The sequence below is a fragment of the Marivirga lumbricoides genome (assembly GCF_014636295.1).
Lineage (GTDB): Bacteria > Bacteroidota > Bacteroidia > Cytophagales > Cyclobacteriaceae > Marivirga > Marivirga lumbricoides.
The window spans coordinates 173,014-403,699 of record NZ_BMEC01000002.1; the positions used below are offsets into that span (position 1 = coordinate 173,014).

The window sequence follows — 230,686 nt, forward strand, 5'->3', positions numbered from 1 at the left end:
ATTTCTTCTCAGACGGGAAATTCTACTCTATATTCTCTATGCTTTTCGGAATTGGTTTTGCCCTACAATTACAGAGATCACTAGATAGAAACGAGCCATTTGCAGGTCGCTTTTCCAGAAGACTGCTCATTCTGTTTTTGTTTGGACTCCTTCATGCAGTCTTCTTTTTTGTAGGGGACATCCTTACGGTCTATGCTTTATTGGGTTTTGTATTGCTACTTTTCACTAAAGTTTCCGATAAAGGCCTGTTGCGTTGGGCTATCATCCTTCTGATTATTCCAGTTATACAATATGCTTTCATGTGGTATGGGCAGCAGACTGCTTCAATTGCAGAGGTAACAGGAGCTGCCGGAGCCCCTCCCTTTGAGCAATTAATACTGGCTTATCAGTCGGGTAGTTTAAAGGATATTCTTATGTTCAATGCCGGAGGGCTGGTTTTTGGTAGGTATCCTGACTTGATTTTCACAGGCAGGTTTTTCAGGGTATTTGCGATGTTTTTACTAGGCTTTTATGTGGCTCGTAAACAATTCTTTGTGAACATCGCAGCTCACCGACCACTTTTCAAAAAAGTAATGATGTGGGGCGTGGTCATTGGTATCCCCTGCAATGTGGTACTTGCACAACTGATGACAAGTGAGGCTTATTATTCCTTTGCTCCATTAGGCATTATTCAGCCAATTGTCTACGCTTATGGAGTGCCTGCTTTAGGTCTCTTTTATGCGTGTGGCATCGCATTGCTCTACCAAAAACAAATATTTAAAAACATTTTATCGGTACTTGCTCCTTTTGGCAGGATGGCCCTTACCAACTACATCATGCAGAGCATCATTTGCTGCCTTATCTACAACAGTTATGGCTTAGGCTTATTTGGTACCGATGGGCCACTGGCTTTTACAGCAGTAGGATTGGGCATATTGATATTTCAGTTAGTCTTTAGCCATGTCTGGTTGACCAAATTTCAATACGGCCCGATGGAATGGCTATGGCGTGTAATTACTTATCGTAAAATGCAACCGATTAAGAAGAATTTAGGAGTTGCTAACCTCTAACAACCAGAATAATGGAAAAATATAGAAGCCTTCATTTATGGATGATTATCCCAATGGTAGTTATGCAGCTGGGTATTTTCATGGACTACTGGGGTGATTTCTCCGATAATGCCTGGTCAGTACATATTCATTACTGGACAGGCACCATCTGGTATATCTACCTGATTATTCAGCCTTATTATGCCACACATGGCCAAATGGAGAAGCACCGCACCAATGGAATCATTGGCATGTTTCTGGCCGGGGGAGTTTGTCTCACTGCTCTTTCTATGATGCATCGGGACATTATGGTCTCTGATCTGGCGCTTGCCGAACCCGAACGGTTTGGCCCGTTTAAGCCCTGGTTGTTCTTTGGAATTGCCAGTATCGAAATCATTATGATGACGGCTTTTGGCTTCGCAATTATCATGAGCATCATCAAGCGAAAAAGTCTGGAAGACCATGCCTGGTGGCTCATTTCCACGGTATTTCTTATTATGATGCCTGCTGTGGGCAGAGGTATCCAAAATCTGTTTATTATCACCAACATAAAGCACTGGCCGGATATTGACATCATCACGCCTATCTATATCTCGCAGGCACTCATCATTCTGCTCCTCTTGCTAACGGCATGGAAATATAAAAAACTAAAGCATCCCGCTACATATCTGGCGGTTGTAGTCAATGTCATTTGTTGCTTTGTGGTACCGATCGGTAAATCAGAAGCCATTCAAACCTTGCTCAGAAGTATGATAAAAGGGTAAAAGATTATCTCTCTAAACAAAATCTAACATGAAAAATACTATCATCTACCTCCTCTTAAGTTTGTATGCAATAACCTCTCAGGCGCAGCAAAACTCTCAAAAAATTGATCGTCAAGCGGATAAAAAAGCAATCATGACCACTATTGAAAACCATAATAAGGGTTGGGAAAACCGAAATGTAGCGCTGGTACTAAAAGATTATGCCGATTCCACAGACTGGACGAATGCTTTTGGCGACCGGGTACGTACAAAGCAGGAGCTGCGTGAGCTTTTAACAGAAATATTCACCCTGGATTTCGTGATGGCGGGCAAGCAAAACTATGCTGAAAACGACCTCACTTTTCTTGGTGATAACATAGCCCTGTTAAGATCAAGGAATCTCCGGGAAGGTCAAAAATATAGTAATGGAGAAGCGATGCCTGATCGCGATATCAATCACTTACGGGTATATGAGAAAATAGATGGGCAGTGGAAAATAGTGAGTCATATGATCAGTCAGGCGCATGTCAAACGATAACTTGTATCTTTCCCGCTTCCCCTATAAGCAATTCTGCAAGTTGATCAAACGCTTAAAATCATGAAAAACTACTTCCTACTAATCATTTTCTACCTGATGCAGACGGCCGTTATTGGACAGCCCGATGAATCAAAAAATAACGTGCCTTATACAGGCCCAATCATCGATATGCATTTACATGCTTACCATGCTGATGCCAATGGTCCACCACCACTTCCGTTTTGTGTACCTATATCCACTATGATCCAGCATTTTGATCCTAAAGATACCTGGATGGAAGTGGTGATGAAAGCATCAGAAAACCCGAACTGTGAAGGTTTACTCTTGTCGCCCGAAACAGATGAAGAACTGATCAAACAAACAGTAGGGCAGCTCCAAAAGCATAATATAACGGCTGTGTTGAGTGGAGAAGTAGATTTTCTGCCAGACTGGTTGAAAGCCGCTCCTAACAGATTTATTCCCAGCTTGAAGTTTAGCTTACCTGCAGACGAAATGCCTATAGATAGTCTTGAAGCGATTATAAAAGCTAATAATATCAAAGTGATTGGAGAAATAGGTAACCAATATCATGGCATAGCTGCAAATGATCCAGGAATGGATAAGTATTGGGAGTTGGCGGTTAAACTCGATATTCCTGTAGCTGTTCACCTGGGTTCAGGTCCTCCGGGCGCTCCCTATCTGGGTTTTCCAAATTACCGCGTGAAGTTTTCGAATCCACTTCAACTGGAAGAGGTTTTAAACAAGTATTCCGGTTTAAGGATGTCTGTCATGCATTATGGCGAGCCATTCATAGATGAGATGATTGCCATGATGTACACATACCCGCAGCTATATGTTGATTTGGGCGGTATTATGTGGACTTATCCCAAAGCTTATTTTTATGAGTACCACCTAAAGAAAATGGTGTTAGCTGGTTATGGCAAACGTATCATGTTTGGCTCTGACTCCATGAACTGGCCAGGCCTGATTGGGAAAAGTATTGATATTATCAATGAGGCTCCGTTTCTCTCTTTAGCTCAAAAAGAAGACATATTTTATAATAATGCAGCCCGTTTTTTAAGGCTTGAAATTAAAAAGTAAAATAAAAAATGTGATGAAAAAGAACTTCTACACCACAAACTACTTCTTCGGGTTAAGCATCGTTATTTTTATCATGAGCCTGATTGCTTTCTCCGATAATATGATTACTGATGTCAGCCAAGCTAGTAACAGTAATCCATTTATGATTATTCACGGTTTAATCATGTTTTCCTGGACGATAGTTTTGATCATTCAAACCAATCACATCCGAAAGCTAAATCTTACTCAGCATAAAAAATTTGGTATAATAGGTTTTATCATTGCTATTCTCATGCTGTTAAGTATCAACTATCTCGCTTATACAGAACCTGATTTTGTGGATTTACCATTTTTTGGGAAAGCCAACCGAATATTTGTTCCTGTATTTGCTTTTATGTTGTTATTCTCCTACCTGAAACGACATAATAAAGTGCTCCACCAATACCTCATTTTTGCTGGGATGTTATTGTGCATGGAGCCTATACTCAGCCGCTTTTGTGGAAATTTAGGACTCAACCCCATAGTTTATGCTGCTCCCATATGGATACTTTTATGGATATCCTTTTTCATCTACGATATAGCCGCCAGAAGGAAATTACATCCCCTACTGTACGGTGGCCTTATCTTTATCATTCTGGTATTTCAAATGGTGGGTAGCTCCTGAATTTTTGTATTCCTCACACACCTAAAATAGAGTCATGAACTTTTTTTTCGCTAAAACCCTCAATGCAAACGATTTACGATGACATAAATCATTTTTTAACATAATATAATTCAGAGATGCTTATAAGATATGATCGTAACTTCATGATAATAAAAGCCGAAAGAGCAACTTATTAAACCCAAATTTCCACCTAAAAACTACGGTCATGAAAAAGGTAAATCTTCAAAGTCTTTTACAAAGCATCGAGCATCTTGGCATCCATAATGCCAGAGGTATTCAATGGAATCTGGAGCCGGCTGAACTGATTGAAGAATCAGTAACAAACGGAGATGGTGTACTAGCTGATAATGGTGCACTTGTATGTAATACCGGTAAATTTACAGGTAGATCACCAAAGGATAGATACATTGTGCGAGACCAAAACACTGAAGATAAGGTGTGGTGGGGTAATATCAATATTCCATTTGAGCCTGAAAAATTTGATCGCTTATATGAGAAAATGGTAGACTTCCTGGGTGGTAAAAAGCTTTATGTACGTGATGCAGCGGCCGGAGCTGATCCTGACCACAGACTGAGAATACGCGTGATCGATACACAAGCATGGCATAACCTGTTCTGTTACAATATGTTTTTGAGACTTGAGGAGGAAGAGTTGAAAGACTTCGAGCCAGACTTTACCATATTGGCTGTACCAGGTTTTAAAGCAAATCCTGAGGAAGATGGCACAAGAGCGGAAAACTTTGCGATCATCAACTTTACCAAAAAGCTAATACTGGTAGGTGGCACCGGCTATACCGGTGAAACCAAAAAAGGAGTATTTAGTGTGCTTAACTTCCTGCTACCTGATAAAGAACATATCTTATCCATGCACTGTAGTGCCAATATGGGTAAAGAGGGAGATACTGCAATTTTCTTCGGTTTATCTGGTACTGGTAAAACCACACTTTCTGCGGACCCTAACAGATACCTGATAGGTGATGATGAACATGGCTGGACTGACAAAGGTATTTTCAACTTTGAAGGCGGTTGCTATGCAAAAGTAATCGACTTAACACGCGAAAAAGAACCTGAAATATGGGATGCTATTAAGTTTGGCGCCATTCTGGAAAACACTAAGTTTTATAAAGGCACCAGAAAGGTAGATTATACCAATAAGGAAATTACGGAGAATACCCGCGTAAGCTACCCGATAGAGCATATTGCTAACGCGAAACAACCAAGCGTGGGAGGTATTCCTAAGAATATTTTCTTCCTAACCTGCGATGCATTTGGAGTGTTACCTCCTATTTCAAAGCTTACTGTAGGCCAGGCCATGTATCATTTCATATCTGGTTATACAGCGAAAGTGGCGGGGACAGAAACAGGTATCACTGAGCCAAAACCCGTTTTTTCAGCCTGCTTTGGTTCTCCTTTTATGCCATTGCACCCTACTCGCTATGCTGAGTTACTGGGAGAAAAAATGGCTCAGCATGATGTAAATGTGTGGTTAATTAATACAGGATGGTCCGGTGGTACTTATGGCAAAGGAGCACGTATAAAATTAAACTACACCCGCGCTATGATTACCGCAGCACTACAAGGTAAACTGGACAATGTAAAATACCAGGAGCATACTGTATTTGGGGTTCAGGTTCCGCAGGAATGTCCTGATGTACCAGCCACAATACTTAATCCTGTGGATACCTGGGCTGACCCTGATCAGTACTATGATAAAGCGGAATATCTGGCGGAGATGTTCATAGAAAACTTTAGCAAGTTTGAAGAGTTCGCTAACGATGACATTTTGAAGGGTGCTCCTCATACAGGCAAAGTGGATATTTGAGAAGTCCTGTTAGAGGATGAATTCAAAATGGTAAAATCCCCGGACTGGTTCCGGGGATCTTTAACCTGCACAAAAAAACAAATCCTTTATTTAAAGTAGATAAATCGGAATAGCTTCGGCAAAGCTTTCCTTCGATTTAATTGCTTTTCTTTTCACTTTTAAATGCAATAAGATGCTTTTCAGATTATTGGTAAGCTGGTTCTTATGTTTTATGAGCGTACTTGTTGCCTCTGCTCAACCCGATAGTACACAGCGGGATGATCAAAGCAACACACTGACCTTGTCCGCCCCGAAAGTGACCATTCATGGTGGTATACAATTATGGGCACGGTATAACCAAAACAACCCCGGCACAACTGATCCTTCCGGTGTTACCTCCTCTCATTTTGAGGATATAGCCATCAGAAGAGCCCGAATTTCCGTTACACTCAACTGGAATGACCACCTTTTTGTGTACACCCAGATGGGTACTAATAATCTTTCTTTCAATAAAGGTTCTGCCAAACAACCTATTTTCATTCATGATTTATGGATCAAAACAGCCGGTAATGACCATAAGTGGTTTATTGGAGCTGGTCTGAATGGCTTCAACGGTATCTCCAGATTATCCAATATTTCTTACGCTAAAAACTTCATGCTCGATAATCCCGGTTTCAATTACCCTAATGTGGAGCATACCGATATTATGGCCAGACAATTGGGCATTTTTGGAGGCGGTTACCTGGGGCCGCTGAATTACAGAATAGCGCTTACCAAACCTTTTACTTATGAGCAAACACCTTCTTTAACCCCAGGGATTGCAACAGAAGTTGGTAGTGAATCTTTTGCCTATAAAGGCTATTTCTACTATCAGCTTTTGGAAAATGAAAAAACCAGTTCCTGTTACCTGCCTATGAGCTATCTGGGAAAACGTAAGATACTCAACCTGGGGGCTGGTTTTGATGTACATCCAAAATCTATTCAATATCTGCCGGAAAATGATGAGGGATACACCATACAAAGCAGACATACCATGGCTTTTGATGTGTTTTTGGAGCATCCTTTGCAGAACAACCATTTTATAAATGCTTATCTGGCCGGCTACGCCTATGATTATGGGCCAAACTTCCTGAGAGCGGGTGGCATCATGAACATTGGCCAAATGACCGATGCCGACAGAGCTGTATTTCCGCAAGGTCCGGGCAATGCACATTATGTATTCGGAACAGGAAAAGTGCTGTATTTTTCCTCAGGACTCGGCATGGCTACTGCTTCTAAAAGTATTTGGCAACCTACCTTTGGCTTTACATATAAAGAGTTGGAAGGCCTGGCAGATAACTCATTCAGTGTGGATATAGGGTTGAATTACTTCCAGCAATCACACCAGCTTAAATATTCTTTACAATTTTCTAACCGACCTGTTTACAAAGCTCAAGGTATGGAATTAGTACTTGAAAGCTATAAAGGGCTGGCTATAATGCAAGTGCAAATTTATCTTTAAAGATATACGTCATGAAAAAGCCATTTAGCAGAAACCACATCAATCAGGACCTTTTACGTGTAGATTTTTGGCGCAAAATCGCGCTTCAAAAGCGTCCGCCAATCTATGTAAAAAACACTTTGCTATTTCTGTTATCGCTGCTAATCGGTTTTGCAGTAACGCAAAGTTTAAAAACCGCTGAAGGAATACCTCAGGAAGCCGCTTACATGGGAGGAATATTCGTGATAGCAGCCTTTTTATGGATAACAGAGGCACTACCACTGTTTGCCACGGCACTATTGGTTATCGCATTGGAAGTCATATTTATTGCCAACCCAGGAGGCTGGGAAAACATGGGGTTTAGTAATGGAGAGAGTCCTTCTTACAAAACCTTATTGGCCCCGTTCTCCGATCCAATTATTTACTTATTTCTCGGTGGCTTTATTTTGGCACAAGGTTCGGTAAAAGAAGGGGTAGATAAAGCACTTGCCAGCTCCTTATTAAAGATATTTGGCGGCAAACCACTTTGGGTAATGTTGGGTTTTATGCTCGTAACCGCGGTATTCTCCATGTTTATGAGTAACACCGCTACCACTGCCATGATGATTACCCTCATCCTGCCAATACTTAGTACCATCCCGAAAGGCGATAAATTCAAAAAAGGATTGGTGCTATGCATCCCTTTTGCGGCCAATATCGGGGGAATGGGCACACCTATTGGGTCTCCTCCTAATGCAGTAGCTGTGGGTTTTCTAAGAAGCAGCGGCTTCGAAATCTCCTTTATGCAATGGATGATCATTGCCGTACCCCTGACCCTTTTTTTATTGTTATTTGCCTGGCTTTTAGTTTGGTTTCTCTATAAACCAACTGATAAAGGGCTCAGCATCAAAACGGAAGCACATGCCATTGATGCAAGAGGGTATTTTGTCATCGCTATCTTTAGTATTACCATTTTACTATGGCTGACTGATTACTACCATAAACTACCCTCTTCAGTAGTGGCACTCCTTCCTGCTGTTGCTTTTACCTCCACAGGAATTATCAACCGTACCGATTTCAACAACCTGGAATGGCATATTCTCATGTTGATTGCCGGTGGTATTGCACTAGGTTTAGGAATGAAACTTACCGGTCTGGATCAGATTATTGTAGGGCTCATACCCGATAATAATACCTTTGTATTCTTATTGCTAATAGTTACCACTATACTGTTGAGCACGTTTATGTCCAACACAGCGGCAGCTAACCTCATTATACCTTTGGGTATTTCATTTGCAACCATGTCTGGTTTTACCGAAAACACCATGTTCTATGGTATTGGAATTTCTCTGGCAGCCAGTTTAGCCATGGCTATGCCCATCAGTACTCCACCAAATGCCATTGCCTATTCAAAAGGTGAGCTTGCTACTTCAGACTTCATTAAAGCGGGAACTGTTATTGGTGCAGTGGGTGTATTGCTGATATTATTTTTTGTAGAGCGTATTGTTAACTTCTGGCTGGAACTCTTGTGAGGTGCACCATACATCTACCAGAATGAGAACTATGATACGCACAATAAGAAAGTGCTTGCATGATCTTGAGAATATTATCTACCGAATAATACAAAACTAAAAAATTCGTTTAAACTAATTATTTAGTTATAATTGTAACATGAAGCATCCATATCTTGTTTATCTGTATTTTATACTTTCCTTGCTTGTTAGTTGCCAATCTGCTTATGGTCAACAGCCTAAAAAAGAGATCTCTTTCAAACCGCCTTACCAGTTCAACAAGGAAATTGAAGACCAGATTGCTACCGATACAGTACCGTGGAAATACCAGACCGCGGCAGCTGCCTATGCTGCTAAAGGAGATCATCAAAAAGCACTTCTCACCTGGGATGAAGCTATGGGCAAAAGAAATATGGCCTTTAGCCAGGCAGAAGCTGATTCGATCAGGAAATTGTACCATCCTGTGCCTGCTATTCCTTACATTATCAAAATTGCGGCTGAACATGAAATTACCATCATTAATGAAGCACACCATAGCAACTTACACCGCGCTTTCACTACCAGCTTACTAAAAGATTTGTACGAAAAAGGCTACCGGCACCTGGGGTTAGAAGCACTAGCTAATGACATGCATCAGGATAAAAAACTGAATGACCGTCAATATCCGATTCAAGAATCAGGGTGGTACCTGAAAGCTCCGGCCTTTGGTGAACTCCTGAGGCAGGCATTGGAAATTGGTTACACTGTTTTTCCTTATGAAAATACGGGAAAACGTGAAGAGCGCGAAGTACAGCAAGCCCAAAACATTTACGCTCACATGCAAAAGCACCCGGGAGAAAAAGTGCTTATCCACTGTGGTTTTGACCATGTGCTGGAGGGTGAGCATGAAGCCTGGGGCAAAGCCATGGCGCAGGAATTAAAAGACTTATCCGGGCTGGATCCTTTCACTATTAATCAGGAAGATTACAGTGAAAAAAGTGAGGCGCAATACAACCCAAAATTACTGAAGCTATTCGACATTAAGGAAGCTTCTATATTATTTGATCGGGATAAAAATGCTTTTGCTTATACACGCAGAAAATCCTTCACCGATGTAGCTGTTCTGCATCCTACCACCACCTATGAGCAAGGAAGAGCCGACTGGCTTTTCGCAGATAAGCAGAAAGTAGCGATTCCAGTAAATGGAACAGAGCTCTCCTTCCCTATCATGCTGCTCGCCTATAAAGCGAATGAACCTATAAAAAATGGAATCCCTGTCGATATAGTGGAAATCGCCAATAAAAATGACACCGCTACTTTGGCATTATCCTCAGGTCAGTATACCATAGTAGCACACAGCCACACTGGAAAAAGCATCTGCTTTGATTGGTTGGTGAAGTGATAAATCTTTTAAATCTGCCGGAACAGACTTCTCTACTATCTTGTAGATTTATACTACTCATTTATAGTACTTTCTGCAGTTTTCTCAATTTCTTTTCTCTCTAATAAATTATCTTATCCTTTCATTTCTTCAACACCATTACAACTCGTCTATTGAATGCCTTTCCTTCTTCAGTCTGGTTAGTAGCCACCGGACATATTTCTGCTACTCCTTCAGGAGTTAGCTGCGAAGCAATTACACCGTACTTATTGATCAATTCTTTCACTTCAATAAAATGGGCCTTTAAAGCCTCTTTTTTTCTAATCATGTACTATATATAATTTACTCAGCTGATACCTTTTACTATTTCTCAAACAACGGCTCACTTAATTCCCTCCAGGAGACAGAGAGGGAAAAGTAATTGCAGAAGCCTATGATGACAAAATTCTATCAACAATCATCCCATGGTCCATTTTTGGTGATGTTAATATATTCATTTCCTGCTCTTCGGTAGAGACCATCTCCACCTCCAACCCAGAAACGACCTTGTTTGTCTTCTAAAATGGATTGCACCGCACGAATATTTAAGCCGACTTGTTGGCTATAATTAGTAATTTCACCTTTCTGATAGCGATAGATACCGAAACCTTCAGCACTAAACCATATACTTCCCTTCCTGTCTTCATAAATTGTACAGACCTCATTATTTCCAATTCCGTTGTCTGTGGAGTAGTTAACAAATGACTGACCGTCATACTTACTAATGCCACCAAACCTGGTGCCAATCCAGATATTTCCTTTTGAGTCTGCCAAAATGCTCATCACATGCTTATCGCTCAATTCATCTGTTGGGGTAATAGCAGTAAACGAATTTCCATCATATTTAAAAACACCTTCACCATCTGTACCGAACCAAAGATTACCTTGTTTGTCTTCCGCTATACTCCGCACCACACTCTGCGGGTGGTTGGGAATAGGAAAAGACTTAAATTTGCCATCATCGTATCGAGACAAACCTTTTGCTGTGCCAGCCCATATTATTCCTTTGCTATCGTGGAATATACTCCAGACCCTGTCACTGCTTAGTCCATTTTGAGTAGTAAAGTTGGTAAAAGCTTTACCATCATATTTTGATACTCCTCCGTTGGTAGAAAACCACATATTTCCTTCTCTATCCTCAACTATACCTGTTACCTGGCTACCAATTAAACCTTGCTTATCAGAAAAGTAAGTAAGCCTGTTACCATCATACCGGCTCACTCCAACGGCATTGGATGCAAACCAGAGGTTTCCTTGTTTATCCTGAAATATTTTCCTCACGTATTCGCTAATCTGCGCATCTTTGTCAAATACCTGGTAATTGGCGCCATACAAGGTATTCTCTACCTGAGTTTGGTACATAGCAACATAAGCTTGTTTATTGACCGCTTCTGTCGGAGCAGTACTTATTTCTTTATTACTTTCATGCTCATAGTTTAACTTGTTGGGTTGGCTACAGGCAGCCATCCACACTAAAGTGAAAAGGAGCAAATAGCTTTGGGGCGAAAGAGTTTTGTTTTTCATCGTGTTGAGATTTTTTGTTTGTACAATGTTACGCTCATACGCCTATTCGCACGTTAAACCAGTGTAAATTAATGTAAAAGAAGTGTAAATCATTTCTAATAGTAGCAGAATCGGATAGATTTGTAATATGATGAGCCTTCGTATTCAAACAGCCCTTTTCGTTATAGCAGCAATGCTCAACTTTTCCTTTTGTTTTGCTCAGGAAGGTATAAACGAAAAGCATATCCAGGTGGCTATGCGTATGATCGGGCATCAAATCCTGCTCAATTCAGGTGACAGCAGTTCACTCGTATTGCCCATCACAAAAGCAAACGACAGATACAGTATTCAGTTTGAGAATGAGTTACAACTGAACCCTGAAGTGCTTGTTGCAACAATTGACAGTGTAGTAAGGCAGGCCGGCATAGCCAAAAGTTATATTGTAGAGGTGGTAGAATGCACTTCCCACAAGGTGGTTTATAGTTATGAAATAGGGAATTCGGTTAAAAATGATTTGGTGCCTTGTATTAAAAGGATTCTTCCTGAAGCATGTTACCGGATTCAGCTGATTTTATTGGAGCAAGAGAGCTGGATCAACTCTTTACACGCATTACCTTCCAAGTCTGGTAAAGCAACCATGAAGGCAGAAGGAAACAGTTACCTTTTTCCAACTTTAATAGTTATTGGGCTGCTTCTCTTAACAAGTTTGTGGCTATATTTTCATAAGAAGCAGTCTCCGGTTAAACCTGACCCGAATATAATTCCCGTGGGCGACTATCTATTCAATAGTAAAAGCATGGAGCTTAGGTTCCAAAATGAAGTTAGTGAGCTTTCCAGCAAAGAAGCCGATTTACTTACTTTATTGCTCAGTTCAGCCAATAGCACTGTAGAGCGAGAATATATTTTAAAGACTGTTTGGGGGGATGAGGGAAGCTACATTGGGCGTACGCTGGATGTTTTTATTTCCAAATTGCGCAAAAAACTGGAAGGCGATGCTAATGTAAAAATTGTGAATGTTAGGGGGATTGGTTATAAGTTGGTTTTGAAGGGATAAAGATTTTCCCACCAAGTAATAATTTTTTTATTTACAATTAGTGAGTTCTGGTTTTCATTAAATAATCTCTTGACAATATAATTATTTAGTGGCTGGGTTTTCTTTTTCATAAGATTCTATCACTTCAATCAGTCCAATAATATTATCGTTGAACTCATCCAACTCTTCGGATGGAATCCATAACTCGTTATGAATATCTCCTCCCACATTCTGGATTTTAAATTTTTTGAGATAATTACTATTCACCTCAAACTTTGTTACATATCCATTCCCGTAAGCAGGTACATTCCACTCCACACTTATCTGTCGAGCATATTCTAAATTCAACACAGGATAAAAAATTGGTTGTTCGGGCAATCTGGGAGGAAATTTTTTCCAATCAGAACCCTTAATCAAATCCAATTCTTTCTTATTAACCGGTCTATATAAAGTTGTCGTCATTTTGTCTTTTGATATTTTACAGCACCAACGCTAAATGCATGAATCATAGCCTGGGTTTATTAGTTTGCTTTGTGTGGTTATGATTTCATACCTAATGTTAGCGGCCTTATTTACAGTATTTAGATTTTAATTCACTCACTTCTTTTCCATATTGTTCTGTATAACCTAGTTCAATTGCTTTGTTCAAATCATCACATGCACTATCTAAGTTTTTATTTTGAATTTCTATTAAAGCTCTAATTTTATAAGCATATGAATTGGAGGCCATTAGCTTAAGGGAGGTATTGATATCATTCATAGCTCCCTTTAAATTATTCGTTTTAAGCTTACTGAAACTTCTGTTGCTGTAGGCGAAAGCTTCCGAAGGGTCTAAACTTATTGCCTTGTCAAAAAAAAGTATAGCATTATTATGGTCTTCAATTCCCTGATATGTAAATCCGAGGTTGATGTAAGCAGGCACATATGTTGAGTCGATTCTTATGATTTGATTCAAATATTTAATTGCATCACTAGTTTTATTAATTTCCTTGCAAGTAGCTGCCAGATTATTTAGAGCATCAATATTTGTAGAGTCCAACTTAATCGAATAAATCAAATCTGAATAGGCGCCAGTAAAATCTCTAATTTTATGTTTTGTGCCCCCAAGGTTTGCTAAAAGATGCGATTTTACTTTATTTTCTCTAGCTTTTTCAGCTCCACTTTTAAAATCCATAATTGCTTCATCATAAAGGCCAAATGCTTCTAAGAGAGTCCCCCTCATATCATAAAGAAATACAGTGTCAGGCATTTCATTAATTCCATTTGACAATGTTTTCATAGCATTTTCATAGTCTTGCTTTTCAATGTATTCATTTGCTTTGTCCTTGTAATACTGAGCAGAATTCGATTGAGCCGTTGAGGTTAAAACTGATAGTAACAGTATTATTAAAGTTAAATGTATTCTCATTTTGAAATTAAGGTTTTATAGCCACTAATAATTGGTTAAACTCTCTATAGAATTTGCCCACAATATAACACTATTGATTTATATGTTGGAGCCTATCTCAAAAACTGTTAGCAAATACCCCTCACTCAACACTAAAAAACACCTTTAAAGCGCTAGTGGTTTTAACTAAAAGAAGCCCTAAATTGTAAAGGTGTTAAATTGGTTTTTGACTTGAACAGTTTATTGAAAGATTGCGAGTGCTCAAATCCCAGCTCGTATGCCACCTCACTAACAGATAAACTGGTAGTGGATAATCTCTCTTTTGCTTTTTCGATTAATCGGGTATGGATATGCTGCTGTGTAGTTAGCCCCGTAAAGCTTTTTAACATGCTACTCAAATAATCAGGCGTTAAATTTAACTTTTCCGCAATTTCATGAACAGTCAGTAAACCTCTCTCAATTAGATCTGCACTGCTAAAATAAGTATTCAAAAGCTCCTCCACTTGAGACAATATCTGATGGTTGGCGACTTTGCGGGTAAGAAATTGCCGTTGGTAAAAGCGCTCAGCATAATTTAGCAAAAGTTCTATCTGTGTTATAATAATTTCCTGGCTGAACCGATCAAGGTTGGCTTTGTACTCCGCTTCAATATTCAGGAGAATCTCAGTAATAGTTTTCTCCTCTTTTTCCGACAAAAAAAGTGCCTCACGCACTGAGTAATTAAGAAATTGATACTTTTTAATTTCCTTTGCCAGAGAGGTTCCGAATAAAAAATCAGGATGGATAGCCAGTATCCACCCTGAAGGTTTTTTTTCCACATCATCAGCTAGCTCTACAGAAATAACCTGCTCCGGAGAGAAAAATGTCATTAGTCCTTCATCAAAATCATAAGATTGCTGCCCGTATCTGTATTTACCAATTACATTTCGCTTTAGCGAAATGGTATAGAAACCCTGCACCCACCTAAGCTGATTGGTGGGTGATTGGTGCTTCACCTGGCTGTAGTCCACCAAACTTATTAATGGATGCTCAGGCTGTGCCAAACTTGAGAAGCGATGAAAGTCACTGATAGATTTTATTCTCTGAGGCTGATTGCTGGTCATAATAATGCAAGTTCTTAATTTTTACAGATAAATCAGATATTTTGCCCACCGGAAATTTCAATGCGCTGGGCATTAATCCATCGGGCATCTTCCGTGCAAAGAAAAGCGACCGCACCACCAATATCCCGGGGCAGCCCTACTCTACCCAGTGCAATAGTTGATGCCATGTATTCATTAAGCTCTTTATTATCCCTCACTGCACCGCCCTGAAAATCAGTTTCAATAGCACCTGGTGCCACGGTATTGGCGCTAATTCCTTTTGGCCCCAGTTCCTTCGCCAGATAATTGGTAAATATTTCAACGCCACCTTTCATCATAGCATAAGCCGAATATCCAGGTATAGCAAAACGAGCCAAACCTGAGGAAACATTAATAATACCTCCTCCTTTATTAATAAAAGGAATCGCTTTTTGGGTTAAGAAGTAAACTCCCTTCAAGTGAACATTTACCATGGCATCAAATTCTTCTTCTGTAGATTCCAGGATGTTCTGGTAACTTCCCAGTCCTGCATTATTTACCAGATAGTCGAAATGCTCACTTCCTTTAGTTTCCTTTAAGTACGCTTTTACTTTTTCTATAAAAGCATCGAAAGTGTGGTTTTCGGAGGTATCCAGCTGAAAAGCTGTTGCTTTACTCCCTTTCGACTGAATTTCCTTCACTACTGTTTCTGCTAGCTCTTTTTCACTTCTGTAAGTAATAATTACATCCAAACCTTTTTCGGCAATCTTCAATGCCATTTCTTTTCCTAGTCCACGGCTTCCGCCTGTTACAATTGCTGTTTTATTCATTTTCTCTAAAGTTTTAATTTGATGATACAAAGTTGCTCATCAGGTCAGTAAGAGAAGTAGCTAAATCCGGAATGTTTGTAGCCAAAAAATAAAGAGGATAGGTTTTGAGGTAGCTTAATAACTATTTAGCATATGAATAGTATCTTAGATGGGCAATTATTAATGCAGTATTTATTATGAGCACCCTAAGTAAAGCTGGCGAAGGAGTTGTTTTTAACTGACATCGCTTCATTTACTATAAGCTCGCTGCTATTGTAGTTTTAATCTTTGCTTAGAATTAATTTTCTCAATTTTTCTAGTTGCGTGTCAGATTTCCAAAGCACCTGGTTAATGTCCCTCTCAATTTTTATATCGGGAGCTGTACCATACCCATCAAGGATTTTTCCATTCTTTTGAAAAGAAACCATAGTGCTGATTTTTCCGAATAATTTTGAATTGGGCAAGTCAAACCACTCACTGTTGCCACTTGAGCCATCAGTGGTTACCCCTACAATTTTAATGTTTGGAAGTCCCTTTAAAGCAGAAACGAATACGGATGCTGCGCTAAACGTCTTTTCGTTGGCTAAAATATAAACAGGTTTGTTACAATAAAAAGCTGGTTGGGCTAATTTGTTGCCATTCAAAATGCCAAAGTAATATTCGCTGTATTTCTTTTCATCTAGTTGATACATTGGCTGAAATGTTTTTAAAAATTCAACAGCTTTTTTTGCTTCTCTGCTATCCAACCGGGAAAGGGGAAATAAAAACCGACTATATAAACTTTCTTTGTAATCATTAGGCAATGGAAGCGGCCCTCTTTGTTTGGTAGCGTTTATAATATAAATAGAATCAGGGTGTATCAAATATTTGGAAAACTCATACAACAAATCACGGGTTCCTCCACTGTTGGCTCTTACATCAATAATGAGCGCCTTGCTGTCTTTTTGGATAGATTGCATAAAAGAATTGACCTGTTCAAAAAGAAGAGGCGCTTCATCTTTTTCAACCATGGCAGGGATTTTTATATAGGCTACACCATCTCTTATACTAAAGAGTTTTTCAATAACTTCTGGTTTATTATAGTCTTCATCCTTTACAAAAAGGTAATCTAACTCAAACTTCTCGTCCCATGGCCTCAGCCTTTTTGACTTATCCACTAGCGAAACGTTTAAAAGGGTATCGTTTTGGAAAGTAGCATCCGAAAGGGTTAATTTGATTTGCCCAGGTAATTGTTTATTAAGAAGTATATAATTTTTTTGAATATCACGAATATCTCTTATCGCCAGTGTATTATAGGTTTCTGTAGGTGCTTTTATATCTTCCGGTCGTGTTTTTTGCAGGAATAGATTAATCTCCATTCCATCAATTTTTTTAAGATAAGGAAATTGAGGATGGAGTATTTTCAACTCTTTGTTACTATTAAAATCCAAAACTATTACCTTATTATTTACCGGGGCGTAAATGAATGGTAAAAATAGCGATTCATTTAAACTGTAACCTCTTATTGTATTTAGGGAAGAATGCCTGTCTCCTATTTTGGCCAAAGTGCGGGTAATAAACATTCCGAAATCTTCAAGTTTTGTGGAATCCTTTACCGTTTTCAGATAATTTTCAAAATCGTTATTGAAATCATAACCATTTAGATAAGCATAAGAAGATTTTTCATTTAAGGTTTTTGTCAGAAATTTGATGTCTTCAGTTACTTGTTTTTTAGTCAGCCAGCTAATCTGAGCCTGCGAATTGATGGCAAAGAGAGCAAATGGAATTATAATAAGGGCTTTTAATTTCATTAAAGTTCTTATTTAATTAGACACAGTATTTATGGTAAACGAGTGCGGGATTTAGAAGCTATATTTTTGTGTTCTTAAAGTTATTCATTTTGTTGTTATATCTTCATTATCATGGCTTCAAATTATCCACCAAACAATGGGTTTTACAATAAGCTTAATTTTATAATAATTGCTAGAGCATACATAATATTCCCACAAGCGTTAAAACACCCACGATAGTGGTAAATATTCCTGTTTTTCTTGATTTTGTAAAACCGGACAGAGAAATGATGCCGGCTAAAGAAATGATACCAAGGAAGAATGACACGCCACCTATAATTCTGGGTAAGTTGATGTCACTTTCAATAACTTTTAGGGGGTAGCCATCAGTTGTCATCATAATTATTCTTGTCATAGCAAAAACATTAATAAGAAAGCTACCTGCTGCAACAGTTGCTATTCTTAGTATATTGATTGCAATACGACTTTTTGATTCATAAACCAATAAATTGGCTACCACAGCAATTGAAAAGCCACTGAGCAAGGTGGTAATTAAAAGAATTTGATGTGCGAGTTTATTCCAATATTCTAAAGAGAGTTCAACCATATCTACCTCATTTTCTGGTAATTTATTAAATTTCTCTAATATTTACCTATAAGGTTTCAATCAATCAGCGCTAGGCTTACTCATACTAAGAAAGTGAATCCCTATCTAAAACAAAAAAGCACCCTTTTAGTAGAGTGCTCTTCTCATATAATTTATTCAAAGCTACTATTCAGGAAAAGCGGCTTCAACCGTACCTGTGAGAGTACCCTCTGCAGTGGATAAGTTAATCACTAAAGTATAACGGTCTGTACCAACAGTCAGCTCCACACTTCCGGAAGTAAAAGGTACAGCTGTGTCGACCTGATTTTCCAGATTTATATCACTCAATTCAGTATTAACAAAGAAGTCTTGAGCGCCAAAAGTATAAGTACCACTAGAAAGTGTAGTGCTACTTTCCAATGATATGGCAGCATAGAATTCCTGTGATTCGGTATTATTTTTAAGGTAAAATGTTATTAATCCTTCTTCTGGGTCGTCAAGATAGACGACATCATCTAAAGTATAGGTTACCCCCTTGTAAGTAACCTCCCCAACTACCGGCTCTGTTGGGGCTAACTCTCCTCCCACAATTACTGTAGAGGTGATTGGTTCAGGATTATTCCCTTCGTTATCAAACTCATCATCGTAGGTTACAGAAACAATTACATCTTTTTCAATATGAAGAAACCCATCACCATTGGCACCTTTGGTAGCTGATAATATAGTTGGTATGCTGTATTCAAATATTCCGGACTGTGCTTCAGTTTCAGAAAGTGTAACACTCTCCGTTTCACCTAAACTAGTTGTTATAGTTAATTGATAACTACCACTTCCTGCAAGATCTGCGTCAGCTAATGTAACAGTCAAATTATCACCACCTTCAATCGGATCGGTTAATGTAAGAGTACCGGTTGTTCCTGTACAATTGCTCACGTTGAAGCTGGAAAGTTCACAACTATTTCCTTCGAAAATGAGGTTTCTAGAAGTTTGATTTAAATTAAGCTCGCTAAGTTTATAAGTTGCTGAATTACCTGTATTCAAGTTTATTTCTACACCATATACTGAAAAAGTGTAGCCATTTAAGCTTTCACCATTTAGGGCACTCCATTCAAAAGTATATTCATCACCACACCTGATTTCTTTAATATCCACAATCTCCGCATCACACGATAATTCTTCTGTATCAGCATTTATATCATCATTGTCTTTTACTATAGCTTCTGATTCAGGGCAATCTTCAGTAATGATTTCTATTTCCCTAACATAGAGTAAATCAGCATCCATTCCCTCATCCTCATAGATAAGATATGGCGAGGCATCTCCAGCTTTTATGACTACAGTTTCAGAATCATTACTACTCCCCCTCCTTGCAACATCGAAATTTATTGTTAAATTTTCTGTGAAAGGTTTTCCATCAGGGGTACTGAGGTTAAGATACACTTCATAGATAGAAGCCATATAATTTCTTGAGATCGTAACCTTAGTAACCTTATAATCTATTTGCGAACAGTTTGCATCAATATCTTCGTCATCTACGCAACTTGTCCACATAAAAGAACCCAACAATAAAAAGAATAGAGGGTATAATACTTTGTTTTTCATACTATTTAATTACTTAATTGTTAAAATTTACACTATTCCAGCTTCCTCATTTATCAAAAAAATACTTTTATAGAAACAATTAAAAATATGAAAAATGCTAAAAACAAATAAAGGTAATTACCTTTTAAAGGTAGATACAAGCGGAGGTAATATATTTTCGATGAATGCAAATTTTTGAAAGGTAAGTAAGCTATTAGCTTGAATAAGAGATTATAAGTTCTAATCAGTCCCTGGAAGTACTGACATGTGATTCTGGGATTGTATCTTTATATTTAACTGTCTGTTTTTTAATATTTATTCGGTAACCTGTCGAAAGTAAAGGGTACTTTTAAACTTTGAAAATAACTAAGGTAGGCCGGCTACTTCAAAAGCTTTAATAGTTTTCTGTTCAAAGCCATTCCGCTTCAATACCTAATTTTTCGAAATCTTCAACAATATATTCTTTAGCGTAACATAAGGTTACTTTTTTTAAGTTGGGGAAGTGTTTGGCATCCTCCACACTTTCTATTTCCCAATAATCTTCTTCGCCACCGGAGAACGGCACTAAATTCATATAAATATCGTTACCACCATCCTGGTATATCTCTGTTAGTTTTGTTGCCAAACGCTTAGGAACCGGAAAATCTTTGAAATATTGCGTCACTTCTTCAATGGGTTCGTAGCCTTCCTCTTCTATATCAATAGTTCTTTTGGTGTACCATTTAGCAAATTCGTAGACATCAAATTTAGGAGTTAACAGGCCTTGTGTATACATCAATTCTTCAATCACCGAAAGTTTAAATCCTAAGTCTGTAAAGGTAATAAGCTCTTCATCAGGTATAGTAATAACATATTTATCTTTCGGAATACCTGCCGTTCGGTCGTAAGGTTCGTAATGGCTGACCTCAATGGCTTTAATGCCGTCTTCTTCAACATCGAACCAAGCGCTTACCGTATTTAAAACTAAGGCACCAGTGGTATCTCCTTCAAATAATTTGACACGCTTTTCCGGGTGTTTAAGATAGTAGCTCACTATATCTTCACCTTCCAGACTAAAGGTTCCGGAGAAAGTTTGGGAAGGGCTAAATTTATAATCTTCTTTTTCGAAGATGACACTGATAGCATAGATCAGGTTTTCTTCTTTAGAATAGCCTAAGATGCCAAGTTGATCCCAGGTGTAAACACCGCCATTTTTACCTTTAAAATGACGGGGCTTTTCGCCTAGTAAATTTTCTAACGCAGCTAATGAAACAGGGAACACCACAGGGGTGTTATTGATTTCAAAACCAGCTGAAGTTAGGTGTATATTTATCATAATGAGTTAATTTAAAGTTCCTGCTAAAAGTTTTGACTAATGCTAATTTTATACTCCTACATGTTTAAGTAACAGGGTGCTCACAAAATTGAGTAGATTTAACTGAAATAAAATCACGGATTTCAGGGATATTAATCAAAATGGAAGCATCAGCTCTTCAAGCTTTACTTCCCATGCATAGCTTTTCAGAAGAACAAATATTTTTCCATCTGTAAAATCGTTTAATTCTTTTTATAAACTTTTTATCACTGAACTTCAATTTCATCAAGGCATATATATGCTTTTATATTTCCTGTTAATTTATCCATTTTTATAAGTGCACTATAGCTTTTGCATCAGCTATAAGGGGAACCTGTAGCAGATTACATTGTAGTTTCCTATTAAACAGCTATGCAGTTTGGGCAAAATGCCAAACTCAATATTCAGGACTTTTCCTGCCAGTGCTTATTTTTCCTCCATTCTCTACTTCTAATTTAAAAAAGTCTTCAAGATGATTTGAGCCGTATGGGTTTGCAATATTATCAAATGCCATTGCTGTCAGAAAGAACTCAATTGGGCCGTAAGTTTTCGAAGATGTAAAGGTTCTTAAAACCCAAATTATAAATTGTCTTGTCCAATCTGGAAGATGACTTATTTTTATTGGTTTTCGCCATGCTTTTAATGCTAGTTCAGCTATTTCATTCTGGGTTAAAATATCAATGCCTCCTACTGTTTCTTCTTTAACTCCGGCAATCATCTTTTCAACACAAACTTTTGCCAAATCTTCACCATGAATTGGATTCAGTTTGTAATATCCATCTCCGAACAAGTATACCCTACCTGCTTTTGCCATATTCAGGAAATCCTTCATGTCAGAAAAAAAGCCATTCGGTCTCAATACACAATACGAGATCCCGGAATTTTTTAATTCATCTACAAATTTCTCTTTGGCTTCAAATATTTTAAGCTGTTTGAGTTTATCTCCATTTATCGCTGAAATATATTGGAATGCTTCAACCTCATTTTTCAATGCCTCTTTTAGCAAATTTGAATTCCCTTGATAATCAACATCCATATAAGTCATTCCGTCTTTTTGGCGGGTAATGCCGATGGTAGAAAAGACCCAATCGATATCATTAGTTATTCCTCTTATTGAGTTGGGTTCAGTTATTTGCCCTATAAAAAAATCGTCAACCTCTTTAAACTTACTTTTTTGAGCTTCTTTTCTAATTAAAACTCTCACCCAAAAACCTCTGCTTTTAAGCTCTCTTACCAAATATTGTCCTAAATATCCTGTTGCTCCCGCTACCAAAACTTTCTTTGCTTTCATCTTTTTTTTTACAAAGTTAGCAGCTGCATATCCACTTACTCTTGACGATCGTCAAGAACTTTTTTTATTGAATACCCGAGATTTAATTCTGCTTAAAGTTTCTGGAGACACCCCTAAAAATGATGCTATATATTGCTGCGGTACCCGCTGGAATAGTTCTCCGTTCGTATTCAATAAATCAATGTAGCGTTCTTCTGCTGATTTTGTTACGAATGAGGCAATGACCTTTTGGCAAGTTATTAATTCATTCTCAGTGGCTATTCGGGCAATCACTTCAAGTTTAGGCACTTGATTTAACAGCCTCTCAATTTTTGATTTTCCCAGTACTAATATATCTGTTTGTTCAATCGCCTGATAATTTTCAACTGCAGGAATGTTAAAGGTATAGCTTTCACCAGCACATATAAATTGTCCTTCAGTATAAAAAAAGGCGGTTTTATCGTTGCCCTCCACATTATAAAACAGTCTAACACATCCTTTTGTGACATAATAGATTTCATCTGATACTTTTCCTTCGGTAAAAATTATCTCGTTCTTTTGATAAACTTTTTTATCTACCGCATTTCTAAGCAACTGAATTTCATTTCCACTAAGAGGTATATATGCTGTTATATTTCCTATTAATTTATCCATGTTTTTTATAAAGTGCAATATAGCTTTTGCATTAGCTACAAAGCTGAGTTTATGATTTCGTAATGCAAACTTATCCCAAGCTACCCTCCAAATTCAGGCGGAATATCAGGCTAAAAACCTCCAAACCTCTTATGAATTATATACTTATTACCAGTAGTAATTACTTTAAGCTCTATAAGTACCCATTTCCCCAGGCAATGTAAATATCTTCTTCATCAATTGTTATTCCGGATACACCTTTTGTATTAAATCAACAAAGTAAAGATTATTAGCTTCATCTGAGAATAATTCTCTTATTGCAGCACAGACTATTTCAACATGCTGTTGGAATGGACAGATTCCCACCTCCCGATAATGATCGGGACAAGTTGCGTGGGAATGACGGTGCTAATGGTAATTTGGGTATAAAAACTATCTTATTGCACAAATGAACAGAAAAACCAAGGTCTGTGGCTCTCAGACCTTCCCCTTTTTGCTGGACTGTAAGCCTCAGACCAGTGAAAAAAAAAACACCTAAATAAGCAAGCACTAAATGCTTGTCACCACCACAAAAGCAGGCAATTATCGTCATCCCAGAAATTTTTGAAGAGCAACGGAAAAAATTATCAGGGATCTTTTCAATGAAGTTTCATTACCTGACTTTTCTAGAATAATAGAAAAGATTTCTTTGTGCCTGGTAATGACTGTTTAATTGTAGGTTTATAGCATAAGCCAATTCTATAAAAAAGACACTATTCCAACATGCTGTTGGAATGGACAGATTCCCTTCTGCAAGGGAATGACGTTCTAATTGTAATTTGGGTAAAAAACTATCTTATTGAACAAATGAACAGAAAAACCAAGATCTGTGGCTCACAGACCTTCCCCTTTTTGCTGGACTGTAAGCCGCAGACCAGTGGAAAAAAAGACCTAAATAATTAAGCACTAAATGCTTGTCACCACCACAAAAGCCGGCAATTATCGTCATCCCCGAAATTTTTGGAGAGCAACGGAAAAAATTATCAGGGATCTTTTCAATGAAATGAAATTTCATTACCTGACTTTTCTAGAATAATAGAAAAGATTGCTTTGCGCCTGGCAATGACTGTTTAATTGTAGGTTTATAGCAAAGGAAATTCTATAAAAAGACGTTATTCCAACATGCTGTTGGAATGAACAGATTCCCTTCTGCAAGGGAATAATGTTCTAATTATAATTTGAGTAGGTAAAACCCTGTCTTATTGCACAGTACACCTGGGACAAAAAGATTGCTGGGCTCGCAATGATCTAAACCTCTTAAGATTGCTTCAGTCGTACCTCCTTCTCAATGGGAAAGTTTATTCTTTCTCTGCTCTAAAAACATGTTCGAAAGCATTATACACAGCAGTATGCAATGCATCACCATGTGTTTTATCCTCCAAAAACTCATACAACAAGTCTGTGTTCTCCCTTTGGGACATCTTTAGTTTATCAAACAATTCTTTAGCAGTTCGTTCCATTACTTCTCCTTCTTTTCCAACTGCTATATAAATGGATTTATTTGAATTATAAGCAACAGGCTGAATATCAAGGAGCTTTTCATCATCCCACCATAAACTCGGACTAACAATGATGTAGTTGTCAAATAATTCAGGTTTCTTAAATAGAATTTCTGTTGCCAGCAACCCTCCTAATGATTGTCCAATTAAAGTTTTACCAGTGGCCGTTCTGTAGTTAGAATTGATATATGGTTGAAGTTCACTTTCTAAAAAGCTTATGAATTTCTTTGACCCTCCGGAGGTTGGAAATTCCTTTTGGTCCAGCTTATTAAGAGAGGGATAAGTAAAATCTCTTTTTCTATCAACATTTTCAATTCCAACAACGATTGATTCAGGAACCATATCAATCCAGGAAAAAGAACCGAATTGAACAATACCTGAAATATGTATAAAATCTTCGTCCCTTGAGCCATCCAACAAATAGATAACCGGATATGTTTTCGAAATATCTGTTAAATAACTTAAGGGTAAGTATATATTTAATTCTCTATTTTCACCTAATATTGATGATTTGAGCATAATTGATTTACCGATCGAAAAGTCCTTTTCACTGATTTTCTCTGGCAGTTTCTGTGTAAATGACAGTTGGCTTACAAGAGTTAATATCAAACTTAAAATCTTATATTTCATATTCCCTTTTTTCTAGTTGGATCCATCATTTTCTTAAAATTCAGAACACTAATATGGTGATTTTATAATATCAATCTATACCATCAACTGTTAAAACATTGACTGATAAGTACTTTATGGACTTATCCGGGCTTACAGGTAGTACAATTATATATAAATCAACGGTAGATCATTAAATTACACCTTTAAAATTAGCGGAACACTAACCAAACAATTGGGCTGGCATTCGTGTGTTTTGTACTAAGCGATGTTACAAAACATTTCTTATCCTTACTATTCAACCCACATAGAAAAACATCTGCAGGTTTATAAGCAGAGCCTGCCTTCGAGGTGGCTTCAACAGAAGCTCTAAAGAACCTAATTCCGATTCGCTGATGAATAGCGCCTGCGTACTTTTTAATATGATATTCCCACCTTTTTACGATGGTATTGATTACTCTCTATTTGATTAAGCATAAAATGTGCAACATCAGCCCGCGAAATTTTCAATTTTATTCTTTCGATTGGTTTAAGGATTTGCTTATATGCTCCTGTCATTTCCCCATTCGTCATATTTCCAGGTCTTACAATCGTCCAGTCAAGTTGTGATTTTTCAATAACTACTTCCTGTAGTTCATGGTCTTGAAATGCATTCTTTAAAATGAATGGAACTATTATATATTTCATATACCAGGGCAATACTCCTTTACTGTCACCATAGCCTAAAGAAGTTTGACAGATTAATCTTTTAATTCCTTTTTCTTCCATTGCTCTTACAATATTAGCCGTTCCGTCTGCACGTAAATTAGATTTATCCGAAGCTGGTGCTCCGAGGTTGCAGAATATCACATCATGTTGATCTACAGCATGAATCACATCATCATAATTCAAAACATCTCCTTGAATAATCTTCAGCTTATTATGAGATATTTTCAGTTTTTGAGGGGTTCTTGCAAATGCTGTTACGCTAATTCCACTTGCTAAGGCTTGCTTTACGAGTTCCTGTCCGGTACCACCCGTAGCACCAAATATTACAATTCTCTTTTCCATCTTTTTATTTAGTTAGTTTTTTATTTACCTGAATGTTTTTTTGTTATTCTGAGTGTTATATCATTTTTTGGGTTTGATACACAAGAGCATACATGACAACAGCATACATGCTTCATATCAAGAAATTTTATGAGGTAAAAGTGGGAAGATTATAAAGCAGAAAATTGAACAAAACCGTCAAAAACATCTATAAGATCTTTGGCAGCATTTCTTTAGGAGTAGCTCCTGTAAACTTTTTAAAAGTTCTTATAAAGTGAGATTGGTCAGCAAATCCGTTTTCGTAGGCAATATTGGTGAAGCTGGTATAATCAGACTCCTTAATTTGATTGAGAGAAAAACTGAATTGAATAATGTTAGCAAATTGCTTGGGTGTAACTCCTATTTCTTTAGCAAAGCGCCTTTCAAAAGTTCTTTCAGTAATAAAAAGGTGTTTTCTTAGCTCTTTAATTAGCAATACTCCTCGTGTGTTGATAATAGTTGAGACGGCTAATTTTATTGCATTATCAGGATTGACAGAAGAATTTTTTACTAATTCAAGTACGTAATCTGAAATTATTTGAATTTGCTTATTTGTATTTTCTATAATAAGCTGAGAAATGGTGGCTTTTGTATCCACATTTTTAACATTTGCTAAATCATAGCATTCATCATTAATATCTTTTGGGTTGATGCCCAGGAGTAGACGAGTAGCAAAAGGATATAATTGAAATACGATGAGTTTATATGCTCCTTTAATTTGGAGCTCTATCGGTTCAATGGTTTGTCCGTACAGAAAAAAAATGGGAAGAGTTTTATTGGCAGGAAGGAGTCTTACTCCACTATCCGTTTCAGAGTACATAATCCCTGGATAGCCATCTGCATAGAAAGGAAGCTTATGGTCAAAGCATCTATCACTCTCCAATAGAATTATCTCTTTTATAAATGGAGCAATACGACTATCCTTTTCGATAATTGTCATTTATATTTCTGTAGAATTTGTTATGACATTCCAATAAAATAAGCAGAGTGTAATTATGCTCTTTATAATATTTATAATACCAACAACAGATAACTCTACAAATTTACATCCTTTACACTCGTCTGTTTATTAGCTTATTCCAAGTACTGAACTTACTGGATTCAGAGATAAAATCCTATCTGTTTCAACAGAAAAGCAATGATAATAAAGTATTAAATATGCTCTCACTTAAGTAAAACGCATCCATTCATTAGCAACAAATTATTTTCAATAAAAAAAATGAAACATTTTTAAAAATAGAATGTTTGCCAAATAATTAATTTTCAACATAAACCTTTAACAAGTAAAATTATGAAAAAATATCTATTACTTCTGTTTTGTATGGCAATAGTATCTTCATCGATCATTGCCCAAAGAATTACTGTAACTGGCGGACCAGGCAGAGTTAACGATAATACGGTAATCAAAGGGTTGCCTTTTACAGCTTCGGTCACAGGACTTAATGGAACACCTTCCCAATGGTCAGTAGGTATTGGTACTGTAAACGGTGTAAACATTTTTAACACCTCCAGCACAAACATTAGCAATGCTATAGTGAGCCGCGAAATACAAGGTAGTACCTCAATTATATCTGTGGGAGCTACAAATGGAAACGGTGTAGTTCGATATTTAAATGTTCAGGACCCTCCTGTTTCTTGTACTGCCTCCCTCGTGGCATTTGCGGAAAATCTGGGGAGGTTTGCAATTATTGATGCTCAGGTATTGAATGCAGGAACTGGTGCTACTTTCTCCTGGTCAATTTCTCCTAATGCTACAATTCTTGGTTCAGGATCATTTGTTACATTTAGAGTACCTACACCTTCATCCGGTTTCCGAACATATACGATTTCTGTGACCATTTCAGGAGGCCCCTGTGACGGACAAACTTTTAGCACAAATGTTACTGTAAGGGGAGGTATAATACCTTTGCAAGTTAACTCTGAAGTTTCTGTTTTCCCAAACCCCTCTAACACAGGGAGTTTAAGCATTGTTAATAAAAACACAGATTTGGAAATCAAACAAATCACTTTAATTAACGAAAAAGGTGAATTAGTTAACAATTACAATACTCAATCAACTAATGATGGGTTAACAATAGATACTAATAGATTAGTGCCGGGCACTTATTTAATAAAATTACAATATTCTGATGATAGCTCGGAAACCAGACGTGTTTTACTAGAATAGTTACTACATACCTACATTATAAAACAGGGAGTTCTTAATAAAATAAAGCTCCCTGTTTTTTTATTCCATAACCCCTGATTTTTTCTGAATCGAACGTAGTAGTTTGCTGAAAACCCGGTTGTCCATTTATTTTAACATTTGTTAGCTCTCGTTCTTTAGGTTACTCATGGGAAATGAAAATGGTTTACTACTTAAATTAGGGAGACTAGTAGTTAAATAAAAAGGAGGCCTGCACCTGGTTTTATTATCTAAACACCATATTCTATTATAAATTAACGCCAATATTACTTTAGCGACCATTCATATTGTATTCATAATGAATTAAAGTTTTAAGGAGAAATATAATTATAATCTCATTACGGAGGTCTCAGTAAAAGCGGTATAGGTATTTGCTTTTTTGTAAACTCCTTTCACTTCATAAGTATACAGGTTTTTATTATCGGTAAAGGTAAATTCTAAGAGGCAGGACTCTACTTCTTTATCTGTCGGTAGATAAGTCGCTCTGGTTGTTGTTTCAATTGCAAGATATTTATCAGTTTCTACCTCCCACCTGCCAGGTGTAACACTTTTGTCTTTAAAATCAACGAGGGAAACAGGTTTACCATGATTTTTAATGGTAATTCCTCTAAGACGAAAGTCAAATTCTATATTTGGAATTTCCATACTATCCACAGGCACTATTCTCCTTAATTTATAATTGCTGTTACGGAACGAGTCATCTTCTCTGTTCTCAGGGATTAATGCAATTATAGAGTCTCCAGCAATCACATTGGAAAAAGTTGAATAATTTTTGAATGCATCGTGGTAATTGTAATCTACAGACTGATAATTAAAAATATTTAAATCCTGAGCCAAGCTACTGATGTAATAGTTATTTCTAACGATAGAATCAACTCGTAAAAAACGTTTATCAGATTTGAAAGGAGCACTTAACACTAAATAGAAAGGTGTTTTTGTAGTATCAAGCGCCTTTAGTAAGCTTCGTCTTTCGGCCTTAACTCTTATACTTGCTTTATGTTCTTTTAATTTACTTTCTGTGAAATCAAAAACACCATACATAATTAGTCCTGCTAACAACAAAATAGGGGCTAAAAATGAATACCAAGGGCCATAGCTCTTTGGATAAACTGATTTAATTTTCTGTTTGCAGATAGTATTTACCTTGAATATACCCTCTTTATTTCTTATGGTCCAGTGAACAGCTACGGGAAAAATAGGAATGAAAATAATGTGAAAATACATCACTCTTTTTTCTACCTGAGGAGCTTCTACTTTATGCTCTTTATCAAAATTCCATAGATCAAGCAATTCATATTTCACAGCAAAACTTTCAGCTTCTTCTTTTGATATGTGAAACTTGGATAAATCATAAGCTTTTACTCTTACACTTCTTACGCCAAACTTAATGCTACTCATATGCTTTCCTAATTAGAATATTAAAGTGTTGTTTAATTGAGGTTACTTGTCAATCACCTTTCCAAATGCTTACTTAAATAGATGATTAAATTGATAAGCCCGAAAACAATTAAACTTATTCCTATTCCATTAGATACACCAAGTAATAGTACTTTCAAAACTCCTAATACGATAAGCACCACAGCTGATTTCCAGGTACCAAAAAATCCTACTCTTTTAGTTTCTTTAATTTCAGGGCTAATTCTCTTTCCCATTTTTACAGATCGTAATAGCAAAATAACTAAACCCGCCAAAACAATAGCTTTAAAAGCATTAATAAGAATAAATTGCGTATTGTTGATGCCTTGAAAAAAAACTAAAACTGCACCGGCGATAACTTCCAGAAAGAGCACCAGGTATATTGTTAACCCGAAGTATGCTCCTGCATGTGATTTTATCATTTTTTCATTTACTGCATCTTTTTCCAATAACAATTTCAAGTTTCTGATATAAAAAAAGTGAAGATACATACCAATTAAAGAGAGAGTCACTATAATAATTTCAGTGATAAATGATTCTGAACCAATTGAAACTAAAATTCTATAGAGGGAAAACAGAAAAAACAAGCTTAAGAATACATAAGTTGTTGAAAGATTTCTTTTCCAATTCATAAGGTTTGGTTTTAAATAGTGCTTTGGCTAATCATTCGAATTCGGAAATATAGATATTTTCGCAAAAGAAAAAAGACTATTTCGACCAAAGCAACAAATGTAAAGGCCTACTAGTGTGTAGCTACAAATAATATGGTACAAAGCTAAAACAACTCACACCATTAATATTCTTTTGAGTTATGACAGGCTGTTTTTAAAGGGTCTCTGCCACTTATCAGGTTCAGGAAATATTCTAAAGTAAACATTTCTTGTATGATGGGCTGGCATTATTATGCTGTTCTTAGTGTTTTTTATTATAGACAGGTTTACTCAAATTGTTCTTTTATATACTTTCTTATCAGTTTAGCATCTGCATTAATTCTCCAAATTATAAAAGCTATACCCAACCAAAGCATACCTGCTAATTGGATTGTCCAGGTATTTTTGAATGCAAAGTACTGATAAAAGCCTACTAAAGTCCAAATCAATACTCCAGGTAATACAATGTTCCTTATCTGTGGCTTCAACATTATCCTGAGGTATAGCTGAATTGAGTTATCTCCGATTTCATATATTCCAGATATTGAACTAAGATCCAACCCGAAGGGAGAAAATCGGCCTTTGAAGAAGAACTTATTCTTCTTTTCTATCCAGAATTCCTTCTCATTCAATTGGCCAAACAAATTTTTATCCGATTTGTCTATAGCATTTTCAAGAAAACCTGGTCGATCAATAGATTCTTGAAACCAATGAATAAAGTCACTCTCGTGAATATCTAATTTCAAGTCAATATTTCTCATGAAATTCAGCCTCATTTATACGTTAACCTTATATTTGTTTAATTTCATTTAGTTTAAAATTGACACTTTGCACATCTTATTTCAACATTAGCTACAGTTTTTCTATTTTTTGAATTGCAAAGTTCAGTTGAGTATCTCTATTATTCATAAAATCCTGGTAAGACTGGCCAACTTTGAAGTCAGGTTTAACGCCATCACCAAATTTCTCATCTGATAATTGCGTTACATCCTGGTTGAGGTCAACAATGGAGAATGTCAGATGAAGTTTCGAGTTAGGAAGTTCATAATTTACCGGTATATGTCCAGTATGTCCATAATAACCACCCAGGGTCTCTTCCCCAATAACAACTGTGTTCTCATCACTCTTTACCAAACTTGCAAATAATGAACCCGCAGAGGCAACATAAGGATCAATTAATAAAATAATGGTTCCATGAAAAGCATTTTCCCGGGATTTCCACACTTTATTAAAATTATTGTTTTGGTAGTATTTACCCTCTTTCAATATTGAGTGTTCTTCTTTAAGGTCGTTTTTTAACTCTTCAACATCATCATCAATATAATATTCCTGAAAAGGTATTTCCTGAAATAAGGTAAATGCAGAAGTATTTTCCTTAAATTCTCTTTGGGTTAAATATGAGTACAATAACAAATCGTTAGGGTCGTTTCCACCTCCATTACCTCGCACGTCAACAATTAGGGTCTCCACTTTTTGCGTTTTAAGTGTTGTGAATACAGAATCCAAAAATGCAGCATACTTTTTATGCCCATCAGTTTCCGGCCCACCCATTGCAAATGTATGTACTTCCAGAAATCCTGTACTTAAGCTATCTATCCATTGATAGGAATAATCATTGTTAAATTTACTCTCAAATTCTTTCGAGTATCGTTTATTGTAATTCGCATAAAAATCTTTGTAAGAAACACTTTCGATTGTACTTTTTTTAGGGCTATCGGAATTGGGTGCTTTATACTCTATTTCAAATTGGGTTAGCTTTCCCTCAGATAAATAAATATAAAATGGTAACCAATCTGTTTCTATTTTTTTGTATTTACCTGTTTTATTAAACCCGTCCGTGCTTACATACCTTGCTATTGAAGTTACAAACTGATTTGCATTTACATTATTGATAGAGATTATTTCACTTCCTATTGGTATGTTTTTATACTCAAGGTTCGTAAAAACTTTGTTTTCTAGGTATTTAATAGGAATTGGAAAGAATATTTTTTGCTTACTTAAATGGCTGTCTAAAGAGTCCGGGTAAGTTAATTCATTATGACAACTTCCCGTATAATCAATTACATTCCATAGAATATTATAAAATTCTCTGTAGGAAACATTATCTTTTATTTCCGCTTTATTCTTACTAAAAACACTATCTATTTCACTCCGGGAATGATATTTATAAAGACCTGCATTTGCTTTTTTATAAATGGATTCAAACACTTCAAAATCTTGAAGCATTTCCTGTTCAGATAGAGAATAACTCTCTTTTAATTCTGTTTTTCCATTTTCTGATTTACATGAAACCAGAAAAATTAACCCTGATAAAATCGTGAGCCTTATAATGATTTTCATTTGTGTGTTTAAATTACCTCAAACAATTTGCTAAGCTTTCAGGCAGACTTCTCAAACGCCATCTATTTAGCCATGACCAAAGATAATAGAGAAGAGGAAACCTTTCAGACTGCCCCAAAGCTCAGGTATTGTTGTGCTTTAGCCAGTTCTAAATATTAAAAAACTTTTACACTTAGCTTACTGTCGTTTAGCTGATTAAAAGCCATGAACATACTGTATTCAGAAATAAAATCCTATCTACTTTTTATGATTGGTGAGTATTAGTGTTTTTGGTGTTGATTTCTCTTACCAGGCTTACATAGATGTGATGAATACTGTAATTGATTTTTAGTTAAAAGATTGCCTGAACTCCAATGGTGACTGGTTCGTTTTTGTTTTGAAAAGTTTACTAAATGATTGGGAGTGTTCAAAACCCAGTTCATAGGCAATTTCACTCACTGTTAATTTTGTGGTTGAGAGCTTTTCCTTTGCTTTTTCAATCAGTTTACTATGGATGTATTGTTGTGCGCTTTGCCCAATTAAGGAGCGTAAAAGGTCACTTAAATAACTTGGAGAAATATTGAGTTGTTCAGCAAGAAACTGTACGGTAGGAATTCCCTGAGTAAGTGATTTCTCCTGATTGAAGTAATCGTCTAAAAAGCCTTCCATCTTTTCCAGCAAGTCGTTATTTACTGCTTTCCGGGTGATGAATTGTCTTTTATAAAATCGGTTACTATAATTCAATAACAATTCTATTTGTGAAATCATCACATCCTGGCTGAAATCATCAATTCTATTCTGTAGTTCTTCATCAATTATACTAAAAATAGAAAATATGGTCTCCTTTTCCTTCTCTGAAATATGTAAGGCTTCATTGGCTGAATATTTAAAAAAACCAAACTGCTTAATCTTTTTTGCCAATGGATAGTTTAGCAAAAAATCGGGGTGAATGAGCAATAAAAAACCGGTACCAGGATTGTGATTCAATTCAAAAAGTTGATTGGGCGCAGTATAAACCAATCCGCCTTCACCAAAATCATAATAGTTTTGCCCGTACTTTGCTTGTCCGCAAAGATCTGATTTATAAGAGATCTTGTAAAAATTGAGTATATAAGCGTTGCCCAACTCTTCCCGCAAGATTTTGATATCCTTAATGTCTGTAAAACTTATCATCGGGTGCAATGGCTTTGGTAAGCCAAGCACCCGATGCAAATCAGATAAAGATTGAAATATTTGAAAACTGTTATCTGCTTTTTTCATATTATAAATTTACTAAATATTGTCCGGCATTCTACCAGGGACATTCACCTGTTTCAGGATTATATTCTTCGCTAATGAATTTTCCGGTTGGCCCTTCTTCACCAATGGTAGCATATTTGGCGATACGCGTTCCTGCTTCCTGAACTGTTCCGGTGCCGAGATGCCCATTGAAATCGGTGGCTACAAAGCCAGGACAAACAGCATTCACTTTAAAATTCTCATCCTTCAGTTCATAAGCCAGGGCAATGGTATACATATTCATGGTTGCTTTTGAAGGGGCATACACTGCAGATTTGTGGTCGTAATACTTCCAGGTTGGGTCGCTATGCAAGGTTAAGGAGCAGCCGCTTGATGATACATTGACAATACGAGGTTGAGCAGATTTACGCAATAAATCTACAAATGCCTGTGTAACGCGTACAACCCCATACAAGTTGGTATTCAATACATTTTGCAGCTGCTCAATATTTGCATTCAATGCATTCTGAGGCATACCGCCATTGATTCCTGCATTGTTGATGAGTACATCCAATACATCTGTCCTTTTTCCCAATTCCATTCTGGCTGCAGCTACCGAAGCGATATCGTTTACGTCTAATTGAATGAACTCTACATTGGTAAACCCTTCCTCTTTCAGTTTTTCTACGGCAATATTCCCTCTTTCAATACTACGGCTACCTAAATACACATAATAGCCTTGTTGCAATAATTGCCTTGCTGTTTCTAATCCAATACCTTTATTGGCTCCTGTAATTAATACTTTTTTAATCATCATTTAATTGTTTTTAAACTTCCTGGTTGTAAACTGAGGTGAATTCTTTGGCAAAATCAGTCAACTTGATTTCACCCATTACAGGTTTGTTTTTATAAAAATCTTCATAGAGTGTTCCATTTCCTTGTGCTGTTTGCATTTCTACAAATCCTTTGGCCACCCATTCATTCATGCCTGAGGCAAGCACGCCATTCAGTAACTGCTCAGCCGGTACTATTTTCCATTTCAAATCCCGGTTTCCTATGGCTTCCCCTAAAATGTTGGCCACCTCATTGGGCGAGACTTCTTCACTGGCTATGTAGCGAAAGCTTCTGCCCTCAAAAGGCTTTTCCAGTTCTTCCACAATCACATTGGCAATATCCACTGGTGACACCCACGGTTCTTTAGTGTCACCACCATAACTTTGCACAATAGTGCCATCGGTCTTCATGCTTTGCATAAATCTGTACAGGTTAGTATAAAATGCCACAGGACGCATAAATTTGATGGATACCTCCTCAGACAATTGATTCATGATATCCTCCACACCGCTATATACAGAAAGGCTTCCTATACCTTTGTTAGTATGTGCTCCTATACTACTTAAATACACCACATTTTTGATGCCCGATTGCTCCACAGCTTGTTTGTAGATATTAGCGATTTTGTTGAATTCAGTAGGAAAATCAATGTTTTTATCGAAGATGTTACCGATAGCATCCCAGGCGATCATGAGGTAAACAGCATCAGAAACCTTAAATGTTGATGTTAAAAAATCTACATCCTGCATACTGCCGATGGCTGCTGTGGCTCCAAGCGCTTCAATTTCCTTTTGTCTTTCGGCTTTACTGCTGATTACAGTTACCCGATGCCCCTTTTCCACTAAATGCTGTGTGAGTGGTTTTCCAATACGGCCCAATGAGCCTGTCAATACTATTTTCATATTTCTTACTTTTTAAGTTTTGAAATACAAAGATGGTTTGTAGCAATTCGCTGTATGTAGCCTAATTGAGGGTTTGTGTAGTCTAATTAAGGATTATAAATGGGGGAGGTTATAGTTTCCGGCAGTACGTTGTGCAATTTCTGGATAAAAAAAGTAGGGATTGAACTGCGTTTTGCATTCCCTACGAGCCAATACTGGCTTATACATTTAACTATACTTGGTTATATTCCAAAATTCGATCAACATTCTAATTGCGCGCTAACCCTATGTTTTTATCCTTTGTGATCGGGATTTTTCAACAAGTTTAATTGAATGTCAAAAAATTGTGCAAAAGATGTATCTGGTTTATTTATATCACCATTCAGAATTATTTTATCATTGTATATGTCCACTGTGTTAGGTATGAAATCATTGTCATATGGTTCATCTAGAAAAATAATTCTTGTTCCGTCAATTTGGTATTTACCTGTAAACGCTTCTAACGTCCCCATCCAGGTTTCCTGAACAAGTTCAAAAGTTTTATCTTCTCTAAGAGTTAAGCTTAAACTGCTTAAATCGTCAATTAATCTCGCCTTAAGTATAGGCTTACTTTTTAGCAGTTCAGTCCTTGGAAGATAAATAGTTCCAGCAATCAAACCCGATAATGAAATGATTATAGCATTTTTCCAGTTTTTTTTCATTAAAGAATTTAATAGAATAAAGAAACTACCTATACCTATAATAGCGATCAGTATGGGTTCAAATACCCAGATTTTTCGATAAAGAAATTCTTCAAATATGATTACCAGCATTAATGATGCTCCGAAGATGACTGGCAAGACATTATGTTTCTTCATTTTTCGTGAGATGGAGGTTCCCTATAACGATCAAATATGGCAAGTAGCTATACCCATTGTAAAAAGCACTAATGTAGTGAAACTGCCTAAGCTCCGCAACAGTGTCCAGGATGCACTGCTTTCAGCAAGTCTAAGTCCAAAAAGATTGAAGTAACTAGAAGACAAAAGCCAACAGAATGAGCAAGTTGCCAAAAAGTATCAAATACGCAGTATGGCCATTCACTATACCGCTTAACAGCTTTCAATCAGGCTCAGACTTCTCCGTTAAAACCCATGGAATTTTGCACTCAAATTCAATTTGTACCAGTTTATTTTTGTCTGAGAAAGCTGTTAAATCGCTACTATGTCGGAAGCCAATGCTAAATGTTTCACTTATAGGTGTTAAGTCGAGGGAAAACCCATTACTGCCGCCCTGCAATGGAATTTCACAGTTCTTGCCATCAAAAGTTCCTAGGAAATGAAACCTCCCACTATAGTAATGCTGTTCGGGCGCAGTTCTCGCATAATGACTAACCTCTACTTCTTTCATCCAGTTGATACCGAGTTCTGTCAAAAGTTCCTTGATTTCGTTAGGGTAGACGTTGGTTCGTTGAGCAGCAAAGTTGAGACAGTTATCGCATCCACAAGACTCAGCTCCAGATGTTTCAACCTGTTCGTAGGCCTCCAAAGTTGTTTGTTTGTCTACTGAAAAGTTCCAGTTCTTAAAGCCCAGTTTAACTCTGCTCATTGAAGTGTATTGCTGATAATGTCCTTATAAAACCGTTTGCTATACTAGGTTATTAAATACTGAAAGTAGTAATTTATGTGATCTTAGCAAAGCGATATACTTAAGTAATTGCAACTATTAAAATTATTAAGAGCAATAATTTTCCAAAGTATTATCCTCAGTTGCGAGATATGAAATGCAAGTATAAATTGTGGGACTTCTTGTAGTAAACGCATATTAATGAGTATATAAGTAAGTGGATTTTATAGCATGTTGTGAGGGGTTATAGTATTTCATCTACATTAAATAAATCAGTTGTATCGAACCTTCACTTTTTCTCTTTTAATAAAAAGCTATTAATTAAATTGAGCTCGTAGAAATTAAAATAACATTCATTCGTCTCAATAAGTAATTCTTTATAATAGGAGTCAGGAGCCCATGAATTAAATCTATTTAATGAAAAGTAAGTATCCATCTCTTTATAATCAAAAGGAGTTATTTGTTCTGATCCTTACAATTTTCTGCTTGTTTGAGATATTGATATAATAAAAGTTGTATCATTTATAAATCTATTAATTGATATGAAAATGTCATATTCTGGATTCTCAGGAATTTCTATGCTTTCTAATATTTCTTTATAGTCGTCATTTGAGAGTTATGATTTTCTGTTCTTCAGCTCGTAAGGTTGGCAGAACATTGTACAGATTATAAAAATTAAAGTATCCAAGAGGCGGTGTATTCAGAAGATTAAAACTCCTGCAGACTGAAGTCAGTAGAAAGCACTTCGATTTCCCAGCGGCTGATTCATAGTGAAGTTCCCGCAGAAGCCTTCAAAGGGGCAGTTGCGCATTCATGTTATCGCTTGTTGGTGTTTCTTTTTTATTAGTCTGTGTAGCTGTAAGTTACTTCGTCAGTTGATAAAGCATAAGAGTTAGAGCCAGAGCAGCCAGCACAGTTGAAACTGTCAACCTTGAGTCGAGTTGTTCCCCCATTCGTGAATTGATATTCCAGCTCAACGAAACAAGGAAATTGTCTGTTAGAAATTGCAATGTTCTCACAAATTGTATCTTGAATTTGTTTTAGACTATATTGGTAGATACTGTCGCAGATAATCAGTTCGATAAATTCAAGGTTCGTTATGGGTTCTGATAAATAGATGTCGACATGAGTCACCTTGCTCATTTGAGTTTCGTAGTTCCTAACGTTCCAAATGTATACTTCAAATATTGCTATTAGGATAAGGATTGCGAAAAGTAGAAGTTTCAGGAATATTTTCATTTAGCAGCTGATGAACATCAAAGGTTCGTATATGTTTTCGTAAGGGATTACAGGCTACAAACCTGCAAGTTACCACAAATTCTATTTGAGCGATACCGCTCAAAAACCTCTGCATCCCTTATGCACTATACATTGTTTAGCCAGTTTTACTTTCTTAAATACTCACTCTTTTTATTATTAATCATATATTGAATGGTATCTAAATCTTCTACTTGAATATAGTTTAGTTTGTTGAATCTATCATATTCCCTTTGAGATAGTTTGTCTATGTGTATAGTTGAATCCTTACTACGCCATTGTGCTAAAAGTTCTATCCGTCTTTTAGCCTCCTCGCTGAAGCCATCCTCAAGATAACCGGGAAAGCCCAACACGAGATTGAACTCTGAAACAGGCTTGTAAAATGCATAGCCTGTAAAAATATCTGAATACGTGTAGTTATGCGGTTCATACGGGTAAAAGTCGAAGGAGTCCTTACCAAAAGGTGAATTTTTAAAATCAAATCCAACGCTTGGGTTTCCGTTTACCAGGAAGGCTGCATCCCATTTACCATTTTGAAAAGGAACCTCTGTCCCATTAGTTGATTCTACCAGTTCTGTTGTATAGTTCATTAACACATTAGCTATTCTTCCTTTATAGGCTTTAAACAGGAAATTGCCACTGGAAGGCTCTAAAGTAAACTGATTGTTAAAAGCGTGATGATAATTTAATATCAATAATGCTTTGATTTTGCCCTCTTCTTGTTTCTCTAAAGCTGTAATATCTTTGATGATATTTTCTGCTATTAAGCTATCCCTTATTGCTTTGCGACTATAATTTTCAATCATATCATCGTAACTTCTAATCTCATTCCAATCCATATGGATATCGGAGGGAAATACTTTGATTTTGTGCGCAGTATCTAGTTTTTGATTTAATTCATAAATGGATTCAATAAAATAGCTGTAGTTATATTTTTCCCAAACTGGATAATAGGAAGCATTGCGATGAATTTCTCTTAATTTTGTATACTTTGTTAAAGAATCTAAGTTTTCTGAGAAAATAAAATCATTGATTCTATCTTGAGAGTTTTTTACTCCAATCTCCATAAAAACATTCCCAACATTGTTGATAAAATAAGGATCTGAGATAATTTCTTTATATAAATCATATTGGGTGATGTCCCTATGGTCTCTTTCACAAATAATAACAAAATCGTGGTTATCAAACAGATTCAGAATATATTCCTTTGCTGAATTATTTTTGTGTTCTTTAACAAAATCAACATACTCCGCTATTTCCGCTTGCTCTGTAGTTGACTCTTTTTGATGGTTTTTACAAGATGATATAAATACAACAACTAAAACTAGTATTAATGCTCTTTGATTTATCATTTTTTCCTATTATGTAATAATAAATTTCATACTGCTGCACTATTCAAATAGTAACCTTTCTTAACCGTTGTCTCAAAATTGGCTACATCGAATATGGCTATAAACTGTGGCGGATTTATATAACTTTGTATATAAGATTAAATAAAGTTAGTAAAAAGCAAGATAATAGCAATTCCCTCGCAATACCGCCATAGATTATAGATGGAGTTTGGGACTTTACTTTTCAAATTCTATCCGTGATGAAAAGCGTGCTCTATCACTATATCTATAGTTTAAATCAAGGGTTAAGTTACCTTGATTCAAGTTTTTTATTGATAGGTATTCCTCCCAACCGCTATTATTTTTAATTATTAAGTAAGATCCGTTTTTAGCTAATTTCCAAGTTCCTTCTTCAATACTGCTGAAATCATTTTCCTGCTTATCTCTGATAAATCTTATATAATTATTTGATACGTAACATCCATTATTCATGAATTGAATGGAGAAATTAACACTTAAAATTGAGTCAAAACTCAGTGTTTCTACTTTGTTGACAAATCTTGAAAAAGACCACTTACCTACTAATTGAGTTTCTCTATTTTTAAAATCTTCCTTTGATGGAAGTCCAGTATTTACCAAAGTAACAATAAGCTCTTCTGGAAAACGCGACCACTCCTGCAATGCAACTTCGGCTTTCACTCTGTCATTAGATTCATATCTTAAATAGAAGAAATATTCCTTTAAAGCTTCTCTATCTACTATGTAAAGACCGTAGTAATTTCCACTATTGACCAATCTCCATTCTCCATAATTTGCGTACCCGTATTCTTCTCCCTGATAATTTAAAGTTACAGTGCTTGAGTCAGAAAAATGCAGTTTCAAAGATGAAAGTGAACTCACTTCGGATTCAATTTGCCATTCAGTATCTGTAAAATCACTAGGACTCAATTTTAACTCTTCGGAAATGAAAGGTTTTAGTACAATATAGGTTCGCTTGTCTTCATTAGGTCTTAGGATAACACTATCTTTATTGAATGATTCAATTTTCACATTCTCTCCTTTAAGCTTAAAAAGTCCTTCCTTTTTAATTCTTGCTTTATTTGGCTTTTCTTTGAAATTATGAAATTTGACAATGTTTCCAAAGAACTCAACAATTCCTGTCCCTGTTGAAAATGATTCCATTGTTTCAATGGAATCTTCAGAACTATCAATCGAAACAACCTCCTCCATCGAACGTATATAGGCTACTTTCCAAGTACCAGATAATTCCTGTCCGTAGATACGAAATGTAATCAAAATTAAAGAAAGTAATAATTGTAAAATTCTCCTCATACTAATTGGCCCTAACATGCGAATAAAACACTTACATTTAATATCGGCTTTGCATTAATAATAATGAACCTACTTATTCCCTCCTCTTAATCCAAATAATTCATCTAAAATCAATGAAAAATATATGAAATCGCATTAATCGACCACCATGCCATTAGATAAAACCAAATTAATATCCTGACTATGGCTAATATCCTCTAATGGATTGGCGTTCAATAGCACCAAATCAGCCTCTTTGCCCTCCTCTATTTTGCCAACTCTGTTATCAATCCCCAGCAATTTAGCGCCATTGAGGGTTGCTATCTTTAGCACCTCTGCATTGCTCAGTCCGCAATTCCTCAACAAAGTCAATTCCTTATGGAAGCTGTCTCCCGGTACCACCCAGGGGTTATTGGTGTCCGTGCCTGCTGTAAGCATAATGCCATTACCGTGCAGTAGCTTTACAAATTGCTGCACTTTCGGCCAGGTCTTTTGTGCTTCGCTAAAATGTTTTTCTGTCCACCCCATGTTAAAGTTGAATGCTGTTTTCCAGTTGTCGACCAACTCAGAAGGGAGCTTGCCAAGCATCGGGTTAGCTACATATTCCTGCTTATTACCAAAAAATGTAGCATGAAAAACCACTAAAGTAGGATCAATGGAGGTATTGTTTGATTTCAGCGTTTGTATCAACTCCGCAATTTCATCACTATTTAAATCCACATATTCAAACCACTTATAAAAACTGAAGGAACCCATTAATGAGGCCTGCTGATAAGCAGTCCTGTCTGCTTCAGGAAGGTAACGCTCATGCCCGGGTACTATGTGAACAATATTGTCAATTCCCAGGTTAGATGCCTCCGTCCATGAGGTGCCATGCAGGTGGGCGATAGTCTGAAGCCCTAACTTGTGGGATTCCTCAATGCCACTTTTCAATAATTGCGGGCTCAATGAGGTATATAATTTAATAAAATCGACTCCTGCTCTCTTCTGTTTTCTTATCTCGCTCAGTATTTCCTCTTCATTGCTTACCTTAACCACCATGTTGGTAAACTCAGTGGCATCAATAATATTACCCGCCACCATCAGCTCAGGCCCCTCCATTTTATCATTCAGCAAATCCATTTTTGTTTGCACGGTTATTTCAGTTTTACCTCCGGGATCCCTTGCGGTTGTCACTCCATGTTGCAGCAATAGCTTGGCCGTAATTGCCGGTAGCTCCGCTAGCGGAGTTAAAGTGAGGTGAGGCGTTTCACCGTCAAACGATACATTTGCCGGCCCCATGGCCGTATGCACATGTGTATCTATAAAGCCGGGGATCACATATTTTCCGGCTCCATCAATAAGGGTAGTGTTCTCCTCTTTCTTTCTGTATTTTTTAGTGGGCGATATAGCCTGAATAACTCCATTTTCAATTGATAAATCCCGGCCTTCTTGAACTTCTCCCCTTTCTACATCAATAACATTTACATTTTTAATTAACACCCTTTGCGCAAAGGATACTTGTACAGAAAAAATAGCTATTACTATTCCTAAAATGGTCATCTTCATATTTTTCATTTGTTTAGATTTTATATTTGACCGGATTAGTAATGAAGAAGGACTATTCTTTACAGTTTTAAAAAAATCTTAAAAAAAATCATCTTACTTGTAAGGAATCAGTGGTGCCTATTACTAACCCTATAGGAGTTTGATGTATGCGATGACCAAAGAAGAGAAACAAAAACGCTTTACCTTATTTGTAAAAGAGCACCAGGGTATTATTCGGAAGCTTTGCAGGGGTTATTCCAACAATGTGGAGGACTTTGAAGACAATGTGCAGGAAGTACATTATCAGCTATGGAAATCTATTGATCGCTTTGAGGAGAGGTCGAGCGCTGGCACCTGGGTGTACCGGCTTACATTAAATGTTTGCCTGTATAACCTGAGTAAAAGGAAAAAGCGGGTAGACTATCCTATGGAAGGAAAAGTGGTTACCGAACTGGCAGATGCAAAGCACGAATTCTTTCAGGAGGACGGCCCCGTGAGAATATTATATGACTCCATTGCTCTGTTAAAACCTATTGAGAGAACCATTATTATGCTGTACCTGGAAAAAAAGGAACATGCCGTAATAGCCGAAGTGGTGGGCTTAAGTGTGTCCAACGTGGGTGTGAAAGTAAATAGAATTAAGAAAAAATTAAAAGAAATTGTAGATGAGCGACTTGCAGGAAATGTGGAATGATATCCCCGAAGTCTCCCTGAGCGAAAAGGAGATAGAAAATCCAATGAATGGAAAATCTGTATCAGAATTAGACCGCTTTAAGCATGTGCTGAAATGGGAAGTGTACATCTCGGGCTTTATGCTGGTTATTCTATGGATTACTCATCTACTTAGTCCTGAAATGATTAAGCTTGTGGGTACAATTACTATTATTGGCTGGGTATTGAATTTATTTACCTTATGGAAGCTAAATCAAATTGAGCCGTTGCAGGGTGTAAGGCAATTTCTGACAAAGTGCATCAGGGCCCTCAGGTACTTTGTAATAGCTTACTTCATTACTATCCAAATGGTTGGAGGAATGGTTACCGTGCTGATGAAATCCTGGAAAGCCCCGGGCATGGAGTGGATGGAGTGGTTATCCTCAGCGGATGGTTTATGGCTGCTTTTACTGCTTGCCATTATTAACGTAGTACTGATTGCTTATATGTGGATGTTTTATATCCGGAGGATTCGTGCGCTTAAACGCCTGCTAGATGAGGTGGAAGAGTATTGAAGGGTAAGATTTTATGAATGAGTTAAGAGAAAGGCTTGTGGATACTTAAAGAAAATTGTTTACTGTTAGGTGTAATTTTTTTACTTTTTTAGTTCTCCTTCTTCTGTAATAAATCTGAACTCGGTGTCCGCGGAGATTTCCATACCTCCAGAGTCTGTAAAACTTCCAAAAAGTCCACGCCAGTCCTCTATGTCATTTTCTTTAGGTGTGTCCCAACGAATTAGTCCGGGTTCTTTATCCCAATCAGAATTAACCTCAGGTTTAATTACCAAACCAATCTCCTCACCATTTTTAACCTTCATTCCGAAGTAAAATTGATCCATGATTTTGCTTTTAGAGGTTTGTTAACATCTTAGCTGTGAGCAGGCGGGCTTAAAAGTTACTGATCTTTCAGCAGAAAGAAAAAATTTAGCCTATCACATATCAGTTGAAACCAAAAAAAACATTTACTTAAAATCAGTTGAAAAGGAGGTAACTTTCCATTCTTTCATAGAACTTGTTAAGGCTTCAACCTTGGAGGAAGCTCTCTCATAGGCGTCACTGCCCATGAACAGGTTGATGGGTGAATCTGGCTCATTGACAAGTTTTATCAACACATCAGCTACCCGATCAGGATCACCAATTTGCTTACCATTGGTTGATTTGAACTTTTCGTGTGCCGCTCTAACATGTTCATAATCTAAAATCTGCTTTTCGCTTAGTTCAATAGATTCTTCTTTAGCAAAACTGGTTCTGAACCAGCCCGGAGAAACGATAGAAACATTAATTCCTAGTGGCTTCAGCTCGTTGGCCAAGCCTTCAGACAATCCATTAATGGCCGATTTGGCTGCTCCATACACTGACCAACCCGTACCCGAAGCGAAGCCAGCAATAGATGAAATATTAATAATATGACCGGCATTCTGTTTTCGCATGTAGGGAAGAGCCTGTTGTATTACTTTAATGACAGCAAAGAAATTTACTTCAAAGCTCTGATGGATTTCATCCTGAGTGAGTTCTTCTAGCGCCCCTCCCGTTCCGTAACCAGCGTTATTCACCACCACATCAATCTTATCGAATTGCTCTATCGTAGAGTTAATTGAGTGCCTGATGGAAGGTTCACTAGTCAAGTCCACTTCTAACGGCAAAAATGCTTCAGCATATTCACTTCCCAGTTCCCGAGTTAAAGTCTGTATGTTTCTACTGGTAGCAGCCACTTTGTGTCCTTTTTGTAATAGTTGTTTAGCGAGTGATAACCCGAGCCCTTTAGAAGCTCCGGTGATATACCATACTTTTGAGTTTTCCATAATTTTTATTTTTTACAAAATTAAGGAAGGCTTCTCCGTCAGTAAGTATGCTAAGCAAACCATCATTTGCGCTAATCAAACATTTCTGAATTCAGACGGGGAGTACCGGGTATGCTTTTTAAAAAAATCATTGAAGTGCGACTGATCTTCATAACCTAACACCTGGCTGATTTCAGCGATATTCCAACTGGTGTGCTTGAGTAAAGCTTTTGCTTCAGCTAGCAACCGCTCTGCAATATGCTGAGTAGTTGTTTTTCCTGTGACCTTTTTTAAAACACGGTTTAAATAATTAACATGAATGGCTAATTGGTCTGCAAAATCTGCCGGAGTACGGCAATTAAATGTATAGGAAGTGCTTTCAACAGGAAATTGCCGATCCAGCAATTCCATAAAGACGGCAGTGATACGTGCGCTGGAGTCAGTAGATTGTGGGTTTACCTTATGTGGAGTAAATTTCAGCGTTGAGAATATCAGCTCAGATACATAACTTTTTATCAGTTCATATTTATAAAAGTAATCACCTGTAAGCTCCTTTTCCATTTTAACAAATAGAGCACGTATTTCCGCTGACAAGTCATCCGAAAGTTGATAGATAGGTTTTGCTTGTGACTTGAATAAAGGAAGATCAGAGAGGTTGATCCTCAGATTTTCCTTGAAAAATTCTTCTTTGAAAACGCAAAAATAACCTTTTGTCTCTGGTTTTAATGATTCGTATGAGTAGGGCGTGTTTGGATTGAAAAAAAGTAATGTTTTATCTGCTACTGGTATGCTCTCATCTCCGAAGTGAAAAACATTCTCTCCTTCAAAGAGCATTATTTTATAAAAGTCTCTTCTAACAAAAGCGGGGGTCTGGTAATTAGCTCTGATATTTTCTTCAATGTTGAACACGTCAAACAAACCAATAGACTGATCTCTGACTTTTGGAGGTGTTTGAAATTTTAGTTTATAAAATTTTTCTAAGGATTCCACTTCAATGCTGTTTCTATTCTGTTGTTAATTTGCTTGTTACTAACGATCAAGTATAAGCGTAGTACGGGATTTTGGAGCGATTTACTGTCGGTTTAACGATATGTTTGTTAATATTCAGTTCGCTTAATCTTAGCGTTTTATCACGCATTATACAATGTTAACAGGTCGTGCTTCTTTTTTGTCGTCAATTACGTTAATGAACATCGAAACTTTATGTCTAACTCATCAATTTCAGAACATTCGGTGTTATGTATGCTTTGTCTGCCATTTAGGTCTCAAAAATACAAATTTTAAGAACGGTTTTGTCAAAATACTAACGTTCTATTGGTATCTGTCGTCTTTTTAGCATGACCGCCAACGACTGTATAAAACCCGTTGGTTATACTGGTCTATGAAATACTGAAAGTAGTAATTTATGCTTTCTCAGCAAACTGATGGACTTCATTAATTGCAAAAGCATAGAATAATTAAGCACAGTACTTGACCAACGTGATTTCTTTGGTTATCAGCTATGAAAAGCAAGCATAAATCACGGGCTATTTAGCACTCAATTTCCTACAAGGTGGTGAGCAAATGGTTTTTTATACCTTGTTGTAAAACGTTATTTCTTGATTACATCCTTTTCCAAGAGTACAACTATCATAGAATCCTTATACACCTTTTTGATATGAAATAAATCTTTTCCTTGTCCTCTCCAAAATGGGTACTCGATGTTAAATGAGGTGTCTGACACTTGATTCCATTTTCCTCGGACAGTTTCAAACTGTATAGGTTCAGTTCCACAAAAGCCAACGAGCTGTACTCTTGTTAATTCATTATTTGCATCTAATTCAAAACCAAAATTATCCTCTGTCAAACTGTCTGCTCGAATGAAAGTAATATTATCACCAGACACATTCGCCTGAATCCATTTTCCTTCAATGCTGTATTCTTCATCTGCACATGCACCAAGTAGTGATATAAATAAAATTGATATAAGTCTGTACATGGTTAAAGAAATGTTTTACAACAATTCACTAAATACACCCCAAGTTGCATTTATCTCTATTATATTTTTCGTAACCGACAACAAACGCTTGTAAACTGCTTGCTGTCGATCACTGAATTAAAGCTATGAACATACTTATTTCCTTCTGTCAATCCTAATAATTCACAAAAAAGCAATGAAAAACACCTAAAAGTAGGTAGAGGGTTTGAGGCATAGGCTATAAATGAAAAGAACGCCAACCTATTGATGAAGGATCGGTGGTCTTGTGGTTTTTGTGGCAGCCGTTGCTAGTGGTAGTGCCTTTCATCAATTAGATCTACGATTTTCAGATTGAACGAAAATGATTAGTAGTACAGAATAGCAGACACTACGAAATGAGGTATTGATCGAAATATGCAGCAATCTCACGATAGGCTTCTCGTGTTTCCGGAAGGTCTGGGTCAAAGGAAAGTTGAGAATGAGAAATACCTTCATAAATCTGTAATTGAGCAGGCACTCTGGCGCGTCTTAATTTACGATGAGATCTTACTGTATTACTTAAAAAGAGGTCTCGTGTGCCTGAAGTGAGGATGGTAGGTGGAAAACCTTCTAAATCCCCGTTTATAGGCGATAAAAGAGGATGACTAAGATCATTGCCATTGGCGTAAAGTTTTGCGGCTCGTCCTAAATAACCTGAATAGCTCACCAGAATATTGTCTAGCCATTCGTTGGTTTTATAACTATCACCCGTTTCGGTAAGATCAGCCCATGGGGAAGACGGAGCTATTGCTGCTGGCATTGCAAGTCCCAGCTCTTTAATTTTTAAAATGGTTGCCATAATAAGGCCACCTCCTGCTGAAGTGCCAGTCATTGCAATACTACGGGGATCATACGCTGTTAGTATTGCCCGCCAAACGTCAATCATATCTTCAATGGCACCAGGAAAAGGCTTCTCGTAAGATAAACTGTAATCAACCGAGATTGTCGTGTAGTTACCAAAAGCGGCAAACATGGCTGCTTCTCTAACCGATCCTATCCCGGGAGCGTATACGTAGGCACCTCCGTGCGCCACAATTACAAGCTGTTTGCGATGATTTTCAGGGATGCTATCCGGAGTTAATCTATAACACTTTACACCCCCAATCTGAAGTTGTTCTACTGTTAAACCCAGCTCTTTAATCAATTTATTAACCGCTGGTGCTGAACTTTCACTTACCATCGTGACCATTTTACGCCAATCCTCTTTTGTGGGAGGATTAAGATTCCAATCGATGAAAACATTATATGGAGCGGCAATCATTTCCTGAGCTCTTTCGCTGATATCCCTGTGCGGCACAGGAATTGTGCGCCCCGGTACCGTCCGATTTCCGGGTTTTAAATTGGCTTCAGTTTGCTTTTGTTTTAAGTTCATATTTTTTTTGATGAAGACTCGCTTATAATGGAGCAAGTAAATACAGCTAACCTTGCCTTAATTAAATGATTGTCTGAAGTCCAGAGGCGAAACTTTCGTCTTTGTTTTGAAAAGCTTACTAAAAGATTGTGAATGTTCGAACCCTAATTCGTATGCAATTTCGCTAACAGTTAATTTTGTTGTTGATAATCTTTCTTTGGCTTTTTCAATCAATTTGTCGTGAATGTGCTGTTGCGTACTTTGTCCGGTTAGGGTTTTAAGCAAACGGCTTAGATAACTTACAGATACATTCAATTCCTCAGAAACATACTGCACTGTTGGTAAACCTTTTTGAGTTACCGTAGCATTCTTGAAGTAATCCAACAATAATTTTTCAAACTTATCAAGAATTTGATGATTGACTTTTTTGTGGGTGAGGAATTGACGATGATAAAAACGGTTGGCATAATTCAATAGCGTTACCAAATGGGCTATGATGATGTCCTGGCTAAAATTGTCAATGTTTGCGTGATACTCCTGCTGAATATTTTCAATAATTCCGACAATCGTTTTTTCTTCTTTCTCTGAAAGCATTAATGCCTCATTTGCCGAATACTCAAAATACTCGTATTGCTTCATTTTATTTGCCAATGCAGTATTCCAAAGAAAATCGGGATGAATAAGTAACACCCACCCCGATTGTTTTAATGCTGAATTGTTCTCTTTAGAAATACTAAAAATCTGATTGGGTGACATAAATGACATAATGCCTTCATCATAATAATATTGGTCTTGCCCATAATTAACCTTGCCTTTACTCAAAACTCTTTTGAGAGCTATCACATAAAAATCCAACGCCAAATTCATGGGTTCATCAGCGTGCCAGTGTTGAACATCTTCAACATCAATAACACTAATTAAATGATGTTCAGGTTTGGGTAAACCCCTGTATTGATGAAATTCGGGTATGGTTTTAATGTGTCTTGTCATTTTAATTTTCTTTTCTCACTTCTAATATGAACTTGCCACGAACGTGCCCTTTTTCACTTTCCCCGTGTGCTTCGGCAACTTGTTCTAAAGCATACACTTTGCCCAGAGTCACTTTTACTTTGCCTTCATTAAACCACTGCGTAAATTGATTGAGCCATGTCAGGTGATTTGTTTGTGCAGCAAGAAATTCTCCTTTGACATTCTTTTTCTCCATTGCTGTTTTAACTGCAGCATCAAAAGGGAAGTCCACATTAGCACTAATAAAAATTCCGCCTTTTTTTAATACACTTATACTCTTTAAGCGCTCCTTGTTATCCCTAACCGATGAAGCTTCAAATACAACATCAATATCTTGCAATAATTCTTCAAAGTGCTGTGTCTTATAATCGATCACTTCATCCGCGCCAAGTTGCTTTACAAATTCCTGATTATCCGTAGAAGCACTACCAATAACATAAGCATCTTTTACTTTTGCATATTGCACTGCAAAATTTCCTACACTTCCTGATGCACCTTGAATAAAAATTCGTTGTCCTGCTTCCAGTTTTCCAAGGTCAAAAATTGAATTAGCTGCTACAAGCCCCGTTAAAGGAACTGCGGCTGCCTCATTGAAAGAAAGACTTTGGGGTTTCAACGCAAATTGGCTTGCTTTTGCTGCTACATATTCTGCATAGCTACCGTTACCTGGAAAATTAGGAACGCCATATACTTCATCGCCTTTTTTGAAGTTGGTAACGTTGCTCCCGATTTCTTCTACAATACCTGATGCATCCCAACCTAAAATTAAGGGTAACTTTAAGTAAGGTCGCAATACATCGTTGCCGCCTTCACGAACTGCCCCGTCCACGGGGTTAACGCCACTCGCATAAACCTTTACTAAAATTTCATCTGCTGCTGGAACAGGACGTTCTACTTCTTCAATTTTCAATACGTCCGTTCCGCCAAATTCATTGATTATTACTGCTTTCATTGTTTTTGTATTTTGTTGGTACAAAGTTCAGCAGAAGAAAGAAATCCGATGTAGCCAAAATTGACTTTGTTGTAGGCTAAAATGAAGTACCTTAGTAAACATTCAACCTGTTTTAGGACGAGATGGGGCGGGCTTGTGCATAACATCCAACTAAAACACAATATGGCTATTTTACATACATAGCAGAAGGAAATTATTACCTGTGTCAAAATAATAAAAAACTCTTATTTAAGGGAGCCATAAACAGGGTTAAAAGTAAAAAAGATCGGTACATGAAAGGCAAACGGCAATCCATCTTAGAGCCGGTTTTCGGAACGCTAACTCAATTTATGGGTTTACGCAAGGTAAATACGCTTGGAATTAAGCAAGGCAAGGTAATGATGATGGCTGCAGAGGCCTACAACATCAAAACACTGACCAACATCATGAGCAAAGAAGCCAAATTGGCGGATGCATACTTTATTAATTAATTTTGGTTTAATTTCTTCTCTTCTAAGCCTGGGAAAATAACAAACCTATTCTGCAGATTTTCCAAAATGAAGGCCTGAAAAAACCTAAATGTGCTCAGTATTTTTCATTCAAGAGCGTTGTTCAACGGCTACCATTGTTGACAGCCGTATTTTTTATTTTTTCTAACGTCTTAATTGCCGCCCGATTAACAACTTCCCATTCCTTTGTTTTCACAAAGTCATCAATGTATGGTAAATCGTTCGGTGTCTTGTCACTTATATGTTTGAACGTTTTGTCAAATTCAGCAAGAATTTCTCTTTCTTTCTCATCAAACGCCATTTTGAATTGAGTCGATTCGGGATGGTAAAAGTCATTTGCCCATTGACAGAACAGTTCAGCTGAAACCTGGGCAATCGGGACATTTTTTTGATATTCTAATTGCTCTTCTTTCGAAGACCACAAGTCCAAAATACTCATGACGTTTTGCCTTATCCTTTTAGCTAATTCTTTATCGTCTATTTCTGTCATTTTTATATGGCTGCCAACTTTTCGGCTAAAAGCGTTGCTGTCCCGCAGGGCAGATATGATTTTTTAGCACATAGTGTTGTTCGTTATTTATATTCACTTGTTTTCAAAAGCAAAACTAATTTTCCAATTCACACCAAATTTATCCATACAGATTCCATAGTATGAACCCCAAAATTGGTCAGAAATAGGAAGTTTTATTTCTCCTTCTTTTGATAGTGAATTAAATAACCTATCAGCTTCTTCCTTACTTTCGGTACTGATATAAAGCGAGAAAAATTTAGAAGCATTTTTTTCATTCCTACTATTATCAATAATGTCGGCTCCCATTAAAATTGTTTCATCACTAATCGGCAATCCAATGTGCATAATATGTTCATCTTCGCAATTTGGAAAATTCTGTCTTGCAACTTCAGGAACATCTTTGTAACGTCCCATAAACTTGAAATCCTTTTTAAAAACAGATTTATAAAATTCAAATGCTTTTTCACAATTTCCGTTAAAATATAAATAGGTGTTAACTATTGCCATAATTTTATTTTCTCTTAGTAGTTGTTCAAAGTAGTGCTTTTCCTAATGACGCACAACAAGCGGATAATAGCATAAAAGTTGCCATTATATCCACAATATATTTTAGTTAAATCGCCCACAAATGAATGTAAACGCTTAAAAACATTTAATATCGGCTTTGCATTAGCAATGATGAACATACTTATTTCCTTCTGTCGATCCTAGTAATTCACCAAAAAGCAATGAAAATATCTAAAATCAGGTAGTAGGTTTGAGGCACAACCTGTAAATATAAAGAACGCCAACCTATTGATGAAGGGTTGGTTCTTGTGGCAGCCATTGTTATACAGCGTTATTTTTTCTTTTTTGCTGGTCGTGAACTAGCTCCAGCTTTAATTTTCTCATCTAGAACAAGGATTACTGTCTTTTTCAAATCCTCATAATTAAAGTCTTCTTCAAATCCATATCTAAAAGTTGAGTGAGTTCCATTTTTATCCATTCCAAGTACGTATTTCGGTCCACCTAATTCAACCGATATAGGTGAATTTTCAGTTTGTATAGTGAATTCTGTCTCTCCTTTGTCGTTAGTAACATAAAAAACATGCTTATAATACAATTCGCCTTCTTTTACGGCAAACCTTTCGTATGCCAGAATCAATTTATCTTTCCAATCAAATTGGTCAAAACAGAACATACTCTTAAGATTATCTGTTAATTTTCCCTGCTCGTAAGCTTGGTAAAGTTTTTCTTTAAGTGGTTTTGCTTTTTCGTATTCCTTTTTACCATAATAAACTTGAATTAGTTTAGCGTAAGAATGATAGTCGGTCTGTACTAATTCAATTAATTCTTTATAGGCAATTTCGGATTTATCATATTCCTTATTAAGAAACTCGTATAGTCCAATATTATACAATGCATTTATATAAGAATCTGATTCCTTTGAAATAGTCCCTTTTGATTTATAAAAGGCATCTAAAGCTTTATCGGGTTGATTGAGTTCCGCATAGATTTGTGGAATCATAGTAAAAGGTCTATCGATTGGCTCATTTTTTTCTGTAGCTGTTATATAAGAAGAAAGTGCCTTATCGTATTTTTCTTGGCTAAGGTAAGAGTCGCCTAATCCACTAAAATAATTTGAGTTACTCAAATCAAGTTCGATTGCTTTATTGAAAGATTCGATTGCTTTATCAAATTGTCCCATATAATTCAAAGTCATTCCTTTAATGAAATGTGTGTCTGGGTCAGTCTTATCTTTTTCGATTGACAAATCCATTAATTTAAGCACATTATTGTCATCGGCTTTCATGTAGTAAGCCATTCCGACATAATAAATTGCTTTAGCTGGATATTCACTTACCTTATCAGAATGCTCGGAAATTATCAAGTCATATTTTTCTTCTCCGTACGCTTTTTTTAATTCAGTCGTAATCTGTTCTTGAGCATAATTGCTTAAACTAAAAAAACAAATAGTTAATGTCAGTAAGATTTTTTCCATAACAGTGGGAAATAATTCAATAAATACACCCAAAGATGCATTTATTTATTTTATATTTTTCGTAACCGACAACAAACGCTTACAAACATCTAATATCGGCTTTGTATTAGCAATGATGAACATACTTATTTCCTTCTGTCAATCCTAATGGTTCATCTAAAAGCAATAAAAATACCCTGATGGATAAACCCATTCATGGCATTTATTGGAGAGCGTTCAGTCTTCTTGGTTTGATCTTCAAAAGAGTCCATACGACTGAAAAGATAACTACTGTGAATATTGCTAGAATCAGGAAATCTTTAAATTCTAATGGCAGATATTTTACGTGTTGAGGGTTAAGTCTACGAGTTATAATGTCTATAATGATACTATAAATCGAATAAAAAAAATATGAACAGATCGATATTGTTATTATCAGCCATAGAATCCACTTATTTAAGATTGCTTGGACTAAAAGCAGACCAGAAGGAATCGCTATCAGCGCTAAATAAGATATACCCAAAGAGCTTTGAGAGTTCCAAAGTCCTCGTTCAATTATATCCCAAAATATGAAAATCCATAATATCAAACCTGATCCATAGATAAGTCTTTGAGTTATTTGGTTTTCTAAAAACTTACTTATTCTTTTCATTTAACTCTTGAGTAAACGCTCAATAACTTTAAGAGTGTAGCTTTAAAATTGCTTTCCGATCTGCCGCACTAAAGTTAGTTAAATGTACAAAATTTTCTTTTATCGCTTTAGCCCCATAAGCTATCTAAAGTGTTATCGGTTTTTCCTTACATATTTCTTAAATGCTCGTCTATCGAAAAAATTAACTTTGAATGATAGTTCTTCCAACACACCTGTTTCAAACTTTTCAAGGCTAGGATTTAATGTGTCTTTGTTAATAATTACATCCTCAGGTAAAAATTCACTAACAATACTAGAAAGTTCTGGATCATAATTTTTATAAGTAGAGTCAGCAATCCAGGGTATTAGAAATGATTCCTGTCCTGATGTACTTATCATAAGGGTATCATATTTATTTTCAAAGGCAATAACAACCCCATCATAATCCGATGTGTTTCTTTGCATTACATGATGATAAGCCATTTTTTTAAATTGTTCAAAATCGTTCAATATATATTTAGCATACTCCTTTTCAAGTTTCTCGCTGTTATCGTCAGTATTTAACCAGTTATGAATTAGTCGATCCTTGTTTGCTAGGTGCCAGGAACTATCGATACTGTAATAGTCTAACAGGCTTCCTAAACTTTTGGGTTGGTTTAAGGTTTCAATAAGCTTGTCTACTAATTTAGGGTTAATTTCGCCTATTGTATCATTTGGTTGACTATTCTGAATTTTATCCCAGTTAGGGATTCGACCATGATAAAAACTCTGAAGAGTATCTGGCGATTTGTATTCGTTAGTTAAAATTAGCTTAGGCAAGCTGTCATGTAAGTTTATTTTATATATTCTACCGTAGATTATATTGTAGTTATTGTTGTATTCGTCAACTATCACCAGTCTATCAAATTCTGATTTATCTACAAGTTGGCCAAAAGTTAAAAAGGAGTTAACTAGAAGAAAGAGAATGATGTAGCTTCGCATAATTATACATATAACGATCAGCTATCGGGCGTATGCCACGAAGCTAGTGAATAGCACTAAAGTAGTGAAATCTGCCGTAGCTTACAACGGTTCCAAATGGTACTGCGCGCTGAAAGTCAAAAACTCCTGCGGGCAAAATTAAGTAGAAAGCACTGCTGTTTCTCAGCGGCAGATTTACGGTCGAGTTCCGCTGAAACCAGACAGAATGCACTTAGACATATGCCAGATCAGCGTCTGTTAGGCACAGATTCTACGATTTTGTCCTCACTGTTAAGAGTTAGCAGTTGTACCGAAATGAGTAATAGCTCAGCTTTAGAGTTCAGATCAATTACCCAGTCTGTTTTCCAACAATTCTTCCGTACTGATTCAAGCGCCTGATGTGCATTCTTGTTCGGACGATAACCATAAGAATTGGTACTGAATATCTTTTCCAGACGGGGTTCGATATATTCTTTCACAACCATCTGCCCGATCCTGTCGCTGATGGTAGGTACACCTAGCTTTCGTACTTTGCCGTCTTTCTTAGGTATCTCTACTTCTTTAACTGGTGGCGGAAAGTAACTTCCCGATGCCATACGGTTCCAAAGTTTATACAGATGTTTCACCCTGTTTGCATCGAACTCTGCCATGCTTACAGAATCTACTCCTGCACTCCCTTTATTGGATCGCACTTTCTTGTAAGCCGATCACACCATTTGGCGGCTTATCGGTATTGATTTTGTCTCATTCCATAAATTCATCCTCTTCTAAGAGTTGGTAAATGTTATGACACCGTATAACCTAGCCCCTTCGCTCCATTCTCATTACAGAAACTTCATCACTACTACAGGCTAGTCCGTCTCTCCCTGCAACTTTGGTTTTCTACCTCTAGGTTGATCCTATTGTGTATTTCCCTTTGCATTCACTGGCAGATTCCCGAGTTCCATAATTAAGCCTAAATAAAGGTCATGCCATCTGAATGACGCCAGCCATACGGAAAGTAAACAGGTAACTTCCGTATTTAGAATTTCTCAATCCTACTTTTTACCGCGTATCATACTCCGTGGCTTTTGACTGGATGTTCCCACTTCTCGACACCTCTTCGATGGTTCACTTTCGTTCACCTCCTTTATTCATACCTGATCTCGCTCTTGGCGAAACTTTCCCTAAACGCTCAGTACCATGGCTCTTTACCACAGAACCTTTAGGTGGTTTGAGGCTCTATCCTGTAATACAACCTCGGTGGGTCATCTGCAAAATAGCAGATTCCACCATCTTAATTATAGCATGCAGTAAATTTATTGCCGTTACTGCTTCTCGGCACACTATGATGAGTGGCAGATTGCGTGGTAGTTTCCTGTTAAACCGCTACGTAGTTTGAGCGGATTACAAACCTTGACATTTGCCACATCACCTGGCATTACTTATAGCACAAAGTGTTGTGTGTGTGTAGTTTTTATTCTGTTTATAATTTTTTCTATCTTATCCCCAAGTGGCATTTCTCCGATTAAATTCATTTTGTCTGTATTCTGTGTTTCCAGCCAGCTTTTATGATTTTTTATATTTCTGTTAGCGATTCCTTTTACTTCATCGTAATCTTTTGCCCATACCATAAAGTTTTCGAATTTGCTTTTCCAAAAAGTATCTGTTTTTATTTTCTTGTCATATCTTTCAAATTCCCTTGTTTTTAGCCTCTCCATTCTAATTTTTTGAGGAATATGAAGAAAGACTATCAAGTCAAATAAGCTATAGATTTCTTTACTCCAATTGATTACCGAGCCTCCCAATATCCAGCTCTCCGTTTGTGATAATTGTTCCAAAATGTTACTATCTCTAGTTTTGGGGTCAGTTTTTATTGAAAAAGGTATTTCCGTTTTTTTCCAAAAGAAGTCGTCACTGTCAAAATAGTCAATTCCTAGTTTGAGTGATAATTCTGTTCCGAGTGTTGTTACTCCAGAACCTGAAGCTCCAAGAATATTTATTTTCATGTTTCTCTGGTTAAAATTACACACTAGGGTCTCGGCTAAGAGTAGTTGCGTGGTTTAGCACTTAACTTTGCAAGTACGCACCAACTTGAAAATCCTTGCAGATTTTCAGAAGTAGGCGAGAACAAGCAATTACTTATAGCAAATGTTGAACCGCGCCCTTAGCGCGCTTCATTAGAGCTTAGATGTTAACATTACTTTTTACTTTTATTATTTTCATCAATACCGTAATGAATTATCTATTAAATTTTTATAATACACGACAGCATATATAATTGCATTTTTTTGAAAAATTAAAAACTATAACTAAAGTAAAATCCAACTCCACTGTTATTATAGCTTGGTACAAATGTTATATTTTCTGATTTTTTAAATGGATTCCAATTTTTAAACGGTTCGTAGTGATATACCATTGTTGTTACTAAGATTCCGAGTCCCGAACCTACCATTACATCAGAAAGCCAATGTTTATTGTTGACAACACGCAATCCCGCAACTAATGTTGTTATGGTATATCCGCTGTATGCTAATCCTGGTGCCGTATCTTTAAATTCGTAATACAAAACACTTGCATTTGTAAATGAAAAAGAGCTATGTCCCGATGGAAAAGAATAATCTGCACCATTAGGACGTTCTTTATTAATTATGGATTTCCCAGCCCAAGTAATACCTGCAGTAATAGCATTGGCAATTATTAGATATTTCGTTTGGTCGAACCAATGATTTTTGGCTTTCACGCCCAATGCGTCAGCAATATACAATTCAGCAATGGGAGCATACTGTATTAAATCGTCAATAGGAAGTGCAAAATCAATGTCGTTTTCAGAACCATCGTGAAAACTATTCTTGATCTCTTTTTCTAAGTGGCTTCCACTAAGTACAGACCCAATTATAATTAGGGAACCAGGCACAATAAATTGTTTTACTTTTAGTTTTTCTGTCTGGAGAGAATCCGAAACGATTTGAGCCCTCAAACTACCTGACAACAGCATTATTACAGTTAATAAGATGATGCTTTTATTCATAATTTGTTTTTATGTTAGAATGTAAAAATTATTTCTTTTGCTTATATATGTTTTTTTATTGTATCTATCCTTTCAAACTAGGCTGTATTGTTGGTAACAAGCGGATAATAGCATAAAAGTTGCCATTATATCCACAATATATTTTAGTTAAATCGTCTACAAACGTATGTAAACGCTTACAAACATTTAATATCGGCTTTGCATTAGCAATGAGGCGTATACTTATCTCCTTCTATTAATCCTAATAATTCACAAAAAAGCAATGAAAAATACCTAGAAGTAGGTAGAAGGTTTTGAACTACAGACTTTAAATGAAAAGAGCGCCAACCCTTCGTGGATAGGTTGGTGTTCTTGTGGGCTTTTCATAGCAAAATACGAATGCATTAGTATCCTATTCTATAACTACACAAACTTTCGAATACTCATCATGTAGCCTAAATGTAAGCCTTCATGGTAATTATTGAATTCAAAAGCGTCAGCAAGTGATGATAAATGAAATCCTGTACCAGTCATTCTTTCATTAAAGGTTTCAAACGTATCGTTTCGAAAATCTTGGATAGTTTGATCTATCAGAGAGATGAGTAGCTCTTTTAATTCATCAACTTCAGTTTGAGTGGTCTGTCCGGTTGGCTTTGTTCCAGGTTTGTAAAGCCCGAATAATTTTTCGGGTATATATCCCTCCAGATTCGATCCCTTGTAAACCAGAGCTTGCTGGGCGACTATTATATGCCCAATATTCCAAATCAGGTTGTTATTAAATCCAACAGGTATTTTATTCAGTTGTTCTAATGTATATTTTTCGAAATACTCCAGATAGAGATTTCTGCTAGTTTTCCAGGCCTTGAATATTGATTCCATTTTGATTTCCTTAGTGTGGTATTGGTTATATATTAATGTGAGTTATTGTTCACATATGACGCTGTGCCTATGCACTCATTTAATTTCTTCTAAAGTATTTAACAGATAATCAGGTACATTTTAATGCCCATCTTCTTTTCAATTTCAGCGCCATTTTCTACAAGTAGTTACACTATTATTTTAAGGTTTTCTCTGTGTGCAGCTGAGTGCAGGGCAGTTACGTGTTGCATTTGGACTGAATTGACATTGACACCAAAATTTATCAATTTTAAAACAATTCAAGATTTTCTTTGGCTATCGCTGAATTCAGTGCATTTACTTTAAATATAACACTATACGCACAATGTTTTCTAGCTGCGTATTATAGCCAGTTTTAAACTGACTACCATTATCAATTTATATCATATAGCCTATAAATAAATATATTCGATAATTTTCAAAGTAGAATTTAACTAATTACATATGTCCTCATCATCTTTTGTAATTACCACCCTTAAATTATTGATTTCAGACTTCTTATCGCATATCACTTGAGGAATACTAGTTAATGGATTATTTTTAATATTTAAAATTAATAAATTTGGTATATCTGCGATCTCAACAGGAAGTGCTGTAATGTAGTTATCATGAACATCCAGCCATTGTAATTTTGACATTTGCCCTATTTCAACAGGTAATTCATCCAAATTATTTTCCTGTAAGTGTAGCCTTTTTACCAATTTTAAGTTTTTTATTTCTGCTGGTATGGATGAAAGATTATTGTCATTCAAAGTCAATGCTTCTAATTTTTCCAAATAACATACTTCAACTGGTAATTCTTCTAAACGAGTTCCAACAATCGTCAAACTCTTTAGCTCAGATAATTCTTTTATCCTATTGGGGATTTTATTTATATATACAGTTGAAATTATTAATTCAGTTACTCTACCTTCAGAGATTGTTACACCTTGCCAATCATCCATGGTATCGGCACTCAAGTCCCAATCGAGGTAAGTATAACTGTAATTATAATCTTCATTTGCAAGGTATAATTCTTCCAGAACTGCTCTATCGTTTTCTAAAGCAGATAAAACAGTCACATAAACTTTATACTCTTGCTTGCTTCCATCTTCCGCAATTACTTCATAAATAATTGTGTTCCTAAAATCCTGAGGGTTACTGGTTGTTGGAGTAATGCTTGCTGCCTCATCAATCTCAATAATTGGAGTTAGATTGCTCAAGTCTGTATTGTAAGGTAATGCAAGAGATATTTCGTAATTGTTGTAATCAATACCAGCCTCATATAGAATATCGTTAATATTGAACTTAAATGACTTGATTTTCTTATCACTACTTAATTTATCGATTTGTACAATATACTCTGACTTTGTTGTGGCATCCTGAGCTGTAACAGTATATTTTACCTCTCCAGTAAAGTCCATGGCCTGATCACCTGCAGGGCTAATTGAAGCACCTTGCGATATTTCGATAGAAGGTATTAATGCTGATAAATCTGTTGTATCTGAGGTTTGAGCTTTTATTGTTTTGCCTTGAATAACAGCCATTATATTTTCTTCTAATTGCGCGTTATTGCTTGCTAAAAAGTTAAACGAAATAATATCTGCCTCTTCACTTTCTTTTACAGAAGTATTCACGGTATATTCTGTAGTGATATAGCCTTCCCCGCTAAGGGTATATACATTTGGCTTGCTAAAATCTTGCTGAACCTTACTGGAGGGGCTAATAACAACTCCTTCCGGAACGCTTATTGTTGGTGTTAAGTCTATGAGAGATGTATGGGCTGGGAATATTACATTAATTACCTTATCTTCCGTATCTATTGTTCCATATATGTCTTCAGAAAGGTTATTGTTATCGGCAACCTCAAATTTAAACTCTTTAATCAGAGGGGTTAATTTTTTTAATGGCCCTTCTTCTTCTCCTTCTTCACAGGAAAACAAAAGGGTGAATGAAAGAATAATTATTAGGGTTGCTTTAATTCTCATATTTTCTGTTTTTGTTTTTACAAGGTTGAACCTGGCACCTGTCAACATTAGATACAACTTTTAGCATATAGCAGGTAGAACGGTAGAAAGCGATATCCGCCAGCTGGTGGATGCTCTGAGCCAAAACGTTGTATTTTGTATTGTCATTCTATACAAGGTTATTGTTATCAGATGCAAAAATAAATCGACCGCATTAAACCAAAGTTATCTCAGGATAACTTCGGGCAATGAATGTTAAATTTACAATTCCCCCACTTTCAGTAATTTCTTTTTTTGTTACCAGGAAATCGCTTTGTCGGATTTTTAAATAAATTAAGAATTTAACTCTCGTTTATAGCAAAGGCAATTCTATAGAAAAGAAGTTATTTCAACATGCTGTTGAAATGGACAGATTCCCTTCTGCAAGGGAATGACGTTCTAATTGTAATTTGAGAAAAAAACTATCTTATTATACAAATGAACAGAAAACCAAGGTCTGTGGCTCACAGACCTTCCCCTTTTTGCTGGACTGTAAGCCGCAGACCAGTGAAGAAAAGACCTAAATAAGCAAGCACTAAATACTTACCACCACCACAAAAGCCGGCAATTATCGTCATCCCAGAAATTTTTGGAGAGCAACGGAAAAAATTATCAGGGATCTTTTCAATGAAATGAAATTTCATTACCTGACTTTTCTAGAATAATAGAAAAGATTGCTTTGTGCCTGGCAATGACTGTTTAATTGTAGTTTTATAGCAAAGGCAATTCTATAAAAAAGAAGTTATTTCAACATGCTGTTGAAATGGACAGATTCCCACCTCCCGATAATGATCGGGACAAGTTGCGTGGGAATGACTATGCTAATTGTAATTTGAGAGAAAAACCAAGGTCTGTGGCTCACAGACCTTCCCTTTTTTGCTGGACTGTAAGCCGCAGACCAGTGGAAAAAAAAGACCTAAATAAGCAAGCACTAAATGCTTTTCACCACCACAAAAGCAGGCAATTATCGTCATTACCGGATTTTATAGAGTAATAGACAAGATTGCCACGCTGTGCTCGCAATAACCAGTTGATTTTAGCTGATACTTAATTACTAACATTGCTTCTTGCCTCGCAATTACAATCTCTTTTTTCCTATCATAATTCATGAGGAGATACTTTTTATCTTCCTCCCGGAGGACAGTGTAATTTTAAATAGTTGGTATATAAGGTGGATAAATGTTCGAATGTTCCTTCCCCTTCACTCAGTCCATGAGATCTGTTTGGATAGGGCATAAACTGAAATTGCTTATTGTATTTTATCAATTCATTTAATAGAAGTTCTGCATTTTGATAATGCACATTGTCATCTCCGGTACCATGAATAATAAGTAAATTACCTTTTAGATTCTTGGCATAAGTAATGGGAGAACCTTTTACAAAATCTTCCATGTTTTCCTGGGGTAACCCCATAAAGCGTTCCTGATAGATATTATCGTACGTTAATTGATTACTTACAGCTGCGATTGAAATACCTGTTTTGTATATCTCAGGATATCGAAACATCAAATTTAAAGTAGCGGATCCTCCACCGCTCCAACCCCAAACTGCAACTCGTTCAGAATCTACAAAATCCCATTTCAAAATTTCTGTGGCTGCCATTGCCTGGTCATCAATATTTACAAGGCCAATTTTTCTGTAAATGGACTTTCTCCATTCTCTACCTTTTGGAGCAGGAGTACCTCTGTTATCAATTGAAATATAAATATAGCCATCGCCCTGCATATCACCTTTATACAAAAAGTTCCTGCCGATGTTATAGCTGTCTTTTACTGTAGCATTTGCAGGTTCTGTGTATACTAAAAACACGACTGGATATTTCTTATTTGGATCAAAATTGGTGGGTTTTACCATCCATCCGTCCATTTCAATGTTTTCTGCAGTTGTAATGGTAAAGAACTCAGTTTTTGGTTCTCTCTCTAACTTATTTATGTTTTGAAGGATGCTCTCTTCCCGGCTTAATGCTTTGTTTTTGGCAACATCAATAAACTCCGTAGTTTTAGGAGTATAATGGTTTGTAAAAGAATGCACTGCATAAGCTCCATTAGAAGAAAATGAGTAATCATGTGTTCCTTTTAACCTTTCAGGACTTAACAGTGTTTTTTTGCCTTTCCCATTTAACTTCGTCTTGAATAAATATTTTTGAGTAGCATTATTTGGTGAAGCTAAATAATAAACATATCCTTCTTCGTGATTTATATGTTTTACATCAATTACATCATACTCTCCTTTTGTGATAAGAATTTCCGGTTTTCCTTCTAAAGAAATTTGGTATAAATGTCTCCATCCATCTTTTTCTGAGGCCCAAAGAATGCTGTTTCTGTCTTTTAGAAATATAAAATTACTAGTGTAATCAATCTCATATTGATTACCTAACATAAATAAATCTACCCATGCTTCATCTGATTCTTCTTGAATCATTCTTGCATTGCCCTTTAGTGCATCGGCAATGAATAATTTGCTATGATTTTGCTTTCTGTTTAATTGCTGAATTAAAAGATCATTAGTTGATGGAATAAATTCCATTCTTACTAAGTAGTGCTGTGAAGGATCTCCGGGGATTTCCATCCAGGTTGTTTTGGCATTGGAAAGAGATACTACACCAACTCTACAAGCAGAAGGAGTTTCCCCAACTTTAGGATATTCTAAAGGGATTAACTGAGAATAAATTGAATCGGTATAATTGATCATGTAAAACTTCTTAATATTACTGGCATCAATTTGCCAATAGGCAATAGAATTACTGTCAGGACTCCAACGAAATCCGTCTCTACAGGCAAATTCTTCCTCGTATGCCCAATCAAAAGTTCCATTTATTAAAGAAACTGTTCCGTTAGTAGTTAAGGCTTGAATATTACCACTTTCGTAATCTTCACTGTATAAGTTATTTCCTGAAACATAAGCAATTTTGTTACCATCAGGAGAGAATTTTGCAAACATTAAGGAGGATGAGGGTAGTTTTTTACCGATTTGGGTCAACTTATTTGTTTTGAAGTTGAAAACCCAATAGTCACCTTTAGTATTTAGCCTCCAGACCTTTTTAGTATTGGTAAAAAGCAATACTTTTTCCTGGTCTTCTGAAAAAGTAAAATGAGCAACTTTTATTGGCTCTGGTTGCCCCTTAGGAGTAAGTTGTGCTTTACTAATTACCGTTGTTGCATCATGATCAGGTAATGTATATCTGACTAATTGATTTTCTTCCAATTTAAAATAAGAGTCTCCCTCATTGGTCCAGTTAACTTGTGCTTCTCCTATAAAACCAAAAGAGAAAAAACAAATGAACAGCAGAATTTTAAACAGATTTAGATTGAGGACTAAGGATTTTTTCACGAATTTCACTGGATTGTATTTATGGTTTATTATTGTTCTTTATATCTACTTCAAGTATTTTATCTTGTTTTATGGAAAGCTAACTGTCAGTCTAAAATGCAATTTTAGCCCCTATGTTGTGCTTTCGTTATTTTATTTTGGTTTTAATCTGTTCAAAATTCTCATTCAATAGCAATTCATATAATTCTTTAACTTCTTTCCAGTCTGAAGCTTTGAATATCTTCTGTATATGCTTCCATTGCTTATAGAAAGTCTTCAAGAGTATTATTTTCCCAATTCGATTTATTCTCTTTTAGGTCTTCTCTAAATCCTTTCAGAAATTCCAGGAATTCAATTCTTGTCATTTAGTCTTTATTAATGAAGCACAATGCCATTGTATAAATTCGCGGCTGATTAAAAGTATGAAAATTTAGGTTAACTACCGAGGTAATCCGTAGGATTGGCTTATTAAATTAATTTTCACTAATAAGTGAACCCTGCGGATTGACGGGCTTTCTACAAAGAGTTAAATAACAATAACCTACTAGCACCCATGATTTATTACAGGATGTTGGGTGTAGCTGCTATTTGGTTCTTCAGATCCATCCTTTCGTGAAGTATTCTAATCACTTCAATTTCCTCTTCTGAAATGATATGGTAAAATATGATGTGCTTTCCAGTTTTCAGTCCCAGCAAATTCCTGCTTATTCCAAAGTATTCTTTCCCAATTTCAGGATTTTCTCCAATTCCTTTACAAGCAAATTTGATGGTAGCGTAGTATTTGTCGGCTTGATTTTCCGACCATTTTTTGAAGGTATATTCCCAAATATCATTCAAGTCATCGATGGCTTCTTGCCTCAAAACAACTTTAGCCATTTTTGCTCTTCCCTGCCTTTAACCGTTCAAGGTTTTTGTCAAAATCAAAATTTTCAACTCTCGGACTATTCAGTCCTTCTTGTATAGCAGTTTTTAGGGCAATCACCTTACTTTCTTCATTTTCCAATAGTCGAAGTCCAGCTCTGATTACTTCACTGACATTCTTATATCTGCCTGCAGATACTTGAGTCTGAACAAATTGGTCGAAATAATCCCCAAGAGATATGGATGTATTTTTACTCATTTGTTTATTCTTTTCTTAAAAGTACCAAAAACTGGTATATTAAGCAAATTACACCCAACGATTAGCTAATGATATAAAAGTTGTCACTATACCTTTTATAGATTCATTTTAAACAAACGCTTGTAAACACTTACAAACAGCTTGCTGTCGTTTGTTTTATTCACAGCACTTAAGTAGCTTCTCCTTCAATCAAATCCTAAGATTTCATTTAAAAGCAATGAAAAATGCCTAAAGGTAGGTAGTGGGATTGAGAGATAATCTGTAAATGAAAAGAAGGCAGTGGCTTTTTCATTTATAGCCTTCGTAAGGACTATCGAACGTTATCCAATTAGTCCACTTTTCATCAGAGTTTCCAGAAGAACCCATCAAGCTAAATCGGATTTTATATTGACTATTTTCTTCAAAATCAAAAGCACCTGAACACATTCCGTGTCCCACCTCCAATTTTCCGTCTTCACCCATAATCAGATAATAGGTGTTTTCTTCTTTAGTGTTGGTATTATAAAGTTCTGTTTTTATTAAAGAATTTGACAAGCCATTTATCTTTAAGTCAAATATGACATAAATGGCCGGACCACAACCATACCAAATGATTGTCTTATCCACTAGTTTTGGCTCTTTTATCCATTTTGGATTTTCTTCATCAAGCTTATCATTGACTTTCCATGAAATTGGCTCATATTCTTCTTTCTCTGAATTCCATTTTGTCCAAATTCTATTTTCCCATTCATCAAGATTACTTATTTTAAGGGTGTAGGTTTTCCCTTTTGTCAGTTTGGACTTAGGCCTTACCAAAGCCTGCGTTATTGAAAACATCCCTTTACATCTTTCAAGTACATCAAGTTCTATTCTCTGTTCTCCTGACTCTAGATAAATAAAGTAACTTATGTTAAGGGAGTCAATAATTCTTTGGCTTCTCGCATAGCCTTCAACTACGATTATACTATTCTGATTTAACTCTGTTGTTGTAGAGTAAACCCAAATCCCACCTGAAGAGCAATCTGCGAGAACTTCACCTAATATACATAGGTTAAAAATTACAAGGAATAAGTATCTCATAGTCTCTTTATTAAAAATGGTTAACAAATGCTTATTTCATGATTATTATATTAAAGTAGCTTCTCCTTCAATCAAATCCTAAGATTTCATCCTAAAAGCAAGGAAAAATAAATGGAAGTAGGTGTTAGTTTCTTATCAAGTGATTAATCTTTCAGCTTGATTAATTACATCATGACAATCTGCTCCGTAGAACTTACCGCAGCAGATTGTTATGATAAAGAATGCCTATTAGTTCATTTTCAATTTTTAACCGCCTTATTTACCACCCTCAAAAGCCTGCCATTTTCTTCATCCGTCAATAGGTAAAGCTGGTTATCCGGAGACACTACTGCTTTTCTGAGCCTCACCCTGTCATTAATAAATAGTTCTTCAGCAGCAACAACTTTCTTATTTTCTAATTTCAGGTGCCATAAGTTGCCTTTGCTTAAGCCGGGAACTATCACCTCCCCTTCCCATAACGGAAATTCTCTTCCGTTGTAAAAGGTGAGGCCCGTTGGTGCAATGGTATGCTCCCAAAAATGCACGGGATCTTTAAAAACTATATTTTCAGGCACTTGAGGAGTGTAATCACTTGTTCTGTAGCCTCCGCTTGTTTTATAGGGCCATCCGTAATTGGCTCCTTTTTCAAGAATATTCAGTTCATCACCTTGGAAAGATCCATGATCAGTAAACCATAAATCGCCTGTTGAAGGGTGTAAAATAATCCCTTGTGTTGCTCTTATGCCTAAGGCAAATAATCCAGGGGCAGCATTCTTACCAAAATCAGGATTATCGGCAGGCAGGGTGCCATCCGGATTGATTCTTATGATCTTCCCTCTTTTATCTGTAACATCCTGCGCTGTAGGCAAAGGCGGATTTAGGTGCTCATAAAAATTTCTCTCCCCAGTGGCAATGTATAGTTTTTCATCTTTACCAAAAGCCATACCACCTCCGTAATGAAATAAACCATGGGAATAAGGTCCGGCTACATACAATGTTTCCAGATTGTTTAGCTTATTTCCAGTCAGTTTCCCTCTTACTACCTTAAGAGCACTCTCTTTAGCTTCATTTTCAGCAGCATAAGAAATATACAAATAGGAATTTCGCTGAAAGTCAGGATCAAGTAGCACCTGAAACCAGCCGGCATTAAAGCGATGCATTTGCCCTTGAGCATGAGCCGGAAATACGCCATTTGGATGTTTTACTGTATCAATTTTAATTGGACCAGCTACATCTTTAGGCAAGCCTGAGATGCCGGATTTTAAGCCGGATTGGAGATTGACCTTTACAATACTGCCATCTTTTTCAGCAATAATTGCTTCTTCAGCAGATAAAAAAGCGATGCTCCAGGGCCGTTTTAGGCCTTCAACCACTGCTTCCTTTGCCGGATTTGCCACCATTTCAGCAGGGCTTTTAGGAAGTGGTGCAGCTGAAGTACATTTAGAGACAATTTTCCATTCTCCCAGTATCTTCTTCAAAAGTAAAAGATCATTGTACCTGTTCCCAAAGTATGGAATATCTATCTGCAACTGGGCAAAAGCCACATCCTCCACAATATGGATATCAACTATTTTATTAATCCTGTTATTGTAAGTACCCGGAACACGTTTATCATACAAAGAAGCGTATTGCTTAGAAGTCATATAAAAGGCTGAATCTGTCCCATTATATAAAAACATTCGTGTATCCGGAAAAAATGCGGCATTGATAGAATCCGGATAATTGTAAGTAGTACCTACAATAAATTTCTGAATGGTTTGAGTGATCTGCTCGTGGTCAGTTTGTGCGAAGACTGAGCTTGTTAAAAAGAGCCAAAACAAGGCTGTGATTTTGAAAGTTTGCATGTGTATTATTTTTTCACAATCATACAGCAATACAAAATATAATGGGAAAAATAGGCATTCAGAGTTCTTCGGAATGATCAAACAGAAGGAAATTAGGCCAAAGAAGCCTTTTTAAGCTCCCTTCTATACTCTGCGGGGGTGCAGTTTTCTATTTTTTTGAAGGCTTCATAAAATGCAGAATTAGACCTGAATCCAGATTCGGACCCCACACCTTCCATGGATAGCTCCGGACGAAGCGCTATCAATTTTTTGGCTTCATTGATTCTGTACTCTCTCAGAAACTGAGTAAAACCATGGGTATAATGCTTGTTCAACAATTGGGAAAGTGTTTGCCTGTTAATAGAAAGCGCCATCGCCAGATCCTCTAATTTCAAATCAGATCTCATATAAGGCCTGGTAGTTTGCATATGATGAAGCAAGCGCTCCAACAGTTGATCTTCATCTTTCAGTTCTCTGTTTTTCATCTGAACTGTAAAATTACCTGATGAAAGTAAAATGCTCCCAATAATATAATAAAGGACCAAGGAAAAAATGATAGCTCCCCAGATATAGGTAAATACTCCAAATAAGGCTATTTGGTAAGTTATAGTAATGCTAAGAATAGCAATGGTTATAACTGTAAGGTAATGCTGCTCCCTGGACATCCCTTTGATGGAAAAACCTGACTGCCTGAGCACCTTTATATATTGAGCAATTCCTAAAAGCATACAAACTGACCAAACAGCATAAATACCAAAAACAATATAACCATTCCAGATGGCAGGAAACTGCCTATAAGCAAAGATAAATCCAATGCTAACTATAGCAACCAATAATGAGAGCAGAAATATACGATCTTTCCTTTCCGTCCTTTTCTGCTTCAACCTAACACTTTTTACAAACAGATAGTAAAAGGGGCCGATAAGCAGGCAGGCGGAAAGGCCTATCTGTAGAATTAGTAAATCCACATTTTCAGTAAAAACATAAAGTACTGACTTGCCAATTCTTATGCTTAATGCCAACAGAAGACCTCCTAAATAAAGATCCGGCACCTTTCTTTTAGGTTTCAGCAAACGATAGGCGCCAATGAGCAAACCGTTGACTACACCAAAACAAGTAAGAGTAAATAATAGCGACATAGTAATAAAGTAGTGTCAAATAATTTTGTAGCCAGCCCTCCGTGCAACATATGGAATAACCTAACTATTTGGATTAAGTGCTCATAGCAATTTTATGAGGGTATAAGCTCAGTAATGTCTCTCCTCATGTATACAGAACTTGAAGGACACAATTCCGAAAACTCTTTGGAACGGGAAATTGCTATCGGTGCACTTAATCTTTCCACTCTCAAAAACCCTTTTTTCTCAAAATACTCAGCTGCAGTGGTTGTCAGCAGATGTAAAGTTTTAATGCCTTCTTCCTTGCATTTATTAAGTAATTCGTGAAGCAATTCCGTCCCAATTCCTTTGCTTTTATATGAATCATCCACTGCAAATGAGCGTAAAAGTGCATCTGAACCATACTGCTCAATTCCTATACAGGCAATCAGCTGCTCCCTTGATTTTCTGGTAATAAATATCACCTGCGAGCTAAGGAGATCTTCATAAGGGAGCTTATTTTCTTTCAACAAGTTTGAAATCGATGCTAAGTCATCTTGCTTGATAGGCATTGTTTCCATAGGCTTTGAGGATGGATAATTATCAGGTGAAGTTAATAAAATTGCAAGAATTTTGCTGTTCTATTTTTAATATAATCTACCCTCATTTTTAATGAAACAGGAAGTAATTCCATAGCTGAATTTACATCACAAAAGAAAGGTTATTTTGCTCACCTAACCAGTTAGAGTAAAAAATGTGCTTCCCACTCTCCCCATTCCAAATAGAGACAAAGAGGGGTTTCACTACTAAATTGGGTGGGAAATTTTACTAAAAAAAAGACAAACAGTTACTTCAAACCTTGATTTAACTATGGCTTCAATCAATAACCTAAATCAGCTTACTCAAATTTAAAGCCTTATCCAAAAACAAAAATTCCAGGATCAAAATGGTGAGCCTTCCCGGAACAATGTATTGTCTGAAACCCACAAAAAGAAAATTAGCTAATGAAGGGATCTCCATACTTTAAAAAGCAGTTCATTATCTTTTGTCAATTCTCTAATAATTCCCTATTGAAAACGTATCTCGGCTATGGCGTATTAGCCATTGCTTTGCGTTCATTTTTTATTCAATTATTTTTTCAATTTCGTTATCTGACAAGTTCCGAATATTCTTCGTGATTTTTTCTACGTCCCAGTCCCACCATTTAAGTTCTAATAATTTTGCGATTTTGTTTTCAGAGAATCGTTTTTTAATTTCTGTTGCAGGATTTCCTCCAACTATTGAATAGGGTTCAACATCTTTAATAACAGTTGAGTTTGTGGCAATAATTGCTCCATCTCCTATTGTTACTCCAGCCATAATAGTTGCGTTATACCCAATCCAGACATCGTTACCGATATTAATATCCCCTTTTTTCGTGTAACTCTTTCCAGCCATTGCATGTTCCCAACCTTTCCCAAAAATGGCAAAAGGATAAGTTGATAATGAATCAGTCAAATGGTTTGCCCCATTCATTATGAATTTAACATCAGAGGCAATCATACAAAACTTCCCAATTTTTAACTTATCTCTTACAAAGTCAAAATGGTATTTTACATTCTTCTCAAAGTTCTCTACATTTTCAAAATCATCATAGTATGTATAGTCACCAATGATTATATTAGGGTTCTTCACTACATTTTTTAAGAAACAAAGTCTGTCGTAATTTTCTAGTGGGAACTTTGCGTCTTTATCTGGTCCTATCATTCAGTTTTAGTTTTATTTGATCTATTGTAGGCTTAAATGAAGCAAAACAGCTTGGATAAAACCTGTTTGCTTTACGCTGGTTATGAAAAGTTAAACCTAGCAATTTATGCGGTATCCAACAAGGCAGTCTGTCAGATTAAAGTTATTTCCCAATACAACGATTCTAGTGGGTTGGTAAAATAAGACAAGAACTTTTAGATGATTACCCAAAAAGGCAAGCTAATCAAGACATAAAAAAACGACTTTCTGTGTGCTTTGTGATTACAGAGAGAGAGAAGATCCCATAGATAAAGTGAAAGGATATTATACTTTATCTAATACTAGCATATCTAGAGATTAATTCCTTCACAATTGCAAAAAAATTCCCAAAGCATTTGATAATATACCCACTACTATATTAGGTAGACTTGCAAGAGATAAGTCCTTAAGAGGCACAGGATAAGTTGAAAAATTATTGGTATAACAGGTGAGTGTCCCAACAAGTTAGTTTGTTCTGTAATGAAAAAAGAAACCGTGTCCTGCGTAATAGAAAATAAATTTTTGATCTTTTAAAAGTTGTTTGATACTATATGGTAATTCATTTTCAAATGCGCTTTTTGTAGCATCTTTGTCTAACCATATTGTGATATTGTCTTCGGGAATTTGAAATTCTTCACGAAGCATTTTTTTGAATTTCGTTGTATCGTTTCTAGGGTACTTAACTGGCATAATTCCTGCCGAACCGTCATTAAAGCGATAATCTTCAATGGCAATAATCACCGCAAAATACCTAAAAGTACGCAGAAGGTTTAGGTAAGGAATAAGGGTTTCAGGAAATCTTAGAGGAGAATATATGAATTGCACCTTGTAAAATAATATAGCTCCTGTATAATTTATTAGATTTGGAGTTATTTCTTGTCGACTTGTTAGCAGCAATTGTTGAGGGTTAGCCTACAGGACCTATTAGGCAATCACACGAGAGTCAATGATATATACCTGAAAGTCAGTAACAAATGATTTACACTTGTGTAGTCTCATTTTAGATTACATATAAACCCTAAGAATAAGGCTCTTGTCCGGGCAAAGGTAGCAGCTCCGGAATGTACATTTATACTATTTGAACTTGAATTGATACATCAATACCATAAGGGAATTCCTTGAGTTTTTTTATTGAAGAGTCCTTCATAACTACAGGCCAGTTTTGATAACCCATAACGAATTTCGAATTATGACCATCAACCAAAAAACTAACCCCTCCTTCATAAAGCATAACCGGGTCCTCAAATTTGTCTAAATCTGAATATTGAGCCAGGAAATACGGTTGTACACTTTCTATGAATGTATCTTGTTTAAACTTTTGTAAATAGCCTGCCTGAAAAACTAAAATGTCTCCCGTACCGTTTACGGGAATCGCATTCCCCACACCGTTAAAAGAAGTACTTGTACCAGCATCTGCTATAGTATTGGCCGCCAGATTACGTACATAATTGGGGCCAATATCATGGTTTATATAGGCTGTATAAAGCGTCCAAGAATGATTATTGGTAAGTGCCTGTTCATAATAAGCATCTATAGCAAATGATCTCGCTGCGTGGGTTAAAGTATCATTTAGTGCGGTAAGGCTTTGAGACGACTTGGTTTGGTTTGTAAACCCCGCACCTATGTTAAGAATATTTCTTGTCCCTTGATAGGTGCCGGCACTAAATGGGGCGTTAGGCTCATGCTCTCTAAACTGATACTTCACATAAGCAGAAGTATATACTGCGTTTGGATTATAGGTTAGTTTAGCATCTTCTGATAGAGCGGTGCTACTCACCCTGTTCATAGGTTTTGACAATACTGCCCGATAATCAAACTTTCCTGCAATGCCGTGTGCAGCTACAGAGAATTTACGGTACAAATCATCTTGAAAATTAAGTAATGGCCCGGATGCAAAATTTACATCGAGCCCTAAAGAATTAGACGAAGAAGGTGCCGCATACCTTGACAAGCCAGTCCAGGGGTTCTTTCCAGCTGTGATTATAATATGATCACTTAGCTTGTAGCTCATATAAAGCTCCAACAATATTGGGGACATATTGGGTGATTTTAAATTCATATTATTGTTGCCCAACAATAAAGCAAAATCTATTTTGTCTGAAGCTTTCCCTTTAAACCCTAAGCGATATCTTCTTACCGATATATCCCATACATTTTCTGCCGGGTTGTTATTGATTGTAGTGCCTGGGTTTAAATCACTATAACGCAGCCAAAGCTGCCCGGAACCATTTATCGATAAGTTGGAGAGAATTTTTTCCCCTTTATTAAGCGTATTAGGCTGTGCTATCAAACTATGGATGCCCAATAGGCAAATTATACCCGACACAGCAAGCCTTATTCTAAAACTTTTAGATGTTTTAAAAATCATAATTTTACAGTTTTAAGAAATTAAAATTGGGAGCTTATGGATGTGAAGAGTTTATAAATTGCTTAAAAACTTCAGGAAAATGAAACTTATCTATATCCCATAAATAAGGCAGAAGGAAATACGTAATCACGGTTACCACCAGGATAGAAACTATATTCAGCACTACCCCTACCCTGACCATTGACGATATTTTAAGGTATCCGGAGCCAAAAACCACAGCATTAGGTGGTGTTGCTACAGGTAACATAAACGCACAGGATGCCGCAAGTGTGGCTGCAACCATAATCATATAGGGGTGTATTCCCATAGAATATGCAATAGGAGCTAATACCGGAAGTAGCATGGCGGTAGTCGCAAGATTAGAGGTGATTTCAGTAAGAAAATTAACCGCTGCCACCAGAATAAGCATAAGAAGGAAGAGTTCCATTCCCTTTAAATAGGAGAATTGTGAAGCAATCCAATCAGCAAGCCCTGTATCTGTAAATCCTTTTGCCAGGGCCATACCTCCACCAAAGAGCAGAATGATTCCCCAGGGTAGTTTTACGGCTTCTTCCCAAAGCAATAGCTTTCTATTTGATGATTTGGTAGATATCATAAATAAGGCTATCGCAGCAATGGTAGCTATGATCGTATCATCAATAATGGGAACAAAAATTTGAATAAATGACCTGAAGACCCATGCTAGTGCCGTTAAGACAAATACAATCAATACCGCTTTCTCTTCATAGGAAATCTTACCCAGATCTTGAAGCATGCTTTTGATTTCTTTGTGACCTCCCGGAAAGACTTCGTCACTAACCTTAAAAGCAAATTTTGTTAAATAGATCCAGCACAGAAAAAGCAGTAAAATTGAGACAGGTAAGGCAAACAGCATCCATTGCACAAAACTGATCTTAACGCCATAAAGCCCTTCTATTACCCCTGCTAAAACCAGATTGGGAGGAGTACCTATTAAAGAGGCAAACCCTCCGATAGATGCACTGTAAGCAATGGATAGCATAAGTGCCCGGCCTAATTTCTTCTCCCGCCTTTTACTTGTTTTTGTACCAAATTGTTTAATTATGGCGGTACCTATGGGAAGCATCATAACTGCCGTTGCCGTATTGGAAATCCACATTGACAAAAATGCAGTGGATACCATAAAGCCCAGGATGATATATTTCACTTTAGAACCAACTATATTCAGGATGTTTAATGCAATGCGCCTGTGAAGTTGCCACCTTTCAATCGCCAGGGCTAAAATAAACCCTCCAATATATAGAAACACGTATTTGTGACCATAGGATGGTGTTGTAGACTCTAAGCTTAATGCACCCGTCAATGGGAACAGAACGATAGGCAGAAGGGCTGTAACAGCAATAGGTACAGCTTCGGAAACCCACCATATTGCCATCCAAATTGCGATAGACAAAACCTTGAACGCTTCCGGTGCAATCGTTTGCGGAGTATCTAAAAATTGTAGTGCACAAAAAACCAAAGGCCCCAAAAAAAGTGCATAATTTTTCCATTTTTTCGGTTCTTTTCTGTCAGGATTTCTCTTGACAGGAATTCTCTTGACAGGAATATTCTGTACCTCTTTAAGCATGAGTATTTTATTTAAATTGTGAATAGACTTTACCTATATAAAACTCAAAAGATTGATGCTTTTAGTTGGTGAATACCAACCTCAAAACCTTATAGAGTCGATAATTTTATAGATATTTTTTAGCTATTCTATGCTTAAATTGGATTTTATTGAATTTCATCGATTTTTATTGAATTTCATTGAATTTTATTATTTAATCACTAATTATTTAGTAATATTCTGATTCAGAATATTAAATTAAAGAGTCGTATTAAACTTATGGATATTAAAAACCGGAGTCTATTAATGGGTAGAGATGTACTGTCAGTCCCCTTAAAAATAGCCGGACTATTTTAGGATTAACAATCGTGAAATTTCAAAATGAGGACCACTGGGATAATTGATCAAATGAATTTCTTTCCCAATTCCTAAAAAATGTATTCTAAATTGTAAAGATGTTATTGGTAACTAATCCTACATTAAATAACCTGTTTTAAATATCGATGGGTCAGAATCATATATAAATAAAATCATCTCTATAATGCCTATAATCACAATTTAAAATCAATTAAACTAAATGGATGACCTTTATAAACACATAACAGAAAAATTAGAGAAACTATACGGCCCCTTTGATGCCGACAAAAAGCGATTCAAAAAATCGAACAATTCAAAAATTGCACGTGACCTCGGCTATAGTGATGCCCAGTTTTCACGTTTAATCAATGGGACGGCCACACCCGGGGAATACGAGAGAACATTACAGAATGTTGATCGCATACTTAAGATAAAAGAATTCGAAGAGAATACTCAGGAAAGCAATTCGCCCCAATTCTATCTTATAAAAAAGAAAAACTGGATCATAGGAACGTTATTGTTTTTACTATTAACTTCTTCAACGCTATTGATTTTAAATCTTACAGCCAAAAAAACAAATGTTGAAGATTACTCAAGGGACTATACATTAAGGTGGGCTTTTGAAACCGAATTTGTAAACCCGTACACTAAATTAGAGGAGCTTCCCGCAGATTGTAACTTCCCTTGTTATAAGTTACAGGGGCAATGGGAACTCAATAAAAAATACAAAATACCCCTCTATATAGAGACTGATGGCTTTCACTATCAAGCGACCTCAGTAAAAATGTATACACGATGTGCTATCAATATAGAATCCGATGGTCGTTTACTAGAAGGTTATGAATACCAAATGCACGAAATCTGGTATGACAAAACAGAATCAGATATATCAACATTTATGAACAATAAAGAAGGTGATGATGGTGAAGAAAGCAATTATGAAGCACTTGACTTTACTAAAGACAGTAGGTTTGTAAAAGTTGCGACAGTTCATACGCTATTTAGAAACAGGTTCACTATTGGTGATTCTATTACCAGAGATGGGCAGGTTATTGGTAGGGACTTGGTGTATGTAGCGCAGGATATATTAAAAAATAAACTTAGCGAAGAAAAAGTGAATTTTATCAACAAAAAACTAAATCTAATCGCCAGAAAGGGGTTAGAAGATTTTTCCCGACCTATAAACTGTTTACAGAGCCCTCTGCCAGGTAGTGATTTTCATGAGGTTAAAGAAGGAGATTTAATGACATTTACATGCAAACTAACCACTAATAGAGTTCCTACTCTTTATACAAAAGCCTTTAAATTTACCCGGCAATTTATCAAGAGTTCCTGTAGGCAATCTTCAGATAAAGAATAGCGACTCCTCCGTTTTGAAAATGGCTTAATTACAAGATGAGTTCCTATATATCACACATTTAAAAGTTCGTGAGCTACCAGAAAGTTAAATACACAATCAAATTATATAGATTGCCCCACAAGAAATAAAGTGGTACTACTCTTAATGAAGAGAACTTGCCCTCACCTGGATAGCTATCATGATGCTGCCTTTTTAGAACTCACCCAGCCAAAGGAAGGGCTGGCAGACTCCTGCTTTATCATCGACAAATCTGTCCCCTCTATTCTCGGAAGAAAGGGGACAGATTTGTTATTAATAACGTGTTAACTCGATATTTTCATTTTAATGCTTGTTATGGAGCTTCATAAGATGTCCCCATTACCTTTATGTCCCATTCAACAAATTCCTCCCATTTACCTAATGCTTTATACCTGATTAAAGATTTCAGTGAGGTACTGCTTTTACATCCTATTAAAGGAAGAGGCTCCTCAATTTCCACCCATTGAAATCCAATGTAAAATGGTTCAGTCAGCACCATATTTTCATCACTTAAATCGACTTCAAGCCAACCTTTCTTTAAAGTGCTTCGAATCACTTTCTGATTTCTGAGAACCTGTGCCTCTGGTAAGTTTGTGGATTTGTTAACTGTGTAGATATTGAGTAAAAGTAAGAATTCTCTTTCTAGTTCATTTAGTATATTCAGACTAACCGAGTTTAAGAATATTTCAGTTTTAGGTTCAATTAACATCACAATCTCAGAACCTCTGTCTCCTTTTTGAATCCAAATAAATGAATTATGCTTTTTCTTATTTCCATATTCCTTTGTTTTTCCTCTTAGCTTTTTTGAGGCTACAATAACTTCTTCGAGGAATTCTGCTTTCTCAGTTAGTTCAATCTCAACATAGTCATATGCCGACAGACTATCTAATTTCAGGTTTACAGTATTATATCCAATATGTGAAATCGTCAACATCTTGTTAAGATGTTCAGTTGGTATTACAAGCTCAAACTCTCCTTTTTCATTGGTAACAGTCCCAACGTTTGCTTTTGCAATTCCAACGGTAGCAAACATTATTTGCTGATTTGCTGATTTTATTTTCCCTTGAAGCGTTTTCCCTGTGCTGGCAGTTTGACTAAAAGCACTCGTTAAACTGAATAAAAGGAATATTGTGAAAGTCCAATTTCTCATACGCTCTTTAACGCCTGTACCCCCTTTTTGCCGGAGCGAGCAGGCTATGTAATTTGAAACTAGTAATTTATATCTTCTTAAACAACGTAGCCTGAAAGATAGAGGAAATTTCCTGCAGTGGCCCAGGCTACAAAAAGTCTCGCTATGGTTTGTAGTCTGGTATGGAATGGAGCCGAACACATCGAAAGAATGGGTTGAGAAAAGTGTTCCAAAACATATCGATTTTCTCCATTCTTTATAATAGATTATTAGTTACGGGTATATTTGGTAAGTCTTCTGATTAACGCCAGTTAAAGTACCTTTTGCACAAACCTTACGTCTACAAAAAACAATAGACAAAGTACTTAATCCGCTATTGCTTATACACATTATTAGCTATGTTTTTTTATTCAGGTTTCAAATTCCCAATGTAAGCAGTTCTTTAACATTGTGATAGGTCAAAGATGCCTTAATACATTCCTTCAATTCTATTTCTGGAATTTTTTGGTTCAATTGAAAGACGATTGCCCGTTTTCCTTCAAACTGAAATGTATGTTCAAAAACCAATCTAAATGTATCAACTAATCTACTTGTACATTGAAAATACATAGCATATTGGCCCGGTGTTTTTTCTTTCCAGTCCATTCGCAGAGTACTGCCTTGTTTGGTCACAAAACTGGGTTCTCCCCACTTCAGGGTTTCTTCCAAAACGGTTATACCTTCAGTTTCTTCTGCTGTTTCTATGACCAATTCCCTAAGACGTTGCATTTTATCCCGAACAAAGTCGGGATAATTTGCAAAAACTTCATTTACTCGTGGGTCTGTTTTAAATGTTAATTTACCCATTCATTTCTTATTTTACACCTATATAAAAATCTACTTCGGCATCCGATGGATTTTGTGCTTTTCCTCCGAAAATCTCAAAATCGGCATCATAGGTTCTTTCCAGTTCCATTTCAAATATTTTCAGCCATTGATTAACAACTAAACCTTTCATCAAGTCTCCTTTTGCTGTGGTTTTTAGGTATGTCCCACCTTCAAATGATTTGCCCACCATACCCCTGGGAACACTTTCCAGGTTTTCAACTTTGCAACCCAATATTGCTGTATAGGGTTTTGTATAGTCACTTTCATAGTCTGTATAAAGTGAATAAATTTCATTGTTAACTTTATTAGGGATTTTTGTCAAAATATTCCCGGACATAAACTCCTCCCATAGTTCAGCAATCTCTTTATTTGCCTGTCCATTCTCGTTTGTTGTTCTAATCGAGATTCCGATAATGTTAAATGGTTCAATTTTTACTGTTTGCATCTTTTAAAATTTGATGATTTGATGCAAATGTAGGTTGGCCTTGTGCCATAGGTGTGTCAGGGGTATTCATATATTTTTCTCTACATTTTTCGAGATACTGTTGCAAAGTCATTTTATGCGGTTCGAAATGACTATCCAAGACTTCTATTTTCCGGATGCAATCCAAACGGAATGCTCTAAAATCATTTCTTAATTTGCAAAAAGCGATCAATACCCAATTGTCCTGTGTGGTGTACAATGCAAATGGCTCTACTTCTCTTTGGCTTTCCCTGTTTTCCAATGACACATAATCAATTTTTATCGTTTGATAATTTGATAGAGTAGATTGAAGTTGTATCAAAAAATTACTTGTTTTTTCATTTTCCAAATTGTTTCGTACTTGAATTCTGTCGGTCAACAGCTCCGTTTTTTCTTTTTGACTATATTTTAAGACCGATTTAATTTTTGTTATTGCTTTTTCGTAATGTTCGGTAAAGGATTGGTCTTTATTTTTTCTGATGAGGTGTTCGGCTGTTATCAAGGCATTTGCTTCCTCCTGTGTAAACATAACTGGCGGAATGTTATAACCATCCATCATAGTATAGCCTTTTCCTTCTTCCGTTACGATTGGAATCCCTGATTTCTCCAGGGTTCGGATGTCCCGATAGACTGTTCTAATACTTACATGGTGTTTTTCGGCAATATCCTTTGCAGTTACAAGGCTTTTGGATTGTAACTGGGTGAGAATTGCTGTCAATCTTGCAAGTCTGGGTTTTTCTTTGTCCATTGGTTTTTTGTTGACGGTGTCTAAATACAATCTATGATGGACGGGGATTAAAAAAATCTAACCTTTCCTCACAAAAGCTACACCTTAATATAAATTTATCCTCATACATATCGGGAGTGGCGGATCTTCCTATCGAAAGCTTTCGAAACCCCACAAAAATATCCAGACCGATGCCTTCCATTCACTCATAACACTTGTTGTAGCTCATTCTTTCTTAATGCTACATCCATTGTCCACCAATATTTTTTTTGAGTTAATGGCCAGAGTTCACAAAGAACATCATATTGACCATAATAAACCCATTCCCAAGTTACCATTGTTCTTATCAAGAACCTTACTTTAAGTCTCTTCTTTATTGCTTGTTGCTCCTCTTTAGAAATTCCAGCCTTTTCCAATTTGGCAATATTCGTTTTTTGTAAGGCTTCTGAAAACTCTGTATCCAAGAATTCCTCACACAATAATGACCAGTTGTCATTCCTTTGTTTTGCCTTGATAGAGAGTTGGTCATGTGCAAGAACGTCTTTTGATTCAATTCCAAGTAAGAAAATCAATTCGTTATTGTTAACTAAGGCACTGACTGGATGGGTATTAGTTCTAAGCTCCTGGACTTTTGAAAAGGGTAATTTTTTAGATCGTTTTAAAAAACCGTGTCTGAAATAATAACCATTTGGGAAATAAAAATGATCTGATTCAATCCTGCAATTGAATTTTTTTCTTCGGAATCTTTTTAGCCATTCGTAGTACTCATCCTCCTTGATCATGTATACCAATAAGCCACCAGACATAAGCAGCCCTATTATTGATTCTGTCAACAGCTTACCTTGAGTTATCAGAAAAAGGCAAGCCGCAGTTGAAATCAAACAAATAAACTTTAGAAATAGATTCATCCTTATGAGCTACAACATTTTAACAGGCAAACAATTTCGCTTATTCACTTTATATTTTTCCTAACCGACAACAAAGACTTACATGCATTTACAAATGCTTATTTCGCAGTTCTTATATTCAAAGCACTCAAAATAGCTTCTTCCTCAAACAAATCCTAAGGTCTCATTGAAAAGCAATGAAAAATACCTGGAATCAGGTAGTGGATTTAATCATTTAATTTGGAAATAAAGGCTTCTTCAGAAGTACTAGTGGAGCACTTGCAACCCTGAGCGTTTCAACAATGAAAGTAGTGTTTTGAATTAAATATCATCAACGAATAGCACAAACCGATCTTCGCTGCTTGGCTGGATTTCTTATGGCTTTTCATAGCACAGAAGGCTGGCAGAGGGGCTATTTTAGTTAAATGATTGTCTGAATTCCAAAGGTGAAATGTTGGTTTTTTTCTTAAATAGTTTACTGAATGATTGCGAATGTTCAAAGCCCAAATCATAGGCAATTTCGCTGATGGATCGATTGGATGTGGATAATCTTTGTTTGGCTTCGCTAATCAATTTATCGTGAATATGTTGTTGTGTGCTTTGACCTGTTAGTGACTTCAATAAATTACTCAAATAATTGGGGGAAATGTTCAGTGCATCTGAAATGAATTGAACAGTAAGAAGCCCTTTTCTGATTAAATCGTCACTTTTAAAGTAGTTGTTCAGTGTATGCTCTAAAGCCGTTAAAATTTTATGATTGTCGATTTTACGGGTAATAAACTGCCTTTGGTAAAACCGTTCGGAGTAGTTGAGCAGGGTTTCAATTTGCGAAACAATGATACTTTGACTAAATGAATCAATATTGGTATGGTATTCTTGTTTAATGTTTTCAATAATGGCATTGATGATCCGTTCTTCTTTATCTGATAGAAACAGGGCTTCATTCACGGAATAATCAAAAAAATCATACTGCTTTATCGTTTTTGACAATGCTGTTTTCCAAAAAAAATCAGGATGAATGAGTAACAACCAGCCTTGCTGTCTTATCAGTTCGTCTTTAGAATGCTCTATTCTAAAAACCTGATTGGGCGAGATGAAATACATTAGTCCTTCCTCAAAATCATATTCACTTTGGCCATAGCTGAACTTGCCATTAAAATCTCTTTTTAAAGAAATTGAATAGTAGTCCAGCACCATATTGATAGGTTCGCTGTAATGCTTAATGTCCTGAACGTTAATGACACTAATTAAGGGGTGCTCAGGTGGCGGTAAATTTCTTGAGCGATGAAATTCGCTAATCGTTTTAAAATGACTTAATTTTTGTTGTTCCATCCAGCTTTTATTTCTGACTTATTTAACGAGCCAATTACGGAATTTACGTTGCAAAACACTTAATAAAAGTACCATCAATGGCACCAAAATAATCGTGGATACCAGCGTTCTCACTAACTGATGAAGATCTGAAAGATAGGGCATTATTAAAAAAGAAATAATATTTAATAAGGGATAAATACATATCCAGCTCAACACCATCATTTTCCATATTTTTGGAGGCTTTACTTGCTTCATGCTATGGGTTCTGGAGTTTTAGTTCTTCACTAAATTCGATTTTATTTCCAAAAGGATCGTTAATGAAAGCTACACGTTTTCCAATAACAGGAACTTCAAAAGTTCTGACAATTTCAATATCCCGAAGTTTCAATGCGCTCATTGTAGCTTCCAAATTATCCACGTTAAAACACAGATGATCATAACCCAGTTTTACTTCTGAAAGTGATTCCTGATGGTCCTTAACTCCTAATACTTCAAGGATAAAATTGTTATCTCCCGGAGGAGCAATAAGTGCCAGTTGCATTTCTCCGGCAGTAAATTCTTTCACTAACCTGAAGTCCAGGTTTTTCTGGTACCAGGCGATAAAGGCTGTGTAGGCTGTTGTTCGTATGGCGATATGCCATCCCCTAAGGTCATGAAACACGCTCGTTTCATTTTTTGTGGGATAGGTAAGTGTTGAAATTGAATTTTCCATGATTATATTTTATTGTTGATGAAAAGCTTTGGCGAACTCCCTTGCGTACTGTTCTAATTTTATATTACCTAATTCGGGTTTGTTTTTTTCATAATCTTCACCCATTCGTCCTGAACTGATGGAAGCATTGATCGCTACTAAATCCTGCGCGAACTTTTCTGGAAGTCCCCTTTCCTTCAAACTTTTTTCAACATCGGCATCTGAAAAAGGAACCCAATCCAAATCAGGGCGGTCAATCGCTTGTCCTAAAATATGTGCGGTTTCTGCCGCGGTTTTTTCATCGCTGGCTACATATCTAATTCTGGTGCTTTCTTCAGCTCTTACCATCAATTCTTCGCTCACCGCCTGTGCAATATCTTCCGGGTGTACCCAGGCTATTTTATCATCCCTTTTAAAATTGGACCCGATAATGCCGGTATTCTTGATCATTTCAATATAATTGAGCAAATTATAATAGAAAGATACGGGGCGGATATAGGTTTTATGTACAGCATCTAACTCATTTAAGATGAATTCAGCGTGATGGGATCCCAGAATGGTTCCTGTTCCCAGATCCAGGTGTGCTCCCCAACTGCTTAAAAATACAATTTGTTCAACACCAGAATTTTGAATGGCCTTTCTATAATTTTCTGCGATTCTTTTATAGTACCCCAAACTATTGAACTCCTTAAAATTTGGCGGAATCATCAAATACACAGCATCAGCACCCTGAAAGGTTGCGTTCAAAAATAAGACATCATCAATACTACCAATCGCTGCAGTAGCTCCTGTTTTTTCAATGTCCTCTCTTCTGTCCGTACTGCTGCTTATTACAACAACCTGGTGCGTATTTGCTGTCAGAATTTTTGTGAGCGGTTTACTTATATTTCCCAGAGAACCCGTTACTACAATTTTCATCTTTCTGTTTTTAAATTATAGAACAAAGTTAGGGTTGGAAGAAGAGAATGAGGTAGCCTAATCTACGTTTGATGTAGTCACTTCTATGTTTAGGCTGTTGGTGTTGTGCAGATTACTGCTAACCCCAGGCTAAAATCAATAGGCTTGATTGTTAATTTGTTTAAAATTATCTGATCTTAACGTGCTTTGTAAGCAGTTCGGTAAACCTATGGATTTTTAGCACCTGTGGTGAGCAATTTATTCTTCCAATTTTTTAAATAAGAATTCAGCTACTAGTTATGGAGAAGCTGGATTTCGACCAGTGATCAATAAGCTATCTTCTTGAGCATATTGGCCTCAGTCATCTCCTTTTGAAAATATACCACATTTTTCTTTTTGCATATCTTTTACTGGTAAAAGCTACAACATTAGTTAACTGTACAGCTTCCTACTCAGTATTTGAAAATCCAGTAACCTTTTTGCCATTTACAAGAGGTGTACCATCTCCATTTTTAATATGTTTGAAAAAACTGTGTCAGCGATAGATTTATATTACAGATTCTCTATCTTTTGATAGCTTATAATATCCTTGCTCTGTCAGTTTGTTTGCAACTTCTGTTCTACCCTTTGCACCATTCTCAATTATATAGTCCAATTCTCTTTTTGTTAAAATAGCTACATTTACTAAGGATATTTCCTCAATACTTAGCTTGATTTTATCTAAAACTTCATTCGTCTTTAATCCTAATAGAACACCAGTTTCTCCATTTACACCTAAAAACTTACTCGGCAAGTCAATTCCGTTAATAGTTGACGAAATATAACCGTAATCATTCAACATATAAGAAATATTTGGATTGGAAGCAGCCATACTACTTACTTGTCTAAGAATATTAAATTCCCACGAATCAATAATTTCTTGAATATTATTGTACTTGTTTTCAGAGATGGCATAAAGTTCTATGCCAATACCATTGTAGGATTGGTTTTCAGTGTTTGCATCATAATCATCATATGGATCACTTAAACCATCTGAAGAGATAATTATTTTATCGTGTAATTGTACTCCAATATGAGCTTGTCTCAAACAGGGCCATCTTGGTCCTCCCATGAATGATGGATTTATCATATTTCCTATAACATCAGGAAATAATTTTCCAATACTCTTCCAATAATCTTCTCGCTTTTCACAAGATATTTTAAAATGCTCTTCGTAATTCATTTAATGTTTTCTTTGAGGGTTATAGTTAACGGACAATGTATGCATAGTTATTGTTTTTCTTGTAATATAGTTGCGATTTCCCACCCCGTAATTCAATCCTACGGATGGACGGACTTCCTACAAAGCTCTACCACTGCTTTATCCAAGTCCCAGCTATGAATCATAAAGGTTTTATATTTTGGTAATTAGGTAGTTTATAAAAGCAGAGCAAGCAACTAACATAAACTTCGCTTCCTCAAGCTTGACTTCATCATCGCCATCTAGTAGTGCATGTCTTATCCCTCCTACGTCTGAAGTGTATCCGTAGAGGGTACTGAATGCAGACTTTAAGCTTTTTGGTATCTTATGTCTCTTTTCAATCTCTTTAAGAGCTTGTCCTAATGTCGTAGAATTGTCGGCAACAATTATTTTTGAAATTGATTCAACTGCCGAAATGGATTCCTTTATTGAATTTCTATAATCAGGAGACTTTTTGTCTGCAAGCAATCTAAGTGCGGTAGATAAATGTGTTTTGACAGGCTTAAACTTGTCGGACTGATTTAATGCTTCTTCAATTTCAATAATTTCCTCCTTTGAATTAACCTCCACAATGATCCCATCGACAAATCTATAGGCGGAGAATTCCCGCTTCAGGAAGTCATTACATACTTCATGAAGCTGTTTACCTTCATCTTCAAAGCAAAATTCAACTAGATTTAGCTTTTCATACCATTCTGTTTTATAAAAATACTCAGCTGCAGTGGTTGTTAGCAGATGCAAAGTTTTCACACCTTCTTCTTCGCATTTAGTAAGTAATTCGTGAAGCAATTCAGCTCCAATTCCCTTATTTTTAAATGAATCATCCACTGCAAATGAGCGTAAAAGTGCCTCTGAACCATACTTTTCAATGCCTATACAGGCAATCAGTTTCTCACCTGACTTTCTGGTGATAAATAGCACCTGCGAGCTAAGCAGGTCTTCATAAGGAAGCTTATTTTCTTTCAACAAGTTAGAAATCAAATGCTAAGTCATTTTGCTTGATAGGCCTTGTTTCCATGGGCTTTGAGGATAGATAATTATCAGGTGAAGTTACTCATTTTGTAAGAATTTTTGCTGTGTTAATGATGTGAATCTAATATAGGTTAGAAAGTTTGACATTAAGAGCGATGTCCTACAATGTTTTGAATAAACACTTGTTTTAATGGCGTTTATTGGTGTTATAGGATTTATACATTTGGAAAAATGCTCTATATTAGAAGTTCGGGATTGCAAATCCTGGATATCTAGGGCTATTAAATGTATAGAAAAAATCACCCTCCATACTCTTCAACGATATAATCTGTTATACTATCCACAATACTTCTTTTGTTAGGCACCACTGAGACAATACAATAAGGCTGTTTCTATTTGGTCTCTTGAAGAAAGGTTCTCCACTTTTAAAACCTGGCACCAGCTCAGCCTCAACCTCAAGCCCCCTATCCTCAGCTAATTCTTCAATGGCTAGATAAGTATCACTAACCATATACAATACAAAGTCTAACGTTTCTCTTTCCTCTGGAGGGTTTCGTATATATACCTTCGTTTTTCCAGAAAGTACCTTCTACTTACTGAAACTTTCTTCAACCTCCGTTCCAATCGATTCGTAAATTTTGATAATTCTCTCGCTTTTATCATTAGAATTCTTCACATACCCCATTATTATTTTCTTACAATTCTCGATAAATTCTTTTATATCTAGTTTACTAATCCCTTTACTTTCAATAAGTTGTGTCAAAATAGCTTTTACCTGTCCTCGATCATCTTTGGGATCTGGAACCTGTTCTTCCAAATTAGAAGCTAAGCGGTTTAAATATGAAGCAACCAAATAATCCCATCCATAGTGCCCGCGATCATCATTTTGAGTGGAAGTTGGTTCTAAATCTTTAGAAGCAAATAAAGATTCACTTGAAAAATCTACGCTAGTTTGAAAAGCAGGTGCTTCCGCCAGACCGTCAAAAGCACTTTCAATTTCCTCATCATCCTCAAGTGGATCCAATTCACGCTCGGTAACACCACTTTTATAAGTTATATTGATAACTCCTGAAGCTTTGGAAAAATCCGTAATGAAGAATATACTTTTACCTTGAATCCAAGCTATTTCAGGCCGTCCGATTAAGCGTTGAAATATACCTTTTGCCTCAGCACTATTTTCCAAACGCCCGGGGATTTCAATATCTAAATCTAACGGATCGCGGGTCCCTCCATACATTTTTGCGGCCAAGCTTCCTCCAATTCTAGCTTGAATTCCTCTGTCTCGAAACATATTGACAATGGACATCCCAAAAGTTGCAAGCTCTGCTGTGCTTGGGGTTACTTTTGAAAGAGAATCTTCCCATTCCCCCCATCGATTTAATTGAGTGACATTAAAAGCAATAGAATCTAAATAATCAGCTTTTTTTTGTATCGTTTGATGTAACAGCACAGTATGGTTCTCCATTTCTTGTACCCCTCTTTGCGCAACAGCCTCAGGACGGTTGTCTACAAACATAAAAGTCTTCCCACCCATCACATCCGCTTCCTTCTCCAAACCTTTATCATCATTCACATTCACTCCTCCCTTCATCTGCATGGTTGGCTTTACCCTGCCTTGTTTTTGCTGGACCACATGCCAGGCTTCATGAGGCAAATGTTTTTCTTGCCCCGATCCAAGATGAATATCTGTACCTTGTGCATAAGCATGGGCCTGAAGCTGTGCGGGTTTATCTGAGTTTCTATGGACTTTCACATCATCCATCAAATAACCAGAGAGATTTTCTATTCCGGATTTGAGATCATCGGGTAAACCTGTGTTGTTTGAGTTTGACTTTTCGGTGATGCTTTCAGTAATTTTACTTGTTTTCTGGGTTATCTGATGTTGAGGGTTATTAGGCGGACTTTCAGCTAGATCTAAATCAGGCTTTTCTTTATTGCCTGAAATGCTCCTACCCATTTTTTGTGTAATTTGATGATGCCCTCTTTTTATCTCTGAAGCATTATTTCCAGAATCACCCTCTGCAAAAGTATTGCTGGCAGATAGTGCTTCTAATTGTACGGGTACTGAATCCTTATTTTCAGTAGTAGGAGAATGAAATCGTGTTAAATCTCTTTTCATCTCTCTTCCCATTTGCCTGGGCTGAATACCGTGACTTCTGTTGTTGTTTTGAGCTTGTTGTGAACGCTGGTGCAGGTTTTGATCCTTTGGAGTCGTGGATTTTGGTTGAGAAGGCATCTTTTACGGGTTCTATTTTCTTTGAAACAGACTGATAATTAGCTTGTTAAATATAAAAAGTTAATTATACTATTCCTACAAATGATTAGAAAAAAAATAGAAAAATGCTCTTAACTTATTAAGACTATAACAAATGATTAGAAAAATGGAAGACAGTTAAAAACACCAAACATCAACTGTAATTTAAAAGCATTCATAAACCGCTTTCCCTCATCATATATGTATAATTCATGAAAGCAATGAAAACACCGGATAACAACACATTTCAAATACCAGCCTTCATCTATGTCAATGGCTGGCACTTGAAAAATGCTGAAATATTCTTTTAAAGAATACTATATAAAATCTCTATTTTATCAGGTTCTTAAATGCTGATCCAAAAATCAAATAGCTGGTATTCCCGCCAATAGTGCCTTCGTTTTGTCCCCATAAAAATGGCCAGTCATCATAGTTTTCAAAGTGATCTGGCTTTCTGAACAACAGACCGGGAGCAACATTCCCGGGGATAAAAGAAAAATCAGCCCTGTTATTACCATAAAAAACTTCTTTAGGACGAGCTGCGCCTACTGTAGCCACCAATGAATAATTATGGTATGGATGATTGCCATATAACCAATCCGTGGTTTTAAAAGCATGGCGCGCCTCTATAATATCCGGAAAATGCTTGTTAGCGAAACAGATAGTAGTACCAAAATTCACAATCATTCCACTGCCTGCCCAGTTACCAAGACCGATTGGTACTCCGTAAGGATTATCTTGTTCAAGCTCGCTGATATAATCTTTGTACTTTACTACATAAGGTTTGAGCTTTTCTTTGTAGGAAGGATTCATGTGTGGAATGGCATGTAGTGCTGTTAACAATATAAAATTCACATTTTGCTCCAGAGCCGGCCACAGAAGCTCCTGATACTTATCTGCATACTGCTGCTCGCCTGTTGAGATATACAGTTGCAGATTAGTAGATATGTCTCCTAATGCTCCCCACCGCATGTCAAAACTATCCTGTGGCTGAGTGGCTAATAATTCGGTCGCTTCTTTGAGCAGCCGCTTCGACTGAAACAAGGCTCTCTCAGAAAGATCATCATTATAGCCCTTTAATGCCCGGCTTGCTGCTGCAAACATGGTCGCAGCTCTTAAATCCCGGGCAGCACTGCGGCTTGTAAATGCCCACATATCATCCTTTACTCCACTTGACTTGCCATCAGGAGCTACCTCATAAGGGCCGAGTTCCGCATTGTAAGGAAGCCCGTCTGTCAGAGAGGCTGCATCACCTAAGTGGTGATAATTATCAAGTACTGAATTGGTAAGTGTTAAGCCCATATGACCAATTATTTCCGCCTGAGCTACCAATTGCAAGGTTCCATGTTCAATAAACTGTAACACATCTGGCGTGCCATCCGGACGATGAAGATCAACATAGCGCTGCTCCTGGTCTATAAAAGTCTGATCCCTCATAGGCTTGAAATATTCCCAGGTCTGAACAAAATTCTGTACCACACCAATGTTAGATCCTGTTTCTATATCAAAATCTCCGGCATCAAAAAAGCCACCTACGTTTAAACCCGGGATCAACTCCAGCGCTTTATACTTTGTGTCGGTGGTGGGGCCTTGTGAATGGATGTCGAAATGATCGGTATTAGGTGGTGCCTGCAGGTAGCCATCTTTAAAGGGCTCTCCGTGCCATGTCCTGTAGGCTTCGTTTACGTACATGTGATTCATGTGTATAGGAATCCATATATCGCTGGTGGCATCGGTTATGTTGTCATACACATCCTCATTGATTATAAAATTATTGGTTTTAAAATCGCCATACTGAATATAATAAATGCCAGGCGTTTTAACGGAGGAAAAATCGAATTTCACATAATGATATTTAAAATAATCGCCCCACGATTCAATTTTACCATTGAATACTTCAGTAGCTGTACCGTCATTCCCAATTTTATAGATCGATGCATTTGAAAGTGGCTTATCTTGTTTATCAAGTTCAATCACAGAGACTTTAGGTTGAGAAGGGAGATAGCCTACCTGAGAGAAACCTATATTTGGCTCTCTTTTCCAGTCTTTGATGGCATTTGGTTCAATAGTCCAGGTAAGTACTTTACCTGTTTTCCCTGCAGGAAGCAAGCTCCGTACAACAAACCAGCCATTTTGAGCCAGGATTCTGCCGTCAAAAAGCATTAGATCTGCATCTTGAGAAGTGATTTTGACCATCTGCTCAGGTTCATCAGGCGCAAGAAGCAATGTACGGCCGGTTTCCAGCGGAAGCGGTTCTATGAATTTGCCCGTACCCCTGTCGTCAGAAGTGACATATCCTTTAAATTGCTTAAGCTTTTCACTGTTAGGCTTAGTAACAGTATTGCCCACCACATAGCGTGGAAATCGATTTATTCGGTCATCCATCAAATAGGTTTTGGCCCAATATTTAGAAGGTAGAAATTCGAGGTTAAATCCTGCATTTCCTTCAAGTTCTTTAGGAACAGGTTTGTCAAGGTAAACAGAAACCTCAACGGCTTTACCTTTCGCTTTTACAACTACCCGAGATTCAAAATCATAGTCTTTATATCGCAAGGTAGATTCAATAGAGTTGGCTTTCCTGTCAACCTTTCTTGAGATAATATTAGGCACAAGGTCCCACTGTTCTGGTGTGCTGGAGAGTCGCACTGCACCGCCTTGTGCCGTTCTCACTCCATGGTGAATTAATTCTATACCAGCATTTTTCTCATCATTAAAACCACCTGTAAAAAGATTATTGTAAACCAATACATTTACTCCCTGCCTCTCGAAATATTCAAGCTCATTAAGTTTCAAGTCTTGCCCACAAGCATATTGGAGTGTGGTTAATAGAAGCACAAATAGGGATAGTAATTTTATAATTTTCATATTGGTTAAAAATTTGGTAATTGGGTATGTAAGGATCAAATTATTCTGACGACAAACCATCAAGCGATTAAAATTTGTAAAAATGAAGTAGAAAACAAAACTATTTTACATTTTTCGCAATCGATTGCGTAATTTAAGTAAAGTATTTTTAAAGAGGTTGTAACAAGAAACATTTTTTATTCTTTCAGGGGGAGGTTGAAAAGCTTAAAGAAATTTAATACCAAACATCAACTGAAGTACAAAACCATTCATAAATCCTTTCTCTTCATCGTATAGCTATAATTCAAGAAACAATGAAAATACAGGTCATTGCATTAAAGGATATTGACTATAATTTTCAAGTAGCTAAAGCCTTACAAGTATATTTTAAAGATAAAAAAGCCAACGTAAATGTATCCTTCTAATAACATGATAGTACATACTTCAACTTTCTCTGCCGGGTTAACTATCCTAATAACTTTATGTATTAAGATAAAGCAATGTGTGACATAGAGGTTTCCTATCCAAATTTAAGGGCATGATGATTTCAAAAATCTGTCAGAATTCTCTGCGTTATTTTATAAGTTTGAATTAAATTCTTCAATCCTCATGAAAATACTCCACACAGCCGACTGGCACATAGGTAAAAAACTGCATAAACATGAGCTTGCTCCTGATTTCGACCTGTTTATTGACTGGCTCTGCCAAACAATTAGCGCCAGGGAAGTGGAACTGCTGTTAATCTCCGGAGATGTTTTTGACCTGGCCAATCCTTCATCTGAAGCAAGAAAACAATATTACCGTGCCCTGATGAAACTGCGTAAGCTTGATTGCAAAATTATTCTTACGGGAGGCAATCACGATTCTCCGGCCATGCTGAATGCACCAAGGGAAATATTAAAAGAATTGGATATGCATGTAGTGGGTGGCCTGCCTGAAGATTTAGCCGATACACTCATTCCTATTCAAAATGAATCGGGGCAAAATGAAATGGTAATTGCTGCCATTCCCTTTCTCCGTGATGCGGACTTGCGCAGTGCCGCTGAAGGAGAAACCTATGCTGAGCGTGTGGAAGCCGTTCAAAAAGGAATTGAAAACACTTTTCATCAAGTAGCTGATCTTTGCAAAACGCATTACCCCAATGTGCCCGCCCTTGCCATGGGACATCTTTTTGCTGCCGGCATGTCCACCTCTGAAAGTGAGCGGGACATACAAATCGGTAACCTGGCAGCTTTTGAAGCCACTCATTTTGGAGATTATTTTCGCTACATCGCTTTAGGGCATATTCATAAACCACAGCAAGTAAAAGCATTAGTTCCCACCTTTTACAGTGGCTCCCCTATCCCTCTTTCTTTCAGTGAGTATGCCGATAAAAAAAGGGTTCTGATTTTAGATACTGAAAAAGGTTATGAACCGGAAAGCATTGCTATTCCTTCCTTCCGACAACTGTTAAAAATTTCGGGCAACCTTGAAGCACTTCAATTTAAACTAAGTGAGCTGGAAAACTCAAGGGCGCTTGATACGCTGATAGAGCTGATCCTGAAGGAAGAAAGTTATGATGCCAATAAAATCCTGGGATTCGATCAGCTTGTGACAGAATTCCAGAAACCGGGATTCGAAATAGTAAAGCATCGCACTGATTTTACTCATAAAATTCAGGGAGCATCTGCGCTTTACAATCAACATACACAGTTGCAGGATTTAAAGCCAAAAGAGGTATTTGAGGAATTAATTAGCCGACATGAATATGATACTGAAACTCAAAAAGAGATTTTAGCTGCATTTGATGAACTGTTGGAAGAAGTACAATCGGATGATAAAACTGCTGCGGACGCATGAAAATTCTTAAAATAGCTTTTCAGAATATCAACTCACTTAGGGGTAGCCATGAAATCGACTTTACAAAAGCTCCTTTCACTTCAGGCTCGCTATTTGCCATTACCGGCCCCACCGGAAGTGGAAAAAGCACTATTCTAGATGTTATCTCTCTTGCCCTTTTTAACCATGTACCCAGACTTGGAAAAATTAGTAAGAAGGAAATTTTGGAGAAAGGTGCTTTACTTACCAGAAACCAGCGAGAAGCCTACGCAGCTGTGACTTACGCTTGTGCAGAGGGCAACTATACCTCAAAATGGAGCATCGCCATCAACAGGAATAACAACCTGAATGATTATGAAATGGAAATCTACCATTTTGAATCGGGAGAACTGATTGACTGCAAAAAATCGGAAGTGCCTGCAAAAAATGAAGAACTGATTGGCTTAAATTATAACCAGTTTATTAAATCTGTAGTGTTGGCGCAGGGTGAATTCGCACAGTTTTTAAGGGCTAAAAAGGATGAAAGAGGTGAATTACTAGAGAAAATTACAGGAACCGGCATTTATAGAAACCTCGGAATTAGAGCGTACGATAAGTTCAGGGAAGTAAACAAGGAAATTAAAACAAGAAAAGACAATATCCTGTTTTTACAGGAAAACCTACTGGCACCTGATCTCAAAGAGGAGAAGAAAAATGAGTTGGCGGAAAAAGAAAGGGCATACCAACCTAAGGAGGCTGAAATAAAGGCGCTGGAAAAAAAGATTGAACAAAAAAGCCTGATTGAAAAGCAAAAGCTAGAGCTTAAGGATCAGGAGAATAAAAAGGCTGCCCAAGTAAAGCAATTAGATGAGTTTAAAGAAAAATATGGCCAAGCAATTGCTACGCATGAGCGTGTTCAAAAACATGCAGATGATCTTCGTGAATGGGGCAGACAATCAAACCTCCTAAAAGAATTGCATGCTGACATTGAGAAGCTGAATGATTATAAGGCTAACAATGCAAAGCAACAATCTGTAACTCTTCAAGAAGCAGCCAATTTCACCCATCAGAACTTACAACCAGAAAATGTAGAGGCTACTCTTCAGGAATTCAGTAAAAAAATTAATGCATTGCTTCAGAAAAGAGCTGAAAAGGTAAAAGACTACTCAACGCTTAAAGCGCAACTGCAAAGAGAATTGCAGCATTTTAATTTTGAAGCAAAAGATAAAAGTTCGGAACCTGACCTTAACCAACTGAACAAACTGAAGGATTCCCTGGAAAGACAACTTGATGATTATAGGCAAAGCCTTCAAGGAATTGATGTAAGCAAACTTTCCACAGAAAAAAGCAGGTTAAATAACAGTTTAGAAAGCATTTTCAAAGCCCGGCAGCTGGCAGAAAACATTACCAGAACTGAGAATGAGCTCGCTAAGCTTAAACAGGAAGAGGAACAAATAAATAAGCAAAACCAACCTCTTCCCCAACATATTAATTCTTTAAAAGAGAAAGAGGAAACACTAAATGAAAGACTGCAAAAACAACAACTTGAAAAGGAAAACAAGGAATTACGTGCCAGCCTGGAAGAGCACCGCGCTAAGCTAACCGATGGCGAACCCTGCCCTCTTTGTGGTGCTGTACACCATCCTTTTGCTACTGGCAAGCCGGCAGAGACTTCTGAAATTGTAAATGCTATAAAGAAAACCACCATAGATCTGGAAGCTATCCGAAAGCAGCTTTCTGAAGCGGAAAACAAATTAAAATTCAATACTCAACAGCTACAGAAAACACTGGTCAACAAGCAAAAAGCAGAAGAGGAACTGCAACAACAAAGTGATCTTTTTTCCAGTCAGTTTGCAGATTTTGAAAAGCAACGAGTGTCCGGTTCATGGGATGAAAGTAGCCAAAATATTAAAAAGCAGCTTCAACAAATGGAAGCGTATGAACTTCTTGTTTCCCAAATTTCCGCCCTTGAAAATGCTATTCCATTACAAAAGAATTTAGAGCAGGTGGTACACGAAGGTAAAGAACTAAAAGCTGAAATTGCAGAGTTGTACTCTGGTGATGACATATTTAAGGACACCAACCAAATTTTGCAACAGTGGACTAAGCTTTCGCAGGAAGCTAAGTCTTTAAATCAACAACTGAATGACATCCAAGCCAAAGAAGCGCAGATAACTACCAGTTTTTCTCAATTGGAAACCTCCTTAAAACCGGCTATTGAAACAGCCGGGTTTTCCTCAATTGTTGAAGCAAGAGGCGCTTTGCTGCCAGACGCAGAATATATTCAGTTGAGAGAGCGCAGAGAAAGTATCCAAAAAATGATTGCTCAACATGAAAACACCATTTCTGTACTGAATGAAAAGTTGGGAGCACTTCTGGCAGAAGATGTTCCCGAAAATACTGAGCAATTGAAAGAGCTCCTGCAGGAGAAAAAAACAGCTTCGGCTGAGTTACTTAAAGCTTGTGAAGACCTGAGACGAATGCTAAAAAACGATGCTGACAACCTCCAAAAAATTGAAAGCATTAAAACCGAGATTGCTGAGCAGGGAAAAAAGACAAAGCGGTGGAGACTTTTGAATGAGCTTATTGGTGATGCTACGGGTAAAAAGTTTAATGATTTCGCTCAGGATCTCAGCCTCTCGCAATTACTGGTGCTGGCCAATAAACGACTTGGGGATTTAAGCGACAGATACCGTATCGATAAGCCTACCGAGTCAGAGGATGATGGATTGGTAGCAATTGATGAGCATATGGGTGGACAGCGCAGGTCTGTTAAAACACTTTCAGGAGGAGAAACTTTTCTGCTAAGCCTTTCACTGGCATTGGCTTTATCAGATATGGCCTCCCGCAATGTAGAAATCAATAGCTTATTTATTGATGAGGGTTTTGGCACATTAGATCCTGAAACGCTGGACCAGACCCTGGATACGTTGGAAAAACTTCAGGCAGAATCTTCCAAAACCATTGGCATTATTAGCCATGTGGATTCATTGAAAGAGCGCATAGCTACCCAAATTCAGCTAAAAAGACATGGGCAGGGCTACAGCACACTGGAGATAAAGTAAAGGTTTGCTACAATCATGTTTAGGGATCGATGCTTCGTGAGACACGAAGCATGGCTTTTGACACGAATCATGGCATAGATCGTTAATGAGATACAAAGTACGTAATCCCTCCCCCTTTCCAATAAAGGGGGAAACTCCTCTCTCACGAAACACTTTTGAAATGGTCTCACTTACAGATTTCTTTCCATTCACTTTTATAGGTGGGGTCAATGTTTTTAGCTTGTTCAAGGTAAATACAGGCACTCTGTTCATCGCCTAAGGCATTTAGACACTGAAACATATAATAATGTAGCTCTGCATTGCCATAATTACCTTTACTTAAGGCCATTCGAAATTGCTCATAGGCTAAATCATATTTTTCTTCAGCGAAATATTTCTTTCCCTTTGCTGCACTGGAAATATCATTTTGATATAAGGTCTTGTAAGCAATGTGATGACTGTTCACGAGATCATAATAAAGACCTGGTGATTCTGGATGGAAAGAAATAGCTATTGTTATACACTCAATTTCCTCACTATTTCGCTTTTTCTTTATCTTGGTATTTTCAAATGATGTTTCTAACAATAGTTTTACTGCCTTCGCATCTTTTTCTGGTGTTAAATGATGTAAAATATTAATACTTTCCTCCTCAACCATTCCTTCTGGTCCAATTCTAAAAGCTATAAAGACAGATTGTTTATATGTTTCGTTAAAATATTGTCCGGATACTTCAGGATAACATTTTGCGATTAGTGAATCCGTATTCCCCTGTGCCTTAACCTCAAGAAATGTTGTTAAAAATAATATTGTTAAAAAATACTTCATATAGTTAAAAAAAGGGAAACATGCCATGCATATTTCCCTTCAACCGATAAAAATTAAACCTTTACTTTAAATATCTCTCTAAATAGTTATTATAGCTATTCATCAATAGCAGGTAGCTTGGGTAATTGTAAGCTACTCCGTGTGCTCCCGGAGGAAATATTTTCAGCTCATGGTCTTTACCATTATCAACTAACGCTTTCACTAATTGAAATGTATTCTGTACATGCACGTTTTCATCCATTGTACTATGTGCAATCAGCATGTGACCGGTCAGATTTTTCGCATAAGTGGTAGGTGCTGAGTTGAGGTACCCTTCAGTATTATCTTCTTCCAAGCCCATATATCTTTCAGCATAAATGCTGTCATATAACCTCCAGTCGGTAACAGGAGCACCCACAAGTGCTACTTTAAATACATCTGGATGGTTTAATATAGTAAAGCTGGAAATGTAGCCTCCATAGCTATGTCCTCTGATAGCCATATTATCACCATCCACATAGCCTAAACCAGCCATATGTTTAGCACCATCTACAAAATCCTGAGCTTCTGCATGTCCTAAATTTTTATAGACAACTTTCTCAAACTCACGGCCGTAACCGCCACCGCCTCTGTTGTTCATTTGTACTACTACATAGCCATTATGCAATAGATACTGATGCCAGGCATTTACACTCCACTGATTGTAAACCGACTGAGCTCCCGGTCCTCCGTACACATCAAGCACCATAGGATATTTCTTACCTGACTCAAACCCTGCCGGTTTATAAATAGCCAAATCTATTTTATCACCACTGGAATTAGTGAACTGTGACAATTCAGGAGTAACAAAAGTGCTTCCTTCCAATGCTTGTTTCACTTCTTTATTATCAGCAAGTGTTTCAATTAGTTTACCATTGGCACTGTGCAGCTCCACTTTTGGAGGAGTATTTACATTAGAAAAACGATCAATATAATAAGTTGCCTCAGGAGCCATATCAACAGAGTGCTTACCGGGTAACTCTGTTAATTTCTTCTTACCCTTACCATTGAAGTTGATGGAATATAACTGCCTTTGCAAAGGTGAACCTTCCGTAGATGTATAGTAAATTTTTTTCTTTTTACTATCCACCGAATGTACAAAAACCACTTCCCAGTTACCTTCTGTTACCTGGTTAATCAACTTACCGTTATAATCATATCTGTACAAGTGTGCGTAACCTTCTTTATCTGTAATCCAGAAAAACTCTTTCGCATCTTTCGGGAAGAACATATAATGCATGATTCCGGCAAAGAAATCGAATACGTCTATCCAGGCATCAGAAGTTTCTTCAAAAATCATTTTCGCAGATCCGCTGTTGGCATCTGCCATATATAATCGCATTTCAGTCTGCGCCCTGTTCATCTGCATTACTGCCAGCTTAGCTGTTTCAGCTGTCCAGTAAATTCTTGGAATGTATCCATCATTTAAAGGCACATCCATCCATTTTTTAGATTTCTGTGCTACATTGATCACTCCAATTTTAACAGAAGGATTAGTATCACCTACTTGAGGATAAGGCAATTCTACCCATTCCTTATGCGTTCCCTGATAGTCTGTCATTTGAAAAACAGGTACTTCCCGCTCATCTGATTGCCAAAAAGCGATGTACTTACTATCGTGCGACCACTCCCATGCCTGCGCTAAACCAAATTCTTCTTCATAAGCCCATCCGAATCGGCCATTGTAGAAACCATCTTCTGCATCATCAGTAAGCTGCGTTTCTTTTTTACCCGCCAAATCAAAAACAAAAAGATTTCCGCCTCTTTCATAACCCACTTTTTTACCATCCGGGGAGAGTTCAGCTGTTTGTGCATCTTTGGCTACAAGGCTCAAAGTTTTATCCGCAACAGAATAATAGTAATAATCTGAGATGCCAGACCTGCGCCAAACAGGACGAAAATTAGTCTGGAAAAGCAAATATTGAGAATCGTCAGACCATTGAAAAGACATATATTCAAAAGCCTGATCAGAATCAGGAATGGTTAAACCTTCGGTGCTAAAAATTAACTTTTCTTCACCATTTTTAGGGTTAAAGCTTTTGATTAGCTGTGCTCCAGACTCATTTCTTTCAGTGAAAGAATAAGCTTGTCCATCGTTGATCCAGTTTACATTATCAGGACCACTTTCTCCATAAAAAGGTCTTACCTGACCTAGCGATTCTGCAAAAGTAGCAAACTTCTCCTGCGCAAAACCTACAGAAGACACCAATAAAAGCAGAAAAACCATCCGCCATTTACTTATATTTAACATAGTTTATATAATTTAATTTGATTCAATTATTAAAGTGAAAGTTAATAAAATATCAAAGATATACTGAGATGATACTTTACAAACGGTGCATTATTTACATCATTATGTAATCAAATAAAACAACAACCATTTATTAGAAAATACTAAACTGAGCCAGCTGATCAATAAAATGCGGGATAATTTTAGGCCATAAGATAATAGTAAAAACAACACCGAAAGCTGCGCCAAACAAGTGCGCATCATGGTTAATATTATCTACTTTTCTCTTTCCCTGATAATAGGAATAAATAATATAGATGGCCCCAAAGATAAAACCCGGCAAACAAAGTAGCCCGTAAAGGCAAAGCTCATTTAAAGGATTGAAGAGAATGCTACTAAAAACCACCGCAGAAACCGCTCCTGAAGCACCCAAAGCATTGTACTGAGGCTGGTCTTTGTATTTTATTACCGAAGGAATATCTGAAACTACTATTGCAACTACATACATTACAACATAAAGCAAAGTACCATATTCCGAGAGCATGTTGAAATATGCTTCCACAGTACCTCCAAAGAAGTAAAGGGTAAGCATATTGAAAATCAAATGAACATAATCAGCGTGTAAAAAGCCGGAGGTCACCATTCTGTAATATTGTTTTCTGTGCACTATCTGGTAAGGGTTCATCAGAAAAGCATACTGCCTTGAGCGATCGCTAAAGCCAGCAATAGAAACTATTGAAGTAATGATGATAATGATAATGGTAGTACTCATTTTATTGCTCCCGCTTGATTAAGTATTGGAAAAAATCTGATAATAATTCTTTTTGAGAGGCATCTCCCTTAATTGCATTTAAGTTTTCAAACCCCTTCTGAAAATACTGATTCATTTTAGCTTCCGCTAATTCTTTAATTTTTAAATGGCTGTAGATTTCTTTCACTGCTGCAACTTTTTCAGCCTTGTCGAAATCCTCCAAAGCCAACCAGTGTTCCAATTGCTTTTTATCTTCAGCTTTTGCCAACTCCTTTGCTTTAATCAGCAAATAGGTCTTTTTATTGGAAATTATATCTCCTCCTACCTGCTTACCAAATTTATCCTGGTCAGCATATACGTCCAACAGATCATCCATCAACTGAAAGCCTATACCAATATTAATGCCCATTTCGTAGAGTTTCTGTTGATCTTCCGCTGTTGTATCAGCCAAAATACCGCCCAATTCGAGGCTAAATGCTAAAAGAACTGCAGTTTTTTGCCTGATCATACTGATATACTCCTCCTCGCCTACTGTTTCTCTCTGTTCAAAATTCATGTCATGCTGCTGGCCTTCACATACTTCCTCAGCACATCGGTTAAATTTCTTAAGAATAAGAGGCAGTTTCTCAGCCGGACAAAAGTCAATTAGCTGATCATAGGCTCTCACCAACATTACATCTCCGGAAAGGATGGCTACAGGAGCATTCCATTTTTCATGAACCGTGGCTTTCCCCCTTCTTAAAGGTGCTTCATCCATAATATCATCATGCATTAAGGTGAAGTTATGGAAAATTTCAACTGCCAAAGCTGCATCCATTACTTCATCACTTGATGAATTATACAATTGATAAGCTAAAACAGTAAGTAAAGGCCTCATACGCTTTCCGCCTAAATCCATAATATAAGCGATCGGATCATACAATTCCTTTGGATTGTCCCCGTAATTTAGCTGACCAATCTGCTGATTAATCCTTTCTATTATCTGCTGAATACTCTTGTTCATGTAATTTCTACTCTTCTCCAGACAGGAAACTAATATTTCTCCAACTGGTTTTTTAATAATTCAATTCATAAAGATAGGTGCTTTTGGGTCAGAGAGAAAAATCAGAAAGCTTATTTCCTCTAAACATCTCCATTCTCGGAAATAAAAATTGACAAATAGCACTTTTTCTAAAAATAAATTAAATAATGAGTTTTTGCTCTAAGTCAGATGATCCTTTAAGCGGTAAACGATTGCAGATTTAAAATAAATAGATTAATATTTTATCAGCAAAATTATATTTTACAACAACCCTCAAAATAAGCCTTTCTAAGCTCCGGAACCCACAAAAAACATGAAACATCACTTGCAAGGCATCGTTGCTGTAAGTAGTTTTGTACAATAATTCCTAAATGAGAATTATTATTGAATAGGAATAAATATAAGTGGGATCATTAACTGACATACAGGAAAAATTAACGCAGGCTGGCTTAAAAATTACCCATCAGCGTCTGGTAATTTATGAGGCGCTGATTAAAAGTATGAGCCATCCCACAGCGGAATATATTTACGAAAAAATAAAAAAGAAGAATCCTTCCATGTCATTAGGCACAGTGCATAAAACGCTGGACAAATTCGTGGAAGTTGATTTGGCAAAAAAAGTATTGTCTGTTGATCATTTGAAAAGGTTTGATGCCAATTTAGCTCATCACAATCATATATATCTTGAAAATTCAAAAGAGATTATTGATTACCATGATGAGGAATTGCAGGATTTAATTCTTGAGTATTTAAAGAAGAAAGACCTGAAAAACATTAAAATAAAAGATGTTCAATTACAAATAAACGCAGATAAAATAGATCAGAAACTATCTGTTTCAATTAAGTAAATTTTAAACTATAAAATAAAAACAAAATGTCTTTAGTAGGAAAAAAAGCCCCAATTTTTAACACAGCTGCTGTAATTAATGGAGAGGAAATAGTAGAAAACTTCTCTTTAGAGCAGTACATTGGATCAAAAGAAGTTATTTTCTTCTTCTATCCAAAAGATTTTACTTTTGTTTGCCCTACTGAAATTATTGCATTTCAGGAAAAATTGGCAGAGTTTGAGAAAAGAGGAGTAGCAGTAATTGGTGCTTCATGCGATACAGAAGAAACGCATTTAGCCTGGTTAAACACTCCACAGGAGAATGGTGGTATTGAAGGTGTAATTTATCCTTTAGTTGCTGATTCCTCAAAAACTGTAGCTAACAACTTTGGTGTTTTAGCTGGTGACTGGAATTACAATGAAGAAGGCGACTTAATTTTTGAAGGTCAGCCGGTAGCTTACAGAGGTACATTCTTTATTGATAAAGAAGGAGTTGTTCGTCATGAAACAATTAACGACTTACCGTTAGGCAGAAACATTGATGAAATGTTAAGAATTGTAGACGCATGGCACCATGTAGAGAAATTTGGTGAAGTATGCCCTGCTAACTGGGAAGAAGGTAAAGATGCTATGCAGGCAACTAAAGAAGGTGTATCTTCTTACTTGTCAAGCAACAAAAAATAAGCATTTTAGATTAATAATACTGAGAAATCCTGCCTGTGCAAATGGGCAGGATTTTTTTGTTTTAAGATTTGCCTTCAATAAATATCCGCGCTTCACTTTCCACGCAATAAAAATCAATGTAATTTTGCCCGATGGGAAAACAGCTCTATCAATTTGGCATTTTTTTACTTAAAGTATTGCTGAAAATCCACTCTACTTTTAATTCAAAATCCAGGCTGGCTGTTGAGGGAAGAAAGATCCTCTTTCCTGAATTAAAGCTAAAAATGGAAGTGAATACTAAAAATGTGGTATGGTTCCACTGTGCCTCCCTGGGCGAATTTGAACAAGGCAGACCTCTGATAGAGAAATTTAAAGCCACTTTTCCGGATTACTTTATTTTACTTACATTTTTCTCACCCTCTGGCTATGAGGTAAAAAAGAACTACGAGCATGCTGACTATGTAACTTATATGCCTCTTGATACTATTAAAAACGCAGAAAAATTTGTAACAATGACACAGCCAAAAATGGCATTCTTTATTAAGTATGAATTTTGGTATAACCATTTAAAAGCACTTTCAGAAATCAACTGCTTTACCTATTCAGTATCGGCAATTTTTAGAAGTAATCAGGTATTTTTTAAATTTTATGGTAGCTTTTACAGAAGTTTATTAAAGGAAATAGATCATTTCTTTGTACAAAATAAAAGTTCAGCGGCTTTGCTGAAAGGCATCTCCATCAATAACCTCACTATTACCGGAGACACACGCTTCGATCGTGTAATAAAAATTACCACAACTGTAAAGCCTGAGTCTCCTTTTAAAGAATTTGCTGCCGATCACAATCTTATAATAGGAGGAAGTACCTGGGAGCCGGATATTGAAGCCATCGCACCTTTTTTACAACAACATCAGGACTGGAAAGCCATTATTGCTCCGCATGATATAAGTGAGTCAAATCTGAAACTTCATGAAAAGCATTTGAAAGTTAGCTCACTCAGATACAGCCAACTGAAGAGTGAAATCCCCGACAGCACTCAAGTGATTATAATAGATAATGTGGGCATGCTATCGCGCCTTTATCAATATGGAAAAGTAGCATTTATTGGGGGCTCATTCGGTGCCGGTTTACACAATACTTTGGAAGCTGCCTGTTTTGGCCTGCCAATTTTCTTTGGCAATAAAAATTACACTAAATTTCAGGAAGCCAATCAATTGATTGCTTTAGGAGCTGCTATTGCTGTAAACAGAGGTGAAGACTTTAAGAATAAGCTGGAGGAAATCCTGAAAGACCACAAACTGAAAGAGATGTCCGTAAAAGCTGAAAAATTTGTAAACTCAAACTTGGGCGCTACCGATAAAATAATGGAGCATGTTACTCCACTCATTCATCAAATGGAAAAGATATGAAGGGAAGGGTTTTTAAATCTACCGGCTCGTGGTACACTGTTAAAGTGAATGATCAGTTTGTAGAATGCAGACTAAGAGGAAAATTACGGCTGGATGATGAAAAGGTGACCAACCCTATAGCGGTAGGAGATTGGGTTTCCATCATAATGGACAATGAAAAAGAAGGCATTATCCAGGAAGTTTTGCCTCGCGAGAATTACATTATTAGAAAATCTACCAGAAAGAAGAAACATAGCCATAGAATTGCTGCCAACATTGACCAGGCAGTGCTGGTAGTAACTTTGGTTGCTCCCCGCACAAGCCTCGGCTTTATTGACAGATTTTTAGTGGCCTGTGAATCCTTTAGAATTCCTGCTATCCTTGCCTTTAACAAAGCAGATTTGCTAGATGAGGAAGCCTTGAATTATTATCAGGAATTAAAATTTGATTATGAGGAATTAGGCTACCAATGTTTATTGGTTTCTGCTGTCTCCAATGAAGGAATTGAATTATTAAAAGAAAAGTTAACCGGTAAAACCACTTTATTTTCCGGTCACTCAGGTGTGGGAAAATCAACATTACTCAACCTTCTTTCTCCACAAATTTCGCAAAGAGTGGGTGAAATTTCCGATGCCGTAGGGAAAGGTGTACATACTACAACCTTTGCAGAAATGTTTGAGGTATGGAATAATACTTATGTGATTGATACGCCAGGAATAAAGGAGTTAGGTTTGTGGAACATTGGCGATGAGGAACTTTCTCACTATTTCCCTGAAATGAGGAAATACATAGGTGCCTGTCGGTTTCATAATTGCACCCACATTCATGAGCCAGGTTGTGCCTTCAGAGAAGCGATGGAAGAAGGTAAAATAGCCCCTTTCAGGTATGAGAATTATCTGAGTATGCTGGCTGATGATGATAATAGAAGGTGATAAATCATTCAATAGAGCCTATTAGGCAATTACACGAGAATCAACGACATGTATCTGAAAATCAGCAACAAATGATTACCCACTGTGTAATCTAATTTTAGATTACACATGAGATAAATCACACAAAACGCCAACAGCCTGTTGCATTTAATTCATCGCATAAAACACCGCTCCACCCCATAATACTACTCTGTCTTTTTGGTTTGCTAATATTCCCTTAATTTCCATTTAATAAAAAATTATTACTTTAGTTAATATTTTCACCTCGTTTCAACCTAAAATGGAAAGTAAAATTTGTTTGCAATGTGGGGCACCTATACAAGGCAGAGCCGATAAAAAATTCTGTGACGACTATTGCCGGAATGTGTATAACAACCAATCAAAAAGGGGAAGTATAAACCTTATCAGGAACATAACAAATGCTTTACGCAGAAACAGAAATATTTTGGAAACCTTAATGAATGGTGAAGACACCTACAAAACCCCTCGCGAAAAACTCACGGAATCAGGCTTCAATTTTAAATATCATACGCACACATATACTAACAAGCGAGGCGATGTATATTTCTATTGTTTCGACCACGGTTACCTGCCGCTCGAAAATGATTGGTTTCTTTTAGTAAGAAAGAAAGAGAAAAAAGTGGAGCAGGATTAAATCACATATCCTGGTTAAAAGTATAGGAAGCAGTTAACAAAACTATCTGTGTTTCCCTGTTATATTCATAAGTCTGAGAAAAATTCTCTCCATAGTTTTCTCCTGCGTAATTTCTGGTATCAAAAACATCCCTAAAGCTGGCACTTACGGAAACCTGCTTATCCCAAAAATATCTTTGTAAACTGGCATCTAAATAATAGCGGGCTAAATCCCTTCCTTGCGCTTCTATTTCCGGTGCAAAATAATTACCCGTAAGCTGCAGGTTTAAACTCAGCGGCAGGCTCACATCAGTCGTTACCTTTGCATACCATGACACCCCACTATTGGTAAAACTATTATCCAGGTTAGTACCATCAATTCTAGATTCAAAAATAGAGTAGCTGGCATTTACATTCCACCAATCGGTAACCTGAGTAGTATTAATTAATTCCACACCATAAAAATTAGCGGTATTGAGGTTTTGCGGACCGCGGTAAGAAATCCCATCTTCAACTCTAACAATCCAATCCACCTGACCATCAATTCTTCTATAGAAAGCATTAGTAGTTAAAGTAAACCCTCCACTTTGGTACATGTGCCCCAGTTCAAAGGAGTTAATATACTCGGGTTGCAGATTAGGCTCTCCTACCCTAACATTTAAGGAATCTGCAAAATCAGGGAAGGGGTTTAATCTCCACGCATTAGGGCGGTCAATTCTTCGGGAGTAAGTAGTCTTGAAAGTATTTTTATCGTTTAAAAAGTAGGCCAGCTGAACACTAGGGAAGAAATTAAGGTATTGTTGCTCATTATTTAAGTCCTCAGGTGAGACCAAAGAAGTGTTCACATTAGAAAGTTCATTTTGCAGAATGGTTTGCTCTGCCCTCAACCCTACGGCATAGTTAAATTTGCTAAGGCTATCAGAATAGATTGCATAAAGTGCATGGATTTGATCCTGATATAAAAAGCTATTACTTATGCTGTCATAAGGAGTAATTTCTCCACTTGCGCCATCAACTAATCCATAGATATAGTCATTATCAAATTTTCTGAATATCGACTTATAACCTGCTTCCAGTAATCCACTTAAAACCGGAGTGGCGTAGTCAGCCTGAAGAACAGAAGTATTTCTAAATTCGTCAGTTGTACTTCCTTCTCTCCTATCAGGGTCTCCTTCAGTTAATAGTGTATTATTATAAATGGAAATATCCTGATTCTCCGTTTGATCTCTAATGGAAATACTTGCCGATGCCCTAAAGAACTTATCTTCATCATCAAAATCCCTCTCGTATATCAAAGCATTATCATAAGTAGCGTTTTCCTCTGTCTCACTATTATCTCTAACATATGAAGTCAAAATCTCCTCTGTATCCAAATTTTGAATAAAAGCACTGCTAGATTGAAAATCATCTTCATCTTCTGTGTTGAATACCCCCTCTATACTAAGTTTATTCTGACCCCAGAAGTAATCTCCACCGTAATTAATGGTATTTTCCAGGTCTTCATTTGTGCTATTTTGTTCTTGTCTGAGTAATTCATTATCACCATCAAATGAACTCCTTCTCTCAGTCACTCCCCGGCCTACCCTTGGCCATTTCCTAAAGCTGTAACCTCCGTACACCGCATACTTTGTAGTTCTTTGGGAAAGATTTACGCTGGCATTGGTTCGCATACGTGTACCCATCGTAAGTTCAGCCCTGGCATTAGCTCCTATCTCTTCTCCTCTTTTTAATTTAATATTGATTACGCCTCCGTCTGATGAAGCATCATACTTTGCGTTAGGGTTGTTGATAATCTCGACACTTTCAATAGCACTGGCAGGAATTTGCTCCAGATCTGAAGCCAGTGCAGAATTCCTGCCATCAATTAGAATATTAGTACTTCCGCTTCCCCGTAAAGAAACGCTACCATCATCAGAGACATTTACAGAAGGTGTATTTCTTAAAATATCCAATAAACTCCCACCTACATTTGCAATGGTCTGGTCAGGATCTATCTCCATTCCTTCCATAGTTGCCAATACAGGCCTCTTTATTTCATTGCCTTCCACCTTTACTTCTTTCATTACCTCGGCTTTTACGGGAATTGCAATTTCCCCTAAATCTTTTCCTCGCTTACCAATTTTCACCTCCTGAGAATAATCCTCATATCCTATAAAAGTAACTACATAACGGTATTTGCCGGGCTCTAGCCCCACTTCAAAAGCACCATTTCCATCGGTAGTGCTACCAGTCACTATTTTGTCAGACCCTGATTTATAAAATGCGACTTGTGCATAAGGAAGTACTTTACCCGAATCTGCACTTAATACAGTACCACTTACTGTGACTGACTGAGACAAAGCTTGAAATGAGTTTAAAAAGATCAGACTTACTAGTATAAGATTTTTCATTTGTTTTACATTTAATGTACATACATGAAACTTCCCGGGCATACTGAGTCAGCAGTATACAATCACGTTACTTCCTATTATACCAACTTAAATAGCGATAAGTGAGCAGGAAAATTTACATAAAGAGCCATTGAAAGCCGTTTAAAGAATAGACTCACTTTAAAATAATGGCTTTGAGTTAGGCTACATTTTATGTAACTCAATAGAAATCTAAATGTTTAATTTTAGAGAAGTAATAATCAGTTAATCAGCGCTATACATTTTAATTCGATAGCAATTGGGGTGGGTAATGCATTTACTTCCACTGTGGTACGACAAGGCTGAATTTCACTAAAATACTGGGCGTAAATTTTATTAAACGTGGCAAAATCAGCTTTCATATTGGTAAGAAAAACTGTTACATCCACTAACTGAGACCAATCGCTCCCTGTATCTTGCAAGATGGTTCTTACATTTTGAAATACGGCATGACACTGTGTTTCAATATCATATGATTCAATTTCTCCAGCTTCGTTCAAAGTGACCCCGGGAATATCCTTACCGTCCTTTTTGCGGGGCCCAACTCCTGAAAGAAAGAGTAAGTTACCCACTTTTCTGGCGTGTGGATATAAACCTACCGGCCGGGGAGCATTTTCTGAATTTCGTATGCTATCAATATTATCCATTTTTTACTATCAATTCTTGTTGCAAGTTTTTAACATTCTTCGCCTGATTTAAATGCCTTTTAGTATGGCGCATCATAATATAGAACTGCTCACCAATATTAAATCTGAGTAACTTACTTAAAGGACTAAAAGTATAAATATTCGAATGGTCGTAGCCACAAGCTCGGTCAGCTGAAGAAATAATCTGCTGCTGTAGCTCTATGAAATCCCGCACAGTTGCCTTACCATTCTCCACACTATTCTTTTCTATAGGCTTAAAAATTTTAGGGGCTGGTACTTTAAACTTATATTTAGGATCAACAAAAAACAGGAAGACACGGCCGGTAAGAGAGAATTTTATAGGGTGTTCTATAGTTCTTACTTCAGCTTTCTTCAGTTTATTCTCAATATCATTAAGATATAACTTGTTGGCAATCAGCATGTGTTTTAAACATTCAGCAACGGACCACCTGTCCGGCTGCGGCTTCCATACTAACTCCTCTTCAGAAAGCTCCAGTAGTTCATTTTTAGTAAACTGCTGGATTTCCTTTAAATCTTTAATGACATCTTTTAACCAAATCATATTTTCATATCGAAATTTGAATAAAAAAGTTTTGATCAATTTTAAGGTAAAAGCGATTTACATCAAAATTCAACAATTTTTAAATTACTCAACAATTACAATTCTACAATTCAATATATTCTTTTTACTTGATTTCCAATTGGGTGACATTAAACACTCCTTGCAAAATATTTCGTAATTTCATTAAAAAGTATCTATGACTTTATCATTAATTTCTATCACAATTGATAAATATTTCGGATTTCAATCAAGACTTAATAGCCGCACCAAGAAAAAATTAATTAATAAGTTAAGTGAGTCTATTACTAAAAAGGATGAGAAAAAGTAGTTAATCTTAATGAGGTAAATGGAACCTGGATAGACACACAAGATTCGGACGAAATTATTGTAGAAATCAGAAACTCAAGAGTTGAGAAAGAATTTCTAACCTCAGTTTTAAAGGCTGTGTCAAAAAATATAAATAAGCAATCAATTGTTAATTAATTGATCTATAAAAAAAGAGACCACCCTATACGTAGGTAGTCTCTTTTACTTTCTAGCTATTCATAATATCCTCAATTTCATCCACTTCGATAGGAATATCTCCCATCAGGTCGTTCAGTCCATTTTTGGTAATAACTAAGTCATTCTCCAGCCTGATACCAATGCCTTCATTTAAGATGTAAATGCCAGGCTCTACAGTGAATACCATTCCTTCTTCCATCTTTCTGTAAACGTTCCCAACATCATGAACATCCAAACCAATATGGTGAGAAGTTCCATGCATGAAATACTTTTTGTAAGCAGGGTTTTTAGGATCCTGATTTTTTACATCAGTTTTGTCTAATAAGCCTAAACCTATTAATTCGCTTTCCATTATTTTGCCTACCTCTTTGTGGTACTCGGCAATAACATTTCCAGGTTTAAGCATTTTCATTGATTCACGCTGCACTCGCAAAACCGCATTATAAACTGCTTTTTGTCTTTCGGTAAATTTTCCATTTACCGGAATTGTACGTGTCATGTCAGCATTATAATTTCCGTACTCTGCCCCTACATCCATCAAAATGAGATCACCATCCTTGCAGGCTTTGCTATTGTCGATATAATGCAACACACACGCATTAGCTCCTGAAGCCACAATTGGCGTGTAAGCAAATCCTTTTGAGCCTTTTCTTACAAATTCATGAAGGTATTCTGCCTCTATTTCGTACTCCATTCTACCAGGTTTGGTAAATTTAAGTACTCTGTGAAATGCATCTCTGGTAATATTGCAGGCAATCTGCATTTGCTTTATCTCTTCATCAGATTTGATAGCTCTTAAATGATGCATGATAGGAGCTGCTTTTCTGTATTGATGAGCCGGGTACTCTGCTTTACACCATTTAATGAAACGTGCATTCCTGGTTTCAACCTCAGAGGCCGCACGGATGTGCTCATTAGTATTGATAAAAACAGTTTCAGCTTCTGCCATTAAAGTATTAAACACCACCGGAAACTCAGATAACCACATGATATTTTGAATACCCGAAGCCGCTGTGGCTTCTTCTTTAGTATATTTATGTCCTTCCCAAATAGCAATATGCTCGTTAGTTTCTTTCAGGAAAAGGATTTCCCTCCAGGCATCATTAGCAAAATCAGGAAATAAAACAAGAATACTTTCTTCCTGATCAATTCCCGACAAGTAAAACAGATCGCTGTTTTGTCTGAAAGTCATTGTGCCGTCAGCATTGGTTGGCATAATATCGTTAGAATTAAAAACAGCTAAAGATTTAGCAGGTAAATGCTGGTTGAAATTTTTCCTGTTGTTGATGTACAATGATTTGTCTAATGGGTTATACCTCATAATTTAACTTTTAGATTTAAATTTGTGTTGCCTTACTTCTAAATCAGGCAAAATTAATTCGATTCAGATGCAAAACACTTTCATTTTTAAGATTTGGGTAAATATACTATTTCTACTACTATTTTCATGTGCATCCTTTGCCCAAAATAAATATTGGGTCCACTTTTCTGAAGATGATGGTAACTCTGACATGGAAAGTTTTTATCCTCTTCCTTCAGAATGGCATCAATTTGTTGAAGCCGAGCATTTAACTATTCACTATCGTTCAAAATGGTTTAACTCACTTTCAGTTACTTTAGAAGAACAGCTTATTGATAAGGTAATCTCATTTCCGTTTGTGAAGTCTGTTGAAATAGTGAAAGAACTGGCAATACATTCTATGGAGGTTGACAGGGCTAAGCAAAGCAAGGAGTTGGGTTATGCATTGGAACAAATAAATGCTTCCTACCTTACAGATAGCCTGAAATTGAATGGTAAAGGTGTTAAAATTGGAGTAGTAGATGGAGGGTTTATGAAAGCTAATGAAAATGAAGCACTTAAAACAATGGCTAATAAAAAACAAATAAGGTATTTCAAGGACTACCTTCTTCCTGAAAATACTGATCCCTATTATGGTAAATGGTTTTCGCATGATAATCATGGAACCCAGGTACTGGAAATGATTGCCGGGTATGACCCTGAAAATAGTTTACAACTTGGCATGGCCACTGAAGCCACTTACTACCTTGCAAGAACAGACCATGGGGTGCGGGAAAACAGATTAGAAGAGGACTATTGGCTTATGGCAATTGAAAATTTTTATGAGCAGGGAATTCGACTCGTAAACTCCTCATTGGGCTATACTGATGGTTTTGACAAGAGGAAAGAGAACCATAAAGTTAAAGAGGTAGATGGAAAAAGCAGTTTAATTACGCAAGCTGCCCAGAAAGCAGCAGAAAAAGGAATGCTCATAGTACTTGCTGCTGGCAATGATGGAGATGGAAAATGGAAAACATTATCATTACCTGCTGATGCTAATGATGTGCTAACTGTTGGTGCCACAAGATTTGATACATGGTCAAAAGTATATTACAGTTCCATTGGACCTGAAGTTGTAAGCTTCACAAAGCCAGACATATCCTGCTTTGCCTCTAACGGAACTTCTTTTTCCGCTCCGATAATTACTGGTTTAGCAGCGTGCATCTGGCAGTATGACAGCACCTTAACTAATTATGAGGTAATGGATATTATAAAGAAGTCAGGGCATTTGGCAGAAGCACCCAATAATTATCTCGGACATGGAGTGCCTAATGCTGAAGAAGTTGCTATGTTGCTAAAAGGTAATGAACTGACTAGAAAGCTGGTAAGCGTTCAGCAAAAATCGAACACCTTCACTGTGGAAAATGACGAAATATCTGAACTAGTCGTTTTCCATAAAAAAGATAAAAAAAGTGTCATTTTACAGGAAATTATCGAAATGCAGGAAAGTCAACCCGTTATTACGATTACAAGAAAAGAGGAAGCTCAGTTTACCACTGTTGTGAGTAGAAATAAACTATTGATAGAAATAGAATGGGTCGATTGAGTTAGCTAAATACCTCTGTTTTACAACTCGTAGACCCTTCTCATCTGTTGAGCAATATTTCCAGGTGAGAACTTTTCCAAATGAGTTTCAACACCTTTTAGCATATTATCGGCCATCGCTTTTTCCGAAACCAACTTTAACATCTGTTCCGAAAGCTCCTCATGGTTTTTAGGATCAGCATATAAGGCATGCTTTCCGCCTGCTTCTTCCAGACTTGAACCTTTTCCTGACACAACTGGTGTGCGCATCATTAAAGATTCTAACACAGGAATTCCAAAACCTTCAAAAGAAGAAGGATACACAGAAGCTAGTGCCCCTTTATACAGAAATGGTAAATTTTTGAAAGGTACCTGATTAAGAATCCTCACATTTCCATCCAATTGCAATTCTTTTACAGCATTTTCTACCTTCTTCTGGTAATCCGTTTTTCTTCCTACAATCAGCAAAAGTAAATCATCATCTACCTTTTCAAGCACTAACTTAAATGCCCTCACTAAATCTTCTGCATTTTTTCTCTCTTCAATGGATCCTACATACAAAAAGTAAGGCTGCATCAGATTATATTGTTCTAGCAGATAAACCATTCGCTGAGATTTTATATCCTGTGTATACAGCGGGTGCACTCCCTGGTATACCACATGGATTTTATTAGCATCTGTACCAAAAAATTCAATAATATCACTCTTGGTTTGTTCACTTACTGCAATAATTTGATCTGCTCTTTCGCAAGCTGATTTGAACTTCTTTTTATAGATCATCCTGTCAATTGCAGGATAAAAATCAGGATAACGTAGAAATATCAGGTCATGTATAGTAACCACCTTTTTAATACCTTTACCTAAGCCGGAAGGGAGTTCATTACTTAAGCCGTGAAAAACATCTGCCCCGGCATTACCTGCCAGCTTACCTATTTTAGAGGATCTCCATGAACTTTGCAAGCTACCGACTTTCCAAATTCCTGAAGGTAGTTTCACTTTGTCTTTATGAAGTTTTAAAAAAGTTTCCGCATCAGTATGCTCTGCTATTTTAGGAGTAAACAGCAGGTGTTCATCTTCTTTAAAAGTTTGGGTCAGTGCATTAATAATAAAGCGGCTGTAGTTACCCAGCCCGGTAAAATTATTGAAAGCACGTTTGGCATCAAAAGCTATTTTCATAGTTCGAAGTTAAAAAACAAAAGTAATTAATTAATGATACATCGATCAAGATTAAGTTAAAAACAAAGATAATTTGTAGTTTTGCATCACAAGAGGGGATTGAATGAAAGCATATCAAATTCAAACATTAGATAACGGAATTAGGGTAATCCATCAACCTGTTAATAACTCAAAAATCATTCACTGTGGCTTTGTTTTGGACATTGGAAGTCGGGATGAAAAACCGCACCAGGTAGGTATTGCCCACTTTTGGGAGCACATGGCCTTTAAGGGTACTCGTAAAAGAAAAGCTTTTCATATCCTGAACAGATTGGATGCTGTAGGTGGTGAACTCAATGCCTACACAACAAAGGAAAAAATTTTCTTCCATGCTTCAGTGCTTGATCAGTATGTAGAAAAAGCTTTCGATCTGCTTGTTGATATCACTTTTGAATCAATTTTTCCTGAAAAACAAATAGAGAAAGAGCGACAGGTTATTCTGGAAGAAATGTCGATGTATTACGATTCCCCGGAAGATGCTATTCAGGATCAGTTTGATGAGGTCATTTTTAAAGATCATCCTTTAGGAAACAATATTTTAGGCGATCAGGAAAGTCTGAAGAAATTCAAAAGATCAGATTTTATCGATTTCCTGCAGGAAAATTTAGATACCAGCAGGATCGTTTTCTCCATTGTGGGCGATTTATCAGAAAATAAGCTCAATCGTTTAATTAATAAATACCTGAAACCCATTCCTGCTCAAAAAAGAAGCAGAACCAGGGTTCCGTTTAGTGAATATAAGCCTCAACAATTACACGTAAAAAGAGAGGTTACACAGGCTCAATGTGCTATTGGCACCACTGCCTATCCTATCCACCACCCAAAAAGGTTACCTTTTTTTATGCTGGTAAATATTTTAGGAGGACCGGGCATGAATACCCGTTTAAATATGGCTTTAAGGGAGAAGTATGGTTTTGTATATGCTATTGATGCGGGCTACCATCCTTTTTCTGACACAGCACTTTTCAGTATATTTTTCGGTACTGATTCCAATCAGTTAAATAAAAGTATCCGGTTGGTGAAAAAAGAACTTAAGAAACTTCAGGATATCAGGTTAGGCACATTGCAGTTACATGTTGCCAAAGAGCAATTAATGGGACAGTTGGCAATGGCGGAAGAAAACAATATGAGTTTTATGCTCATGCTTGGAAGAAGTTTGCTTGATAAAGATAAAATAGAATCACTGGATGAACTATTTGATCAAATAAGAAATATTGAGGCAGGGGATTTGCAGGAAGTTGCCAATGAAATATGGCCTGAAGAAAGACTGAGCCTTTTAACCTATCAATCATAATATAGCCTTATAATTAAAACTAATAGTAAATGGAATTTCTCGATCCTGATTTAGAAAAATATGTAGCTGATCACACAGAGCCAGAGAACTCTCTGCTTCATCAAATAAATAGAGAAACCCACACACAGGTATTAAAACCCCGCATGCTAAGCGGACATTTGCAGGGCAGGGTGCTTTCGGTGCTTTCACATATGATAAAACCCAAATACATTCTGGAAATTGGCACCTATACGGGCTACTCTGCACTTTGTATGGCTGAAGGGATGCAGGAAGAAGGAAAGTTAATTACAATAGATAAAAATGAAGAGCTTGCGGAGAGAGTTCACAATTATTTTAAAGCTTCAGACTTTTCTGAACAGATAGAATTCAAAAATGGAAATGCCCTGGATATAATCCCTGAATTAAATTACCCCTGGGATATGGTTTTTATTGATGCAGATAAAGCCAATTATATCAACTATTATAAGCTTATAGTTGATAAGCTTAAAAAAGGAAGCTATATTTTGATTGACAATGTGCTTTGGAGTGGAAAAGTGCTGGAGAAAAATAGAAAAAAGCTAGATAAAGATACCGATAAGATACTAGAATTCAATCGTTTCGTTCATGAAGATGGAAGAGTTCAGAATGTACTATTCCCCATCAGAGATGGATTAATGATTTTAAGGAAAAAATGAGAAAAATCAGTTTTTTATTCATAACTGCCTGTATAGCTATTCAACTACAGGCACAGCAGGTACCCTCTCGCTTAGAGTTTGCCGATATGGAGCTAAAATTAACAGATGATGCCATTCGTGATATTCAGGCTGATGTTGATGCAATGACAAGAAGTGCAACCTATTTTCAGAAAAAATTGCAAAGAGTTGACATGTACATGCCTATTATCGAAAGAATTTTTGCTGAAGAAGGTCTTCCTGATGATTTTAAATACCTTGTAATTCAGGAAAGCGCACTGATATCCGATGCTGTATCCAGCAGTAATGCTGTCGGGTTTTGGCAATTTAAGGAAATTTCAGGACTTGAAAATGGCTTAAGAATCGATAGGGTAATTGACGAAAGGATGAATATCGTTTCGTCAACCCGTGCAGCAGCCACCTATTTAAAAAGTCACAACAAATATTTTGATAACTGGGCTTATGCTTTAATAGCTTATCAAGCCGGATTAGGAGGCGCTCAAAATTTAGTAGATGAAGGTAATTTTGGTAAAAAGAAGCTTACTATTACAAAAAACACCTACTGGTATCTAAAGAAATATTTAGCGCATAAAATAGCTTATGAACAAGCTTTAGGTACTTCAGAAGTGCAGTATTTTCTTCAGGAAAAGACTGACGCAGCAGATTTACATTTAAAAGACATTGCTTCCGAGTACAATGTAACGGTAGAACTTTTGGAAGAGTACAATAAGTGGATTAAAAGAGGTAGGGTACCAAGTGATAAAACGTATACAGTTATTATACCTTTGGAGGGAGCAGAAAATATTGCCAAATATCAGCAAAGAAACACTGCTCGTAATACCTCAAGAAACCTTCCGGGAAATATTAATATAGCAGGTCAGGATAAATTCCCAATGGTTGAAGGAGACTACAACCCTTCCGACACAAAAATACCTCATCAGGTTGAAATCAATGGTAAAAAAGGAATTTTAGCGGTGCGGGGTTATACAGTAGCTAAATTGGCAGAAGCCGGAGGGATTTCTGAAAAAAGGTTTAGGAAATATAATGACATCTCTTCGGCTCAGGGATTAAATTATGGAAACATATACTACTTGCAAAGAAAGAGGAACCGTGCTAAATTTTATTATCATACAGTAAAAGCCGGAGAAACTATGTGGGAGATCAGCCAAAAATACGCATTGAAACTGCATAAGCTTTACAGAAAAAACAGAATGGAAAGTCCTGAGCAACCAAAAGAAGGGCGTGTTTTATGGCTAAGACTGAATAGACCAGACGATATTCCCATAGAATATAAAAAAACGAGCCAACCTGCGGCTAAGCCGGAAAGCCAGATTGTTAGCGAGAAAAGTAAAACAGAGGCTATCGCTCCTGTAAAAAATGCTGAAGCTAAAGTAACTGAAAAAGCAAAAGCAGAACCTATTCAGAATAAAGTTGAGGTGGTAGATACGGTTGTTGTATCGGAAAAAGCCAGCCCTAATCTGTATGCAGAATCCACTGAGCAAGAGGCTAAGCAGGAAGAAGCAGCAGAAACATTTTTTCAGAACAAGCAGGAAGACATCAATGAGGTAGAAAATGAGGAAATGGTTGAAGAAGAAATTGAACCACGTCAGGAATTGATGATTTATGAGATAAAGAAGGGAGATACATTTTTCTCAATTGCGAACCGCTTTAATATGCGCATTAGTGACTTACTTGAATTTAACCAGCTAAACATTCGGGACACATTATCAATAGGTCAAAAAATAAGTGTAAATAAATATTCAGGGAGTATTGAGAATAACCCCTTGAATAAAGAAACACCTTCAAGCTCTACGCAAATGGCTACAAATACGCCTTCAGGAGCTATTGAGCACAAAGTACAAGCTGGAGAAACAATGTACAGTCTGGCTAAGAAATATGGAGTTTCATTAAAAGAAATAATGGAATGGAATGACAAATCTGATTATTCATTAAGTACAGGGGATGTTATCCTGATAAAAAAGAAATAATTACATTAGAAAACATTTATTCTTGGCTACATTATCTTACATTTGTACTTGCTAATCAGAAATATGTCATTTTTGGGCAATTTTAGTTTTAAATAAAAAAAAGTTTACCTATGTTTAGAGATATCTCTTAACAGTAGGTAATTAATATAGAATCAAGTAGAAATTACATGGTAACAGCTGCAAAAACTGTTGATTTAGTGATGCTTGTTGATGATAATGACACTGATAATTTCATCAGCAAGCGTATCATCGAAATAACTGAATTCGCGAAACACGTTGAAATTAAAAACTCAGGGAAAAGTGCTCTGGATTATTTAGAAGAACATAAAGAAAATCCGGATAAGCTACCGAATATCATTTTTCTTGATATTAATATGCCCATCGTTGATGGTTTTGTATTTCTATATGAATTTGAAAAATTCTCTGATACTGTTAAGGATAAATGCAAAGTAATTATCCTATCCAGTTCAGACAATAAGAGGGATATTGATAAAATTGTAAATAATGACCATGTAATTAAATTCATTACCAAGCCTCTTACTGAAAATGCTTTAAATGAAATCAGGTCTTTAGATTTACACTAATCAATCAAAAAATTAAGTGATATTTAGATTTTGTTTATGAAATTTATTTTACCAGTTATATTTCTATTTTCAATTTCATTAAACGTGGGTGCTCAAACAGACACCACCAATATAATTCCACTAGACACTATACCTGCTGATACCAGCTATTGGAACACTGAAATTAAGTTAAATCTGAATTTCTCTCAAGTTAGCCTTACCAACTGGTCCGGTGGGGGCAATAGTTCTGTTTCAATAGGCGCACTCACCAACTTTAAAGCCAACTACCAAAAAGACAAGGACGTCTGGGAAAACAGGTTGAATATGGCATATGGAGTGCTCCGACAAGGTGACGAAGATCAGCCTTTTGTAAAAACAGATGATAATATCATTTTATCAACCAAATACAGCCGAAAACTAAAAGACAATATTTTTATTTCCAGCTTAATTGATTTCCGCACTCAATTTTATAAAGGGGTAGACGTAGTTGACGGAAATGAAGTTGTAATCTCCAGATTTATGTCTCCTGGTTTCCTGCTAGCCAACATTGGTATCACGTATAGGTATAAGAAAATATTTTCAGCTACTCTTTCTCCACTCTCTTCTAAAACAACTTTTGTAGCAGATGATTCGCTTTCGGCCGCTGGTAACTATGGTGTGGATCCCGGAGAGCATTCAAGATTTCAAGGAGGTATGAACTTTACCAGTTCATTACAAACTCCTATAATGGAAAATGTCGATTTCTCAACCAACCTAAACTTATTTTCTGCTTACGAAGACCTTGCAGAAATAGATGTGAATTGGGAGACACTGCTAACCTTCAAAATAAATAAATTTTTAACCTCCAGTTTTGCCACTCAGCTGATCTATGATGAAGATGTAAAATCCAAAGAAGTGGTAGTTAATGAAGCAACAGAAGAAGTTAGACTTGTGCCGGGTGTCCAGTTTAAAAGTGTGATCAATATTGGTTTAGCGTTTACTTTTTAGGAAGTAGTACTTTTTCTTTCAAAATCTAAGATTTTAAGTGGTTCTGTTTTTTTAGCCATTAAAGCTTAAAAAACGAAGTGCTAGAAATCAGTATCTAAACCAAATTTCTCCTTTAATTTCTCAAGGGCAGGATTTTTCTTCATCATAGCCTCCAATTTTTCCTTTGGAGTGTAGGGCCGTTCAATAGCATTTTGGGCACTTACCTCATGATTTAATTGTAACTCGGCTATACCAAAAGCTCCTCTTAAATAATTAATGAGATCCGCTTTAATTTGTTCAATAGCATCTACCTCCAAGAGGTTTGTCAGCTGTATAATTATAGAGTTCCCATCAAGCTTAAAGCTGTTGGTAAGCGCATTCGCACTTAGCGCACCAATATTATTTTTCTCTTTTTCCAGAAACTCTTTTAACTGAAGCTTGATATTTTCTTCATTGAAAGTGAGCAGTTTCCGCTCTTGCACATTATTATTTTCAGCTTTATCCTGAATGAGTGCAGGTTGCTGTGTAGTAGGAGCTTCTTCCCGAAGCTCCTCTTTTATATGCTCTTTAGGTAATGTAACTTTCTTATTTGTATCTCCAGGCTTTGGAATACTAATGGTAGACCTTAATTCTTTAGTAACTTTTGCCCTATTGCCTAAACTATCTGCAATTGATTGAGCGCCTTTTTTGACATCTGATTGCTCAGTTTGTTCGCTTAGCTCACTTTTTTTTTTAAGGCTTCTGCATTGGAACGAGCCAAATCAACAGCACTGTTAATTTTTGCAAGTTTCATTAATGCCAGTTCAACATGTAAGCGCGGATTCTTACTGGTTTTATAATTCTGATCGCACTGATTAATAACATGTAAGCCTGATAACAGGAAGGAAGTAGAAACTCTAGCCGCCTGTTCTTTATACTGTTGTTTTACCTGTTCTGATACTTCCAGAAGTATTAGAGTAGACTGATCTTTGCAAACGAGTAAATCTCTAAAATGGGAAGCCAATCCTACAATAAAATTATGCCCATCAAATCCTTTTTTCAGTACCTCATCAAACAGTAATAGCGCCTGTGGTATTTTCTCTTCAACTAAAGCCTCCGTTACTTTGAAATAATAATCATAATCAAGGATATGAAGGTTATCTATAGTTGCCTGATAGGTAATTTTATTATCAGGAGAGAAAGTAACGATCAAATCGAATATGGAAAGAGCATCACGCAGGGCACCATCAGCCTTTTGAGCAATTAGATGAAGAGCAGCATCCTCAGCTTCTATTTTTTCCCTGTTGGCAATATCCAGTAGATGTCCTGAAATATCTGATACCTGAATTCTATTGAAATCATAAATTTGACATCTGGAAAGAATAGTAGGAATTACTTTGTGCTTTTCTGTTGTTGCCAGAATAAAAATTGCATAAGAAGGCGGTTCTTCCAATGTTTTAAGAAAAGCATTAAATGCCTGATTGGATAACATGTGCACCTCATCAATAATATATACCTTATATTTTCCATGCTGAGGTGGTACGCGTACCTGATCAATCAGATTTCTTACATCATCAACTGAGTTATTAGAGGCTGCATCAAGCTCATAGATGTTCATAGAAGAAGAGCCTTCCATATTGTCAACATCAAAGCCATTGATCAATCTGGCAAGAATTCTGGCACAAGTGGTTTTTCCTACCCCTCTTGGGCCACAAAATAGCAAAGCCTGGGCTAAATGATTGTTATCAATAGCATTTTTAAGTGTAGTGGTTATGTGTTTCTGACCTACTACTTCATCAAAACCTTTTGGCCTATACTTTCTGGCTGATACAACAAAATTCTCCATTACTGCAAGTTAAAAATCTCAGGATAATTTAGGTAGTAGAATTGATTTTAATCTGAAGGTTGAATTAATTTTTTTGAAGTTGCCCTCCTATTCGCCAAAATACTCCACGTAATTTCTTGGCGTTTCATAAAGTGTAAGTTTATGTAAACTCGCCCCCTTTTGCAATTCAGCTACTTTTGGTGCCAATATTTTCCAGAATTCAGAAATAATTACTTCACAACTTGCCATCTTTCCTACCAAAAATGGAACATCAAGATTCAGATTTTTATGATCTACTTTGTTGATTACATCTTCACGAATAAGTGTACTCAATTTCTTCAGATCAACTACAAAACCTGTATCAGGATCAGGAGTTCCCTTTACTGTAACAATTAATTCAAAGTTATGACCATGCCAATTCTCATTAGCACATGGGCCAAAAACTTCTTCATTCTTCTCTCTACTCCAATTGGGGTTAAAGAGCTTATGCGCTGCATTAAAATGTTCTTTACGATTAACGTAAACCATGTCAACCTTAATTTTTAGGGTGCAAATATACGTTTATTCATTTAATATAAATAGTTTTGTCCTAATAGCTTAAAATAAAACAAACGTAAAATGATAATAGTAACAGGAGCCGCAGGATTTATTGCAAGTAACTTGATTAAGCGACTTAATAATGATGGTTTTAAACACATTATAGCTGTAGATAAGTTCGATAATCCTGTGAAAAACACAAATTTGGAAGGTCTTATCATCCAGGAAAAAGTTGACAGAAACATCTTTTTTGAATGGATACAGAAGCAAACGGCTGAAATAGAGTTTATTTTTCATATTGGCGCAAGAACAGACACTACGGAATTTGATAAAGAATTATTGTTTAAGCTAAATACAGAATACACTCAGAAGATTTGGAATATTTGCATTGAAAAACAAATTCCTTTGATTTATGCCAGTTCTGCAGCCACCTACGGATTAGGAGAGTTGGGCTACAAAGATGACGAAGCATTAATACCTCAATTGAAACCTTTAAACCCATATGGTGACTCAAAAAATGAATTTGATATTTGGGCCTTAAAGCAGTCACAGAAACCTTTCTTTTGGGCTGGGTTAAAATTTTTCAACGTATACGGGCCTGGGGAATACCATAAAGGAAGAATGGCCAGTGTTATTTTGCATGCGCACAAGCAAATTCAGGAAACAGGAGCTATGAAGCTATTCCGTTCTCACAACCCTAACTATAAAGATGGGCAACAAATGAGAGATTTTGTTTATGTAAAGGATGTAGTGGATGTAATGGTGTGGCTTATGCATCATAGAAAAAACAGCGGTATATATAATTTAGGAAGTGGCACAGCCCGAACTTTCCTGGATTTGGTAAAAGCTGTTTTCAAATCTATGGGCAAACCTGAAAAGATATCTTTTATTGATACTCCTGCAGATATCAGGGACAAATATCAATATTTTACTGAAGCTGATATGGATAAGCTTCAAAAGATAGGTTATAAAAACCCCTTCACTCCGTTAGAGGAAGGGGTTCAGGATTACGTAAGCCAGATAAAAGCCTAATAAGTTGCTTTAGTCTTTCTGACTTTTACACCTGTTTTCACATTGAACAGGTAGGTATAATCTGCTATAGTTTCATTATTGTTTTTTATCATACCGGGTGGTGCTATAATTTCCACCTGGTAGTCACTAGTCCACTTAACTGATCCTTGAGGTATGGATTCCTTTTTTACAATTGAGTTATCAGCTATTTTTATCACGACATATTTCAAGGGCTGAGGGCCAGGCACTGTTCCCTCTTCTTGAAATGTAGCAAGCACATATTCGTTGGTTTCATTCTCTTGAAACGCAACTGGTGTTATACCCAGGGCTTCATAAGCGACAGCCTGATAATTAGAGGAACTGCTCTTGTTTTGCGAGCTAACCTTTTTATTGCAAGCTGAAGTTGCAATAACTAAAATTAAGAGAATCAGATTTTTCATTCTTACTGCTTAACGAATCTTTTAGTTCTTAATGCCCCTTTATTATCTTTTATTTGCAAGAGATACATTCCCTGCTTTAAACTCTGAATATCAATTACGGCATTTTCTGTACTACCTGATAAGCTCTGACTCTTAACATATTGACCATTTGAAGTATAAATAGACAGCTCCACTATATGCTGCCCTGCAACGTTTAAATTCATTTGTTTATTAGCCGGGTTAGGGTATAACTTCAGGCCTTCATTTAACTGCTGCTGTTTATTAGCCGTAACAACATTCATAGAATTTGTTGTAAAAATATATTCTCCTATATATCCTTTCAATTGAAGATTAAAACGCTCTGCTTTTGGATACTCAAATTCTATCAACCTAGCGCCATCTTGATGTGTTAAAACCTGATAGTCTGTGTATACTTTATTTTCTCCAAATAATACCTCCACACTATCAAAAGGTTCAGTATTTTCTAACTCTATAGAAACAGGATATGATCCATCTCCAACAGAAGAACTGTAGTTAAGAATTTGAGGCACTTTGCCAATTTCGCCAGTATTCAAAATTTTCGACAGATATTCTACACCTTCAAATTCACCTTTTAATCTGATTTTAGCACCCTCAAAAGGAACATCATTATTAGGGAACACTATTTCCCTTTGTCCTGAAACGGGAGAGTTAATAGTTTCCAGAATTTCATCATTGACTATAAGCTGTACTTTGGAATAATTAATAGGTAAACTTAGATCAATACTTGCTTTGCCATATTTTGAGTAATTAAAATTACTTGCCAGAAGATTTGCTTTGGGTAGCTCCTCAATAGTTGCTGTCCAGATACCTCTTCCATGCGTACCGATTACTACCTGATCATCCACAATTTTCATTGACCAGATAGAAACTGCCGGCAAATCATTTCTTATATTCCATGATTCCCCTCCGTCCAGAGATTCGTATAACCCTATCTCGGTTCCTACCCAAATAATGTCTGTATTGAAAGGCATTACCAACAAACTATGTACAAATACATCCGGGAAACCTCTGGCACTTTCAGTTCCTCCTTCAGCAAAGCCCGAAATATCTACCCAGGTTTGTCCTAAATCAGTTGTTTTCAAAATCTTAGGGAAATCTGCTCTTGAAAATAGTGCATAAGCGGTGTTTTCATCCGTGGGATGAGTGTAGATGCCTGTATAATAAGCTTGAGGGTTAGGAGAATAGTTATTTACTTCTGAAAATGTTTCTCCTGCATCTGTTGAAACAAATAAGTTTAATACCCCTTCTGCCATGCCTGCCCCGGCCCATACAATTTGATCGTTAGCTAAAGAAACTTCTACATCAGAAGCACTATTGTTTCCTCCCCATTTATCGCTGCTAATTGGTTTCATAATCCAGTTGGAACCGAAATTAGTACTTTTATAAACTCCAGCCTGCCCTATTGCATAGATTATATCCGGAGAAGTAGTTGAACCTGCCAGCCTGGTGATAAAAGGGCCATCATTTTGGAATTGGGCAATCACATTGATGCCACTAAAAGCATTTGAAAAAGAATTGCCTCCATTAGTTGATCTTTGGATACCATTATATTGATACCCACCGATCACTCTTTGCGGATCAGTAGCATGCCAAATTACTTCAAAGCCATCACCCCCTATCTCTCCACTGTAAGCATTTGTTGCATCAACGAAGGTACCAGAAGAAACCCAGGTACCATTATCTTGCGTACCTCCTACGTATTTATCTTCTCCCGGCTTTTTGTCTGCTCCATAAAATTGACTAGTCACATATCCATTTACTAATTGATTCATTGTTATTCCATTATTTCTGGAAATACTAAATCCTCCATCATTTCCATTTATGATCATGAAAGTTTCGGAATCATCATTTGTTTTTATTAATGTTAGATGATGATGATCAGGATGGACTGTATTTATATTCTGGCTTTCATAATCACCATAAGCATCATAAACAGCTACTGCTTCAGCTGCTGCTATAGTTTGTGATCCATACTTTATTCTCATAACAGAGTTTATGAATGTGGAAGGATTCCATTGAGCATTCTCTGCTAAAACAGGCCAAAAGTAGTACATGTTGGCAAACTCAACGCCTCCATTCACCGCTACATTTGCATTAGGTGTAGTTGGATTATACTCTAAATCATGAACATAAAAATACTCTCTGGCAGTTGATAATGCATCATCAGCCGAACTGGATTTATTCAAATTAAACTCACCATTTCTCTCCTGGTCTCTAAAAGATACCATCAACTGTTTATCATTTTCAATATCCCAAACCTCGAATGGCACATCTATATAATCCTGATAAGTATAATCAGCTATATCAACCCCCGAAGTAGCTCCCTGAGGAACAGTAAAACGATGAGCCTTCTGAGTATTTTCTCCCCCAAACCGGATCTCAATTGTAACAGGATTTTGAGAAGGATTATTGGAACCGTCTGACACATTTAATGTCCCTCCATTAAATTCTGCACCAAAATCTACAAATGCAACAACAGGGGTACCTTCCAAATCCACCCCTAGAAATTTCCTGGTGGTTTCAGATACATTATTAGGATCAATTAAATATTTCCCGATACTTACTCCTCCTACAAATACTTCATAGGGGTTATAGGGATTAACAGCAATTGTATTATCATACCAGCCTTGCCCTCCTAAAAAGTCAGTGTTATATTGAGAGTCTTCCACCTGCACCCAACTCGCACCTTTATTTTCCGAATAATATAATAAAGTTGTTTCACCTACATAGCTGGAAGTATATACTATATTAGAATTGCCAGGAGCAACTGCAATTTCAAACCTTACTCCATCTACTATACCTTCAGAAGACGGTATCCACGTTTCACCTGCATCAACTGATTTAAAAATTCCACTACTATTAACTCCGGCATACTGAATAGCAAAGTCATTAGGATCAACTTGCAAATCCTGTACAGAACCAAGCCCTAAGGCATCAAATGTTTCAATCCATGACTCTCCACCATTTAAACTTTTGTATATTCCTGAATTCGTAGCAATAACAATAACCTCTTCATTAGTAGGATCAACAGCTATCCTATTTACAGAATTGTAATCAGCATTTCCTGTTGTGGATGGTAATAATGACCAGGTCTGACCCCTATCTATACTTTTATATACACCGTCTCCACGCACGAAAGCAGAGTTTCCAGAAAATACTTCCCCAGTTCCTACGTAAATCACATCCGGATTAGAAATGGATTGAGCTATAGAATTAGTAGAAAGATTGGGTAGCTCAGGAGATATGTTTGTCCAGGTTTGGCCGCAATCAGTCGTTTTCCATAAACCTCCACTAGCCGCACCTGCAATCCATGTACAATGAGTATTATCATCAGGATCAACAGCAATGGCCCTTGTCCTACCTCCAACGTTGCCGGGACCTCTTGATATAAATTCTACCGTGAAAGGAGCTGAGTTTCTCGCCTGTGCTTTTTTGCTAATAGATTGAGAAAGTTCTCTAAACCTATAGCCTTTTAGGTAGCCAGATTCAGATTCTCCTATTTTCTTTGAAATGCTATTATAATATTCAATGAAACCATCTGGCTTCATGAAAGCTTCTGCATTACCAGATTTCACTTTCGCTTTCTTGGCAGACCAGATTTTTCTTAAAGACGTTTCACCAATATCCAAACCCTTGTTTGAGATATTAAAATACATGATCGTCATTACTAATATAGCTCCTAAAGGGAATAGGTAAGTACTGTTTCTTTTCATCAAAAATAAATTATAAAATTTATTAAAAATACAGAAAAGAATTAAAACAAATTTCAATTTTACCAGAAATCTGGTCTTTTATTAACACTGTTTTGATACTTAGTACAATCGAAACAATAGTCGGGTAAAGGATCATTCGGAGAAAATCTATCACATCTTAATTTAGCCTCATTTATACCAGAAATAGCTGAACCTGGAATTTTAATTCGCATGGAAGAAACAGATGATGTGAAAAAATAACCTAAGACCTGCTCAGAATCAATTGAACTGCATTTAATATTACTTGCTATCCTCGATGGTAATGATGCGAAAATAGAACCATCATTCTGATATTGTTGCTTTACTAAGCTCCAAAACTCATATGCACCTCGATTAATAGACTTCAGTTTTACTTTAAAACTATAGGATTCAGTAAACCTTAAGCCATCTTCAAGAAAAGTGATTTCAAAATCATTTATTAAGCTATTGTTCGTGAACTGATCGTCAAATATCTTGATATCGAATTTAGAATATTCTGTATTCCAGCAATAGGAATTGTTAATATCGGATGATGGAGCTTGGTATTGATAAGTACCCTCCCAATCAATTCTGAAGTAGTCTTTAGATGGACTATCATAAAACTGGCAATATAATCGAACACCTTTAATTGTATTATCTATTCCATTTTTCTTCACTTCAACCTCATCAGTTTTGTAATAAACAGAATCTACTATTCCACTTGCAGGAATTTGTTCCTCATCAGATTGATAAACTGTCCCATCTGATGTAATTATTTTTAAAGAATACTTTTTACCTACTTCAGCTACAAATTCGGTAGGGCAAGACTCATACAGCCCAGGCTTGGTTTCATTGAATTTGTATTCATATCCATCAGAATCAAATACAGAAACATCAGCCCCCTCTTCTTTTGGATTGACATATGCTTTGTAATCAGCAGTGCGACTCAGTTCAACAAAGTATGGCTCTGCCTGATCAGTAATTTCTGCAAAGACAACAAGTTTTGCAGCAGTATCTTTTACTTCAACTTCCAGCGGATCAATACATGCACTCAGAAAGATCACAAAAACTAATTGAATAAAAAAAATTGTCTTCATTTCAGAATTTAAAATTATAAGTGATGGACGGAAAAGGAATACCTAATATGGCTAAGCGATAAGCTTGAGGAGGTGCACCATTTTGATCTCTGAAAAAAACAGAAAATGGATTTTTCCTCCCATATAAATTATATATTCCAAATGTCCAGCTGCTTTCAAACTTTCTTTTTGAGTTTTGAGGAACATAGTTAAATGAAACATCCATTCTGTGAAAATCAGGGATTCTATATTGATTTCTATTGGAAAATTCACCTATTGCAATTGCTCCAACTTCATATTTACTTATTGGGATACTCACGGGTCTTCCTGTGCTATAAGTAAAATTCATATTTAAGCTAAGTTGAGAGGATAATTTATAAGATAGAATTGTTGTAAAGTCATGAGGCTTATCATAATACGCAGGATATAGCTTTCCTTCATTAATAACCTCCTCGTCAAACTCCCCATCCACTTGAATGAAAGCCCTGGAATAAGTATAACTTAGTCGGCCAGTTAATTTACCTGCCGTTTTTATTAAGGAGAATTCAGCACCATAAGCTATACCAGCTCCATTTACAAGTTCGGTTTCCAACACATTATTCAACAAAAGTTGTGCGCCATCTTTGTAATCGATTGTATTTTGAGTTTTTCTATAATATAATTCAGCTGATGATTCATACATATCTGCTCTAAAGTTTCTAAAATAACCTATAGACCATTGATCTCCAATTTGGGGTTCAATATGTTCATTGCTAAGCTTATAGATATCAGTTGGTGCAATAGCTACGTTGTTCGCTATTAAATGCATGTACTGTCTCGTTCTTTGATATCCTAGTTTAAATGATTGTTGAGAATCAATATTATAGCTCAAAGAAATCCTGGGTTCTAACCCACTATAATCTATCACCTTTTCGGACCTACCATAATATGTTGTATCAATAATAGAATTTACAGATTTAGTTTCTGAATTATCGTAACTATAGGAGGTATATGATCCCATCTTTTGGTAAGCACTATATCTTAAGCCTGTAATAAATTTAATTTTATCGAACTTGAAAGTAGCTTCAGTAAATAAGCCAAACTCTCTTCCTAAATCATTCTCAATCTTTATTTCATTGACTATTGATTTTTCAGATGTTGGTTTCAAGTTACCCGGCCGTAATTCATATATATTTGCTTCCCCTCCGACTTCCACATAATGCTGTCCTAATTCTGCTCCTAAAAACATTTTAACAGAAGTGTTTCTGTTATTAATATTTAATTCAAATTGCTGATTACTGTAATCTCCTAATACACTTGAGAAATTATCAGATATAGTTGCTAACCCTGTAAAATTCATACCCCCATTTAATTCTACATGGTAATTCAAAGTACTTGCAAAATTTCCATACATGTAAGAAGTATCAGCATCGAAGGCAAATTGATCTCGACCGTAGTAAGTTGAAAACGTGAGTTTACTTCTATCATTTAATTGATAGTCTACCTTTGCATTTAAGTCTAAAAAAGAAGCTGAACTACTTTTAAGTTGTGGGTTACTTGCTGACTTTAATAACCAGTCTGAATATGTAGTTCTGGTAGATACCATCAGTCCTAGCTTATTTGAAATAACAGGTGTCACCCAAGTCAATCTACTTGATATCAAGCCAATACCACCGATAAATCGCATTGAATCCACTAGCGTATTCAATGACTCAACAGCAATAACGGATGAAACCCTTCCACCATATCTAGCTGGCATACTTCCTTTATACAAGGTTACATTATCTGTGACATCCTGATTAAAAACAGAAAAAAATCCAAAAAGATGCGAAGTATAATAAATAGGAGCACCATCAAATAACACAAGATTTTGCCCTACTGATCCGCCTCGAACATTAATACCTCCAGCTCCTTCTCCTACTGAACTTATACCGGGTAAAGTTACTATACTATTCATTACATCCACCTCCCCCATCAAAGCAGGCATTTGTTTAATAGATTGAATAGATAACCGATTAACTCCCATAGACGCAGAGTTCAAATGCGTTACATCTGTTGTTGAACGTACTGTGACTTCTGACAACTGTACTACATCGTTTTCAAGTGTAAAAGAAAGAGACTTATCCTCCTTTATATTAATCTCCTTTGTTATAGTTTTTTTTCCAACAGCAGAAATAGTCAACTTATAATTTCCACTTAAAAGTTGAACAGAAAAAACACCATTTACATCTGTCACCTTTCCTTCAGTACCATTATTCCATGTTATTGAAGCTCCCACTATTGGCTCACCATTTTTTTTCTCAATTACCTTCCCTTTTAAGTGGTAGGTTGGTCCTTGCTGGATTGACAATCCCTCCGAGAGAGAAATCATCATTAGCAAAGAGACTATATATATTCTAATCATAGCCAAACTTTTAAAACGAAAAATGCCAAAAGATCATAGTTATACTATTGATTTCATAGTAAAAATTAATCATACTAATTGCCTGAAACGGCATTTTTTTTACTAAAAAAAAGAGGCTTTCTTACGAAAACCTCTTATAAATAAATTACTAATTACTAATCAATTAAAGTACTTTATTCCTCTTCCTCTTCAGGAACAACTACTACCTTAAATTCTGTAGTTTGACCAAGAGTTACCTCTTCATCATCAGAAATAACATCATCTAATTGAATATCAAGAACCAATTCGTCTTCACCTACCTCTAACCAAGCAGGATCAATATCCAATACTATTTCTCCACTTGTACTTCCAGCAAAAATTGTAACTGATCCATTCGTTTTATCTGCATTTGATCCTAATGGAAGTCCTGCAATTGAGTATTCTACAATAACATCTTCTTCAACTGCTCTGTTAAGTGCCAGATTAATAAAGAAATTACCTGCTTCATCTACTTCTACCTCAGCAAAATCCACTATAAGATTCACTGTTTTAACATCATCTCTAATATAAATTACAGCCTGACCAATATTCATTGAATCAGGAGCATGATTAACTGCTGAAGTTCCATCACCTGTTAAAAGTATATCTCCAAGTACAATTCTAAAACTCCTATCTGCTTCTGCAGTAATATTGTCCTTAGTGAGAATCTTCACATATGCTTCAGTTTGTCCGGCAGAGAAGCCTAATACGTTATTTTTATTCAAAATCTCGAAATCCTGACCTTCAATAGCAGTCCCATTTATCACTTCAAATTCCACTGCTGTAGAATCAACATTTCTTTCAGATATTGTAATTGGAAAAAATAAGGTATCCGCCCCTGAAAGATAATCCTCTTCATATATATAGGTAGTATCAGAGCCAACACCAATGAATTCATTGACATCTTCAACCTCAATAATGATAGAACCATCTAGACCATTTGAACTGGAAACAGTCAGAGTATATGTACCAACTTCTTCAGCTAGAACGCTTACATACTCCCCATACCTGCCTTCTACTTCAGATACACTGGCTTCTCCATCACCTGTAATTGTCCATGTATATTCTTCATCTATACTATGACCTCTCACGAAATAACGTGTAGGATCATAAGTAAGAATTTCGTCAGAACCTGAAATTAACAGGCTTGTCCCAGGAGTCAAACTAATTGTTTCCTCCTCTCCTTCGCACGCAGCAAATACAAATGCTAATACTAAGCCAAAGGATAATTTAAAAAATAATTTATAATTCTTCATAGTTACTTTTAATCTACGTCCCAAAATAAGTTTGTATCATATTCATCACCACCTATAGCATTAGATGCGTCTGAATAATTACTACTGTTTAAAGATTGCTCATCTAAAGGATAAATCCTTCTCTTTGGTATCCCATTTATATCAATAAAATTTTCATCCGGCTCGTAAATTACTAGATTAGCTTCAGGAATATTTTCTAAATCTAATCTTCTGATTTCAGCCCATGATTGCCATCCTTGAATATATAAGGAAATGTATTTTTGTATAGCTAAATTATTTTCACTGTAAGGGTTAGCAGCAATATAATTAATAATTGTAGCCGAGTTAGTAATTCCCCAATACTCCATGCTAGCTCTTATACCTTGCTCATAATATTGAGAAGGTGACCCAGAAGTTACCCAACCATTGGCAGCAGCTTCTGCTAAAATGAAACTTGTTTCTGCATAATCCATTAGCATACCTTCAAAATCTGCTTCTAACAATTTCGGGTTCAATTGAGAAACAGCACTCCTAGGTATTGCCGCAGCCTCTGCACTTTCTAATCCATATGTTAAGCCTATGAAAGTGCCTGTAGCAGATGCAGGTGAAAAATATTCCTCCAACCTTGGATCACCTAATCCTGATAATAAGTTTACAAAGTTTTCAGTAGCTGCATAATCCTGTCTACCATTTACTACATAAGAAGTATATAATGGGTTAACGCTTGGTTGCTCTGTTATAAATTGTATTGCAGCATTTTCTGAATTACTTGAAATAGCTTCGCCAGCAGCCGCACTAATCACTTCCTGAGCCAATGTTGGGTTAACATCTGACAATCTAATACCCATTCTTAACAACAGAGAGTTACCAAACTTAATCCAATTTTCTAAATCACCACCATATACAACATCACCCCCTGCAAAACTTGGAGCTTCAGCATCTATGCTTGCAACTGCAGCCTGAACATCTGAAATTAATGTTTCATAAATATTAGCCTGACTATCGTAAGATGGGCTTGGATTCTCAGCACCTTGTAATGCTTCAGAAAAAGGGATATTACCATAAATATCAACCATATTATGATATGCCCATGATTTCATAATTGTTGCAATAGCATTTTGGTTTCTTATCTGGGCAGCATCTACTGTTGGATCTTCTAAATCAAGTTCGCTATTGATTCTTATAATTTCCTGTAAATCATTAATAGCTGTGTAAAACTCCAACCAAAATGTGTTATTTGTCTGGGGTCTGTATTGGTACCTTACTTCATCAGAATATTCATTTTGAGCCCAATACTGCGCAATAGTCATTCCAAATGAAATATTATCAAAGTTCCCATAATACCTCAGTCCCAATTGCCGTTGAGCAGCAGTTAACAAGAAATCATTAGACACTTCAGCCGGTCTATTAGGATCCTCATTTAAATCTGTCAAATCCTGACATCCTGTGATCATCAAAAAGATCATAGATATCGATAGAGTTGTTTTTATTAAAAATTTCATATTTTTCTACTTATAAAGTTTTAAAATCCAAGGCTCACTTTAAATCCATATGATCTTAAAGTAGGTAAAGCACCTCCTTCAAGTCCTTGTACGTTACCTGCATTTGTCGAAGCTTCAGGATCAATGTGCGGCACCTTTTTGAACAGAATAGCAAGGTTTCTTCCTTCTAATCCAAAATTAACGGAGTTAAAAGGTGTTTTTTCAACTACTGATCTAGGTAACGAATACCCTAAAGTCATCTCTCTTAACTTCAAGAAACTTGCATCGTATACGTGTGCTGCTGCAAGACCAAACTGACCTGAAAAATAAGAAGCTGCATCTATTGCTGTAGTGTTTGGCCCAATAGTTTCTCCATCATCATTTTGAACTACTCCTTCAGCAACAATACCCACCTGACGAATATTTCCATCAACAGTTTCCTGAACCATTCCTGAATATTTAGCAAATAAATTTGTTACAGAATGTAATGAACCTCCCATTTGCATGTCAAATAAGAAGCTAAAATTAATGCCTTTATACGAGAAACTATTCCTTAAACCACCTGTCCAGTCAGCTAAGTAAGTACCTAAAGGTTCTGTTGCACTTGTTTGTAAGTAGTTACCACCTTCTCCGATCACTCTATTTCCATCTTCATCTAATACAAAATTTGCTCCGTAAATAGATCCATATGGTTGGCCAATTCGAGCATCAAGAGTAGCCTCAAAAACCCCGTTAGCAATTCTGTAATTATCTATACCTGGTGCTAACTCAACTACCTCATTTCTATTTCTAGCCCAGTTAATATCCATATTCCATCTAAAATCATTCGCATTAATTATAGTTGCTCCTAAAGATACTTCTACACCTTGATTAACAATCTCCCCAGCATTAATGATTTGAGACCTGTATCCTGACGCACCTGATACATCTACTTCAAAAATTTGATCAGTTGAAGTATTATTATAATATGTCGCATCTAAATAAATCCTATCTGATAAAAACCTTAATTCTGCTCCTATTTCGTACGAAAGCGTTTGTTCCGGACGAAGATTACTATTATTTAGCGCGTTAGGTAATGAATAAACTGGATTATCTCCAAAGTTTGCCAGAGGAGTATAAACTGATGATATTCTGTAAGGATCTGTATCGTTACCTACTTGAGCAACACTAGCCCTAATTTTACCAAAAGATAAAATTTCGTTATCAAGAGGTTCTAATTCTGTAAAGATAAAAGTTCCACTTACTGAAGGGTAGAAATAAGAGTTATCACCATCAGGCAAAGTTGAGGAAACATCATTTCTAATAGTTGCATCAACATAAAGTATATCCCTGAAACCTACTGTGGCAGAACCGAACCAGCTGTTTATTTGTCTTCTTCTTGTTCTATCTACAATTGTTGGTCTGTTGTTAGAATTTTCCAAACTGTAAAAATCTCTAACACTTAAACCACCAACGGTGATTCCAGTATTTTCTTTAAAGTCATCTATTCTTATATTACCTCCTACAAATGCCGTTAAAGAAATATCTTCATTAATATTGCCCTGGTATTTCAAAATTAAATCAGTGTTTAATTCAGATTGCTGTAATACAGTTTCTTGGTAAGATGATTGAGCTACTGAACCTTCAGCAGTTCTCTGCTCTCTTCTATCAGTATAAAAATCTGTTAAAACTCTTCCTGTTAAAGATAAGTTTTCAGTGAAATCATAAGAAATAGTAGCATTACCAAACACTCTATTTCTACTGTCATTTTGAAGGTTTTCATTTCTAATCCAATATGGGTTATCAGCATACAAAGGAGTAGCGTCCTCAGAACTAATTCTATTCCATGATCTTTGTTCCCCTGTTGCTTCAACTTTATAGTTTCTTAACTCATCCATATCCACTTGTCTTTGTCCAAAATGATTAAATTGAACAATAATATCTCCATATCCTTGAGACGGGCGACCTTCAAATTCTGAATTCACATAGTTTACTCCTGCACTTGCCGTCAATTTCTCTGATAGAGAGTAGGACCCATTAAAATTTAAAGTGTTTCTCTGCATATTTGCATTCGGCATGATATGCTTCTGATCTAAATTGGTGTAGGATAATCTAAATGAGCCATTGTCATTTCCGCCTGATAAAGACACATTATTATTTAACATAACGCCAGTCTCAAAGAAATTTTTAATATTATCAGGATGAGCTACCCAGGGAGTTTCTTCTCCAAAGTTAGGATTATCAGGATAATAACTATACCACTGCCTTACAGGCCTACCATCTAATCTTGGTCCCCAACTTTGGTCAACAGCAAAACCTGCTACATGTTGTCCATCTTCAACTGTAAATGGACCAAAACCTCCTCCAAATTCATTTTGATAATCAGGTAATACTAGTGGATTAGAAAAAGTAACTCCTGAATTAATGGTTACTCCAAGTGCTTTATTCTTTCTCCCCTTTTTTGTTGTGATAATAATTACACCATTAGAAGCTCTATTACCATACAAAGCAGCAGCACTTGCTCCTTTTAATACAGACATGCTTTCAATATCTGCTGGATTAATATCTTGTGCAGCATTACCATAATCAAAACCACTGGCTCCTCTTTGTTGATCAGCACTATTAAAATTTTGGTTATCAATTGGAACTCCGTCAACTACAAATAAAGGCTGATTATTTCCAGCTATAGAGTTAGCCCCTCTTATTAGTATATTGGAAGAACCTCCCATAGCACCATTACCGCTAATCTGAACACCAGCAACTTTACCTTGCATGGAATTAATCATGTTAGTTTCACCAGCGTTTACCATATCATCGCCACTAATTTCCTGAACAGAATAACCAAGTGATCTCTGCTCTCTCTCAATACCCAATGCGGTAACAACTACTTCATTTAATTGCTGAATATCTGCCTCCATTGAAACATCAATTACTGATCTGTTTCCAATTTGCACTTCCTTGTTTGCCATTCCAATGAATGAAAAAACTAAAGCATTGGCATCAGAAGGAACTGATATTTTGTAATTTCCATCCAAATCGGTGTTAACACCAGAATTTGTTCCTTTTATTAACACATTCACACCCGGTAAGCCTTCGCCTGTTTTGGCATCGGTAACTTTACCACTAACGGTGCGATCCTGTGCCCATGCGTGTAGCACGAACACCAACATGAGACATGTTAGTAGAATCTTCTTCATTTTAGTTTGTTTAGGTTTAAATTTATTACACTATTGACAAACTTAACAAATAATTAACGGTTGAAAAAAATTAATCAAAATAGTTTTTATATGAAACTTAAACTTTTCTGAGGTTCTGCGCCAATATTTACACTATTTATAAATAAAATTATAAGATTTACACCTTTGACTGTAACTACATCAATTGATCCTATTCTTTATTTATATCTGAAGTTATAATAATGTATTTTACTAAATCAGACTAAAAATTACATGGATAATCACGGGATAAAGCAAAAAAAGAACCTACTATATTGTTGTTGTCTCCTGTGTATCAGGATTAACAAACATAAAGCCTCTGGCATCATTGCCATCGTGGAAATGAACCTCCATACCAATAATGTACATCACGTGGCTCTTTTCTATAAATACTGGAACGCCTTGAATTTCAAATCTCTTATCAGTAGGCTTTTGTTTATCGAACCCCAGCATATAGCTCATCCCTGCAGCGCTGCAGCCTCCCCCACCTCTTACACCCACGCGCAACCCGTACTCTGAAGGAATATTCTTATTCTCCATAATGTTTTTAATCTCTTCTATGGCTGTAGAGGTAATTTTGATAGGATCCATTGTATATATTTTCGATTTAATGAGGGAAACGTTTTTAGAATTCTAAAAGTTTAAAGGAATTTTACCACTTTTATTTAGATGGAAAATAACTAATTTTGAAATTCAAAAGTAAGAAAACACTAATATGGAACCAATTTGGGATTTACTGAAAATAATCATTCCTGCTGGAATAGTACTTTATGCAATGTTTTTAGTAGTAAAGACCATGCTTCAGAAGCAGAATGAAGCAAGAATAATAGAAATGAAATCCAAAAACAAAGAAATTGTACTCCCCATTCGTCTGCAAGCTTATGAAAGGATGACCCTTTTTCTTGAAAGGATCTCGCCAGATCAAATTATAAAAAGGATTCATAGGAGTGAAATGAATGTAGTAGAATTGCAATTTGTACTTCTTAACGATATACGGGAAGAATTCAATCATAACCTTTCCCAGCAGGTATATATGAGTGATGAAGCATGGAAAATAATCAAAAATGCCAAAGAAGAGTTAATAATGCTTGTTAATCAGGCCGCCAAGCCTCTTGACCCTGAAGCAAAGAGTATAGAGTTAGTTAAAGCTATTTATGCGGAGTCTTTGGAAAAAAGAATTGACAGCCTTGAATACGGGTTAACATATCTTAAAAATGAAATTCAGCAGGAATTCTAATTAAAAAGTAGAGGCTCTCTAACCATTGTCAAGGTGATGGCAAATAAGCTTTATTTTTCTATTAACTTCACAAACTCCTGAATCTTATCATTATCAATGGTTACAGATAAATCATAGAGCGCAATTTTCCATTTGCCCTTTTGCTTTACCAACACGCCTGTTCCTTTACAAATTCCCATCCAGGTATTTAGTTTCTCATTAAACCAGGCTGTTTTTCCATCTGCAGAAAAATAAACGTCTCTACTGGTTGCTTCAAATGACCATGCACTTTCTCTTTCAAAATATTCTTTTGCCCACTCACGCATTTCATCTCTGGTCCACTTTTCTGTTTTATCCGTACCCAAATAAATCCCATCTTCTGCCATTGTTCCAAAGAAAAAATCTTCATCAGCTGTTGCCGCTGCCTTATGCCAGGCATTTAAGAGATTATTTACATTTTCGGTTTCATTTTGAGCTTTGCTCGTTTTTGAAACAAGGAAAATACAGGAGGTGATAAGAAGGTACTTAATCATATCATTAAAAATTAATAGTTAATATTTTACAATTAAAGCTTTAGTGTAAATCCAATTCCCGGAAAGCCTACTACGAAAACTTCAGCAATGTCTCGGTTATTTATGAAAAACAAATCATAACTGCCATTAATTGTCATATATCTAATTCCGTACGAGCCAATAAAGTATCCTTCGGAGTCTATATCTGAAAAAATTAGATTTTCGGATATTAATGATAGTTTTTTAGAGATACGTGCCAGACCAGCCACACTAAATGCCGGCTGGTCAACAAAACCAACGTCTGATACAGCACCATAATAAATAGTACCCGTTATATTGATATCCGGATTCCCTAGTGTTAAGCCTGTATTTAAAAAACCTGCAGCAGCCGCTTCCCCTTCACCAAAACCTATAAAGGCATCCATACCTGCTTTAAAGTGTATGTTTTCCTGAAATGAATAGGTATAATGTGGATTAACATAAAAAATTGGTGCTCCTAACACTAAAGTAAATAAGCTTGTCCCAACTCCTATTGAAAAATTTTCAGAGATCCCTCTATGATAAGTCATTACATTATTGCTGAGATAATCCCCTCCTTTCTCAAAATTAAAACCAGCACTGCCAAAGAAATATTTAGCAGAATTAATGGGTTTAAGTTCATCTAATTCAAGAATCATTTTAGCTTTACCTTTAGAATCATCAGATTCTATACTCTTTATTTGATTAGTGGCAATGGTAATTTTACCAACAGTTTCATTCTCTATTTCTAAAAAATCTTTGTTCTGGGCAATAAAATATCCTTTGTAAACTTCGCCCGATTTTAAATAAACAATCACTTTAACCCTTAAATCTTCAGGTTTAACCTTTTCTATTTTAGGATCAGTTATCTGAGAATAGCTACTACTTAAAAAGCAGGTTAATACTATTACAACTATAAAAAGCTTTTTCATTAACTAATTGATTAAGAAAAATATTGAACCAAAATTGCTAATTTCACATTGCAGTTCAAATTACATTTATATTATGCAAAATCCACATAAGCACAATCAAATAAAAGCAAATAACATAAGAATTTGGGTGGGGGCAATCAGCTTAATTCTAGCCTGGGCTCTTTTTATTTATAAAGACTTACTAAAAGACCTTTATCTGATCCTATTAGGTTCCTTTTCGCTTTACACTTTATTTGTGTATATTATTATACCCATTCAAAAAAATAAGAAACTAAAAGAACAAGAGGATGAGTAAAAAGCTTTCATATAAAAACGCTTTAAAGCGAGCAACTGAAATAATGAGAGACAAGCAATTAGTAACTCGTTTAATTCATGATACAAAAGATACTTTTCAAAGCAAAGCTAAGACTTCTGAAAAAATTCAGGCAGTAAAGTTTCAGCTGTTTACTTTTATAAGATTAGTAAGGGCGTACATTAAAGGATACTATCGAGAGGTATCTGTAAAAAATATGCTCTATACTGTTGGCGTGCTAATTTATTTTGTAACTCCTACCGATATTGTTCCTGATTTTCTTCCTGTGGGTGGATTTGTAGATGATGCTGCTCTCATTATTTGGCTGTATAAACAATTGGGAGACGAAGTGAAACAATTTCTTGAATGGGAGAGTAAGCATAAGCAAATAACTTCTATCAATGAATAACACTGTACATGTAATCGATCAGGATTTGATCAATGGGGCATTGGATTATCATGGCTATCGTGATATGATTAAATTATTGCTTCAAGAAAGAAAAACCACTGGCAATAACCACTCAGATGAGATGGTAGCGTATACCAAAATGAATGACCAGAGGATGAACCGCTGGGATAAAAAGGTAATGATCAATGAAGAATTGACTGAAATAGTAAAACAGCTGCCTGCTATGAATTGGCTAATTATTACTGAAGCCTGGTGTGGAGATGCTGCTCAGAATATTCCGTTTATTGCTAAGCTTGCTGACTTAAATGAGAAAATAAATCTCCGACTGATTTTGAGAGATGAACATCCTGAAGTAATGGATGCTTACCTTACCAACGGAGCAAAATCCATTCCTATCCTGGTAATGTTGAACCAGCAAATGGAGGAGCAGGGAAAATGGGGGCCACGACCTGAGCCGATTCAGAAAATGGTTTTAGAATCAAAACAAAAACCTTCATTAGATAAATTGGCATTTGTAGAAAGCATCCATAAGTGGTATGCTGATGATAAAATGCAGACAATACAACAAGAATTTATCCGTCTGATAAAAAATTTTAATACACATGAGTAATACAGCGCTTATAGCGGGAGCTACTGGCTTGGTTGGAGGACATCTTTTAGATATACTTATGGAAGATGACTATTATTCTACTGTGAAAGTGCTGACAAGAAGAAGCATTGGCGGAGATGATGGAAAGCTGAAAGAGATTATAATAGAAGATTTTGACGATCTGGAAAATCATGTAGAAGCGCTAAAAGCCGATGACTATTTCTGTTGCTTAGGTACAACTATGAAGAAAGCTGGCTCAAAAGAAGCTTTTAAAAAAGTAGACTATCGCTACCCTGCTTCATTAGCAGCTATAGCAAGAGAAAACAGTGCTAGCTCTTTTCACCTCGTTTCCGCCATGGGCGCAAATGCCAACTCCCTTATTTTTTACAATAAAGTAAAAGGAGAGGCTGAGAAAGCTATTCAGGCCATGAAGCTAAGTAAAGCTTTTATCTACAGACCATCTTTTATAGAAGGAGAAAGAAATGAAAGCAGAACAGGAGAAAAAGTAGCTCTGTGGGTAGCTGACAAACTTGATTTTGTTTTTACAGGTCCGTTAAAAAAATATGGAGCAATTCATGCTCATGAAATAGCCGAGGCAATGGTAAAGACTGCTAAAAATGATAAATCAAGCTTTAAAATACTTGAATCAGATCAAATGAAAGAGCTTATATGATCGCTGTTATACAACGTGTAAGTGAGGCTTCAGTAAAAATAGAAAATACTGTTAAAGGAAAAATCAACAGAGGAGTTCTGGTTTTATTAGGTATTGAGGATAATGATAGTCAAGAAGATATTGATTGGCTTAGCAGAAAAATTATCAATTTAAGAATATTTAATGATGATGAAGGCGTAATGAACAAGAGCCTGTTGGAGGTTGATGGAGAAATTCTTCTGATCAGTCAGTTTACCCTGCATGCAAGCACTAAAAAAGGAAACAGACCTTCTTACATAAAGGCTGCCAAGCCTGACGTGGCAGTTCCTCTTTATGAGAAGATGCTGCTTACGCTGGATCAAAACATTCCTACTGAAATAAAGAGTGGTGAATTTGGGGCTGACATGAAAGTAAGTCTTATTAATGATGGCCCTGTTACAATTATTATAGATACAAAAGACAAGAAGTAAATTAAGCAAACAGTTTTCACCTACTTTCCATACTTTAAGGAGATAATTGCTTAATTTCCCTGTATCTATTTTAAATTAAAAAAAGCATGCAGCACTCCATAGCAATAATAGGATGTGGCAATTTGGGCCTATCAATAGCCAATGGGCTTATCAAAACTCCGGGATTTGATGTTTCTTCTCTCACATTAACAAAGAGAAAAACTGAGAGTCTATCCCCTCTAAAGAAACTTGGTGTTGCCATATCTTCTGATAATTTAGCCGCAGCTGAAAGTGCAGATATAATTATTCTGGCTGTAAAGCCATTCAATCTTACTGAGGTACTAGAAGAAATTAAGCCTGCAATAGGAGGTAAAAAGCAAACAATAGTCTCAGTAGCTACAGGGGTTAAAATTCAGCAAATTTCCGGAATTTTAGGAGACGATATTCCTATTTTCAGGGCCATGCCTAATATTGCTGCTGACATTAATGAATCTGTAACCTGCATCTGCGGAATTAATGCTTCTGAAGCAACTGAAGCAGCTGTAAAGGAAATTTTTAATAGTATAGGGTTATCTATTACTATCAATGAAGATTTAATGGAGGCTGCTACAGTACTGGGAGCATGTGGCATTGCTTATGTGTTGAGGTTCATGAGAGCCATGATACAAGGAGGAATACAAATTGGATTTGATGCTAAAACTGCCAGCGACATTGTGAATCAGACAGTGAAAGGAGCCGCTGAAATGATGATTCAACAGCCTATTCATCCTGAAGCAGCAATTGACAAGGTAACTACACCTAAAGGCTGCACCATTGTAGGCTTAAATGAAATGGAACACCATGGGTTCAGCGCTGCAATGGTGAAAGGAGTTATTGCTTCTTTTGAGAAGATCACATTGTAAGATAATGATGCCAAAAACAATTTACATTTTTTCTACTTTACTGATATAATTTTTTTAAAATAAATTGGATTACCTAGATTGTTCATTCCTTGAACTTCAACTAAGAAGTCCCCAATGTCATCCGATGTACTAAATTTTAGAGTTTCTACTTTGCCAGGCTCGATAATAACTTCAGGGTTCCAATACAATATAGATCGGAAATCTGGCAACTTATCAGAAGTGCTTCTATCAGGTAATAATGAGACATCTTTAATTTGATCTTTTAATGAAAAACCACTAATGTTAGTGTAGCTATGGTTAGTTGTATTTCTCATATAATAGTCTTTATTATCAGTTTCAATTTCTAATATACCATCGAAAAATTTACCATTAATGAAAACTTTTTTATTTATTAACTTAACAAATGAAAGATCTTCAGGTTCAATTAAAAATATTTGTTCCTGATTGTAAACTGGAAGTCCATCAATTAAAACTAATGGATTATCTCCTATTGGTGCTAATAATCCTTTTTTATCATCCAACAATCTAATGAGTAATCTTTTACTCTTGTTTGATTTATTGACCTTTATAACAGCTCCTGGAATCAACTCTCGGACAACTTCCTCAAAATTTTTTAATACTACGTACTCTCTCATATCTCTTGAGAAGTCATAATTCTTAAATAAACCATTGGAGAAGGAATTTAGAGATTGCAGATTTTTTCTAACTTGATCTGGATAATAGACCCTTTTAATAATCTGATTTTCTTTCTGAAATTCTATTAAACTATTAGCATAACGCTGAGGTGGCAGATAACTTCTTGTATCAGAAACAACATAAGTAGAGTCTGCAATAGACTTATCTAAGATATACATAATATTAGTTTGCTTCTCATCTACATTAGCCAATTTAAGTATAATATCAGCTGTACCGTTAAATTCCTTAATTTCTATTTTAAATTCTCCTTTGGCATTAATTGGCGAAATATAAAATTGTTGCGCAGAACCCAAAACTGTGCAGTAAATTGTGGAGTCAATTACCAATTCATTAGTACGGCTGTCATATACCTTACCAGACACTATAATACTGTTCAAGTTATCTGCATCCTGAAACTTCATCTTAGTATTTCCTCGAAAAAATTCATCTACATTAAACGTCTCTATTTTTTTTGTTAAAAGAAAATTATCCAGAAAATCGATATTTTTAACATGCGTATAAAAATCTAAACTTAATGGAATGAAATTAATTTCTGAAAATAAGTTTAGATCATAATCAATTCTGCTAATACTATTTTCTTCAAAATAGTTTAAGTTTTTTACTGAAACTGAAGCAAATAATTTAGAATTATCATTGTTATTATTATTTATACGAAGCGAAAACTCAATTTCTTCATTAGTATTAAATGTATTGTCACTCATAATGACATCTAAATCCATTTTGCTTTCATCCTCCAAGTAGAAAATTCTTTCCGAAAGAATTTTTCTTTCGGAATCATAAATAACAATTTGATTTAACCCATTTGGTAAATCACCTTTAGGTAGCAAAAATTTCATTTTTCTCCCCGTCACTCTTTGTTCATTCGAGAAGATAACTCTTCCTTTGTTTTGAAGTAAAAAACCAACTTTATCTTGTTCAAAATTATACCCCAAATTCAAAAAAACTGAAATAGTATCTTTATCAAGGTCTGTAAGTTTTATAGTTAACATATCAGAAGATGATTTACCTAAATCAAAATACATCGTATCCTTTTCATTAATAAATAATGCAGTATAGGTAGAACTATCATTAGGAAATATCTTAAATTTACCATATCCATCTTTTATATCATCAACTATAGCTACGGTATTTTCAAATTCGTCAACAACTAAACCTCTCAGTCCATCAGAAAAATTTTGAAGCTCCACTGCTACCTGATTGAGATGATTACTTACCAGGTTTCCCCCTTCCGGAAAAAATTCCGCTGATAGTTTTCCCGAATCTTCTTTCTTTACATATTTATCGTTAATATTAATTATACCAATATTTTGAGATGGCATAGATCTATTAAAATTGACCATATCTTTAGTAAACATAAGGAATGTATAGCTACCTGATTTAAGTTGGGGAGGTATAGATATAAAACCACTTCCAGTTCCTCCTGTTAGTTTCACTTTTTCATCTAAGATAAGTTCATTATTTGAGTCGATAAGATTTAAATATAAAATCCCATTCTTACCCGAAGGAAGATTATCCCCATAGGACACAACATATACACTAAATAAGATTTTATCCCCTGAAATGTAATAAGGTTTATCTGTATTTAGATAAACTTTTTCATATCTCATTCCCCCATGAAGGTCTGACTGAAAACTCCGGCAAAAGTTCATGGTCACAAAACTGAGTAGCAAAAATAAAACTATTCTTAAATACATATCTTAACTATTTAGTTTAATAAGGCCAAAATGAAGGTTTTTGGACTGTCGCTCCGGGGTAGAGTCTACAATCGCAACAATAATCACGTGGTCTTCGCAGGTATTCTTCGGGTAGCTGAGCAATTCCAGGTTCATCTAAATTATGTCCGCAATTTTCATTATTTAGAGGATCCCTGACTTCTTTCTTCAAAAACTTACTATCTATAAAGAGTCTTTTAGAGGTACTTGAAGAGGTGCTAAAGAAACCAACAGCTCTATCTTCAGGGTTATTGACATTAGTAATATTTCCTACAATTTCTGTCGGAGGTGGATCAAACATACTGCCCCCAACATCTCTTTGTGCCTTAAGTTGTTCTAAAAAATGAAAGAAACTGGAGGTCAACGAGTATCTTGTTATCAACATACTATAACCTATTGAATATTGTCTTGAGGGGACCACTGTCAAAACTTTTATAACAGACTCTGAATTAATAGGTAAATCTTCGGTACTAACAATATTTAAGGGCAAATTAACAGTTTCATTCCTGTAACAAATCAAATCTTGCGTTTTAATAGCTGATCTATCTCCACCCTTAAAGCATGCTGAACTTCCCTGAAATACAGACTCAAAAGCGAAAGTTCCACTATAATCGTATCTATAATAAAGCGGATCTCTCCGGATATCATTTTTTGTATAAAAGTTTATAACTTCACTGGCAACTATACTATTTCCACTTAAAAATGTCTCCTCTTCTGATTTAAACCAAAGAGAATCAAGTTCATCAGGTACTATCAACTCCTGAAAATCAGATTCATACTTTTGTCCATTGTTTAATTCTACTTTTAGTTGATAAAAATTCCCAAGTTTAGTTAAAAAGTCAGATGGACTTGTTGCGTATCTTCCAGAAGATATTTCTTCAAGTTGATAACAGTTGCTATCATTATCAATTATATAAACTAAAGCACCACTCTCCCTTTCGTAACCTGAATTACCCTTAACCGAAGATGTTCTGCTAAGGGTAATGATGTTAACACTATTATTATTTGATATTAATCCTTCAACAACAAGTTGAGACCGAGAATCATTATTAGTTAATTTCGGATCGAATGGATCAATACAAGATGAACATAAGACAATAATAAATATGAGATAGTAAATAGATTGATACTTCATTATTTAAAATTTAAAATCATAAGATAGGGCAGGAATTATCTGTCCAACGATAGAAAGTTTAAAAGCATCAATTTCTCTTAGGGAATCAGACGATCTAAAAAATACAGAATAAGCATTTCTTCTACTGTATACATTGTAGAAAGTGAGTACCCAATTAGCTTTAACAGTTTTATTTCTTTTCAAGGTAGTACCGAGGTGAAAAGATAAATCCAGTCTGTGATAGTCAGGTATTCTATCACCATTCCTATTGGTGTAGTTAGCTACTTTAACTCCAAATACATCATAAACAGATTCAGGATAAGTAATAGGCCTTCCTGTATTATACAGGAAATTTGCGGAAATATCAAATCTTCTGGAAACCTTAAGATTTCCGAATAACGATAAATTGTGAGGTTGATCAAAATTTGTTGGAAATGCATTACCTTCATTAATCCTCTCTAATAAATTCTCACTATTAACAGTTATAAGGGATCTTGAATAAGTATAACTCACCCAACCAGTTAATTTGCCTCTTAATTTCTTAATATACATTTCCATCCCGTAGGCTTCACCTTCGCCCTGTAATAATTCATCTTCAATTTTATGGTTACCTAACAGCTGAGCTCCATTCTTATAGTCAATTAAATCGTATATATTTTTATAAAAAACTTCCACAGATCCTTCTATATTATTCGCAAAAAAGTTCCGGAAATAACCTAATGTATATTGATCGGAAATTGTAGGTTTGATATTAAAATCACTCAACTTCCATATATCCACAGGAGTTACTGAAGCCGTATTAGAAATTAAATGGATAAACTGTTGCATCCTGTTATAGCCAAATTTAATAGAGCTTTTATTATTTACTTTATAATTGAAAGAAAATCTGGGTTCCAACCCACCATAACTATAATTACCACTCCCTAATTTACCTCTCATAAAGTATGTATATCTTAATCCACCGTACATAGATATATTATTATTTATTTTCCATTCATCACTTACATAGAGGGCTGATTCAATAGCTGATTCGCTGGCAATATTTGAACTCTCTGAGCGCAATTCATAATTTGCACTCAATTCTCCTGGATTTAATTGATAAAATACTCCGTTAACTCCAAATTTAATCCTGTGAGCCTCATTATTATCAATGTTAAAAAACCAATTAATCTTAGAATTTTCAATTTTCGAGTTGAGTAAAGTTTCCAAATCTTCACTTAATGTTTCTACTAATGAATAGCGATACCTACTATAATTATAACTAAAATCAGAACTAAATTGTGGATTATAATTATGCCTCCACTTAGTAGTAAGGCTTTCATTTATATAATTATATTCTACCTCGTTCCTAATGGAAAATTGATCATTACTACCATACGCGGTTAATTCAAACTGATTCTTATCATTAATCAAATGATGATATTTAAAATTTACATCTCCAAAAGAGGAGCTACTTTGCTTCAAATCTTTGTTTTTTACGGATTTTATAATATAATTTGGGTAAGCTGCTCTAACACCAAAAACAACTGAACTCTTTTCTCGAATTATTGGAGTAGTAATATTCAGTCTAGATGAAATAACACCAATCCCTCCTGATGCCTCGAATTCATCTTTGTTACCATTCTTCATGCTAATATCTAATACTGAGGCTATTCTTCCACCAAATCTGGCAGGAATAGTACCTTTATATAATTGAACATCTTCAACACCATCTGGATTAAAAGCAGTAAAAAAACCAAAGAGGTGGGAGGAATTAAATATTGTTCCATCATCAAGTAAAACTAAATTTGCTCCAACTCCACTTCCTCTAACATTGAAGCCGGCTGAAGCCTCGCCTGTTAAATTTACTCCCGGTAGAGAAGTAATACTTTTGATAATATCAGCTTCCCCAAGAAAAGCAGGCATTTTTTCAATTTCATCAATAGTTATTCTATCTGAACCTGTAATCGTTTCAGATACATTTTCATCCAGCGCTTTAGCTGTTACTACTACTTCGTTTAATTGAACCAAGTCACTGTATAGACTCATATTTAACTTACTCGAGGAGTTAAGAATAATGGAAACTTCAAAAGCTTCAACATTTACAGACTCATATCTCAATGTGTGGTAACCAATAGGTAAATTTATATCATACTCACCTTTCTCATTTGTTACAGTTGCTAATTTAGCCTCAATAGCTGATACTTTTACTCCGGGGATAACGCTTCCATCTTCTCCGGATTTTACTAATCCGGATACTCTAGCAGTACTGTCTCTAAAGTTAGGCTCACCTAATGAAATTATCTGCAAATCTCTACCTTTATCTTTTGAATCAACATTCACTAAAACAGGACTGTTTTTTAAAAAAATAATATAATTAGGTTCTTTAAAAATAAAACTTAATTGGTACCTATTGAAAGCATCATTGAGTACTTTGTTTAATGGTTCTTGAAAGACATTAACTGTGATAAAAATATCTTCTAACCATTCTGATTTATAACGAAACCTCACATCATACAACTGCTCAATTTCTTTTATAAATGAGGGAGCTGATATGTTCGATCTATTAATTGTTACTAATAGATGTTCATTTACTTGAGCTGAAATTGTATTAAATGATAAAATAAAACTAAATATTAAAACAAGTTGACGAAATAGTTTCAAGGCATTAAATGTTTAAATCACAATATAGGGCTCAACTTACATAAATCAAAATTTATACTATACACAAGTAAACTTCATTTACTGCTTCTTTTGAGAAGATTAGTAAATGAAAAATAATGTAGTTACTCCTCGCCACTTAGCAACAATGGCAGTAAAAAAAGATCAGTGATCAGAGCGCTAAGCATTGCTAAAGAAAGGAATAGCCCTAAATAGAAGGTAGTAGCAAAGGAAGAGAAGGTAAAAAGTATAAAGCCCCCAATTATTAAAACTGAAGTAATTACTATTGATAAGCCCGCTGAACGGAAAGTTTTTATCAATCTCCATGAGTGACTAGTCGCTTTTGCTTTTTTGTATGCCCCTAAAAAGTGGATGGTATCATCAACTGCAATACCAAAAGCAACAGCAAAAATAATGGCTGTAGTTAACTTTAAAGGCGCACCTATAAATCCCATAACACCAGCTGTTATTAATAGCGGAATAAAATTAGGAACTAAGCTGATTAGTAACATTTTAAGTGATTTAAAATAGAATGCTAAAACGATAGAAATCAATGCTGTAGCTAGTAATAATCCTTTAATTAAACTCCATGAAATCATTTCATTGCTTTCATCTATCAAATAGGTAGTGCCTGTAATCCTGTATTGTATTATACTTGAATCTACGTGAGTGTTGATGAAACTTTGCAGATCACTATTTTTTTGCCTGGTAGCGTAAGATCCCCATTCAGGAATAAACCCAGCAAAGCGAGCATATTTGCCCGAAGAATCCGCAATGGTGGCACTATTCATTCTTGATTTAATCCGCTGGATATTTTTAAGGCTACTTTCAAAGGCCTCCTCAGGAGGAAATCTATAAAAAGAAGCTCCTCCTCCCCTCTCTATTTGATAACCATACTTTAGCAAATCAACTGGTGAAAATAACCGCTGCATTCCAAATTCAGATCGCAAGTAACTATCAATTATATCTGCCTCCTTTAAAAAATGGTAATCCCAGACTGATAAGTTACTATCTGCAGGCCAAATGGCCATTTCCCATGGTTTTGAGCCTCCAAATTCCTGATCTACCAGCTCGAAGTCATACTTTATTTCCGAGTCTTCAGGTAAATCTTTTAGAAGATAAGCATCTGTTTTAAGCTGAAAAATTCCAATCAGTGCTCCAATCACTATCACACTAGACAATACAGTAATTGAAAATCTATTCCTCATAATCCCAACAGTGAACTGTCTGTAAGGTATATTTAGTGGCTTAACCTTGTATTTTGGAGGTAACAGAAGGGGACCCAAAATAAAGTTGGTGATAAAAGCAATTAAAACACCTAAACCTGCAAATATTCCTAATTCCTTAACAGGTGCCGATGGAATAGAAATTAGGCTAAAAAAACCAATAGCTGTTGTAACGGAAGTTAATAGCGTAGGAGTAAAAATCTTCAGTACTGCGCCTTTCAGTTTATCTACATATAAAAATGATTCATTTTGTCTGTATGCATTCAGTAGGTGAATACCATCCGAAGTAGCCACAAACAGTATGATGGGAGGAATAAGCACACTCAAAATACTTAATTCCACACCGATAGAAGCCATTATCCCCAGCAGATAGATTAATGTACTTAGGCTAATTAAATAAGGCAGCAGCATATTTCTAACCGACCGGTATATTAACAAGAGCAAAACTGCAGTAACTAATAAAGCAAGAGATAAAAACATAGAAAAATCATGCTTTATGTAATTGATAAACTCCGTTTGCGCTGTAAGCTTACCCACTATTCTATAGTTAGGAAAATCAGCTTCTAATAAGCTGGATTCTAATTCTGACAGCAGTAATTGTTCACCTTTTGGCTTTTGGAAATGCTTATGCTTGAGTTGTACCAGCAGAGCTTCTGCGTCATCAGCAAAAAGAGTTCTATAAAGAGGGTGAGTATAAATCCTTATGCTATCAGATGCCAGCCGATCAGGATTTTTAGTATGCAAAAGAGGAATACCACTTAAACCTACAGGGGATTTTATTAAGTGTGGTATTTCAGTTGGGGAAAGAAGCGACTCCACTCCTTCCAATTCAGAAGCTTTTCTGCTCAACCTTTTTACTTGTTGAAGAAAGGTAGTATCAAAAACAGTGTTCTCTGCTTCAAGTATGATTATAAGATAATCGTTGTCGTAGTCAAAAGTTTTGAGGTGCTGCTCATAGAATTGCCTGTCTTCATTATCTTCACCAAACAGCCTCTCGAATTCAAAATTAATTGAGAGATGATTGAGTTGGTATATTGAAACAGCAGTACTAATTAACCATAGGCAGGCCACTATCCACCTGAAGGAAGAGTTTTGATAGTTGTGGTAAAATTTTGATAGTATTTTTTTCAATGACTACTAATGAATTTAAAGATAGTGTTTTAAAAACGGACTCTTTTAAGAGTTTAGATTTAAGAAAAATTAAAATTAGTCATATTTTAGAAATCATACCATTCGGTTGGCTACTGTATGTTTCTCCAGAATTCTTTTAGCCTCCCTCTTTACGAGTGGGTCATCCTTCATTTCCCAAATTATTTTTCTTGCCTTTTTTCCTGCCAAATCAAAATCTATAATAGGTTTGGGGTAGTGCTGACCTAACTCAAATTTTAAATCTTTTTGTTCTAAATATGTCAGTTCCCAGGGCTTATGTGTGAAGGCCGTTGGTAAATTCTGTAATTCCGGCACCCACTTTTTAATAAATAAGCCTTCCGGATCATGATCTAAGGATTGTTTCAAGGGATTATATATTCTGATAGTGTTGATTCCGGTAACTCCTGCCTGCATTTGAAATTGCGGATAATGAATTCCCGGTTCATAATCTAAAAATTGCCTACCTAAATGGAGTGCCCCCTCCTTCCATGGCTGCCAGAGGTGAAATGTTAAAAAGGAGACCAGCATTGCCCGCATTCTGAAGTTGAGATAGCCGGTTTCATTTACACACCTCATACAAGCATCCACCAGAGGAAAGCCTGTACTTCCGGTTTTCCAGGCAGTAAAAAATGCTTCATTTTGCTCTAGCCTTATGGAATTATAGCCTCTGTTAATATTTTCAAATTCATACCGAGGCTCCATTTCAAATTTCTGAATAAAATGACAATGCCATCTGAGCCTTGAGCCAAAATTATTTAAGGCACTTTTTGAGCCATGCTCCTTTGCCACAAGCATTGACTGGAAAACCTGACGCATACTGATATTACCATAGGCAATGTAAGGAGAAAGCCGGCTACAGGATATTCTGGCTTCAGTAGGTTTGCTAATATTTTTATTGTAGTAAAAGTGTCTTGTTTCCAGAAATGATCGAAGATATTTATTAGCTAAATGCTCCCCTCCTTTTTGAATATTTACTACCTCAGTTTTTAAACTATAGTGGAACTCCTCGGGTAAATCATTTAACTCGAGAGTTGATATCTTATCCCAATGAATTTTTTCAATGGGTTGAGACATTAAGCTATGCCATTCCTCAGGCCAACCTTTTCTGTTGACTCTTCCTCTTTGTACTCCAAACTGCTGGTATTCTTTCCACGCAATTCCTTTTCTTCTGCAAAATGCGCTTACAGCTTTATCTCTGTCATAAGTTAATGCAATTCCGGTTTCTTCATAAGAAAGCAGAAATTTCACCTCGTATATTTCAGAAATCCACTCCAAAAAATCCACCACTTCAGCATGTAGTTGAAGAATAGATTTATTAAAATCTTTCAGAGAACTTACCATTGCGTTGAGAGATTCAGAAACAAATTGCCAATGTCTCACGCTATAGTCTTCCGCACTCATCAATGAAGGTTCCCAACAATAAAAAATAATAGTGGGCAAACCTGTTTTGGAGGCTTCTGAAAATGGTTTATGATCAGAAATCCGTAAATCCCTTTTGAGCCAAACAAGTTGAACAGGTTTTTTCAAGCGAATAATATTAGTATTTTATACCTAAGGAAATTTTATAATAGCAGGCTTCCACTAGTTATTACAATGAGTTATTAATCCATCTGATTAAAGATCGTTTAATAAAAAAGCCTGTCTACACTCGTAGAACAGGCTTAATTTATCTGGATTGGAAATATTTAATCCTTAAGGAAATTTCTTAATACATATTGAAGAATGCCTTCATGTTGATAATAAGAAATCTCTACTTTAGAATCTAATCTGGCAATTACATTAAATGTAATTTCTTTACCTTCCTGGTTTTTAGCTACCACAGAAAGCTCTTTTAACACATCTAGCCCTTCCGCTATACCTTTAATTGTAAACTGTTCTGTTCCTTTTAAACCAAGCTTTTCCGCATTTTCACCCTCTTTAAATTGTAAGGGTAATACACCCATTCCAATCAGGTTACTACGGTGAATTCTTTCATAACTTTCAGCAATCACTGCTTTAACACCAAGTAAAAATGTTCCTTTAGCGGCCCAATCTCTTGAAGATCCGCTACCGTATTCTTTACCAGCCAGTACAATACTTGGAGTGCCTGCTTCTTTATATTTTGTTGCCGCATCAAAAACCGTCATTTCCTCACCTGAAGGAATATGTGTGGTATAACCACCTTCTTTATTAGCAAGCTTATTTTTAATCCTTACATTGGCAAAAGTTCCCCGAACCATTACTTCATCATTTCCCCTTCTTGATCCGTATGAATTAAATTGGTCTTCACTTACACCTTTTTCCTTTAAGTATTTACCTGCGGCAGAATCTCCTTTAAAAGAACCTGCAGGGGAAATATGGTCAGTAGTGATTGAGTCTCCCAACATCAATAATACGTTGGCGTCTTTTATATCTTTTAATTCCGGAGCTTCTTCAGAAATATTTTTAAAGAAAGGAGCTTCTTTGATGTAGGTAGAATTTTCTTCCCATTCATAATCATCAGTATCAGGGGCTTTCATTTCTCTCCACTGCTCATTTCCATCAAAAATTTCCCCATAGTTCTTTTTATAATCATTAGGGGTGAGCACCTTATTCATCACTTCAAATATTTCATCATTGCTTGGCCACACATCTTTCATGTATACAGGCTCATCATTACTATCATAACCAATGGGCTCATTGTTCAGGTCAATATCTACACGGCCAGCCAGCGCATACACTACTACCAACATAGGCGACATCAGAAAATTCATTTTCACCTGAGGATGCACCCTCGCTTCAAAATTCCTGTTTCCTGAAAGCACTGAAGCCATTACAAGATTACTTTCATCAATTGCTTTTGCTATAGGAGGCGGTAAAGGACCGGAATTCCCGATACAGGAAGTACAACCAAAGCCAACTACATGAAATCTTAATGCTTCTAAATCTTCCAGAAGGTCTGCCGATTTCAGATAATCAGTTACTACTTTTGAGCCAGGAGCCAAACTTGTTTTCACCCATGGTGGCACATCAATTCCTCTTTCTCTTGCTTTTTTAGCTACCAGACCGGCACCTATCATTACACTAGGGTTAGATGTATTCGTACAGCTTGTTATGGCAGCAATAGCAATAGAGCCATCACTTACAGTGTATTCCCCCTGTCGGGTTTTAATATGAACAGTTTGCAAGCCTTCTAAATCCTCCTTTTTCTCTTCTACCACTACATCTCCATCTTCCTTCACTTTTTCCCTTCTCGGGTCAGGCTGGGTGCCACCTTCAGCATACCATCTGTTAATTTCCCTGTCCTGAGAGGCGAGGTATTTTCTACCATACCCTTCATTAAGTAACTCCTTAAATTTCTCATCAAAGTCCTTTACAAAAATTTTATCCTGAGGACGCTTAGGACCAGAAACAGTAGGCTCTATATCACTCAGGTTTAATTCAAGCACATGCGAATAGGTGATTTTATCCTCATTTTCTCTCCAAAGCATATTGGCTTTTGTGTATTTCTCAACGAGTTCGATTTGCTCAGGCTCTCTGTTGGTTTTCTTCATGTAGCTCAATGTTTGGTCATCTATTGGGAAGTAAGTGACTGTACAACCAAACTCCGGAGACATATTTGAAATAGTGGCTCTATCCGGAACGGATAAAGTATCAAGCCCGGGACCAAAAACTTCTACAAACTTTCCTACCACACCATGCCCTCTTAACAAGTGAGTTATATTGAGCACTAAATCAGTTGCTGTTGTGCCTAAAGGCAATTTGCCAGTAAGTTTTAAACCAATCACCTGTGGCATTATAAAATTAATAGGCTGACCTAAAATAGCTGCTTCTGCCTCAATTCCTCCAACTCCCCAGCCAACTACACCAATACCATTTACCATTGGCGTGTGAGAATCAGTACCTACAAGTGTATCAGGAAATACATAGCCATCTCTCTCAATCACCCCTTTTGCTAAATACTCAAGATTTACCTGATGGCAAATGCCCATTCCGGGAGGTACAACAGAGAAATTATTAAATGATTTCTGGGCCCATTTTAGAAATTGATAGCGTTCACCATTTCTTTCATATTCAACATCCACATTTTTTTTGTAGGCATAATTGGTGCCGAAATAGTCTACCTGTACCGAATGGTCAATGACTAGATCAACAGGAATTAATGGGTTAATTTTTTTAGGATCTTTTCCTTTTCTTACTGCTTCCGCTCTCAATGAAGCAATATCTACAACTGCTGGCACCCCTGTAAAATCCTGCATTAACACTCTGGCTGGTTTGTAAGGGATATCTTTTTCAGAAGGTTCTGGCTTCCAATTAAGTAACGTTTCAATATTTTCCTCTGTAATAGCGAAATCGTCAAAATTCCTCAATGCGTTCTCCAACAGAATCCGGACTGAAAAGGGAAGTTTGGAGATTTCTTTGCCTTTTTCTTCTAAAGCCTGCAAGCTGTAATACTTAAGGTTGCCTTTGGAAGATTTCAGTTCTTTTACAATTTTGTATGGGTCTAGCATCTGATTTTTATTTAATTAAATCTATTTATTTTCAAGACTTCAAAATTTTATAAGATGATAAAATATGAAGCACAGTAATTTATACTGAAATTGAGGATATTATGTTTTATATTCTTAATAAGAAGGATAATGTAAATTAGATTAATGATTATTTTTATAGTAGAAGAACAATTTTAAAGCATCTCAACAAGCACTATCGAATATTATATTGAAAAAAAAGCCGTAACAGAATTTTACTTCTGTTACGGTTTTTTTTGTTAGGTTGAAAACTGCAGGTATTAGAAGGCTTGCGGTTTTTTATTACCGAGAAAAATAATTTCCAATATGAGTTCTATCTCAAAAACCTAAAATATCCTGTAGCTTCAAATACAATATCACCGGCTGTATTTTATCAGAATTACTAATCTTTCCATTTTTATTTATGCCCCAAAAACTATTAGCCACATAATACAAATGCTGATTGGCAATAAAACCTAAAGTTGGTTCGCCCATTGCAGGGTGATTCTTCTCCAAATACCTGAAAGAAATAATCTTTTTCGAATCTCTATCCCACTGAAGATAAGTAACACGATGAGGATTTACTCCATTTTGAATCGCTATGAGTCCATCTTTATATGTATACAAGCCATCAATCCCTTTCAATGAAAGATCCTGAGTAGGCTGAATAGCTGTTAATTTTTTATTTTTTGAATTAAAATGGAATAAGCCCTGACTGTAGTCCGCCAGCAAGAAATCATCTCCCCTGTGGGCTATCCCCTGTAATGAAATAATTTCATCAGCGTAAAACCATTCTACCAATTCTCTTTCATTCAATAAATAGATTTTATTAGCCTTGCTATCAGAAACAAGAACCTCATTGTTTTCAGTTATTAGCAAATCACCAAAAATATGAGGTGCACCGTCAGAAACACTGAAACTATCAAGCAAAACCCCTCTTTCTAAATCTGCTTTATAAAGTATCGAGGTGTCCAACTCTGGATCTCCGGCAGGAATTCCGGCTTCAGGAAAACCGGCTGCTGTAAACCAAAGTATTTTGTCCTGCATTTCCATTCCTGTAATTGCAAGGGGAAAATCCTTCTGGAATAATTTCCTTAACTGATTATTTTCAACCCAGAAAATATTTCTTTTATTGATGCTGCTTACCAGGTATCTGTTCTTCGCAGTATCAAAAGCTACATCTTCAATATGTAACTGAGTATCAGGAATCACTAAAGCAGTGTCAGGCTGAATGATCGCTTTATTCATAAACTGCTGATAGGCTTTTACACTTTTATAGCCTTCTGACTGCCTGATGGCATTAAAATCTTCTCTGTCAATATCATAATTTTCAGCATCTATTGTAATAAGTTTTCTCAGCCAATAATTAGCAGAATCCACTTCATCATTTAAAGCATACGCCATTGAGAGGTAGTATATTAAAGTCTGATGCTGTGGCCTAAGCTGATACGCATTTCGTGCCTCTGAGAGCATCAATTTGTAATCTTCTGTTTCATAAGCTTTTGCAGCTGCTTTAAAATGATCCTGATAAGTTTGGGCTTGTAACCGAGCCAGATGAAGAAGAAAAAAGAAGATAATAGTACCTAAGCGCATATAAAATAAATATTTAGTAAAAGTATAAAAATTGTAAGGGTGATTATCCTTGCAAAGACAGGATATCAGCCAATGTAAAGAAAAGCATTTTTACTATTCCAATTTTATAGTTTTGACAATAATCTCCGCTATAGATTGGCTTCCCTTCAGAGAGGGATGAAATCCATCAGACCCTAAAAAGGAAAAATCCTTTGTTGCCTCAAAATGGGCTTTCCATTCTTTTCCTACAGGACATAAAATGGCATTGGCTTTTGCGGCAGCTTTAGTGTAATTGTTAATTACCCCTTCAAATGTATGGTAATTGCTTATAGAAGGCCAAACCATGAAAAAAACTAATTTCGCTTCTTTTTGCCTACATAATTTTGCTATTTTCTGGCCATAATCAAGTAGCATTTCCAGTCCATCTGCCTGGGAGGAAGGACCTTGCTGCACTATAATATAATTGTACCCTCCTGAAGCTATCATCTTTTGGAAAATGCCTTCATTCCAATGGTCTTCAAGCGAATAATTAGGCTTGGCCAATATATCCGCCTCTAATTTTATGTTTTTTGAGGCATACTCCTGCTGCAAAAGTTCCGGAAGATTATTGGTATAGCTGAGGCTGTTTCCAAGTAATAAAATTTTTACTGTGCTTACCGGCTGTACCTGGCCTGCTGCTTCCTCAAAAGCAAAAAGCAGGAAATATAAAAGGATACTAATTTTTAGAATTTTCATTTACGCATATTAAATAGAGCCTGTTAGGCAATTAAATGAGAATCAATGATATGTATCTGAAATGCAGCAACAAATGATTACCCATTCTGTAATCTAATTTTAGATTGCAAATAATAAAAATGAAATCGCAGAAAATTCAATTGAACCCCTTATTACCAAAAAAACAAAAACTTCAACACTGAGTTATTGATATCTAAGAGCTGTCAAACCGCGTAGAGCGGTGGCAGGACTGACCCTTCTGACTTTCATTCTTTTCGGAAAAAAAGTAAAGCACCCTGTTGAGTAAAAGATCTTAATGAACTAAAAAAACCATAATTATTAAGCTTTAGGGTAAAAAAAAGACCAAAAATCCACTTCAACCCAAGACAATGTTCCATTAGTGTTTTCTTTAACACTTCACCTGAAAAACCTGCATTTCTGTAAAAACAACACCTAATATTCTGGTAATATAAACTTCACAATTTCACCATCTATGAGAGATAAATAGTAAAAAGGAAGTCCACATCTTTGCATCAGTTTAGGTCACTATTAAAGCCCCTTTAAAGTAGAATCTTCTTCACTCTATTTCACTGGCAGGGGCTTTTTTTTATGTCTTGATTTTTCTCAACGCATTTTTTTTGCAGAAGCTTTAGCCTGTTTATTTAGAACAAGCATTCAAGTACATTGCTTATACCTACCCGGATGCAAGGAAGGTAGAGAGATTAGGGAAAAATTAAATAAAATAAGGGTAGTAAATAAATACAGCTATAATAATTGCAAAAGTTGCTGCAAACGCCACAGCTCCGGCAGAAACATCTTTTATAAAGCCAATCTTATTATGGAATTTAGGATGAATAAAATCGCAAAGCTTTTCAACAGCAGTGTTTAATCCTTCAATGGCTAAGACAAATCCAATAGCAAAAATCTGGGCAATCCATTCAAATCGGCTGATATTAAAGTAAATACCTGCCCCTGTTACTACTAAAGCAATCAGTGATTGTGTAATAATAGCATGTTCTGTGGAAAGTAAAATCAGCATTCCTTTTATGGCATATTTAAAACTTCTGATTCTACCGATGATGAACGTTTTCATTGACTAAAAAATGTAACAGGTAATTACTTTCTGCTGAATGATGATGAATTTTTCAAAGGCCGAAGATAGTAAAAAATAGAAGTTTATGCCTAGAAACCTATGTTGAATTAATTAGGATAATAACCTGGTATATTTATTCATCCCAGACTTAACATCAAATTCAGGCCAGAAGGAAGAGCACCTACAACACTCAAGGAAATATGGGGCCGGCTCTAAAATTCAATCTTGATGCCTGCTGCAATATTTATGACATCCAAAAGGGAAAGTGCTTCTAAATTTTGTATATAACTAGCTAATTTCAGATCGTAAGAGCCTACTTCATAAAAGAAATCTACTGACTTAATTATATCCATCTCCGGCAGATGAATACGTAATCTACTTCCTGCGAAAATGCCTAATCTTAAAGCAGTAGGCCAGCCATAATACCATCGGGGGTAGCGCTCAGGAGTAAAAACATAGAACTGATCACCAAAAGTATAGCTTGCATAAGCTCCTAAATACAAGGGCAATAAGTCATATTTATCTATTTTTAAATTGACCGTCCATGGTAAAAACTGGCTTTTAAGTGTGAGTGAAGTAAGATTATCGCCCCCAATACGCTCAGGTAAAAAGCCTAGCATTAGCTCCGTTTCCATTTTGCCATCAAACTGGGAATAACCTGCTCCGGCTGACAAAAAACCAATAGCCCCGGCATATTGTAGTTTGGCATAATCCGGAAGATACCATGATTTTTCTTTATCCTGCACCTCCTGAGCCAATGTACCTTGTCCAAGAATCAATAAAATTAGTGAAAATATAATCGTCCTTTTCATGGTTTTCAATAGCGGATTTGTTGAACATCTAAAGCATTGGCAGACACCCTAAATAAAGCATATCCTCTGTTGGTAACACTGGCAGTAATAAAATAGCGTACTCCTTTTTCTACAATATTGTTAAAGCTATGTTCGTGCCCATGCAACGAAGCTAAAACAGAAGGATTACCTGCTACTAACTGCGTATAATCTTCTTCCAATGAACTATCGAAATCACTGCTGAAGGGAGGAACATGGGATACTAAAAAGATTTTTTTGTCTGCCGGAGTTTCCTCCAGCTGACGTTCAATCCACTCTAAATCAGGCACCTTTCCTGCAAAATTGTACTCTCTGGAATTTGAATTAAAGAAAATAAAACGGTAATCGTCTATATCAAAAACAAAATCAAATTCACCATACATCTTCCTGTATATTATAGGTCCATTTGCCACCAAATCATGATTCCCTATTACTGCCAGATAAGGAACTTTCAGCTTCTTCATGGAATTATGAACCCATTTAAACTCAGCTGCTAATCCAAAATCAGCTATATCTCCTGCATGAATTACAAAATCTATGGGGTAAGCAAGCCCATTCACACTTTCAACAAATTCGTCTGTTTCATCATAGAAGCGTTGTGTATCTCCCATGAAAACAAAAGTAAGCGTATCTCTTTTTCCAGCTGACTGAATCTTTGTAATAGCCTTACTATTCAGATCCTTTTCCTCCTCATCTAACCTGATTTCATTAGGGTTAAATTCTACCAGATTACATCCGGAGAGAAAACACAGTGAAACAGAAATTATATAAATAACAGTAGTAAAATTCTTCATTCGCATTCGGTTTAGGAGAGCTAAAAAGTATATTCAGAAAGACAGTTTATTTTAAATTCTACAGAGAGAGCCATTTCAAATATTATCTATTTTAAAACAGCCTTAGCAGAACTGAAACCCAATGGTTACTATTAATAACTCACAAAAGCTATAACGTAATTCCAAAATTAGGTTCACCTTTTCTTCTGATTCTAATATTAATTATATGTTAACAAATATGATTTTTATTAACAATATGGTAACAATTAGCACGCTGTATTAATACAAAAGGGAGAGAAAGAGTCATTATTGAAATATAAAATTATCCGAAGAGGTTCTGTCTCCTTCGGAATCCAACCAAGGTAGATATTACGCAGCCCGTTCTGATAATAAATTGAAACATCATTGCTAAATCGCTGTTAATAAATAAGGTAGACTTTAAAATTCACTATCCTAAAAGGAAAAAATGAAAATTAAATCCCTCAGAAGCTTACTTTTTAATATCTCTCAGAGAAAATACTTTTTAAAAGGGTCTTTCAATTTCCTTTGCCTTACAATTGCTCTTTTTGTCTGGAGCTGTGCCACTAAAACAGTTCAAAGTGACTTACCTTTTGAAACTCCCGAAACTTTCTCTCATAGTGGAACGATGGAATTGCCTGAAAAATGGTGGTTAAGTTTTGAAGATTCTACACTCAATGAAATAGTCAGACAGGCATTGGATTCCAACCTGAATTTAATAACTGCTTTAAAAAGATATGAAGCTGCTCAAGCTGTTGTTGATAGGGAATCATCCAGTCTTTTTCCTCAGGTAAGTGGTTTTGTGCAAAGTGCTTTCAGTAGGCCGGAGCCGGATTTTGTGGGAGGTGAAAATGTACAGTTCGGTTTAAGGGCAAGCTATGAAGTGGATTTATGGGGAAGAATACGTGCGCAAATAGATGCTGAAGAATACCGTGCCACAGCTGCTTATAATGATATGAAAGCAGCGGCAATATCACTATCAGCTGAAATAACCACTATTTGGTACAGATTGGAAGCCGCCGCAGTTCAATTGCAGATTTTGCAGCAGCAGGCGGAAACAAATCAGAAAATTTTAAAACTGATCCGCGCGCGCTTTGGCAGTGGCCAAATCAGGGCTGTGGATATTTTAAGACAACAGCAATTGGTGGAATCAACATTACAACAGCAATATGCAGTAGAAACACTATTGGCCTTGCTCAAAAATCAGTTAGCTGTTCTGTTAGGGGAAACTCCTCAAAATATTCAAGAACCGGAATTAGACTCATTACCTAGTCTGCCCCCTTTGCCTCAAACTGGTATACCTGCAGAATTGATCACACGCAGACCGGATGTACAGGCATCTTTCAGTGCATTAAAAGCAGCAGACCGCGAGCTGGCAGCGGCCATCAGTAATCAATATCCCCGACTGACTTTAAATACTAACTTATCTTTTCGCTCCAATAATTTTCAAAACCTGTTTGATAACTATGCCTATTCCCTGGCGGGCAACCTGCTGGCTCCTATTTTTTACGGAGGGCAATTAAGTGCAGAAGTGGACAGAACCGAAGCAGTGAAAGACCAACGATTTTATGAGTACGGACAAACTGTTTTAGTGGCATTTCGGGAAGTAGAAGATGCACTGGTTCAGGAAAACAAGCAGAAAGAAATTATTGAAGCCTTAACGCAACAAGTGAAGCTGGCAGATAAGGTAAGCAGGCAATTAAGAGTAGAATATTTTAATGGGTTAAGTGATTACCTGGCGGTGCTAACTGCTCTTAATCAGGAACAGCAATTACGAAGGGATTTAATCACAGCAAGGCTAAACCTGCTGGAATTCAGAATTTCTTTGTATCGCGCACTGGCCGGAGGGTTTGAAATAAGAGGCGAAACTGAAGAAGAACCAGTCAATTAAAAGAGGGATATGGCAGCGGATAAAGAGGAAAAAAGCATGAGCAAGAAGAAAACCATCATTATATCTGTGATCATTTTAGTGGCTGCCACCGCAGTTACATTGATCATCTTCATGACTGAACCCAGTGCGTCCAAATCAGGCGCTACCAAAGAAACTGCCATGCTGGTTGATATTGAGACTGTACAACGTGGAAACTTCTCACCCATTTTTGAAGCAACAGGAAATGTTCAACCCGCTGAAGATGTGATGCTAAGCCCAAGGGTAAGCGGTGAAATAGTTCGCAGGGCAGATCAATTTACACCAGGAACCACAGTAAAAAAAGGTGAAATGCTTTTACAAATCGATCCCGCTGATTACCGAAACACACTTCAGTTAAGGCAAAGTGAACTGATGCAGGCTCAGTCTGATTTAACTATTGAGCAGGGTCGGCAGGATATTGCCCGGCAGGACTACCAGCTAATAGGTGACACTATGGCAAGTATGGATGAAAGACTTGTTTTGCGTGAACCCCAACTAAATGCAGTAAAAGCCAGCTACAAGGCAGCCCAGGCTTCAGTTAACCAGGCACGCTTAAATTTACAACGAACCACCATCAAAGCCCCGTTTAATGGCCAAATTATTACGAGAAATGTAAACCAGGGGTCTCAGGTGGCTATAGGTGACAACCTCGGCCGAATTGTTTCCACTGATGAATATTGGGTGGTGGTGAGCTTACCGGTTTCTAAACTTCCCTGGCTAAAATTTGCAGCCAATGAAACTTCTAATGGATCCTCAGTAAAAATTCTGGACACCAAAGCATGGAAAAAAGGTAGCTACCGAATCGGTAACCTACGGGAGTTGATAGGTGCTTTGGAAAATCAAACCCGGATGGCTCGGCTTATTGTTTCAGTGTCCGACCCATTGGCACTACAGCCGGAAAATGAAGGAAAGCCTTCCATGCTGATTAATGCTTTTGTGGAAGTTAATATAGAAGCTGAAGAAATTAAAGATGTGGTAAGGCTCAACAGGGATTTTGTGAGGAAGAATGAGACTGTCTGGGTGATGAAAAACAACAAGCTCCGCATTAATGAAGTGGAGATAATGCTACAGGATGCACGCTATGCCTACATTTCATCGGGGCTGAACGATCAGGACAGCGTGGTAACTACCAGCCTGGCCACTGTGGCAAACGATGTGCCATTGCGACTAAAGCAAGAAGAGGATACCGAGAGTGGCAAAATGGAAAACAGGGAGTGTCATGAGTAACTCAACTAAAAATAATGAAATAGAGGAACTGAAAAACAGCAAGGGCCCTATTGCCTACATGGCTAAAAATCCGATTATAGCCAATCTGCTAATGATTCTTTTTATTGCCGGTGGTGGCTATACCATGTACAGCGTGCAAAAGGAAGTGTATCCTCAGTTTCAGCTGGACATAGTGGAAATTTTTGTAGTGTACCCAGGAGCAGCTCCTGCCGAAGTTGAGCAAGGTATTTTACTGCCTGTGGAAGAGGCCGTTCGAGGTATTCAGGGAATAAAAGAAGTAGTCTCCACAGCCGAAGAAGGTTCCGGAACAGTAAGCATTGAATTGGTGGCGGGCACCGATCGGATCAGTGCTTTTCAGGAAATTGACCAGGCCGTGGCACGGATTAGAACTTTCCCCGATGAGATTGAAGAACCCGAAGTGCGGCTACAATCACGCCAGCGCTCTGTGATAGAAATTGGTTTATATGGAGATGAAGATATCTGGACCCTACGTGTATTGGCTGAACAATTGCGCGATCAACTGCTCAACAACGAATCCATCACCCAGGTAGAAATAGGTAATGTACCAGAATTTGTGACGCATGTTGAAATCCCCCGCTATAAGCTTAGGGAGTATAACCTTACTTTAGGCGATGTAGCCAATATTATTCAGCAAAGCAGTGAGGATGTACCTGCAGGAGCAGTAGAAACCAATACAGGTGAAATTTTGCTTCGCATGAAAGAGCGGAAGCAGTGGGCAGATGAATATAGTAAAATAAGGCTTGTTACAGGCTCTTCCGGGGCGGTGGTTACGCTGGGGGATATAGCCGAAATAACAGACGGATTTGAAGAAATTGGTTTCCACGGACAGTTCAACCAGCAAAATTCAGTAGACCTCACTATTTACAGAATCGGTAATCAATCTCCACTGGAAATAGCTGATGCTGTGAAAAATACCATGAATAGCTTCAAAGCTTCCCTTCCACCCAGTGTGAAATGGAGAATTGACAGCAATACAGCTGAAGATTACCAGGAGCGGCTTTCTTTGCTTACTGAAAACGGTATTATCGCCATTTTCATAGTGCTCTTCATCCTCACCCTTTTCCTGGAGTATAAATTAGCTTTTTGGGTAATGCTGGGAATGGCCATTTCTTTTATCGGGGGAATTTTATTTTTACCATTGGTGGACATCAGCATTAACATGATTTCCATGTTTGGCTTCCTGGTGGTGCTGGGCATTGTAGTAGATGATGCCGTGGTAGTGGGTGAAAATATCCACGAATACCGACAACAGGGGATGTCTCCGCTAAAGGCGGCTATTAAAGGAACGCGTGATATCGCCAAGCCGGTAGTGTTTAGTATTCTCACTAACATTATCGCTTTTGTACCATTGCTTTTCATTCCCGGCACTACGGGCAAATTCTGGTGGCCACTTCCGGCAGTAGTGATTATTGTTTTGACTATTTCATTATTTGAAGCTTTGTTTATTCTCCCAAGCCACCTGGGGCATAGCAAAAAGAAGAAGAAGAAAAAGTCTCAATTTGTAGAACGCTTCGAAAACCTGCAGCAAAAGGTAGCGAAATCCTTCGAGGGCTTTGTCAATAAGTACTATAATCCCTTCCTCAAACGCTGCCTTGAATTCCGCTACATCACCCTCAGCATTGCCATTGCACTTTTATTGATAGTGGGAGGCTATGGATTGAGCGATCACATGGGTATAGTATTAATGCCCGAGGTTGCAGCTGATGAAATAGAAGCCGGAGTGAGTCTTCCCGTAAGCACCACGCCTGAGCAGGCAGCTAGAATTGCCCGGCAAATTACGCAATCCAGCTTTGAGATGTTTGATAAGCACAACCTCTACGAAGTGGCGGAAGGCATTAAAACCAATGTGCGGAACCAGAACTTTATTGATGTGGAAATAGTGATGAAGCCACCCACTGAAAGGGACATGACCGCCAATGAAGTCATTGAATTATGGCGTGATGAAATGGGCGAGATTGAAGGCGTTGACCAAATTACTTTTGAAGCAGAACGTGGGCCGGGCGGTTACCAGCAGGATATTAGTGTAGACCTCTCTCACTCAGATATTGATGTGCTGGAAGAAGCCAGCCAGGTATTTCTGAAAAGGGTGCAAAACTATGAAAATACGCGCGATGTAAACGACAACTACGATAAGGGAAAAACGCAGCTGGATTTCCATCTGCTGCCGGAAGGAAGATTGCTCGGCTTAACCTCCACCGATGTCGGCCAACAGGTACGGAATGCTTTTTTTGGTGCGCTGGCCATGAGGCAATTGCGGGGCAACAATGAAGTGGAAATCCGGGTGAAGCTGCCATTGGAAGAAAGGCGTGATTTTTACAATCTGGAAGATTTTGTGGTTCGCACACCGGACAGCACAGAAGTACCTCTCTACGATGTGGTAACTGTGGAAGAGAGGGAAGCCTTCACCTCCATCAACCGCAGAAATGGCCGTAGGGTGGTGACTGTCAGCATGGATGCTGAGCCTGCAAGTGCCGTTACGCAAATATTGGCTTCTTTAAACGATACGGAATTGCCCAAGCTCAAAGCGGATTATCCCGGTATCAGCTGGAGCTTTGAAGGTGGTCAGTCGGACATGCGGGAGTCGACCGCCAGCCTTTCCGGTGGTTTTGCATTGGCTATGTTGCTCATTTATGCTTTGCTGGCTATTGCCTTCAGTAATTATTTACAGCCTATTATCGTGCTTTCTGCCATTCCTTTTGGTGTGGTGGGTGCTGTAATTGGCCACATCATCCTGGGCTATGATCTTTCCCTGGTGAGTCTGATGGGGATTATTGCGCTTTCCGGTGTGGTGGTAAATGATTCGCTGATTATGATAGATTATGCCAATAAACAGCGGAAAGATCAACCTGTGTTTCAGGCAATTCATGAGGCGGGCACCCGAAGATTCCGCCCGATTATGATTACTACGCTCACAACCTTTGGAGGCCTGGCCCCTATCATATTAGAGACCAGTAACCAGGCCAACAATCTGATTCCTATGGCAATATCCCTGGGTTTTGGGATTGTTTTCGCCACCGCCATCATTCTGGTAATCGTGCCTTGTTTGTATATGATTTTGGAGGATGTGGTGCGATTAGGGAAATAAATTGTAGAGACGCAAAATTTTGCGTCTCTACAATTTACAAAACCTATCACCCTGCCAATTTTTTGGGTTGTTTTTAATGTAATCAGATATGCGATGAAATGATTGATCATCACGAATGATATGATCATGATACCGAGCCTGCCATGCAAAATCAGGGTTGATGGATCGTGCACCCATTGTAACGCCTGATTTAAATCCCCTAATTATAGATGCCAAATTTTTCGATTGTGGGCCGAAACGGTTGCCGGTTTGTGGGGTGCGTAGAGACGCAAAATTTTGCGTCTCTATCATTCGTATATCGTTGCGGTCATCGGTAGGTTTATCAATCACGACAATGCCATGAACGTGATTCGGCATAATAATATGGTTTCCCAATTTTACGAATGGAAAATGTTCAGGTATCTGCCACCAGCAATCATTTGCAATCCTACCCACATCATTCAATATCATTTCACCATTTTGGATTTCACCGAAAAAACATTCCCTGTTTTTGGTGCAGATGGTTACAAAATAGGCAGCATTCGAACCATAATCCCAATTCTTTAATCTGGCAGAGGCTATACGGTATTTGTTTTGGAATTTTTGGGACATGGTTTTGGGTTTTTGTAGTACCAATATAAAAAAATGTAGAGGTGCAATGAATCGCGCCTCTACATTTTTTCACCTACCCCAAATAATTCAGCCAAAAGACTGTGCTTAGGTAACTCCATAATCCGGTAAAAACAATGTGCACGAACGTTTCAAAAGGCTTGCCCCTCCACAGCTCCCCGGAGTAGCCAAAGAACTGTATAAAAAGCCGTAGCGACCAAAAAATAGCAAATCCCAGAGAAATAGTCTTACCTAATGGTGTTTCGACCAATTCCGCAGAAGAGCTAAGGCAAAGCAGACCCATCAGAAAAACAACCAGGGCAACAAAGAAGGTGTGCACCGTCATCATTTGCCGATTGATTAAGCTCAGGTTTTTCAGCTCCATTTTCCAGTTGAAGTACCGCGGAAAGATGACATGCACAAAAGCCAACATGATAAGTAGAACGCCAATTACTTTAAAATGAATCTGCATGCTTAATTAACTTCAGAGCTCTTCATATATTCTGCAAAGTTTAAAAACTATATAATGCGGGCTAAAAGCGAGCGGGCTGGTCGACAAAAAATCAAGATCCGTCAGCTGACGGACTTCCTCGCTACAATTCAGCGCACTCCCCGCCTTTTTGTCCTCCCGCCCGCTTTCTCGAGCAAAGTTTCTCAGGTTTTCCAACCTTGGAGTATTTATCAATAGTCCTCCTTTTTAAAGAGATTATGGCTTTCGAGATAAATATTTATTTGAAGTCTGGCTGACCAGAAGCCTAATGAGGGGTCATTTGTTTGTAATGCCTATTATTAGAGCTTACATATATGCAATCCATACTTTTATTAATAATGGTCAAGATATCGTGTTAAAAGTTTCTTATTCTCTATGTCCACTATGCAAATTGGCCCATACCCAATCCCCTCTAAATCAATCCGTTGAAAAAGGAAGCATTCTTTATCCAAGGCTCTTACTGCTACCTTGTCTAGAGGCGCTGCATAATAATCAGACCTGTAAAAGTCAGCTGTATCGAGTTGAACCGCTGTTTCTGTTAAAGCAAAGTCGTAATATCCCCCCTTTTGTTTTACATCTATTATCGCAGCATTCTCTAGTAGTTTTTTAGCTTCTTCCTCTGTCGGAAAAGCTCCAGTATAAGCACCTCTTTGGTAACCGAAAATACCTGTCCAAAACCGGATTGCCGCATTGTTAGCAGGGAATACAAATGGTTCGTAACCTACGAAGAGGCATCCTGAAGATGTTGAAGCTACACGAGTCTCTCTATCTACACCATGAAAAATCGCTGGACCACCAATTCCTTGTAGTGAAGCATTGCCTGCAAAATAGCTGGCAGAACTTGTCAAGAAGCTACAACCTGGAACAAAGAGCCAGGCAGAAAAAATGACATACCATTTTAAATGCGATTTCTTAACAATCAGATAAATTAAAATAGCAACCCATATTATTAATCCCACAGGTGAAAGCAGGAACATCCAAAAGGTCGTCCAGGAAATTATCAATCCTGTAACGGCCCAAAACTTTGCTTTACTTTTCACTTTTTGGTGTGGAATCATAATTGAATTATAATTATCAATGATACAGTAAATTTAATTCTCATTGCTTTCCCATACAGGAAATGATTGAGTAGAATCACTTAGAATCATGTTTGCTAACTGCTTCGATATTTCATCATAATCAAATATGCCTTCCATAATATACCAACCTTCATTAAAAATAATTAAAACTCCATATTTATCTGTAAAATATATCACAGATTCTTCATCAACTGAATTTTCAACATCATAATAATATTTTAAAACCTTATAATCTTTATTGTTTACAGAATAAATCGCAGTATCAATTAAAGGGCAAGGGGCCTCATAAAAATACAAGCTATCTTCATTTTCTAATATCTTAAATTCATAGTATGTGATGTTAGCATCTGGTTTATCATATGGCACATATTGATAGCGCTTTGAATTGTCAAGCTCGGCAACCTTTAGAACGGCAGAATCTATTCCTTTTAATTCACTTCGAGAACCGTAACGTTTAATGAAAACAGTTGAGTTTCCAGCATCTTCAACAGTCTGAATATTTTGATCCTTAGTACCTGATTGGCAACTAAATAAGATTATTATAATGGATAAAATATAGGTTGATTTCATAAACAACAAAGAGAAGCTATACGGTTTTTAATTTCGAATTTTTGGGATGGTTGACGAAAATATTTTCTAATAACGGCCAACTATCATCCGTAAGCTGGACTTTCTAATTATCTATAAAAGTATCTGATCCCACCAGGCTTTGCAAATAGCTCAGTAAGCTTATGGATGATAGTATTTGTTAGGGTCTTTTTAAAAACTCTGCCAAGAATGTTCAAAAAGGATCGGGAAGTGATGCTGAATTTCAGATACCTTTTTATTACGATTAACCTCCAATAAATTCATTATTTGTTCATAATCTCCTTCAAGTTCTTGATAGATATTTTCAATGTTATAATTCCTATCTACCAAGTGATTATATACAGCTAAAGAAAGTAGTTTACCTACGTACCATTCTAGGTTAGACCAGAGATTAGAGTATTCATTAATAAACTTGCCTGAATGAACAATTTGGTTTCTGTGCAAATAAATACGATCAAGTTGATAGGAAATTGATTTAGAAGATCCCTTAATTCTCTCAAGCAAATCCGAACAAGTCCAAATTTTTCCGGAGTAGACGTCATTTAAATGACAGAATTGAGTACATAGTAAATTTGAAGATTCTTTTATTGAATAAAAAGGGTCATTTTCTTTATCAAATGATGTTGTCAGCCAATTTGCCCATGCAACAATATTTGATGGCTTAAATCCAAATTGTGGAGTTCCCAAAGTGGACAACTTGTTTTCATTTGCCTTATTTGTTTCAATTAATCTCACTGCAAGAGACATTATATCCCTGCCTAGTGATCCAATTGAGAGAGACTTAGAAACAAATACCTTAACATTTTCAATATCTGAACTTTTGTTCCTGTATGGAAGTAGGGTTTCTAGTGAAGTCCATAATAATGACAAGGAATTTTCAATTGATTTAGAACCAAGTGCCAGATGATAGAAATATATTGGTTGAAATAGACTTTCTATGTGTGGAATTTCAGAATCCTTGTTAAAGTCAAAGTCATATTCCTTGGATAGTCTCGAAAGAGTTTGTTTTAAGGTGTTGACTCTGAAAGGAGTATTAATTGGATCGATATAAATACTGCTCTTTATATATTTATGTTCACTTGCCTTGCTAAATCTCCATAGAATATTATCAAAAAACTGATTGAAAAATGAAAGTGACATTCTTTCCTTTGATGCTACGAATCTTTTAAGACCTACGTCATAGATTGCTCGAATGAAATTATGAGGATCCATTGCATCAGTCGTAACCTCAAACAGTTCTTCATTTTGTTTTGGCTCAAATCCATCTTGCAGAATTTTAGACTTTACTTTATCAAAATTGATCGGCTTAATTTTAACTTTATCTTCATTCAAATTGTCTTTCATGAATTTGAATTCAAGGCTTTGTAAGGGAACCTTGAAGAGAAATTTATATTCACTGTCTTTGGTGTCAAAGTTTTTAAGAAATTTTTCTATTGCCGAAACCCCACCTTGTCTTGACACATATCGAAAAGCTAAATCACTTATGCTCGTAGCAGAGTATCCTACATAAAGAAGATATGGGATTAGAAGGTCGACTAATGTATTAATTGATTTAGAGTTCCTTACAAATTGTTCTTCGTTCTTGTAATCAATTCCTTTTATTTCATCAGTTAGAAACGAGAAATAGTGTTTAAGCGTCCTTTCATACTTTACACGTGAATTATGTAAGAAGTCTGTAAAATAATTTGAGTGGTCAAGACGCTTTATGTCAAAATCCTTGAAATATTTAACTATGTCTGGAAAGTAGTTTTTTAAAATGAAGTCATTGACAATATTCGATCTGAGATTTTTATCTCTCGCCTCATTTATTAGACTTGTTAATCGACTTTTAAACTTAGGATTAGACTGTACTAACGAAGCGACAAGAATAATTTCAGCGAGTAGTGTATGTCCATTGGTAGTTCTATGTCTATTGGAAATTAGTTCACCTGAATCAACCCGCTGTTTTACTAGTTCTAGGAAGTATTTGGTTAATGAGGTATGCTTGTCATTCCAGTTATCATTTTTTACAGTCCACATATTTTTTGATTTCTACGAATTGACCCTAACATTATATATCTGCACCCGAGGTACACATACTTGCCTTATATTTTTCTCTAACCGACTTCAAACTACTGTAAACGCTTACAAACATTTACTCACAGCTTTCTATCGGTTACTGTATCCAAAGCATTGAACATAAGTTATTCCTTCATCTAATCCAAATATTTCATCGAATAGCACAGCAAAATACCTATAAGTAGGTAGTAGTTTTTAGGTTAAATTTGGAGGGGAAGGTTTTTTGAAAGTTGCTTCTATATGATACAAGAGGGGTACTTTCACTGTTAAAGAGTTTCATATAATATTAATAGGTATCTGAAAAATAAAAATTGACAGAATAAAATATAGATTATAGTCGGCTTTTATTCATATACCTAATTAAGAAGGTATTCTTTGTACGAGGTTAATCTTTCTTTTTCCAATCTTTCAGGCCAACCACATCTTTCCGAATTTCTTTGTACCATCCTTTTCCATACTGTTGTGTTAAATATTCGAAAACCACACTATTGTAAGCCGTTACTAATTCATATTCAGGTCCGGTGCAACCAAATTCGTTGAAGTAAATATCATATTTCCGTTCAAATGCTGCATCTGTAGCTATTATTGTAGGCGAAATTCCTCCAGCTAAAAGAAGAAAAATAGTTCCATTTGCAATATCTTCGTTGGCTAGCTGTTCCGCTTCAGATGAGCTTGTTGCAAATGCTAGTTTAATGGGGCCGCATTTATTCAGTTGCTTTTCTGTTAATTCACAAATTCGACCCCAGCACATTACTTCAGTCACATCAACTTCATTTTGACATACAGCTTGAAAACTTGCTAGCCCTAAGAATATTATTATATAGATTTTAATCATGTAGTTTATCACTCATGGCGCCTCTAGTAGAATAGATGATAATAAGCAATTACTATAGTCATTAACTACAAGCTGGCATTTATTCGTTCCGTAATTTCATCTATCGTCCCGAGCCCATCAAAAGTCAAAACCTTAATTTTCGACTTCATATACTCAATAGCAGGTCTTGTAGATTCCTCAAAGACTTCAATTCTTTTTATATGGATTTGAGGGTCTTTATCATCTTTCCGATCGGAAGTTTCGGCTCTCTTTTTAGCTCTTTTCAACAACTCCAATTTCGGAACATCAATATTCAATACTTTTCCAATTGCCAGTTGTTTCGAAGTTATCAGTTCAATTAAATCATTGACTTGTGGAATAGTCCTGGGATAACCATCTAAAATTATTCCCTCTTTAGCTCTGTTTTCATCAAGTATTTGGCTAAAAAGTTCTTTCATAATTGAATCAGGAACCAAATCCCCTTTTTCTTCATATTTCGACATTATTTTCCCGATTGCCGTTTCATTTTGTTTTTCTAACCGGCATCTATCTCCTGTTGATATATGTTCAAAACTTAGTTGAGTTTTCAAGACTTCGCATTGTGTTCCCTTACCAGAATAAGGTGGTCCTGTTATTATCAATATCTCCATTTTCTTCGTTTATTCAGTTAACTTGTAATAATTGTTATGTTGGGTTACCGATGATGCGGTATAGACTATGCCAACCACACGAATGCTTAGTTATTATGTGCCATTTTTATTTTGAGGTTAGTTTAGCAGCAAATCCACCGTTCTTTACCATTTTTATCAGCATCTTGTCACCCAACTGAATGTTTTTCTTGATGACTTTATAATCCGTAGCATAGCTATCGGCATTAATCCCATCCTTGAACAGGGTCATCGAGAACTCCTTTCCTTTATCCAGAAAAGAGAAATCTATTTCAAAATCCCTATTCTTATCATTGGTGATTCCTCCTATAAACCATTCATTGCCTTTTCTTTTAGCCACAACATAATACTCACCAATTTGGGCACCAAGCACAACTGTTTCATCCCACGTGGTGGGCACATCGGTAATAAATTGCGTGTATTCCTTTTCTTTATAGTAATCTGAAGGGTTATCTGCCAGCATCTGTAATCCGCTTTCAAAAACCACAAATAGTGCCACCTGATGCGCTCGTGTGCCAATACTCATAGGATTATACCAGTTAGCACGCCAATATTTTGGATGGACTGACTTTACTGCTCCGGGGGTATAGTCCATCGGCCCTACTAAATTTCTGGTAAAAGGTAGAATTACACGGTTATTGGGTGTATCATGACCGCCTCCCTTATTTTGTTCCATTCCTGTAACACCTTCAAATGAAATAACATTAGGATAGGTTCTCCTCAATCCCCGTGGGCTTATTGAGCCATGAAAATCAACCAGCAATTCATTTTCAAAAGCTTTTTTGGCAATGCGCTCGTAGTAATTCATCATCCACTGGTCACTTCTGTCCATAAAATCAATTTTTACACCAGCAGCTCCTATTTCTTTTACCTGTTCTATGAAAGCGGGATTATTTTCTACAGCTAACCACGATGCCCATAGAATAATTTTTACATTTTTTTCCTTTGCATATCTCACCAGCTCGTCTAAATCAATGTCCGGGTTGGGTTTGCTGATATCAGAAACGCTTAATGACCAACCTTCATCCATCAGCACATAAGCCAAACCATAATCTGATGCAAAGTCAATATAATATTTATAGGTTTCGGTATTGTACCCGGCTTTAAAATCGACACCATAAATATTACTGGCATGCCACCATTCCCATGAAGTTTGTCCGGGTTTTATCCAATCAAAATTGTCAAATTGCGATGGACTTGATAAAATGTAAACTAAATCATTGGTAGCAATGTCTTTATCTTGTTCTGCAATAGCAAACACCCGCCAGGGGAAACTTCTACTGCCATTTGTTTGAGCGATATAATTAGCTTCTTTAGTTATTTTTAAGCGTCTATCCGACTGTGCTGCTGTTTCCTCCGGGTATTTGGGAAACCAACCTTGTATAGTGTTACCTTCACCACCTTCCAGAAACATGGCAGGATAATCGTGTAAATCAGCTTCTGCAATTAACATCTTAGCTCTTTGTGCATCCAAAAACAACGGAAGTACCGCTAAGTCTTCTTTTGTAAAGTCTTGTATCCAAACGGGTGCGTAAATATGCTCGTAATTACTAAAGGTGCGTTCTGTTTTTGAAAGATATGCTTTATAGTTATCTGCTAACTGGTAGCTGGAAGTTTCATTTAAAACGATGATTTCATCTTGCTTTGTTGTAATAAACCGATAACTCACTCCATCATCAAAAACCCTGAATTCCAACTGATAATCGTTTTGAAAGTGTAAGTTCAATACATTGCTATGATTTCTTAATTCGCTGTTTTTTAAAGGTATAACCGGATAAAGTACCTCTTCAATGGTATGTGTTTTAGATGAAATCAATTTAGGGTTCTCTCCCAATGTCTCATTTAAAAGCGCTAATGAAATAATACCTTTCTCTAATAGAGGCTGCTTCCTATAATTAATACTAAACGCTATTTCTTCTGCCAATTTAACCGTTACAGTTATTTTTCCATTGGGAGATTTTACAGCGATATCTTTAGCCGCTGCTGATTGAAATAATATGAGAGAAAGAGCAAGTCTTACTATTAATAGTTTTTTCATATTCATCGTTTTTTTATTGATGCGTAGCGTTCAGTATAAGCGCAGTGCAGGCTTTCAAAGCGAATCACTTTCCGATTGCACAAGCCTAAGAGCAAGCTAAAGTACTCAATTTTCGCGAAAGAAGAAGCTAGGTGATACTGGCGCTAGTTTCTATAACATTTCTTCCTCTGACCAAACCGTGTCTTGGAAATAGTTATTATTCTCTTCTTTGAAACTTCCAAGAAGCAAGGTCGTATCGGACAAACTTATTGTTAACCATGCACCACTATTGATAGAATATTCAAATTCCACCGAATCTTGAAGTATTTTCCCATGTATTCTACAGGGATAGTGTCCAAACATATAATGCCATTCCGGTCCGCTTATTTGAGATTCCCGGATATTTTTTTTTACTTCCAATTTATTCAAATTCCAGTTGATGCATGTGGTTGTATCAGGATCAGAAGCTGGATATTGATTTAATTTTTGAAGGTTTATTATTTCAAAGTCACAGTTAAAGTCAAATATTGTAGTCTGTTTCCTGGTTATTGGTTGAAGTAAAATTGTGTCTATCGAGTTATTTTGAAAAGTTATCTTTTCTGGTTCATATCCTTCTTTATTAAAATACATAGTAATTTCATCACATGTTCCCGCTATTCCATCAACCTCATAGTCTTCATTTTTTCCCGTCATAGTTTTCCTGTTAAAAGGATTATCCAAATCAGTTGTATCTGTTTTTCCTATTGCTACATCTTGAATAGGCTTTTTAGTCACTTTGTCTAATACAATGCCAGATAAATGGTATTGACAATCGCAGGCGGTCAAAGTCAAGAATAGAATAAATATTATTTGAAATTTTTGTTTCACGAATCCAATACCTTAACAAGTCTGATGAAAATAAGCATATTCGTTCCCATCCCAATAAATTTGGCCTCCACCCACTTCTGATTTTTCAATTTGTAATGACGGATTTTCTAGAATAAGCTCTCCCTTTTCTCCTGTCCCCGTATTTTCTCCAAGTCCCGCTTCATTGACTTTCTCAACATTAACCTTCCAAAGGTCAATATAGCTCATGTCATCAGAGACTCCGTTTTTAACTTTAGTCCCTGCCCCCAGAATATGTACTTCATTGCTCTTTCTGTGGATTATTGCAAATCCAACTTTTCCCGTTTTGATTTCCATAATTGGAACAGCAATATCTAGTTTTCCATCCCCATTAAAATCAGCTTGCAGATTAAGGGGATTGAGCCTGTTATCAATTTTGTAGCCCTGATTTAAAATTAGTCCATTCAATATATTGTTTTCAAAAAGCCATTGAGGTAGACTACTTTTAATATAATTTTCACCCTGATCATCTTGCCCAAATCCATAGTTTGATATCAGAAATAATGATATTGCAAAAATCAGTGTTAAATGTTTCATCGTCTTTTATATTTTTTGTCTCCGATAGCTTATAAAGTAGTTTTCTAAGCTTTATTGAGCATAAGCTACAACGCTCAAATAAAAAGAGTATGCACTCTCCTGCTGCAAAGAGCACTGAAGTTTTTGATTCGCAATTCTTACAAAAAAGGCTATTATCACCAAATTCATTTTAGAAAATGTTGTAACCTTTTAATTAGGTATAAACTCCCAAAAGTCCTGATATCGATTAGTATCATTATTGTAGGATCTATTTTCACCTAAACCCATAAATGCTCTTCCTTCAATAACAAATGAAACGCCACCGCTTCTTCCCAGAAAATTTATATCGTTATTTTCATCTACAAAAACAGGGTATGTTTGTGGAATCCATACTCCTTCATCAGGCTTATACTCGTAGAAGTCAAATTGACTTTTTACATCAATGCCAGGAGCAAGTACAAATTCACCATATCCCAAGCCAATAAAAACTCTATCACTGATTTGAAAACATATCATCTCTTGTCTGTCGCATCCATATCCTCGATCATTAACCAGCTTTCCCCAATAGCTAAAAGACTGCTCATCGGTATTGTATTTTACAATACCCAGGTCATCATTTCCACTAATATCGCCTCCGACAATAAATCCAGAACTACCTAAAGAAAATCCGGAAGCATAGGCTCTATTAAATACATGTTGCTTTGAAGGGTAACTCCATTTCATCGTCTCAAAATCAAATTCAATTAAGAGTTGATTCAGTCTTCTTTCTCCACCAGCAAAATACACCTTCTCTCCAACAACAAAGGAAGCCATGCCATCGCAGCCCCAAACCCTTGAAGATTTATTAGTGTTAGCATGCTCTATTAATTCCCATTCATCTAGTTCTGCTTGATAATGCCACAAGTCTGTACAAAATACATAGGCTTCCCCTCCTTTCACGAAACTTGTAGGAGCCGGAGCGTAAAAGGGCGCATCATTTTTTCTCTCCCAAGTATCAGTAGAAGGAATGTATTCCCACACTTGACTTTCCTTCACAATATATCCTTTGCCATTAATTGAAAAACCAGTGGCATTTACCAAGGGGTCTCCTGGAAAATCCTTTAATTTTTTCCAAGTGCCTGGCTTTGTAGTAAATGATATTTCATTTGCATAGTACACTTGATTATTCATCTGAATGAAGGCCTTTACATAATAAGTTGTATTTCCGATTAAATTCTTGACGAAGGAAGAAAAGGCATAGTTAGGCTTCTTAACACCTATTCTTATTATTTCGGAATTAGGGTTATCGAGAGAATTATCTGGAGAAGTGGACCATACAAAACCATGATCTTCAATTAAGTCAATAATTTGATTTTCTTGCACTTCATCAATTTCAGCATTGAAGTAGGTATAACTCAGTGGTGGAGCTTCCAATTGAGACGTTTCAAAAATAGGTACTACTTCTGGATTCTTCTCATCACAAGAAAAGAGCAGCAGTAAGGAAGCTAGCCAACCTATAAGTATTTTATTTTTCATTCGTATTTATTATATACTTTGCTATGTACAGGCTTTTTTTATTTTTACTTTCTCCACCATTGGGTTAGTTCTTCATTTTTTAATTTGTCCACCTTTGGACAAAGGTAGAGCCCTAAATCTATAGGCTGGTTTTCCTTGTAGGATTGAATGAAAAGTCTTGCAAACCCGCCAATCTCTGCGTAATCGTCAATTGGTATATAAGAGGAAAGAGGATTTAGAAAGCAAGCACATTTTTCGGTTGATTGAATTAAATTCATCAAAGTATCAATGTCATTTCTTTTGACCCAGTCGTTGGAAAATTTGTCGATCATTGTAAGTACTCTAAATAATGTATCTCCGTGTTCCCCATCTCTAATTCTAACTTCTTCTATGAAAGAAAGCGGGGTATAATCCTCTGGCTCTGGCCAATTGTACTTTTTCTGTTTGATTTGTTCGGTTGTAGTCTCTGTAGACATGTCCTCACCAATCCCTTGATTGTTCGAGGTTGATAGACATGAGACTAATAAAGTGAGCATCGGAATTACAATATTTTTAACTGCTCTTATCAACGTGATCGGTTTCTTTTCAGCTTGTGCACAACATTCGGTGATAACATAAAAGTTTTCATTATATCTTTTATAGTTTTAACCGACAACAAATAAATGTAATTACTTACAAACATTTACAATCAGCTTGCTTTCGGTTACTACATTTAAAGTATCGAACATAGTTTCTTCTTTCTTTAAATCCTAACTATTCATCGATAGCACAGCAAAATATCTATAAGTAGGTAGTATTTTTTGGGAAAATGAGGGAAAGGGTTGAAAGAGGGATTTATCTAATGAATACCCCCTGCCCCCTTTGAAAAAAAGGGGGAGTGATCAGTTTCAATAAATTTCCAACATAGGTTAGCCATTTTTGCCGTGAGCTTAAACCCGTTCCGAATCTCTTTCAGAGATCCGCCCTTCTCTTTTCTCAAGAGAAGGGAATATTGAAAATCATCTATAAAATTCTATTCTCGTAATGTCATTCTTTACACAATAAATCTCCTTAAAAAAAAGCAGGCTCATTCGACTGGGTGAGCTCTGTAAAGGTATCACTACTCCAACACCTCCACGTTTTTGGGCACCTGGGTTACTACCACTAAAACACCTAGTGCAGCCATCACTGCCCCGGCAATAAAAGGAACAACATAGCCAAACCTTACTGCATAGCCTGAAACAAACGATCCCAAAGAAATACCCAGTCCGAAGGCCATGGTTACCACCGACAGCTGGGAGCCGGTGCGTCCCTCTTCTGCTAAGTCGCCAGCCAGTGCCAGGGCAGGTGCAAAAACCATTGCTGCGCAAATACCCTGCATAGCACGTGCTGTTATCAATTGCCAGGGTTCAGTCACTAATCCTTCTGAAAAAACGATAGGCACCAGTCCTATTAAGCCAATAACGATAAATATCCTTCTTCCAAACCGGTCGCTTGCTTTCCCAATGATAGGCTGACTAATAGCCAGGGCGGCTATCAACGCACTAAACTCCAGAGAAAACTTAAAGGCGCCTTGAGATAATCTTTGGTTGGTTTCTGCCTCAATAGGCGCCAGCAGTGAAAACCCAAAACTCATTACCAAAGTGGCAAGTGCTAGTGCAAAAATAGGATCTAAAAGCTTTCCTTCTTCTTTAGCCTTCACACGAATCTTCATTTTTCTTTTGCTGGGCTTTGTTTCTTCAGGGTCAGTTACCAGGAAGGCTACCAGTAAAGCACTCACTAAAGCTGCCAATGAGGCCAAACAGAATGAGGCGACAAATCCGTCAATCTCACCAAATAAAGGTATATGATAAGGTCCGTTTTCAACAAGAACGCCACTGGCTAGAGGGCCAATTCCAAAGCCAATTAACCGGAAGGTGTTGTATATGCCCATGTTGTTACCTCTGGTCTTATTTGTACTTACTTCACTTACCAGTGCCAGGCTGGCTGTAATGGTAAAAGCAGCGGCCAGCCCTTGCGCAGTGCGAATGACCATGAGTAAGGTGTAGCTGTGAGCCAAAGAATAGGAAAAATTGGCTAAGGTAAAAATAACCAGGCCGAGTAATACAAACAGCTTCCGCTTGCCTAATTTATCAGACAACCCGCCTGTGAAAGGCTGAGAAACACTGGTGATTAAACCGAAAAGACCCAGCAAAAGACCAGTCACCAGAGTTTCAGTCAATCCGAAAAAGTCACCACTCACACTTTTGCTTGCAATGTATAAGGGTAGTACTACAATCAGAAAAGAATTGCCCATGGCATCAGCCATTCTTGCAATACCTAACACTACTACCCTTTTGTCTGTCCCGAATATTTTTGTGATTTTACTTTTCTCCAATCTTAGATTTTTTCTACTGCAGTGAATGAGATGACATTTTCTTTGCAGCAGAGTTGACAATATTTCCTATAGTTTAACTTATAAGAGGAGAGATGGTTTTCATTTTTACCAATAGGTTTTATAATCGCGGTAATCCCCCCAGCCCCCTTTGAAGGAAAGGGGGAGTGTTTTATTAAGTTAAACGAATCTGGTTGCAATGAATGCCAAAGGGCTGCCAGGCCAGAGTTTTATGAGGCACGAGGAAAATATCAGGAATCTTTTAAACGATGCGAAAGCATTGTTAACTATGCTAGAAGATTAAAGATATTCAAACCTGTGGTTTAAATCAACAGATTCCCTTCTGCAAGGGAATAGCCTGCCCCGCAATTAAAGCAGGAAAGTGCTAATGCTATTGTGCATTTAACTTAAAAAAAGTAAGTTCTTTTCACATGCTAGTCAAGCAGCCATTAACACTCGAAATCTCAACCATCTTCGTCATTCCAGAATTTTGCGAGGCACGAGTAAAATATCAGGAATCTTTTCAACAATGCGAAAGCTTTGTTATCAAAAACTAGCAGACTGGTGGTATTCAAACCTGCGGTTTAAATCAACAGATTCCCTTCTGCAAGGGAATAGCCTGTCCCGCAATTTAAGCGGGAACGTTCTAATAACACTTTATGTTTACATCATACTTCTACTTCATTTCGGCAACTTCATCATACAAGTCTTTGAAAAGCGGATTTTGCTCACGGATTAAATCTATCTTCCACTGACGATTCCACTTCTTTAATACCTTCTCTCTTTCAATCGCTTCTTCAATGGACTCAAAAAACTCATAATAAATCAGATCAGAGCAATGATACTTTTTAGTAAACTCCGAACCCTCCTCAAACTTATGTTGGTAGCTCCTTTCAGCTAAATTGGAAGTTATACCAATATAGAGTGTACTTCTTGTTACGTTACTTACTATATAAACATATCCACCTTTTGCTCCCATAGGCCTTCAATATAATAGCTTTAAAGAACGTTGGAAATATCAAAACCTTAATATATTTAGAAAAATAATCAAAGAAAAACCAAACGCAAAATCTGTCCCGGAACAGTCATTCCCGAAGGTTTCGAAGAGTAGCGAAGAAAGCTATCGGGAATCTTTTAAACGATGCGAAAGCATTGTTAACTATGCTAGAAGATAAGAGTTATTTAAACCTGCGGTTTAAATCAACAGATTCCCTTCTGCAAGGGAATGACGTTCTAATTCTATTTTTCATTACGAGTATCATTTAATATCCTATAATTTCAGATTACACTTTTGATAGCATCCAACAACAATACTTTCAGATACCGTCATTCCCGAAGGTTTCGAAGTGCAGCGGAGAAAGCTATCGGGAATCTTTTAAACGATGCGAAAGCATTGTTATTTGATATTAGAGATGATTTCACGATTAATGATCAGCATAAGTCACGCAGGAATGACATTACTCCTCAAGCATCCAGGGCTTCAATTTCCTTTTTGTACTTAGGGGGAAGGATAGCTGCTCTTAACACTGCATCAGCTTTCACTAGCCTACTTAATTTATACATACCCACCACTGGTTGCAAAAGAGAAAACTTGCGGAAACCGAGCAAATAATTTACCCTCTCAGGCACTACTAATGTTTGTGCTTCCAGCAATATACTGTACCGAATTATACCCACGTGCTTTCTGTATTGCCTGAATAAATCAGCAGTATACTTACTGTAGTGTAAATTCTCTTTCAAGTGTTCATGGCGCATCTGCTGCCATGCTTCAAAGTTAGTAGGCAAGCCTTTTAATCCCATTCTCTCCCCTACCCTGTTGAATACACGAAATACTTCATTTTTCTCCCCACTATTCATCTTCCTCTCCAATACCTCAAATGCCCTGATGGAATAATCAATGAGCATAAAAAGTACATCTCTATAGGCCCAGTCAGGAATGGAAGCACCTCGATTTGCCTCCACTTTGGCGTGTATGGCAGACATAACATCAATGGTTTTCAAAGCTGCCTGCTTCTCAGAAAAAACGATTGACCGGGCATACGTAACAGTGGAAAATAACCTTCCCATCGGGTCAGCCGGAAGCCTTCCCGTAAAATATAGCCAATCTACTGCTTTATTCAGTGCAAACTCTGCTGAGGCACCTGCAAATATGAATAATATGATATCACTCTTTCCCCAGATCTTCCGGACTATAGAGTTTTGATCAACAAAATATTCAGTACTCATATATCTTTATCAAATTTTACAGACTTTTTAAACAGGGGCATTCGCTGTAGTGAAGGACAGTTTTTTCCCTAATCCGTACTTTTCCACCAACAGCAAAATAACAATTCCTGCTGTATATGCTACTAAATCAATCCAGGCAAAAGAAGTTCCAATGACTATTCTGGCAATGCGTGAATCCCCCAGCCCCAGCAGTTCTACAATTTTGAAAAACTGCAGCATTTCTATGGTAAAGGAAAGAGCAAGTACAAATAAAGCAACTGGCAAAACAGCAAGATCCAGGAATGACTTGATAAAGGTATAGATGAGAATCACCACCAACACATCGCCCAGGTAAGGTCGCACAAAATTATCATGGACATAAAGTGCTATGAGTACTTCAGTAATAAATAGAATGACAGTTAAAAGAAAGTAGTATTTGTTGAATTTTAGCATGATATTTTAATTAAGAATACAAATTTATAAAAAGTACTTTGTATTTCAAAGTTAATTTATTTTTCTATTCTTTTGATTAATTAGTAAAATTTAAAATAGGATTTAACATTTAATTTTATTCAAAGAACCTTTAACCTGCTCATATCCAAAGCATAATAATATGCATGAATGTAAATTAGAAAAATAGTATTAAATTCATCTCAGCTATTTTCTCTATCATGGAAACACTTAATTTAAAGAAGGAATTTGTTCAACCAACAGCCATCAGCAAAAGGGCTGTTACTATCCCATTGTACCTATATGCCACTGTGCTTGCCTCCATTAGCATTATGGTGGGTTTAGTCTGGGATATTAGCTGGCATACCAGTATTGGCAGGGATGGTCTTCTTTCTCCCCCGCACATTGCCATCTATTTTGGAGGTATTTTAGCAGGCATATTTTCAGGTATCAAGGTGCTGAAAATTTCTTTTTTCGGCTCGAAACAGGAAAAAGAGGAAAGCAATAAGTTTTGGGGAATTTTCTATGGATCTCTGGGTGCCTTATTCTGCATTTGGGGTGCCATAGCTATGCTTACCTCTGCTCCTTTTGATGATTGGTGGCATAATACCTACGGATTGGATGTGACAATTTTATCCCCTCCACACACTGTTTTGCTTTTAGGCATGATTACTATACAATTCGGAGCAATGATTACTGTGCTGGCAGTAAAGAATAGGATGAAAGTAAAAAACATTCAGGATGAGGGACTGAAGAAGGAATTATCTCTTCATTTTGCGCTTGCCTCAGGGTTTGTGCTTACTATGCTATTTACTATTGCATCTCAATACCTGAACAGGCACGATATGCATAGCAGTACATTCTACATTGTATCCAGTTTGTTATTTCCGCTGTTATTAGTGGCTGCTTCCCGCTCAGCACCAAACCGATGGGGAGCTACCTTTGCCGCTTTGGTTTATACCATCTTCCTGATACTGATGGTGTGGATTCTTCCTTTATTTGAGGCAGAGCCGCTTTTAGGTCCGGTTTTAAATCCTATTACGCATTTTCAGGCTTTCGAATTTCCTCTTTTAATCATCTTTCCAGCCATCGGGATAGATCTTATTACTCAAAAATTAGGACACAAAAATTCATGGTTATTATCACTTTTCTATGCCGTTGTTTTCCTGACTGTCTTTCTTGCTTTTCAATGGCCTTTTGGTAATTTTTTAATGTCTGACGCTGCACGAAATTGGATATTTGGCACCGAAAGCTGGTATTTCGGGTCTGATCCCACCTGGGAATTCCGCTATGCCTATGCGGATTGGATGGTTACCTCTGGCTTAGAATTAGTAAAAGGTCTTTCAATCGCATTAGGAGTTGGATTTTTAGTTTCCCGACTGTCTATCAGGTGGGGCAAATGGATGCAAAATATCATGCGGTAATTCTTAACGTGCTACTCAATAACATGAAAAAAATATTATTCAATTTCGCAATTATCTTATTTGCTATACTCTTCCAAGGGCATATTGGCAGCCCGGGAATTACATTGGAAGGTGAAGCAGGTCCCTATTCACTTACTGTAGTCGTTAACTCACCGGATGTAATACCCGGCACCGCCACCGTTGATGTTTATGTGACTGATAATACCATTCAAGAAGTAAAACTTAAACCTGTTTACTGGTTTGCAGGTGCTGAGGGTACACCCCGGGCAGACAAAGCCTTACCTGTACCCGGTGAAACCGGCCACTATAAGGGCGAGATTTGGCTCATGAGCCCCGGTAGTGCAAGCCTGGAAATTGAGGTAAACGGAGATAAAGGAGATGGTAAAATTCTACTGCCAGTAATGGCCGTTTCCACTGCTAAGAAAACAATGGAAGCTTCTTTAGGCTGGTCATTAGCTAGCTTAGGTTTATTTCTGGTAATTCTGATGATTACCATTATAGGTTTAAGCAGTGGCGATACTTTGCTGAAACCCGGTCAGCCCACTTCAGGGAAAATAAAAAGGAAAAGATGGCTTGGGGCTACCATAGGATTTGCTGTTCTAGCTTTATTATTATGGGGTGGCAGTACCTGGTGGAACAGTTGGGAAAAAGATTACCAGCGATTTATGTACAAACCATTTACTGCTACTTCCTCCGTTTATGAAAAAGACAATAAACAGGTTTTACAGTTTTTGGTCGATTCTACCCAACTGGAGTCGCTTTATCTTACCCGAAGCTTAAATTATTTGATTCCGGATCATGGAAAAATCATGCACATGTTTCTGGTAAGAGCAGGCCAATTGGATGTTTTTGCACATCTGCATCCTCAAAGATTAGATTCTGCTCATTTTGAAACCATTATCCCACCTCTGCCGGCAGGAGAATATTATGTTTTTACGGATGTTTCCCGGCTTAGTGGATTTTCCGAAACCATTGCTGATACATTGATGATTGCTGAGCCTCCATCTTCTCTCACTCAAAATTGGAACGATTCCCTGTTAATGGATACTGATGATACTTATTACATAACAGATCCTATTATAAGCAGTACTGAGCAAGCACTAATGCCAGGTGGCGATATAGTAGTTTGTGGTAGTCCCGGAAAGAGAACTGTATTGCCTGATGGATCATTTGTAACCCTGGAACTCCCTAAAGAGGGTAAGTTTACTAAAGATAACTTATACCATCTTACCCTGGCTGTGCAGGATGAAACTGGAAAGCCTGCTACTTTAGATCCATATTTGGGAATGATGGGGCATGCTGTAGTATTTAAAGAAGATGGAGGCGTTTATATCCATCTTCACCCTGTCGGTTCTTATTCTATGGCTTCACAAGAAACCATGGAGGCCCGGTTAAGCAGCGGAAGTGGCCAGATAAATTGGGATTCACTATTAAAACCCATTGACTTTCGGGATAGTGTTGACCGTGCAATTGCCTCTTTAAATGCGTTGCCGGCTGCTCAACGCGATAGCATTTTGTTGGTAGGAATGGACCACCCTAGTATTGATGACCCTGACCATCCAGATCATGCGGTAGTCCGGTTTCCTTATACTTTTCCGACTGAAGGTAAGTATAGAATCTACGTACAAATGAAGCGAAATGGAAGAATATTGAATGGTGCCTTCGATGTAGATGTAGAAGGCTAAGCTTAAATGATTAGATGAAAATGAGTAAATCTAGTATGATGAAATTAAAGTTCTTCTTTGCATTGGGATACACCTGCACATTAAAAACATAGACTTTTAGATCTGACCCTCAAAGTCCAAAAGAGAACCCAAGTTCAAAAATGATACCTCCCGGAGCTAATATCCTCAGCACTTCCTCTGAGATAGGTGACAAATTAGTGCCATCATTCACTACCCAAGGACTACTTTTAAAAGGAATAGAATACCCAACTTTCATGTTGAAGATAGTGTATTTCCCAATCCACCAATTATAACCAGTTTTTAAATTAATGGCACCAACACTTTCAAATAGCATATTAACTTCTCTTGTAGATCCACTGTTATCTTCAAGCTCTAAATCTATTTCAGGAATCCCTGATGAATGAATATAGTTTATGCCAAAGGTCAAGCCATTATTGTAAGACTGGTCATAACGAAGCCCAATAGAACTTCTAAAACCCCAGGTACTTAAACCAAGACCTGCCTGAGCAAACAACTTATTATCGATTATGTAATTTGCTGAAATTCCTGCCAGTCCGGTATAACTATTCATACCAGTTCCAATGCCTAAATAAAATTTTGGTCTCTCTTCAGGATCAAAATAATTACCAGTTTGAGCATTTAATTCTAAAGAAACCAAGATAACGCCTAAAATAATTGCTATTTTTTTCATTGTTATAGACCCCGGAATATATGGTTAATTATTCATAAATATTAGTTACAAATATATCTCAAAGATAGTGATATCCTAATATTGGATATAAATATTTATTTTTTTGCTTAAAATAAGAAAGTTTAAAAAGACGATAGAGAGTATATCACTGATCCGTAGTAGATGAATACCCCACATGGGCATAAAAAAAGTCTGCCCCTTTCGAAGCAGACTTTCTAATATAGCTTGTAATAAAACTTATTTCTTCATTCCGGGAACAGCCTCTGGCCTTTTAGTTTGCCATTCGAAAGCTTCTGCTTTTTTAGCATCAGGAGCTACTTCATCTAAAGTATTGGCATCATACACTCTTCCGTTTTTGATCACGTGGCTTAATGTATTAGAATTTCTGATGTTCTCCAGCGGATTTTTCTCCATGATCAATAAATCTGCCAGCTTACCTGTTTCTATACTCCCTAAATCACCTTCCAGGCCTAAAGCTTCAGCCCCTAAAATGGTAGCCACTTTAAGTACATCCATTCTTTCCATCCCCCCGCTAGCCATAGACCACAGCTCCCAGTGATAGCCTAGTCCTTGCAGCTGTCCATGACTTCCGATTCCGGCAAGCCCATCCGCCTCAACAAGTTTTTTCATAGTTTCTGCATGCTTCTGGAAAACATGCTCCTCTTCCATAAACCAGGCACTTCTTCTTCGTGATTTCTGTGCCAGTTCCTCGTAAGGTGTAAAATATTGCAGTTTTTTATCGTGGTACACATCTTCCGTTGCATAGTAAAACTCCTCTGCCCATGGCCCTCCGTAAGAAACCAGCAAAGTAGGTGTAACTGCCATTTTAGATTCAGCAATAGTTTGAATGGCATCGTTGTAAATCGGGTTAATTGGCAATGCATGCTCATGGCCGGGATAGCCATCTAAAAGCTGTGTCATGTTTAACTTGTAATCAAGACCACCTTCGGTAGTTGGCATTAATTCCAATTCTTTGGCAGCCATGATAATCCACTGGCGCTGCTGACGATTTCCCACCAAATACATTTTGATGCTTTTGGTGTTGTAATACTCACTGTACTGCTTCAATACTTCTTTAGCATGCTCCAATGATTTGATTTTGTACATCCAATAACCTACTCCAGGCCCGGTGCTGTACACTCTAGGCCCATGGATCATACCTGCTTCCACCATGTCGGAATAGGTAAGCACATCGGTAGTGGAAGTCTGCGGATCACGTGTGGTAGTTACTCCGTAAGCTAAATTAGCAGAATAAATCCATACCTGATTTTTATGGATGCCCCAGTTGGGCCACATGTGCGCATGGGTATCAACAAAACCCGGAGTAATGGTTTTACCGGTCGCATCTATTGTTTTAGCCCCTTTCGGAACATCCAACGAGCCACTCTCTCCTACTGCAACAATCCTGCTATTTTCAATCAGAATATCTCCTTTTTCAATTACTCCAGCATCCGTCATAGTAATGATGCGTGCACCTTTTAGTAAGATGGTTCCTTCAGGAATATCTTTGGTATAAGCTACTTTTATTTTTAGCTCTTTGGCGGTATACCCTTTATCTTCTTCCTTTTCTTTACCTTCCTTCTTCTCCTCTTTTTCAACTTCTGTACTATCCTTCTTCTCCTCCTTTTTCTTTTCAGCTTCCGCTTTCTTAGCAGCTGCAACGCTGTCAGCATAAGCTTTTCCTTCCGGGAGATTGTAAATAAAATGGCTTGCTCCTAACGACCAGTGAATATTTTTGCTGTCGGAAGACCATGCAGGAAATTCACCTCCCATTACCGTAAGCTTCATAGCCGGGAAAGCTGCTTTCTCAGGGTTTGACACTGATATTTTAGGCGTTTGTCCGTATTTAGGAATGGTGACAGCATAAACATCATTGTTGATTTTAGCCAATGCCTGCATTCCATCCGGTGAAATTCTGATTTCCGATGGTGTTGAAGCTTTGTTGTTTTCCCTCCATGCATTCTCTGCATCCGGTAATAAATTATGGCTGCCATCATGCGCATGAATCATGTCCACTGAAGAACCGAAAGTAGTAATTCCGGTTAATTCCAAGTGCTCTTTTTCATCTGTTCCGTCCCATCGGATAGAAATCAAACCATCTTTTCCATTCAAATAAATTCTATCTTCATTTTTGGTGAAATGTGGTGTATTTCTACCTTTTGCCTTATCAATAAGTGTAACTTTTCCGCCATCAGCAGAAATCCAGGCCAAATCTTCCATCATTAATGAGCCAAATGGATCGATAGCATCTTTGTACACCTGGTTGGCACCTCTGTTAAACACAATTCTGTTCTGAGTGTAAGACCATTCCGGATCGATGTAAAGCGCTGGATCAGTGGTTAATTTTGTGATCTTTCCTTTACCGCTGGCATTTACTTTGTAAAGGTGTCCTCCTTCTTTTTCTTCCCATGTGGCAAAAACAATCTGTATTCCGTCCGGAGACCAGGCAGGCATGGCCTCTGTAAAATTATTTTTAGTGATTCTGACAGGTTTGCCGTTTGGCAAATCCATTACGTACAATCTGTTTAAAGATGTAAAAGCTAATTTTTTACCATCGGGTGAAGGTACTGCATCTCTGATCTGGGTTACAAAAGCTTCTTTCTCATCTTTTATAGGGTACTTAAACTTCAATCGAGGTCCCAACTCTAATTTTAAATCCACTTCGAAAGGAATTTCTTTAGCTGATTTGGCGGCTACATCAATTTTATAGATTTTCCCTCCGTAACTGGCAATCAGGTGTTTGCTATCCGGTGTAAATGACATGGCAGGATACACGCCCAATGGCGCGATAGATTCCTGATCGTCCCGCTGAACAGGGTATGCCAGCCATTCTTCATCTCCGGTGATTAAGTTTCTCAGTACAAGTCCTGTTTCCGTTTCGAAACGTGTACCGTAGACTAAATATTTGCCGTCAGGTGATGGTGTTGGTGTAAATGCAGATCCATACCGGGTGGTGATAGTGGCCATATCTCCATCTACCATATCATAAGTACCAATTTGATACTGCGGAAACTGTGCATTGTAGTTCCAGGCACTGCTTCTTTTGGAGAAATAGATCAGTTTTCCATCATAACTGAATGCCGGATCGATGGCTTTTAAGTTGTCAGGTTTATCAATGAGCTGTGCGCCACTTCCCCCATCTTTATGGTAAATGTGTAGCTTTATATTTCTTCTGCCTTTGGCTCCCACTATATAATTACCGTCAATACTCCAATCAGCAGCAAAATAATTCTGGTTATCATCTTCTGTGATTTGCTTCATTTCCTCTGAAGCCAAATCCATCGTCCAGATGTTATCCGAGCCACTTTTATCTGAAATAAAAACTATAGATTTTCCATCAGGGCTGTAGCGTGGATGGATATCGTAAGCCAGGCCTTCAGTAATTTTGGTAGCCTTTCCTCCTGATACAGGGATGGTATACAAATCTCCCATCATATCGAAAATAATGGTGCTGCCATCAGGGCTAACATCCAATGATAACCATGTGCCTTCTTTGGTAGAGAATTCAATAGTGCGTTCCGGCTCTAACGGAAGCTCTTTAGTGGCTTTTTTAGTGCTGTCAGGTTTAGACTCTTCTTCCTGAGCATTGGCATTGTAATGCAAGGCTGTCAGGGAGAAAAGTAAGATTAGTAGTTTAATTTTACCCATACTGTAAATTGTTAATGATTAGTTATGGAAATATAGTAAATGAATTAATTGCTGAAGCATGAAATTACAAGAATGGTAAAATTGAGGCTATTGGATATGGTTCGGGAGACTCGAACCATGGTAGATATGTTCGAGAGACTTGAACCGCGGCAATAGCAAGATTCAAATTGATAATTCGTGAGATTTGAACAAAGGTTCAAATGGGGTGTGGTTCGAGAGACACGAACCTTGACAGTGAGAGAATATTAGAAAATTTTCACTTTAATTTAAGCTCTAATTGTTCTCATTCAGATAATAATCCTGCAAAATGTAAAATGCCTGCTTTTTCATTCCTTGTTCTGAAATGAGCCCTTTTCTATTAAAGTCTCCCTGAATTCTTCTTAAATGCCTTCTGGCAGAGCGAAAATCCATCAAAATCCATGGAGAAGCACCTGCAAGAAAATCGATATTTCTCATCATTTCAATGTTGTTTTTGTATACATCGGCCTGGTATTCCTCCGTCCAACGCTCATTTTTCTCACCATGCAAACCATACAAAGCCCCGCCTCCTACCTCACTCATAATCATTGGCTTATTATAGTCAGTGGCCCACTTTATATCAGCACAATCTCCGGGTGCACCAGCATACCATCCACAGTAATTATTAATTCCAATTACATCCACCACCTTACCCAAAGGGTCTTCAATGAATTTAGCTCCCTCTCTGCTGCCCTGCGTATCTAAAGCAGCTGTTATTAACCTGGAATCGTCCAGTTCTCTTGCTTTTGTGGCTAATTGTGTCAAGAATTTCAACCTTGGTTCTCCTTCAGGTGTTTCATTGGCTACAGACCAAAGAATAACCGCTGCCCTGTTTTTATCCCGGGAAATCATTTCTTTCAATTGATTTTCAGCATTAGCATAGGTGCTTTCATTATCAAACAGCACTGTCCAATACACCGGGATTTCAGACCAGATGAGGAATCCCATCTTTTCTGCTTCCCTAACCATTGCTTCATTGTGAGGATAATGTGCTAACCTGATGAAATTACAGCCCAACTCCTTCGCCCAGGTCAGTAAAATCCTGCACTCTTCTACCGACACTACCCTTCCTGTTTTAAAAGGAGCTTCCTCATGAATACTGATTCCTTTCAGGAAAACAGGCTTGCCATTTAATACAATTTTTGCGCCTTCCGTTTTGATGGTTCTGAAACCAATCCGGTCTGTAATCCTTTCATTGCCAAGGCTTAAGTTGACTTCATATAATTTAGGGTTCGATGGACTCCACAGAACAGGTTTGGCTTTGATACTGAATGAAGCTTTTCCATCTGTTAATTTTGCTGTAACTGATTTTTTTAATTCCGGGATAGAAATAGCTACTTCTTCTCCTTCTTTGCCATTTTTAACTGTTACCCAACCTTCAATTAAGTCAGGATTGTTATTGGCAAGCTGTATAGAATAATCGAAAATATGCTTTTTAGGAACTGTGATTAAATGTACAGACCGTGTGATTCCTCCATAATTCCACCAGTCGGTATTGATAGTGGGAACTGCTTCACGCTTACGTTTATTATCCACTTTAACCACAACAAAATTTTCACCTTCCTTTAGCTTTCCACTCACATCAAATTGAAAAGGAGTATATCCGCCAACATGTGTGCCTAATTTCTCGCCATTCAAATACACAGTGGCTTCATAATTTACAGCTTCAAAATAAAGGTAAGCTGCCTCATCCGAGTTTCCATTAAAATGAAAGTCCCGCTTATACCAGACCGTTCCCTCATAATAATACAATTTATCAAATTGAGTATTCCAATCGCCCGGAACAGATATCTGCCAATCTGAATCAAAATCATACTCTATCAGATCAGAAGGAGATTCCATCTTTTTGTTGATAAAATACCCATCAGGTTTGGCTTTATAACGGTGATTATAATAGCCATTCTCCAAAGGATCCACAATAATTTCCCACATCCCATTGAGAGAAGTAGTATTTCTTCCCTGGATGTTCTGCAATAGATCGGTTTTAATAGATTCCTGTGCCTTTGATAAATTACTGATAATGCTGAATGCTATTAACCACACTAAATTCAAGTATTTCATAAAAATTCCGTTTTAGTTAATTTACAGGAATATAAACTTAAGCATCAATTATGGAGTAAGTTATTGATTTTCGCGTACTGCAGCAACATAATGGTTTTTCCATCATTGATTTCACCAGTAGCAATTTTGCTGTAAGCTTGTTCAAAGTCCCATTCCAGCACCTCAATATTTTCCTGCTCTTCATCCAGGCCTCCACCCTCACCTATTTTCATGCTTTTATCATATTCAGCAATAAAGAAATGGATGATCTCTGTTACTGATCCGGGGGACATATAGGCCTGAAATATCTTTTTCACATTGCTCACTTTGTAGCCGGTTTCCTCCTCTGTTTCCTTACGGATGGCATCTTCAGCATTGTTTTCATCCAGCAAACCTGCACAGGCTTCTACCATCATGCCCGTTTCATTACCATTTATAAAAGTGGGGAGCCTGAACTGCCTGGTGAGAATTATTTTTTTAGTTTGGGCATTGTACAGTAAAATGGTGGCTCCATTGCCTCTGTCATAGGCTTCACGGGTTTGAGTTTCCCATTCTCCCTGGCTATTTTGAATGTCATAAAATATTTTTTTCAGGGTATACCAGTTATCAGAGAGGATTTCAGTTTTCGTAATTTTAACTGATGGATTGAACATGATAGGTAAAGGTAAATGATTAAATAATTCCTGATATTACAGATTTAAATTCAGAATTGCATGATTAATCCTACAATTCCATAGTTCACTAAAGTGAAATTATACACTTCATCAACATCTGCTCCTCCTTCCAGAAGTCTATAGCCTACTTTTCCTGACAATTTTTCAGTCAGCAGTACTCTTCCGCCCAGGAAAAGATCGAAAGCTCTTCCTGGACCGCCAGCCAGGCCATCTCCTTCAAAATAAATACTATAATCAGAAAACTGATATTCGGTAAAAAGATGCAAAAGAGGAACAAATCCAGTATTGTCCTTTCTGCCTTTAATTCCTTCATTATTTGCAAGCCTCACGCTGGCATCTCGGATTTTAGCAGTAAATCCCGCACCACAAATCCATTTATCATTTCTTATGAAATCCCTGCGATAAGTAATTCTGTAGCTATTAAATTGATAATAGCCATTTGTGGGCACACCTTGCTCCAAAACATTTTCTGCAAAGCGGATATCTTTGGAAGGAGTACCTTCATAATCGATAGAAAGCGGAGCATAGAGCAAAATAATATGATTTTTCTCTGCAATTGTATAACCCACCCTGGCACGGAAAGGAATTACAGGGCCTTCCGGGTTAAATTCTTTGGTAAAATCAAATAAGGTAGCTCCTTGATTGGGAATCCTTACATCATTATAAGATTGAAAAGCGAGCCCTGTCTCCAAATCAATAGTCCATTGAGACCGAGCCTTGAAAGTTAAGGTAAATAGAATAATGAAAAATATAGATAATATCCTGACCATACTGATTTCCTACGGATGGGATATTCTTGAGTTAGCTATTATTCTGCTTTTTCACTACTTCATTTTGTTTTAACCATTACTCTTTTTAAGTCAGTATTTTATAACTCAGTTCCGGCAATCTTCTCAAGCCACTAATTAACTCATTAGTAGGGTTAATTTTATATTTTCGTGACATCGCATCTACCAAAAAGCCAGCATTTTTATCTGTAATCTGAATTTGCACATTGCACTCTCCTTTGAAAGTCTGGCACAAATTATCCAGTTCAGTGATGAGGGCTTCATTGATATCCTGTAAATCGATAGTGATTTTTAAACCTTTGCTTCGTTTGTTTCTTAATTCAGAAAGCAGTTCAAAATTACTGATTTTGAATTCCAAAGCACCATCCCCCCACTTCTTTCGTGCTACTCTGCCTGAAACATACACAAACCAACCTGTTTCCATAAAATTTTTGTAGGCGAGGTAATCATCACCAAACAGGAAAAACTGGAATGATCCTGCGTAGTCCTCAATAGTAATGGTACCAAATGGCTTGCCGGTTTTAGTGGTTCGGTGAGCAACAGATGTTACTATCCCTCCAAGTTTAATCTCATTTTTACTAGCCAGGCTTTCCAGATCATTCAACTCAGAAAGTGCTGTATTACAGAAGCTTTCCATTTCGAAACGGTAGGTATCCAGCGGATGGCCGGAAATGAATAGCCCTACCACCTCTTTCTCAATATTCAGTTTGTGCAATTCTGAGTAAGGCTCCATGGCTTCCACTTTCGGTGGAGGAATGGCTACTCCTGTATCCCCACCAAATAAAGAAGTTTGCGCACTGGTTTTCTCCTGCTGAATTTTCTGAGCATATTTTATGATTTTTTCTATAAGATTGGAGTCATCGCCATTGCCCTCCAGGAACTGCCTTCTATGGTACTCGGTAAAACAATCGAAACCACCTGCCATAGCCAATGCTTCAAAGGTTTTTTTATTGACACTTTTTAGCGGAATACGCTCTGCAAAATCAAAAATATCTTTGTATGCTCCGTTTTCTTTCCTTTCTGTGATAATGCTTTCTACAGCAACACTTCCTGCACCTTTAATCGCAGCCAGGCCAAAACGGACCTGACCTGCATCATTTACCGTAAAACCGGCATTGGATTCGTTCACATCAGGCCCCAAAACAGCCAGCTCCATCCGCTTGCACTCTTCCATAAAGAAGGTGACATCGGTGATGTTGTTCATGTTATTGCTTAGCACAGAAGCCATGTACTCAGCCGGATAATGGGCTTTCAAGTAGGCCGTCTGGTAGGCAATCCATGCATAGCAAGTAGAGTGGGATTTGTTAAAGGCATAAGCAGCAAAAGCCTCCCAGTCCTTCCAAATTTTCTCTAATTTATCTTTCGGATGGCCTCTTTCTGCTCCCTGGTTCACGAATTTTGGCTTCAACTGCTCCAGTAAGGCAAATATCTTCTTACCCATCGCTTTACGCAAAACATCCGCCTCACCTTTGGTAAAGCCTGCTAATTTCTGCGAAAGCAACATCACCTGCTCCTGGTACACTGTGATACCGTAAGTTTCTTTCAGCAGCTCTTCCATTTCCGGCAAATCATAAGAGATTTCCTCCAGCCCGTTTTTCCTCTTTACGAAGTTAGGAATATATTCTATCGGGCCCGGACGGTAGAGGGCGTTCATGGCGATGAGATCTGAGAATTCTGTTGGTTTCAGGTCACGGAGGTATTTTTGCATGCCGGGAGATTCATACTGGAATATCCCGACTGTTTCGCCACGTTGAAAAAGTTCATAAGTTTTCTGGTCATCCAGCGCAAAAGTTTCAGGATCGAGCTTGATACCATGCCTTTCCTCCACAATACGCACCGCATCTTTAATGAGTGTCAGGGTTTTTAAGCCTAAGAAGTCCATCTTCAGCAAGCCGGCACTTTCCACCACTGCGTTATCAAACTGGGTGCAATACATGTCTGAATCCTTGGCCAAGGCCACAGGCACAAATTTGGTAATATCATCAGGCGTGATGATTACACCACAGGCGTGAATTCCGGTATTTCTAACAGAGCCTTCCAAAATTCTGGCTTGCTTAATTACTTTTCCGGCCGGATCATCAATTTTAGCCAAAGCCAGTAACTGCTCTGCCATGGCAATGGATTCTCCATTGTTTTTCAATTTAGCAGAAAGCTTCTTTTTATCTTCGCCCAAATCAAATAAAGCTTTGAGTTTGATATCCGGAATTAGTTTAGCAATTTTATCAGCTTCAAAAAGTGGCAATTCCATTACCCTGGCAGTATCTCTGATGGCCGACTTGGCTGCCATGGTACCGTAAGTAATAATTTGTGCCACCTGGTTGGCTCCATATTTCTTAATTACATAATCGATAACCCGCTGCCTGCCATGGTCATCAAAGTCAATATCAATATCGGGCAAGGAAACCCTGTCAGGATTCAGAAAACGCTCAAAAAGGAGATCGTACTTGATCGGATCCATATTGGTAATCCCTATGCAATAGGCTACGGCTGAACCTGCTGCCGAACCCCTGCCCGGCCCTACTGCTACATCCATTTTCCGGGCTGCTGTGGTGAAATCCTGCACAATCAAAAAGTAACCGGGATAACCTGTTTTTTCAATGGTTGCCAACTCAAAGTCAAGCCTTTCTTTTATTTCAGGCGTTATTTCCTCGTAACGCTTTTTGGCTCCTTCGTAAGTAATATGTTTTAAATAAGCATTCTCTCCTCTTTTACCTCCATCCTCATCATCCTTAGGATCAACAAATTCCTGTGGAATATCATATTTAGGTAAAAGAACATCCCTGGCCAGCTCATAGCCTTCTATTTGTTCAGCAATTTCTGCAGTACAGCTGATGGCTTCCGGATACTCAGCAAAAAGCTTCTTCATTTCATCAGGAGATTTGATGTAGAACTCATCGTTAGGTAAACCATAACGGTACTCCCTTCCACGCTTCCCTATGTATTTTTTGGGTTTGGTTACAAAATCACCATCCTTCACACAGATTAGAATATCGTGTGCTTCTGCATCATTTTTATTGGTATAATAAGTATTGTTGGCTGCGAAATATTTTACATCATACTTTTTGGCAAACTTCAACAGTACTTCATTGATTTTCTGTTCTTCAGGAATTCCGTGTTGATTGAGTTCCACGTAGAAGTCGTCCCCGAAAGTTTCTTTCCACCAAACAAAGGCTTCCTCCGCCTGCTGCTCACCTGCATTAAGAATGAGGAAAGGCACTTCTCCCCACACACCACCTGTGGTAGCAATTAAATCTCCTTTGTACTGTACCAGCACTTCCCTATCAATTCGCGGAACATAGTAAAAACCCTCCACGAAAGCTGTGGATGATAATTTAGCAAGATTATGGTAGCCTTTTTTATTTTTCGCCAGGAGCACGGTTTGGTAACCATCGTCCTTACTTTTCTTATTATTCCTATCCTGGCAAAGGTAAAACTCACAGCCTACAATAGGCTTAATGCCTTGCTTATGGGCTTCTCTTACAAAATTATAAGCACCCATCATATTGCCATGATCCGTCATAGCTATGGCAGGCATTCCGAGTTCTTTGGCCTTGGCCATCATGGCAGGTATTTCAGTAGTGGCCTGTAAAACAGAGAACTGCGTATGACAATGTAAGTGTACAAAAGGGGTATCATCCAGCCCGGAAATATCTGCTTTTTTAGCTTTTTTGAGGGCATCTTCAGCTGCTTTCTCATCGCTTTTTCCTGCCTGGGCAAAATTGGCTGCTTCCAATACAGGAGGCTCATAATGGATAGCTTCTACTAAAGTGTCACCTAATGGCTTTATCACATTGGCTTTGATCAACCCAAAGAAACATTTGGCCGTGGCATCCACATCGTAGGCTGCATCATGCGCATCTCCAAAGCCTTTTCCAAATAGTTTAGTGTGTAGCTCAGTAAGTGTCGGCCATTTAAATTTACCACCACGGCCTCCGGGAATGGCGCAGAAATCGGTAGACTCATCTTTGGTATCAATAATCTGCTTTTCAGTGAGTACCTTTTCAGAGAGGGATTTCCTGAGCAGCTCAGCACCCATGATGGAAATATCAAAGCTGATATTATGGCCCACCACCACATCAGTTTTTTCCAATACTTCCTGGAAAGCTTTCAGTACTTCAATAAGTGGCTTTCCTTCTTTTTGGGCACGCTCTGTAGAGATTCCATGCACTTTTTCAGCATTATAAGGAATGTCATAACCTTCCGGCTGCACAATATGGTTTTGTGCATCCAGTAGTTTTCCTTTGGCATCGTGCAATTGCCAGGCTATTTGTACGCAACGAGGCCAGTTGTCTGCATCTGTTAAAGGTGCATTGTAATTCTGGGGAAGTCCGGTGGTCTCGGTATCGTAAATTAAGTACATAAAATGGCAGCTTGATTGGGTATTAAAAAAATCAGAGCATGAATTTAAGCAAAGACTTTTAAGGAAAGAAACGACTGGCTAAAATGATTACAATAATTTCGAGAGTTTATTTTTTCTGAGACTATAAAGAGATTTTTAGAAGATTTTATTAGACTCCTCATGAAAAATAAATTCCACCTATAAACTTGGTATTTTTGCTTTTACATTAATATTTTCAATATTAAATCTAAGTACAAAAACTCAAAAAACAGGAATTTCATTGAGCATTGAGGTTTAACTTAAGTTCCAAGAATTTTTAAACCAAATTTTATTCTTAATCTTTTGTTTACTATATAACTAGTATCTGTTAGCTAAACTTCTTTCTTGAGGCTGGTTACCGAATGACACCCCTATAATCCCCGCCAGCTGGCGGGATAGCCTCACAGATTTAAATCAGCAGGAAAACTTTAGCTTTACCACTATTTTCTGCTGTACCAAAAGGTTTGTTATTTCCTCTGAGGTTCAGTTATCAACCTGCGAAGACTTGATACAAAAGATAGAATGCCAAAGGCATCCCTTTGGGAAAAATCAAGACAATTCGCCAGCTGGCGAACCACGCTGCAATTCCACGCGCTTCCCGCTCGCTTTCACAAGCAAAGTTTATTTGGTTTTCGAACATCTTAGTTTTTATAAAGAGTACCCTAATTAAACGAAAATAAGCTGCGGACTAATCATAGGTCCGCAGCTTTGCATTTATTATTTATTGCCTAGCAGCAACAATTCATTCACCTGTATTTCGGTAATATATTGTTTTTCTCCCTGTTTGTTTTCGTAATTCCTGTAGACCAATTTACCGGAAATAGCTACTTCCATGCCTTTATCCGTATATTTTTCAGCGATATCTGCAATTTTACCCCAGGCAGATAACCTATGCCATTGAGTTTCTTCCACCTTCTCTCCTTTTTGGTTTTTGTAGGTTTCATTTGTAGCCAGGCTAATGTTGACTAATTTCTTTCCGTTTTCGAAAGTTTTAATTTCCGGCTTAGCACCTAAGCGACCAATTAACTGCACGTTGTTTTTTAGATTGTACATGGTTTTAAATTTTAATTGTTATTTATTGATTTAAGTGGCTACCACTTTGGCAGCAACATCACAAAGGTGTGGGATGGGCTAAAAGTTAATCGGTTGATAAACGTTTGATGTCTTTTGTATTCGTTTGTAAGCGTTTGTAAACGTTTACTGTCGGATACGAAATATAACTCTAGTCCATATAAGGTTGCCATTGCACTAAAATGAAGCGTTCAATACCTTTAGCATCTTTTTTAGCCAGGAAACCAAACTCATAACAGAATAAATAGACCTCTCCCTTTGCATTTTTCCAGTAGTGGGTAAAGTATTTAGGATCGAAGCCTTCTGTTAACAACTTATCTTTGCGAATAGTGGCTTTACCTGCTTTATTGAAGTTTTTAAGGATTTTTCTGTTGATTTTAAGCTGTTTGTCTATTTGCTTAAAAAGACTACTCTCCTTTTGTTTATTATGCTCGTAGTGGTAGTTCGACTTACAGTAAGGCGAGCAGAATTTCTTATCTGACCTACCAATAATCTCCTCTTTGCAATTAGGACATTTTCTCATAAGCGTAGATTTTTACGTTTATTATACGTTTAAATCTACGGATAATTTTGGTTTCAAACGCTTCTACCTTCTATTTAAAGAAAATAAAATGTTGAAAATCATGAATTTACAGAAGAAAATCACTCTGAAGCACCTGTTAATTAACAATGAAAAGAAAATTGGTCTTCAGTTTTATCCCGACAAAGTTATTCAAGCTCTGATTAAATCAATGCCTGAAGTAAAATGGAGTGAGAAATTTCAAATGGTGTATTTAAACAATACACAAAAGAATTTTTATTCTATACTAAAGACCTTCAAAGGTATCGCGTGGGTTAATATGAAATACTTCGATCTAAATAAGCCAGTAAGCAAGTATGGGGAAGAGGTAAAAATAGATGATTTGCGCAAGAAATATCCAAAGATTCCGGAGGCTTACTTTCAGAAATTGGAATTGAAACGGTATGCTTATAATACAGCGCAAAATTATTCCTCTTGCTTTGATCGGTTCAGAAGGCATTTTCCTTCTAAACAGTTGATGGGTATTGATGAAAGTGACATCAAAAATTATCTTAAAGGCTTAATACAGCTTCAGTATTCCGACTCCTATATTAATGTAGCAATTAACAGCATTAAATTTTATTACGAGGTGGTAGAAGGAATGCCAAACCGTTTTTATTCTATAGAGCGACCCGTAAAAGCCGAACGTTTACCGGAAATCTTGAGTAAAGAAGAAGTATTATTAATGATCAACAAAACATTTAACCTTAAACACCAGTACATCATCAGTTTATTATACTCCTCGGGACTTAGGAGAGGTGAGCTGCTCAATTTAAAAATTAAAGATATAGACAGTAAACGCATGACCATTAGAGTGAATCAAAGAAAAGGTAAAAAAGATCGTTTTAGCATATTAAGTGATAAACTTCTGTTAAAATTACGGTTGTATTACAAGCAATATAAACCTCAAAACTATTTGTTTGAAGGAAAAGCAGGACATTCATATAGCGGGAGCAGTGTAAGGCAAATTGTTAAAACAGCAGCAAAAGCTGCCAATATAAATAAAGAGGTCAGACCACATATGCTCCGACATTCTTTCGCCAATCATTTATTAGAAGCTGGAACAGATTTACGATATATTCAGCTATTACCAGGGCATGCTTCAACAAGAACCACCGAAGTTTATACTCATGTGGCAACGGATGCTTTTAAAACAATAAAAAATCCATTAGATTGCACTTAAGGACATAGCGGATATAATGACAACTTTTATGTTATTATGCGCTTGTTAGGCACAATTTTGCAACATTGACAAATTTTCATCGTCCTTTAGTTGAATATAGAAATTTAACAATATGAAAAAACGAATAATAATCCTTATAAGTTTATTTTTTCTTCTATCATTAGAAAGTTACGCACAAAAAGATTCTTTGAATTGGAATAAAACTAAAGAACTTGAGCACCTAAATAATAGGCAGGATTCCACAAAATGGAACATTGAAATGCTAAAACAAGATATTAAATACCGCAATAGTAAGGAAAATAGACTACCAATTAATTTTGGAGCTTGGCCAGTTCCAGAATACTCTCTTCTTGGAGAAGACACTTTCAATGGAGTTGGAAATGGAGGAAATTTTACTGGAATAGACTTAAATGAGAAAAAGCTGCTCTATTCTTTTTTTTCAGTTAATAAAAACCGTTTCAATCAAAAATCACTCAACAACAAACCAAATGAAGTCTTTTTTTCCATTGTTATTTTAACAGACTTCATTGACACAAAAGATTACTCACACGCAGGTATATATATTAGTTCAAGAAACAATCCAGATTACATTGGCGAGGGATTTTTCAAAACAAAAAACAATAAAATAGATTATCTCGCTTTTTTAACATCTAACAGAGATGAGTATGCAATAGTAAATATGCGTCTTTTTAACTTAAAACACGGCAGAACAATTTTAATAGCACCTCAAGAAGACGGTTCATTAAGGTCGATGCAAATTGAAAGTCCAATCTTATCAGACATAGAAATTGAAAATTTTATTAAAAGCTTATTAGAAAAGAAGAATGTAAAAACTTTTTTTTTAAAACAAGGAACCATATAAAAACTGTTGCCAACAAAGGTAGCCGTTGCACAACCCTCTTGAATGAAAAATACTGAGCACATTTAAGGTCTTTTTAGGCCTTCATTTTTGGAGAATCAGCAGAATAGGTTTGTTATTTTCCCAGGCTTAGAAGCGAAGAAATTACGCCAAAATTGATCAATAAAGTATGTAGCCGCCAATTTGGCTTCTTTGCTCATGATATTGGTCAGTTTTTTGGTGAATTTTAGGTATTTTTTGATGTTGTAGGCCACCGCAGCCATCATCATTACTTTATTGGCTTGCTTAATTCCAAGCGTGTTTACTTTACGTAAACCCATAAATTGAGTTAACGTTCCAAAAACCGGCTCTACGGTGGATTGCCGTTTGCTTTTCATGTACCGACCTTTTTTACTTTTAACCCTGCTTATGGCTCGCTCATACTCCTTTTTGTAGGAAGTTACACGTATTCGTTTCTCATAGCTTTTTCCTTTGCATTCTAGTTTAAAAGGACAGTCAATGCAGTCTTGTCTGCGGGTCGCATAGTGATCGTCCAGTATGCCTTTTACATTATATTTGGCTCCCTTAAATAGGAGTTTTTTATTATTTTGACACAGGTAATAATTTCCTTCTGCTATGTATGTAAACCCATCCGGACCGCCTTTATAAGTTCCGTGAGGTGTATGTAGGAGTCTATAGCTTCTTTTTCTAGTAAGGCATAATTCTCTCCACTACTGTAAGCGGTATCGGCAAGTATGTTATTCCAAAACATTCCTTTTTTATGAAGTCTTGGCTTTAGTTTTTCGATAATAGTAGGAAGGCACTGATTATCTTTTTTATCTGCAAAGTCTGCTGTTATGTGACTAATCACATGGTGGGCTGTATCAACTGACATCTGGGAAAGGTAGTTGAGCTTTCTTGCTTTTCCTGGCTTCACACTTATTCTCGCATCTGGATCAGTAGGACTGTAATGGGTTTTATTACTGGTATACTTAGATCCTTTATTACCTGCACCTACACGCTGATCCTGGTCCTGGCTCCACTTTTTATTACGACTCTTAATTTCTTGTAACTCACCCTGGCTGGCAGTTATAGTTTGTTGGTTTTTGTCAGCCTTATTTACCTTAGCTTTACGACTACGGTCAAGAGTACTCATATAACGTACTTTACGTAAATGCTCTTCTAAGTCTTCCTCTGGCACCTTTAATTCGAGACTATCCATACTTGCATTGGCTTTAACCGGAGCTGAGTCAATGGCTTGGGTATGACCTGAAACCATTCCTTTTACTACACACATACCGAAAATATGCTCAAATACTGATTCAAACACTTCCTCTGGAAACAGCTGCCTGGTACGGCTTAGTGTGCTATGCCAGGGCAGTTCCTCATCTATATCATAGTCCAGAAAAAACAGGATATCTAAACGCATGCTGCAATGATCTATCAACTTTCTATCGCTAATGATATTTTCTAAATATCCCACTAAACAAAGCTTAAAAAAATACGACAGGATCGAGTGATTTTTGACCGCAAACACCGTAGTATTTGCGTGTTTCTTTATAAAGAGAACGTATGTCCAAAACGTCCTTAAGTCTTCTGTAAAAGTTATTTAAAGGCACTCTATCAGAGAGTTGAAAGGTGGTAAACAGCTTGGGTTGGTGGTGCTTTTTTCCTTGCAAGAGTTTATTTAAAAATACTGAAAACTAAAGAAAGACGCAATCAAACTTTCATTATTTTTGAGTTGTGCAACAGGCACATTGTATAAGCGTAATGCGGGCTGAACTGCTAAAATAGAGCTTCTTTTGCTTTTAATAAAAATAGAGATAATCGATACTGAAAAACTATGAAACCCGCACTACGCTTATACTTAACGTTAAGAGGGTCGCATGCTAAAAATGCAAATACCTGAAGCATTGCAAACAGTGTTTTGCGATCACCTCTTTCATTAATTGCCTTATAAGTGGTTAAAAATCATTTCTATTCTTAATTATTTTATTCTACTCTACCACTCCCAGTACATATTCTTCTTTGTTTTTTAGTACGTACCTGATTCCGAAATGAGTTTTATTAGTGGTTGGTTATGGGTTGACATCAACGATTTATACAAATGGATAAAAGCAATGAATTCAAATGTTTTAATCTCTCAAAAATCACTTCAAACTTTATTGAAAAACCCATACGCAAACGACAAAACATCATCACTTGGCGAATACTTTGAAGAAGATAGCCTACAAAGGCACAATGGAATATCATATAAATTTGAATCTATCTTTTTGAATGATTTTAAAAATGATATTACGATAATTCTATTGTCCAATAATAGAAATAGAGTTTGGGATTTAGGGCATACTATCCACAACTTAATGCTAGGAAAGGATTATGAAATTCCTAAAAAATCAATTTATCAAGCTATAAGAAAAGAATCTGTCAACGATGTAAATAAAGCTATAAAGTCTTACTATTTGCTTAAAGAAAATTCTGAAAAGGAATACACTTTTCAAAACCCAAGCGAACTGAATAAATTAGGATATGAACTATTAAGACTTGGCAAAAATGATGAGTCAATAAAAATTTTTAAATTAGCTACAAAGGAGTTCCCTAAAGATGCTAATCTATTTGATAGTTTAGGAGAAGCCTATTATACAAATAAACAATATGATCTAGCATTAGATAGCTATAACAAAGCAATAAGTCTTGGTGGAACAAAAGGAAATGCAGAGAAAATGATAGAAAAAATTAAAAATGAGAAGGTAAAATAACTGGCTACAACAATGTGTGCTATAAGCAATAGCGGAGAAAGTGCCAATTTCTACGTTTCTACTTTTTAGCTATCTTTACTCTAAACTGAAAAGTTAGTGCATATAAGCCGCTAGTGCTCATACACGAGACCGTTGCCTACAATACGATAAAAACAGAACGAAATGACAAAATTTAGAGTTTTAACAATAATATTTTTCGCAATTATTCTGATAAGTTGCAACTCTGAAAAAACGAAAAATAATATCGAAAAAGAGAACATAACTCAAACGGAAATAAAATCGGATACGCTAACAAAACACTTAAAACCATTCAAATCGGAATTGCCAACAATCGGCCTTTTGATGTATAATGGAGTTTTACAAAGCGAAGTGATTGCAACTTCTGACGTTTTCGCAAAACCAACCAAAAGTGGAAAACAGATTTTTAACGTATTAACAATTGCAGAAACTGAAAAGCCAATCACAACCGAAGAAGGAATAAAAATTTTGCCAGATTTTACATTTGATAATTGCCCAAAATTAACAGCTCTTTTTGTGCCAAGTGCTTATGATATGTACGCACAAGTTCACAACGAAAAAATCGTAAACTTCATAAAAGAGAAAAATAAAGAAACTGAATTTGTTGTGAGCAATTGTGCTGGAGCTCAATTAATCGGAAAATCTGGAATTGCAGATGGACATAAAATCGTTACTTGGATTGGTGGTGGAGAACAACTACAAAAAGACTATCCGAATTTAAAAGTACAGAATGACAGTTTGGTAACATTTGTTGAGGATGGAAAATTCAGTTCGTCAAATGGAAATTTAGCAAGTTATATTTCAGCATTGAATTTATTGGAGAAAATGACAAGTTCTGAACATAAAAACTTCGTAGAAAGTTATTTATATCTCGACCGACTTCAAAATTGGAAAAAATAAGTACTGTGGGCAACAACATATATAAAATAGCGGTTTTAGTGCTTAAACCAAGAATAATTAATAAAATAAAAGTCAGTAATAAACCGAAAATTAGTGTTTAAAAATCCACTACTTTCATATACAAAACCAGTTAGCGGTAATAAGCCAAAAGTAACTGTAATCTTGAATTTAAATACATTTATCCTTGATTTGAGAACTTTATAAATCTGTATGCCTTGTAGCTTTGTAGAAAACAAAAAATTATGGATATACAGAAAGTTTGGTTCATTACAGGAGCGTCTAAAGGGATGGGACTTGAAATTACAAAAGCAGTTTTGAGTAATGGCGATAAAGTCATTGCGACTTCTCGAAATACGGACACGCTTATAGAAAAAATTGAGGAACACAAAGGAAATTTGCTTCCAATAAAGCTGGACATCACCAATGAAAAAGAGGTTGAAAATGCTATTTCAAAAGGTATAGATGAATTTGGACAAATAGATGTAGTGGTCAATAATGCAGGGTATAACCTGTTGGGTAATATCGAAGAAATAAGTGATGCCGAGTTTAGAAAAACAATGGATGTTAATGTTTTTGCAATGACCCATATCATCAGAAATGTTTTGCCACACCTACGCAAGCAAAAATCGGGGCATATTATCAATACAGCATCTATGATGGGCTATATGAGTTATCCCGCTAACGGAAGCTATAGTGCATCTAAATATGCGGTTATTGGACTATCAGAAGCACTTGCTCAAGAAGTAGCACCACATGGCATCAAAGTAACTATCCTTGCTCCAGGAACATTTCGTACAAATTTTATGAATGAGGAGACACTCAATGTTGTGGAAAATAAAATTGAAGCCTACAATTTAGGTAAACAGGTAGAACAGTTTACAGGCTATGACGGGAAACAATTGGGTAATCCTAAAAAATTGGCAGAGGTAGTTGTGAAACTTGCAGAAATGCCCAATCCGCCATTGCATCTTCCATTAGGTTCTGATAGTTACAATGCCATTTTGGAGGTTCGTAAAAACGAAAAAGGAGAAATGGAACAATGGAAAGCCTTATCTTTATCAACTGATTTTAAACAAGAATAGTGTGAAAAAAACTGCTCCATATAAAATTGGGTCAATATCTGAACTTCATAGATTATTCAATTTGCCAAAACCAATTCATCCTTTGATAAGCGTGATCGATTTTGAGCATTTGAAATTCGATTCTAATGAAATTTGGAGCAGCTTTTATTATGATTTCTATTGTGTAGCTATTAAAAAAGAGGCTTCAGGCAAGTTTCGGTACGGACAAGGTCATTATGATTTTGATGAAGGAGTAATGAGTTTTACCAAGCCAGGTCAAATCTTTTCTGTCACGAATCCTGTGGATTACCCCGTATCAGGATATATGATGGTTTTTAAACCTGACCTTATACGGCATTATGAATTAGGTAAAGTTATAGGTAATTATGGATTCTTCTCCTATTCTACTGCAGAAGCACTTCACCTTTCTGAAAAAGAGGACAATATCATTATGTCCTTGATGCTTCAAATGCAGGATGAACTAAAAAATAACATTGACCATTACAGTCAGGATTTAATAGTATCACACATTGACCTGCTTCTCAATTATGCAAAACGTTTTCACAATAGGCAGTTTTTGACACGAAGGTCTATAAATAGTGATATTTTAGTGAAAATGGAAGAAATAATGGATGTATACCTAAAAAGTGATGCTACACTATCGGGTGTTCCAACGGTCAACTTTTTTGCGGAAAAGCTCAGTGTCTCTCCCAATTATTTGAGTGATTTATTGAAAAATACTACCGGCCGAAATGCGCAAACCCATATTCAAGAATCCATAGTTGAAAGAGCGAAAGAACTGCTTTCCACAACAAATTTAAGCATAAAACAAATCGCTTATGATTTGGGATTTGAATACCCTCAATCATTCAGTACTATGTTTAAAAAAAACACACAACAAACGCCATTGCAATTCAGAGCATCATTTAATTGAAAAAATTACTACCGCTAAAAAAGTATATAAAAAATAGCGGTTGAATTGCTTAATCCAAAGTGATTTTCATAATTTTATAATCAGTATCAAACCGAAAAAAATCCGTGCGTAAAAAATGCTACTTTTCATATACACTATCCTTAGAGGCAAGACAGAAAAATGAAAGCAAACAATTTAAAAACAAGTTAAGATAAAAATGACGCACTCTTTTTTAATGATTGGTCAGTCAAATATGGGAGGACGTGGTTTCCTGAAGGATGTACCAACGATTTATAACGAACATATAAAAATGCTTCGAAACGGGAGATGGCAGACAATGGTTGAACCAATAAATTATGACCGCCCAAATGCAGGTGTTGGTTTAGCCTCTTCCTTTGCCGCTGCATTGCATTTGAAAAATCAAACAAATGACATCGGTTTGATTCCTTGTGCAGATGGAGGAACCAGTTTAGACGATTGGAATGTTGATGAAGTCCTCTTCAAAAATGCTGTTTTTCAGGCAAAAATTGCTCAAAAAACAAGTGAATTGAAAGGTATTCTTTGGCATCAAGGAGAAAATGATTGCCAACCTACAAATGCTAAAAATTATGGCGAAAAATTTTCTGCCATTGTTCAAACTTTAAGAGAAAAACTTGAGGTTCCAAATATTCCAGTAATTATCGGAGGACTTGGAGCCTTTTTAACACAAGGTATATACGGAGAATATTTCAAATCATATTCTATTGTAAATGAAGAATTAGAAAAATTCGCTAAAAACAATCCCAATTGTTATTTCGTAACGGCCTCAGGTTTAAATGCTAATCCTGATGGAATTCATTTAAATGCATCTTCTCAAAGAATTTTTGGTATTCGATATTTTGAAGCTTTTAGCAAACAAAAACATATTTTGGAAGCGCTTGAAATCGAAAATGAAATATTAGAGATGATTTATAAAAAACCTTTATCTGATACTGAAAAAATCGGACTATTAAATTTAAAATTTTCAAATGGTGATTTATCATTAGAAAGTTATAAAGCTGAAATGGCAAAATTCAAACAATAACGTGAGATTAAAACCCGTGATGCTAACACCGTATGTAGCAAATAGCGGGGATTTTTCCAAAACGAAAATTCCGGCAAGTTCGCGAAGTCGCCATAAACCAATTTATTTAATTTTGTAATTTTAAAAATACAAATTAGAAATTGGTTTTTGCCTTGTGTTTGGCGGAAAGGTTCTTGCCCATTTACCCGCTACTCGCCATATACGCGCTAAGTTGGCGTGCATATAAAAAGCAAACATTTATGAGTGAAAAGAAAGACAAATTTAAACTAGTTGGATTACAACTAAAGGGAAAGACAACAAATCAAAACAATCAATCAAGTGAAGATTGTGGCAACTTATGGCAGAAATTTGAGACTGAAAAAATTTTTGACCGCATTCCTGAAAAGTTATCTAATGAAATTTATGCAGTCTACTTTGATTATGAAAAGGACGAGACCTCTCCTTTTTCTTACTTTATAGGGTGTAAAGCAGCAAATGACGCTGAACCACCTCAAGAACTTTCAGAGTTAAAAATACCTGCCCAGAAGTATCTCAAGTTTACAGCTAAAGGAGTAATGACCGGTTGTATAACTGACACTTGGAAAAGGATATGGAATTCTAACTTAAATCGTGAATTTGGATTTGATTTTGAAGTGTATGATGAAAGAAGTCAAGATTGGAATGATGCAGAAGTTGATGTATTTATATCGGTAGCTGACTGAAAAATAAAAAAACGACCCGCCAATCGAGTAGGCGGCCGTGAGCCATAAGCCCACAGCCTGCCCCGATTTTTTTTATCGGGGGTGCGCCTCTCACACCACTGTACGTACGGGTCTTGTATACAGCGGTTCACTTCACTATTTTAGTGAGAGCCCACGCCTCATACATAGGCGTTGTAGCCACTTAGAAATGCAACATTCAACAATTTTATTAGTCTTTAAGGAAATCAGAATTTTATGAAATTTTTAAAAAATACAAGAAGAATTATTTTTTTACTCATTGTACTATCAGTTTATGGATGTGAAAGTCAACTCTCAAAAAAAGACAATAAAGCTGAATGTGTAAGCGAAATCGATTCCTTAATGACAAAAGCTTATAAAAGAGACTTGTTCAATGGAAACGTCCTTATCACTAAAAATGATACTATCCTTTATCAAAAATCGCTTGGCTTTACAGATGGAACACAACAAACGAATTTAAATGATAAGTCAATATTTAATATCGGCTCTATTGCAAAGGAATTTAATGGTGTTGCAATAATCATGCTTAATGAACGTGGTCTTCTAAAACTTGACGACACGATTTCTAAATTTAATTTCGGATTACCGAAATGGTCAGAAAAGGTTACAATTAGACATCTTATAAATTACGCAGGAGGAATCCCTCAAATCGACCCATTAAATCCAAGTAGCGATGAAGAGGCTTGGAAGATTTTGAAAAATAACGATAGTTTACTTTTTGAACCAGGAACTAGTTTTATGTATGACAATAGTAACGTGTTTTTGCAAAGAAAAATCATTGAAAAGGTAAGCGGACAATCATTCGAGGAATTTGTCATTGAAAACATAGTTAAACCTTTGAAAATGACAAACTCGGTATTTGACCCAAAAGAAGATTATAAAAACCGAACTTCCTGTTATGATTTTGATAATGTTAAGTGTCCCGAAATGAGTTTTATTAGTGGTTGGTTATGGGTTGACATCAACGATTTATACAAATGGATAAAAGCAATGAATTCAAATGTTTTAATCTCTCAAAAATCATTTCAAACTTTATTGAAAAACCCATACGCAAACGACAAAACATCATCACTTGGCGAATACTTTGAAGAAGATAGCCTACAAAGGCACAATGGAATATCATATAAATTTGAATCTATCTTTTTGAATGATTTTAAAAATGATATTACGATAATTCTATTGTCCAATAATAGAAATAGAGTTTGGGATTTAGGGCATACTATCCACAACTTAATGCTAGGAAAGGATTATGAAATTCCTAAAAAATCAATTTATCAAGCTATAAGAAAAGAATCTGTCAACGATGTAAATAAAGCTATAAAGACTTACTATTTGCTCAAAGAAAATTCTGAAAAGGAATACACTTTTCAAAACCCAAGCGAACTGAATAAATTAGGATATGAACTATTAAGACTTGGCAAAAATGATGAGTCAATAAAAATTTTTAAATTAGCTACAAAGGAGTTTCCTAAAGATGCTAATCTATTTGATAGTTTAGGAGAAGCCTATTATACAAATAAACAATATGATCTAGCATTAGATAGCTATAACAAAGCAATAAGTCTTGGTGGAACAAAAGGAAATGCAGAGAAAATGATAGAAAAAATTAAAAATGAGAAGGTAAAATAACTGGCTACAACAATGCTATAAGCAATAGCGGAGAAAGTGCCAATTTCTACGTTTCTACTTTTTAACTATCTTTACTCCAAACTGAACAGTTAGTGTATATAATTTTATAGTGCTCATACACGAGACCGTTGGAGGTAATTTTGACAGAACAAATCGCATAAAAAACAAAATATGAAATTTTTCCTGACAACATTCTTATGTATTCCTTTAGTCCTATTTGGTCAAAACAATATTGAAAAAATAATAAATCAAGAATTTCAAAAAGGACATTTTAACGGAACAGTTTTGTACTTTGACGGAAAGCAAACTCAAAAAATCAACAAAGGCTTTTCTAACATTCAATTTAATGTAGAAATTGATAATAAAGCTCGGTTTCCGATAGCATCAGTAACCAAACTCTTCACATCCATTGCAATCATCCAACTTCAAGAAAAAGGCCTAATTGATTTTAATGACAGAATTGAAAAATTCATTCCCAATATTTCCGAAGAATGTAAAGACATTACAATCCAAGATTTAATGATCCATTATTCGGGTTTAGAAAATGAGCCAGTCAAAGCTGTTGTAAATAAATACTTGATTGATGATTATATAAAGGAGTTTGTCAAAAAATCATCATATGACACGTTAAAATTTAACTACAACAATGTGGATTATGTTTTGCTGTCTAAAATCATTGAAATGGTTACGACTAAGCCATTTTCTGAATCAATCGAAGACTTAATTTTGAAACCCTTAAAATTGAAAAATACAGGGTTTGTTAGTGAAAATGAAGTTATCAATAATTTAGCTTATGGTTATCACAATTATTCGTTCGGAGAAGGAAACAAAGACGAACCTCTTTTCAATGATAGAAGATATATCTCAAATTATTTTGGAGCAGGCGGGATATATTCGACTACTGAAGACTTGTTAAAACTTTTATTCGCTATAAAAGGCAATAAATTAATTTCTGAAAAATCAAAAACTCAATATCTTTTAAAACCGCAAGTTAATGAATATATTGATTGGCTTTCAGGGAAACCAACAATTGGGTTTTATTTTGACGACAAAGCAAATGTTTATAGAAGAAGCGGAAATATTGACGGTTTCAATGCTGAAATAATTGTGAATAAAGACTTCGACAAAATTCTAATCATTCTTTGCAATACCGACTCTGCTGACCTACAAAACTTAGCAAACACAATCTATTTCAAAAAATGAAAAAAATTTAAAATGATAAAAGAAATAAATAAAAACTAATGCCAACAATGGTAGCCGTTGCACACTCACCAACTTGCCTGTAAGGGATGCCGGTTTTTCGGCACTGGCATTGCACCCTCTGGAATAATATGGTATCTTCAATACCAGATGCCCATACTGGACACACACAGATGCTAAGCTCTATAGGCTAAATGATCCATTTGCAAAAGGCTGTACTAAAAGATACTTTTACAGATATTTGACAGACCAAGCCTACAGAGCTTAGTTGAGCGTTGGCGATAATAAGTTACGACTTCATTTTATCCCATGAATAACCAATAGATTAAAGCTTATGAAGAATATAATATTTGCATCCTGTTTTTTAGCAATTTGTTCAATAATTTGCTCCTGTCAGCAGGAGTACACATTAACTGAAAATGGGTTGGAGGCCAATGTTGACTCTACCGTAATCAAGATTCAATTTTACTCACCAGAGGTTGTGCGGGTTGTAAAGTCTAAACAGGGGTTTACATATGAAAAGAAAAGCCTCGCTGTGGTAAAGGATGCAGAAGAGGTCACTACCACAATATCAACAGATGATGGCAGTATTAGCATTTCAACAGAAAGATTAAAAGTCGTGCTGAATTTGAGAACCGGAGCGGTTTCCTATTTATCAGCAGACGACAGCCCACTATTAACAGAAATAGCCGATGGCTCTAGTTTTATTCCTAAAGAGGATATTGGCGAAAGCACCTTTGCTGTAAAGCAGTCCTTCAAACTTGAGGAAGATGAATTTATCTATGGCCTTGGGCAACTGCAAAATGGAAAAATGTCACAAAGGAACCAGACGGTAAAAATGATTCAGGGCAACAAAGACACCTTTATTCCATTCATGCTGTCTGATAAGGGTTACGGTATGTAATGGGACAATTATTCACCTACAGTATTTGCTGATAGCATTGAAACCACCTCCTTTGACTCTGAGGTGGGCGATTGTATTGATTATTACTTCATGGTCGGAGACAATGCCGATGCTGTCATTGCGAATATGCGGGATTTGACAGGCCAGGCTCCAATGATGCCTTATTGGACCTTTGGGTACTGGCAAAGCAAAGAAAGATACAAAAAGCCAGAAGGAAACAGTCGGTATAGTGGAGAAGTATCGTGAGTTGGGTGTACCTATCGATGGCATCATTCAGGACTGGCAATACTGGGGAGATAATTATCACTGGAATGCTATGGAGTTCCTCAACCCTGAATTTCCTGACCCTCAAAAAATGGTGAATGATATCCATGAGCTGAATGCCCATATCATCATTTCTATTTGGTCTTCGTTCGGCCCCAAAACAAAGCCATACAAAGAACTGAATGAAAACAATATGCTCATGGATTTTCTCACCTGGCCTATGTCAGGAAAAGACGTTTGGCCTCCAGATATGGATTATCCATCCGGTGTGAGAGTTTACGACCCGTATAATCCAGCCGCAAGAGACATCTATTGGAAATACCTGAAAAATGGACTGCTTACTTATGGGTTCGATGGATGGTGGATGGACTCAACAGAACCCGATCATATGGAGTTTAAGCCTTCTGATCTGGATAACAAGACAAATATGGGATCTTTTCGGAGAGTTAGAAATGCTTATCCCCTGATGACCGTGGGAGGTGTACATACACACCAAAGAAAGGAAGATAGTGATAAGCGAATATTCATCTTGACTCGTTCTGCATTCGCCGGGCAGCAAAGACATGCGGCCAACTCATGGTCGGGAGATGTAATCACGGACTGGGACGTATTGAAAAAACAAATCTCTGCGGGACTGAACTTCTCTCTAACGGGTATCCCCTATTGGAATAGTGATATTGGAGGTTTTTTTGTTTGGAATTTCCCCGGCGGCTATAAGAATAAAGCCTATCATGAAATCTATGTGCGATGGATGCAATTTGGGGCCTTTTGCCCAATGATGCGTTCACACGGTACCGATACACCACGCGAACTATGGCATTATGGGGAAGAGGGGTCTTGGACCTATGATGCGCTCAAGAAAATGATTGAATTGCGATATAGCTTGCTACCTTATATCTATTCAACCTCGTGGGATGTAACTAAAAATCATTCGTCCATGATGCGCGCCCTCATGATGGATTTTGCAGATGATAAAATGGCCCTTGATATCAACGACCAGTATATGTTCGGGAAGAGCATTCTCGTGTGCCCGGTTACTGAGCCGATGTACGTAAAATACCGAAAAGAAGGCGATCAATATATTGCAGGAGGAGAAGATTTTAGTACTTTGAAAACTACGAATGTTTACCTCCCAGCGGGTACAAAATGGTTTGATTTCTGGTCAGGTGAATTATATGATGGAGGCCAGACTATCGAACGTGAGGTACCCATTGACATTATACCTCTCTATGTGAAAGCAGGTTCGATTATCCCATTTGGTCCTAAAGTGCAATATGCTAATGAGGAAATCGGGCCACTCACCGTGTACATCTACCCGGGCGCAAATGGCTCCTTTACATTTTATGATGATGAGCGTGATAATTACAATTATGAAGAGGGAGCTTATGCTACCTTTGAAATGAAATGGGACGATTCAACTCAAAAGTTTACCATTGAGGCACAGCAGGGCAAATATGATGGAATGCCTGAAAGCAGGAAAATATTTCTGGTAAAAGTGAGCAGTGACGTTGGGGTTGATTCACCCGATGACGATGTGACTACCAAAGAAATAATTTATCAAGGAGATAGAATGGAGGTCCAGCTTTAAAGAATACTATCGCCAACAACACTAAAATGAATATGCGAACTGAGCCATTTGAAAGAGTAATGCAAACTAGAATCTTTGGTGCTTCTAGCAACTGGAGCGCATACTCATTTTAGTTGAGCGTTGGTGGTCAGGTAACGAATTGGGCGAAATTTAGCATTCACCATTCTCAATATCTTTTATAGCTTCAATAAGGGTTGTTTTAACTTGCTTTAGTTGATTTATCTTAACATCAATTTCCTCAATTTTTTTATTTACCACAGCTTTTTTCCTGTCAACTGTCATTTGTTTACTGAACCAACTGTCTAATAATTCTTTAATCTCTGATAAAGAAAATCCTACTTCCTTCGCCCCTTTGATCAGTATAATTTTCTCTACGAGGCTTTCATCATAATTTTTGTAGTTGTTAGTTTCCACTTGATCATTTGACGTTCCTTTAAATAAACCATAATTCTCATAATGCCTTAAGGTTGCAATTGGTAGCCCTGTTCGTTTTGATAATTCTTTTATTAACATAATCTGTTGTTTTAAATTTTATAAAGTATAAAGCATACTATATACTTTGTAGTTACAAAGTTAGTAACTATTTTTGTCAGCAAATAATTTAAAATGAAAAATTTGATAACTAAAATAAACACTGTTGGCCAAGAAATGGTTGTTGTTACAGGTACTTCGACTGGTATTGGCGCAGCAACCGCCCGACAACTTGGGAAACGTGGTTTTCACGTGTTGGCAGGTGTTCGCACCAATATGGATGCGGACAAGATTCGAGATATAAATATAGAACCGATAATGCTTGACATTACAAACGAGGTTCACATTCCTGCTTTAATTGAACGTATTACCTCAGATAAGAAGCAACGACCAATACGTGCATTGATTAATAATGCCGCTATTGAAATAAACGCACCGATTGAAGTACTGCCTCTTTCAGAATGGCGTAGACAATTTGAAGTTAATCTTATTGGTCAAGTGGCAATGATTCAAGCACTTTTGCCTGAACTTTTTAAAAGTAAAGGAACTGTTATTAATATCAGTTCAATTGGAGGAAAAGTAGCAATGGGAGGATATGGTCCCTATGCTGCAACAAAATTCGCATTGGAAGCAGTGAGCGATTCATTACGTAGAGAGGTTGAGCAACTTGGAGTAAAAGTAGTGGTCGTTGAACCAGGAGCCGTTACATCTGAAATGAGCAAAAGAGTCCGCTCAAACGCGCAGCGAATTACAAATGAAATGACTAAGGAACAGCGTAGCAGGTATAGTAAACTAATGCATGCAATGGTTTCGCAGGCTGAATCATATATTGATAAAGCTGTTTCGGCAGAGAAGGCAGGTCAAATTATTGCTAACATTTTAAACAATAAACGGCCCCGTACGCGATACACCATTGGAAGTGATGCAGCTATGCTTTCGGTTCTTATCAAATATTTACCAGACCGTTTACTTGATAAACTTATTGCCCGAAGTATGAAACCCCACTTGAATGCAGAACTTTTCTAAAAACAGAAATGAGAAAACTTATTGATGAAAAAAATAATTAGAAGAATAATGGTTATCACTTCAATTGTAGTAGGTGTATTAGTAATCGCTACTGCGCTATATATGCAACAGGATAAATTTGGCAAAAGCCCAAGAGGAGAACGACTTGAAAGAATAAAACAATCACCAAATTTCAAAAACGGAAAGTTTCAAAATTTGAGCAAAACACCTCAACTAACTGAAGGACATAATTATTTTGAAGTTATTTACAACAATTACATAAAGAAGATACCATGGCATCATCCTGCAGATTCGATACCATCGCTAAAAACTGATTTGTTGAGTTTGTCAGTTGACTCGAATGTGCTGATATGGTTTGGGCATTCATCCTACTTCATTCAAATTGACGGGAAACGAATTTTGGTTGACCCTGTTTTTAGCGGCAATGCTTCTCCGCTTCCTGGAACTGTAAAATCATTTAAAGGTACAGACGCTTATAATGTTGCGGATTTACCCGACATTGACTACCTGTTTATTTCACACGACCACTACGACCACGTTGATTACAGCACCCTAATTGCCTTAAAGGACAAAACCAAAAAAGTGATTTGTGGGTTAGGTGTAGGTTCACATTTCGAACATTGGGGCTATACAACTGACCAAATCATTGAAAAAGATTGGTATGAAAAAGTACAATTGGATATTGACTTTACTGCATTTGTAGAACCTGCAAGACATTTTTCAGGTAGGGGTTTGTCAACGAACAACACCTTATGGGCATCATATATAGTACAAACCTCAAGTATGAAAATTTATATTGGTGGAGACAGCGGTTATGATACACATTATGCAAACATTGGGAATAAATACGGCCCTATTGACCTGGCTATCTTAGACAATGGACAATATGATGAGGCCTGGAGATACATTCACAACCTACCTGAAGATGTATTGAAAGCTGCACAAGACTTAAAAGCTAAGAGACTTTTCCCCGTTCATTCGTCAAAATTTGCACTTGCTGCCCATTCTTGGGACGAACCTTTGAAGAAAATAACCGAACTGAACAAAAAGTATAACGTGTCATTAGTAACACCAATGATAGGAGAAATAGTAAATTTGAATGACACGACACAACCATTTAAACAATGGTGGAAAGGAATAAATTAAAAACCCCTACCGCTAACAATGGCTGCTAAAAAATCATAGCTACCCTGAGGGATAGCTATGATTTTTAGCCGAGACGTTACCATTAATAAAATGAAAGATAACCTAGAAGGAATAACTGAAAGATTTGAAAGTGGAGAAAACTTGAAATACATATTCCTCTGAGGTAGTACATATCTCGCGATAAACCACCTTGCCACTTGCTTCGCTTCCGGGACTTACACCCTTTGGAACGTTCTATTTATTAAACTATATTCACCATTCAAGGCACACACAATGCATATAGCTTATGGCTGGTGAAAGGCTATCAGCAAAATGCTCCTTAGCCAGCTATGGTTTCGGTGGACAGGAAGTGCTTCGAAGCCACTAGAAGCCATGTGCAAACCGTTGTGCCCAAATAAAACAAGCCAAAATCGACAAATGATTAAACTAAAGGAAAATAATAATTTCTATGTCATAACAGGAGGTCCAGGAGTAGGAAAAACGACTTTATTGGAGAGGCTGGGGAAAAATTATGAAATTGTTCCTGAAATCGCTCGTGAATTAATAAAAGAACAACAAAATAACAACGGAAAAGCTTTGCCTTGGGAAAACAAGAACTTATACAAAGAAATGATGTTTGACCGTTCGATAAGGAGTTTTGAGGAAATTGAGAATAACACAAATAAAGGAAAACCGATTTTTTTTGACCGTGGATTTTTGGATACTATCTGTTATGCAGAACTAATTGAGTCGGAAATAAGTGAACGAATGAAATCCTATGCAAAAAATTGGAGGTATAATAAAAATGTATTTATACTTCCACCTTGGCAAGAGATTTATGAAACTGATAACGAGCGAAAACAAGATTGGAAAGAAGCAGTTTTAACATTTGAAAAAATGAGCGAAACGTACACAAAATACGGATATAATATTGTTGAAGTACCCAAAAAAACTGTAAGTGAAAGAGCGGATTTTGTCTTAAAAGTTATCGAAAAAAAATACTAACGCACAAAATCAATCACCCTTTTTTGCCATTTGACAAATTCCGGAAGAAATACATTTACAACCTTTGTGTTATGGACAAATTAATAAACTATCTACTTGAATTTGGACAGCTAAATCAACAGCAAATTGACTTGATAAAGAGAAAAGCACAGTTATTGGAGTTAAAAAAAGGCAACTACTTTTCTGAAGCAGGGAAAATACCAAGGCAAGTAGCATTTATAGAAGAAGGCATCTTTCGAGTGTGTTACTACAACAGCAAAGGAGATGAAATCACCAAATACTTTGTTGATGAAAACAATTTTGCAGTGGACATAAACAGCTTCAATCAAAAAATCCCCTCTTCCGAATATGTACAGGCTGTAACAGATTGTACACTACTTGTATTTTCTACAGAATCACTCAACGATTTGTCAGCCACAATCATCCAGTGGGACGGCATTATCAATAAAATAACCGAAAAAGCATTGGTTGAAAAGGTAAATAAACTAAGTCCAATGTTAGCCGAAGATGCCAAAACAAGGTATCTTAGTTTTTTAGAAAAGTTCCCGAATTTAGCCAACAGGGTTCCCCTTTCCTATCTCGCTTCCTATTTAGGAATCACACAATCATCATTAAGCAGGGTTAGAAAAAGTATCTAAATTCATTATTTGCCAAATTTGCCAAATGGCAAAAGTTTTTGCTTTTGAAGTGCTGAACTTTGCTTCATCATTTAAATAAAAAGCAAAAAATTATGGATTCAATAATTATTACAGGCGCAACCAGCGGAATTGGTTTTGAATGTGCCTTACGTATGGCTCATATTGCCAAGAATGAGCAAATTATTATTCCTGCCAGAAATATAAAAGCAGGAAAAGAAGTGATTGAAAGGATAAAGGACAAAACAGGTCATAAAAACCTAAGGTCTTTAGAATTGGATTTGGCTTCATTACAATCTATCCGTCAATTTTCAGAGAAATTATCAAGAGAAAAAAATCTATCTATTTCTATTTTGATAAACAATGCAGGCGTGCAGAATATTGGTGAAACGCAATATACCACAGACGGGTTTGAACAGACATTTGGTGTAAATCATTTAGGTGCATTTGCCTTGACTATGCAATTATTACCCTTTATGAAAAATGACGGACACATAACATTTACATCTAGCGAAACACACGACCCAGCACTCAAAACACCCATAGAGCCTCCTATTTACACCAGTGCTCAAGAACTTGCTTTCCCAAAAGAAACGTCCGAAAAACCTAGCATTGTTGGACAAAGGAGATATTCCACATCAAAGTTGTGCAACATAATGACCGCTTATGAATTACAAGAGCGATTAAAGCACACAAATATCAGGGTAAATGCCTATGACCCGGGAATGACACCTGGAACAGGCCTTGCCAAAACTTACTCACCTATTATGCGATTTTTATGGAAAAACGTATTTCCTGTTTTGACCCTAATAAAAAGCAACATACATACACCAGCTCAGGCAGGAAAGAATTTAGCAAACCTTGCGTATTCTGAAAAGTATAGAAACTTGAAAGGAATTTATTTCTCTGATGGAAAAGTGGTTAATACATCCGTTGATTCTTATAACAAAGTATTTCAAAAATGTCTGTGGAATGAGAGTCTCGAACTTACAAAAACCACATTTACAGAATAACAAAAAGAAACTTCTAAAAAATGCCCACAGGCAACATCTTGCATAGCTCATTGCGGCATAAACCAAAATTAGTGCTTTTTTGCTAACTTTACAGTTTAACTGAAAAATCTCTTTGTCTGACCCGCAACGAGGCATACCCAAAACGTTGTAAATAATACCCAAGAAACACTACGAACGAATTGAAAAAACGACTTTTACTAATACTCGGAATTCTGATTTTACTCTTTATTGGTTTTTTCTTTTCTAAAAAAATCAATCTGAATCCGAATTATAAAGTCGGACAAAAAATTGATAGTCTGAATGGAGTTGCTGTTTATTACAATGGCGGAGTTGGAAATGTGGACGGGCGAGTGTTAGCAGAAGATGGTTATAATCTTGGACTGAAATATCAATGTGTGGAATTCGTAAAACGATATTACTACGAAGAATTAAACCACAAAATGCCTGATACTTATGGTCACGCTAAAGATTTTTTTAACTCACAAATCAAAGACGGAGAAATAAACAAACAGCGGAATTTAAGGCAGTTCAAAAATCCGAGTAAATCCAAACCGAAAATAAATGATTTAGTAATTTACTCGGGAACAACGCTGAATAAATATGGACATGTTTCTATTGTTTCTAAAGTAACCGAAAACGAAATTGAGATTATTCAACAAAATCCCGGGCCATTTGGGAATTCCAGAGAAGAATATGACTTGATAAATGAAAACGGAAAGTGGAAAATAAAAAACGACCGCATTTTAGGTTGGTTAAGAAAATAAGGAAAAATTACTATTCAATCGAGTAGACGGCCGTGAGCCAAACTGCTCACAGTGAGTCCCTCATCTGCTGGCCAGCTACAGCCGTTTATTCGCAGTTCGTTTATTTTTTTATGTTCGTATATGCATTTCATTTTTTCAGTGCATACCCCACGGATAACCAGCCTCGAGAAATAATCTAGACAGGTTTTGCAGCTTACTTACAGGCTTCACCAACTTGCCTGCAAGGGATGTCGATTTTTCGGCACTGGCATTGCACCCTCTGCAATAATATGGTATCTTAGCTACCTGATGCCCATACTGGGCACACAAAAGGTATAAAAGTAATGGTGGGTTCAGTGCAAATTTGAAGTAAAATACCATAAATTAAAGGTAGGTGCTAACTGACAGTTCAGTGGGATGAATCCGCTACTGCTCATACACGCGCCTCGTTGTGGTGCATTAAAACAAAATCAAAAGAATGATTTTTGAATTGAATAAATCAAAAGAAATTTTAGAGAGAACACCAGAAGTTTTGGAGACATTACTTAGTGGTTTATCAAAAGAATGGGTTGAAAATAATGAAGGAGCAAAAACCTGGAGTCCATATGACATAGTTGGACACCTAATATCTGGAGAAAAAACTGATTGGATTATTCGAATAAAAACTATTTTGAGTGATTCTGAAAGCAAACTATTTGAACCTTTTGACAGGTTCGCTCAATTAAATGAAAATCAAAACAGACCGATTGAAGATCTAATCAACGAGTTCAAATTATTGAGAAAAAAAAACCTAAACGAATTAAAATTTTTGAATATTTCTCAAAAAGATTTCGAAAAAGTTGGGATTCACCCTGAATTTGGAAACGTGACTCTTAAACAATTGATTTCAACCTGGGCTGTTCACGATTTAGGACATATTGCACAGATAACAAGGGTTATGGCAAAACAATACACTAAAGAAGTGGGGCCTTGGATCAGCTATTTAGGAGTATTGAAGAAATAACAATACCACAACAATGTGTGCTATAATTTAAAAGGGGTTTAGAGGTTTTCAAGCTGCATCACCCGCATCAAATTCAGGTAGTAACTAGATAGGTTTGAAGTCTGAAATCCCTTACAAAATCATACACTAAACCTTAGTACTAAACCTTAGCATTAATAGAATTAACCATGAATTCATTAAGCTTCCTACTTATCATCTTCTTACAAACCTGAGTTCGATTCTTAATTTACTTCAAAGTCTGTCAGAGCATTTCCGATTGGGCGGTGCAGGGGTGCCATTTTATTAATCGAAATCAGGTTATCACCTACCATTAAATAGTCACTTCCAGAAACGAAGCTATGTTCTCTATTAGTAGACCACCAACCTCTCAATAGTATTTCATAGCACGCAGATTCCTACATTCAAATGCTCAACACGTTGTGCATACAGAACCCGGAATAACCAGATAGTGAGTGAGCAATGATAGTATCCTCCCCTTTAGAAAAGAAATCTTGATAGAAAGCAAATTCCAATCAACTGGATATTGCGAGCGCAGCGTGGCAATCTTTTTATCTTTGGTCTGTGAGACACAGACCTTGCTTTTTCTGTTCATTTGTGCATTAAGATAGTTTTTTTTCTCAAATTACAATTAGTACCGTCATTCCCACGCAACTTTTCCCGATCATTATCGGAAGGTGGGAATCTGTCCATTTCAACAGCATGTTGAAATAACTTCTTTTTTATAGAATTGGCTTATGCTATAAACCTACAATTAAACAGTCATTGCCAGGCACAAAGCAATCTTTTCTATTATACTAGAAAAGTCAGGTAATGAAATTTCATTTCATTGAAAAGATCCCTGATAATTTTTTCCGCTGCTCTCCAAAAATTTCGGGGATGACGATAATTGCCGGCTTTTCTGGTGTTGACAAATACATAGTGCTTGCTTATTTAGGTCTTTTTTCCACAGGTCTGCGGCTTACAGTCCAGCAAAAAGGGGAAGGTCTGTGAGCCACAGACCTTGGTTTTCTGTTCATTTGTGCAATAAGATAGTTTTTTTTCTCAAATTACAATTAGGATCGTCATTCCCACACAACTTGTCCCGATCATTATCGGCATGTGGGAACCTGTTCATTTCAACAGCATGTTGGAATAACTTCTTTTTTATAGAATTGGCTTATGCTATAAACCTACAATTAAACAGTCATTGCCAGGCACAAAGCAATCTTTTCTATTATTCTAGAAAAGTCAGGTAATGAAATTTCATTTCATTGAAAAGATCCCTGATAATTTTTTCCGTTGCTCTCCAAAAATTTCTGGGATGACGATAATTGCCGGCTTTTGTGGTGGTGACAAGCATTTAGTGCTTGCTTATTTAGGTCTTTTTTTCCACTGGTCTGCGGCTTACAGTCCAGAAAAAAGGGGAAGGTCTGTGAGCCACAGACCTTGGTTTTTCTGTTCATTTGTGCAATAAGATAGTTTTTTTACTCAAATTACCATTAGTACCGTCATTCCCACGCAACTTGTCCCGATCATTATAGGCAGGTGGGAATCTGTCCATTTCAACAGCATGTTGGAATAGTGTCTTTTTTATAGAATTGCCGTTTGAAGTTCCAAAAGAGAATTGTATGGTGATTGAATTAGAGAATGGGCTGAAAGGAGTAAGTGGAATGGTTGAATATCCAAAAGAGTTTAATGAATAAAAAAATGCGACAACGCAGTCTTGTTTTTTTTGGTTAATGGCAAAATGTGTCTGACCGCTGGACCTGCGAGAATGATGTACCGAACAGACCCACAATTACACGAAAAAGAAAGGTTGCTCGTCCGTTGTTATGAAAGGTCTGAACTACTTCTATCAAAGTTCCTACTTGGTTGATAGTGAAGCGTTTCGAAATCAACTCCTTTGGGTAGCTGCCAACTATTGTCAGTAATGTAAGCACCTTATTCACCCGACATATAAACACAACAAACCGACTTTTGGACACTTATGAGTTGATGACTTGCCCGAACTTTGTGCCATAAATTTAAAATAACAGAAAAATGAAAGTTACCTTAATAACAGGTGCATCGGGAGGAATTGGTGAAGCTATCGCAAATAAACTGGCAGCAAGAAAACATAATCTTTTGCTTGTAGCCCGTAATGCCGATAAACTAGCAAGGCAATGCAAAGAACTTGCCGGGAAATTTGGGATCAATGCACAATTCATTAAAGCCGATTTGGCAAAACCCTCGAGTGCAGAACAGGTTTTTGCAGAAACACAACAACGTGGTTTAGAAATACATATGCTTATCAACAACGCGGGAATTGGTTCGGGCGGAGAATTTTCAGAGTTATCTCTAAAATCAGAATTGGATTTAATTCAGCTAAATATTTCATCATTGGTGACACTTACGCATTTATTTTTGCCTCAAATGCAAAATCGAAAAAGCGGGACGATTATTAATGTGGCTTCTATGGCGGCATTTGGTCCAGTTCCTTATATGGCCACTTATGCTGCCAGCAAGGTGTTCGTACGCTCATTCACAGAAGCCATTACCCAGGAATGTTTACCTTATCAGGTTCATATCATGTTGTTTTGTCCCGGTCTTACCAAAACTAACTTTAACAGTGCGGCAGGTATTGATAATGAAATAGCCAAAGGGCTCAGTTCTGACTACAACACCGCCCCTACCCAGACCCCCGAAGAAGTAGCTGATGAAATGATGAAGGCATTAGAAAAAAGAAAGCATTTTGCTATTTCGGGAAGGCTAAACCGATTCGGTGCTACTATATCAGCACTATTTCCCAATGTACGGATAGCCAGATTTATAGCTAAATCGTATCAGAAAGAATTAAATATAGCCTAATTAGAAAACTACACGAGAATCAATGATAGATATCCGAAAGTCATCAACCAATGATTACTCATTGTGTAATTTAATTTTAGGTTACATGTAAAATATAATGTGTAAATTTATTCGAAATAAGTGTTCTGATGAGCAATGATAACTTAACTATGCATTTCAAAAGCATAGCGCAACTGCACCAGAAAGCGGGGCTGGCAAAACCGAAACATCCCTTGTTTAGTATTACACGCTTTGAGGATTTTCCTGCAATAGAAAATGAGGATCGTGTTAAAATCATCTGTGATTTTTACCAGATTACTCTAAAAACAGAAGCAGCCTGTAAAATTCAATACGGACAAACGATGTTTGACTTTGACGATGGCGTTATTTCCTGTTTTGCCCCCAGGCAGGTGAGTATCATTGATAAAGACTTTGTCTTTGCTAAAAAAGGGTGGCAACTGTCTATTCATCCTGACTTTTTCAGAACATATCCATTAGGACAAAAAATCCATGACTACAGCTTTTTCGAGTATTCTGTAAACGAGGCCTTGATAGTCTCAGAAGATGAAGAGAAATCCCTGGAAACCATCTTTCGGCAAATTGAAAAGGAATACCTTTTACCGATCGATAGTTTTAGCCAGGACCTAGTGGTTTCAAATATTGATCTGCTGCTCACTTATTGTAACAGATATTACAACCGGCAATTTGTTTTGCGCAAACCTAAAAATGACAGCTTGTTGGCCAGGTTTGAAAAGCTTTTAAATGATTATTATGAAAACGAAGTGACCGATAAAGGCTTACCTACTGTAACATCTATAGCGGCTAAGCTCAATCTTTCCCCTAAGTATTTGGGCGATTGTTTGAAAAGTATTACTGGTCAAAATACTTTCCAACTTATTCATGAAAAGCTCATTGAAAAAGCCAAAGAAAGGCTCTCAACCAGCCAATTAAGTGTAAGTGAAATAGCGTATGATTTAGGCTTTGAGCATCCACAATCTTTTAGTAAATTTTTCAAAACCAAAACGCAAGTTACCCCTTTAGATTTCAGACGGTCTTTTAATTAAATATGAAAGACCTTAGCTTCAGCAAATAAATAAACATCATTAAAACAGAAGTTTATCAAACTGTTATATTTCATTTTAAGCGATACCACACAAAAAACAAAATTTTCCGAAATTTGAAGGATGAATGATAACGATACAAAAAGACTTCCGAGGCTTGTAGCTATCTTAACGCAGTTACAAACAAGACGACTCGTAACAGCTACTAACCTCGCAGAAAAATTTGGTGTTAGCACAAGAACAATTTACAGAGATTTAAAAGCATTGGAACAGGCAGGTGTGCCCATTTTGACAGAAGAAGGGAAAGGCTATACGCTAGTGGAAGGCTACAAAATTCCACCCATTATGTTTAGTGAAAACCAGGCAAATGCATTAATTCTTGCAGAACAATTAGTATTAAAAAACAGAGACAAGTCCTTAATTAATGATTATGCCGAAGCCATCGACAAGATAAAGGCGGTTTTGAGGCAAAGTGAAAAAGACAAAGCCAATCTACTTTCTTTGAGAACCAAATTTGCAAAGCTTGAAAATTATGAAATCAGCAGTAATATTGTATCCTCCTTGCAAAATGCAATCACCAATTTTTATCTTGTAAAATTAGATTATATCAATGCCGAAAATAAGTTGAGTGAAAGAGTTGTTGAGCCTTTTGCTCTCTTAAGCATATTGGAAGGTTGGTTGATGGTTGCCTATTGTCGCCTAAGAAAAGAATTTAGATATTTTAGGTTGGACAGAATTCAAAAATTACAAGTTCAACAAGAGACATTTACCCCTCATAAAATGACTCTTCAAGAATTTTTTGAAAAATATCACGACCAGTAAATACCCTTGACATACTGTTGTCAAGGAGGCATAATAATTTTGAAGCATTATTAATTAAAACAAAAAGTTATGCTACAAAAAATTTCTAAAATTAGTTGGTTGGGTGTATTCCTCTCTATAGTATTTTATTCATTTCTCGGTTGGCTATGGTTTACGGTGTTATTTCCTAATCAATATGCCAGCACATTAGACAAATTAGGTTTAATGCCTGCCAATCCAGACCCCATTTATTTTTATGGGCCATTTTTAACAGTCATACCCACCATAATTACAATAGCTTTGTTGATGGCCACTTTAAATATCAACACTAAAAAGGCAGCCATCGAGTTTGCATTGATTATTGGTTTAGGGTTTTTAGTTGCCAATACATTTAATATAGCCATCAATCCAAATATACCCCATCCTATGCCATATGGTTTACTTGTGGGAGCTTATCAATTAGTGGGTATTTTAATATCTTGTCTTATTATGGTGGCAATGAAAAAGAAATGAAACCGGAAGTAGAATTATTTTACCCTAAGACCAAACAGCATTGGCGAAAATGGTTGACACAAAACTATATGCGCAAAAATGCTGTTTGGTTGGTTTTTTATAATAAGAAATCAACCAAGCCAACAATTTCCTGGAGTGATGCGGTGGACGAGGCATTATGTTTTGGTTGGATTGACGGCAAAGCTGAAACCTTAGATACCGAAAGTCATAGACATTATTTCTGCAAACGAAAACCGAATAGTACCTGGAGTAAAATCAATAAAGAGAAAACTGAAAGATTGACTTCAAATAATCAAATGACCCAGGCAGGCTTTGATGCTATAGAAATTGCTAAACAAAATGGCTCATGGACTATTTTAGACACCGTTGAGGCGCTTATTGTGCCGGTAGAATTAGAGAACGAGTTTATAAAATTTGACGGTTCCAAAGACTATTTTTCTTCATTGAGCAAAAGCAACAAAAAAATCCTGTTACAATGGATAGCCCTTGCAAAGACAGAGGCCACAAAACAAAAACGAATAGGAGAAATTGTAGAAAATGCCTCACAAAAACAATTACCTAAGCTATTTAGACGAAAGAAAAATGGCATATAGCTGCAATACGTCAAGTACAATGCCATGGGACAGAGTGGTGACCTCTCTCATTGGCGTATTTGCTTGCGTCACATTCCACTGCGACATCAAAGCAATTTTCACACTTTACCCCTACTGACTGTACCACCAGCAGGAGTAAAACTGTAACTTTGTACAAAAAAACAGTTCTGATTAGGGGAAGACTACAAAGGCTACACTTCTACTGGTAAACCGCCCCCCACATTTCCCTTTCAATTTGAAGTAGTTTTAATGCTAAAACAGATGGAGGAGTTTAGTTTTCTGGCTGAATAAGGCCTGGTGTTTAACCATCCGTAATTTTTACTTAAATTGCTCATACTATTTATATTTTAGATGATGAGCCTAACGCTTAGAAAATGGACAAAGACATAGATAAACTTTTAACTGCTAAATCCGAGCAAGTAAAAAAACTTCAGGAAATTGTTAAGAAAGCAATTGAAGAAGAAACTTTAATTACCAACAATCTTTTAAATCCGCCAAAAGAAATACTCACCAGAGGACAATCAATATCTGATAAGGTTGCAAAATTTGGAGGGAGTTGGGCTTTTATCATTTCATTTTTCATCATTCTGGTCGTATGGGTTCTGTTTAATACATTAACTCCTGCAAAAGACAATTTTGACCCATACCCATTTATATTGATGAACCTCATTCTTTCCTGTATTGCAGCACTACAAGCTCCGGTTATAATGATGAGTCAAAATAGACAGGAGGAAAAAGACAGAAAAAGAGCGGAAAATGATTACTTGATTAACTTAAAAGCGGAACTGGAAATAAAGGCACTGAATCAGAAAATTGAACTTCTCATCCAGGAACAAATTCAAACCCTATATGAAAGTCAAGAATTACAGTTGAAAATTTTAAAAAAACTTGAACAAAAATTATGATAAATTCTTTTTTTTCAGACTTTAAAACCGCTATAACAATCGGAATTATAGTTGCCTTAACAATTAGTTTTGCCCTGGCTTTTAAATATTTATCCAGAAAGAAGATAAATGCCCTGGTAAAAACAAAACACATTGACCCAACCAGCTATGTCTTTGCAACTAAACTCATAACAGCAATTATTTTTGTTATAGGTATTTCATTTGCATTAATTCAAATTCCTGAAATGAAAACTTTAGGTCATTCATTATTGGCAGGGGCAGGAATTTTATCACTAGTAGCAGGATTGGCCTCTCAACAGGCTTTGAGCAATATTATGAGTGGATTTCTCATCGTTATATTTAAACCTTTCAAAATCAACGATAGAATTACGTTTGACCAAATTTATACCGGAACTGTAGAAGAAATCAATTTGAGGCAAGTCGTACTTCGAGACTTTGAAAATAATAGGATTGTGGTGCCCAACTCAGTAATCAGTTCTAATGTTATTGTCAACTCAAACTTAAATGACACGAGAATTTGTAAAATGATTGAAATTGGTATTGGATATAATTCTGACATAGGCCGAGCTTTAAAAATAATGGAAGAAGAGGTAATAAATCACCCGCTACATATAGATAATAGAACTGCAGAAGATATAGAAAACAATGTACCTGAAGTTATATCAAGGGTTATTGCATTGGGAAATTCATCTATTACATTAAAAGTTTGGGCCTACTCTGACAATGCACCAAATGGGTTTGTAATGTATTGTGATTTACTGCGCTCCATAAAAGAACGATTTGATAAAGAAAATATAGAAATACCCTATAACTATCAGAATGTTATTATTAAAGAAACAAAATAAAAGCATATTGCTAACATTTAAGCTCTAATGAACCACGTCAAGGCAGTTGAAACAAAACACTTCAGCTACCTTAGGTGGAGTTCAACAGCGCGCATAAGAAATACCGGGTTGAAGGTTAAATCAAAGGTCTGCTTTTTGGAGAAAGCTAGTACAAAACGGAAGGTTAGTACTTTTTAATCTGCTACTTTTCATATATGTTAAACATTGTGCCTCCAACAAATACAAAAATCTATCTTTAACTTGTTTAAAGAAAAAGAAACAATGTATAAAAAATCAAAACATATTCCTGTAAATCCTTTAATAGCCGATTTTGGCACCGGCATTTTCATAGGTAAAATGTACAGCAAAGATGTACACGAATATGAGCGGTTTGAGGGATTTGACAAAATCAAACAATCGCACAGGGACGAATATCACTTGTTTTTCTTACAAGAAAAAGGAACAACAACCATTGAAATTGACTTTCAGGAATACACCTTAAAGCCTTCATCAGCTATTTTCATTCATCAGAATCAAGTACATAGAACCTTATCATTCAAAAATGCAGCAGCAAGTATTTGGGCAATTAGTAATGAAAATCTAAACCCCGAATACCTGAAATTATTGGAAGATATAACGCCAGCCAAACCTTTGTTAATAAATAAGGAAACGTTTACACTTATTACAGAAGCTATATCACTTTGTATAAAAATAGTTGAACGCAAAAACGAAAAACTATATTACTCTTTGCTAAAAGGGAGTTGCAATACCTTAATTGGACTTGTTATTTCACAGTATTTAGTCCAATCAAAACCCTTTGAAAAACTTTCACGGTATGAAATTGTATCTAAAGCCTTTAAAGAGTTGTTGGAACAAAACTTTGTTACGGCTAAACGACCCGCAGAATACGCCAAACAACTAAATATTTCTACGAATTACCTCAACGAATGCGTTAAAAACACTACAGGACATTCTGTTTCTTACCACATACAACAGCGTGTAATACTAGAAGCCAAGCGTTTGCTTTACCATTCCGATATCTCGGTAAAAGAAATTTCAGCGGAACTGGGCTATGACGATTATCCTTATTTTTCAAGGCTGTTTACAAAAGTTGCCGGAACAACCGCTTTGGCATTCCGAAACAAAAACCACGATTAGTCCAATACATACCTTATTCTTGCATTGTTTAAAATTTTCAATCACTGTTCCTTTGCATTAAATCAAAAAGCAATAAACAATGATTTCAAGCATACCCAAGTGGGTGGGTGATTTGTTCGAAAGTACACTTCGGCCCAATGTAAAAGTTTTAGAAACTTCCTATCTCAGTTCCCAGATTAAGAAGATACGTTTTCAAGGAGATATATCAAAAATGAATTTTGAGATTGGCTATGCCAATGTGCTTCGTGTTTCCGAAACTGAATACAGAAATTATACGGCTGCTTATTACAACAAGGCAAAAGCAATAATAGATATAATCTTTCATATTCATACCAATGGCGTTGGAAGTGAATATTTTGATTCTTTAAAAGCTGACGATGAAACATTTATTGGTCCATCGAGAGGAAAAAAGCTATACAACCCAAGTATAGAAAATCAATTCTTTTTTGGTGATGAAACTTCATTAGGCCTTGCTTGTGCATTATTACCCCTAATGAAAAATAATCATCATCAATTTCAATTCTATTTTGAATTGGATGAAGAAAACAAAAATGTTCCCAAACTTTTGGGATTAGAAAACTTTACTGTTTTTCCAAAAGATGGTAGTTTCAGAA

203 protein-coding genes (2 of these 203 running past the window's edge) are annotated in these 230,686 nt (G+C 36.7%); 73 read left to right on the top strand and 130 right to left on the bottom strand.

Annotated features, from left to right (window positions below; all coding sequences use genetic code 11):
• From IEV85_RS03420 to IEV85_RS03460, 9 genes are all read left to right on the top strand, one after another.
• Positions 1–1,049: the 3' portion of a DUF418 domain-containing protein gene (locus IEV85_RS03420; RefSeq protein ID WP_188460399.1), read on the top strand. Its footprint begins 178 nt before the window's first position; only the last 1,049 of its 1,227 coding nucleotides appear in the window; the start codon falls outside the window, past its left edge; its stop codon occupies positions 1,047–1,049.
• 11 nt (positions 1,050–1,060) lie between these two features.
• On the top strand, positions 1,061–1,792 hold the full coding sequence (locus IEV85_RS03425; protein WP_188460400.1) for a hypothetical protein: 732 nt from the start codon (positions 1,061–1,063) through the stop codon (positions 1,790–1,792).
• Positions 1,793–1,925: 133 nt separating this feature from the next.
• Positions 1,926–2,309: a DUF4440 domain-containing protein gene (locus tag IEV85_RS03430; RefSeq protein ID WP_188460401.1), complete on the top strand. Its 384-nt coding sequence runs from the start codon at positions 1,926–1,928 to the stop codon at positions 2,307–2,309.
• Between the two features lie 60 nt (positions 2,310–2,369).
• Positions 2,370–3,389: an amidohydrolase family protein gene (locus tag IEV85_RS03435; RefSeq protein WP_188460402.1), complete on the top strand. Its 1,020-nt coding sequence runs from the start codon at positions 2,370–2,372 to the stop codon at positions 3,387–3,389.
• Positions 3,390–3,402: 13 nt separating this feature from the next.
• Entirely contained in the window at positions 3,403–4,032 is a 630-nt protein-coding gene (locus tag IEV85_RS03440; protein ID WP_188460403.1) for a hypothetical protein, read from the top strand.
• Positions 4,033–4,237: 205 nt separating this feature from the next.
• Positions 4,238–5,854, top strand: a complete 1,617-nt coding sequence (gene pckA, locus IEV85_RS03445; protein WP_188460404.1) for a phosphoenolpyruvate carboxykinase (ATP) — start codon at positions 4,238–4,240, stop codon at positions 5,852–5,854.
• A gap of 172 nt (positions 5,855–6,026) precedes the next feature.
• Positions 6,027–7,334 (top strand): hypothetical protein, encoded by a 1,308-nt coding sequence (locus IEV85_RS03450; protein ID WP_188460405.1) that lies wholly within the window; start codon positions 6,027–6,029, stop codon positions 7,332–7,334.
• Between the two features lie 11 nt (positions 7,335–7,345).
• Positions 7,346–8,824 carry an SLC13 family permease gene (locus tag IEV85_RS03455; protein ID WP_188460406.1) on the top strand — a complete coding sequence of 493 codons (1,479 nt, stop codon included), beginning with the start codon at positions 7,346–7,348 and terminating at the stop codon, positions 8,822–8,824.
• 139 nt (positions 8,825–8,963) lie between these two features.
• Positions 8,964–10,184: a TraB/GumN family protein gene (locus IEV85_RS03460; protein ID WP_188460407.1), complete on the top strand. Its 1,221-nt coding sequence runs from the start codon at positions 8,964–8,966 to the stop codon at positions 10,182–10,184.
• Between the two features lie 121 nt (positions 10,185–10,305).
• Here the strand turns inward: IEV85_RS03460 and IEV85_RS03465 are convergent, their stop codons facing one another.
• Together IEV85_RS03465 and IEV85_RS03470 are read right to left on the bottom strand one after the other, a co-directional pair.
• Entirely contained in the window at positions 10,306–10,491 is a 186-nt protein-coding gene (locus IEV85_RS03465) for an OmpA family protein (RefSeq protein WP_188460408.1), read from the bottom strand.
• A 122-nt stretch (positions 10,492–10,613) separates the two neighbouring features.
• On the bottom strand, positions 10,614–11,726 hold the full coding sequence (locus IEV85_RS03470) for a two-component regulator propeller domain-containing protein (RefSeq protein ID WP_188460409.1): 1,113 nt from the start codon (positions 11,724–11,726) through the stop codon (positions 10,614–10,616).
• Positions 11,727–11,853: 127 nt separating this feature from the next.
• On the opposite strand from IEV85_RS03470, the gene IEV85_RS03475 reads away from it, so the two are divergent.
• Positions 11,854–12,759: a helix-turn-helix domain-containing protein gene (locus IEV85_RS03475; protein WP_188460410.1), complete on the top strand. Its 906-nt coding sequence runs from the start codon at positions 11,854–11,856 to the stop codon at positions 12,757–12,759.
• 81 nt (positions 12,760–12,840) lie between these two features.
• Here IEV85_RS03475 and IEV85_RS03480 read toward each other — a convergent pair whose 3' ends face one another.
• The 13 genes from IEV85_RS03480 to IEV85_RS03545 all read right to left on the bottom strand — a co-directional run bounded on the left by IEV85_RS03480 (position 12,841) and on the right by IEV85_RS03545 (position 27,322).
• Positions 12,841–13,200 carry a hypothetical protein gene (locus IEV85_RS03480; protein WP_188460411.1) on the bottom strand — a complete coding sequence of 120 codons (360 nt, stop codon included), beginning with the start codon at positions 13,198–13,200 and terminating at the stop codon, positions 12,841–12,843.
• 106 nt (positions 13,201–13,306) lie between these two features.
• Entirely contained in the window at positions 13,307–14,146 is an 840-nt protein-coding gene (locus tag IEV85_RS03485) for a tetratricopeptide repeat protein (protein ID WP_188460412.1), read from the bottom strand.
• Positions 14,147–14,307: 161 nt separating this feature from the next.
• Positions 14,308–15,228: a helix-turn-helix domain-containing protein gene (locus tag IEV85_RS03490; protein WP_188460413.1), complete on the bottom strand. Its 921-nt coding sequence runs from the start codon at positions 15,226–15,228 to the stop codon at positions 14,308–14,310.
• A gap of 32 nt (positions 15,229–15,260) precedes the next feature.
• The gene (locus tag IEV85_RS03495) at positions 15,261–16,016 is read right to left on the bottom strand and encodes an SDR family NAD(P)-dependent oxidoreductase (protein WP_188460414.1); all 756 of its coding nucleotides are present in this window, start codon (positions 16,014–16,016) and stop codon (positions 15,261–15,263) included.
• A gap of 260 nt (positions 16,017–16,276) precedes the next feature.
• Entirely contained in the window at positions 16,277–17,785 is a 1,509-nt protein-coding gene (locus IEV85_RS03500; RefSeq protein ID WP_188460415.1) for a S41 family peptidase, read from the bottom strand.
• Between the two features lie 172 nt (positions 17,786–17,957).
• Complete coding sequence (locus IEV85_RS03505; RefSeq protein ID WP_188460416.1) at positions 17,958–18,371, bottom strand: hypothetical protein; 414 nt, start codon at positions 18,369–18,371, stop codon at positions 17,958–17,960.
• A 165-nt stretch (positions 18,372–18,536) separates the two neighbouring features.
• Entirely contained in the window at positions 18,537–19,952 is a 1,416-nt protein-coding gene (locus tag IEV85_RS03510) for a hypothetical protein (protein ID WP_188460417.1), read from the bottom strand.
• A gap of 388 nt (positions 19,953–20,340) precedes the next feature.
• Positions 20,341–21,246, bottom strand: a complete 906-nt coding sequence (locus IEV85_RS03515; protein WP_188460418.1) for a DUF6892 domain-containing protein — start codon at positions 21,244–21,246, stop codon at positions 20,341–20,343.
• 415 nt (positions 21,247–21,661) lie between these two features.
• Positions 21,662–22,555, bottom strand: coding sequence for an SDR family oxidoreductase (locus tag IEV85_RS03520; protein WP_188460419.1), 894 nt, complete (start codon positions 22,553–22,555; stop codon positions 21,662–21,664).
• Positions 22,556–22,606: 51 nt separating this feature from the next.
• Entirely contained in the window at positions 22,607–23,188 is a 582-nt protein-coding gene (locus IEV85_RS03525; RefSeq protein WP_188460420.1) for a Crp/Fnr family transcriptional regulator, read from the bottom strand.
• Between the two features lie 1,316 nt (positions 23,189–24,504).
• A complete protein-coding gene (locus tag IEV85_RS03535) occupies positions 24,505–25,335 on the bottom strand; it encodes an alpha/beta hydrolase (protein ID WP_188460422.1) in 831 nt (276 codons plus the stop codon).
• A gap of 396 nt (positions 25,336–25,731) precedes the next feature.
• Entirely contained in the window at positions 25,732–26,364 is a 633-nt protein-coding gene (locus IEV85_RS03540; protein WP_188460423.1) for an NAD(P)-dependent oxidoreductase, read from the bottom strand.
• Between the two features lie 187 nt (positions 26,365–26,551).
• Positions 26,552–27,322, bottom strand: coding sequence for a helix-turn-helix transcriptional regulator (locus tag IEV85_RS03545; protein ID WP_188460424.1), 771 nt, complete (start codon positions 27,320–27,322; stop codon positions 26,552–26,554).
• Positions 27,323–27,673: 351 nt separating this feature from the next.
• Here IEV85_RS03545 and IEV85_RS03550 point away from each other — a divergent pair, with 351 nt between their 5' ends.
• Entirely contained in the window at positions 27,674–28,549 is an 876-nt protein-coding gene (locus IEV85_RS03550; protein WP_188460425.1) for a T9SS type A sorting domain-containing protein, read from the top strand.
• 345 nt (positions 28,550–28,894) lie between these two features.
• On the opposite strand, the gene IEV85_RS03555 is transcribed toward IEV85_RS03550, so the two are convergent.
• The 12 genes from IEV85_RS03555 to IEV85_RS03610 form a co-directional block, all read right to left on the bottom strand.
• Complete coding sequence (locus tag IEV85_RS03555) at positions 28,895–29,965, bottom strand: hypothetical protein (protein ID WP_188460426.1); 1,071 nt, start codon at positions 29,963–29,965, stop codon at positions 28,895–28,897.
• 53 nt (positions 29,966–30,018) lie between these two features.
• Entirely contained in the window at positions 30,019–30,615 is a 597-nt protein-coding gene (locus IEV85_RS03560) for a hypothetical protein (RefSeq protein WP_188460427.1), read from the bottom strand.
• A gap of 305 nt (positions 30,616–30,920) precedes the next feature.
• Positions 30,921–31,394 carry a hypothetical protein gene (locus IEV85_RS03565; RefSeq protein WP_188460428.1) on the bottom strand — a complete coding sequence of 158 codons (474 nt, stop codon included), beginning with the start codon at positions 31,392–31,394 and terminating at the stop codon, positions 30,921–30,923.
• A 91-nt stretch (positions 31,395–31,485) separates the two neighbouring features.
• Positions 31,486–32,973 (bottom strand): S41 family peptidase, encoded by a 1,488-nt coding sequence (locus IEV85_RS03570; RefSeq protein ID WP_188460429.1) that lies wholly within the window; start codon positions 32,971–32,973, stop codon positions 31,486–31,488.
• Between the two features lie 327 nt (positions 32,974–33,300).
• Entirely contained in the window at positions 33,301–34,212 is a 912-nt protein-coding gene (locus tag IEV85_RS03575) for a helix-turn-helix domain-containing protein (RefSeq protein WP_188460430.1), read from the bottom strand.
• Positions 34,213–34,243: 31 nt separating this feature from the next.
• On the bottom strand, positions 34,244–34,987 hold the full coding sequence (locus IEV85_RS03580) for an SDR family oxidoreductase (protein ID WP_345259257.1): 744 nt from the start codon (positions 34,985–34,987) through the stop codon (positions 34,244–34,246).
• 10 nt (positions 34,988–34,997) lie between these two features.
• Positions 34,998–35,906 (bottom strand): NmrA family NAD(P)-binding protein, encoded by a 909-nt coding sequence (locus tag IEV85_RS03585; protein WP_188460431.1) that lies wholly within the window; start codon positions 35,904–35,906, stop codon positions 34,998–35,000.
• A gap of 272 nt (positions 35,907–36,178) precedes the next feature.
• Positions 36,179–36,742, bottom strand: a complete 564-nt coding sequence (locus tag IEV85_RS03590; protein WP_188460432.1) for a hypothetical protein — start codon at positions 36,740–36,742, stop codon at positions 36,179–36,181.
• 241 nt (positions 36,743–36,983) lie between these two features.
• Complete coding sequence (locus IEV85_RS03595; protein WP_188460433.1) at positions 36,984–37,469, bottom strand: hypothetical protein; 486 nt, start codon at positions 37,467–37,469, stop codon at positions 36,984–36,986.
• 1,403 nt (positions 37,470–38,872) lie between these two features.
• Positions 38,873–40,096, bottom strand: coding sequence for a hypothetical protein (locus tag IEV85_RS03600; protein WP_188460434.1), 1,224 nt, complete (start codon positions 40,094–40,096; stop codon positions 38,873–38,875).
• 216 nt (positions 40,097–40,312) lie between these two features.
• Entirely contained in the window at positions 40,313–41,407 is a 1,095-nt protein-coding gene (locus IEV85_RS03605; protein WP_188460435.1) for a hypothetical protein, read from the bottom strand.
• Positions 41,408–41,542: 135 nt separating this feature from the next.
• Positions 41,543–42,943 carry an amidohydrolase family protein gene (locus IEV85_RS03610; protein WP_188460436.1) on the bottom strand — a complete coding sequence of 467 codons (1,401 nt, stop codon included), beginning with the start codon at positions 42,941–42,943 and terminating at the stop codon, positions 41,543–41,545.
• Between the two features lie 142 nt (positions 42,944–43,085).
• On the opposite strand from IEV85_RS03610, the gene IEV85_RS03615 reads away from it, so the two are divergent.
• Together IEV85_RS03615 and IEV85_RS03620 are read left to right on the top strand one after the other, a co-directional pair.
• On the top strand, positions 43,086–43,607 hold the full coding sequence (locus IEV85_RS03615) for a sigma-70 family RNA polymerase sigma factor (protein WP_188460437.1): 522 nt from the start codon (positions 43,086–43,088) through the stop codon (positions 43,605–43,607).
• Positions 43,579–44,139 carry a hypothetical protein gene (locus IEV85_RS03620; protein ID WP_188460438.1) on the top strand — a complete coding sequence of 187 codons (561 nt, stop codon included), beginning with the start codon at positions 43,579–43,581 and terminating at the stop codon, positions 44,137–44,139. The genes IEV85_RS03615 and IEV85_RS03620 overlap by 29 nt, the downstream gene beginning before the upstream one ends.
• A gap of 80 nt (positions 44,140–44,219) precedes the next feature.
• Here IEV85_RS03620 and IEV85_RS03625 read toward each other — a convergent pair whose 3' ends face one another.
• The 7 genes from IEV85_RS03625 to IEV85_RS03655 all read right to left on the bottom strand — a co-directional run bounded on the left by IEV85_RS03625 (position 44,220) and on the right by IEV85_RS03655 (position 50,711).
• Complete coding sequence (locus IEV85_RS03625; RefSeq protein WP_229712490.1) at positions 44,220–44,462, bottom strand: hypothetical protein; 243 nt, start codon at positions 44,460–44,462, stop codon at positions 44,220–44,222.
• A 123-nt stretch (positions 44,463–44,585) separates the two neighbouring features.
• Complete coding sequence (locus IEV85_RS03630) at positions 44,586–45,425, bottom strand: SDR family NAD(P)-dependent oxidoreductase (protein WP_188460439.1); 840 nt, start codon at positions 45,423–45,425, stop codon at positions 44,586–44,588.
• Positions 45,426–45,500: 75 nt separating this feature from the next.
• The gene (locus IEV85_RS03635; protein ID WP_188460440.1) at positions 45,501–46,394 is read right to left on the bottom strand and encodes an AraC family transcriptional regulator; all 894 of its coding nucleotides are present in this window, start codon (positions 46,392–46,394) and stop codon (positions 45,501–45,503) included.
• A gap of 601 nt (positions 46,395–46,995) precedes the next feature.
• Positions 46,996–47,382, bottom strand: coding sequence for a hypothetical protein (locus tag IEV85_RS03640; protein WP_188460441.1), 387 nt, complete (start codon positions 47,380–47,382; stop codon positions 46,996–46,998).
• A gap of 367 nt (positions 47,383–47,749) precedes the next feature.
• Positions 47,750–48,772 (bottom strand): alpha/beta hydrolase fold domain-containing protein, encoded by a 1,023-nt coding sequence (locus tag IEV85_RS03645; protein WP_188460442.1) that lies wholly within the window; start codon positions 48,770–48,772, stop codon positions 47,750–47,752.
• Positions 48,773–48,829: 57 nt separating this feature from the next.
• The gene (locus tag IEV85_RS03650) at positions 48,830–49,741 is read right to left on the bottom strand and encodes a helix-turn-helix domain-containing protein (RefSeq protein ID WP_188460443.1); all 912 of its coding nucleotides are present in this window, start codon (positions 49,739–49,741) and stop codon (positions 48,830–48,832) included.
• A 1-nt stretch (position 49,742) separates the two neighbouring features.
• Positions 49,743–50,711, bottom strand: coding sequence for an NADP-dependent oxidoreductase (locus IEV85_RS03655; RefSeq protein WP_188460444.1), 969 nt, complete (start codon positions 50,709–50,711; stop codon positions 49,743–49,745).
• Positions 50,712–50,983: 272 nt separating this feature from the next.
• Between IEV85_RS03655 and IEV85_RS03660 the strand changes: the two genes are divergently transcribed.
• Positions 50,984–51,181 (top strand): hypothetical protein, encoded by a 198-nt coding sequence (locus tag IEV85_RS03660; RefSeq protein WP_188460445.1) that lies wholly within the window; start codon positions 50,984–50,986, stop codon positions 51,179–51,181.
• Positions 51,182–51,302: 121 nt separating this feature from the next.
• On the opposite strand, the gene IEV85_RS03665 is transcribed toward IEV85_RS03660, so the two are convergent.
• The 10 genes from IEV85_RS03665 to IEV85_RS03710 all read right to left on the bottom strand — a co-directional run bounded on the left by IEV85_RS03665 (position 51,303) and on the right by IEV85_RS03710 (position 61,776).
• Positions 51,303–51,689: a hypothetical protein gene (locus tag IEV85_RS03665; RefSeq protein ID WP_188460446.1), complete on the bottom strand. Its 387-nt coding sequence runs from the start codon at positions 51,687–51,689 to the stop codon at positions 51,303–51,305.
• Between the two features lie 93 nt (positions 51,690–51,782).
• Positions 51,783–52,217 carry a VOC family protein gene (locus tag IEV85_RS03670; RefSeq protein ID WP_188460447.1) on the bottom strand — a complete coding sequence of 145 codons (435 nt, stop codon included), beginning with the start codon at positions 52,215–52,217 and terminating at the stop codon, positions 51,783–51,785.
• A 331-nt stretch (positions 52,218–52,548) separates the two neighbouring features.
• A complete protein-coding gene (locus tag IEV85_RS03675; protein ID WP_188460448.1) occupies positions 52,549–53,691 on the bottom strand; it encodes a tetratricopeptide repeat protein in 1,143 nt (380 codons plus the stop codon).
• A 763-nt stretch (positions 53,692–54,454) separates the two neighbouring features.
• Positions 54,455–55,282: a hypothetical protein gene (locus tag IEV85_RS03680; RefSeq protein WP_188460449.1), complete on the bottom strand. Its 828-nt coding sequence runs from the start codon at positions 55,280–55,282 to the stop codon at positions 54,455–54,457.
• A gap of 227 nt (positions 55,283–55,509) precedes the next feature.
• The gene (locus tag IEV85_RS03685; protein WP_229712491.1) at positions 55,510–55,953 is read right to left on the bottom strand and encodes an RNA-dependent RNA polymerase family protein; all 444 of its coding nucleotides are present in this window, start codon (positions 55,951–55,953) and stop codon (positions 55,510–55,512) included.
• Between the two features lie 732 nt (positions 55,954–56,685).
• A complete protein-coding gene (locus tag IEV85_RS03690) occupies positions 56,686–57,249 on the bottom strand; it encodes a shikimate kinase (protein ID WP_188460450.1) in 564 nt (187 codons plus the stop codon).
• A gap of 290 nt (positions 57,250–57,539) precedes the next feature.
• On the bottom strand, positions 57,540–58,271 hold the full coding sequence (locus IEV85_RS03695; RefSeq protein ID WP_229712492.1) for a phosphatase PAP2 family protein: 732 nt from the start codon (positions 58,269–58,271) through the stop codon (positions 57,540–57,542).
• Between the two features lie 402 nt (positions 58,272–58,673).
• Positions 58,674–59,129: a DinB family protein gene (locus tag IEV85_RS03700; protein ID WP_188460451.1), complete on the bottom strand. Its 456-nt coding sequence runs from the start codon at positions 59,127–59,129 to the stop codon at positions 58,674–58,676.
• A 452-nt stretch (positions 59,130–59,581) separates the two neighbouring features.
• Complete coding sequence (locus IEV85_RS03705; RefSeq protein WP_188460452.1) at positions 59,582–61,114, bottom strand: DUF5018 domain-containing protein; 1,533 nt, start codon at positions 61,112–61,114, stop codon at positions 59,582–59,584.
• 482 nt (positions 61,115–61,596) lie between these two features.
• The gene (locus IEV85_RS03710) at positions 61,597–61,776 is read right to left on the bottom strand and encodes a hypothetical protein (RefSeq protein WP_188460453.1); all 180 of its coding nucleotides are present in this window, start codon (positions 61,774–61,776) and stop codon (positions 61,597–61,599) included.
• Between the two features lie 119 nt (positions 61,777–61,895).
• Between IEV85_RS03710 and IEV85_RS03715 the strand changes: the two genes are divergently transcribed.
• A complete protein-coding gene (locus IEV85_RS03715; protein WP_188460454.1) occupies positions 61,896–62,126 on the top strand; it encodes a hypothetical protein in 231 nt (76 codons plus the stop codon).
• 128 nt (positions 62,127–62,254) lie between these two features.
• On the opposite strand, the gene IEV85_RS03720 is transcribed toward IEV85_RS03715, so the two are convergent.
• The 12 genes from IEV85_RS03720 to IEV85_RS03770 all read right to left on the bottom strand — a co-directional run bounded on the left by IEV85_RS03720 (position 62,255) and on the right by IEV85_RS03770 (position 75,236).
• Positions 62,255–64,471 carry a S9 family peptidase gene (locus IEV85_RS03720; protein WP_229712493.1) on the bottom strand — a complete coding sequence of 739 codons (2,217 nt, stop codon included), beginning with the start codon at positions 64,469–64,471 and terminating at the stop codon, positions 62,255–62,257.
• Between the two features lie 233 nt (positions 64,472–64,704).
• A complete protein-coding gene (locus tag IEV85_RS25195) occupies positions 64,705–64,806 on the bottom strand; it encodes a DUF7660 family protein (RefSeq protein ID WP_425562876.1) in 102 nt (33 codons plus the stop codon).
• Between the two features lie 196 nt (positions 64,807–65,002).
• Positions 65,003–65,317, bottom strand: coding sequence for a type II toxin-antitoxin system RelE/ParE family toxin (locus tag IEV85_RS03725; protein ID WP_188460455.1), 315 nt, complete (start codon positions 65,315–65,317; stop codon positions 65,003–65,005).
• Positions 65,310–65,561 carry a type II toxin-antitoxin system ParD family antitoxin gene (locus tag IEV85_RS03730; RefSeq protein WP_188460456.1) on the bottom strand — a complete coding sequence of 84 codons (252 nt, stop codon included), beginning with the start codon at positions 65,559–65,561 and terminating at the stop codon, positions 65,310–65,312. Before IEV85_RS03730 ends, IEV85_RS03725 begins: the two co-directional genes overlap by 8 nt.
• A 288-nt stretch (positions 65,562–65,849) precedes the next feature.
• Positions 65,850–66,620 carry a hypothetical protein gene (locus tag IEV85_RS03735; protein ID WP_188460457.1) on the bottom strand — a complete coding sequence of 257 codons (771 nt, stop codon included), beginning with the start codon at positions 66,618–66,620 and terminating at the stop codon, positions 65,850–65,852.
• A 239-nt stretch (positions 66,621–66,859) separates the two neighbouring features.
• The gene (locus tag IEV85_RS03740; protein WP_188460458.1) at positions 66,860–68,443 is read right to left on the bottom strand and encodes a PQQ-dependent sugar dehydrogenase; all 1,584 of its coding nucleotides are present in this window, start codon (positions 68,441–68,443) and stop codon (positions 66,860–66,862) included.
• Between the two features lie 92 nt (positions 68,444–68,535).
• Entirely contained in the window at positions 68,536–69,561 is a 1,026-nt protein-coding gene (locus IEV85_RS03745) for a helix-turn-helix transcriptional regulator (RefSeq protein ID WP_188460459.1), read from the bottom strand.
• A gap of 92 nt (positions 69,562–69,653) precedes the next feature.
• A complete protein-coding gene (gene arsN2 / locus IEV85_RS03750; protein ID WP_188460460.1) occupies positions 69,654–70,091 on the bottom strand; it encodes an arsenic resistance N-acetyltransferase ArsN2 in 438 nt (145 codons plus the stop codon).
• A gap of 550 nt (positions 70,092–70,641) precedes the next feature.
• On the bottom strand, positions 70,642–71,265 hold the full coding sequence (locus tag IEV85_RS03755; RefSeq protein ID WP_188460461.1) for a CatB-related O-acetyltransferase: 624 nt from the start codon (positions 71,263–71,265) through the stop codon (positions 70,642–70,644).
• A 483-nt stretch (positions 71,266–71,748) separates the two neighbouring features.
• Entirely contained in the window at positions 71,749–72,180 is a 432-nt protein-coding gene (locus IEV85_RS03760; RefSeq protein WP_188460462.1) for a caspase family protein, read from the bottom strand.
• Between the two features lie 172 nt (positions 72,181–72,352).
• Positions 72,353–73,651, bottom strand: a complete 1,299-nt coding sequence (locus IEV85_RS03765; protein WP_188460463.1) for a porin family protein — start codon at positions 73,649–73,651, stop codon at positions 72,353–72,355.
• Positions 73,652–73,685: 34 nt separating this feature from the next.
• On the bottom strand, positions 73,686–75,236 hold the full coding sequence (locus IEV85_RS03770) for an SLC13 family permease (protein WP_229712494.1): 1,551 nt from the start codon (positions 75,234–75,236) through the stop codon (positions 73,686–73,688).
• Positions 75,237–75,792: 556 nt separating this feature from the next.
• Here IEV85_RS03770 and IEV85_RS03775 point away from each other — a divergent pair.
• Both IEV85_RS03775 and IEV85_RS03780 read left to right on the top strand, forming a co-directional pair.
• On the top strand, positions 75,793–76,932 hold the full coding sequence (locus tag IEV85_RS03775; RefSeq protein ID WP_188460464.1) for a hypothetical protein: 1,140 nt from the start codon (positions 75,793–75,795) through the stop codon (positions 76,930–76,932).
• Between the two features lie 144 nt (positions 76,933–77,076).
• Entirely contained in the window at positions 77,077–77,238 is a 162-nt protein-coding gene (locus tag IEV85_RS03780) for a hypothetical protein (RefSeq protein ID WP_188460465.1), read from the top strand.
• Positions 77,239–77,263: 25 nt separating this feature from the next.
• Here IEV85_RS03780 and IEV85_RS03785 read toward each other — a convergent pair whose 3' ends face one another.
• From IEV85_RS03785 to IEV85_RS03845, 14 genes are all read right to left on the bottom strand, one after another.
• Positions 77,264–78,100: a carboxypeptidase-like regulatory domain-containing protein gene (locus tag IEV85_RS03785; protein ID WP_188460466.1), complete on the bottom strand. Its 837-nt coding sequence runs from the start codon at positions 78,098–78,100 to the stop codon at positions 77,264–77,266.
• Positions 78,101–78,496: 396 nt separating this feature from the next.
• The gene (locus IEV85_RS03790; RefSeq protein ID WP_188460467.1) at positions 78,497–78,925 is read right to left on the bottom strand and encodes a DUF1801 domain-containing protein; all 429 of its coding nucleotides are present in this window, start codon (positions 78,923–78,925) and stop codon (positions 78,497–78,499) included.
• Positions 78,926–78,932: 7 nt separating this feature from the next.
• Positions 78,933–79,391 (bottom strand): GyrI-like domain-containing protein, encoded by a 459-nt coding sequence (locus tag IEV85_RS03795; RefSeq protein WP_188460468.1) that lies wholly within the window; start codon positions 79,389–79,391, stop codon positions 78,933–78,935.
• Positions 79,372–80,157, bottom strand: coding sequence for a helix-turn-helix transcriptional regulator (locus tag IEV85_RS03800; RefSeq protein WP_188460469.1), 786 nt, complete (start codon positions 80,155–80,157; stop codon positions 79,372–79,374). Before IEV85_RS03800 ends, IEV85_RS03795 begins: the two co-directional genes overlap by 20 nt.
• A 185-nt stretch (positions 80,158–80,342) precedes the next feature.
• Positions 80,343–81,017: a hypothetical protein gene (locus IEV85_RS03805; RefSeq protein WP_188460470.1), complete on the bottom strand. Its 675-nt coding sequence runs from the start codon at positions 81,015–81,017 to the stop codon at positions 80,343–80,345.
• A gap of 423 nt (positions 81,018–81,440) precedes the next feature.
• On the bottom strand, positions 81,441–82,355 hold the full coding sequence (locus IEV85_RS03810) for a helix-turn-helix domain-containing protein (RefSeq protein WP_188460471.1): 915 nt from the start codon (positions 82,353–82,355) through the stop codon (positions 81,441–81,443).
• 18 nt (positions 82,356–82,373) lie between these two features.
• Positions 82,374–82,592 carry a putative antibiotic biosynthesis monooxygenase gene (locus IEV85_RS25305; protein ID WP_488212628.1) on the bottom strand — a complete coding sequence of 73 codons (219 nt, stop codon included), beginning with the start codon at positions 82,590–82,592 and terminating at the stop codon, positions 82,374–82,376.
• 1 nt (position 82,593) lies between these two features.
• Complete coding sequence (locus IEV85_RS03815; RefSeq protein WP_188460472.1) at positions 82,594–83,049, bottom strand: VOC family protein; 456 nt, start codon at positions 83,047–83,049, stop codon at positions 82,594–82,596.
• A gap of 9 nt (positions 83,050–83,058) precedes the next feature.
• Positions 83,059–83,946, bottom strand: a complete 888-nt coding sequence (locus tag IEV85_RS03820) for an NAD(P)H-binding protein (protein WP_188460473.1) — start codon at positions 83,944–83,946, stop codon at positions 83,059–83,061.
• A gap of 526 nt (positions 83,947–84,472) precedes the next feature.
• Positions 84,473–85,147, bottom strand: a complete 675-nt coding sequence (locus tag IEV85_RS03825; RefSeq protein ID WP_188460474.1) for a hypothetical protein — start codon at positions 85,145–85,147, stop codon at positions 84,473–84,475.
• A 171-nt stretch (positions 85,148–85,318) separates the two neighbouring features.
• Positions 85,319–86,146, bottom strand: a complete 828-nt coding sequence (locus IEV85_RS03830) for a GNAT family N-acetyltransferase (RefSeq protein ID WP_188460475.1) — start codon at positions 86,144–86,146, stop codon at positions 85,319–85,321.
• Between the two features lie 322 nt (positions 86,147–86,468).
• Positions 86,469–86,648 (bottom strand): hypothetical protein, encoded by a 180-nt coding sequence (locus IEV85_RS03835; RefSeq protein WP_188460476.1) that lies wholly within the window; start codon positions 86,646–86,648, stop codon positions 86,469–86,471.
• A gap of 78 nt (positions 86,649–86,726) precedes the next feature.
• Positions 86,727–88,256 carry an eCIS core domain-containing protein gene (locus tag IEV85_RS24810; protein WP_229712495.1) on the bottom strand — a complete coding sequence of 510 codons (1,530 nt, stop codon included), beginning with the start codon at positions 88,254–88,256 and terminating at the stop codon, positions 86,727–86,729.
• A 465-nt stretch (positions 88,257–88,721) separates the two neighbouring features.
• Positions 88,722–91,256: a cellulase N-terminal Ig-like domain-containing protein gene (locus tag IEV85_RS03845; RefSeq protein ID WP_188460477.1), complete on the bottom strand. Its 2,535-nt coding sequence runs from the start codon at positions 91,254–91,256 to the stop codon at positions 88,722–88,724.
• Between the two features lie 588 nt (positions 91,257–91,844).
• Here IEV85_RS03845 and IEV85_RS03850 point away from each other — a divergent pair.
• Together IEV85_RS03850 and IEV85_RS03855 are read left to right on the top strand one after the other, a co-directional pair.
• Positions 91,845–93,074, top strand: coding sequence for an exonuclease SbcCD subunit D C-terminal domain-containing protein (locus tag IEV85_RS03850; RefSeq protein ID WP_188460478.1), 1,230 nt, complete (start codon positions 91,845–91,847; stop codon positions 93,072–93,074).
• Positions 93,071–96,097: an AAA family ATPase gene (locus IEV85_RS03855; protein ID WP_188460479.1), complete on the top strand. Its 3,027-nt coding sequence runs from the start codon at positions 93,071–93,073 to the stop codon at positions 96,095–96,097. Before IEV85_RS03850 ends, IEV85_RS03855 begins: the two co-directional genes overlap by 4 nt.
• A gap of 166 nt (positions 96,098–96,263) precedes the next feature.
• On the opposite strand, the gene IEV85_RS03860 is transcribed toward IEV85_RS03855, so the two are convergent.
• From IEV85_RS03860 to IEV85_RS03875, 4 genes are all read right to left on the bottom strand, one after another.
• Positions 96,264–96,902: a hypothetical protein gene (locus tag IEV85_RS03860; protein ID WP_188460480.1), complete on the bottom strand. Its 639-nt coding sequence runs from the start codon at positions 96,900–96,902 to the stop codon at positions 96,264–96,266.
• Between the two features lie 61 nt (positions 96,903–96,963).
• Positions 96,964–99,171: a DPP IV N-terminal domain-containing protein gene (locus tag IEV85_RS03865; RefSeq protein ID WP_188460481.1), complete on the bottom strand. Its 2,208-nt coding sequence runs from the start codon at positions 99,169–99,171 to the stop codon at positions 96,964–96,966.
• Between the two features lie 133 nt (positions 99,172–99,304).
• Positions 99,305–99,922 (bottom strand): rhomboid family intramembrane serine protease, encoded by a 618-nt coding sequence (locus IEV85_RS03870; RefSeq protein ID WP_188460482.1) that lies wholly within the window; start codon positions 99,920–99,922, stop codon positions 99,305–99,307.
• Position 99,923: 1 nt separating this feature from the next.
• Positions 99,924–100,904 carry a polyprenyl synthetase family protein gene (locus IEV85_RS03875; protein ID WP_188460483.1) on the bottom strand — a complete coding sequence of 327 codons (981 nt, stop codon included), beginning with the start codon at positions 100,902–100,904 and terminating at the stop codon, positions 99,924–99,926.
• Positions 100,905–101,326: 422 nt separating this feature from the next.
• On the opposite strand from IEV85_RS03875, the gene IEV85_RS03880 reads away from it, so the two are divergent.
• The 5 genes from IEV85_RS03880 to IEV85_RS03900 all read left to right on the top strand — a co-directional run bounded on the left by IEV85_RS03880 (position 101,327) and on the right by IEV85_RS03900 (position 105,386).
• Positions 101,327–101,770: a Fur family transcriptional regulator gene (locus IEV85_RS03880; RefSeq protein WP_188460484.1), complete on the top strand. Its 444-nt coding sequence runs from the start codon at positions 101,327–101,329 to the stop codon at positions 101,768–101,770.
• A 26-nt stretch (positions 101,771–101,796) separates the two neighbouring features.
• Positions 101,797–102,432 (top strand): peroxiredoxin, encoded by a 636-nt coding sequence (locus IEV85_RS03885; protein ID WP_188460485.1) that lies wholly within the window; start codon positions 101,797–101,799, stop codon positions 102,430–102,432.
• Between the two features lie 131 nt (positions 102,433–102,563).
• Positions 102,564–103,820 (top strand): 3-deoxy-D-manno-octulosonic acid transferase, encoded by a 1,257-nt coding sequence (locus tag IEV85_RS03890; protein ID WP_188460486.1) that lies wholly within the window; start codon positions 102,564–102,566, stop codon positions 103,818–103,820.
• Positions 103,817–104,731: a ribosome small subunit-dependent GTPase A gene (rsgA, locus tag IEV85_RS03895; RefSeq protein WP_188460487.1), complete on the top strand. Its 915-nt coding sequence runs from the start codon at positions 103,817–103,819 to the stop codon at positions 104,729–104,731. Before IEV85_RS03890 ends, rsgA begins: the two co-directional genes overlap by 4 nt.
• A gap of 280 nt (positions 104,732–105,011) precedes the next feature.
• Complete coding sequence (locus IEV85_RS03900) at positions 105,012–105,386, top strand: DUF2116 family Zn-ribbon domain-containing protein (RefSeq protein ID WP_188460488.1); 375 nt, start codon at positions 105,012–105,014, stop codon at positions 105,384–105,386.
• Position 105,387: 1 nt separating this feature from the next.
• On the opposite strand, the gene IEV85_RS03905 is transcribed toward IEV85_RS03900, so the two are convergent.
• From IEV85_RS03905 to IEV85_RS03915, 3 genes are all read right to left on the bottom strand, one after another.
• Positions 105,388–107,754, bottom strand: coding sequence for a TonB-dependent receptor domain-containing protein (locus IEV85_RS03905; protein WP_188460489.1), 2,367 nt, complete (start codon positions 107,752–107,754; stop codon positions 105,388–105,390).
• A 239-nt stretch (positions 107,755–107,993) separates the two neighbouring features.
• Complete coding sequence (locus tag IEV85_RS03910; RefSeq protein WP_188460490.1) at positions 107,994–108,419, bottom strand: RidA family protein; 426 nt, start codon at positions 108,417–108,419, stop codon at positions 107,994–107,996.
• Entirely contained in the window at positions 108,412–108,981 is a 570-nt protein-coding gene (locus IEV85_RS03915; RefSeq protein ID WP_188460491.1) for a DinB family protein, read from the bottom strand. The genes IEV85_RS03910 and IEV85_RS03915 overlap by 8 nt, the downstream gene beginning before the upstream one ends.
• Before the next feature lie 196 nt (positions 108,982–109,177).
• On the opposite strand from IEV85_RS03915, the gene IEV85_RS25040 reads away from it, so the two are divergent.
• Complete coding sequence (locus IEV85_RS25040) at positions 109,178–109,309, top strand: hypothetical protein (protein WP_262892131.1); 132 nt, start codon at positions 109,178–109,180, stop codon at positions 109,307–109,309.
• Between the two features lie 207 nt (positions 109,310–109,516).
• On the opposite strand, the gene IEV85_RS03920 is transcribed toward IEV85_RS25040, so the two are convergent.
• Positions 109,517–110,806, bottom strand: a complete 1,290-nt coding sequence (locus tag IEV85_RS03920; protein WP_188460492.1) for an aminopeptidase P family protein — start codon at positions 110,804–110,806, stop codon at positions 109,517–109,519.
• 67 nt (positions 110,807–110,873) lie between these two features.
• Here IEV85_RS03920 and IEV85_RS03925 point away from each other — a divergent pair, with 67 nt between their 5' ends.
• Entirely contained in the window at positions 110,874–112,370 is a 1,497-nt protein-coding gene (locus tag IEV85_RS03925; protein ID WP_188460493.1) for a S8 family serine peptidase, read from the top strand.
• Between the two features lie 20 nt (positions 112,371–112,390).
• Here IEV85_RS03925 and IEV85_RS03930 read toward each other — a convergent pair whose 3' ends face one another.
• Complete coding sequence (locus tag IEV85_RS03930) at positions 112,391–113,524, bottom strand: glycosyltransferase family 4 protein (RefSeq protein WP_188460494.1); 1,134 nt, start codon at positions 113,522–113,524, stop codon at positions 112,391–112,393.
• Positions 113,525–113,627: 103 nt separating this feature from the next.
• On the opposite strand from IEV85_RS03930, the gene IEV85_RS03935 reads away from it, so the two are divergent.
• The 5 genes from IEV85_RS03935 to IEV85_RS03955 all read left to right on the top strand — a co-directional run bounded on the left by IEV85_RS03935 (position 113,628) and on the right by IEV85_RS03955 (position 119,066).
• Complete coding sequence (locus IEV85_RS03935; protein WP_188460495.1) at positions 113,628–114,857, top strand: M16 family metallopeptidase; 1,230 nt, start codon at positions 113,628–113,630, stop codon at positions 114,855–114,857.
• Between the two features lie 29 nt (positions 114,858–114,886).
• The gene (locus IEV85_RS03940) at positions 114,887–115,531 is read left to right on the top strand and encodes an O-methyltransferase (RefSeq protein WP_188460496.1); all 645 of its coding nucleotides are present in this window, start codon (positions 114,887–114,889) and stop codon (positions 115,529–115,531) included.
• Positions 115,528–117,516 carry a LysM peptidoglycan-binding domain-containing protein gene (locus IEV85_RS03945; protein ID WP_188460497.1) on the top strand — a complete coding sequence of 663 codons (1,989 nt, stop codon included), beginning with the start codon at positions 115,528–115,530 and terminating at the stop codon, positions 117,514–117,516. The genes IEV85_RS03940 and IEV85_RS03945 overlap by 4 nt, the downstream gene beginning before the upstream one ends.
• A gap of 167 nt (positions 117,517–117,683) precedes the next feature.
• The gene (locus tag IEV85_RS03950) at positions 117,684–118,100 is read left to right on the top strand and encodes a response regulator (protein WP_188460498.1); all 417 of its coding nucleotides are present in this window, start codon (positions 117,684–117,686) and stop codon (positions 118,098–118,100) included.
• A 36-nt stretch (positions 118,101–118,136) separates the two neighbouring features.
• Positions 118,137–119,066, top strand: a complete 930-nt coding sequence (locus IEV85_RS03955) for a DUF3078 domain-containing protein (RefSeq protein ID WP_188460499.1) — start codon at positions 118,137–118,139, stop codon at positions 119,064–119,066.
• A gap of 80 nt (positions 119,067–119,146) precedes the next feature.
• Here IEV85_RS03955 and IEV85_RS03960 read toward each other — a convergent pair whose 3' ends face one another.
• From IEV85_RS03960 to IEV85_RS03970, 3 genes are all read right to left on the bottom strand, one after another.
• Positions 119,147–119,527 (bottom strand): hypothetical protein, encoded by a 381-nt coding sequence (locus IEV85_RS03960; RefSeq protein ID WP_188460500.1) that lies wholly within the window; start codon positions 119,525–119,527, stop codon positions 119,147–119,149.
• Between the two features lie 233 nt (positions 119,528–119,760).
• Positions 119,761–120,870, bottom strand: coding sequence for a DNA polymerase III subunit gamma/tau (gene dnaX / locus IEV85_RS03965; RefSeq protein ID WP_188460501.1), 1,110 nt, complete (start codon positions 120,868–120,870; stop codon positions 119,761–119,763).
• Positions 120,871–120,957: 87 nt separating this feature from the next.
• Positions 120,958–121,377, bottom strand: a complete 420-nt coding sequence (locus IEV85_RS03970; RefSeq protein WP_188460502.1) for a 6-pyruvoyl trahydropterin synthase family protein — start codon at positions 121,375–121,377, stop codon at positions 120,958–120,960.
• A 90-nt stretch (positions 121,378–121,467) separates the two neighbouring features.
• Here IEV85_RS03970 and rfaD point away from each other — a divergent pair, with 90 nt between their 5' ends.
• The gene (gene rfaD, locus IEV85_RS03975; RefSeq protein WP_188460503.1) at positions 121,468–122,418 is read left to right on the top strand and encodes an ADP-glyceromanno-heptose 6-epimerase; all 951 of its coding nucleotides are present in this window, start codon (positions 121,468–121,470) and stop codon (positions 122,416–122,418) included.
• Here rfaD and IEV85_RS03980 read toward each other — a convergent pair.
• From IEV85_RS03980 to IEV85_RS04015, 8 genes are all read right to left on the bottom strand, one after another.
• Positions 122,415–122,837: a hypothetical protein gene (locus tag IEV85_RS03980; protein WP_188460504.1), complete on the bottom strand. Its 423-nt coding sequence runs from the start codon at positions 122,835–122,837 to the stop codon at positions 122,415–122,417. The genes rfaD and IEV85_RS03980 overlap by 4 nt on opposite strands.
• A 2-nt stretch (positions 122,838–122,839) precedes the next feature.
• Positions 122,840–126,571 carry a T9SS type A sorting domain-containing protein gene (locus IEV85_RS03985; protein ID WP_188460505.1) on the bottom strand — a complete coding sequence of 1,244 codons (3,732 nt, stop codon included), beginning with the start codon at positions 126,569–126,571 and terminating at the stop codon, positions 122,840–122,842.
• A gap of 59 nt (positions 126,572–126,630) precedes the next feature.
• Positions 126,631–127,665, bottom strand: a complete 1,035-nt coding sequence (locus IEV85_RS03990) for a DUF4249 domain-containing protein (protein WP_188460506.1) — start codon at positions 127,663–127,665, stop codon at positions 126,631–126,633.
• Position 127,666: 1 nt separating this feature from the next.
• Entirely contained in the window at positions 127,667–130,027 is a 2,361-nt protein-coding gene (locus IEV85_RS03995; protein ID WP_188460507.1) for a carboxypeptidase-like regulatory domain-containing protein, read from the bottom strand.
• Between the two features lie 173 nt (positions 130,028–130,200).
• Positions 130,201–131,301 carry a hypothetical protein gene (locus IEV85_RS04000; protein ID WP_188460508.1) on the bottom strand — a complete coding sequence of 367 codons (1,101 nt, stop codon included), beginning with the start codon at positions 131,299–131,301 and terminating at the stop codon, positions 130,201–130,203.
• An 8-nt stretch (positions 131,302–131,309) separates the two neighbouring features.
• Positions 131,310–132,782 carry a SusD/RagB family nutrient-binding outer membrane lipoprotein gene (locus IEV85_RS04005; protein WP_188460509.1) on the bottom strand — a complete coding sequence of 491 codons (1,473 nt, stop codon included), beginning with the start codon at positions 132,780–132,782 and terminating at the stop codon, positions 131,310–131,312.
• 20 nt (positions 132,783–132,802) lie between these two features.
• Positions 132,803–135,937, bottom strand: coding sequence for a SusC/RagA family TonB-linked outer membrane protein (locus tag IEV85_RS04010; protein ID WP_188460510.1), 3,135 nt, complete (start codon positions 135,935–135,937; stop codon positions 132,803–132,805).
• Between the two features lie 288 nt (positions 135,938–136,225).
• Positions 136,226–136,546, bottom strand: coding sequence for a HesB/IscA family protein (locus tag IEV85_RS04015; protein ID WP_188460511.1), 321 nt, complete (start codon positions 136,544–136,546; stop codon positions 136,226–136,228).
• Positions 136,547–136,670: 124 nt separating this feature from the next.
• On the opposite strand from IEV85_RS04015, the gene IEV85_RS04020 reads away from it, so the two are divergent.
• A complete protein-coding gene (locus IEV85_RS04020) occupies positions 136,671–137,192 on the top strand; it encodes a DUF7935 family protein (protein WP_188460512.1) in 522 nt (173 codons plus the stop codon).
• Positions 137,193–137,242: 50 nt separating this feature from the next.
• Here the strand turns inward: IEV85_RS04020 and IEV85_RS04025 are convergent, their stop codons facing one another.
• Both IEV85_RS04025 and IEV85_RS04030 read right to left on the bottom strand, forming a co-directional pair.
• Complete coding sequence (locus tag IEV85_RS04025) at positions 137,243–137,704, bottom strand: nuclear transport factor 2 family protein (protein ID WP_188460513.1); 462 nt, start codon at positions 137,702–137,704, stop codon at positions 137,243–137,245.
• 32 nt (positions 137,705–137,736) lie between these two features.
• A complete protein-coding gene (locus tag IEV85_RS04030) occupies positions 137,737–138,633 on the bottom strand; it encodes a hypothetical protein (RefSeq protein WP_188460514.1) in 897 nt (298 codons plus the stop codon).
• Positions 138,634–138,920: 287 nt separating this feature from the next.
• Between IEV85_RS04030 and IEV85_RS04035 the strand changes: the two genes are divergently transcribed.
• From IEV85_RS04035 to proC, 5 genes are all read left to right on the top strand, one after another.
• Entirely contained in the window at positions 138,921–139,334 is a 414-nt protein-coding gene (locus IEV85_RS04035) for a YkvA family protein (RefSeq protein ID WP_188460515.1), read from the top strand.
• Entirely contained in the window at positions 139,327–139,944 is a 618-nt protein-coding gene (locus tag IEV85_RS04040; RefSeq protein ID WP_188460516.1) for a thioredoxin family protein, read from the top strand. Before IEV85_RS04035 ends, IEV85_RS04040 begins: the two co-directional genes overlap by 8 nt.
• Entirely contained in the window at positions 139,937–140,596 is a 660-nt protein-coding gene (locus IEV85_RS04045; protein ID WP_188460517.1) for an NAD-dependent epimerase/dehydratase family protein, read from the top strand. Before IEV85_RS04040 ends, IEV85_RS04045 begins: the two co-directional genes overlap by 8 nt.
• On the top strand, positions 140,593–141,045 hold the full coding sequence (dtd, locus tag IEV85_RS04050; protein ID WP_188460518.1) for a D-aminoacyl-tRNA deacylase: 453 nt from the start codon (positions 140,593–140,595) through the stop codon (positions 141,043–141,045). Before IEV85_RS04045 ends, dtd begins: the two co-directional genes overlap by 4 nt.
• A gap of 86 nt (positions 141,046–141,131) precedes the next feature.
• Positions 141,132–141,926, top strand: a complete 795-nt coding sequence (proC, locus tag IEV85_RS04055) for a pyrroline-5-carboxylate reductase (protein ID WP_188460519.1) — start codon at positions 141,132–141,134, stop codon at positions 141,924–141,926.
• Positions 141,927–141,958: 32 nt separating this feature from the next.
• Here proC and IEV85_RS04060 read toward each other — a convergent pair whose 3' ends face one another.
• From IEV85_RS04060 to IEV85_RS04110, 11 genes are all read right to left on the bottom strand, one after another.
• Positions 141,959–144,316: a hypothetical protein gene (locus IEV85_RS04060; RefSeq protein WP_188460520.1), complete on the bottom strand. Its 2,358-nt coding sequence runs from the start codon at positions 144,314–144,316 to the stop codon at positions 141,959–141,961.
• A 16-nt stretch (positions 144,317–144,332) separates the two neighbouring features.
• Positions 144,333–145,469 carry a DUF4249 domain-containing protein gene (locus IEV85_RS04065; RefSeq protein WP_188460521.1) on the bottom strand — a complete coding sequence of 379 codons (1,137 nt, stop codon included), beginning with the start codon at positions 145,467–145,469 and terminating at the stop codon, positions 144,333–144,335.
• Between the two features lie 3 nt (positions 145,470–145,472).
• The gene (locus IEV85_RS04070; protein WP_188460522.1) at positions 145,473–148,091 is read right to left on the bottom strand and encodes a TonB-dependent receptor; all 2,619 of its coding nucleotides are present in this window, start codon (positions 148,089–148,091) and stop codon (positions 145,473–145,475) included.
• A gap of 122 nt (positions 148,092–148,213) precedes the next feature.
• A complete protein-coding gene (locus IEV85_RS04075; RefSeq protein WP_188460523.1) occupies positions 148,214–150,445 on the bottom strand; it encodes an MMPL family transporter in 2,232 nt (743 codons plus the stop codon).
• Positions 150,446–150,538: 93 nt separating this feature from the next.
• Positions 150,539–151,990: an FAD-binding domain-containing protein gene (locus tag IEV85_RS04080; protein WP_188460524.1), complete on the bottom strand. Its 1,452-nt coding sequence runs from the start codon at positions 151,988–151,990 to the stop codon at positions 150,539–150,541.
• Between the two features lie 158 nt (positions 151,991–152,148).
• Positions 152,149–154,932 carry an aconitate hydratase AcnA gene (acnA, locus tag IEV85_RS04085; protein WP_188460525.1) on the bottom strand — a complete coding sequence of 928 codons (2,784 nt, stop codon included), beginning with the start codon at positions 154,930–154,932 and terminating at the stop codon, positions 152,149–152,151.
• Between the two features lie 336 nt (positions 154,933–155,268).
• Entirely contained in the window at positions 155,269–156,522 is a 1,254-nt protein-coding gene (locus IEV85_RS04090; protein ID WP_188460526.1) for a hypothetical protein, read from the bottom strand.
• Positions 156,523–156,615: 93 nt separating this feature from the next.
• Positions 156,616–157,236: an SGNH/GDSL hydrolase family protein gene (locus IEV85_RS04095; RefSeq protein WP_188460527.1), complete on the bottom strand. Its 621-nt coding sequence runs from the start codon at positions 157,234–157,236 to the stop codon at positions 156,616–156,618.
• Positions 157,237–157,948: 712 nt separating this feature from the next.
• On the bottom strand, positions 157,949–158,308 hold the full coding sequence (locus IEV85_RS04100; RefSeq protein WP_188460528.1) for a diacylglycerol kinase: 360 nt from the start codon (positions 158,306–158,308) through the stop codon (positions 157,949–157,951).
• 212 nt (positions 158,309–158,520) lie between these two features.
• The gene (locus IEV85_RS04105; RefSeq protein WP_188460529.1) at positions 158,521–159,120 is read right to left on the bottom strand and encodes a hypothetical protein; all 600 of its coding nucleotides are present in this window, start codon (positions 159,118–159,120) and stop codon (positions 158,521–158,523) included.
• Positions 159,121–159,125: 5 nt separating this feature from the next.
• Positions 159,126–159,932: a metallophosphoesterase family protein gene (locus tag IEV85_RS04110; protein ID WP_229712496.1), complete on the bottom strand. Its 807-nt coding sequence runs from the start codon at positions 159,930–159,932 to the stop codon at positions 159,126–159,128.
• 445 nt (positions 159,933–160,377) lie between these two features.
• Between IEV85_RS04110 and IEV85_RS04115 the strand changes: the two genes are divergently transcribed.
• The 3 genes from IEV85_RS04115 to IEV85_RS04125 are packed head-to-tail and all read left to right on the top strand — an operon-like array spanning position 160,378 to position 166,171.
• Positions 160,378–161,820 (top strand): efflux transporter outer membrane subunit, encoded by a 1,443-nt coding sequence (locus IEV85_RS04115; protein WP_188460530.1) that lies wholly within the window; start codon positions 160,378–160,380, stop codon positions 161,818–161,820.
• A gap of 9 nt (positions 161,821–161,829) precedes the next feature.
• Entirely contained in the window at positions 161,830–163,065 is a 1,236-nt protein-coding gene (locus tag IEV85_RS04120) for an efflux RND transporter periplasmic adaptor subunit (RefSeq protein WP_229712497.1), read from the top strand.
• Entirely contained in the window at positions 163,058–166,171 is a 3,114-nt protein-coding gene (locus tag IEV85_RS04125; RefSeq protein ID WP_188460531.1) for an efflux RND transporter permease subunit, read from the top strand. The genes IEV85_RS04120 and IEV85_RS04125 overlap by 8 nt, the downstream gene beginning before the upstream one ends.
• 27 nt (positions 166,172–166,198) lie before the next feature.
• Here the strand turns inward: IEV85_RS04125 and IEV85_RS04130 are convergent, their stop codons facing one another.
• From IEV85_RS04130 to IEV85_RS04205, 16 genes are all read right to left on the bottom strand, one after another.
• Positions 166,199–166,762: a transposase gene (locus IEV85_RS04130; RefSeq protein ID WP_188460532.1), complete on the bottom strand. Its 564-nt coding sequence runs from the start codon at positions 166,760–166,762 to the stop codon at positions 166,199–166,201.
• Between the two features lie 73 nt (positions 166,763–166,835).
• Positions 166,836–167,231, bottom strand: a complete 396-nt coding sequence (locus tag IEV85_RS04135) for a hypothetical protein (protein WP_188460533.1) — start codon at positions 167,229–167,231, stop codon at positions 166,836–166,838.
• 350 nt (positions 167,232–167,581) lie between these two features.
• Complete coding sequence (locus IEV85_RS04140) at positions 167,582–168,289, bottom strand: hypothetical protein (RefSeq protein WP_229712498.1); 708 nt, start codon at positions 168,287–168,289, stop codon at positions 167,582–167,584.
• A 51-nt stretch (positions 168,290–168,340) separates the two neighbouring features.
• A complete protein-coding gene (locus IEV85_RS04145) occupies positions 168,341–168,898 on the bottom strand; it encodes a hypothetical protein (protein WP_188460535.1) in 558 nt (185 codons plus the stop codon).
• A gap of 189 nt (positions 168,899–169,087) precedes the next feature.
• Positions 169,088–170,935 carry a hypothetical protein gene (locus IEV85_RS04150; protein WP_188460536.1) on the bottom strand — a complete coding sequence of 616 codons (1,848 nt, stop codon included), beginning with the start codon at positions 170,933–170,935 and terminating at the stop codon, positions 169,088–169,090.
• 424 nt (positions 170,936–171,359) lie between these two features.
• Positions 171,360–171,809, bottom strand: a complete 450-nt coding sequence (locus IEV85_RS04155) for an FEKKY domain-containing protein (RefSeq protein ID WP_188460537.1) — start codon at positions 171,807–171,809, stop codon at positions 171,360–171,362.
• A gap of 65 nt (positions 171,810–171,874) precedes the next feature.
• Positions 171,875–172,438, bottom strand: coding sequence for an adenylate kinase family protein (locus IEV85_RS04160; RefSeq protein ID WP_188460538.1), 564 nt, complete (start codon positions 172,436–172,438; stop codon positions 171,875–171,877).
• 106 nt (positions 172,439–172,544) lie between these two features.
• Entirely contained in the window at positions 172,545–174,494 is a 1,950-nt protein-coding gene (locus IEV85_RS04165; protein WP_188460539.1) for a glycoside hydrolase family 97 catalytic domain-containing protein, read from the bottom strand.
• A 150-nt stretch (positions 174,495–174,644) separates the two neighbouring features.
• On the bottom strand, positions 174,645–175,247 hold the full coding sequence (locus IEV85_RS04170; protein ID WP_229712499.1) for a hypothetical protein: 603 nt from the start codon (positions 175,245–175,247) through the stop codon (positions 174,645–174,647).
• A gap of 105 nt (positions 175,248–175,352) precedes the next feature.
• On the bottom strand, positions 175,353–175,895 hold the full coding sequence (locus tag IEV85_RS04175) for a hypothetical protein (protein ID WP_188460541.1): 543 nt from the start codon (positions 175,893–175,895) through the stop codon (positions 175,353–175,355).
• A 189-nt stretch (positions 175,896–176,084) separates the two neighbouring features.
• Entirely contained in the window at positions 176,085–177,389 is a 1,305-nt protein-coding gene (locus IEV85_RS04180) for a Kelch repeat-containing protein (RefSeq protein ID WP_188460542.1), read from the bottom strand.
• Positions 177,390–177,433: 44 nt separating this feature from the next.
• Entirely contained in the window at positions 177,434–177,844 is a 411-nt protein-coding gene (locus IEV85_RS04185; RefSeq protein ID WP_188460543.1) for a hypothetical protein, read from the bottom strand.
• 623 nt (positions 177,845–178,467) lie between these two features.
• A complete protein-coding gene (locus IEV85_RS04190; protein WP_229712500.1) occupies positions 178,468–179,724 on the bottom strand; it encodes an MFS transporter in 1,257 nt (418 codons plus the stop codon).
• A gap of 673 nt (positions 179,725–180,397) precedes the next feature.
• Complete coding sequence (locus IEV85_RS04195) at positions 180,398–180,700, bottom strand: GIY-YIG nuclease family protein (RefSeq protein ID WP_188460544.1); 303 nt, start codon at positions 180,698–180,700, stop codon at positions 180,398–180,400.
• A gap of 485 nt (positions 180,701–181,185) precedes the next feature.
• Positions 181,186–181,947 carry an oxygenase MpaB family protein gene (locus IEV85_RS04200; protein WP_188460545.1) on the bottom strand — a complete coding sequence of 254 codons (762 nt, stop codon included), beginning with the start codon at positions 181,945–181,947 and terminating at the stop codon, positions 181,186–181,188.
• A 27-nt stretch (positions 181,948–181,974) separates the two neighbouring features.
• The gene (locus IEV85_RS04205) at positions 181,975–182,379 is read right to left on the bottom strand and encodes a ribosomal maturation YjgA family protein (RefSeq protein WP_188460546.1); all 405 of its coding nucleotides are present in this window, start codon (positions 182,377–182,379) and stop codon (positions 181,975–181,977) included.
• Positions 182,380–182,597: 218 nt separating this feature from the next.
• Between IEV85_RS04205 and IEV85_RS04210 the strand changes: the two genes are divergently transcribed.
• Both IEV85_RS04210 and IEV85_RS04215 read left to right on the top strand, forming a co-directional pair.
• Positions 182,598–183,800, top strand: coding sequence for a hypothetical protein (locus tag IEV85_RS04210; RefSeq protein WP_188460547.1), 1,203 nt, complete (start codon positions 182,598–182,600; stop codon positions 183,798–183,800).
• Between the two features lie 23 nt (positions 183,801–183,823).
• The gene (locus tag IEV85_RS04215; RefSeq protein WP_188460548.1) at positions 183,824–185,485 is read left to right on the top strand and encodes a hypothetical protein; all 1,662 of its coding nucleotides are present in this window, start codon (positions 183,824–183,826) and stop codon (positions 185,483–185,485) included.
• 109 nt (positions 185,486–185,594) lie between these two features.
• Here IEV85_RS04215 and IEV85_RS04220 read toward each other — a convergent pair whose 3' ends face one another.
• The 8 genes from IEV85_RS04220 to IEV85_RS04255 form a co-directional block, all read right to left on the bottom strand.
• Complete coding sequence (locus tag IEV85_RS04220) at positions 185,595–186,176, bottom strand: hypothetical protein (protein WP_188460549.1); 582 nt, start codon at positions 186,174–186,176, stop codon at positions 185,595–185,597.
• Between the two features lie 237 nt (positions 186,177–186,413).
• Positions 186,414–189,824 carry an amidohydrolase family protein gene (locus tag IEV85_RS04225; RefSeq protein ID WP_188460550.1) on the bottom strand — a complete coding sequence of 1,137 codons (3,411 nt, stop codon included), beginning with the start codon at positions 189,822–189,824 and terminating at the stop codon, positions 186,414–186,416.
• A 273-nt stretch (positions 189,825–190,097) separates the two neighbouring features.
• Complete coding sequence (locus tag IEV85_RS04230; RefSeq protein ID WP_188460551.1) at positions 190,098–191,903, bottom strand: glycoside hydrolase family 2 protein; 1,806 nt, start codon at positions 191,901–191,903, stop codon at positions 190,098–190,100.
• 44 nt (positions 191,904–191,947) lie between these two features.
• Positions 191,948–192,535, bottom strand: a complete 588-nt coding sequence (nudK, locus tag IEV85_RS04235; RefSeq protein WP_188460552.1) for a GDP-mannose pyrophosphatase NudK — start codon at positions 192,533–192,535, stop codon at positions 191,948–191,950.
• 50 nt (positions 192,536–192,585) lie between these two features.
• A complete protein-coding gene (locus IEV85_RS04240; protein WP_188460553.1) occupies positions 192,586–193,326 on the bottom strand; it encodes a hypothetical protein in 741 nt (246 codons plus the stop codon).
• Between the two features lie 85 nt (positions 193,327–193,411).
• The gene (gene dnaE, locus IEV85_RS04245; RefSeq protein ID WP_188460554.1) at positions 193,412–197,704 is read right to left on the bottom strand and encodes a DNA polymerase III subunit alpha; all 4,293 of its coding nucleotides are present in this window, start codon (positions 197,702–197,704) and stop codon (positions 193,412–193,414) included.
• Positions 197,705–198,439: 735 nt separating this feature from the next.
• On the bottom strand, positions 198,440–198,775 hold the full coding sequence (locus IEV85_RS04250; RefSeq protein WP_188460555.1) for a single-stranded DNA-binding protein: 336 nt from the start codon (positions 198,773–198,775) through the stop codon (positions 198,440–198,442).
• Positions 198,776–198,944: 169 nt separating this feature from the next.
• Complete coding sequence (locus IEV85_RS04255) at positions 198,945–199,316, bottom strand: hypothetical protein (RefSeq protein WP_188460556.1); 372 nt, start codon at positions 199,314–199,316, stop codon at positions 198,945–198,947.
• A 100-nt stretch (positions 199,317–199,416) separates the two neighbouring features.
• On the opposite strand from IEV85_RS04255, the gene IEV85_RS04260 reads away from it, so the two are divergent.
• Complete coding sequence (locus IEV85_RS04260; protein ID WP_188460557.1) at positions 199,417–200,535, top strand: phage lytic cycle repressor MrpR family protein; 1,119 nt, start codon at positions 199,417–199,419, stop codon at positions 200,533–200,535.
• Between the two features lie 112 nt (positions 200,536–200,647).
• The gene (locus IEV85_RS04265; RefSeq protein ID WP_188460558.1) at positions 200,648–201,397 is read left to right on the top strand and encodes a hypothetical protein; all 750 of its coding nucleotides are present in this window, start codon (positions 200,648–200,650) and stop codon (positions 201,395–201,397) included.
• A gap of 95 nt (positions 201,398–201,492) precedes the next feature.
• On the opposite strand, the gene IEV85_RS24815 is transcribed toward IEV85_RS04265, so the two are convergent.
• Together IEV85_RS24815 and IEV85_RS24820 are read right to left on the bottom strand one after the other, a co-directional pair.
• Positions 201,493–202,011 carry a transposase gene (locus tag IEV85_RS24815; RefSeq protein ID WP_345259317.1) on the bottom strand — a complete coding sequence of 173 codons (519 nt, stop codon included), beginning with the start codon at positions 202,009–202,011 and terminating at the stop codon, positions 201,493–201,495.
• Positions 202,008–202,856, bottom strand: coding sequence for a transposase (locus IEV85_RS24820; RefSeq protein ID WP_229712501.1), 849 nt, complete (start codon positions 202,854–202,856; stop codon positions 202,008–202,010). The genes IEV85_RS24815 and IEV85_RS24820 overlap by 4 nt, the downstream gene beginning before the upstream one ends.
• A 574-nt stretch (positions 202,857–203,430) precedes the next feature.
• On the opposite strand from IEV85_RS24820, the gene IEV85_RS04275 reads away from it, so the two are divergent.
• The 10 genes from IEV85_RS04275 to IEV85_RS04315 all read left to right on the top strand — a co-directional run bounded on the left by IEV85_RS04275 (position 203,431) and on the right by IEV85_RS04315 (position 214,391).
• Positions 203,431–204,132, top strand: coding sequence for a tetratricopeptide repeat protein (locus IEV85_RS04275; protein WP_188460559.1), 702 nt, complete (start codon positions 203,431–203,433; stop codon positions 204,130–204,132).
• A 162-nt stretch (positions 204,133–204,294) separates the two neighbouring features.
• The gene (locus IEV85_RS04280) at positions 204,295–205,050 is read left to right on the top strand and encodes a DJ-1/PfpI family protein (protein WP_188460560.1); all 756 of its coding nucleotides are present in this window, start codon (positions 204,295–204,297) and stop codon (positions 205,048–205,050) included.
• A 242-nt stretch (positions 205,051–205,292) separates the two neighbouring features.
• Positions 205,293–206,132 (top strand): SDR family NAD(P)-dependent oxidoreductase, encoded by an 840-nt coding sequence (locus tag IEV85_RS04285; RefSeq protein WP_188460561.1) that lies wholly within the window; start codon positions 205,293–205,295, stop codon positions 206,130–206,132.
• 1 nt (position 206,133) lies between these two features.
• Positions 206,134–207,045: a helix-turn-helix domain-containing protein gene (locus IEV85_RS04290; RefSeq protein ID WP_188460562.1), complete on the top strand. Its 912-nt coding sequence runs from the start codon at positions 206,134–206,136 to the stop codon at positions 207,043–207,045.
• Positions 207,046–207,241: 196 nt separating this feature from the next.
• The gene (locus tag IEV85_RS04295) at positions 207,242–208,087 is read left to right on the top strand and encodes a sialate O-acetylesterase (RefSeq protein ID WP_188460563.1); all 846 of its coding nucleotides are present in this window, start codon (positions 207,242–207,244) and stop codon (positions 208,085–208,087) included.
• Between the two features lie 239 nt (positions 208,088–208,326).
• Complete coding sequence (locus tag IEV85_RS04300) at positions 208,327–208,788, top strand: GyrI-like domain-containing protein (RefSeq protein WP_188460564.1); 462 nt, start codon at positions 208,327–208,329, stop codon at positions 208,786–208,788.
• A 234-nt stretch (positions 208,789–209,022) separates the two neighbouring features.
• A complete protein-coding gene (locus IEV85_RS04305) occupies positions 209,023–210,435 on the top strand; it encodes a serine hydrolase (protein WP_188460565.1) in 1,413 nt (470 codons plus the stop codon).
• A 171-nt stretch (positions 210,436–210,606) separates the two neighbouring features.
• On the top strand, positions 210,607–211,638 hold the full coding sequence (locus IEV85_RS04310; RefSeq protein ID WP_188460566.1) for a serine hydrolase domain-containing protein: 1,032 nt from the start codon (positions 210,607–210,609) through the stop codon (positions 211,636–211,638).
• Between the two features lie 331 nt (positions 211,639–211,969).
• On the top strand, positions 211,970–212,539 hold the full coding sequence (locus IEV85_RS24825) for an alpha-glucosidase domain-containing protein (protein WP_229712502.1): 570 nt from the start codon (positions 211,970–211,972) through the stop codon (positions 212,537–212,539).
• A 172-nt stretch (positions 212,540–212,711) separates the two neighbouring features.
• Positions 212,712–214,391, top strand: a complete 1,680-nt coding sequence (locus IEV85_RS04315) for a TIM-barrel domain-containing protein (protein WP_229712503.1) — start codon at positions 212,712–212,714, stop codon at positions 214,389–214,391.
• A 150-nt stretch (positions 214,392–214,541) separates the two neighbouring features.
• Here the strand turns inward: IEV85_RS04315 and IEV85_RS04320 are convergent, their stop codons facing one another.
• The gene (locus IEV85_RS04320; RefSeq protein WP_188460567.1) at positions 214,542–214,904 is read right to left on the bottom strand and encodes a MerR family DNA-binding protein; all 363 of its coding nucleotides are present in this window, start codon (positions 214,902–214,904) and stop codon (positions 214,542–214,544) included.
• Between the two features lie 93 nt (positions 214,905–214,997).
• Here IEV85_RS04320 and IEV85_RS04325 point away from each other — a divergent pair, with 93 nt between their 5' ends.
• The 18 genes from IEV85_RS04325 to IEV85_RS04410 form a co-directional block, all read left to right on the top strand.
• A complete protein-coding gene (locus tag IEV85_RS04325) occupies positions 214,998–215,888 on the top strand; it encodes an SDR family NAD(P)-dependent oxidoreductase (protein WP_188460568.1) in 891 nt (296 codons plus the stop codon).
• Positions 215,889–215,912: 24 nt separating this feature from the next.
• Entirely contained in the window at positions 215,913–217,034 is a 1,122-nt protein-coding gene (locus IEV85_RS04330) for an MBL fold metallo-hydrolase (RefSeq protein WP_188460569.1), read from the top strand.
• Between the two features lie 372 nt (positions 217,035–217,406).
• The gene (locus tag IEV85_RS04335; RefSeq protein WP_345259293.1) at positions 217,407–218,018 is read left to right on the top strand and encodes an AAA family ATPase; all 612 of its coding nucleotides are present in this window, start codon (positions 217,407–217,409) and stop codon (positions 218,016–218,018) included.
• A 71-nt stretch (positions 218,019–218,089) separates the two neighbouring features.
• A complete protein-coding gene (locus IEV85_RS04340) occupies positions 218,090–218,656 on the top strand; it encodes a Crp/Fnr family transcriptional regulator (RefSeq protein ID WP_188460571.1) in 567 nt (188 codons plus the stop codon).
• A 92-nt stretch (positions 218,657–218,748) separates the two neighbouring features.
• A complete protein-coding gene (locus tag IEV85_RS04345; RefSeq protein WP_188460572.1) occupies positions 218,749–219,666 on the top strand; it encodes an SDR family NAD(P)-dependent oxidoreductase in 918 nt (305 codons plus the stop codon).
• 179 nt (positions 219,667–219,845) lie between these two features.
• Positions 219,846–220,430, top strand: a complete 585-nt coding sequence (locus tag IEV85_RS04350) for a CHAP domain-containing protein (protein ID WP_188460573.1) — start codon at positions 219,846–219,848, stop codon at positions 220,428–220,430.
• A 457-nt stretch (positions 220,431–220,887) separates the two neighbouring features.
• Entirely contained in the window at positions 220,888–221,412 is a 525-nt protein-coding gene (locus IEV85_RS04355; RefSeq protein ID WP_188460574.1) for a DinB family protein, read from the top strand.
• An 810-nt stretch (positions 221,413–222,222) separates the two neighbouring features.
• Positions 222,223–222,402, top strand: a complete 180-nt coding sequence (locus IEV85_RS04360; RefSeq protein WP_188460575.1) for a hypothetical protein — start codon at positions 222,223–222,225, stop codon at positions 222,400–222,402.
• Positions 222,403–222,646: 244 nt separating this feature from the next.
• The gene (locus tag IEV85_RS04365; protein WP_188460576.1) at positions 222,647–222,865 is read left to right on the top strand and encodes a hypothetical protein; all 219 of its coding nucleotides are present in this window, start codon (positions 222,647–222,649) and stop codon (positions 222,863–222,865) included.
• Between the two features lie 566 nt (positions 222,866–223,431).
• Entirely contained in the window at positions 223,432–224,238 is an 807-nt protein-coding gene (locus IEV85_RS04370; RefSeq protein ID WP_188460577.1) for an SDR family NAD(P)-dependent oxidoreductase, read from the top strand.
• A gap of 128 nt (positions 224,239–224,366) precedes the next feature.
• Positions 224,367–225,281 carry a helix-turn-helix domain-containing protein gene (locus IEV85_RS04375; RefSeq protein WP_188460578.1) on the top strand — a complete coding sequence of 305 codons (915 nt, stop codon included), beginning with the start codon at positions 224,367–224,369 and terminating at the stop codon, positions 225,279–225,281.
• Between the two features lie 120 nt (positions 225,282–225,401).
• The gene (locus tag IEV85_RS04380; protein ID WP_188460579.1) at positions 225,402–226,100 is read left to right on the top strand and encodes a helix-turn-helix transcriptional regulator; all 699 of its coding nucleotides are present in this window, start codon (positions 225,402–225,404) and stop codon (positions 226,098–226,100) included.
• A 69-nt stretch (positions 226,101–226,169) separates the two neighbouring features.
• Positions 226,170–226,592: a DUF1761 domain-containing protein gene (locus tag IEV85_RS04385; protein ID WP_188460580.1), complete on the top strand. Its 423-nt coding sequence runs from the start codon at positions 226,170–226,172 to the stop codon at positions 226,590–226,592.
• Positions 226,589–227,185, top strand: coding sequence for a YdeI/OmpD-associated family protein (locus IEV85_RS04390; protein WP_188460581.1), 597 nt, complete (start codon positions 226,589–226,591; stop codon positions 227,183–227,185). The genes IEV85_RS04385 and IEV85_RS04390 overlap by 4 nt, the downstream gene beginning before the upstream one ends.
• 374 nt (positions 227,186–227,559) lie before the next feature.
• Positions 227,560–228,090 carry a DUF1003 domain-containing protein gene (locus IEV85_RS04395; protein ID WP_188460582.1) on the top strand — a complete coding sequence of 177 codons (531 nt, stop codon included), beginning with the start codon at positions 227,560–227,562 and terminating at the stop codon, positions 228,088–228,090.
• A complete protein-coding gene (locus tag IEV85_RS04400) occupies positions 228,087–228,935 on the top strand; it encodes a mechanosensitive ion channel family protein (protein WP_188460583.1) in 849 nt (282 codons plus the stop codon). Before IEV85_RS04395 ends, IEV85_RS04400 begins: the two co-directional genes overlap by 4 nt.
• Before the next feature lie 261 nt (positions 228,936–229,196).
• Entirely contained in the window at positions 229,197–230,072 is an 876-nt protein-coding gene (locus IEV85_RS04405) for an AraC family transcriptional regulator (protein WP_188460584.1), read from the top strand.
• A 79-nt stretch (positions 230,073–230,151) separates the two neighbouring features.
• Positions 230,152–230,686, top strand: partial view of an FAD-binding oxidoreductase gene (locus IEV85_RS04410; RefSeq protein ID WP_188460585.1) — the 5' portion only. 176 nt of this gene lie beyond the right edge of the window; only the first 535 of its 711 coding nucleotides appear in the window; the start codon lies at positions 230,152–230,154; its stop codon lies beyond the right edge, outside the window.

Coding starts and splice junctions, on each gene's coding strand:
- IEV85_RS03425 (WP_188460400.1), top strand. CDS start 1,061: ATGGAAAAATATAGAAGCCTTCATTTATGGATGATTATCCCAATGGTA.
- IEV85_RS03430 (WP_188460401.1), top strand. CDS start 1,926: ATGACCACTATTGAAAACCATAATAAGGGTTGGGAAAACCGAAATGTA.
- IEV85_RS03435 (WP_188460402.1), top strand. CDS start 2,370: ATGAAAAACTACTTCCTACTAATCATTTTCTACCTGATGCAGACGGCC.
- IEV85_RS03440 (WP_188460403.1), top strand. CDS start 3,403: ATGAAAAAGAACTTCTACACCACAAACTACTTCTTCGGGTTAAGCATC.
- pckA (WP_188460404.1), top strand. CDS start 4,238: ATGAAAAAGGTAAATCTTCAAAGTCTTTTACAAAGCATCGAGCATCTT.
- IEV85_RS03450 (WP_188460405.1), top strand. CDS start 6,027: ATGCTTTTCAGATTATTGGTAAGCTGGTTCTTATGTTTTATGAGCGTA.
- IEV85_RS03455 (WP_188460406.1), top strand. CDS start 7,346: ATGAAAAAGCCATTTAGCAGAAACCACATCAATCAGGACCTTTTACGT.
- IEV85_RS03460 (WP_188460407.1), top strand. CDS start 8,964: ATGAAGCATCCATATCTTGTTTATCTGTATTTTATACTTTCCTTGCTT.
- IEV85_RS03465 (WP_188460408.1), bottom strand. CDS start 10,491: ATGATTAGAAAAAAAGAGGCTTTAAAGGCCCATTTTATTGAAGTGAAA.
- IEV85_RS03470 (WP_188460409.1), bottom strand. CDS start 11,726: ATGAAAAACAAAACTCTTTCGCCCCAAAGCTATTTGCTCCTTTTCACT.
- IEV85_RS03475 (WP_188460410.1), top strand. CDS start 11,854: ATGATGAGCCTTCGTATTCAAACAGCCCTTTTCGTTATAGCAGCAATG.
- IEV85_RS03480 (WP_188460411.1), bottom strand. CDS start 13,200: ATGACGACAACTTTATATAGACCGGTTAATAAGAAAGAATTGGATTTG.
- IEV85_RS03485 (WP_188460412.1), bottom strand. CDS start 14,146: ATGAGAATACATTTAACTTTAATAATACTGTTACTATCAGTTTTAACC.
- IEV85_RS03490 (WP_188460413.1), bottom strand. CDS start 15,228: ATGACCAGCAATCAGCCTCAGAGAATAAAATCTATCAGTGACTTTCAT.
- IEV85_RS03495 (WP_188460414.1), bottom strand. CDS start 16,016: ATGAATAAAACAGCAATTGTAACAGGCGGAAGCCGTGGACTAGGAAAA.
- IEV85_RS03500 (WP_188460415.1), bottom strand. CDS start 17,785: ATGAAATTAAAAGCCCTTATTATAATTCCATTTGCTCTCTTTGCCATC.
- IEV85_RS03505 (WP_188460416.1), bottom strand. CDS start 18,371: ATGGTTGAACTCTCTTTAGAATATTGGAATAAACTCGCACATCAAATT.
- IEV85_RS03510 (WP_188460417.1), bottom strand. CDS start 19,952: ATGAAAAACAAAGTATTATACCCTCTATTCTTTTTATTGTTGGGTTCT.
- IEV85_RS03515 (WP_188460418.1), bottom strand. CDS start 21,246: ATGATAAATATACACCTAACTTCAGCTGGTTTTGAAATCAATAACACC.
- IEV85_RS03520 (WP_188460419.1), bottom strand. CDS start 22,555: ATGAAAGCAAAGAAAGTTTTGGTAGCGGGAGCAACAGGATATTTAGGA.
- IEV85_RS03525 (WP_188460420.1), bottom strand. CDS start 23,188: ATGGATAAATTAATAGGAAATATAACAGCATATATACCTCTTAGTGGA.
- IEV85_RS03535 (WP_188460422.1), bottom strand. CDS start 25,335: ATGAAATATAAGATTTTAAGTTTGATATTAACTCTTGTAAGCCAACTG.
- IEV85_RS03540 (WP_188460423.1), bottom strand. CDS start 26,364: ATGGAAAAGAGAATTGTAATATTTGGTGCTACGGGTGGTACCGGACAG.
- IEV85_RS03545 (WP_188460424.1), bottom strand. CDS start 27,322: ATGACAATTATCGAAAAGGATAGTCGTATTGCTCCATTTATAAAAGAG.
- IEV85_RS03550 (WP_188460425.1), top strand. CDS start 27,674: ATGAAAAAATATCTATTACTTCTGTTTTGTATGGCAATAGTATCTTCA.
- IEV85_RS03555 (WP_188460426.1), bottom strand. CDS start 29,965: ATGAGTAGCATTAAGTTTGGCGTAAGAAGTGTAAGAGTAAAAGCTTAT.
- IEV85_RS03560 (WP_188460427.1), bottom strand. CDS start 30,615: ATGAATTGGAAAAGAAATCTTTCAACAACTTATGTATTCTTAAGCTTG.
- IEV85_RS03565 (WP_188460428.1), bottom strand. CDS start 31,394: ATGAGAAATATTGACTTGAAATTAGATATTCACGAGAGTGACTTTATT.
- IEV85_RS03570 (WP_188460429.1), bottom strand. CDS start 32,973: ATGAAAATCATTATAAGGCTCACGATTTTATCAGGGTTAATTTTTCTG.
- IEV85_RS03575 (WP_188460430.1), bottom strand. CDS start 34,212: ATGAAAAAAGCAGATAACAGTTTTCAAATATTTCAATCTTTATCTGAT.
- IEV85_RS03580 (WP_345259257.1), bottom strand. CDS start 34,987: ATGATGATTAAAAAAGTATTAATTACAGGAGCCAATAAAGGTATTGGA.
- IEV85_RS03585 (WP_188460431.1), bottom strand. CDS start 35,906: ATGAAAATAGTATTGACAGGCTCATTGGGCCGTATTGGAAAACCACTC.
- IEV85_RS03590 (WP_188460432.1), bottom strand. CDS start 36,742: ATGAAGAAACATAATGTCTTGCCAGTCATCTTCGGAGCATCATTAATG.
- IEV85_RS03595 (WP_188460433.1), bottom strand. CDS start 37,469: ATGAGCAGAGTTAAACTGGGCTTTAAGAACTGGAACTTTTCAGTAGAC.
- IEV85_RS03600 (WP_188460434.1), bottom strand. CDS start 40,096: ATGATAAATCAAAGAGCATTAATACTAGTTTTAGTTGTTGTATTTATA.
- IEV85_RS03605 (WP_188460435.1), bottom strand. CDS start 41,407: ATGAGGAGAATTTTACAATTATTACTTTCTTTAATTTTGATTACATTT.
- IEV85_RS03610 (WP_188460436.1), bottom strand. CDS start 42,943: ATGAAAAATATGAAGATGACCATTTTAGGAATAGTAATAGCTATTTTT.
- IEV85_RS03615 (WP_188460437.1), top strand. CDS start 43,086: ATGACCAAAGAAGAGAAACAAAAACGCTTTACCTTATTTGTAAAAGAG.
- IEV85_RS03620 (WP_188460438.1), top strand. CDS start 43,579: ATGAGCGACTTGCAGGAAATGTGGAATGATATCCCCGAAGTCTCCCTG.
- IEV85_RS03625 (WP_229712490.1), bottom strand. CDS start 44,462: ATGGATCAATTTTACTTCGGAATGAAGGTTAAAAATGGTGAGGAGATT.
- IEV85_RS03630 (WP_188460439.1), bottom strand. CDS start 45,425: ATGGAAAACTCAAAAGTATGGTATATCACCGGAGCTTCTAAAGGGCTC.
- IEV85_RS03640 (WP_188460441.1), bottom strand. CDS start 47,382: ATGTACAGACTTATATCAATTTTATTTATATCACTACTTGGTGCATGT.
- IEV85_RS03645 (WP_188460442.1), bottom strand. CDS start 48,772: ATGAACTTAAAACAAAAGCAAACTGAAGCCAATTTAAAACCCGGAAAT.
- IEV85_RS03650 (WP_188460443.1), bottom strand. CDS start 49,741: ATGACAAGACACATTAAAACCATACCCGAATTTCATCAATACAGGGGT.
- IEV85_RS03655 (WP_188460444.1), bottom strand. CDS start 50,711: ATGAAAGCAGTAATAATCAATGAATTTGGCGGAACGGACGTATTGAAA.
- IEV85_RS03660 (WP_188460445.1), top strand. CDS start 50,984: ATGAAAGGCAAACGGCAATCCATCTTAGAGCCGGTTTTCGGAACGCTA.
- IEV85_RS03665 (WP_188460446.1), bottom strand. CDS start 51,689: ATGACAGAAATAGACGATAAAGAATTAGCTAAAAGGATAAGGCAAAAC.
- IEV85_RS03670 (WP_188460447.1), bottom strand. CDS start 52,217: ATGGCAATAGTTAACACCTATTTATATTTTAACGGAAATTGTGAAAAA.
- IEV85_RS03675 (WP_188460448.1), bottom strand. CDS start 53,691: ATGGAAAAAATCTTACTGACATTAACTATTTGTTTTTTTAGTTTAAGC.
- IEV85_RS03680 (WP_188460449.1), bottom strand. CDS start 55,282: ATGCGAAGCTACATCATTCTCTTTCTTCTAGTTAACTCCTTTTTAACT.
- IEV85_RS03690 (WP_188460450.1), bottom strand. CDS start 57,249: ATGAAAATAAATATTCTTGGAGCTTCAGGTTCTGGAGTAACAACACTC.
- IEV85_RS03695 (WP_229712492.1), bottom strand. CDS start 58,271: ATGAATAAAAGCATCATCTTATTAACTGTAATAATGCTGTTGTCAGGT.
- IEV85_RS03700 (WP_188460451.1), bottom strand. CDS start 59,129: ATGGAATCAATATTCAAGGCCTGGAAAACTAGCAGAAATCTCTATCTG.
- IEV85_RS03705 (WP_188460452.1), bottom strand. CDS start 61,114: ATGAGAATTAAAGCAACCCTAATAATTATTCTTTCATTCACCCTTTTG.
- IEV85_RS03710 (WP_188460453.1), bottom strand. CDS start 61,776: ATGAAATTTCATTTCATTGAAAAGATCCCTGATAATTTTTTCCGTTGC.
- IEV85_RS03715 (WP_188460454.1), top strand. CDS start 61,896: ATGGACAGATTCCCACCTCCCGATAATGATCGGGACAAGTTGCGTGGG.
- IEV85_RS25195 (WP_425562876.1), bottom strand. CDS start 64,806: ATGACAAGAATTGAATTCCTGGAATTTCTGAAAGGATTTAGAGAAGAC.
- IEV85_RS03725 (WP_188460455.1), bottom strand. CDS start 65,317: ATGGCTAAAGTTGTTTTGAGGCAAGAAGCCATCGATGACTTGAATGAT.
- IEV85_RS03730 (WP_188460456.1), bottom strand. CDS start 65,561: ATGAGTAAAAATACATCCATATCTCTTGGGGATTATTTCGACCAATTT.
- IEV85_RS03735 (WP_188460457.1), bottom strand. CDS start 66,620: ATGAGATACTTATTCCTTGTAATTTTTAACCTATGTATATTAGGTGAA.
- IEV85_RS03740 (WP_188460458.1), bottom strand. CDS start 68,443: ATGCAAACTTTCAAAATCACAGCCTTGTTTTGGCTCTTTTTAACAAGC.
- IEV85_RS03745 (WP_188460459.1), bottom strand. CDS start 69,561: ATGTCGCTATTATTTACTCTTACTTGTTTTGGTGTAGTCAACGGTTTG.
- arsN2 (WP_188460460.1), bottom strand. CDS start 70,091: ATGCCTATCAAGCAAGATGACTTAGCATCGATTTCAAACTTGTTGAAA.
- IEV85_RS03755 (WP_188460461.1), bottom strand. CDS start 71,265: ATGATAGGACCAGATAAAGACGCAAAGTTCCCACTAGAAAATTACGAC.
- IEV85_RS03765 (WP_188460463.1), bottom strand. CDS start 73,651: ATGATTTTTAAAACATCTAAAAGTTTTAGAATAAGGCTTGCTGTGTCG.
- IEV85_RS03770 (WP_229712494.1), bottom strand. CDS start 75,236: ATGCTTAAAGAGGTACAGAATATTCCTGTCAAGAGAATTCCTGTCAAG.
- IEV85_RS03775 (WP_188460464.1), top strand. CDS start 75,793: ATGGATGACCTTTATAAACACATAACAGAAAAATTAGAGAAACTATAC.
- IEV85_RS03780 (WP_188460465.1), top strand. CDS start 77,077: ATGAAGAGAACTTGCCCTCACCTGGATAGCTATCATGATGCTGCCTTT.
- IEV85_RS03785 (WP_188460466.1), bottom strand. CDS start 78,100: ATGAGAAATTGGACTTTCACAATATTCCTTTTATTCAGTTTAACGAGT.
- IEV85_RS03790 (WP_188460467.1), bottom strand. CDS start 78,925: ATGGGTAAATTAACATTTAAAACAGACCCACGAGTAAATGAAGTTTTT.
- IEV85_RS03795 (WP_188460468.1), bottom strand. CDS start 79,391: ATGCAAACAGTAAAAATTGAACCATTTAACATTATCGGAATCTCGATT.
- IEV85_RS03800 (WP_188460469.1), bottom strand. CDS start 80,157: ATGGACAAAGAAAAACCCAGACTTGCAAGATTGACAGCAATTCTCACC.
- IEV85_RS03810 (WP_188460471.1), bottom strand. CDS start 82,355: ATGGAACAACAAAAATTAAGTCATTTTAAAACGATTAGCGAATTTCAT.
- IEV85_RS25305 (WP_488212628.1), bottom strand. CDS start 82,592: ATGAAGCAAGTAAAGCCTCCAAAAATATGGAAAATGATGGTGTTGAGC.
- IEV85_RS03815 (WP_188460472.1), bottom strand. CDS start 83,049: ATGGAAAATTCAATTTCAACACTTACCTATCCCACAAAAAATGAAACG.
- IEV85_RS03820 (WP_188460473.1), bottom strand. CDS start 83,946: ATGAAAATTGTAGTAACGGGTTCTCTGGGAAATATAAGTAAACCGCTC.
- IEV85_RS03825 (WP_188460474.1), bottom strand. CDS start 85,147: ATGAATTACGAAGAGCATTTTAAAATATCTTGTGAAAAGCGAGAAGAT.
- IEV85_RS03835 (WP_188460476.1), bottom strand. CDS start 86,648: ATGGTTAGTGATACTTATCTAGCCATTGAAGAATTAGCTGAGGATAGG.
- IEV85_RS24810 (WP_229712495.1), bottom strand. CDS start 88,256: ATGAAAAGAGATTTAACACGATTTCATTCTCCTACTACTGAAAATAAG.
- IEV85_RS03845 (WP_188460477.1), bottom strand. CDS start 91,256: ATGAAAATTATAAAATTACTATCCCTATTTGTGCTTCTATTAACCACA.
- IEV85_RS03850 (WP_188460478.1), top strand. CDS start 91,845: ATGAAAATACTCCACACAGCCGACTGGCACATAGGTAAAAAACTGCAT.
- IEV85_RS03855 (WP_188460479.1), top strand. CDS start 93,071: ATGAAAATTCTTAAAATAGCTTTTCAGAATATCAACTCACTTAGGGGT.
- IEV85_RS03860 (WP_188460480.1), bottom strand. CDS start 96,902: ATGAAGTATTTTTTAACAATATTATTTTTAACAACATTTCTTGAGGTT.
- IEV85_RS03865 (WP_188460481.1), bottom strand. CDS start 99,171: ATGTTAAATATAAGTAAATGGCGGATGGTTTTTCTGCTTTTATTGGTG.
- IEV85_RS03870 (WP_188460482.1), bottom strand. CDS start 99,922: ATGAGTACTACCATTATCATTATCATCATTACTTCAATAGTTTCTATT.
- IEV85_RS03875 (WP_188460483.1), bottom strand. CDS start 100,904: ATGAACAAGAGTATTCAGCAGATAATAGAAAGGATTAATCAGCAGATT.
- IEV85_RS03885 (WP_188460485.1), top strand. CDS start 101,797: ATGTCTTTAGTAGGAAAAAAAGCCCCAATTTTTAACACAGCTGCTGTA.
- IEV85_RS03890 (WP_188460486.1), top strand. CDS start 102,564: ATGGGAAAACAGCTCTATCAATTTGGCATTTTTTTACTTAAAGTATTG.
- rsgA (WP_188460487.1), top strand. CDS start 103,817: ATGAAGGGAAGGGTTTTTAAATCTACCGGCTCGTGGTACACTGTTAAA.
- IEV85_RS03900 (WP_188460488.1), top strand. CDS start 105,012: ATGGAAAGTAAAATTTGTTTGCAATGTGGGGCACCTATACAAGGCAGA.
- IEV85_RS03905 (WP_188460489.1), bottom strand. CDS start 107,754: ATGAAAAATCTTATACTAGTAAGTCTGATCTTTTTAAACTCATTTCAA.
- IEV85_RS03910 (WP_188460490.1), bottom strand. CDS start 108,419: ATGGATAATATTGATAGCATACGAAATTCAGAAAATGCTCCCCGGCCG.
- IEV85_RS03915 (WP_188460491.1), bottom strand. CDS start 108,981: ATGATTTGGTTAAAAGATGTCATTAAAGATTTAAAGGAAATCCAGCAG.
- IEV85_RS25040 (WP_262892131.1), top strand. CDS start 109,178: ATGACTTTATCATTAATTTCTATCACAATTGATAAATATTTCGGATTT.
- IEV85_RS03920 (WP_188460492.1), bottom strand. CDS start 110,806: ATGAGGTATAACCCATTAGACAAATCATTGTACATCAACAACAGGAAA.
- IEV85_RS03925 (WP_188460493.1), top strand. CDS start 110,874: ATGCAAAACACTTTCATTTTTAAGATTTGGGTAAATATACTATTTCTA.
- IEV85_RS03930 (WP_188460494.1), bottom strand. CDS start 113,524: ATGAAAATAGCTTTTGATGCCAAACGTGCTTTCAATAATTTTACCGGG.
- IEV85_RS03935 (WP_188460495.1), top strand. CDS start 113,628: ATGAAAGCATATCAAATTCAAACATTAGATAACGGAATTAGGGTAATC.
- IEV85_RS03940 (WP_188460496.1), top strand. CDS start 114,887: ATGGAATTTCTCGATCCTGATTTAGAAAAATATGTAGCTGATCACACA.
- IEV85_RS03945 (WP_188460497.1), top strand. CDS start 115,528: ATGAGAAAAATCAGTTTTTTATTCATAACTGCCTGTATAGCTATTCAA.
- IEV85_RS03950 (WP_188460498.1), top strand. CDS start 117,684: ATGGTAACAGCTGCAAAAACTGTTGATTTAGTGATGCTTGTTGATGAT.
- IEV85_RS03955 (WP_188460499.1), top strand. CDS start 118,137: ATGAAATTTATTTTACCAGTTATATTTCTATTTTCAATTTCATTAAAC.
- dnaX (WP_188460501.1), bottom strand. CDS start 120,870: ATGGAGAATTTTGTTGTATCAGCCAGAAAGTATAGGCCAAAAGGTTTT.
- IEV85_RS03970 (WP_188460502.1), bottom strand. CDS start 121,377: ATGGTTTACGTTAATCGTAAAGAACATTTTAATGCAGCGCATAAGCTC.
- rfaD (WP_188460503.1), top strand. CDS start 121,468: ATGATAATAGTAACAGGAGCCGCAGGATTTATTGCAAGTAACTTGATT.
- IEV85_RS03980 (WP_188460504.1), bottom strand. CDS start 122,837: ATGAAAAATCTGATTCTCTTAATTTTAGTTATTGCAACTTCAGCTTGC.
- IEV85_RS03985 (WP_188460505.1), bottom strand. CDS start 126,571: ATGAAAAGAAACAGTACTTACCTATTCCCTTTAGGAGCTATATTAGTA.
- IEV85_RS03990 (WP_188460506.1), bottom strand. CDS start 127,665: ATGAAGACAATTTTTTTTATTCAATTAGTTTTTGTGATCTTTCTGAGT.
- IEV85_RS03995 (WP_188460507.1), bottom strand. CDS start 130,027: ATGATTAGAATATATATAGTCTCTTTGCTAATGATGATTTCTCTCTCG.
- IEV85_RS04000 (WP_188460508.1), bottom strand. CDS start 131,301: ATGAAGAATTATAAATTATTTTTTAAATTATCCTTTGGCTTAGTATTA.
- IEV85_RS04005 (WP_188460509.1), bottom strand. CDS start 132,782: ATGAAATTTTTAATAAAAACAACTCTATCGATATCTATGATCTTTTTG.
- IEV85_RS04010 (WP_188460510.1), bottom strand. CDS start 135,937: ATGAAGAAGATTCTACTAACATGTCTCATGTTGGTGTTCGTGCTACAC.
- IEV85_RS04015 (WP_188460511.1), bottom strand. CDS start 136,546: ATGGATCCTATCAAAATTACCTCTACAGCCATAGAAGAGATTAAAAAC.
- IEV85_RS04020 (WP_188460512.1), top strand. CDS start 136,671: ATGGAACCAATTTGGGATTTACTGAAAATAATCATTCCTGCTGGAATA.
- IEV85_RS04025 (WP_188460513.1), bottom strand. CDS start 137,704: ATGATTAAGTACCTTCTTATCACCTCCTGTATTTTCCTTGTTTCAAAA.
- IEV85_RS04030 (WP_188460514.1), bottom strand. CDS start 138,633: ATGAAAAAGCTTTTTATAGTTGTAATAGTATTAACCTGCTTTTTAAGT.
- IEV85_RS04035 (WP_188460515.1), top strand. CDS start 138,921: ATGAGTAAAAAGCTTTCATATAAAAACGCTTTAAAGCGAGCAACTGAA.
- IEV85_RS04040 (WP_188460516.1), top strand. CDS start 139,327: ATGAATAACACTGTACATGTAATCGATCAGGATTTGATCAATGGGGCA.
- IEV85_RS04045 (WP_188460517.1), top strand. CDS start 139,937: ATGAGTAATACAGCGCTTATAGCGGGAGCTACTGGCTTGGTTGGAGGA.
- dtd (WP_188460518.1), top strand. CDS start 140,593: ATGATCGCTGTTATACAACGTGTAAGTGAGGCTTCAGTAAAAATAGAA.
- proC (WP_188460519.1), top strand. CDS start 141,132: ATGCAGCACTCCATAGCAATAATAGGATGTGGCAATTTGGGCCTATCA.
- IEV85_RS04060 (WP_188460520.1), bottom strand. CDS start 144,316: ATGTATTTAAGAATAGTTTTATTTTTGCTACTCAGTTTTGTGACCATG.
- IEV85_RS04065 (WP_188460521.1), bottom strand. CDS start 145,469: ATGAAGTATCAATCTATTTACTATCTCATATTTATTATTGTCTTATGT.
- acnA (WP_188460525.1), bottom strand. CDS start 154,932: ATGCTAGACCCATACAAAATTGTAAAAGAACTGAAATCTTCCAAAGGC.
- IEV85_RS04090 (WP_188460526.1), bottom strand. CDS start 156,522: ATGCGCTTAGGTACTATTATCTTCTTTTTTCTTCTTCATCTGGCTCGG.
- IEV85_RS04095 (WP_188460527.1), bottom strand. CDS start 157,236: ATGAAAATTCTAAAAATTAGTATCCTTTTATATTTCCTGCTTTTTGCT.
- IEV85_RS04100 (WP_188460528.1), bottom strand. CDS start 158,308: ATGAAAACGTTCATCATCGGTAGAATCAGAAGTTTTAAATATGCCATA.
- IEV85_RS04105 (WP_188460529.1), bottom strand. CDS start 159,120: ATGAAAAGGACGATTATATTTTCACTAATTTTATTGATTCTTGGACAA.
- IEV85_RS04110 (WP_229712496.1), bottom strand. CDS start 159,932: ATGAAGAATTTTACTACTGTTATTTATATAATTTCTGTTTCACTGTGT.
- IEV85_RS04115 (WP_188460530.1), top strand. CDS start 160,378: ATGAAAATTAAATCCCTCAGAAGCTTACTTTTTAATATCTCTCAGAGA.
- IEV85_RS04120 (WP_229712497.1), top strand. CDS start 161,830: ATGGCAGCGGATAAAGAGGAAAAAAGCATGAGCAAGAAGAAAACCATC.
- IEV85_RS04125 (WP_188460531.1), top strand. CDS start 163,058: ATGAGTAACTCAACTAAAAATAATGAAATAGAGGAACTGAAAAACAGC.
- IEV85_RS04130 (WP_188460532.1), bottom strand. CDS start 166,762: ATGTCCCAAAAATTCCAAAACAAATACCGTATAGCCTCTGCCAGATTA.
- IEV85_RS04135 (WP_188460533.1), bottom strand. CDS start 167,231: ATGCAGATTCATTTTAAAGTAATTGGCGTTCTACTTATCATGTTGGCT.
- IEV85_RS04145 (WP_188460535.1), bottom strand. CDS start 168,898: ATGAAATCAACCTATATTTTATCCATTATAATAATCTTATTTAGTTGC.
- IEV85_RS04150 (WP_188460536.1), bottom strand. CDS start 170,935: ATGTGGACTGTAAAAAATGATAACTGGAATGACAAGCATACCTCATTA.
- IEV85_RS04155 (WP_188460537.1), bottom strand. CDS start 171,809: ATGATTAAAATCTATATAATAATATTCTTAGGGCTAGCAAGTTTTCAA.
- IEV85_RS04160 (WP_188460538.1), bottom strand. CDS start 172,438: ATGGAGATATTGATAATAACAGGACCACCTTATTCTGGTAAGGGAACA.
- IEV85_RS04165 (WP_188460539.1), bottom strand. CDS start 174,494: ATGAAAAAACTATTAATAGTAAGACTTGCTCTTTCTCTCATATTATTT.
- IEV85_RS04175 (WP_188460541.1), bottom strand. CDS start 175,895: ATGAAACATTTAACACTGATTTTTGCAATATCATTATTTCTGATATCA.
- IEV85_RS04180 (WP_188460542.1), bottom strand. CDS start 177,389: ATGAAAAATAAAATACTTATAGGTTGGCTAGCTTCCTTACTGCTGCTC.
- IEV85_RS04185 (WP_188460543.1), bottom strand. CDS start 177,844: ATGTCTACAGAGACTACAACCGAACAAATCAAACAGAAAAAGTACAAT.
- IEV85_RS04195 (WP_188460544.1), bottom strand. CDS start 180,700: ATGGGAGCAAAAGGTGGATATGTTTATATAGTAAGTAACGTAACAAGA.
- IEV85_RS04200 (WP_188460545.1), bottom strand. CDS start 181,947: ATGAGTACTGAATATTTTGTTGATCAAAACTCTATAGTCCGGAAGATC.
- IEV85_RS04205 (WP_188460546.1), bottom strand. CDS start 182,379: ATGCTAAAATTCAACAAATACTACTTTCTTTTAACTGTCATTCTATTT.
- IEV85_RS04210 (WP_188460547.1), top strand. CDS start 182,598: ATGGAAACACTTAATTTAAAGAAGGAATTTGTTCAACCAACAGCCATC.
- IEV85_RS04215 (WP_188460548.1), top strand. CDS start 183,824: ATGAAAAAAATATTATTCAATTTCGCAATTATCTTATTTGCTATACTC.
- IEV85_RS04220 (WP_188460549.1), bottom strand. CDS start 186,176: ATGAAAAAAATAGCAATTATTTTAGGCGTTATCTTGGTTTCTTTAGAA.
- IEV85_RS04225 (WP_188460550.1), bottom strand. CDS start 189,824: ATGGGTAAAATTAAACTACTAATCTTACTTTTCTCCCTGACAGCCTTG.
- IEV85_RS04230 (WP_188460551.1), bottom strand. CDS start 191,903: ATGAAATACTTGAATTTAGTGTGGTTAATAGCATTCAGCATTATCAGT.
- nudK (WP_188460552.1), bottom strand. CDS start 192,535: ATGTTCAATCCATCAGTTAAAATTACGAAAACTGAAATCCTCTCTGAT.
- IEV85_RS04240 (WP_188460553.1), bottom strand. CDS start 193,326: ATGGTCAGGATATTATCTATATTTTTCATTATTCTATTTACCTTAACT.
- dnaE (WP_188460554.1), bottom strand. CDS start 197,704: ATGTACTTAATTTACGATACCGAGACCACCGGACTTCCCCAGAATTAC.
- IEV85_RS04250 (WP_188460555.1), bottom strand. CDS start 198,775: ATGTACAATCTAAAAAACAACGTGCAGTTAATTGGTCGCTTAGGTGCT.
- IEV85_RS04255 (WP_188460556.1), bottom strand. CDS start 199,316: ATGAGAAAATGTCCTAATTGCAAAGAGGAGATTATTGGTAGGTCAGAT.
- IEV85_RS04260 (WP_188460557.1), top strand. CDS start 199,417: ATGAATTTACAGAAGAAAATCACTCTGAAGCACCTGTTAATTAACAAT.
- IEV85_RS04265 (WP_188460558.1), top strand. CDS start 200,648: ATGAAAAAACGAATAATAATCCTTATAAGTTTATTTTTTCTTCTATCA.
- IEV85_RS04275 (WP_188460559.1), top strand. CDS start 203,431: ATGAGTTTTATTAGTGGTTGGTTATGGGTTGACATCAACGATTTATAC.
- IEV85_RS04280 (WP_188460560.1), top strand. CDS start 204,295: ATGACAAAATTTAGAGTTTTAACAATAATATTTTTCGCAATTATTCTG.
- IEV85_RS04285 (WP_188460561.1), top strand. CDS start 205,293: ATGGATATACAGAAAGTTTGGTTCATTACAGGAGCGTCTAAAGGGATG.
- IEV85_RS04295 (WP_188460563.1), top strand. CDS start 207,242: ATGACGCACTCTTTTTTAATGATTGGTCAGTCAAATATGGGAGGACGT.
- IEV85_RS04300 (WP_188460564.1), top strand. CDS start 208,327: ATGAGTGAAAAGAAAGACAAATTTAAACTAGTTGGATTACAACTAAAG.
- IEV85_RS04305 (WP_188460565.1), top strand. CDS start 209,023: ATGAAATTTTTAAAAAATACAAGAAGAATTATTTTTTTACTCATTGTA.
- IEV85_RS04310 (WP_188460566.1), top strand. CDS start 210,607: ATGAAATTTTTCCTGACAACATTCTTATGTATTCCTTTAGTCCTATTT.
- IEV85_RS24825 (WP_229712502.1), top strand. CDS start 211,970: ATGAAGAATATAATATTTGCATCCTGTTTTTTAGCAATTTGTTCAATA.
- IEV85_RS04320 (WP_188460567.1), bottom strand. CDS start 214,904: ATGTTAATAAAAGAATTATCAAAACGAACAGGGCTACCAATTGCAACC.
- IEV85_RS04325 (WP_188460568.1), top strand. CDS start 214,998: ATGAAAAATTTGATAACTAAAATAAACACTGTTGGCCAAGAAATGGTT.
- IEV85_RS04330 (WP_188460569.1), top strand. CDS start 215,913: ATGAAAAAAATAATTAGAAGAATAATGGTTATCACTTCAATTGTAGTA.
- IEV85_RS04335 (WP_345259293.1), top strand. CDS start 217,407: ATGTGCAAACCGTTGTGCCCAAATAAAACAAGCCAAAATCGACAAATG.
- IEV85_RS04340 (WP_188460571.1), top strand. CDS start 218,090: ATGGACAAATTAATAAACTATCTACTTGAATTTGGACAGCTAAATCAA.
- IEV85_RS04345 (WP_188460572.1), top strand. CDS start 218,749: ATGGATTCAATAATTATTACAGGCGCAACCAGCGGAATTGGTTTTGAA.
- IEV85_RS04355 (WP_188460574.1), top strand. CDS start 220,888: ATGATTTTTGAATTGAATAAATCAAAAGAAATTTTAGAGAGAACACCA.
- IEV85_RS04360 (WP_188460575.1), top strand. CDS start 222,223: ATGAAATTTCATTTCATTGAAAAGATCCCTGATAATTTTTTCCGCTGC.
- IEV85_RS04365 (WP_188460576.1), top strand. CDS start 222,647: ATGAAATTTCATTTCATTGAAAAGATCCCTGATAATTTTTTCCGTTGC.
- IEV85_RS04370 (WP_188460577.1), top strand. CDS start 223,432: ATGAAAGTTACCTTAATAACAGGTGCATCGGGAGGAATTGGTGAAGCT.
- IEV85_RS04375 (WP_188460578.1), top strand. CDS start 224,367: ATGAGCAATGATAACTTAACTATGCATTTCAAAAGCATAGCGCAACTG.
- IEV85_RS04380 (WP_188460579.1), top strand. CDS start 225,402: ATGAATGATAACGATACAAAAAGACTTCCGAGGCTTGTAGCTATCTTA.
- IEV85_RS04385 (WP_188460580.1), top strand. CDS start 226,170: ATGCTACAAAAAATTTCTAAAATTAGTTGGTTGGGTGTATTCCTCTCT.
- IEV85_RS04390 (WP_188460581.1), top strand. CDS start 226,589: ATGAAACCGGAAGTAGAATTATTTTACCCTAAGACCAAACAGCATTGG.
- IEV85_RS04395 (WP_188460582.1), top strand. CDS start 227,560: ATGGACAAAGACATAGATAAACTTTTAACTGCTAAATCCGAGCAAGTA.
- IEV85_RS04400 (WP_188460583.1), top strand. CDS start 228,087: ATGATAAATTCTTTTTTTTCAGACTTTAAAACCGCTATAACAATCGGA.
- IEV85_RS04405 (WP_188460584.1), top strand. CDS start 229,197: ATGTATAAAAAATCAAAACATATTCCTGTAAATCCTTTAATAGCCGAT.